The following is a 227,970-nucleotide window of genomic DNA, read 5'->3' on the forward strand; positions in this document are numbered from 1 at the left end:
CAGCGGCTGGAGCCCGGTCAGCTGTGGTGTTTCGACAACCGCCGCACCCTCCACGCCCGCAACGCCTTCGACCCGGCCACCGGGGCACGGCATTTCCAGGGCTGCTATGTGGATCGGGATGAGTTGCTGTCGCGGATTCTGGTGTTGCAGCGTTAGACCGCGTCGTGGCTATCGCGAGCAGGCTCGCTCCCACAGGAGCCCCTTTTCCCTGTGGGAGCGAGCTTGCTCGCGATGGGCGGCGGCACGAATAGCGCAGGCAAAAAAATCCCCGATCAAGCCGTGACATGATCGGGGCAGGAGGCGTTACTGGAGGAGCTGTCGCGCGAGGGTGACCAAACCATCGTGATTCAGCTTGAGGCCAGTGTGCCCAGTCCCGATCAGCGTCAGTTAGCCGAAAACGACACGCTCATAGCCATATAGGTCATCGCGACGATTTGCCCTTGCCGCCGCTTCGGGTGGCTACCAGAATCGAGTCACGCCCCCATCCATGAACAAGGAAAAGCGTCATGATGCACGCCGATTTGATCGACCAGGAAGACCTGCTGGGCCAGCTCAAGGCTCTCGGCCTCCAGATACCCAGCGGCTCTACCGCCGAGCAGGCCTGTGAGTGTGCGGTGCGCGGCCTGGACAAGGCTCGCGCCAATGAACTGCGCCGGATGGTCAAGGAAATGTACACCAGCAGCGCTACCATCCTGCCGGCCGTGCGCCAGGCGATCGATAAGCAGCTATTGCCGGCACTGGCGCAATACCAGCAGAACCACAGCGCCTGAAAAATCTATCGCGAGCAAGCTTTGCTCCCACAGGCCTGGACTGCCCCTAAGGGTTGGATTTGTGTCCAACTTCTTGGGGGTAGTCCAGGCCTGTGGGAGCAAAGCTTGCTCGCGACGAAAGCGCCTCGGTCTAGAGCCTCACGCTGGCAAACGTCGACTCGTTACGCGCTTGGCTCAACGCCGACAACGGACCGGACAACGGTGACAGCACCAGGGCCTGCGGCAACGGCATCATCGCCACCTGTTGCGTGGTGTTGGAACCGACGCGCTCGTCGCGCGGTGGAATGCCGAAGTATTCGCGGTAGCACTTGGAGAAGTGCGGCGTGGAGACGAAGCCGCACACCGAAGCCACTTCGATGATCGACATCGGCGTCTGCTTGAGCAGTTGCCGTGCACGGATCAGTCGCAGCTTGAGGTAATAGCGCGACGGCGAGCAGTGCAGGTATTTCTGGAACAACCGCTCGAGCTGACGCCGGGACACGGCGACGTACACCGCCAGTTCGTCCAGATCGATCGGCTCTTCGAGGTTGGCCTCCATCAGCGCAACGATCTCCTGCAACTTCGGCTGGTTGGTGCCGAGCATGTGCTTGAGCGGCACGCGCTGGTGATCCTGCTCGTTGCGGATGCGCTCGTAGACAAACATTTCCGAGATGGCCGCCGACAGCTCGCGACCGTGATCGCGACTGATCAGGTGCAGCATCATGTCCAGTGGCGCGGTGCCGCCGGAGCTGGTGAAACGGTTACGGTCGAGGGTAAACAGGCGAGTGCTCATCGACACCCGCGGGAAAGCTTCCTGCATCGCTGCCAGACATTCCCAGTGCACGCTGCAATCGAACCCATCGAGCAGACCGGCACAGGCCAGCGCCCAACTGCCGGTGCAGACCGCGCCAAGGCGACGGGACTGGCGGGCCTGGCCTTGCAGCCAGGACACGTGCTCACGGGTAACGGTGCGCTGGATGCCGATGCCGCCACAGACGATGACAGTATCCAGGGCCGGTGCCTTATGCATGGAGGCGTCCGGAGTGATCTGCAGACCGTCACTGGCCCAGACCTGCCCGCCATCCACGGTGAGGGTGGTCCAGCGATACAGCTCGCGCCCGGATAGCTGGTTGGCCATGCGCAGGGGCTCCACTGCGGACGCCAGGGAAATCAACGTGAAATTGTCCAGCAGCAGAAAGCCAATGGACTGAGGCGCACGGTTCTGGGGTTGGGCCCCGGAGTGGGTCGACGTCATCGCAGTATCTCCTCACACAAAGCGGGTGATGGCCTCAGGCGGAGGCTCTTTTTATTGGTTGTTGCCCTTGGTCCTTATGCAGGAGACGGGCTTTTCATTGATAGAGCAATTGCCGTGCCTAAACTTGGAGGCGCATTCAATAAATCCTGAAAACGACATGCCGAGCCGTCTATATAAGGCGCACATTGAGTGTGGACTATAAGGGTCATCAAGGGCGGCTGCGGCGCGGCGCGGCAGGCGGTGAGCAGTTCGGTATCACTTGTGGGAACTGGGCTGCGCCGCTTTCACCACAGTGTCACCCCAAGCGCAGAGGACGAGCGCTCATCTGCTGCACAGCGACTGATCAGATAACAGCGTCTTATCTGTTTGCGACGCGCTAAAAGGTGGCGGGTTCAGGGGGGCAATGTTCGTTTATCGAGCAGTTTCAGAGCGCCTGTGGCGAGGGGATTTATCCCCGCTGGGTCGCGAAGCGGGCCTTCAGGTACTTCTGACACACCGAGCTGTCTGTATTCAGGGCTGCTTCGCAGCCCAGCGGGGATAAATCCCCTCACCACAAGGATCGTAAAGGCTTTTATCAGCATTCCACCGCACTGACCGCCAACCCACCGCGCGACGTCTCTTTATACTTGTCGTGCATGTCGGCGCCGGTATCGCGCATGGTGCGGATCACCCGGTCCAGGGAGATGAAATGCTGGCCGTCGCCGCGCAGTGCCATCTGCGCCGCATTGATCGCTTTTACCGCGGCGATCGCGTTGCGCTCAATGCAAGGCACCTGGACCAGACCGCCCACCGGGTCGCAGGTCAGGCCAAGGTTGTGTTCCAGGCCGATTTCCGCCGCGTTGCACAGTTGCTCCGGCGTGGCACCGAGGATCTCCGCCAGGCCTGCCGCCGCCATGGCACAGGCCGAGCCCACTTCGCCCTGGCAACCGACCTCGGCACCGGAAATCGAAGCGTTCTTCTTGCACAGGATGCCCACCGCCGCCGCGCCGAGGAAATAATCCACTACGTTGGCGTCGGTAACGGCCTCGCTGAACTTCATGAAATAGTGCAGAACCGCCGGAATGATCCCCGCCGCGCCATTGGTCGGCGCGGTCACCATGCGCCCGCCGGCGGCGTTTTCTTCGTTGACCGCCAAGGCGAAGAGGTTGACCCACTCCATTGCGCTCAGGGTCGAACCGATGACATTCGGCTTGTTCAATTCCTGCAGGCTGCGGTGCAACTTGGCTGCACGCCGACGTACGTTCAGGCCGCCGGGCAGGATGCCTTCATGCTTGAGACCATGCTCGACACATTCCTGCATGGCCCGCCAGAGCTTCATCAGCCCGCTGCGGATTTCCTCTTCCGAGCGCCAGGCCTTTTCATTGGCCATCATCAGTTCGGCCACCCGCAGGTTGTGGGTGCGACACAACGTAAGCAGCTCTTCGGCGCTGGAGAAGTCGTAAGGCAACCGGGTGGTGTCCAGGTCCGCTACGCCGCTGGAGGCCTGGGCCTCATCAACGACAAAACCGCCGCCAACCGAATAATAGGTGTCGCGGAACAACTCACCGCTGGCGCCTTCGGCCACCAGCGTCATGGCATTGGGGTGGAACGGCAGGTTTTCATCGATCAGGCGCATGTCCCGTGCCCATACGAAAGGCACCGGCAAGCGACCGTCCAGTTGCAGGGTCTCGGTTTCGCGCAACAACGCGATGCGCGGCGCAATCTGCGACGGATCGATCGCATCCGGCCACTCGCCCATCAGGCCCATGATGACGGCGGTATCGCTACCGTGGCCAATACCGGTGGCCGACAACGAACCATAGAGCTGTACCTCGACCCGCCGCACGTCATTCAGCAGTGCCTTTGCCCGCAGCGCCTCGACAAACAGCGCCGCGGCGCGCATCGGGCCGACCGTGTGAGAACTGGACGGGCCAATACCAATTTTGAACAGGTCAAATACGCTGATTGCCATTGCCTAGAACCTCCAGAACGGGCATATCCGGGCGCAGGAGCGCCCGGTGACGGAGCTGCTACGCTCAACGCCGGGATGGCCGCATCATCCGGTTTTTGCCGCAGGGGTCGACGTCTGACACCGACGCAATTATGCCCACCAACGTCGCCCGTCCCATGACAGGGTTCTTCGCCGTTTTTTTGCGTGTCAGAGACCTGCCAGAGGCGGAAAAAATCTGTAAACGACGTTACCAACACTGGATGCGACCCTCCCTGTACTGGATACGACCCACCCTGTAGGCGACAGATTTGCGCTGGTACATGATCGGTTACGGCTCGTTTTCAAGGCCGCGTGTCGACAGTGGTCACGCGCCCCAACCGCAACATCACAATACAAAGCGCGATTGTCCTGCCGGACACCGCCGATAAAACACCAGGAGTCCACTCATGAAAGGTTCCAAGTCGTTGTTGTTGGCCGCCATGCTGAGTCTTCCCATGCTGGCCAACGCTGCTGAACCCGCACAGTGCAGCACTGTCAACTTCTCCGACGTCGGCTGGACCGACATCACCGTGACCACCGCCACCACCAGCGTGATTCTCGACGCTCTGGGCTACAAGACCAAGACCACCATGATCTCCGTACCAGTGACCTATAAGTCCCTGGCCGACGGCAAGAACATGGACGTGTTCCTCGGCAACTGGATGCCGACCATGGAGAACGACATCAAGGCCTACCGCGACGCCGGCACCGTGGAGACCGTGCGCACCAACCTCAAGGGCGCCAAGTACACCCTGGCCGTGCCCAAGGCCCTGTACGACAAAGGCCTGCACGACTTCGCCGACATTGCCAAGTTCAAGAAGGAACTCGACGGCAAGATCTACGGCATCGAACCGGGCAACGACGGCAACCGCCTGATCCAGAGCATGATCGACAAGAACGCCTTCGGCCTGAAGGACGCCGGCTTCAAGGTTGTCGAGTCGAGCGAAGCGGGCATGTTGTCCCAGGTCGACCGTGCCTCCAAGCGCGGCACCGACGTGGTGTTCCTCGGCTGGGCACCGCATCCGATGAACACCCGCTTCAACATTGAATACCTGACCGGCGGCGACGACTTCTTCGGTCCGGATTTTGGCGCCGCTACCGTGGCGACCAACACCCGCAAAGGTTACACCCAGGAATGCAGCAACGTTGGCCAGCTGTTGAAGAACCTCGAGTTCACGGTCGACATGGAAAGCAAACTGATGGGCAACGTCCTGGACGACAAGATGAAGCCTGAAGCCGCCGCCAAGGCGTGGCTGCAGAAAAACCCACAGGTACTCGATACCTGGCTCGCTGGCGTGACCACCATTGACGGTAAACCTGGCCTGGAAGCCGTGAAAGCCAAGCTCGCACAGTAATAGTTATGCCGGGCGGGCCTCCACCCGCCCGGGCTGTTTATCCCTTGCATGCGGACGTTCACTACCATGCTGATTGATCATAAAATACCCTTGGGCCAGTACATTGCGGGCTTCGTCGAATGGTTGACGCAACATGGCGCCAACACCTTTGACGCAATCGCGTTATTCCTGGAAACGATGATTCACGGCGTGACATTTGCGCTGACCTGGTTCAACCCGTTTGCCTTGATTGGCCTGATTGCCCTCCTGGCGCATTTCATCCAGCGCAAATGGGGCCTCACTGTATTCGTCATAGCTTCCTTCCTGTTGATCCTCAATCTGGGTTACTGGCAGGAAACCATGGAAACCTTGGCCCAGGTGATGTTCGCGACCCTGGTCTGCGTTGTGATCGGTGTGCCGCTGGGCATTGTTGCCGCGCACAGGCCGATGTTCTACACCATGATGCGCCCGGTACTCGATCTGATGCAGACCGTACCGACCTTCGTCTACCTCATTCCTACCCTGACCCTCTTCGGTCTGGGTGTAGTCCCGGGTCTGATCTCCACCGTGGTGTTCGCGATTGCCGCGCCCATCCGCCTGACCTACCTGGGTATCTGCGACGTTCCGGAAGAACTGATGGACGCCGGCAAGGCCTTTGGCTGCTCCCGTCGCCAGCTCCTGTCGCGTATCGAACTACCCCATGCGATGCCAAGCATCGCGGCCGGCGTCACCCAGTGCATCATGCTGTCGTTGTCGATGGTGGTAATCGCTGCACTGGTAGGTGCCGACGGTCTGGGCAAACCCGTGGTCAACGCACTGAACACCGCCGATATCGCCCTGGGCTTCGAAGCCGGCCTGGCAATCGTACTGCTGGCGATCATGCTCGACCGTATCTGCAAACAACCCGACGCCAAAGCAGGGGGTGACGCATGAGCATAATCCGCTTCGACCAGGTCGATGTGATCTTCGCCAAGGATCCACGCGAAGCCCTCAAACTGCTCGACCAAGGCATGACCCGCAACGAGATCCTGAAAAAGACCGGACAAATCGTCGGCGTGGAAAAAGCCAGCCTGGACATCGAGAAAGGCGAAATCTGCGTGCTGATGGGCCTGTCCGGCTCCGGCAAATCCAGCCTGCTGCGCTGCATCAACGGCCTGAACACCGTGAGCCGTGGCAAGTTGTTCGTCGAGCATGAAGGCCGGCAGATCGACATTGCCTCCTGCAGCCCCGCCGAACTGAAGATGATGCGCACCAAGCGCATCGCCATGGTATTCCAGAAGTTCGCCCTGATGCCTTGGCTGACGGTGCGCGAGAACATCAGCTTCGGCCTGGAAATGCAGGGCCGTCCGGAAAAGGAACGGCGCAAGCTGGTGGATGAGAAACTGGAGCTGGTGGGCCTGGCCCAGTGGCGCAACAAGAAGCCCGACGAGTTGTCCGGCGGGATGCAGCAGCGGGTCGGCCTGGCCCGCGCCTTGGCGATGGACGCCGACATTCTGTTGATGGACGAACCGTTCTCGGCCCTCGACCCGCTGATCCGCCAAGGCCTGCAGGACGAACTGCTGGAGCTGCAGCGCAAGCTGAGCAAGACCATCGTGTTCGTCAGCCATGACCTCGACGAGGCCCTGAAGCTGGGCAGCCGGATCGCGATCATGAAGGACGGCCGGATCATCCAGTACAGCAAGCCGGAAGAAATCGTGCTGAACCCGGCGGACGACTATGTGCGCACCTTCGTTGCCCATACCAACCCGCTCAACGTCCTGTGCGGTCGCAGCCTGATGCGCACCCTGGACAACTGCAAGCGCATCAACGGTTCGGTATGCCTGGATCCAGGTGGCGACTCCTGGCTCGACCTGGCCGAAGGCAACACCATCAAGGGTGCACGCCAGAACGGCGCAGCACTGGACCTGCAGAATTGGGTCCAGGGGCAACCCGTCGAAGGCCTGGGCCGTCGCCCGACGCTGGTGGATTCCAACATCGGCATGCGCGACGCCTTGCAGATCCGCTACCAGACCGGCAACAAGCTGGTGCTCCACGACAATCAGAAAGTGGTCGGGATCCTCGGCGACAGCGAGCTGTACCACGCGCTGCTCGGTAAGAACCTGGGCTAAACCCCAACCCTGTGGTAGCGAGCCCTGTGGGAGCAAACTCTGTAGGAGCCGAACCCTGTGGGAGCCGAGCTTGCTCGCGATGAACGATGACGCGGTTTGCAGTTGAACCGTGTCGACTCCATCGCGAGCAAGCTCGGCTCCCACAGGGCGGGCTCCTACAGGGTTCGGCTCCCACAGGGTTTTGCATTCCTGAAAAGCAAATCTCTGGACCTTGACCTACGCCAGATTTTTTATTGATTGAACGTTCAATTAAAACAAAATAGACTGCTCATCAGCACCACCGGACAACACTCTGTCCGTCGGATGATCGAGGAGAGAGCCCCATGCCCAAGGTCGGTATGCAACCCATCCGCCGCCAGCAATTGATCGATGCCACGTTGCAGGCCGTCGATCAGGTCGGCATGGGGGATGCCAGCATTGCGCTGATTGCCCGTTTGGCCGGTGTCTCGAACGGCATCATCAGCCACTACTTCCAGGACAAGAATGGCCTGATCGCGGCCACGGCCCAGTACCTGATGACTGTCCTGAGCGAGAACATCACCGCACGCCGCCAGGCGCTTGAGGATTCAAGCCCACGGGCTCATCTGAAGGTGATCATCGAAGGCAACTTCGACGCCAGTCAGGTCAACGGCCCGGCAAGAAAAACCTGGCTGGCCTTCTGGGCCACCAGCATGCATCACCCGTCATTGCACAGGTTGCAGCGGATCAACGATCACCGTCTGTATTCCAACCTGTGTTGCCAGTTCCGCCGCGTGCTGCCTGTCGATGAGGCGCGTAGCGCGGCGCGGGGCCTGGCCGCGCTGATTGACGGCTTGTGGCTGCGCGGGGCGCTGTCGGGAGACGCGTTCGACACCGCCCAGGCACACCGGATCGCTTACGAATACATGGATTTCCAACTGGGCAAGGCAGGGGCGCCAGAGCACACAGAACCGCTCGACTCCTGAACCGCCGCCGAACCGCGTAGTCAGCTTTAGAAGACGCGCACGGGGGCAGCCAACCACTTATGCACTTGCGAGGACTTTATGGCCCGTTTCGAACTGCAAAAACTCTACATCGATGGCGCGTACAGCGATGCCAGTGGCGACGCCACTTTCGAAGCCATCAACCCTGCCAACGGTGAAGTACTTGCCCAAGTGCAGCGTGCGACGAAGGAAGACGTCGAACGCGCCGTGCTCAGCGCCGAAAAGGGCCAGAAAGTCTGGGCCGCCATGACCGCCATGCAGCGCTCGCGGATCTTGCGTCGCGCTGTGGACATCCTGCGCGAGCGCAACGATGAGTTGGCCGCTCTGGAAACCCTGGACACCGGCAAGGCCTACTCCGAAACCCGCTACGTCGACATCGTGACCGGCGCCGACGTGCTGGAATACTATGCCGGCCTGGTGCCCGCCATCGAAGGCGAGCAGATCCCGTTGCGCGATACCTCGTTCGTCTACACCCGTCGCGAGCCCCTGGGCATCGTCGCCGGGATCGGTGCGTGGAACTACCCGATCCAGATCGCGCTATGGAAGTCCGCACCGGCCCTGGCGGCCGGCAATGCGATGATCTTCAAGCCCAGCGAAGTCACCTCGCTGACGACCCTGAAGCTGGCCGAGATCTACACCGAAGCAGGCGTTCCACCTGGGGTCTTCAACGTCTTGACCGGCAGCGGCCGTGAAGTCGGCACCTGGCTGACCGAGCACCCGCGCATCGAGAAGGTCTCGTTCACCGGCGGCACCGACACCGGCAAGAAAGTCATGGCCAGCGCTTCGAGTTCCTCGCTCAAGGACGTAACCATGGAACTGGGCGGCAAGTCGCCTCTGATCATCTGCGACGACGCCGACCTGGATAGAGCCGCCGACACCGCGATGATGGCCAACTTCTACAGCTCCGGCCAGGTCTGCACCAACGGCACCCGCGTGTTCGTGCCAAGCCATCTCAAGGCTGCGTTCGAAGCCAAGATCGCCGAGCGTGTGGCGCGCATCCGCATCGGCAACCCAGAGGACGAAAACACCAACTTCGGCCCGCTGGTGAGCTTCGCCCACATGGAAAGCGTGCTGGGCTACATCGAGAAGGGCAAGGCTGAAGGCGCCCGTCTACTGTGTGGCGGCAAGCGCCTGACCGACGGCGAGTTTGCCAAGGGTGCGTTCGTCGCTCCGACCGTATTCACCGATTGCACCGACGAGATGACCATCGTGCGGGAAGAAATCTTCGGCCCGGTAATGGCGATCCTCAGCTACGAAACCGAGGAAGAAGTGATCCGCCGAGCCAACGACACCGAATTCGGCCTGGCCGCCGGCGTCGTGACCCGCGACCTCAACCGCGCCCACCGCGTGATTCATCAACTGGAAGCGGGTATCTGCTGGATCAACGCCTGGGGCGAATCCGACGCGAAGATGCCGGTCGGTGGCTACAAACAATCGGGTGTAGGCCGGGAGAACGGGATCAGCTCGCTGAATAACTTCACGCGCATCAAATCGGTACAGGTCGAGTTGGGCGATTACGCATCGGTGTTCTAAAGCCCGGCTTCTGCGGTGCCTGCGAGGCCGTCATCGCGGGCAAGCCATGCTCCCACAAGGAATCTGCTGTAACACAACTGCTGTGTCTATCAGAAACCTGTGGGATCAAAGCTTGCTCGCGATGGAGTGAAAGACACTCACCGGCCACGACCTGAACCCAATTAAAAGAGGGTACATTTCATGTCCCAAGAATTCGATTACATCATCATCGGTGCCGGCTCCGCCGGTAACACCCTGGCCACCCGCCTGACCGAAGACGAGGGCGTCACCGTCCTGCTGCTCGAAGCCGGTGGCCCGGACTATCGCCTCGACTTCCGCACGCAGATGCCCGCCGCCCTGGCGTTCCCGTTGCAAGGTCGTCGCTACAACTGGGCCTACGAAACCGATCCCGAGCCACACATGAACGGCCGGCGCATGGAGTGCGGTCGCGGCAAGGGCCTGGGCGGCTCTTCGCTGATCAACGGCATGTGCTACATCCGTGGCAACGCCCTGGACTACGACAACTGGGCAAAACTGCCCGGTCTCGAGGATTGGACGTACCTGGACTGCCTGCCCTATTTCAGGAAAGCTGAAACCAGGGACATCGGCCCGAACGACTATCACGGCGGCGACGGCCCGGTCAGTGTGACCACACCCAAGCCCGGCAACAACCCGCTGTTCCATGCCATGGTCGAGGCCGGCGTTCAGGCCGGTTACCCGCGTACGGAAGACCTCAACGGCTACCAGCAGGAAGGTTTCGGCCCTATGGACCGCACCGTCACCCCGAATGGCCGGCGCGCCAGCACCGCGCGCGGGTATCTGGACGTGGCCAAGAAGCGTTCGACCCTGACCATCGTCACCCATGCCCTGACCGACAAGATCCTGTTCGAAGGCAAGCGTGCCGTGGGCGTGCGTTATCTGGTGGGCGCCGCTGAAGAGCGCGTCGAAGCCCGGGCACGCAAGGAAGTGCTGTTGTGCTCAGGCGCCATCGCCTCGCCGCAGATCCTGCAACGCTCCGGCGTCGGCCCGGCCAAACTGCTGGAAAGCCTCGACATCCCGGTGGTGCACGACCTGCCGGGTGTCGGCGAAAACCTCCAGGACCACCTGGAGCTCTATCTGCAATACGCCTGCACCCAACCGGTCTCGTTGTACCCGTCGCTGCTCTGGTACAACCAGCCGGCCATCGGTGCCGAATGGCTGTTCAACGGTACCGGCATCGGTGCCAGCAACCAGTTCGAGGCTGGTGGTTTCATCCGCAGCCGTCCGGAATTCGAATGGCCGAACATCCAGTATCACTTCCTGCCGGTGGCGATTAACTACAACGGCAGCAACGGTGTGAAGGAGCACGGTTTCCAGGCGCACATGGGTTCCATGCGCTCGCCAAGCCGGGGCCGGATCCAGGCGAAGTCCAAGGATCCCCGCCAGCACCCGAGCATTCTGTTCAACTACATGGCCACCGAGCAGGATTGGCAGGAATTTCGCGACGGCATCCGCCTGACCCGTGAGATCATGCAACAGCCGGCGCTCGATCCGTTCCGTGGGCGAGAGATCAGCCCGGGCATTGAGGTGCAGACCGACGAACAACTGGACCAGTTCATCCGCGAACACGCCGAAACCGCCTTCCACCCGTCCTGCTCGTGCAAGATGGGTACCGACGACATGGCGGTGGTGGACGGCGAAGGCCGCGTGCATGGCATGCAAGGCCTGCGGGTGGTGGATGCCTCGATCATGCCGATCATCACCACCGGCAACCTGAACGCGCCGACGATCATGATGGCCGAGAAAATCGCCGACAGGATCCGCGGCCGCAAGCCACTGCCACGCAGCACCGCGCCGTACTATGTGGCCGGCGATGCGCCGGTCAAGGGAAAGCCGTTGCGCGAGGTGGCGCCAGCCGTGCAGTAACACCGCAGCGCGGCTATCGCGAGCAGGCTCGCTCCCACACTGGATTTCGGCGGACACAAGTTTCGTGCCCGACACAGATCCCATGTGGGAGCGAGCCTGCTCGCGATGGCGCCCGACCAGACACTGAAGCATTCCCGCTCTATCCATCCTCAAGCCTTGATCCCGCCCCGCCCCAAGCCTAATCTAGCCTCACGCAAACGTTTCACCCTCCCCCCCCCGCAGCACCGATGCACCCTACCAAGGAGGTTCCCCGATGTTCGACTTCCACCCCCAGCTCAAGCAGCGTTTTGCTGCCTTGCGCACGGGCGCTGAATTCTTTTCCCTGCGTTACGTGCGCGAATCCGGCCAACATCTGTCGGTGCGCAAGAACATCGCCGAACCGCCCAGCCTGAGCCGTGACGAAGGAGCAATGCTCACCGTGCGAGTCAACGGTGTCGAAGCCTACGCCGCCACCAACGACCTGTCCCAGGCTGGTCTGCAAGCAGCTCTCGAACACGCCGAGCAACAGGCTCGCCAGCTCAAGCCCCACGCCCTGCTCGACTTGCGCGAGCAGGCGGTTGCCTGCGACCGCGCCGATTACTTCTCGCCGCACTTCGACCAGGCATTCCCCGCCCTGAGCGATTGCTACCAATTACTCGGTGACGAATCGGCGGCGGTACCCCGGGACGAGCGCCTGGTGAACTGGCAGGTCAGCATCGGCCTGACCCAGGTCGAGCAGATCTACCTCAACAGTGCCGGTGCCGAATTACGCCAGGCCCAACGCTTCATCTACCCGTCACTGGACGTCACCGCCTTCGACGGTAATGACAGCCAGACTCGCACCCTGGGCCGCGAAAACTTTGGCCAGCAAGGTGGCTTCGATGTGATCAACCGTTGCGGCCTCATCGGGGCCGGGCCGAAAATCGCCGATCAGGCCCTGCAGTTGCTGATGGCGCCGAACACCCCGCAAGGCCCGCGAGACCTGCTGTTGATGCCCGACCAGATGATGCTGCAGATTCACGAGTCCATCGGCCACCCGTTGGAACTGGACCGTATCCTGGGGGACGAGCGCAACTACGCCGGCACCAGTTTCGTCAAGACCAGTGACTTCGGCCACTTGCAATACGGCTCCCGCCTGCTGAACGTGACGTTCGACCCGGACATCCCCGAGGAACTGGCCAGCTACAGCCATGACGACGACGGCAGCGCCGCCAGCAAACAGTTCCTCATTCGCGAAGGCTTGCTGCTGCGCCCATTGGGCGGTGCGCTGTCACAGTTTCGCGCAGGCCTGGACGGCGTCGCCAACAGCCGCGCCTGCGGCTGGAACCGGCCGCCCATCGACCGCATGGCGAACCTGAACATCGAGGCGGGCGATCAATCCCTGGAACAGTTGATACAGGGCATCGAACACGGCGTGCTGATGCGCACCAACCGCTCCTGGTCCATCGACGATGCGCGCAACAAATTCCAGTTCGGCTGCGAATGGGGCCAGTTGATCGAGAACGGCGAGCTCAAGGGCGTGGTGAAGAATCCCAACTACCGGGGCATCTCCGCGCAATTCTGGAAGAGTCTGCGAGCCGTGGGCGATGCCAGTACCTCCCAGGTGCTGGGCACGCCGAACTGCGGCAAAGGCGAACCGAACCAGGTCATCCGCGTTGGCCATGCGTCGCCAGCTTGTGTGTTCAGCAACGTAGATGTGTTTGGGGGAGACGCTTGATGAGTACCGTCAACAATCAGGCTGGGGCATTCAAGACGCTGGCCGACTGGCTACGCGCCGCGCTGCATGAGTCCGAACAATTCACCCTGGGCTACGCCGCGGAGTCCTCGGCCTTCGTGCGCTTCAACCATGGCAAGGTGCGCCAGGCCGGACAGGTGCAACAGGCCAATGTGAGTTTCAAATTGATCGACGACGGGCGCCACGCCGACCTGCAGATCACCTTGTCCGGCGAGATCGAGACAGACCTGCAGCGCTTGGGTGAAGGCCTGCAACAACTGCGCGATACCCTGCCGCTACTGCCCCGGGATCCTTATCTGCTGCTCAACCACAATCACTGGCAGAACAATAATGAGCAACACCATCCGCTGCCGGCGACCGAACAGGCCGTGGCCGAAATAGCCCGGGCTGCTGAAGGCCTGGACCTGGTGGGGATCTACGCCGCCGGCTCCATCAGCCGCGGTTTCGCCAGTTCATCGGGGGCATTTGGCTGGCATCAGGCCAACAGCTTCAACTTTGACTTCAGCCTGTTCCACGAAAACGGCCAGGCGGTGAAAGCCAGTTACGCCGGCCATGAGTGGAGCAGCGAAGGATTTGCCAAGCGCTTTGCCCAGGCCCGCGAGCAACTGGCGTTTCTCGGCCGGCCGCTGCGCACGCTCCCGCCCGGTGAGTATCGCGCCTACCTGGCACCGGCCGCGCTGGAAGAGATAATGGGCATGCTCAGTTGGGGCGGGTTCTCGGCCCGGGCAATTGCCAGCAAACAGAGCCCGTTGCAGAAGTTCTACGCCGACGAGACCACCTTCAGCTCCGTCGTAGGGCTGAGCGAGCAGGTGAGCGGCTCCTTGAGCCCGGCGTTTTCCGATGAGGGCTATCCGCGCGATGACCTGACGCTGATCGCCAAGGGCAAGGCCAACGCCCGGTTGGTCAATTCACGCAGCGCCGCCGAATACGGCCTCACCGCCAACGGTGCGAGCAGTTACGAATACCCCTCGGCGCTGGTCATGCAGGAAGGCCAGTTGGAGCAGAAAGACATTCTCGAGCGCCTCGGCACCGGCTTGTACATCAGCAACCTCTGGTACCTGAACTACTCGGACCAGCCAGCGGCACGCATGACCGGCATGACTCGCTTCGCCACGTTCTGGGTCGAGAACGGCCAGATCCAGGCACCGGTCAGCACCATGCGCTTCGACGACAGCGTCTATAGCCTGCTCGGCTCGCAACTCGAAGGCCTGACCCGGGAGCGGGAGCTTCTGCTCTCGGCCAGCACCTACAGCCAGCGGGCCACTGCCTCGATGCTGTTGCCGGGGGCGTTGGTCAAGCGGTTGACGTTGACCCTGTAAAGCATCGCGGGCAAGCCTTGCTCCCACAAGGACAATGACATCCGGTGGGAGCAAGGCTTGCCCGCGATAAAGCCACCACGAACACCCTGAGACACAGCAAGAGGCCCCATGCCCAACCGTGCACCGCTCGACGCAACCACCGCCCGCTGGCTTCCGTGGGTCGTGGCGATCGCTTTTTTCATGCAGTCCCTCGACGGGACGATCCTTAATACCGCCCTGCCTGCCATGGCCAGCGACCTGGCAGAGAACCCACTGCGCATGCAGGGCGTGATCATCGCTTACATGCTCACCGTGGCGTTGCTGATCCCGGCCTCGGGCTGGATCGCCGACCGCTTTGGCACCAAAAAAATCTTCTTCGGTGCAATCCTGTTGTTCAGCTTCGGCTCGCTGCTGTGCGCCTTGTCCAGCTCGCTGACGATGCTGGTCGGCGCGCGGGTGGTCCAGGGCCTGGGCGGCGCGCTGATGCTACCGGTAGGCAGGCTGGTGGTGCTGCGGGCCTACCCTCGCTCGGAACTGGTGCGGATCATGGGCTTCATTACCATTCCCGGCCTGCTCGGTCCTCTGATCGGTCCAACCATGGGCGGCTGGATGGTGCAGTACCTCACATGGCACTGGATCTTCATCATCAACCTGCCGGTGGGGCTGATCGGCTGCTACGCGGTATGGAAATTCATCCCCGACCTGCGCGGCAGCGAGCGCACTCGCTTCGATGGCGTGGGCTTCCTGCTGTTCGGCGCAGCAATGGTATTGATCACCATCGCCATGGAGGGCCTTGGCGAGCTGCACTTGCCGCACCTGCGGGTAATGTTGCTGCTGTTCGGCGGCATGGCCTGCCTGGCGGCTTATTGGCTAAGGGCCGGACACGTCGAGAATCCACTGTTCGCGCCGTCGCTGTTCAAGACCCGGACCTTCGCGGTGGGCATCCTTGGCAACCTGTTTGCCCGCCTGGGCAGCGGCGCCCTGCCCTTCCTGGTGCCGTTGCTGCTGCAAGTGGCCCTGGGGTATTCGCCGTCCCAGGCAGGGATGAGCATGCTCCCTCTGGCTGCGGCGGCCATGGTCGCCAAATCCGTCGCCCGGCCATTGATCGAGCGCCTGGGCTATCGCATCGTCCTGACCGGAAACACCCTGGCCCTGGGCGTGATGCTGGCGAGCGTGGGATTGGTCAGCGAACAGACCCCATACTGGCTGTTGTTGGTACAACTGGCGGTGCTGGGGGCGATCAACTCGCTGCAATTCACGGCGATGAACACGGTGACCCTGATCGACCTGGACGATGCCAGCGCCAGCAGCGGCAACAGCCTGCTGTCCGTGGTGGCGCAACTGTCCCTGAGCCTCGGCGTCGCCTGTGCCGGCGCCCTGCTCGGCGGTTTCACGGCCCAGGTGGGTAACGATGGAGTCGACACGGTGCTGGGTGCGTTCCAGCTGACATTCGTGACGGTGGGGGTCATGGCGATGCTGGCGGCGACGATTTTCTCCCAGTTGTCGAAGCAGGACGGGCGGCGGCAGAAACGTCACGATGAGCATATCGAGCATTAACCCAAGCTTGAGTGGCTTCGGTAAGCTTTTGTAGCGAGGGGATAAATCCCCTCGCCAGAGGTTAATCACCCAGCCTTCCAGGAGCCCCATGGCTCGCACAGCTCGTCCAGAACTTTCGAAGAAAGTGGCACGAGGCTGCTACACTGCGCGACATTTTGTTTTGCAGGCCTGTCCCGTGACCACCATTGCCACCGATTTCAACACTTTGCCGCTGTCCGCCGCCATGCTGGCTAACCTCGAATCCCTCGGTTATGCCCAGATGACGCCGATCCAGGCGCAAAGCTTGCCGGTGATCCTCAAGGGCCTGGACCTGATCGCCCAAGCCAAGACCGGCAGCGGCAAGACCGCGGCGTTCGGTATCGGCCTGCTGAACCCGATCAATCCGCGCTATTTCGGCTGCCAGGCGCTGGTCATGTGCCCGACCCGCGAGTTGGCCGACCAGGTCGCCAAGGAAATTCGTCGCCTGGCTCGTGCCGAGGACAATATCAAGGTCCTGACCCTGTGCGGCGGCGTATCCTTCGGCCCGCAGATCGCCTCTCTCGAGCATGGCGCCCACATCATTGTCGGCACACCGGGACGCATCCAGCAGCACCTGCGCAAAGGCTCGCTGGTACTCGATGGCCTCAACACGCTGATCCTCGACGAAGCCGACCGCATGCTCGACATGGGTTTCTACGACGCGATCGAAGACATCATCCAGCAGACCCCGGAGCGTCGCCAGACGCTGCTGTTCTCCGCCACGTACCCGGTAGGCATCAAGCAACTGTCGTCCAAGTTCATGCGTGACCCGCAACAGGTGAAGGCCGAGGCACTGCATTCCGACGCGCAGATCGAGCAGCGTTTCTACGAGATATCCCCCGAGGAGCGCATGGATGCAGTGGTCAAGGTACTGGCGCACTTCCGGCCGGCCTCTTGCGTGGCGTTCTGCTTCACCAAGCAGCAGGTCCAGGAAACTGTCGACCACCTGACGTCCAAGGGTATTTCCGCCGTCGGCCTGCATGGCGACCTGGAACAGCGCGACCGCGACCAGGTGCTGGCGATGTTCGCCAACCGCAGCACTTCGGTGCTGGTAGCCACTGATGTGGCGGCCCGCGGACTCGATATCGATGCCTTGGACATGGTGATCAACGTCGAACTGGCCCGGGACTCGGAAATCCATATCCACCGCGTCGGCCGCACTGGCCGCGCCGGGGAAACCGGTGTTGCCATCAGCCTGGTAGCGCCATCCGAAGCTCACCGGGCCCAGGCCATCGAGCAATTGCAGAAGGCCCCACTGAGCTGGGACCAATTGGACAACCTCAAGCCCCAGGGCGGCGGCCCGCTGCTGCCGGCCATGAGCACCCTGTGCATCGCCGCCGGTCGCAAGGACAAGGTTCGTCCCGGCGACATCCTCGGCGCCCTGACCGGCGACGCGGGCATCCCCGGCACCCAGGTCGGCAAGATCGCGATTTTCGATTTCCAGGCTTACGTCGCCGTGGAACGCGGAATCGCCAAACAGGCACTCAAGCGCCTGAACGAAGGCAAGATCAAGGGACGCTCGTTGCGGGTGCGAATCCTGTAACCATCCCAACCAACGAAGTTCCCCTGTGGGAGCGAGCCTGCTCGCGATTGCGGCGGGTCAGCCAACCTTTATTTGACTGACACACCGCAATCGCGAGCAGGCTCGCTCCCACAATGGGTTTTGTGGCGAGACTGAGAGGACACCGTTTTGCGCTCTACCGAAGTCGTGATCATTGGCGCTGGCGCCGCAGGGTTGATGTGCGCGTTGACCGCTGCGGGGCGCGGACGGCAGGTGATGTTGCTGGACCATGCCAACAAGGCCGGCAAGAAAATCCTCATGTCCGGCGGTGGACGCTGCAACTTCACCAATATGTACACCGAGCCGGCCAACTTCCTTTCGCAGAACCCGCACTTCTGCAAATCCGCCCTGGCCCGCTATACCCAGTGGGACTTCATCGCCCTGGTGGCCAAGCACGGCGTGCCGTATCACGAGAAGAAGCTCGGCCAGTTGTTCTGCGATAACAAGTCCAGCGACATTCTCGGCGTGCTCCTGGATGAGTGCGAACAGGTCGGGGTAAACCTGCACCTGGACACCTCGATCGAACACATCGAGAAAACCGACGGCGGCTATCTGCTGCAGACCACCCTGGGCGCCATCGCCTGCCAGTCCCTGGTGATCGCCACCGGCGGACTGTCGATCCCGACCCTGGGTGCGACCGGTTTCGGTTACCAGGTCGCCAGGCAGTTCGGCCACCAGCTTTTGCCAACCCGCGCCGGACTGGTACCGTTCACCATCACCGATCAACTCAAGGCCTTGTGTACCGAACTCTCGGGCACTTCGGTCGATTGCCTGGTGAGCTGCAACGGCCAGAGCTTTCGCGAAAATATCCTGTTCACCCACCGCGGCCTCAGCGGCCCGGCTATCCTGCAGATCTCGTCGTTCTGGGAGCCGGGGGACACGGTGCAGATCAATCTGCTACCGGACCACGACGTGCCCCAATGGCTGCAACAACAGCAGGCCGAGCGCCCCAACAGCGAGCTGAAAACCCTCCTGGGGGAGTTGTTCACCAAAAAAATGGCCACCCTGTTGGCCGACACCTGGTTCGTCTCCAAACCCATGAAGCAATACACCCACGCGGAACTGGCGGACATTGCCGAGAAGCTGGCGAGCTGGAACGTCGCCCCGGCCGGCACCGAAGGCTATCGCACCGCCGAGGTCACCCTGGGTGGCGTCGACACACGGGAAGTCTCCTCCAAGACCATGGAATCGCTGAAAAGCCCCGGGCTGTACTTCATCGGTGAAGTACTGGACGTCACCGGCCACCTGGGCGGGTTCAACTTCCAGTGGGCCTGGGCTTCGGGCTATGCCGCCGCACAATATGTCTGACACGCCACATCCCCTGTTGGAGCGAGCCTGCTCGCGATAGCGGTGGGTCAGTTGATAATGAATTGACTGACATACCGCCATCGCGAGCAGGCTCGCTCCAACAGGGGCTGAATGGTGGACTGCGGAACACTTTTTGCTGTCAGATGTGATCGCCGCCATTGCGTCGGCGTCATTACTGCCTCAATTTAGTGTCATTGCCCGTCAGGCCCTTGCATTTCATGTCATCGACCTCGTTCCGTCAGTCTCTGCGTCGCCTTTGGGCGTTGGATAAATTCAGTTATAGCGTGCGGGTGTTCATCGCCCTGACCGGCAGCATGGGGCTGTGCTGGTACCTGGACGAGATGACTCTGCTGATTCCCTTGTTCCTGGGCATTATTGCCAGCGCCCTGGCCGAGACCGATGACAACTGGCAGGGCCGTCTCAACGCGCTCGCCGTGACCCTGGTCTGCTTCACCGTCGCGGCACTGTCGGTTGAGCTGCTGTTCCCCTACCCTATCCTCTTCATCATCGCTCTGGCCCTGGCCAGTTTCGGCCTGACCATGCTCGGTGCCCTGGGTGAGCGCTATGGCGCGATTGCCTCGGCCACCTTGATCCTGTCGGTCTACACCGTAATCGGCGTGGACCAGCGCGGTGGCGCGGTCACCGATTTCTGGCACGAACCCTTGCTGCTGGTGGCCGGCGCGGCGTGGTACGGCATGCTATCGGTGCTGTGGCATGTATTGTTTTCCAACCAGCCGGTGCAACAGAGCCTGGCGCGACTGTTCCGCGAGCTGGGACATTATCTGAAACTCAAGTCGTCGCTGCTCGAACCGGTTCGCCAACTGGATATCGAAGCCCGACGTCTGGAACTGGCCCAACAAAATGGCCGCGTGGTGGCGGCCCTCAATGCGGCGAAGGAAATCATCCTGCACCGCGTCGGCAATGGCCGGCCGGGCTCGAAGGTCAGCCGTTACCTGAAGCTGTACTTCCTCGCCCAGGACATCCATGAGCGTGCCAGTTCCTCCCACTATCCCTACAACGCCCTCGCCGAGGCGTTCTTTCACAGCGACGTACTGTTCCGCTGCCAGCGCCTGCTGCGCCAGCAAGGCAAGGCCTGTCAGGCGCTGGCCGAGTCGATCCAGATGCGCCAGCCGTTCGTCTACGATGATCGCTTCGCCGAGGCCTTGAACGACCTGCATGCATCTCTCGAGCACCTGCGCATCCAGAGCAATCCGGCCTGGCGTGGCCTGTTGCGTTCGTTGCGGGCCTTGTCGGCGAACCTTGGCACGCTTGACCGCTTGCTCAGCGATGCCAGTAACCCTGACGCCCTGGCCGACGCCACTGACAGCAGCCTGCTGGATCGCTCACCGCGCAACTTCAAGGACGTCTGGCTACGTCTGCGCACGCAACTTACACCGACCTCGCTGCTGTTCCGCCATGCCCTGCGCCTGCCGCTGGCGCTGAGCGTTGGCTACGCGATGGTGCACTGGATTCACCCCTCCCAGGGTTACTGGATCGTGCTCACCACGCTGTTCGTCTGCCAGCCCAACTATGGGGCCACCCGACGCAAACTGGGTCAGCGGATCATCGGCACTGCCATTGGCCTGACGGTGGCCTGGGCGCTGTTCGACCTGTTCCCCAACCCGCTGGTGCAGTCGTGCTTCGCCATTGCCGCCGGGGTGGTGTTCTTCACCAACCGCACGACCCGCTACACCCTGGCGACAGCCGCGATCACCATCATGGTGCTGTTCTGCTTCAACCAGGTCGGCGACGGCTACGGACTGTTGCTGCCACGGCTTTTCGATACCCTGCTCGGCAGCCTGATCGCCGGCCTGGCAGTGTTCCTCTTCCTCCCGGACTGGCAAGGCCGCCGGCTGAACAAGGTCCTGGCCAATACGCTGACCTGCAACAGCATTTATCTGCGCCAGATCATGCAGCAATACGCTGCCGGCAAAAGTGATGACCTGGCCTATCGCCTGGCCCGACGCAACGCCCATAACGCCGACGCGGCGTTGTCCACGACACTGGCGAACATGCTGATGGAGCCGGGGCATTTCCGTAAGGAAGCCGACGTCGGATTTCGCTTCCTGGTGCTGTCCCATACCTTGCTCAGCTACCTGTCGGGCCTGGGGGCCCACCGGGGAACCGAGCTGCCGACGAACGTGCGCGAGCAGTTGATAGACGGTGCAGGGGCGAAGCTGGCCTCCAGCATCGACGAAATCGCCCAGGGCCTTGCAACCAAAACCTCGATCATGATCCAGAGTGATGAGGAAGAAGCCCTGGCCAACGAGCTTGAACAGATGCCTGACGAAATCGATGAGGGCCAGCGACTGGTGCAGACGCAACTGGGGTTGATCTGCCGTCAGCTTGGACCGTTGCGGACCCTGGCGGCGCATCTCATCAAGGATACGAGCGAGGCCTGAAAGCTGCGGCGGTCAATCGGGCCCCATCGCGAGCAGGCTCGCTCCCACAGGGTATGCATTCCAATGTGGGAGCGAGCCTGCTCGCGATTGGGGCCAGCATGGGCAGCGCAAAACTCGCTCACATACCGTGCATTTTCAGGATCCGTGCATAGCTCCCATCGGCCTTCATCGCCGCGATCTCCCGATCGAACCCCGCCACGATCTGCTCATGCTCCGGGTTCTTCAGGCTGACCAGGATATGCAGGCTGTTTTCGCTCAACGGCTTGGGCAAGAACTCAACGGAATTACGCACCTTGGGCGATTCGCGAGCCAGGTAATAACGAGCGACATATTCGTCTTCCAGGGTCAACTTCACGCGGTCGGCAGCGACCATGCGTACTGCCATCGCAAAGTTATGCACGGGGACTTTCTGCAGTTGCTGGTCCTCATCGAACGCCTTGGAATAGGCATAACCGCGAACCACTGCGATGGGGTAATCGTAGAGCTGTTGCAGGCTGTCGAACTGGATCGGAGCCTCCTTGCGCTTGAGGAAACGCACGCGGTTGAGCAGGTATTCGGCCGAGAACTGGCCTATATGAGTGCGTGCTTCGCTGTACCAGGCGTTGACCAGCACGTCATAACGCCCCTCGCCGATGCCCAGCATTGCCCGGGCCCAAGGCACCTGTTCGAATTCGGTGGCATAGCCGGCACGCGCCAGGGCGGTGCTGACGATATCAGTCGCCAGGCCACCATTGACCAGCGTGGAGTCGGTAAAGGGTGGCCAGCCATCCGCAACCAGGCGCAGCGTCTGCGCGCAAGCGTTGTGGCTCAGCAACAACAACCCAATCAAAACAAGAGCTCGATGCAATCGCGGCATGCCATACATCCTTGAAGGTTGCGAAGCCCATGTCCTTAGCCAAAATCCGGGGGTAAACAGTGACATCCGACCTAACATTAGCTCATTGAAATCGCTACGCAGCGCTGGGACGAAGATTACATAAAGACGACAGCTCTGCGAAACAAGAATGATGGCAATTTGGCATTTACCCCAGACTTTCGCTCACCCGAGAAAGAGACTTCTGAACACAGTGCACTTAATATCGGCATCGGGTTCTTCAGGAAATTCAGAACATGGACATCGATTGGGTCTGCAAACATCACAGTGACCTGAGCAAGGAACAGCTGTACGCCATACTCAAATTGCGCGCCGACGTATTCGTCGTCGAACAGAACTGCGCTTATCCGGACGTCGACGGGTTGGATCTGGAAGGCGATACCTTCCACCTGATGGCCTGGAGGGACAACCACCTCATCGCCTACCTGCGCCTGCTCGATCCTCATTCGCAGAACAGCGACGTGGTGATCGGCCGCGTCGTCATCGCTCCCGAGGCACGAGGTCAGGGGTTGGGTCACACCTTGATGGAGCACGGGCTCAAGCACGCCGGGAAGCAGTGGCCCGGCACGTCGATTTCACTGTCGGCGCAGGCGCATCTGCAGGGCTACTACGGGCGGTATGGGTTTGTAGTGGTGGGGGTCGAATACCTGGAAGATGGTATTCCGCACATTGGGATGCATCGGCCCTGAGGCCGTCATCGCGAGCAGGCTCGCTCCCACATTTGAAACACATCCTCCTGTGGGAGCGAGCCTGCTCGCGATGGGGCCAGTACCGCCACTATTCCTGTCAGGGGTATTCGAGCACCGCCTTGATCCGCTGCAGATTGGCCTCGATCCACTCCCGATCAATCGCTCCCCAATCGCGGATCCGATAGCACCCTGCATGGTTGCGAGCGCCCTCCTGCTGCTCGAACTCGCACACGATATCCAGGTCCGCCAGCGCGGCAACAGTGTCCTGGGCGGTGCGTCGCGGCATGCCGGTCACGTCAATGAGCGCCGGGACATTGCTGGCCACGCCGCTGTCGATCAGGTAAGCCACATACAAGCGGCGATAGAAGCTGCTCTTGGTCTTGCTGACATCCATCCGGTCATTCCTTCGGTTGTTGCAGATCGCGCCAGGTCAGGTACACCCGCAGGTCGAACTCCAGCTGGTGATAGCCCGGCAGCATGTGCTCGCAGAGTTGGTAGAACGCCTTGTTGTGGTCCGACTCCTTGAAGTGGGCCAGTTCATGCACCACGATCATATTGAGGAATTCGGGCGCTGCATCCTTGAACAGCGACGCGATGCGGATTTCCTTCTTCGCCTTGAGCTTGCCACCCTGCACCCGCGAAACGGCGGTGTGCAGACCGAGGGCGCGATGGGTCAGGTCGAGGCGGTTGTCGAACAACACCTTGTCGATGGCCGGCGCGTTACGCAGGTACTGTTGCTTGAGTTCCAGCGCATAACTGTACAGAGCCTTGTCGCTCTGGATCGGATGCCGGCCCGGATAGCGCTGGTGCAGGTAATCACCCAGTCTGTCCTGAGCGATCAGTTGCTGCACCTGGGCTTGCAGTGCGGCGGGATAGGCCTGGAGGTACTTGAGCGCAGTCATTGAACGGAAATACTGTGGGAAAGGCCGCCAGTGTAACGAACTCAGACCGTTAGCGCGCCCCAGTCAAAAGGTTTGGCGAACGCATCGGTATCGGCGGCCATCAAGGGTCGCGCCACCAGGAATCCCTGCACGTACTCACAACCATGGGCTTGCAGCCATCGATATTGCTCCAGGGTTTCCACTCCTTCGGCGATCACCCGCAGACCCAATTGCGTGCATAAATCGATCACCGATGCCGCCAAGGCAGCATCGCGCGGCGAATCCGGCAATCGGGCGATCAGGTGCCGGTCGAGCTTGAGGGTATCGAGCTCAAGGTCACGCAAATGGGTCAGCGAGCACGGCCCCGAGCCGAAGTCATCCAGCGCCACCCGCACCCCGAGGTGGCGCAGCAGCCGCAGTTGCTTCTGAGTTTCGTCGGGATTGCGCATCAACGCATCCTCGGTCACCTCGACCTCCAATTGCCGGGGCTTCAAGGCATGGCGCTCCAGGACCTGACGCAACTCGGTGACCAGGTTCGGCATGCCAAACTGAGTACTGCTCAGGCTCACCCCCAGCACCAGGTCATCGGCGAAATTTCGTTCCCATACCTTGCGCTGGGCCGCGCTGCGATGATAGATCCAACTGCCCAGCCGACTGATCAGTCGCGCTTCCTCCAACAAGGGCAGGAACAGGCCCGGCGGCACATCGCCAACGCTCGGGTGCTGCCAGCGTAGCAACGCCTCGAATCCACGAATCCGCCCATCGCGGATGTTCACCTGGGGCTGGTAGACCATATTGAAGTCACGGTTCTCGATGGCCGAGCGCACGCTTTCCTCGAGCATCAACCGTGAACGGGCTCGGCCGTTCATTTCGTGATCGTAGAAACGGTATTGCTGGCGGCCGGCGCGCTTGGCTTCATACATGGCGATGTCGGATGCGCGCAGCAACCCGTCGAGATTGGCGCCGCAGTCCGGATACGTCGCAATACCGATACTGGCCCCCAGTGCCACATCCATGCCTTCGATCTGCTGGCAGATCGCGACCCGCTCAATGAGTTTTTCCGCAATCTTGGCCGCCTGCTCCGGGAGCTCCAGGTCCAGCAGTGCCGTGAACTCATCCCCGCCCAGCCGCGCCAGGATGTCAAAGGGGCGCAAGCAAGCTTTCAACTGCTCCGAGACCCAGCGCAACACCCGATCGCCGGCATCGTGCCCCAGTGAGTCGTTGACGCGCTTGAAACCGTCGAGGTCCAGGTACAGCAGCACCCAGTTGCTTTCCAGCCGCTCGCTACGCATCAGCAGATTTTCGGCGGTCTGATAAAACCCCCTGCGATTGAGCAAACCGGTCAGCGGATCCGTAACGGCCTGGAATTCGAGTTGCTGGTGCAAGTGCCGGACTACCGACATGTCTTGGAGCGTTACCACCATTGCCTTCTGTTCCGAGGGCAGCGGTGCGCAGGACAAAGCCACCGACACCTGTTGGCCGGGCGCTGTACGCAGGACCGCATCGTGCAGGCGCCAGGTCTGGCCACGGCAATAGGCGACATGAATGTCGGAGTCGACCCACTGTGGAATGTGGGGTTTCTGCAGGTAATCCAGGAACGGTGTTCCCTGCAACTGCTCGGCCATGGCATTGAGCAGACGGCACGTGGACGGGTTGGCGAAACGGATGCAACCGGCCTCGTCCACCACGAGAATGCCCTCGGCGGCGTTATCCAGCACCGAGGCGTTGAACGCCCTGGCGGCTTCCAGGTCCTGGCTCAGGCGCTGCAAGGCCCGGCGATTGCGCTGGTGCTCCAGCAACGCCTGGACCTTGGGTTTGAGAATCTGCGGATCGAAGGGTTTGAACAGATAGTCCACCGCACCACTGGCGTAGCCCTTGATCACCGCGTCCTGGGATTGCTCATTGGCGGTCAGGAAAATGATCGGCGTAAGCCGCGTGCGCTGGCTGCCGCGCATCAGGCGTGCCACTTCGAAACCGTCCATTTCGGGCATCTGCACATCCAGCAGAACCAGGTCGATGTCATGTTCGAGCAGCAGGTTGAGGGCCTCGACACCCGAGGCTGCGGTCATGACTTGCCAATCCTGACGCTGCAACAACGCTCGCATGCTGAGCAGGTTTTCAGGGTAATCATCAACAATCAAAAGGACGGAGCTGTCTTCACCAAGCGTAGGTTGCGCGCATTCCATGCTGCTTCTCTTATCGGGGCGCCATGTCCGTTTTACATAGCAAAACAGACAAATACTGTGATCTCACTCTAGACCGTGATTCTAAAAAGCAGTAGGTGTCATCGCGCCATCATCCCGACAATGCCCGAAATAGCCGACTAACGGTCACCCATCCTGGGCACAAAAACTGCAATAGCCATAGTGACGATCACTTGACGTCAATCATTCGCCGCAAGAACGACAACAAGCTCAAACCGGTGCTATCAGGACGCCCCAACTCGCGGGCTAGAGCCTCGCGTTGTTGCGCCTAACATTTCACTGCAGGAACTGAACATGATCGACCTTAACACTTGGAACTTGAGCATCCCCGAAGGCAGCCCGGCGATGACTATCGAAACCCCTCGCCTGGCGCAAGGGTTCAAGGATCAGTACTTCAACGCCGAAACCGGCACGGTGTTTTTCTGGGCCCCGGTGACCGGCTCCAAGACCGAAAACGCGATCTACCCACGTAGCGAACTGCGGGAGACCTACAGCGACGGCACCCTGCGAAACTGGCTGTACTCGGCGGCGGACAACATCCTGCGGGCGACGTTGACGGTCAACCAGGTGCCCAGCAGCGGCAAGGTCGTGATTGGCCAGATCCACACCAAGAACAGCACCAGTCCCATGGTGAAACTGGAATACCAATACAAGGCCTACAGCGCCACCGGCAACATCGTCGCCAAGGTACGGATGCGCCCCGATGACGAAACAGGCCAGGTTATCGTCGTTGCCACCGGCGTGAGGCTAGACCGTAGTTTCTCCTACATGATCCATCTCAGCCCGAAGGGTGCCCTGGGCATCAGCGCAGCGGGTTACAACTGGAGAACGACCATCGACCCGAGCTGGAAGGACAAGCCCCTGTACTTCAAAGCGGGTGTGTATGTGCAGGACAACACCGGCTACCCCACCGAAGGCGGAAAAGTGTCGTTCAGCCTGCTTGAAATCAAACACACCACCTCTTAAGTACTGCTGCACCCTTGAAGGCATCCGCTTCGGATGCCTTTTTTTTCTATATTTGGCGCGCGGCCCGATGGCCACCACCCAATTGTTCCGATAAAAACCGGAATAGCCGACCAGCGGTCATTTATCTCGGGCACAAAAGCGACAAACGCAACTCTGACGGACTGCTGACGCCAACCCTCCGCCGTACGAACGTGCCAAATACTCGTTCGCACTCCCTTCTGGCCTCAGCAAAAGCGCGTCTTAGAGCCTCCGGCTGTGGCGTAAATCATTTCTTCTTCTCAGAAAGGATCCGAACATGGTCGATCTTGCAACCTGGAACCTGAGCATCCCTGAAGGCAGTCCGCCAAAGACCATCGAAACCCCCCGTCTGGTGGATGGGTTCCAGGACAAATATTTCAACTCCGAAGGCAGCACGGTGTATTTCTGGTCACCCGTCACCGGTACCAAGACTGAAAACGCGATCTACCCGCGCAGCGAATTGCGAGAAACCTATAAAGACGGAACCTTGCGCAACTGGGTCTATCCCGACGCCGACAATCATTTGCGGGCCACCCTGGTTGTGAATCAGGTGCCCAGCAGCGGCAAGATCGTGATTGGCCAGATCCATGCCAAGGACAGCAGCAAGCCCATGGTCAAACTGGAATACCAATACAAGGAGAACAGCGCCAATGGCAACATCGTCGCCAAGGTCCGCATGCGTCCCGATGACAGCGAAGGGAGGGTCATTACCGTCGCCACTGGGGTACAGTTGAACCGATCCTTCTCTTACCGGATCCACCTCGATCGTACCGGCGACCTGGGCATTACCGCTGCCGGTAGAAGTTGGTACACCACCGTCGGCCGAGCGTGGCGCGACAAGCCGTTGTATTTCAAGGCTGGGGTGTATGTGCAGGACAACACCGGCTACACCAGCGAAGGCGGGAAAGTGACGTTCAGCGTGCTGGATATCGATCACAACACCTGAGTCTCAGATGTAACCGACGCGCTTGGGGTGACTGAACAACGCGGGTTCGAAGGGGAGCAGCAATTTTGTGGGAGCGAGCCTGCTCGCGATAGCGGTGGGTCAGCTTGCATTGATGTTGACTAGGCTCGTCCCCACAACTGGAGAGAGACACATCCGCCGTACAGTAACCCGCAGTAAAAGCGAAACCATGGACAACCGTTACCGCGGAACGGATATACACGTAAACCGCACCCCATAAAAAAACCCGCATAGGGATGCGGGTTTTTCCTGGCGCGAGAGGCTTTAGTTGACCTTGGCGTTCAACTCACCCTTCAGATAACGCTGGAACATCGCTTCCATGGAGATCGGCTTGATCTTCGAAGCATTACCCGCCGTACCAAAAGCCTCATAACGCGCAATGCACACATCACGCATCGCAGTCACGGTCGCGCCAAAGAACTTGCGCGGATCGAACTCGCTCGGGTTGGTCGCCATCAAACGGCGCATGGCACCGGTGGACGCCAGGCGCAGGTCGGTGTCGATGTTGACCTTGCGCACGCCGTGCTTGATGCCTTCGACGATTTCCTCGACCGGCACGCCGTAGGTTTCCTTGATGTCGCCACCGTACTGGTTGATGATCGCCAGCCACTCCTGCGGCACCGAGGACGAGCCGTGCATCACCAGGTGAGTGTTGGGAATGCGCTTGTGGATTTCCTTGATGCGGTCGATCGCCAGCACGTCACCGGTGGGCGGCTTGGTGAACTTGTAGGCGCCGTGGCTGGTGCCGATGGCGATGGCCAGAGCGTCGACCTGGGTTTTCTTGACGAAGTCGGCGGCTTCTTCCGGGTCGGTCAGCATCTGGCTGTGATCCAGCACGCCTTCGGCACCGATACCGTCTTCTTCACCGGCCATGCCGGTTTCCAGCGAACCCAGGCAACCCAGCTCACCTTCCACCGACACACCGCAGGCGTGGGCCATGGCAACGGTTTGTTGGGTGACGCGTACGTTGTATTCGTAGTCGGTCGGAGTCTTGCCGTCTTCGCCCAGGGAACCGTCCATCATTACCGAGCTGAAGCCCAGTTGGATGGAGCGCTGGCAGACGTCAGGGCTGGTGCCGTGGTCCTGGTGCATGCACACCGGGATGTGCGGGAATTCTTCGATTGCCGCCAGGATCAGGTGACGCAGGAACGGCGCCCCGGCGTATTTACGGGCGCCAGCCGAAGCCTGGACGATCACCGGAGAGTCGGTCTTGTCAGCGGCTTCCATGATGGCGCGCATCTGCTCAAGGTTGTTGACGTTAAAGGCTGGAACGCCGTAGCCGAATTCGGCTGCGTGGTCCAGCATCTGACGCATGCTGATAAGTGCCATTGTGTGTCTCTCCCGGTCGAGGGTCGTTAATCGTGCCAGCCTGCCGTAGCGGCGGCGGCTATTCAAGTCATTGCGGGTAAGGGGTGAGCCTCGGCCGCGAATTCAGTGTTACTTGTAACTTCAGCGTTCACAGAACCCTGTGGGAGCGAGCCTGCTCGCGATAGCGGTAGATCAGTCGACATCTGATTGGATGATATATCGCTATCGCGAGCAGGCTCGCTCCCACATGGGTCCATAGGTTCAATTACTGGGCCTTGCAGCCCCGGCCAATCAAATCATTGGTGGCAACCCAGTACGCCAGGCCTTCGTCACCGTTGATGTGAAACGCCAGCATGTCGTCGCTGTACAGCGCGCCCGACGCGCCTGGCTCCTGCTTCAAGCGGTAAACCTGCTCGGCCCCACCGAGGCGCACATCGACGGCCTTGCGGGTGGTGTCGGTATAACGCCAGAACACCTTGGCCTCGCTGTCACAGGTCCAGGTCGTCCAACCCGCTACAGGTTCGGACGCATTCGAAAAACCCAACTGCGCGCAACCGGCCAGCGATGCCAATGCCACAACGGCGATCAAGCCTTTCATCCGTGTTCCTCGACCGGCGACGCGTGCCGCCAGCCCTGAGTTAAAGGGTCAGACCCGTCAAGGACACCCATGTTCCTTGGTCGGGGTTTGCGTTTCGTATTTGTCCAGACCGTCCGGCCCGGAGCGCTTGTTGAGCACCGGGTTGGTTTCCGCCTGCCAGTGCGCCTGATAGCAACCTGGCTCCGGATCGCTGGCGGCCGCTTCCGGCGTCGCTTGCGGGTGACTCCCGCAAGCGGCCAGGGCCGCGGTCAACAACAAAAACATCCACGTCTTGACCATAAAAACACTCCTTTGCCCGGTCAATACAGCCTCAAGCCTTGGCCCGGCTTTCCAGGACCTCTACCGCAGGCAACACCTTGCCCTCGACGAACTCAAGGAACGCGCCACCGCCGGTGGAGATGTAGGAAATCTGTTCGGCCACGCCATATTTGTCGATGGCCGCCAAGGTGTCACCGCCGCCAGCGATGGAGAACGCAGCACTGTCGGCGATGGCCTGGGCCAGGACCTTGGTGCCGTTGCCGAACTGGTCGAACTCGAACACACCGACCGGGCCGTTCCACAGGATAGTCTTGGAAGATTTCAACAGCTCGGCAAAATTGGCTGCCGTCTGCGGGCCAATGTCCAGAATCATGTCGTCGTCGGCTACGTCAGCAATGGCCTTGACGGTAGCAACAGCGCTTTCAGCGAATTCCTTGGCGACCACCACGTCCACCGGCAGCGGCACGCTGACCTTGGCGGCGATTTCGCGGGCGGTGTCCAGCAGATCCGGCTCGTACAGGGACTTGCCGACTGGATGACCGGCTGCAGCCAGGAAGGTGTTGGCAATGCCGCCGCCGACGATCAATTGGTCGCAGATCTGGCTCAGACTGTTGAGCACGTCGAGTTTTGTCGAAACCTTGGAGCCGGCAACGATGGCCGCCATCGGCTTGGCCGGTGCGCCCAGAGCCTTGCCCAGTGCATCCAGTTCAGCAGCCAGCAGCGGGCCGGCAGCGGCGACCTTGGCGAACTTCGCCACGCCGTGGGTCGAACCCTCGGCGCGGTGGGCAGTGCCGAAAGCGTCCATCACGAACACGTCGCACAAGGCTGCGTATTGCTGGGCCAGCTCATCAGCGTTCTTTTTCTCGCCCTTGTTGAAGCGCACGTTTTCGAACAGCACTACATCACCGGCCTTCACGTCGACGCCGCCCAGGTAGTCAGCCACCAGCGGCACTTCGCGACCCAGGGCGCGGCTCAGGTAGTCGGCCACGGGCTTGAGGCTGTTTTCGGCCGAGAACTCGCCTTCGGTCGGACGGCCCAGGTGGGAGCAGACCATCACCGCCGCACCTTTTTCCAGGGCCAGCTTGATGGTCGGCAGCGAGGCCAGGATACGCGCGTCGCTGGTGACGACACCGTCCTTTACAGGGACGTTGAGGTCTTCGCGGATCAGTACGCGCTTACCTTGCAGATCGAGGTCGGACATCTTCAACACGGTCATGGGTCGCAATTCCTGGGTAACTGTTTAGAGAGCAGGTTTTTTAGAAGCGGTTTGCAGGTAATGCTCGGCAACATCCAGCATTCGGTTGGCAAACCCCCATTCGTTGTCGAACCAGGCCAGGATGTTCACCAGCCTCGGGCCGGATACACGGGTCTGGCTGGCATCGACGATGGCCGAATGTGGGTCATGGTTAAAATCACAACTTGCATGAGGCAATTCGGTGTAGGCCAGCAGGCCTTTGAGCGGGCCACTGGTAGCGGCTTCGCGCAGGATCCGGTTGACCTCGGTGGCGTCGGTATCGCTCACGGTCTGCATCGTCATATCGAGGCAGGACACGTTGACCGTCGGCACTCGCACGGCTTTGGCCTGAATTCTCCCCGCAAGTTCCGGCAGCAGCCGTTCAATGCCTCGCGCCAGACCAGTGGACACCGGGATCACCGACTGGAACGCCGAGCGGGTGCGGCGCAAGTCTTCGTGATGGTAGGCGTCGATCACCGGCTGATCGTTCATCGCCGAATGGATGGTGGTGATCGACACGTATTCCAGGCCAATGGCCTGATCCAACAGGCGCAACAGCGGCACGCCGCAGTTGGTGGTGCAGGAGGCATTGGATACCAGCAGTTCGTGACCAGTCAGGCAATCCTGGTTGACGCCGTAGACGATGGTGGCGTCCACATCCGCTTCACTGGCCATCGGCTGGGAAAACAGCACCCGCGGCGCACCGGCAGCGAGGAAACGCTCACCGTCTTCACGGGTGTGGTAGGCGCCGGAGCACTCGAGCACCAGGTCGACGCCCAGGGACGCCCAATCGATGCCTTCGGGGGTGGCACTGCGCAGGACTTTCACGCAGTTGCCATTAATGTGCAGACAATCGCCCTCGACCCGTACCTCGCCGGGAAACCGGCCATGGGTGGAGTCAAAGCGCGTCAGGTATTCGATGCTGGCCATGTCGGCCAGATCATTGATTGCCACGATCTCGAAGCCGGCCTGCGCCCCTCGCTCGAACAACGCACGCAAGACGCAACGACCAATCCGGCCGTAGCCGTTGAGTGCAACTTTGTAGGGACGCGGTTGGGGCATGGGGGGTCTCTGACCTGAGTGAATCCATGAATATGGCGCTGAACATTGGATTGCCATCGCGGGCAAGCCTTGCCCCCGCAGGTTGGCATTTCCCTGTGGGAGTGCACATCCTGTGGGAGCAAGGCTTGCCCGCGATAGCGTCAGAACAGGCGATACATTCCTGGGCTTAGTCTTCCAGCAATTCCTCAGCCTGACCCAGGATGTTTTCCAGGGTGAAACCGAATTCCTCGAACAACGCCGGGGCAGGCGCCGACTCGCCGTAGGTGGTCATGCCGATCACGCGGCCTTCCAGGCCCACGTACTTGTACCAGTAATCGGCATGGGCAGCCTCGATAGCGATTCGGGCGCTGACCTGCAGTGGCAATACCGACTGCTTGTAGCCGGCGTCCTGGGCATCGAACACGCTGGTGCAAGGCATGGACACTACGCGCACGTTGCGGCCCTGCTCCGTCAGCTTGTCGTAGGCCTGGACAGCCAGGCCGACTTCGGAGCCGGTGGCGATCAGGATCAGCTCAGGCTCGCCGATGCAATCCTTGAGCACATAACCGCCACGGGCGATCTCGTCGATCTGGCCGACTTCGCGGGCCTGATGCTGCAGGTTCTGACGGGAGAAGATCAGCGCCGACGGGCCGTCGTTGCGTTCGATGGCGTACTTCCAGGCCACCGCCGACTCCACGGCGTCGCATGGGCGCCAGGTGTCCAGGTTCGGGGTGCAACGCAGGCTCGCCAGTTGCTCGATCGGCTGGTGAGTCGGGCCGTCTTCGCCCAGGCCGATGGAGTCGTGGGTGAATACGTAGAGCACGCGCTTCTTCATCAAGGCCGACATGCGCACCGCATTGCGGGCGTATTCCATGAACATCAGGAAGGTCGCGCCGTAAGGCACCAGGCCGCCGTGCAGCGCAACGCCGTTCATGATCGCGCTCATGCCGAACTCACGAACGCCGTAGTACATATAGTTGCCGCTGGCATCTTCGGCGCTGACGCCCTTGCAGCCTTTCCACAGGGTCAGGTTGGAACCTGCCAGGTCGGCCGAACCGCCCAGCAGTTCCGGCAGCAATGGACCAAAAGCGTTCAGGGTATTCTGGCTGGCCTTGCGGCTGGCGATGGTTTCGCCCTTGGCCGCGACTTCGGCGATGTAGGCCGAGGCTTTTTCAGCGAAGTCAGCTGGCAGCTCACCACTGAGGCGGCGCACCAGTTCGTTGGCCAGCGCAGGGAATTCGGCGGAGTAGGCAGCGAAACGCTGATCCCAATCGGCTTCGAGGGCACGGCCCTTTTCCTTGGCGTCCCATTCTGCGTAGATGTCCGCTGGAATTTCGAATGGACCGTGCTCCCACTTCAATGCGGCGCGGGTCAAGGCGATTTCCTCGGCACCCAGGGGGGCGCCATGGCAGTCTTCCTTGCCTTGCTTGTTCGGCGAACCGAAACCGATAGTGGTCTTGCAGCAGATCAGGGTCGGCTGGGCGCTCTTGCGAGCCGTCTCGATGGCGGTCTTGATTTCTTCCGGATCATGGCCATCAACGTTACGGATCACCAGCCAGTTGTAGGCTTCGAAACGTTTCGGCGTGTCATCGGTGAACCAGCCTTCGACTTCACCGTCGATGGAAATGCCGTTGTCGTCGTAGAAAGCGATCAGCTTGTCCAGGCCCAGGGTGCCGGCCAGGGAAGCCACTTCATGGGAAATGCCTTCCATCATGCAGCCATCACCGAGGAACACATAGGTGTGGTGATCGACAACGTTATGACCCGGACGGTTGAACTGCGCGGCGAGGACTTTTTCCGCCAGGGCGAAGCCCACGGCATTGGCCAGGCCCTGACCCAGTGGGCCGGTAGTGGTCTCAACGCCGGGGGTATAGCCGTATTCGGGGTGGCCCGGGGTGCGGCTATGCAATTGACGGAAGTTCTTCAGGTCATCGATCGACAGGTCGTAGCCGGTCAGGTGCAGCAGCGAGTAGATCAACATCGAGCCGTGGCCGTTGGACAGCACGAAGCGGTCACGGTCAGCGAACGATGGATTGCTCGGACTGTGCTTGAGGTAGTCGCGCCACAGCACCTCGGCGATATCCGCCATGCCCATCGGGGCACCTGGGTGGCCGCTGTTGGCTTTCTGCACGGCATCCATGCTGAGGGCACGAATGGCATTGGCACGCTCACGACGGCTGGGCATCGCTGATCTCCTGGGTTTGAATAACGAAACTGAAAAAAGGCGTGCATTTTCCCTCACCCACCCGCGCGGGGCAATGACAGATAGTCATCCAGAGCGGTTTTTCCGGTGGATAAATTCGCATTCGCCAGATGAAACCTTTCCGCTGATGGTTTGTAGAGTAAAGCCCGTATCAGGAAGTGCCATCTATCGAGCAATATCAAAACTTTTTGATATTGACCTTGCGATGATCCGGACCCATCACTAGACTGCCGCACTATGAACTTACGCGTGCCGTCCATTCGCCATGAAGACAGCGATGAACTGGCGGCCCTTTGCAAGGCCGGCGGCGATCCGCTGCGGCTCAATGTATTGCGTGCCCTGGCCAACGACTCGTTCGGCGTACTGGAGCTGGCGCAGATCTTCGGCATCGGCCAGTCCGGCATGAGCCATCACCTCAAGGTCCTGGCCCAGGCCGACCTGGTGGCAACCCGCCGTGAAGGCAACGCCATTTTCTATCGCCGCGCCCTGCCCCACTCCGATCTTCTGGGCGGCAAGCTGCACACGGCATTGCTGGACGAAGTGGACGAACTCGACCTACCGACGGATGTACAGGCTCGCATCGCCCAGGTGCACAGGCAACGGGCCGCCGCCAGCCAGGATTTTTTCGCACGGGTAGCGGAAAAATTCCGCGCCCAGCAGGACCTGATCGCGGGACTGCCGCAATACCGTGAGAGCGTCGTGGCGCTGCTCGACAAGCTGAGCTTCGAGCCTGCCGCCACTGCCATTGAAGTTGGCCCCGGCGACGGTGCTTTTCTGCCGGAGCTGGCGCGACGCTTCAGCCAGGTGACGGCGCTGGACAACAGCCCGGCGATGCTCGAGCTGGCGCGTCAGGTATGCGAACGCGAAAAGCTGACTCATGTCAGCCTGCAATTGGCCGATGCCTTGGAGGGTGTGAACCTGCAGGCCGATTGCGTTGTATTGAATATGGTACTGCACCATTTTGCCGCACCGGCCGATGCGCTCAGGCACATGGCCGGCCTGCTGCAACCAGGCGGTAGCCTGTTGGTGACAGAGTTATGCAGCCACAACCAGAGCTGGGCCAGGGAGGCCTGCGGCGATCTCTGGTTGGGGTTTGAACAGGATGATCTGGCCCGTTGGGCCACCGCTGCGGGCCTCGTGCCCGGGGAAAGCCTCTATGTAGGCTTACGTAATGGTTTCCAGATCCAGGTTCGCCACTTTCAGCGACCGGCTGGCGACACTCACCATCGGTAACTTGTAGGAAAACATCGAGATGAGCGAATACTCCCTTTTCACCTCCGAGTCCGTGTCTGAAGGGCATCCGGACAAAATCGCCGACCAGATTTCTGATGCGGTGCTGGACGCCATTATTGCTGAAGACAAGTACGCCCGCGTGGCGTGCGAGACTCTGGTGAAGACGGGCGTGGCGATCATCGCCGGCGAAGTCACCACCTCGGCCTGGGTCGACCTGGAACAGATCGTCCGCGACGTCATCCTGGGCATCGGCTACAACAGTTCCGACGTCGGCTTCGACGGCGCGACCTGCGGCGTGATGAACATCATCGGCAAACAATCGGTGGACATCGCCCAAGGCGTTGACCGTAGCAAGCCGGAAGACCAGGGTGCCGGCGACCAGGGCCTGATGTTCGGCTATGCCAGCAACGAAACCGACGTACTGATGCCAGCCCCGATCACCTTCTCGCACCAACTGGTGCAGCGTCAGGCCGAAGCCCGCAAATCCGGCCTGCTGCCGTGGCTGCGTCCGGACGCCAAGTCGCAGGTCACCTGCCGTTACGAAAATGGCAAGGTGGTGGGTATCGACGCCATCGTACTGTCGACCCAACACAACCCTGAAGTTTCCTACAAAGACCTGCGCGAAGGCGTGATGGAGCTGATCGTCAAGCACGTGCTGCCTGCCGAACTGCTGAACAAGGACACCCAGTTCCACATCAACCCGACCGGCAACTTCATCATCGGCGGCCCGGTAGGCGACTGCGGTCTGACCGGTCGCAAGATCATCGTCGACAGTTACGGCGGCATGGCCCGTCACGGCGGTGGCGCATTCTCCGGCAAGGATCCATCCAAGGTTGACCGCTCGGCGGCCTACGCCGGTCGCTATGTGGCCAAGAACATCGTCGCCGCCGGCCTGGCCGAGCGCTGCGAGATCCAGGTTTCCTACGCCATCGGCGTTGCCCAACCTACGTCGATCTCCCTGAACACCTTCGGTACCGGCAAGATCGGCGACGACAAAATCATCAAACTGGTCCGTGAAGTGTTCGACCTGCGGCCGTACGCCATCACCACCATGCTTGACCTGCTGCACCCGATGTACCAGGAAACAGCAGCCTACGGCCACTTCGGTCGCACGCCGCAAACCAAGACTGTCGGTAGCGACACGTTCACCACTTTCACCTGGGAAAAAACCGACCGCGCCGACGCCCTGCGCGCCGCTGCCGGCCTGTAATACCTGCTGTCATGAAAAAGCCCCTGGCGACTTGGTCGCCAGGGGCTTTTTCATGCCTGGCATCAACTGCCACACCGCGTTTCGTGGCGAGGGGATTTATCCCCCTCGCCACGAAAGTCAGCAGAACCCTCAGGAACGCCGCGCCACCAGCAGGAACGAAGCGGCGCTCGCCAGCAGTCCCGCACACATCCGATTGAACAAACGCTTGCCACGGGGCTGGGCAAACAGCTTTCGCGCATAAATACCCATGTAGCAATACAGCCCGACGGCAATGCATTCCAACGCCAGGAACAACCCGCCCAGCACGGCGAATTGCTGGGTGACGCTACCCGAACGGTCAACGAACTGTGGCAGAAACGCGGTAAACAACAGGATCGCCTTGGGATTGCCGATAGCCACCAGGAATTCCTGGCGCGCCAGTTGCCCCACGCCCTTTGACTCCATCGACGCTTCGCTACCGACCTCAGGCCGGGCCCGCCACAGCTGCACGGCGAGGTAGAACAGATAACCGGCACCCACGAGCTTGATCCCCAGGAACAGCAATTCCGAGGTATGCAGCACGGCCGTCAACCCCACCGCTGCCAAGGCAATCATGATGGCGAACGCCAGCAGCCGGCCAACACCACCACTGCAACCCCGGACAAAGCCATAACGCGAGGCGTTGCTGATGGATAACAGGTTATTCGGGCCTGGGGCCATGTTCAGGGCGAAACAGGCCGGAATGAAAACAGCGAGTGTCGTCAGGTCCATCGGGTGCACTCCTGGCAGGGCGGTTCGGGAGGTCTATTCTGCGCCGGCCAGCAATGGGTTCAAGGGACAGTTAGGCGATCAAATCACGCCCCACTGTACCGCCACAGTAGCGCCATCAGGCTCGGCAAAATCCGGTAACCATCCTGCCCTCGCCTCCTCTGTTCCAGTGACTAGCCTTCAGGCACATGAACCAGCAAGGATGCTTCGATGACGCTGCTGTTGTGTGCTCTCGTTTTTCTAATGCTCCCTACTCTCGTCATTGCCGCGCCTTGCCCCGATTGGCCCGACGAACGTGCCAGGTCGGAGGTCGCGGCTCTGCAACAGCAAATCGACGCTTGGGACGACAGCTACTACCGTCTCGGCCGCTCACTGGTCGCCGACGAGCTTTACGATCAGTCCCGCACGCAACTGGGCCAATGGCGCAATTGTTTTGATCTTGCGGCGCCGCCTGACCCGCTGCGCACAGCAAGCGGCAAAGTGCTGCATCCAGTCCCTCATACAGGCCTGGATAAGCTGAAGGATGCCGACGCGGTGCGGGCCTGGCTGCAGAATCGGGCAGACATCTGGGTCCAGCCGAAAGTCGACGGTGTGGCGGTCACCCTGATTTATCGCGCAGGTCGTCTGCATCAGGCAATCAGCCGCGGCGATGGCGTCCAAGGACACGACTGGACGGCAACGGCGCGCAAGGTCGACGCCATCCCCCAGCGCCTGCACAGGCCTTCGGACATGCTCGTTCAGGGGGAGTTGTACTGGCGACTGACTGATCACGTGCAGGCCAGGGAGGGCAGTCTTAATGCCCGGGCAACCGTGGCGGGCCTGATGGCTCGCAAGGACCTGACGACTGAACAAACCTCAAGCATCGGCCTGTTCACCTGGGACTGGCCCGAAGGCCCCGCCACCCTGTCCGAGCGCGAGACCCAATTGCATGCGCTGGGCTTCGCCGACACCCGCGGCTACAGCCACCCGGTGCAAGCAGCCGGCGACGCCGAACGCTGGCGCGACCACTGGTATCGCACACCACTGCCATTCGCCAGCGACGGCATCGTCCTGCGCCAGAGCCGCAGACCGCCTGCCAACCGCTGGCAGGCCAAGCCTCCGTTCTGGGGCGTGGCCTGGAAATACCCTTACGCCCAGTCATTGGCCGAAGTGCGCAAGGTGCATTTCAAGATCGGGCGCACCGGACGCATCACACCGTTGCTGGAACTCGAGCCCGTCATGCTCGACGACCGACAGATCCGGCGGGTCAGCGTCAGTTCCCTCAAACGCTGGGCGGACATGGACATCCGCCCCGGAGACCGGGTCGCCATCAGCCTCGCCGGGCTGACCATCCCGCGACTCGATGGCGTTGTGCTGCGCAGTGTCGAGCGGCCGGTCATCACTGCCCCCGTGGCGGCGGATTATCACCCGCTGAGTTGCTGGCAACCGACGCCCGGCTGCGAAAGCCAGTTCCTGGCGCGCCTGAGTTGGCTCAGCGGCAAGCACGGCCTCGCCCTGCCCAATGTGGGCCCCGGGACCTGGGAAAAACTCCTGGCTGCGGGCCGACTCGACGGATTGTTGGATTGGATGACCCTCGACGCCGCCGAGCTTGCTAACATGACCGGCTTCGGCGAACGCAGCAGCGCCCGCCTGCTCGTCAGTTTGCACAGCGCCCGACGACGCCCGTTCGGTCAATGGCTCAAGGCCCTCGGGCTACCGCCCGCCGGAGCGGCCAGTCTGGATGGACCGTGGCACGTGCTGGCCGAACGGACTACCGACCAATGGCAAGCCGAAGCCGGCATCGGGCCGGGACGAGCCGCGCAATTGAGCGCTTTTTTCCGTGACCCGCACGTGCTGGGGTTGAGTGAAGTATTACGCACTGCCGGGGTCGAAGGTTTCTGACATCGTCCCGCGCAATTGAACCCAAGGGGCGAACATGCGTTCCAACAGCGCATCTGGACCGACCGCTCACGAGCTTTTACGGAGTTGCCATGAATTTCCTGCCCCCCTTTGCCTTGCTGGTCTTGTGCGCCACCCTGGCCGCGCCCCTGATGGCGGACGAACAAGCCCCTGAGCTTACCGGTTGCGCAGCCAAGCGCCAGGGCATCATCAATCAGATCGAACTGGCCAAGTCCCGCGGAAATGCAGACCAGCAGGCCGGCCTGGAAAGCGCTCTGAGTGAAGTCACGACCCATTGTACCGACGCATCATTGCGCAAGGAGCGCGAAACCAAGGTGCTCGACGCCAAGCACGAAGTCAGCCGCCGCCAGGCCGAGCTGGAAAAAGCCATGAAAAAAGGCGACCCCGAGCGGATCAACAAGCGCAAGGACAAACTGGCTGCCTCCCGCAAGGAACTGCAGGAAGCGGTGGATGAGTTGGACAAATAAGCACTGAGAGATCGCAATATTCTGTAGGAGCTGCCGAAGACTGCGATCTTTCAAGAGGCGTCAATGATCCCGAAACTCCTTATGACAGGCACTGCACGCATCCTCGACCTTCTGCACCGCCGGCCCCAGGTAACTGGCGCTGTAGGGCTGGACCTTGCTGGCCGTCACCAACTCTCCAGTAGCCGCTTCAAGGTTGTGGGCCAGTTCCTGGAAGCGCGCCTGTTTCTGCCAGACTTCATCCCGCGCACTGGTATGGTCCTGCTCGCGCACTGGCGGGAAGTGTTTCCACGGTTCGCGGGACAACTGATCGAGCTGCACGGCACCCTCGGCGAAGCGCGCACCGTCGAACGGAACCCGGCCACGCAACATGCCGCCCAACTCTTCGTTGGTCTTGAGCATCTGCTTGAAAATCGCCTTGCGCTGGCCCAGCGGGGAGTTGGGATCGACACCGCCGCAGGCGGACAACATCAGGCAGGCCAGCATGGCCATGGAAAATCGTTTTACAAACATCTTGGCCTCGGGGCAGGGAACGGCGGTTAGTATCCTCGGCTCATCGGAAAAGACCAATGGCCCTATTTACAATACGGGTTATTCGAATGCCTGACAGCGCTCGAATGACCGCAAGGAAAAATTTCATGAACAGCCGCTTCAAGACCTGGCACAAAGTCCTGGCGTTGACCCTACCGCTGATCGCACTGCTGGCTGGCTGTAATCGCGGCGAAAAAGGCGAAGAGCCCCGGACTCATGCCCTCGCCACTTATGTCAGTGCCCCTTGGGAAGCGCTACCGGCGGTCTCCGATGAAGACCTGCTGGCCGGTTTCGGCTCCTGGCGCAGCGCATGCACCCGGCTCAAGGCCGATGCGACCTGGGGCCCCACCTGCGCCGCGGCAGCCAATGTGCCGCAGACCGCTCCCACTGTGCGCAATTTCCTGAAACAGAACCTGGAGGTCTACGGCCTGCGCTCGGGAGACAACAGTCCCAACGGCCTGATCACCGGGTACTACGAGCCGGTCTATCCGGGCAGCCTCACCCAGACCGCCAGCGCCAATATCCCGGTGTACGGTGTACCGGAGGACATGATCATCGTGGCGCTGGACAGCCTCTACCCCGAGCTCAAGGGCAAACGCCTGCGCGGTCGTCTCGAAGGCCGGGTGCTCAAGCCCTACGACGACGCAGCCACCATCGAATCCAACGGCGTGAAAGCGCCCGTGATCGCCTGGTTGACGGACCCGATGAACCTGCAGTTCCTGCAGATCCAGGGTTCGGGCCGTATTCGTCTCGATGACGGTCGCCAGTTGCGCATCGGTTACGCCGATCAGAACGGCCACCCCTACCGCCCCATCGGACGCTGGCTGGTCGAACAGGGTGAACTGAAGAAGGAAGACGTGACCATGGGCACCATCAGTGCCTGGGCCAAGGCCCATCCGACCCGGATACCCGAATTGCTGGGCAGCAACCCCAGCTATGTTTTTTTCAACCGTAACCCCGATAGCAACGAAGGCCCGCGAGGCTCGTTGAACGTACCGCTGACCGCCGGCTATAGCGTAGCGGTGGACCGCAAGGTCATTCCGCTGGGCAGCCTGCTGTGGCTCTCCACTACCCGCCCCGACGGCAGCGCATTGAACCGACCGGTCGCGGCCCAGGACACCGGCGGCGCCATTGCCGGTGAAGTACGGGCGGACCTGTTCTGGGGCACCGGCGAAGCCGCGGGGCAATTGGCCGGGGACATGAAGCAACAGGGGCAGATCTGGATGTTGTGGCCCAAGGGCATGGCGTTGCCGCAAGTGCCACAGGTGGCGAATGCCGTCACCGCCAATCCCTGAGAGAAGGGTTGTCTGTACCGACGCCTTCGCGAGCAGGCTCGCTCCCACAGTTGATCTTCAGTGGACAACGATCTTGTGAACACCCGAAATCAATGTGGGAGCGAGCCTGCTCGCGAAGGGGGCCTCCACGGCCCCGGGACTCAACAGCCAGGCTCAGACAGAAACACAGAAGAAACTGACGATCAGCCCCGCTCCCACGAACCACACCAGCGAACGCAGAATCGCCCAGTCCGCCAGGTAGCAAATGATGTACAGCAGGCGACTGGTGATGAACAACACCGCCAGCACATTGATAGTCACCAGTTCGGCGTTGCCGGCCAAGTGCGCAACGATCACCGCGGCAGCGAATGCCGGGGCAATTTCAAAACTGTTGAGCTGCGCGGCATACGCGCGTCGGGGAAAGCCCTCGAGCGTTTCCAGGAAGTCCCGAGGATCGTGATTGTCTCGCAGCCGGTATCTTCCACCGATCTTGGCGATGGCGATACACAGATAAGGCAGGATGATCGCGATCAAAATACACCACAGGGCAACCGTCATGATGCAGTTCCTTCTTTGAGTTTTACGGGGAAGTCGAAAATCGGGAAGTTGCTCAGAATTTAATCACCAGCATGCCAATCAGCACCAGCCCGCAGGCTAAGAGCCGCGGCCGACCGAAAGGTTCTTTCAGGTAGCGCATACCGAACAGCACCACCAGGATCACACTGATCTCCCGCAGCGCCGCCGCTTCGGCGATCGACCCCAGTTGCATGGCCCAGAGCACCAGAGCGTAACTGAACAAGACGCAGAGCCCGACCGCCAACCCGAGCCGCCACTGTTCGCGCCAGAACAGCAGGAACGCCGGTCGTTTGCTCACCACGGCCAATAGCGGGAATGGCCAGGCGCAGAACAGGGTGATCCAGACCAGGTAGTCCAGCGGATGGGACCAGCGCCGCAGGGCCTGGCCATCGATGTAGGTGTAGCAGCCAATACACAGGCCAATCAGCACCACCACCGGCAGCATCGACCAGGGCAGCCGCTCGCCGCCCCCACCCTGCCATAACAGGCACAGCATGCCGAACGGGATCAGCAAAATGCCGAGGGTCTGCTGAGTCGTCAGCACTTCGCCGGCAAAGATCAGCGTCAGGGCCAAGACCACCAGCGGCGACAAGCCGCGCATCAGCGGATAGACCAGCCCCAGGTCCCCGACCCGATACGCCTGGATCAGCAAGTAGCGATATAGCAGCTCAAAGGCCGCCGATGCCAGGATCCACGGCCAGACTTCCATCGGCGGCAGCGCCACGAAGCCCAGGGCCGACACGGCAAACAGCAGCGCGACGCTGTCCATGCACGCCACCACCAGAAGACGCTCGCCACTGAATTTGATCAACGTATTCCAGGCGGCATGCAGCAACGCAGCCACCAATACCAAAGCCGTTGCAAGCACGGCACACTCCTTATTCCCGCCCGTAGGAGCTGCCGAAGGCTGCGATCCTTTGATCTTTCGCTCAAGACTCAAGCGGCAGCGGAAAGATCGCAGCCTTCGGCAGTTCCTACCCGTCAGCCGGGTGATGAATTTTTCGCGATGCGTCAGCAGGTGTTTATACTGCAAACGACCACGCCGCACTCAGTTGCGCATAAGCCAATTCCAATAATTCTGCCGTTGTCCCTTTCAATCGAGTCAGGGCCACGGCATGCGTATGCCTGATCAGAGCGTCAAGACTACAGACAGAGACCTTGCGCATGCCACTCGCCTTGCTTGCTTTGGCCGTTGCCGCTTTCGGCATCGGCACCACCGAATTCGTCATCATGGGCCTGCTGCCCGATGTCGCCCGCGACCTGGCGGTGAGCATTCCCCAGGCCGGATTGCTGATAACCGGCTATGCCCTGGGCGTGGTGTTCGGCGCGCCGATCCTGGCGGTCGGCACCGCCAACATGCCGCGCAAGGCGACATTGCTGGGCATGACGCTGATGTTCATCCTGGGCAACATGCTCTGCGCCCTGGCACCGAACTACGCCACGCTGATGGCCGCCCGCGTCATCACCGCACTATGCCATGGCGCATTTTTCGGCATCGGTTCCGTGGTGGCAGCCGGGCTGGTAGTGCCGAACAAACGCGCCCAGGCTATTGCAATGATGTTCACCGGCCTGACCCTGGCCAACGTCCTCGGCGTCCCCCTGGGTACTGCGCTGGGTCAATACGCTGGCTGGCGTTCGACCTTCTGGGCGGTGTCGGTGATCGGCGTCATCGCCGCCATCGCCCAATGGGCGTGGCTGCCCAGGGAAATCCCCATGGAGAAGGCCAACCTGGCCAGCGAATTCAAGGTGCTGGGCAAGACCAGCGTGCTGTTGGCCCTGGGGATGAGCGTGCTGGCGTCCACCAGTCTGTTCAGCGTGTTCACGTACATCGCACCGATTCTCCAGGACATCACCGGGATCAGCCCCCACGGCATCACTCTCATGTTGCTGTTGTTCGGGGTCGGCCTGACGGCAGGCAGCTTCCTCGGCGGGCGCCTAGCGGATCGTCGCCTGTTGCCGTCACTGGTAGGCATGGCCCTGGCCGTGGTGCTGGTGCTGGCCGCGTTCAGCCAGACCAGCCGCTCAGTGATGCCGGCAGCTGTCACGTTGGTGCTGTGGGGGATCTTCGCCTTCGCCCTGTGCCCGATCCTGCAACTGCTGATCATCGATCAGGCCCATGAAGCGCCGAATCTGGGCTCGACGCTGAACCAGAGCGCCTTCAACCTGGGCAACGCGGCTGGCGCCTGGATCGGCGGGCTGGTGGTCGGCAGCGGCGTCGACCTGGCCGAGCTGCCCTGGACTGGAGCCCTGGTGAGTGGGTTGACCGTGCTGACAGCCCTGTACTTCATTCATCACCAGCGTCACCTGGGCGCTCCGGTGGGCGTGGCCGACTAGGCGTGCCACTCTCGCTGCGCACTTGCGCATGGCTGAGCAACGCAAAGATGAAGCTGCCACCGATGATGTTTCCCGCCAGGGTCGGCGCGGCGAACACCAGCCAGAAGTCTTCCCACGACAACTGCCCGGCGAATACCAGATACGACACTTCAGCGGAGCCGACGACAATGTGAGTGAAATCCCCGAGCGCCATCAGGTAGGTAATGAGGATGATGATCCACATCTTGGCGCTTTCCATGGAGGGAATCATCCAGACCATGGTGGCGATCATCCAGCCGGAAATGATGCCCTTGGCGAACATCTGGCCGGTGTCGTTCTCCATGACTTTGCGACCGATCTCGAGGAAAGCCAAGTCGGTACGCGGGTCGAAAATCGGCAGATGCAACATCACGTAGGCCACCAGCAAGGTGCCACAGAGGTTGCCCACCAGCACGATGCCCCATAGCCGCAACAGCCGACCGAAATTGCCCAGGGTGGGTTTGCTCATGATCGGCAGCACGGCAGTCAGGGTGTTTTCGGTGAACAACTGCTGACGGGCCAGGATCACCGCGAGAAATCCGGCACAGTAGCCGAAACTGCCAATAACCTTGAAGGCCTCGCCCTCAGGCAATCGGGAATTGAGCAACCCCATCGCCATCAGCGACAGCCCCATGGTCAACCCGGCCGCCAGGGCCGACCACCAGAGCGCGGCGACACTGCGTTCCAGTTCCTGATTGCCCTGGGTGCGGATGATTTCATGCAGCACCGCAGCCCGTGGCGGCTGGTTGCGGTCGACTTCGTGCTTCTCCTGGGCGGAAAGGTCAGGGGTCTTGCCGTCTTCGTGGGTGTCCATAGAGCTCCTGAACCGGTGGCGTGATGAATCTACGACACGTGGCGTTCGGAGCTGTTCAGTGCTGACTCAAGCTTGATTGGGACTTGGGATTTTCAGTGTTTGAACTACCGCTATCGCGAGCAGGCTCGCTCCCACAGGAGAATGGGGGCTTATGTGGGAGCGAGCCTGCTCGCGATGGGTACACCGCCCGTCTCACTCGCTGGCAATATCGTCCTTGAACTGATCCTTCACGTACTTGATCTCGGTCCGCCCATGGGGCGCCGGCAGACCATCCTCGCCAAGGTTGACGAAAACCATTTTCTCCACGGTCAGGATGCTCTTGCGGGTGATCTTGTTGCGCACTTCACAGGTCAGGGTAATGGAGGTGCGGCCAAATTCGGTCGCGGTAATGCCCAGTTCGATGATATCGCCCTGGCGCGAGGCGCTGACGAAGTTGATTTCCGAGATGTATTTGGTCACCACGCGCTGGTTGCCCAGCTGGACGATGGCGTAGATCGCCGCTTCTTCGTCGATCCAACGCAGCAGGCTGCCACCGAACAGCGTGCCATTGGGATTGAGGTCTTCGGGCTTGACCCATTTGCGGGTGTGGAAATTCATGATCGCTCCTGAGCGTCTGGCCAATGAATGCCTGCATCATGGCAGACCGGACAGGCAGGCTCTACGCCGCTGGTTCAATAACAGTCATCGGCAATTTTGATTTGCCGACAGAAACCCTTTTGGAAGATCCGATTAGCCCGCTATAATCGCCCTCGCTTTACCCGGTCCACGCTTTGGACCGTTCCCGCCACCTGTCCGAGGGGCGCTGCAGCAGGCAAGACCTGTCAGGCTCGGATGGGGCGTTGTTCGTTCGGGGCTCCCCGCACGAACACTAAACGCACAACGGCGCCCATTCGCATACATTACGAATGGAGGCTCTTCATGAGCGCTGTTATCACGCCTGCAGATTTTACCGATTACAAAGTCGCCGATATGTCCCTGGCCGCCTGGGGTCGTCGCGAAATCATCATCGCCGAATCCGAAATGCCGGCCCTGATGGGCCTGCGCCGCAAGTACGCTGGTGAACAACCGCTCAAGGGCGCGAAGATCCTCGGCTGCATCCACATGACCATCCAGACCGCAGTGCTGATCGAAACCCTGGTCGCCCTGGGTGCCGAAGTGCGCTGGTCGTCCTGCAACATCTTCTCGACCCAGGATCAGGCCGCTGCCGCCATTGCCGCCGCCGGTATCCCGGTGTTCGCCTGGAAGGGCGAGACCGAGCAGGAGTACGAGTGGTGCCTGGAGCAGACCATCCTCAAGGATGGCCAGCCGTGGGACACCAACATGATCCTCGACGACGGCGGCGATCTGACCGAATTGCTGCACAAGAAATACCCGGCCGTCCTGGACAAGGTCCACGGTGTGACCGAAGAAACCACCACCGGCGTGCACCGTCTGCTGGACATGCTGGCCAAGGGCGAACTGAAGATCCCGGCCATCAACGTCAACGACTCGGTGACCAAGAGCAAGAACGACAACAAGTACGGCTGCCGTCACAGCCTCAACGACGCCATCAAGCGCGGCACCGACCACCTGTTGTCGGGCAAGCAGGCGCTGGTGATCGGCTACGGTGACGTGGGCAAGGGCTCGGCCCAATCCCTGCGCCAGGAAGGCATGATCGTCAAGGTGTCCGAAGTCGACCCGATCTGCGCCATGCAAGCCTGCATGGACGGTTTCGAATTGGTTTCGCCGTTCATCGACGGGATCAACGACGGCACCGAAGCCAGCATCGACAAGGCCTTGCTGGGCAAGATCGACCTGATCGTGACCACCACCGGCAACGTCAATGTCTGCGACGCGAACATGCTCAAGGCCCTGAAGAAGCGCGCGGTGGTGTGCAACATCGGTCACTTCGACAATGAAATCGATACCGCTTTCATGCGCAAGAACTGGGCTTGGGAAGAAGTGAAGCCGCAGGTTCACAAGGTTCACCGCACCGGCACCGGCAGCTTCGACCCACAGAACGACGACTACCTGATCCTGCTGGCCGAAGGCCGCCTGGTGAACCTGGGCAACGCTACCGGTCACCCGAGCCGGATCATGGACGGTTCTTTCGCCAACCAGGTCCTGGCCCAGATCTTCCTGTTCGGCCAGAAGTACGCCGACCTGTCGCCGGCCCAGAAAGCCGAGCGCCTGACGGTGGAAGTATTGCCGAAGAAACTCGACGAAGAAGTAGCCCTGGAAATGGTCCGCGGTTTCGGCGGCGTGGTCACCAAGCTGACCAAGCAACAGGCTGACTATATCGGCGTGACCGTCGAAGGCCCGTTCAAGCCGCACGCTTACCGCTACTGATTGGCATTGCATGCCCCTGATGTGGGGCCTGTGGGAGCCGAGCTTGCTCGCGATGCAGACACCTCGTCCTGTCTGTCGGACCGAGGCGATTCTGATCGCGAGCAAGCTCAGCTCCCACACAAGCCCGCTTCCACATCGTGATGTGCAAGGCTTCCAGGCTTACGAGTTTCCAAGGATATGACCATGTCCCAAGACCGTCGCTACAGCTTCGAGTTCTTCCCGACGAAGACCGATGCTGGTCACGAAAAACTGATCGCCACTGCCCGTCAGCTGGCGAGCTACAACCCCGACTTCTTCTCCTGCACCTATGGCGCCGGCGGCTCGACCCGTGACCGCACGATGAACACCGTGCTGCAGCTGGAAAGCGAAGTCAAAATCCCGGCTGCCCCGCACCTGTCCTGCGTAGGCGACAGCAAGGACGACTTGCGCACCCTGCTGGCTCGCTACAAGGCCGCGGGCATCCAGCGTATCGTTGCCCTGCGTGGTGACCTGCCCTCGGGCATGGGCATGGCCAGTGGCGAGCTGCGCCATGCCAACGACCTGGTGAGCTTCATTCGTGAAGAAACCGGCGAGCACTTCCACATCGAAGTCGCCGCTTATCCGGAGATGCATCCCCAGGCGCGTAATTTCGAAGATGACCTGCGCAACTTCGTCAACAAGGCCAATGCTGGCGCCAACAGTGCGATCACCCAGTACTTCTTCAACGCCGACAGTTATTTCTACTTTGTCGAACGCGTGCGCAAGATGGGTGTGGACATTCCCGTCGTGCCGGGAATCATGCCGATCACCAACTACAGCAAACTGGCGCGCTTCTCCGACGCCTGCGGTGCGGAAATACCTCGCTGGATCCGCAAACAGCTGGAAGCCTACGGCGACGATACGTCCAGCATCCAACGCTTCGGCGAAGATGTAATCACACAAATGTGTGAGCGCTTGTTGCAGGGCGGCGCACCGGGGCTGCATTTCTATACCCTGAACCAGGCCGAACCCAGTCTGGCGGTATGGAATAATCTCAAGTTGCCGCGCTAGTAGCCTTTGCGGTTAATTTGAGTACTCGAATTAGCCACACTGGCCACCAGGGTTAACGTCGTGACAAGCAGGCCTTGGCGGATGCCAGGGCCTTTCACTATCCAATGATGTTCAAAGGATTGCAGTCGATGCCAAACGACCACCGGTCGACGCCCCCTCAACTCATCTATCTGGTCTACGGGGCTGAAACCTATCACCAGGAAGCTGTGTTCAGTATCGCCAGTGCCCTCGCCGGCCTGCGCGAAACCCCCGGTGAAGCGTTGGACATCCAGGTATTCACTGACAATCCCAAGCCCTATCACGGGCTGCCGGTGCGCTTGCGCCCCCTGGACAATGAGACCCGACTGGCCTGGACTGGCCCCCACGGCTATCACTTCCGCGCCAAGCATGTAGTCATGCAGAAAGTGCTCGAGGAAACCGAGCTGGCCCTGCTGATCGACACTGACACCTTCTTCCATTGCTCCCCGCTGGAGCTGTTTCGGCGCATCCAGCCCGGTACGCTGCTATGCAACGCCGTCACCCTGAGCTACGGAGACAACAAGGACGCCGAGCTTTACGTGGCCCTGGCGCAGTTCCTTCAGCAACGCCAACTGGCGGACGACAACATGTTACTGCTCAATTCAGGGGTGATCGGTCTCCATTCAAGCGACGCGGTCGTGCTGGATCGTTCGATTGCTCTGATGGATGAGCTTTTTCCCCTGGCGAAAGGGGCTTACACCCTGGAGGAGTTCTGCCTCTCGGTGGCGGCCTATGATGGAATGAAGGTACGCGAATGTCCGGATCTGATTCACCATTACTGGAGCCGCAAGCAACTGTTTCGCGCCAAGATAAAAGCCTGGCTTGATAAGCACCACGCCAATCCTGTCTGCCTGCAAGCCCTGGACGAAACCCGACAGGTTACCGTCACCCTGCCCCGCCCCCCGACATTGCAGCGGCTGGCCTATAAACTTGTCACTGTGGCGCTGCCCGGCCATAAGCGACAATTCATGCGGGAAATTCTCTACGGCTGCTACCGCCACGCCAATCAGTTCGATCAGGCTTGTGCTCCGGTCTGGTGGGAAAAGGCCCTGGAGAACGTCGAGCACCGCCTGAAAAAGCCGTTGGAAGACCACGAGCTCAAACACTGGCTCAACCATCCGCTGATTCGCCTGGTGCTGGGTCGTCGCCGCAAAGCCATCTATTCGCACCTGATGCAAAAAAAAGACAACGAGTGATCTGTGTGGGTGATTTCTGCGCTCAAACGAACCGCACAGACCACCAGGGCACGCGTTGACCTGTGAGCCAGAGCGCTCTGGCTATTTGGTCCGTACTCATCGTAACCTCAGGCTATGCCCGTCATCGCCCAATTACTGACCGCCCTTCTTTTCCTGTGCCTGAGCCTTGCCGCCCGGGCCGAAAAGTTGCGTATCGTTACCGAACCCTGGGCGCCCTACGTCTTTGAGGAGAACGGCAAGATCCTGGGGCTGGATTACGAGACCACAGCCATCGTATTCAAGCGCCTGGGCATTGATGTCGAATGGCAGCTCCTGCCATGGAAACGATGCCTGGCGATGCTGGAACAAGGTCTGGCGGATGGGGCACTGGACATTTTTCACAGCGACGAACGCGACTCCATGTTGCTCTATCCCAGCGAGCCACTGTCGGAAGTAGAATTCGTGATGTTCCATGCCAACGCCAGGCCCCATCCATTTCACACGCTCGCGGACCTGAGTGGCCTGACCGTCGGCACGTCGCCCGGTTATCTCTACAGCCAGCCATTCCGGGAGTCGACTTTGTTCAAGCGTGAAACCGCGCCCACCCACGAAGCCAACTTCGGTAAGTTGCAACTGGGCCGGATTGATCTGCTCATCACCGATCGCCGGGTGGGCCGACATCTGCTCAAGCAAATGCAACTGGGCGACCAGATCAGCGAAAATCCCACCGTCGTAAGCCGTCAAAGCCAATACCTGGCCCTGCGGCGCAAGGCCGGAATGGATTTGCTGGTGCAACGCTTCAGCGCCGAACTCAAGCGTTTCAAGCGCGAGCCGGCCTATGCCGAGCTGAATGCTCGCTATGACAGCACACCTGTCAATGAGAGGATGAAATAAACCGTTGAGCAGCATGAAAGCGGCGCAGGGCGTTTGCTCTGTTATACTCGCGCCTTCCCGCCAGGCTCACGCCCGGACACCCGGTCTTGCAAAAGGCATCCCGACATCGCTACAGCGCAGCTTCCAGCCAGCGCGAGCCTTGTCCGGAGCTGTCTTCCAGACCCGGCAGGACCGGACGGGATGACGTCTTTTTGAACGTCATTCGCGCCAGGCAAGACTATCCCATTGGGCCAGGCCCTCACTAAAAACAGGATTACTCATGTCCTTTGCTTCCCTCGGTCTCTCCGAGGCTTTAGTCGGCGCCATCGAAGCCGCCGGCTACACCGAGCCTACCCCGGTGCAACAGCGGGCCATCCCCGCCGTGTTGCAAGGTCGCGACCTGATGGTCGCCGCGCAGACAGGTACTGGTAAAACCGGCGGTTTCGCCCTCCCGATCCTGGAGCGGCTGTTCCCCAACGGTCACCCGGACAAATCCCAGCGTCACGGCCCGCGCCAACCGCGCGTACTGGTCTTGACCCCGACCCGGGAACTGGCTGCCCAGGTCCACGAGAGCTTCAAGATCTACGCCCGTGACCTGAAATTCGTCAGTGCCTGCATTTTCGGCGGCGTCGGCATGAATCCCCAGGTCCAGGCCATGGCGCGCGGCGTCGACGTGCTGGTGGCCTGCCCCGGCCGCCTGCTGGATCTGGCCGGTCAGGGCAGCGTCGATCTGTCCCACGTTGAAATCCTCGTGCTGGACGAAGCCGACCGCATGCTCGACATGGGCTTTGTCCATGACGTGAAGAAAGTCCTCGCCCGCCTGCCCGCCAAGCGTCAGAACCTGCTGTTTTCGGCAACGTTCTCCAAAGACATCACTGATCTGGCCGGCAAGCTGCTGCACAACCCGGAACGCATCGAAGTAACGCCGCCGAACACCACGGTCGAGCGTATCGAACAGCGCGTATTCCGCCTGCCAGCCAGTCATAAACGCAGCCTGCTGGCGCACCTGATCACCACCGGTGCCTGGGAACAGGTCCTGGTGTTCACCCGCACCAAGCACGGTGCCAACCGCCTGGCCGAGTATCTGGACAAGCATGGCCTGCCGGCCGTGGCGATCCACGGCAACAAGAGCCAGAACGCTCGCACTAAGGCCTTGGCCGACTTCAAGGCCGGCGAAGTACGGATCCTGGTTGCCACTGACATTGCCGCCCGCGGCCTGGACATCGACCAGTTGCCCCACGTGGTCAACTTCGAGCTGCCGAACGTCGACGAAGACTACGTGCACCGGATCGGTCGTACCGGTCGGGCCGGTCGTTCGGGCGAGGCGATCTCGCTGGTCGCTCCGGACGAAGAAAAGCTGCTCAAGAGCATCGAGCGCATGACCCGGCAGAAGATTCCCGATGGTGATCTGATGGGCTTTGATGCCAGCACCATCGAGGCCGAGAAACCTGAAGTGCGTGAACGTCCGGACGTACGCAACCCGCGCAACCCACGTGGCCCACGCGGTGACGGTCCGAATGGCGGCGGTGGCGGTCGCAAGGACAAGGGTAAGGATAAAGGCAAGGAAAAACCGGCCGGCAGCAGTCGTGGCGAACGCCCGGCGCGCGAGCAAAAGCCCCGCGAAGGCACCCCAGCCCGTGAACAACAGCGCCCAGCCCCTCGTGCCGCCGCTGATCGCGCCCCGGACGAGTTCCTGGACGACGATATCGATAACTTCGGTAACCGCGTCGACTACGTACCGCAGCAGAAACCGGCCCAGGGTCGTGGTCGCCGTCCGGGGGCTCCGGCACAGGGTGCTGGCGCAGGCGCGCCACGCAGCGGCCAATCGCAGGGGCGCCAGAACGGTCCGCGCAACAGCAACGGCTCGTCCACTGGTACCCCGCCAGCCAAGCGCAACGGCCCTCGCAACGGCGGCCCTCGTGATGGTCAGGCGCGCCGCGAAGATGCCCGCCGTCGCCCGGCCCGCGATGACCAGGCGAGCCAGGAACCTGCAGTGCAGACCCCTCGTGGCAACCAGCCGAAAATCATGCACAAGGAATCGAAACTTGATCGCTTCCCGACGCCTGAGCAACTGGACCAACTGCCAAGCCGCCCACGGGGTGAGAAACCTGCGTTGCTGACTCGCAATCGCTGAGTTATTCCAAACCCTGAAAATGCCCCTGATCTCACAACCAGGGGCATTTTTTTGAGTCGACGCAGATCCAAATGTGGGAGCGGGCTTGCTCGCGGAGACGGTGTGTCAGGCAACGTGATTGGCACAGATGCACCGCATTCGCGAGCAAGCCCGCTCCCACAACGGTCTGCGTTACCTTTCGAATTTCGTATGGCAATAAAAAACGCCCCCGATCGCAGGATCGGGGGCGTTTTTTTAGGCGCGAATATTACTTCGCTTTGACACCTTCAAAGGTTACGTACAGCTCGACCGCGTCGGACGATGGCCCCAGGTCTTTTTGTTTGCCGAAGTCGGAACGCTTGATGCTGGTGGTTCCTTCGAAACCGGCACGGTAGCCACCCCATGGATCCTTGCCTTCGCCCAGGAACGTGGCCTTGACCACAACTGGTTTGGTCACGCCCAGCAGGGTCAGGTTACCGGTAACGTCGGCGGTGTCCTTGCCATCGGCGTTCTTGCCGGTGGATTTGACGCTGGTGGAAACGAAAGTGGCCTTGGCGAACTTGCCAGCGTTCAGGAAGTCAGCGCTGGCGATGTGCTTGTCGCGCTCGGCGTTGTTGGTGAACACGCTGGAGGTGTTGACGTTGAACTCAACCTTGCTGTCTTCAGGCTTGGCGGCATCGAAGCTGAACTTGCCGTCGATGTCCTTGAAGGTACCGGTGATGTAGCTATAGCCCAGATGGCTGATCTTGAAGTCGACGAAGGCGTGCTGGCCTTCCTTGTCGACCACATAGTCGGCAGCCATGGCCTGGCCGGCCGACAACAGTGCAGAACCGATTGCCAGGGCGGCGAGCGTCTTTTTCAACATGCTTTCTATTCCTTAGGAGTCGAGGTTGAACATCAGGCTTGGCGCCCCAGCATTCGCTTGAGGGTCGCGTCACGGTCGATAAAGTGGTGTTTCAGTGCTGCCAGTGCATGAAGGCCGGAGAAAATGACCAGCGCCCATGCCAGGTACAGGTGGATCTGGCCGGCGACGTCTGCCTGGTCGGGCAGTCCGGACACCAGCGCGGGGACTTCAAACAAACCGAACACCGGAATCCCGACACCCTCTGCAGTGGAAATCAGGTAACCGGCGCCCATCAAGGCAAACAACCCGAGATACAGGGCACCATGGCCAAGCTTCGCGCCGACACGGGTCATGCGCCCATAGGTTTCCAGAGTCGGTGGCGGTGGGCTGACAAAGCGCCAGATCACCCGCAGCAGCATCACCGCCAGCAGCACCAGGCCGATGCTCTTGTGCAGGTCCGGCGCAGCTTTGCGCCAGGTGCTGTAGTAATCCAGGCCGACCATCCACAGCCCCAGCGCGAACAACCCGTACACCACCAGCGCAACGCCCCAGTGCATGACGATGCTGACCCTGCCATAGCGAGAAGAAGAGTTGCGTAGCTGCATTGCTCATATCCTGTAAAAACTGCGACCAAGACTAGCGAGTTATCTATCGATTTAAAGCGGAAATTTTTGCTTTGAAATATCGAGAAATACGATCATCAGTCTGGGTTGGGTGGGTTAAGGAAAGATTAACGCCAACACGATGCGTGTTAGCGAGGGGCACCAGCAACCATGAAGCGGCTAAACGGATCCCATCATCAGCAAGCTTACCCTCCAAAGGAGCCCTGGTGGACCGTAATTGCGCCCCAAGTATTTGCTTTGCAATATATATGTATTGCCCTTTCGGTTTTTATCCTTGATTAAATGAGCGCTCAACATTCATTTAACAAGGTGAAACACATGGCTGTTCCTTATACTCCATTTCGAGCAAGCGGCTCTCCAATATTGCCTCCCAACCAAACAATGTCAGCAGGGCAGTACCTTCAATCACCTAACGGACGATTTCGACTGGTGTTACAAGCTGATGGGAATTTGGTCATCAAGGACGGAGAGACTATCGTCTGGACCGCAAATGGCAACCAGCTTTACAGCGTAACTTTGCACCCAAAAAGAATGCGCGAGCCACTGCAGTTTGTAATCAGCAACAGTGGTTTTCTTTATGACCCAGCCAGAGGGCGCTTATGGATTGCGGAAAGTACTCATAGCAGGGACAAATCGCTTTGGTACAACTCTTGTATGGTCATGCAGGATGACGGCAATCTGGTCATCCACGACAGGCGAACGGGAAAGCTGTGTTGGGCTCGCTCTGGCTTTGTCCCGGGGCGGCTTTCCAAGCCAAGGCGAGTGAAGGTCCTGTTTGAAGATGTACCGATCCACACATGGACATTTTCATTAGGGCCGTTCTAATAGATATCCACCACCCTATATCTCCTAGTTAACTGAACACTCAGGCTTGTACGGATCCATACTGCATTTAAAAGCTAAACCAGGATCAACTTTGGGAATCATCGGAATCGTAAGAGGGTCTCTGCAGTCACCATATACACAACCAGAAAGTACGATTACTGTCATTAGCATCATTAATAATTTCATAAGCACTCCAGTCTTTTTTTGTTTTGCAGAGACTAGAGCGCAACGCTTGGCACAATCTATCGTTCCCTTCCGACACTGTTGTGGGAAGCATCTGATAAATCGCATGGGCGTGTAGGACCGGAATCGTAAAGTCAGGCGACTCCAGGGCGCGGCATCATGCAACCGGATATTCAATATCTGGATAAACGAGCAAAAAAAAGCGCGACCCTTAGGCCGCGCTTTTTTACACCTGGACGTTACTGAGCCGCGGGCTCAGTGGTTGTCGCCGGTTTGGCCGCTGGCTTCTTCGCCGGTTCAGCCTTTTTCACAGGTGCCTTGGCCGGGGCTTTTTTTGCCGCGGGTTTGGCGGCCGGCTTCTTCGGCGCGGCTTTGGTCGTGGCCTTTTTGGTCGGCTCGGCTTTTACCGGCGTCGCAGGCTTCGGCGCTTCAACCGGCGCTGGGGCCGGGGTTGGCGCTGGAGCAGGGGCCGGGGTCGACGGAGCGACCGGCTCGGGTGCCTTGGCCAGCTCTGGCTTCTTCTCGTCATCCGAACCACCGAACAGGTTGGTGAAGAAGTTGCCTTTCTTCGCCGCCACCGCACCTGCAGCCGCCGCTGTCGCGGCCGGAGCGACCTTGACCGGTTCGAACGACTTGCCCGCCGCCAGGTCCTGCACTTGGCTGGCCGCGCGCTGGCCGCTACGCAACGCGCCTTCCAGGGTGCCTGGGTACAAGGCGTCCGTGTGTTCACCGGCAAAGGCTACGCGCTGCAACGGTTTTTCCCACAGGCGCCAGTACTTGCTGATCTGGCCCGGACCAAAGGCCAGGTACGAACCGGCCGTGGATGGGTCAGTGCTGTAGCGGCGGATTTCATAACCGGTGAAGGCCCCGCGGGCTTGTGGATAAAATGCGTGCAGGCGGATCAATACCTGATCGACCATCTGCTTGTCGCCAAAAGCCTGCATCACTCGGGCATTGTCACCCGAAAGGTTGATGATCACATTGGCACCGCCCTTCATGGCCGGCTCGATCCACATCATGCCCAGGCCGGCATTGCTGAAGATTTCCCCCGACATGCGCGCCTTGCTGTCCCAGACCGGGGTCTTGAACTTGAGCATGATCTGGTCGCGCCAGCCGTAGTTGGTGCCCTTGATGGCGCCAAGGTGCTGGGCATCCAGGGCCGGGGTCAGTTGGATCTTGTTCAGGGCGCGCAGCGGTACGGCCAGTACCACGTAATCGGCTTGGTAGCCGACGCTGCCGACCTTGACGGTCACACCGTCCTTGTCCTGGGAAATGGCTGACACTGGAGAATCGGTCTTGATGGTTTTCAACTGCTTGAGGAAGGCCTGGGCCAGCACCTGGCTGCCGCCGAGCAAACGCGAAGCCCGCAGGTCGCGATCGGACACGCCGCGATTGACGCGGTTCTGCTGTGCGAAATACAGCAGCGACAGGCGCGAAGGTTCGTCGTAACGGGTACGGATCTCCTGATTCACCAGCTGCCGTGCGGTGGCCGGCAGTTGCAGGCGATCGAGCCAGGCGGACACGGTCATCTGGTCCAACGCATGCAAGGTGCTGGTGGCGGTCGGATTCAGCGGGTCTTCGATGGAACGTGCCAGCTCATCCAGGGTGGTTTCGTAGCGTTTGATGGCTTCGGCGGTGGCAGGCTGCTTCGCGGCCAGGTCAGCGGCGGTAAAATAGGTGCCGTCGATCAGATAGCTGGGGGTGCGCACGAACTCGGGGGCCGAGGTGGTACCCAGCTTGAACGTCGAGATGTATTTGTTGAGCACCGGCTGGGTCTTTTCGTTGCCGATCCACTCGCTGGTGGCCATGCCCGAACGACCGCCCACGCTGGGCTTGGCTTCAAGCAAGGTCACCGCCCAACCTTTGTTCTGCAACTCATAGGCCGCCGTGAGCCCCGCCAGGCCGCCACCGATGACGATGGCCGTCGGTTGCTTGTCCTTCGCCAGCGCCGTAACGCTGAAGAGCCCTATCACCACCAGCGCACACGCGCGCAGCCAACCAGCAGACATTCAGCGAACTCCGGAATAAAGCAGGAAAAATTTCAGGTTTCGAGCCAGCCGGCTCAGAGAACGGCGAAGAATACGTCAGCCATCAAAACGCCGCCAGCGACGTCTATCGCCTCGCTCAAAGTAGCAGGAACGACACAATGGGTTGTTCGCAGGGCCGTCATTGCATAGGCTTGCCCGATTGTTTGGCCCGCGCCCGCCGCGAGCCGCCTCGAGGAGACTGTAGATGGGCCTGAACAACCAGTGGATGCAACGCGACCTCGCAGTGCTGTGGCATCCCTGCACCCAGATGAAAGACCACGAACAACTGCCGCTGATCCCCATCAAGCGCGGTGAGGGCGTCTGGCTGGAAGATTTTGAAGGCAAGCGCTACCTCGACGCCGTCAGCTCCTGGTGGGTCAACGTATTCGGCCATGCCAACCCACGCATCAACCAGCGAATCAAGGACCAGGTCGACCAGTTGGAGCATGTGATCCTCGCCGGTTTCAGCCACCAGCCTGTGATTGAGCTGTCCGAGCGCCTGGTGAAAATGACGCCAGAAGGACTGACATGGTGCTTCTACGCCGATAACGGTTCGTCCTGCATCGAAGTGGCGATGAAGATGAGCTTTCATTACTGGGTCAATCGCGGCCGTCCCGACAAGAAGCGCTTCGTCACCCTGAGCAACAGTTATCACGGCGAAACCATCGCGGCGATGTCGGTAGGCGATGTGCCGCTGTTCACCGAGACCTACAAGGCGTTGCTGCTGGACACCCTCAAGGTGCCAAGTCCCGACTGCTACCATCGCCCTGAAGGCATGAGCTGGGAAGAGCATTCACGCACGATGTTCGCCGCCATGGAACAGACCCTCGCCGAACACCACGACACCGTGGCCGCGGTGATCGTCGAGCCGCTGATCCAGGGCGCCGGCGGCATGCGCATGTATCACCCGGTGTACCTGAAGCTGCTGCGCGAAGCCTGTGACCGCTATGGCGTGCACCTGATCCATGACGAAATCGCCGTGGGCTTCGGCCGCACGGGAACGATGTTCGCCTGCGAGCAGGCCGGTATCACGCCGGACTTCCTTTGCCTGTCCAAGGCCCTGACCGGTGGTTACCTGCCGCTGGCGGCGTGCCTGACCACCGACGACGTCTACAGCGCGTTCTACGACGATTACCCCACCCTGCGCGCCTTTCTGCATTCCCACAGCTATACCGGTAACCCGCTGGCCTGCGCGGCCGCCTTGGCGACGCTGGATATCTTCGAAGAAGACCACGTCATCGACAACAACAAGGCCCTGGCCCAGCGCATGGCGAGCGCCACCGCGCACCTGGCCGATCACCCGAACGTGGCCGAAGTGCGCCAGACGGGCATGGTGCTGGCCATCGAGATGGTCAAGGACAAGGCGAGCAAGACCGCTTACCCCTGGCAGGAGCGACGCGGCCTGAGCGTGTTCCAGCATGCCCTGGAGCGCGGTGCGTTGCTGCGGCCGCTGGGCAGTGTGGTGTATTTCCTGCCGCCGTACGTCATCACCCCGGAGCAGATCGACTTCCTGGCACAAGTGGCCAGCGAAGGCATCGACATTGCCACCCGGGATACGGTCAGCGTGGCGGTGCCGAAGGACTTCCACCCGGGTTATCGCGATCCGGGCTGAGCCTGGGCCACCGCCATCGCGGGCAAGCCTTGCTCCCACAGAGAAATGCGAAACCACTGTGGGAGCAAGGCTTGCCCGCGATGAGGCCGGGCGCTTCAACCACGATCATTTTTTTCTTGCAGAGACTCCACATGAGACTGTCCCGCTTCTTCATCGACACCCCCCTGAGCCTCGGCGCTCACGAGTTGCCCGAAGCCCAGGCCCATTACATCGGCCGTGTGCTGCGCATGGCCGAAGGGGATGCGGTGCAGGTGTTCGACGGTTCGGGCCAGGAGTTTCGCGGTAGCCTGGCCGAAGTCGGCAAGAAGCGCGTGCGGGTGCAACTGGATGAGCAATTCGCCGGGCAGCCTGAATCGCCACTGCGCATCCACCTCGGCCAGGGCTTGTCCCGGGGCGAGCGCATGGACTGGGCCATCCAGAAAGCCACCGAGCTGGGAGTCAGCGAGATCACGCCGATTTTCAGCGAACGCTGCGAAGTGCGCCTCAAGGACGAGCGCGCCGACAAACGCCTGCTGCACTGGCGCCAGGTGGCGATCAGCGCTTGTGAGCAATGCGGACGCTCGACCGTACCGGTGATCCATCCGCCGTTGCTGCTGGCCGACTGGCTGAAGCAGACCGATGCCGAGCTGAAGCTGGTGCTGCACCCGGTAGCCGAGCCACTGGTCAGTCATGCCAGACCCTCGACGCTGGCGTTCCTGATCGGCCCCGAGGGCGGTTTGTCCGATGCCGAAGTCGAACAGGCCGCCAGCGCCGGTTACCACGCCGCCCGCCTCGGTCCCCGCGTGCTGCGTACCGAGACCGCGCCGGTGGTGGCGCTGGCGGTGGCGCAGCAGCTATGGGGGGATTTCTAGACCCGTCGAAGTTTCACTTGTGGGAGCGAGCCTGCTCGCGATAGCGGTGTATCAGTCAATCACCTCCTGATTGACACGCCGCCTTCGCGAGCGGGCTCGTTCCCACAATGGTTATTGGCGTTGCCGATTATTGCACCGGATCACTCACCGGCCTGGCGATGATCGCCTTCAGCTCACTGGTCATCGGAAACTCCAGGTTCAGGCCCTTGGGTGGAATCGGTTTCTGAAACCAACGGTCATAGATGGCGTTGATCTCACCTGACTTGTACAGGTCCCCCAGGGCCGCATTGACCAACGCCAGGAATTGCGGATCGTCCTTGCGCACCATGCAACTGTAGATTTCCCGCGACTGTTCTTTGCCCACCACGACCCAGTTGTGTGGATCGCGGGCCTTGGCTCGTTCGCCATAGAGCAGCGCATCGTCCATGTAAAAAGCCGCCGCCCGGCCGGTCTCGAGCATCTGGAACGCCTCGCCATGGTCTTTCGCACTGATGATGAACATGTCGGCCTGATTGTCCTGGTTGTAGCTTTTCAGGAAACGCTCGTTGGTGGTGCCTGCGGTGGTCACCACGTTCTTGCCGCGCAGGTCGGCAAAGCTGTGGATACCGCTGTCCCTGGCCGTCAGCAGTTGACCCTTCACATAGATGAAACCATAGGAAAACGCCACCTGCTTCTGCCGCTCGGCCGTCACGCCGGTGGAGCCACATTCCAGGTCGACGGTGCCGTTCTGCACCAGCGGGATGCGGGTCTGGGAGGTCACCAGGTTGTACTTCACATCCAGTTGCGGCAATGCCAGTTGGGTCTTGATCCGCTCGACGATTTTGTTCGCCAGGTCCACTGAGTAGCCCATCGGTTTGCCGCTGTTGTCACCTATGTAGGAAAACGGCACCGAGGCGTCGCGATACCCCAGGGTGATGCCGCGGGTATTGGCGATTTTCCCCAGCGTGCCGCTCGGAGGGGCTTGTGTAGCCTGGACATGGGCGCTCAACAACAGGCTCAGGGTGCAGCCGATCAACGTGATTTTTTGCATTGTTATTCTCCGTTGCGGGTGGGTCAGGCGGCGCGGGGCGTGAGGCCCTGCAGATCAATGGACGGCGTGCGCTGGCGGATCAGTTCGCTGAGCAGGCGAGCGCTGCCGCAAGCCAGGGTGAAACCCAGTGCTCCATGGCCGAGGTTGAGCCACAGGTTGCGATAGCCGGTGGCGCCGATCAGCGGCACGCCGCTGGGCGTGGCCGGGCGCATGCCGGCCCATTCGACGGCGTGTTCATAATCCCCGGCCAAGGGAAAAGTTTCCCGGGCCTGGCGCTTGATCAAGGCCAGGCGCCGCGGATCCGGCGTCGGGTCGAAGCCGACGATATCCACCATCGCGGCCACCCGCAAATGTTCGCCGATTCGCGCATAAACGATCTTGCGGTCATAGTCGGTGATGCTCAGGTCCGGAGCCCGATGCGCTGCGCCGATAGGCACGGTCAGGCTGTAACCCTTGAGCGGATACAGCGGCATTCGCACTCCCGGTAACGCCAGGGTCGCGCTGCGGTGACCGGCGGCAATCACGAGGCTGTCCACCGGCAAGCGCTGTCCATTCAACTCGATGGCGTGCACCTGGCCATCGGCGTGGCAAATGCCGGTCACCGTCTGCCCCAACAAGAATTCACAGCGCCCCGATGCCTGCAAGCGTGCGGCCAGTTGCTGGCAGAAAGCGTGGCAATCGGCGACCTCCTCGTCCGGCGTGTAGATCCCGCCCACCAACGGCACGCCCGCCAGCGCCGGCTCCAGGCTCGCGCACTCGGCGGGCCCGAGCACCTGCTGGTGCAGGTTGTCCGCCAGTCGCCGCCGGGCATGTTGGAAATGGTTGGCATCACGAAACGTCACCAGCTTGCCGTTGCGCCGCCAGCCGAAGCCATCAAGGCGATCGTCTTCGCGCCAGCCCTGCAAGGTGGCCTGGCTCAGCAGTGCCAGGCGTAACAGGTGGGCGCCGTTGCGTCGGTTGATCGACGTCCGGCACGCCGCGATGAACGCAGCCATCCAGCGCCACTGAGCAGGATCCAGGCGGGGCCGCAACCTGAGTGGCGAATCCCCGCGCAACATCCAGCCGAGTGCCTGCCAGGGCACCCCGGCGTCCGCCAGGGGGGCCACGTAGCGATAGGACAATTGGCCACCATTGGCAAAGCTGGTCTCGCTGCCCAACGCATCCCTGGCCTCCACCAGCGTCACGTCGACGCCGTCGCGAACCAGCGCATAAGCCGTCGCCAACCCGACCACGCCACCGCCAATGATGCACGCCCTTTGCCCCATGCCCGCCTCCTAACCGTTTCCGATCAGTTGAGGTTAGGGGCAGGTGACAGGTCCGGAACAATGAATAAAGATGGAGCGCCTATAAACAAAGGTTATGGACTCGCCAATGCGCCTCCGTCACATCGAGATTTTCCAGGCCATACGCCAGGCCGGCTCCATCAGCGGCGCCGCGCAGTTGCTGCATGTCTCTCAGCCGGCGGTGACCAAGGTGCTGCAGCACGCCGAGCAACAGCTGGGATTTGCCCTGTTCCTGCGAGTGCGCGGCAAGTTGCAGGCGACCCCCGAAGCCCTGGAGCTGGAACGCGAAGTCGACAAGGTCAGCGAAAGCCTGCAAGGCGTGCGACGACTAGCCCAGAGCCTGCGCCGCGAGCCCGGTCACAACCTGCGTATCGGCGCGACCCCGGCCCTGGCCCTGTCACTGCTGCCGGCGGCCATTCACCAATGGACCCGGCGCTACCCGGACATTGTCTGTGAACTGTCCAGCGCCCACAGCCGTGAGCTGGTGCAGAACCTGTTGATGCGTGAGATCGACGTCGCCCTGACCTTGCAGCCGCCTGATCATCCGGGGCTCAAGGCCCAGACCCTGGCCAGCGGCGTGCTGGTGGCGCTGGCCCCAAAGGGGCACTGGAGCGATGCGGCGGTGGGCAAACCGATGTCGTTGCAGGAATTGGCCGGCGCGCCCCTGATCGGCCTGTCCAGCGCCGATCCGCTCTCGGCCAGGCTGGACGGCTATCTCGAAGCAGTGGCCCCTGCGCCGCGCATCAGCATCGCCGTGCAGACCTATTCGCTGGCCCGGGCCATGGTGGAGTCCGGTGCCGGCATGGCCGTGATCGACCCGTTCACGGCCCTTGGCGCCTCGAAGACCTCCACGGCGATCCGACCGTTGTCGCCACCGCTGCCCATCTCGCTTTACGCCGTGACCCGGGCCAATGAAGCGCCGGCGCACACCCTGGGCACCCTGCTGGAGATTTTCGCCAACCAGGCCCAGGGGCAACTGGACGGGCTGTTCACGGCTGGCCGCTAAAGGACATAGAACAGAATCGCCACGAAGTGCAGCAGGCTGCCGGCGATCACAAACAGATGCCAGATGCCATGGGCATGGCGCAATCGGTTATCGAGGGCGAAGAAAATGATGCCCACGGTGTACAACACCCCGCCCGAGGCCAGCCAGGCGAAACCAGTGCTGCCCAGGGTTGCCAACAGCGGCTTGACCGCCACCAGCACGATCCAGCCCATCACCGCGTAGATCACGATCGACAGAATCCGCGCTTCGGACCGCGGCTTGATTTCTTGCAGGATGCCGATCAACGCCAGCCCCCAGACGATCCCGAACAACGTCCAGCCCCAGGGCCCGCGCAGGGTTACCAGGCAGAACGGTGTGTAGCTGCCGGCGATCAGCAGGTAGATCGAAAAATGATCGACCTTCTGCATGATCGCTTTCTTGCGCCCGCGCACGCTGTGGTAGACCGTCGAGGCGCTGTACAGCACCAGCAGGGTGAACCCATAGATCGCCACGCTGACGATCTTCCATGGATCGCCGGTCAGCCCGGCAAGCACCACCAGCCATACCCCGCCGATAAACGCCGCAATCGCTCCAACCAGGTGGGTCCAGGCGTTCAGTCGCTCCCCGTGATACATCGATTCCTACCCCTCCATGATGAAACACGCGCCAAGGCTCAGGCCTGGGGCGCAAAAGTGCAATGGTTTGCTGTGAGTTGCGATCCGCTGTAAATCTCCTCGCTCCCAGGTTCATTGGGGCACAATCGCATGACACGAATAAGAGCCCGCCCCATGTTGATCGACGAAGAATTGACCCTGAAGAAACTCGAGGTGTTCCTGGCCTTCATGCGCACCGGCAACCTGGCGCGGGCGGCGGCAGAGTTGCAGACCAGCAACGTCAGCGTGCACCGGGCCATCCATTCGCTGGAGAGCGCCCTTCGCTGCCCGTTGTTCAAGCACGAAGGCCGCAATCTCACACCGCTGGAAAGCGCCTATGTGCTGGAGGAACGAGCGCAGAAACTGATCCAGGACGTGGTCGAAAGCGTACGCCTGACCCGCGAGGCCGCCGGGTTCTCCGCCGAGCGCTTCAAGCTGGGGTCGTTGTATTCGCTGACAGTCAAGACCGTGCCGCAGTTGATCATGGGCCTGAAGATCCGCCGCAGCGAACTCAACATCGACCTGATCATGGGCTCGAACATCGACCTGCTGTACAAGCTCAAGAACATGGAAGTCGATGCCATCCTGGTGTCCCTGGACGACAGCGTCAACGATCCGGACTGCGAACACATCGCTCTGTTCTCCGACGACATATTCCTCGCCACGCCGGCCGACTCACCGTTTGCCCAACGTAGCGAAGTCGACCTGGCCGAAGTCCGTGACGAGACGTTCATCACCCTGACCCAGGGCTTCGCCACGCATCAGGACGGGATTCGGGTGTTCAGACAGGCAGGCTTCGAACCGAAGGTGGCGATGCAGGTCAACGACATCTTCACCCTGTTGAGCATGGTCAGCTCCGGGGTCGGTTATGCCTTGTTGCCGGGCCGGATTGCGGCGGTGTATGAAAACCGGGTGAAGCTCATCCCATTGCAGGAGAAGTACCGCTTGCAGCAGCACATCGGCGTGGTGTTTCTCAAGGCCAAGGAGCGTGATCCGAACCTGCTGGCGTTGCTTGCCGAATGCCGGATGTATGCCAATCGCCAAGCCATCCCATGATCATCCCCACGCTCTGCGTGGGGATGCAGCCCGGGACGCTCCGCGTCCCAAAAGCGTGACGCAGAGCGTCAAAAGAGGCATTCCCACGCAGAGCGTGGGAACGATCAGAACTGCAGCCTGCAAACTAGCCCATCAGCCCGCGCATGATCAGGAACAACAACGAGGGGCCCAGCAAACAACCCAGCGCGGTATAGAACGCCGCCGTCAGGCATCCATACGGCACCAGCTTCGGATCGGTCGCCGCCAGCCCGCCGGCCACGCCGCTGGACGTGCCCATCAACCCGCCGAAGATCACCGCACTGCGTGGATTGTTGAGGCCGATCAGCGGCGCCACGAAAGGCGTTGCCACCATCACCAGGATCGCCTTGATCAAACCTGCGGCAATGGACAGCGCCATAACCTCGGAGCTGGCGCCGATAGCCGCGCCGGTGACCGGCCCGACGATATACGTGACCGCTCCGGCGCCAATGGTAGTCAGGCTCACCGCATCGGTGTATCCGAACGCCATCGCCACACCCACGCCGGCAATGAACGAGGTGCCCACACCGACAAACAACGCCACCACCCCGACAAAGCCGGCACGCTTGAGCTCCTCGACACTCACCCCAAACGCCGTGGCGACAATGGCAAAGTCCCGCAGCATGGCGCCGCCCAGCAAACCAATCCCGGAAAGCAGCGGAATGTCCACCACCCCCTTATGCCCCCCAGTCATCGCCCCGCCGATATACGACAGTATCAGCCCCAGCAGAATAGCGATGGCCGAACCGTGCAGTCGGCCCTTGGTGAATGTGTTGCTGATCCAGTACGACACCCACATGGTGATGCCGACAACCGCAAAACCACTGATCAGGCCATAGCCGGTAATCACTTTCATCATTGATTCGTACATAGTGATCACCCTACCGTCTTCACGGAAACGTTGGCTTCAGGCCCTTTGTTGCCAATGCGCACCAGCACCGGCACCAACGCAAAGGCAATCACCACCGCCAGGATCCCGGCCAGGATCGCCATCGGCCCGCCCTTGAGCGCGCCATAGACATTTTGCTGGGCTGCCATGGCAACGACGATGGGAATGTAGATCGCACTCCAGAATTCCACGCCGGCCTCGGATTTGCCCTTGAACAGACCGCGTTTGCTCAGATAGCTGCCCAGGCCGATCAACAGCAGCATCGCAATGCCGACTCCGCCGACGTTAGCCGGCACGCCGATCAGTTTGCCCAGCAGCTCACCGATGAAAATACCCGTCAGGGTACAAAAGGCCAGAAACGCCACACCGTAAATAATCATTGTTGTAGTCCTCAAAGTGCATCGTCGAAGTTGTTGTTTTTGTGCTTCGCCAGCTTGAGTCGATGGTCTAGGGTTGGCGGCGTCCCTCCTCTGCGAGCAGCGCTTGCAGGGTATCGAGCCGGGCACCGTCAAAGGCCATGACAGTGCCCTGCTCGAACACCCGGCGTGCCAGGCCGGTCAGCACCGCACCAGGTGGCAGCTCGATCTGCAAGCGCACGCCTCGCTCATAGGCACTTTGCACCGTACCGCGCCAATCGACGACGCGGCACATGTTGAAAGCCAAGTCGTCGCGCAAGGCGTCGGGCTTTGTCACAAGCCGGGCGCGGCTGCCGCTGAGATAACCCAGCGTGGGGACTTGCAGCGGCACGTCGGCAAATGCCTGGGCCAATGTTTGCGCCGGCCTCTCCAGCAACGGGCAATGGGACGGCACGCTCACCGCCAGGCGGCAGGCCTTGCCGGCGCCCTGGCTGCGTGCGTGGCTGGCAACCACCGCCATGGCCTCGTCGCTGCCGGCGATGACCACCTGGTTATCGGCATTGATATTGGCCAGGTAGACCGGCGTTGCGCCGCTGTGCACCTGGGCCAGCAAACCTTCCACGACGGCGAGGTCCAGGCCGATGATCGCGGTCATTCCATAGCCTTGCGGATAGGCCTGCTGCATCAGTTCGCCCCGCAGGCTGACCAGCCGCAACGCATCCTCGAACCCCAGCGCACCCGCCACCACCGCCGCCGGATATGCGCCGATGGACAGCCCCGCCACGTAGTCCGGCGCCGGGGCTTGCTCCAGCAAGCGGCGCGACGCCGCCACACCCGCAATCAACAGGCACAACTGCACGGCGCGGGTCGATTGCAAGGCCTCGGCGCCGTCCAGTTGCAGCACGTCTTCACCGAGCACATCGCTCGCCTCGGCCAACACATGCGGCGCCAGGCCATGGAGCATGCCCGTGCGCTGCGCACCCTGGCCGGGGAATACCAGGAGGCTGCTCATGCGACCTGCTCCAGCGACGGCTGCCAGGGATCGCTCACCAGCCGCGCCTGGAGGTCATCCTTGAGCAGGACCCGACGCGACGGGCCCGCCCACTCTCGCAAGGCAACAGCGCCGAATGGCGTCTGCAACTGCATGTCCACGACGCACACCAAGCCGTCCAGTTGCGCCAGCAAGTCCCTGGCCTGGACGCGATCCATCGGTTGCGGCGTGCGCAGGATCAGGTCAAGGTCGCTGCGCTCATGCAGTGCCTCGATGCCGCTGGCGAGTTCGAACCCGGCGCTGCCGCTGATGCCCCAGGTCCAGCCGCAGGCGTTGAGTATCGGCCGCAGGCGGGACAACACCCGCAGGGCCGGCAAGTTCCGTTGGCAGTCGATGTGGCACAGGTCTTCCGGGCGCACCCGACGCCGGATCGCTGACAGCTGCATCAACGTGGCGTAACGCTGCTCCCGAGCCCGACCACGAACACCCACCGCCACCTGTCCCGGCGCCGTCAGCGCCCGCCGCACCACCACCGGTTGCCCGAGGCCGAGGGCTTGCACAGCCCACGCCGGCGCATCCGCTGGCAACTGCTGCGGGGTCATCCCCCAGAGCAGGTCGTGCGCCAGGAAGGTGTTCACCACTGCGCGCTCAGCAACTGGCGAACTTGGCTGGAAGCGGCCCGATGGGGCGCCCCAAGGCGGCCGCTCAAATTTCGAGGCGCACCGGCCACATCGTTGATCGCTTGCTGCAGGCAATCGGTGACCCGGGCCAGATCGGTCGCCGATGGCTGCTCTATCTGCTCGACCGACAGGGTTTCCCACAACAACCCCAGACTGGCATAGCTGTCGATGTCATAGGCCATCGGCGGCACGCTGGCGGCCAGGGCTTCCAATTCTTCTACACTGCGCAGAGTCACCCGCGCTGCCGAGGCCTTGCCCATGGCGTGGACCATCACCCCAGGATCGCGCAATGCAATCAGCCGGTTGGCCTGGTAGCCGTGGGCCAGGAACGCCCCGGACATTGCCTTGCCCACCAGCAAGCCGATCACCGGATGTCCGGCCAACCGGGCACGGGCATAACTGTCCGCCGCACCGGCCAACGCCTGATGGATGCCCAGGGCCTCCTCCCGGCGACCATAGGCCTGGCTGGGTACATCGACAATGGCGATCAGCGCACGCTTGCTGGACGCCTCGCGGTCAGCCTCGATGGCGTCATCCACCGCCTTGGCCAGGCCCCAACCTTCCAGCAGACCGACCTCTCCGTTGCGCGCCCGGGGAAAACGATTATCGGGATCGGCTACCACCGCCAACAGGCGCACGGTCTGCCCGCCTAACCTGGCATCGGCCGCTTTCACCGAAGCGGGCAATCCCGGCAGCGGCTCGGTGCCACCACTCAAGGCTTCGAACCAGCGCAAGCCTCTCAATGAATACGAACTCATGGGCGTTCTCCCTGATACAACTGGCGAACCGCTGCCGGTTCGATCTGCACGTCAGTGTCCAACCGGGCCAGGCGCTGCAGGAACAACTCGGCCTGGCCGCTGCGGTGTACGGCGGGCACGCCCAGGTGCAACAACTGGCTGACCTGCTGGCGGATCTGCTGCACATCATCGGCGCAATAACGATCCACCAATCCGCTGGCGAAACGTTGCTCGCCACCGGTCAGGCTCCAGATGAACGGGCGGTCCCGGGAGTCGTACTCCTCGATTCCGGCCTCCTGTTCAATCACTTGCGGACCGTTCAATCCCAGCCGCGCCTCCTGGGTCACCAGCAAATAACTGCATAGCCCGGCGGCGATGGACATGCCGCCAAAGCAACCGACACTGCCCGCCACCACACCGACCACCGGCTGGTACTGACGCAGGTCGACAATCGCAGCATGAATCTCGGCAATAGCCGCCAACCCCAGATTGGCTTCCTGCAAACGCACACCGCCGGTTTCCAGCAGCAGTACCGCACGGGTCGCAATGCCCTTGCGGTTGTCCTCGGCGGCCAGCTCCAGGGCGCCGGCGATCTTCGCCCCACCCACTTCGCCAAGGCTACCGCCCTGGAACGCGCCTTCGATGGCGGCGATCACCACCGGCAGGCCGTCGAGGCTGCCTTTGGCAATCACTACGCCGTCGTCGCTTTGCGGTACCACGCCTTGGCGCAGCAGCCACGGCGACATGATTCGCTGGAACGGGTCGAGCAGTTCGCGAAACGTACCGTCATCGAGCAAGGCCTTCGCCCGTTGCCGGGCACCGAGTTCGACGAAGCTGTGCTTGTTGAGCAACGCTGCACTGTCAGTCATGGCCGATCTCCTCGAAACCTTGCTCCAGGCGCAGACGCACCACGCCGGGGGTGGCGCCGAAATCATGGATATCGATGGACAGCGCGGGTGGCGTCTGGCCGTCGAACATCCGGCTGAAGAGATGCTGCCAGCGTTGCTCGCTGCCATTGACCGAGGTCTGCACCTGGATAGTCAGCTTGCCTGCCAGCCCCGGCTCGATCAGCACTTCCAGGTCACCCGAGCCGACACAGCCCACCAGCGCCCGGCCCCGTGGCGGCTGCCCGGCGGGAAATTCAAAGGATAAGGTTTCCATCAGCAAACTCCCTGGATGACGCTATCACCCGACTCGATACGGTCGATGAACAGGCAGGCCGCGAGCAGGTCGGCGGCGCCGCCGGGCGAGGCGTTCAATGCAATCAGTTGTTGGTCCAGTGCGTGCAATCGGCGACGGCCGTCAAGGCTCGCACTGCCACCGGCATCCAGTACCGCCTGGGCACCGGCCTGCATGGCCCGCAAACCGGGTTCGCCGGCGCGGTACAGCACACAGGTGTCCGCCAGTTGGCTCATGATCGCCAGTAAGGCATCGAGCCGGGCGTTCTGCTCGCCATGGGCCTGGGTGCGGCTGCGCCTGAGTTGCGGCAGTGCGCGTTGCATGATCGAAGGAAAGCCAAGCTGCGCTTCTTCCCTTGCACCGCGTGCGCCGTAGCGCTGAGCCACTTGGGCGCCATGACTGAGGGGTCTTGGCGCGTAGCGATCTTCAAGCAGCGCCAGGCGTGCGGCACGCAACGTGACGGCACCGGCGGCGCTGGATTCAGGCTCCAGCGCAGCCGCCGCCACCAACAGGCCCAACGCCCAGATCGCGCCACGATGGGTATTCACACCATCGGTGGTGGCGAGCATCGCCGCTTCGCCTTCACGACCGATGCGCCCGAGGGCTTCGCGCAGCGGCAGACCCACTTCACCGAACGCCAGCGCCGCGTCAGCCATTTCCTTGAAGGCCGGCCACAAGGAAAGCGCCGAGGCGTGCATCAGTCCCAGGTGCAGATCGGTATGGGCGCCATTGCCACGGCGGTCCACCAGCGCCGGTTTGGGCGACAGGTCCGCTTCGTCGATCAGCGCGTCCACCGCCAGGTCCGCCAGCCGTTCGGCCAGGGTCAGGGTTTTCGGTTGCAGGTTGAGTGCGTGCATTACCAGCTCCTGAACTTGGCGGGTGGGTTGTAGAGGCCGCCGGACCACTCCACCAGGTCGGCCACGCTCTTGGCGGCGAGTAATTCGCGGGTGGCGTCGGTGCGGCGGATACCCAAGTCTTCGGGCAACGCGATCAGCCCTTCGCGGCGCATGCGGGCAGTGTCCTTCGGGTCGTGGCGCAGGCCGATGGCGGTGACCCCGGCAACCGCCGCGATCATCGCCTGGCGCTCTTCCAGTGAGCGGGCCTTGTACAGATAGGCGATGCCCTCTTCAGTCAACAGATGGGTAACGTCGTCGCCGTAGATCATGATCGGCGCCAGGGGCATGCCGGCTTTCTTCGCCACGTCCACCGCATCGAGGGTGTCGACGAACGTCGGTTTGCCGCCCTCCTGGAAGGTCTCGACCATCTGCACTACCAGCTTCTTGCCGCGTTCGAGCAACGGGGCCTCGCCGTCGCCGTGGCGCATGTCGAGCCAGGCCGGGGTACCGTGGCGGCGACCACGGGGATCGTGACCCATGTTCGGCGCACCACCAAAACCGGCCAGTCGGCCTCGAGTAACCGTCGAGGAATGACCGTCACCATCCACTTGCAGGGTGGCACCGATGAACAGGTCAACCGCGTACTGGCCGGCCAGTTGGCAGACCATGCGGTTAGAGCGCAGCGAGCCATCGCGGCCGGTGAAGAACACGTCCGGCCGGGCGGCGATGTAATGTTCCATGCCCAGTTCGGTACCGAAGCAATGCACGCTCTCGACCCAGCCGCTTTCAATGGCCGGGATCAGCGTCGGGTGAGGATTGAGGGTCCAGTTGCGGCAGATCTTGCCCTTCAGACCGAGAGATTCGCCGTAGGTCGGCAGGATCAGCTCAATGGCGGCGGTGTTGAAGCCGATGCCGTGGTTGAGGGACTGGACATTGTGCTTTTCATAGATCCCACGGATCGCCATCATCGCCATGAGCACATGCACAGGCTTGATGTGGCGCGGGTCGCGGGTGAATAGCGGTTCGATGTAGAACGGCTTGTCGGCCACCACCACGAAATCCACCCAGGACGCCGGGATGTCCACTCGTGGCAAGTCGCTGACGTCATCCACCAACTGGTTGACCTGGACGATGACGATGCCATCGCTGAAGGCCGCCGGCTCGATCAGCGCCGGAGTGTCTTCGGTGCTGGGACCGGTGTAGATGTTGCCGGCGCGGTCGGCCATGAAACCGGCCGAGAGCACCACGTTGGGAATCAAGTCCACCACCAGCCGGGCGTAGAGTTCGATGTAGGTGTGGATCGCGCCGATTTCCAGCAGACCGTCTTCCAGCAACTGGCTGATACGCAGGCTCTGGGTCCCGGCGAAGGAAAAATCGAGCTTGCGGGCGATGCCGCGTTCGAACAGGTCCAGGTGCTCGGAGCGGCCGACACTGGGCATGATCATGTGCAAGTCGTGCAGCTTCGAAGGATCGGCCTTGGCCAGGGAACGCGACAGGAAATCCGCCTGTTTCTGGTTGTTGCCTTCCAACACCACACGGTCGCCAGGTTCTATCAGAACCTGCAACGCCTCGACGATCCGATCGGTGGGCAATACCACACCATCGACCATGCCCTTCACCTGTTCGAGACGCCGCTGCTTTTCGCCGCGCCGCCGCGTCCAGCGCGAGTCGGGGGATATTGTTGTTGTCATGACCACTCCACGGGTTCGCTGTCGTGAGGATTACCTTAGGAGTGATGGGACGATGGCATCAATCAAGCTCGACGGTGGATCGTTACGCTTGGAGTAATGGTTGAAATGAATTTCGTGTGGGAGCGAGCCTGCTCGCGATGGCGGTGGGTCAGCCTGTATCTGTTCTGAATGGGGCGCCGCTATCGCGAGCAGGCTCGCACACAGGGTTGTGGTGGGCTCAGATTCTGCGGCTTGCGCCAGGATCAGTAGATGTCCATCAATCACCGGACCCGCTCGAGCAGTTCCACAGCACTCTCAATCAGTTGAGCGAGAAGCCCATGATCTTCATCCATGTAGCCTTCGTATTCGGCAAGATTGCGCCGTTCATGGCAAAGCGCAAATATGCGGACCTGAAGCTTGCTGGCATCTGCCGTTTGAATCAGACATTAAAAAACCAGATAACGCTTGTCCGAACGATAGCCGCTCAAGCGCAGTGCCGTAAGCGCCAGGGCATGAGCCGCGTTGTAGGCCAGGTCAAACCGGCTGGCGAATGAAAGAGACGGCGTTTGTGCGTCATTGAGGCGAGCCATTGCCGAGTGCATCAAACCTCGCATTCCTGGCGATCAGGCGGTTCGGCCTTAAGCCCGCCACTACGTAACAGATTCTCCAGGCTTTCCTGGTATCCCATCCTTGGACTCCAAAGGGTCTTCACCCAGCAAGCTGATCTTGTCCTGTTGCGCCACTCGCACCACGAAGTGGTTGCCAGCTGCAAATTTTGCGACCCAGTCCTGAGGCGCGTAGAGCGTAGGGTTGAGAGGTCGGCCCAGTTGCTCTTCCAAGGGCATGAGCCTTGGCGATGGAACCGTAGACGAATGCCCATTTTAGCTGCCCGGAAAAAGGCTCCAATGCTTGGCGAATCGGCTCGGCTATGCCGATGGTTTTGCGAACGATGCCCAGCAGTTCAGCGTAAATCGGGCAGTGTGTATTGGCCTGGTAATGGGTTTTGGTTACCTTGACGAGTCAACCTCAGAACGCCCGAATTCTGCAAGCGCTCCAGCTCGCGCATCAGACTGCCTTTGCCCACTTGAGCCCAGCGAGCAATCTCATTGGTGTAGAAACTCTGATCCGGTTTCCCGAACAACAAACCCAGGATCCGTTGCTGGGTTACCGTAAATAATGCATCGCTGAGAGAGAGATGATTCATGGAGAAACCATAAGTCCCAAAAAGGGACCGATAGGTCCCTTTTTGGGAATTATCAAGTCTTAAGACCTCCAGAGGGGCTAATGAGTCCGGCGGCGATCACCAGTTCTTCCAGGGCCAACAGATCCGGCACCTTCGCCACATGCTCGCCCACCTGCACAGCCGCCTGCTCCAGCCCGCACAACGGCACGTCGACGTAACTCAACTGGCTATCGAGCTTGTAGGAGCGCGGGATGCCCTGCACCAGCAGGGCGATGAACTTCAATTCCGCTCGACCGCCCAAGGCGTTGAGCACGGCGATACGGGCGCGTTCGCCAATCACGGTTTTCTGGTCGCAGGCGGATTCGAAGCTCAACAATGGGATCTGCCGTTCACGCCAGGTGACCCAACCCAGGAACCACGGCGGGGTGTCCATATCGAAGGTGCCGCGCTGATAGTCGATCAGCTCGGCCACGGCCACATTGGGCAACACCAGATGCCGGTCCGCCAGGGGCAACAGCAACCCGGTCAGGTAGCGGGTGCGGTGGTCATGCATGGGGTTTGCTCCAGTGGGCGATGCTCTCGAGCAACACTGACTCCTGATAGGGCTTGCCCAGGTAGTCGTTGACGCCGATGGCCATGGCCCGGTCTCGGTGTTTCTGGCCGGTGCGGGAGGTGATCATGATGATCGGCAGGTGAACCAGGCGCGGATCGTTGCGCACCTGCGTCGCGACCTCGAAGCCGTCCATGCGTGGCATTTCGATATCCAGTAGCATCAGGTCCGGGGTGTGCTCGGCCAGCACCGCCATGGCATCCACGCCGTCTTTGGCAGTCAGGACGTGCATGCCATGTCGCTCCAGCAGGCGGCTGGTGACCTTGCGGACCGTCACCGAATCGTCCACCACCAGTACCAGCAGTGGCCGCTGATGCTCGCCCTCGCCTTCGGCCAGTACCGGGCGGCGTGGGGCCTGACTGGGCATGGCGCGGATCGGTGCCAACAGATCGAGAATCAGCACCACCCGGCCATCACCAAGGATCGTCGCGCCGGAGAGGCCCTGTACCGCCGAGAATTGTGAGCCGAGGCTTTTCACCACGATCTCCCGGGTCCCGACGGTCGCATCCAGCTGTACTGCGATATGCCGTTCGTTGCAATGCATCAGCAACAGGGGCAAGGACTGGCTCTGACCCAGCAGTTTAGGGCGGGGAGCGCTTTTCAACAGCTCGCCCAGGTAGCACAGCTCATAGCGTTGCCCGGCGTAGGTATAGGTCGGTGGATCGAGCTGGTAATAAGCCTCCAACTCGGCAGGCAGCACCCGCACGATGCTTTCGATGGTGTTCAACGGAATCGCGTACAGGTCTTCGTGACATTGCACCATCAGGGCCCGGTTGACCGACACAGTAAAGGGCAGGCGGATGCGGAAGTGCACACCCTGCCCCGGCGTCGAGTCGATCACCATGCTGCCGCCCAGTTGCCGCACCTCTTCGTGGACCACGTCCATGCCGACGCCACGCCCGGAGATCTGGGTGATCTTTTCGGCGGTGGAGAATCCCGGTTGCAGGATGAATTGCAGCACGTCGCGGTCGCTGATGTCGGTGTCCGGTGCCAGCAGCCCGCGCTTGATCGCCTTGCGCCGCACCGCGTCCAGCGGCACGCCGGCGCCGTCGTCACGGATATCGAAAACGATGTCGCCGCCTTCGCGGGACAGGTCGAGGCTGATACGCCCACGGGCCGGCTTGCCTGCGGCAATGCGCACGTCGGCCGGCTCCAGGCCATGATCGACGGCGTTACGCAGCATGTGCTCCAACGGCGCGGCCATGCGCTCCAGCACATTGCGATCCATCTCGCCTTCGGCATTATCGACGACGAACTCCACATCCTTGCCCAGCTCCTGGGCCACTTGCCGGACGATGCGCTGGAGCCGCGGCACCATACGCTCGAACGGCACCATGCGCGTGCGCATCAGGCCTTCCTGGAGCCGGGTATTGATGCGTCGCTGTTGCTGCAAAAGGTTCTCGGCATCATGGTTGCTGCGATCCAGGGTTTCCTTGAGATCGAGCAAGTCCGAGGCAGACTCGAACAACGCCCGGGATAATTGTTGCAGCTGGGAATGACGGTCCATCTCCAGCGGGTCGAACTCTTCGTAGCCCAGGCGCTCGGCCTCCACTTGCTGGCGACTGAGGATCCGCCCCTGGGTCTCGGTGTCCAGGCGTCGCAACTGGTCGCGCATGCGCTCGATGGTGGTTTCCATTTCGCTCAGGGCCACATGCGCATCGTTGACCTGCTGTTCGATTCGGCCACGGAAAATCGACGTTTCCCCGGCGAGGTTTACCAGATCGTCCAGCAGTTCGGCAGACACCTTGACCATGTCCGTACCGTCGCTCGATGCACCTGGCTCGGGCTTGGCGGCCACGGGTGTCGCGACTACCGCCAGGGGCACGGCCGGGGCCACTGAGGGCTCCGGTGCCGGGGCTTCGCTGTGCTGCGGGTGGTTGACCGCCTGGATCTGCGCAATCAGCCGGTCCGCCGGCGGGCATGCCAGGCCGGCCTGCACAGCATCGAGCATGTGGGCCAGGCGGTCATGGCTGCTCTGCAGCAGGACGAACAGCGCCGGCGTCGGTTGCAGCAGGCCTGCGGACAAGCCTTCGTAGAGGTTTTCCAGTTCATGGGCCAGGTCGCCAATGGGCCCGATCTCCACCATCCGCGCACCGCCCTTGAGGGTGTGCAGGTCTCGCAGCAGGGTTTCCACCGCCTGGCGATTCGACGGTTCGGCTTGCCAGCGCAGCAAGGCCGCGCCGGAGCTGTCGAGGATGTCGAAACCTTCCTCCAGAAAGATTTCCAGCAACTCGGGATCGTGACTGGCGGTGTCGCCCGGGATCGACCCGGCGCCCTCGACGGCGTTCGGCTTGTCCTGACGGAATCGGCGGATGGCGTCAATCAGCGAAACCGGATCGCCTAACGTCTGGCCCTGTTGCAATTGTCCAAGCAGCAGGTCGAGGCGTTCGTGACTGCTGTTGAGCATCTGAGCCAGCTCATCGCTGTAGTTGTATCGACGGTCTACCAGGCCTTCGTAGAGGTTTTCCAACTCTTGGGCCAGATCGCTGATCGGCCGGATATCAGCCATCCGTGCGCCGCCCTTGAGGGTGTGCAGGTCCCGTTGCAACGAGGACAGCGACGCCCCGTTGTCCGGGTCGGCCAGCCATCGTTGCAAGGCCTGGGCCGCGTTCTCCAGGATATCCTGGGCCTCTTCGAGAAAGATCGAGGTGATGTCGTCGTCCATCGACGTGTCGGCGGGAACGTCGCGTTCGAGTTCGGCGGTTGCACGACCCAGCTCGCGGATGCTCAAGGTGCGGCTGCCATCGCTGCGGATCAGGCCCGTGGCCGACGGATCGAGTCCGGCCTCGAGCAGGGCGTGCAGGGCCTGCACCCGCTCGGGCCGTGGATGCACATGCTGACCGGCCGCCAACTCATCGAGCATGTCGATCAACGCTTCGTGGGCGCGTTGCGCCTGCTGGAAAAATTCGTCGCTGACCGTCAGGCTGCTTTCTTCAACGGCGCCATAAAGATCGAGCAAGGCTTCGCAGAGTTCGTCCACCGGCTGCAGGTCGGCCAAGTGCGCCCCTTCGCCGAGCGTCGTCAGCTCATCCAGTAACGCACTCAATTCCTGCCCCTCGCCGGGATGCTGTTGCCAGCGTTGCAGCAGGTTTTCGGCGTCCAGCAGGATGTCCATGCCCTGGGACAGGAAATCGTTGATCAGTTGCGGGTCACGCTTGTTCCGCGCGCCATTGTCCGAGGTACCGCTGACCGCCTGCAGGCGCTCGGCCAACAAGGCCTGGGCCCGCAGGATCAAGTCCGCAGCCCCGGAAATCGGCGCCAGCGGATCGCTGTGCAACTGGCGCAGGCCCAGGCGCAGCAGGCCTTCGGCTTCCAGCAGGCACTCGATTTCATCCAGGTCGAGGGGAATCAGGTGCACCCTGTATTCCCGGGCAAGCTGATCCATCGCCCCGGCCAGTTCGGCAATCGGCAGCACCCCGGCCATCGATGCGCTGCCCTTGAGGGTGTGCAGGGCACGCTGCAATTCGTCACTGGCCTGCAAGGGCAAGTGCTCGGCAGCCTGATCGAGAAAACGATTGATGCCGGCGAGATGCCCCTGGGCTTCACTATCGAAGATTTTCAACAGCAGCGGGTCGAGGGCGGCCACGTCCAGTTGGTCTTCGTCAAGCTCATCATTGCCCCTGGCAAGGCCGTGCGCGCGTGCGGCCAAACGGTCGACATCGTCACGCTGGCGCTGAAGATGGGCGGCAAAATCGGCGACCAGGGCGGGCAACAGCCGCACCGTGTCGTCCACCAGTTGCAGGACCGTAGCTCCCGGCTCGACGCTGCGCTCTAGCACCCGGTTGAGCAGGTTCTCCACCGCCCAGGCCAGTTCACTCAGCACCAGTGCCCGGACCATGCGGCCGCTGCCCTTGAGCGTATGGAAGGCCCGGCGCACTTCCCCCAGGGCGACCTGATCAGTGGGGTGAGCGGCCCAGCGCGGCAGGTATTCGTGCAGCGCCTCCAGCACCTCGCCGGTCTCCTCGAGAAAGACCTCACGCAACTCTTCGTCGACCGGATGCTCATCCGCCGGGGGCGGCAGCAGACTGCCGGGCGTGTTCCTGGCCGGCGGATTGACCGCCGAGACCGGGTTGGCCAGCATGTCGGCGAGGGATTGCACGGTCTCTGGATCATCCAGCTCTTGCAGGTCCTGCATGACCTGGGCCTCGTTGGGACTCAGCACATCATCGAGCAACGGTACCCGGGCCTCGTCCGGAAAATAGCCGAGCGCAGCCAGGCTCCCCTCGACCACCTCCAACAGCGCCTCACCAGGTGCCTCCGGATCTTCGCTCAAGCGCTCCAGATAGTACTCAAGGCCGGTGATCACGTCGGCCAGATGGTCAAGCTCTTCCCAATCCGGTCGGGCCTGGTCCGGCAGCAAGTGGTCGCGGATGAATCCGTTACAAGCCTCCACCAGACCGGCAGCGCGGCTCAGGGGGATCATCGCCAACGCTCCGCGGACCTGGGTCAGCAGGGTCGGCAGGGTTTGTAATTGCTCGCTGTTCCAGTCGGCGTCGATGTAGTCGACGATCATGTCCTTGGCCTGTTGCAGGCAGGTGTGGGCTTCCTTGATGACAATCTGGTGGATCTGGGTCAGGTCGGTGGTGGGCAGTTGACTGTCTTCACGACTTTCAGGCTCGACGGTGCCGACCATGCCGGCCAGGTTGGCCTCGACATAGAGCAAGGCACCGGCGACGTCCATGAGGGTCGCGTCATCGGGCTCACGCTGCCCCTGGGAGAGGCTCAGTACCACCGCCAATTGATCGATGATGACCTTGCGCGGCTGGCCGAAACCGAGCACCGCCAGGGTATCGGCGATCTGCCGCAGGGGCGCCAGCAAACTGTCCAGCTCCGAGGCGTGCTGGCGATCGCTGCGCACGAACAGGTCCAACCGCTCCTTGACCCGCACCAGCTCCTCGCAGAGCGCGGTGAGCACCGAGCGCATGGCATCACGGTCGGGCCCGGCCAGGCGCGCACGTTCTTCGTCGAGCATGGCGCTGTCAGGCAGCGCGTCGTCCAGTGAGTAGCGTTCTTTCATGATCTGCATTTGCCCGCTGGGATGTTCGGCCTTGGCAATATAGAACAACAAGCTCTTGAGCAGGTGTGGCGGTGCCGGTTGATTGATGCCAGGCATGCCGTGCTCCAGCAGGCGCTTGAGTTCCTTGTCGGCTTCCTTGAACAGGCTGCGCAACGCCGGGCTGTTGGCAATGCGCCCGTCACGCATGCCTTCGACCAGCGCCGAAGCCACCTGCCACAGGGCATTGAGCGGCGCCCCGGCGCAGAGCCCTTCCAGACGATGAAAGACCTTGGCCAGGTAACCAAGATGGGTAGCGTCATCCTGCTCGCGCAACAGTCCCACCAGAGCCACTTGCAAGGTCTGGCGCAACTTGCGCAAGGTGCCGGGCAGGTCCGCCGGTTCGAGCCGCTTCAGTGCCGCATCGCCGAGGGGAGCGATGTCGGGCAGCTCCGGGCTGAACAGGCTGGTCTCCGACAGCAGGCCCTCGCCCCGGGCACTGCGCAGGTCGTTGATCAGCGGCAAGACCACCAGCGGCAGGTCGCGGCGGGCACCCTGGATGCGGTCCAGGTAGATTGGCATCTGCCCCAGGGCCTGGCTCAACAGGCTGATGGCTTCTTCGCGATGAGCAATGTGGTTGTCCTGCAAGGCGCTGCACAGCTGCTCCATCTCTTCGGCCAGCAACGCCGCGCCATAGAACTCAACCATCTGCAGGCTGCCATGCACCTGGTGAATGCAGGCCAGGCATTGCTCAAGGGCGTCCACCGCCTGCGGGTCATCCACCAACCGGTTGAGGGCCAGATGGGCCTGCTTCAGCGTTTCGGCAATCTCGCCCTTGACCCATTCCAGGGCCACATAGTCGTGCCGATCACCCATAACCGCTCCAATCCGGCAAATACACGCTCCTTGTGGCGGGAGGACTCAGCTGTGGGAGCAAAGCTTGCTCGCGATAAAGGCAACTCGATCTCCGGCCTGACGCGTCGCTCTCATCGCGGGCAAGCCTTGCTCCCACATGATTCCCCTCGCCCCGTATACCGCCTCCAACAATCAAGACTTGTCCTCATCCTTAGCCGCCGGCAACGTGAACCCGGATACCGACCGACGCAGTTGGCTGGCCATTTTCGCCAGGTTGCCAATGCTCTCTGCTGTAGCGGTGGAGCCGGACGATGTCTGTGTGGTGATCTGCTGGATCACGTTCATCGTCAGGGAAATCTGCCCCGCCGAGGTGGTCTGCCGCTGCGCCGCGTTGGAAATACTCTGGATCAGCGCGGCCAGGGTCTTCGACACGCCCTCGATCTCCTCCAGGGCCACGCCGGCATCCTGGGCCAACCGAGCGCCGCGAACCACTTCGCTGGTGGTCTGCTCCATTGAGATTACCGCTTCGTTGGTGTCGGCCTGGATCGCCCGCACCAGCGTTTCGATCTGTCGGGTCGCCGCCGAAGAGCGCTCCGCCAGCCGCTGCACTTCATCGGCCACCACCGCGAACCCGCGTCCCGCATCACCGGCCATGGACGCCTGGATCGCGGCGTTGAGGGCCAATATATTGGTCTGATCGGCAATGTCGTCGATCAGGCTGACGATGTCGCCGATTTCCTGGGACGACTCGCCCAGGCGCTTGATGCGCTTGGCGGTGTCCTGGATCTGCTCCCGGATGTTGTCCATGCCATGAATGGTGTTGTGCACCACCTCGTTGCCCTTGTTGGCGATTTCCACGGAACGCTCGGCCACCGCTGACGACTCGGCGGCGTTGGCCGATACCTGATCGATGGACTGAGCCATTTCATTGATTGAAGTCGAAGCTTCGCTGATCTGCTGGGCCTGATGCTCGGAAGCCTGGGCCAGATGCATGGCGGTGGCCTGGGTTTCCTGCACCGCGGCGGCGACCTGGCCGGCGGTGAGATTGATGGTGGCGACCAGGTCGCGCAATTGATCCACCGAATAATTGATCGAATCGGCGATGGTGCCGGTGAAGTCCTCGGTGACCGAAGCGGTGACGGTCAGGTCTCCATCGGCCAGATCGGCGATTTCGTCCAGCAGGCGCATGATCGCGTTCTGGTTACGCTCGTTCTTCTCTGCGGTCTCGTACAACTGGCGGTTGGTTTCACGCACCATCACCAGGCCGATCAGGATGATCGACATCAATGCCAGCAGCCCCAGGACGTAACCACCAATGGCGTGAACGGAGCGGCCACCGGCCAGGTTCTCCAGTGCCGTGGTCAGGTGCGAGGCTTCGTCCAACAGGGTCTGTGACAGATTGAAGATGTTGCCCGCCGACTCGCGGACCTTGAACAGCTCCGGCGAGGTTTCGAGGATTTCGTCCACCGAGCCCGAGACGAACTCGAACAGTTCGCTGATTTCGCTCAGGCGTGTCCGGGCATCGCGATCCTGGACCTGGGAGATCTTCAAGGCCGGGTCGCCTTGCAACATCCCGTTGAGCACCTGGCCGAAACGTGCGGCATCGCGGCCAAAGGTATCGGCGGCCTGGCTGGCGTTTTCATCTCCCGCCAACACGGTATTCACCGCCCCCAATATACGCTCGGCCAACAAGGATTGGCGCTGGGCCATGGCCACCTGGGCGGCAGGCGCACCCCGTTGCAGCAGGATCTCGACGACTTTTTCGTATTCGACCTGCAACTGCGGCACGGTCTCGGCCAGGGTCGCCGCCACCTGATGCAGCGACAGCACGGTCTGCTCGCTGGACAGGATGGCATCAGTGTTCTTGAGCAGTCGTTCCCAGTCCAGTTGCACGGCGCGCATCTGCGGCCGCAGAGTCGAGGGCGCCGGAGGCAGGCCGGTCACTGGGTCACCTTGCTTGAGGTAACCCCAGCGCTGGGCAAAATCGTTGCGTGCATCGCTCAGCAACTTGAACGCCGCAGCCTTGCCGGCGGCGGCCTCGGTGGCATTCTTGGCAATGCGCTGGGACAGCACCCGCAACTCACCGGCATGACCGATGTACTGTTTATCGTAGGTAGACTGGGTGTTGAGGTACGCGAAATTGGCGAACAGCAGCATGATGAAAACAATCAGCGCAACGAACAGCACGATGATCTGCGAACGACTGCGCGACGCTTCCAGTGGCTTGCCTGTGTTTGCTTTGATCATCGATTTTCGCCTGTACTGCCCAATCCAACTCGCCATTGGTGACTGATCTCAGGGCGGCGCTGTGGGAGCAAGGCTTGCCCGCGATGAAAACAACACGGTTTGCTGCCGACCCAGGCGTCTGCATCGCGAGCAAGCTTTGTTCCCACAGGCTCGCTCCCACAGGAGGCTGCGCGGTGTCTGTTAAATAGCCACATCCATGAACCCCTCCGACTGCGTCAACGCAAAAGGGCTGAATACCTGCCACTGCCGCTCGCCACGAAACCGGCCCTTGACGAAGGCGGCTTCCGGATAGTCGCGGTCGCCCGCTTGCATCGGCTCCAGGTTGTCCTGGGTGAAATGCTGCAGCCCGAGGACCTCATCGACCAGCAACCCGGCGAATACCTCGCCATGATCCACCACCAGCACCCGCCGCTGCTTGCGCACCGTCGACAGTTCATGACCGAAAAAACCGCACAGGTCCATCAACGGCAACAATCGTCCGCGCAGGTTGGCCACGCCACGTACCCACGGCTTGACCCCTGGCAAATGCGTATGGCGCGGCTCGTGAAGCAGTTCGCTGACCTCTTCCATGGGCGCCACGTACCAACGCTCGCCCAAGCGAAAACCGATACCGCTCCAGGCATGACGGTGGGTCGGCTGGGACGGCAGGTCCGCCGCCAACGACCGGCAGCGTCGATCGATCTGCAGCAACAGCTCGAAAGCAGTCAGGGATGGGCTCATGGCCGCGCTTTCAACCCGCCAGTACGTTGTTCAGGGTCTTGATCAGGGTTTCTTCGTCGACCGGCTTGGTCAGGTAGTCCTTGGCGCCCTGGCGCGTGCCCCAGACTTTGTCGGTTTCCTGATCCTTGGTGGTGATGATGATCACCGGGATGTGGCCGGTTTCCGGATCCTTGGTCAACTGGCGCGTGGCCTGGAAACCGTTGAGACCGGGCATGACGATGTCCATCAGCACCGCGTCGGGTTTCTCCTGGCGGGCCAGGGCCACGCCGTCGGCGCCGTTCTCGGCCTTGAGGACCTGATGACCGTGTTTTTCCAGCATGCCGGTCAGCTTGTACATTTCAGTCGGCGAATCATCGACGATCAGAATTCGTGCCATGGTGTTCCCCATACTTGTCGACCCCCAGGCTCTGCGGCCGGATGTCATTAATGTGCCTGGTGCGGCTGGACGGCGGCAAAGCCCGGAACATGAGCTTGTATCGCGCCCAGCAGTTCTTCCTTGCTGAAAGGCTTGGTCAAAAACTGATCGGAACCGACAATGCGTCCCTTGGCCTTGTCGAACAACCCGTCCCGGGACGACAGCAGGATCACTGGCGTAGCCTTGAAGGCGCTATTGTTCTTGATCAGGGCGCAGGTCTGATAGCCATCCAGACGCGGCATCATGATGTCGACAAAGATGATGCCTGGATGATGGTCGGTAATCTTGGCCAGGGCATCGAAGCCGTCGACCGCCGTGATCACCTCGCAACCCACATTGCGCAGCAAGGTTTCGGCGGTACGGCGGATGGTCTTCGAATCATCAATGACCATGACCTTCAAGGCGCTGGGTTGCTGCGTAGGATGCTCTGCCATTGCCACTGCGAACCGGTTTTAAACGCGTAAATGCGACCGACGGCGCAAGCCCTTGATGTTCAAGGCCCGCGCGCCACATGGCAGCCTTTTTAGCACAGTCTCCAGCGCCGGGCTATCGGCCGGGCGGCACGGTGGTTTTTCCTTGACCGCGAATCCGGCGGACGCCACTCTGACGCCACTTTTTCACGCCATTTGTGCCCATCATATTCGAGGAACCAAGCCATGAGCGTACGCGTCGGCATTGTCATGGACCCTATCGCCAGCATTTCCTACAAGAAGGATAGCTCGCTGGCCATGCTGCTGGCCGCTCAAAAGCGCGGCTGGGAGTTGTTCTACATGGAACAGCGCGACCTCTACCAGTCCGAAGGACAGGCCCGGGCGCGCATGAAGCCGTTGAAAGTATTCGCCAACCCGGAAAAGTGGTTTGAACTGGGCGACGAGAACGACGCGCTACTGAGCGACCTGGACGTGATCCTGATGCGCAAGGATCCGCCCTTCGACATGGAGTTCGTGTATTCCACGTACCTGCTGGAACAAGCCGAAACCGCTGGTGTACTGGTGGTCAACAAGCCCCAGAGCCTGCGCGACTGCAACGAGAAGCTGTTCGCCACGCTGTTCCCGCAATGCACACCTCCAACCATCGTCAGCCGCCGCCCGGATGTACTGCGCGAGTTCGCCGATCATCACGGCGACGTGATCCTCAAGCCCCTGGACGGCATGGGCGGTTCTTCGATCTTCCGTCACACCGCCGGCCATCCGAACCTTTCCGTGATCCTGGAAACCCTGACCCTGCACGGCAAGCAGCAGATCATGATCCAGGGTTACCTGCCAGCCATCATCGATGGCGACAAGCGCATCCTGATGATCGACGGCGAACCGGTGGACTATTGCCTGGCGCGTATTCCGGCAGCAGGCGAAACCCGCGGCAACCTGGCCGCCGGCGGCCGTGGCGAAGCCCGTCCGCTGACCGATAAGGACCGCTGGATCGCGGCTCAGGTTGGCCCGACCCTACGGGAAAAAGGCCTGCTGTTCGTGGGCCTGGACGTGATCGGCGAGCACCTGACGGAAATCAACGTCACCAGCCCGACCTGCATCCGCGAGATCGACAATGCCTTCGGTACCGACATCGGGGGGATGCTGATGGATGCCATAGAGAAGCAGCTGCAAGCTACGAGCTTCAAGCGGAAAGTTTAATGCGTACAGCTTGTCGCCTGCCGCTTGAAGCTTGCAGCTAAAAACCAACATTGCGCTATCATGCCGGGCCCTGAAAAAAGCGATGTTGGTTTTTGCCGCCATGACATTACCGTCCGATCTGCCCCGAGAGCTCGCCCACCGTGGCGTGCGCCCGGCTGATCGCCTCGGCTTTACCCTGTTCCTGGCGGCGCTGATCCACCTGGCCCTGCTACTGGGCGTCGGGTTTGCCACGGTCGAGCCCAAGCAGATCAGCCAGACCCTGGAAATCACCCTGGCCACCTTCAAGAGCGAAACCAAGCCGAAGCAGGCGGATTTCCTCGCCCAGGAAAACCAGCAGGGTAGCGGCACCCTGGAAAAAAAGGCGGTTCCCAAGACCACCGAGATCGCGCCATTCCAGGACAATCAGGTACAGAAAGCCAGCCCTCCCCCGGCGGCCAAGCCCGAAGTGCAGGAAACGGCGCCCAAGGCGGCCGTGACCACCGTGGCACCGAAACCGAAAAAGGCGCCAGTCAAGGAGGAGGTCAAGCCAGACCCCAAACCCAAAGCCCCGGCGCCGACCTTCGACAGCTCCCAGTTGTCCAGTGACATCGCCAGCCTGGAAGCCGAACTGGCCCAGGAACAGCAGCTCTATGCCAAGCGTCCGCGTATCCACCGCCTGAGTGCCGCCTCGACCATGCGCGACAAGGGTGCCTGGTACAAGGACGAGTGGCGCAAGAAAGTCGAGCGCATCGGCAACCTCAATTACCCCGACGAAGCACGACGCAAGCAGATCTACGGCAACCTGCGGCTGATGGTCTCTATAAACCGCGACGGCTCGCTGTATGAAGTGCTGGTGCTGGAGTCCTCCGGCCAGCCGTTGCTGGACCAGGCAGCCCAACGCATCGTGCGCCTGGCGGCGCCGTTTGCGCCGTTTACCGGGGATTTGTCGGACATTGACCGGCTGGAGATCATCCGCACCTGGAAATTCTCCCGGGGTGATCGGCTTTCCAGTAACTGACCCACTGCCCAAGCCCCTTGCGGGAGCGGGTTGTGTGGGAGCAAGGCTTGCCCGCGATGAAAACTCCGCGGTCTTTTGAGGACCGCAGCGCCTGGATCGCGAGCAAGCTTTGCTCCCACAAAGCCCGCGCCCATGATTTGACCGGTGTCGCCGACCAGATCGAGGTATTTCCTGCACATCCCCAGCTTGTCAGTTCGCCCCTGCGCCGCCACACTATCGCCTATGAAAAACGTCAGCCCCACCTACCTCAAGCATCATTTCCTGATCGCCATGCCGCACATGGCCGATCCGAACTTCGCCCATACCTTGACCTACATCGTCGAGCACACGGCCAATGGTGCCATGGGGCTGGTGATCAATCGCCCGCAGGAGCTGAACCTGGCGGATATTCTCGAGCAGTTGCGCCCTGAGGTAGAGCCGCCAATCCTGTGCCAGCACGTGCCGATTTTCATCGGCGGGCCGGTGCAGACCGACCGCGGTTTCGTGCTCCATCCGTCAGGGCCGAGCTACCAGGCCACCGTGGACCTCAATGGCGTGTCGCTGTCGACTTCCCAGGACGTGTTGTTTGCCATCGCTGACGGTGTCGGTCCGGAAAAAAGCCTGATCGCCCTCGGCTACGCCGGCTGGGAAGCCGGGCAACTGGAGGCCGAACTGGCCGACAACGCCTGGCTGACCTGCCCGTTCGACGCCGACATCCTGTTCAATACCAGCAGTGAACTGCGCCTGGAAGCGGCGGCCAACCGTCTGGGGATCAACCTCAGCCTGCTCACCAGCCAGGCAGGACACGCCTGATGGCCCTGCGCCTGCTGCTGGGTTTCGATTACGGCACCAAACAGATCGGCGTCGCGGTCGGCCAGGTCGTTACCGGCCAGGCCCGCGAGCTGTGCACCCTCAAGGCGCAGAATGGCGTTCCGGACTGGAACCAGGTCGAAGCGCTGATCAAGGAATGGAAACCCGACGCTGTAGTGGTCGGCCTGCCGCTGAACATGGACGGTTCGCCCAGCGACATGTGCGTGCGCGCCGAAAAATTCGCCCGCCGGCTCCATGGGCGCTACAACCTGCCCTTCTATACCCACGACGAGCGCCTGACCACCTTCGAAGCCAAGGGCGAACGTCTGGAACGTGGCGGGCAGAAAGGCAGTTACCGCGACAACCCGGTGGACGCCATCGCCGCCGCCCTGCTACTGCAGGGCTGGCTCGATGCCAATAGCGCCCTGTTCGACACCTGATTTTGAGAGCGCCGCCAAGGCGCTTTCTTTTAGCGATAGACCGGGCCTTTCACCGCCGGCCCGGGAACCTGAGGAGCCAGCATGAGCCTGCCCAATCCTGCCGACCTGATCAGCCAGATGGCGATCCGTCTCACGGCACACCTGGAACAACGCGGCATCAGCGAACCGCGCTACATCGGCATTCGTACCGGCGGCGTCTGGGTCGCCCAGGCCTTGCTTGAGGAACTCGGCAGCCAATCGCCACTGGGCACCCTGGATGTGTCCTTCTACCGCGACGACTTCAGCCAGAACGGCCTGCACCCACAGGTACGTCCTTCGGCGCTGCCGTTCGAGATCGAGGGTCAGCACCTGGTCCTGATCGACGACGTGCTGATGAGTGGCCGGACCATCCGCGCAGCCATGAACGAATTGTTCGATTACGGCCGCCCGGCCAGTGTGACCCTGGTGTGCCTGCTGGACCTGGACGCCGCCGAGTTGCCGATCCGCCCGAACGTGGTCGGTGCGACGCTGAGCCTGGCCGCACACCAGCGGGTCAAGCTTTCCGGCCCCGCGCCGCTGCAACTCGAACTGCAAGACCTTGCCCTTTAACTGCCCTTGTAAGAGTCCATCGCGATGACGCCTCTCGAAACCAAGCGCCCGCTGCAGCTCAACGATCAGGGCCAGCTGCAGCACTTCCTGTCCCTCGACGGCCTGCGCCGCGAGCTGCTGACGGAAATCCTCGACACCGCCGACTCGTTCCTTGAAGTCGGCGCCCGGGCCGTGAAGAAAGTCCCGTTGCTGCGCGGCAAGACCGTATGCAACGTGTTCTTCGAAAACTCCACCCGTACCCGCACCACCTTCGAACTGGCGGCCCAGCGGCTGTCGGCGGACGTGATTACCCTCAACGTGTCGACATCCTCGGCGAGCAAGGGCGAAACCCTGCTCGATACACTGCGCAACCTCGAAGCCATGGCGGCAGACATGTTCGTCGTTCGCCACGGTGACTCCGGCGCCGCACACTTCATTGCCGAACACGTCTGCCCGCAGGTGGCGATCATCAACGGCGGCGATGGCCGTCATGCCCACCCGACCCAGGGCATGCTGGACATGTTGACCATCCGCCGACACAAGGGCAGTTTCGAGAACCTCTCGGTGGCCATTGTCGGCGACATCCTGCACTCGCGGGTGGCTCGTTCGAACATGCTCGCCCTCAAGACCCTCGGTTGTCCGGACATCCGCGTGATCGCGCCGAAAACCCTGCTGCCCATCGGCGTCGAGCAATACGGCGTGAAGGTCTACACCGACATGACCGAAGGCCTCAAGGATGTCGACGTGGTGATCATGCTGCGCCTGCAGCGTGAACGCATGACCGGCGGCCTGCTGCCCAGCGAAGGCGAGTTCTACCGCCTGTTCGGCCTCACTACCGCCCGCCTGGCCGGGGCCAAGCCGGATGCCATCGTCATGCACCCGGGACCGATCAACCGCGGCGTGGAGATCGAGTCGGCGGTGGCCGACGGCCCTCATTCAGTGATTCTCAACCAGGTGACCTACGGCATTGCCATCCGCATGGCCGTGCTGTCCATGGCCATGAGCGGGCAAACGGCCCAGCGCCAACTCGACCAGGAGAACGCCCAGTGAAACTCAGCATTCTCGGCGCACGCGTGATCGATCCGGCCAGCGGCCTGGATCAAGTGACTGACATCCATATCGACGCCTGCAAAATCGTCGCCCTGGGCACCGTCCCGGCCGGCTTCGTGGCGGTCGAGACCCTCGACGCTCAGGGCCTGGTGGCCGCACCCGGCCTGGTCGACCTGAACGTTGCCCTGCGCGAACCCGGCTACAGTCGTAAAGGCAGCATCGTCAGCGAAACCCGGGCGGCCGCCGCCGGTGGCGTGACCAGCCTGTGCTGCCCGCCACAGACCAAACCGGTGCTGGACACCTCGGCCGTGGCCGAACTGATCCTCGACCGCGCCCGCGAAGCCGGCAACACCAAGGTCTTTCCGATTGGGGCGTTGAGCAAAGGCCTCGACGGCGAACAACTGGCGGAGCTGATTGCGCTGCGCGATGCCGGTTGCGTGGCGTTCGGCAACGGCCTGAACAGCTTTCGCAATACCCGCACCCTATGCCGCGCTCTGGAATACGCAGCCACCTTCGGCTTGACCGTGATTTTCAACTCTCAGGATCACGACCTGGCCGAGGGTGGCCTGGCCCATGAAGGCCCGACCGCCAGCTTCCTCGGCCTGCCGGGCATACCGGAGACCGCCGAGACCGTGGCCCTGGCCCGTGATCTGTTGCTGGTGGAGCAAAGTGGCGTGCGCGCGCACTTCAGCCAGTTGACCAGCGCTCGTGGCGCGGCGCTGATCGCCCAGGCCCAGGCCCGCGGCTTGCCGGTGACCGCCGACGTAGCGCTGTACCAACTGATCCTGACCGACGAAGCGCTGATCGATTTCAACAGCGTCTATCACGTCCAACCGCCATTGCGCACACGCACCGACCGGGATGGCTTGCGCGAGGCGGTGAAGTCCGGGGTGATCTCGGCCATCTCCAGCCATCACCAACCCCATGAGCGCGATGCCAAGCTGGCACCTTTTGGCGCGACCGAACCGGGCATCAGCAGCGTCGAATTGCTGCTGCCGCTGGCAATGACCCTGGTGGAAGACGGCCTGCTCGACCTGCCGACCTTGGTGGCGCGCCTGAGCGCCGGCCCGGCCCAGGCCCTGCAACTACCGGTCGGGAAACTGGCGGTGGGTGCGGCAGCGGACCTGGTGCTGTTTGATCCCTCCGCCTCCACCGTGGCCGGGGAAGCCTGGCGTTCCAGGGGCGACAACTGTCCGTTCCTGGGCCACAGCTTGCCGGGCGTGGTGCGCTACACCCTGATGGATGGGCGGGTCACGCACCAGGCCTGATACCGCGTCGCATCTATCGCGAGCGGGCTCGCTCCCACATTGGATTTCAGGTATTCACACCATCGGTGTGCGCTGAAGATCCCTGTGGGAGCGAGCCTGCTCGCGATGGGAGCAACCCGGTTTTACTGAAAAGCCCCACGCTTCTGCGCATTGCGAATCGAAACCTGGTCGTTCAGCGTCCAGAAGTCATACAACACCCCCAGGAAGAACACCCCGCCAGTCAGCAGGTAGATGATCCCGCTGAGCCATTTGCCCTGATACATCCGGTGCACGCCGAACACCCCGAGAAACGTCAACAGGATCCATGCCACGGTGTATTCGATGGGACCTGGGGTGAAGCGCAAGTCCGCTTCGCGATCCATGACAGGAATCAGGAACAGGTCGATCAGCCAGCCAATGCCCAGCAGGCCAAAGGTGAAGAACCAGATCGTGCCGGTGACCGGCTTGCCATAGTAGAAACGATGGGCTCCGGTGAAACCGAAAATCCAGAGCAGATACCCAATGATTTTGCTGTGGGTATCGTGGGGGGCGTCCAGCTGATAGCTGTTCATGAATGGTCTCTTTTGCCTCGATAGATAAATTTGTTCGGATTTTTTGTGACTTTTGCGTGTCTGGCCGACAAGCGGTTCGCGACACCTTGAGCGCAGCAAAGCCCCGTAAACCGGGGCCTGTGTCGGACAAACGGGCCAAAGTATCGCGATTTCATGGATCGCTCGCGGGATTTCCAATCGACAAACGGCCTCGGAATCACCAAAAAAGCTGTTATAAAGTTGCGCGCTAACCTTTAAGAGCCCTGCCTAATGCGTCCATTTTTCAAGACATGGCTGACCATTTGCCTATTATTGCCACTGGCCGCCCACGCCACCAACCGTGAGCAACGTCTTCCCAACGTCAACGGCTACACCCCGAAATCCCATGTTTCTGCTCCTTCGAGCAAGAACAAGCCCAGCGTCCAGTATACGAACACGGGCAACAGCAAGCTGGTTCCGCCCATGGCGACCAAAGCGAGCAGCAACGTATTGAGCCGTGCCGTGAATGTACTCGGCACACCTTATCGTTGGGGCGGCAGCAGCCCAAGTAAAGGCTTCGATTGCAGCGGCCTGGTGAAATACGCTTTCAACGACGCTACCTTCGATCTGCCACGCACCTCGAATGCAATGGCGGCCGGTCACGGTGAGAAAGTCGAGCGCAAGGACCTCAAGCCCGGCGACCTGATCTTCTTCAAGCTCAAGAGCCGCCGCGTCAACCACGTGGCCATCTATCTGGGCAACGACCGCTTCATCCACGCACCACGTCGTGGCAAGTCGGTGACCATCGACACCCTGAACAAACCGTACTGGAACACTCACTACGTGGTTGCCAAGCGGGTGTTGCCGAAAGAGCCGGGCGGGATGCGGGTCGTCCAGCGCTGATGATCGTTCCCACGCAGAGCGTGGGAACGATCGGAAAATCCCTCAGAAATTATCCGGCGTACGCGCCCGCTCCCGCGCGTGCTCCCGGCTGATCAATCCCTTGGCCACCAGGTCCTTCAAGCACATGTCCAGCGTCTGCATCCCCAGCGAGCCGCCGGTCTGGATCGCCGAGTACATCTGCGCCACCTTGTCTTCGCGGATCAGGTTACGGATCGCCGACGTGCCCAGCATGATTTCATGAGCGGCGACCCGGCCGCCGCCGATCTTCTTGACCAGCGTCTGGGAAATCACCGCTTGCAATGATTCCGACAACATCGAGCGCACCATGGACTTTTCGTCCCCCGGAAACACGTCCACCACCCGGTCGATGGTCTTGGCCGCCGAGGTGGTGTGCAGGGTGCCGAATACCAGGTGCCCGGTTTCGGCGGCGGTCAGCGCCAGGCGGATGGTTTCCAGGTCGCGCATCTCCCCCACCAGGATCACGTCAGGGTCTTCCCGCAGGGCCGAACGCAAGGCTGTGGAAAAACCTTGGGTGTCGCGGTGCACTTCGCGCTGGTTGATCAGGCATTTGCGCGGCTCGTGGACAAACTCGATAGGGTCCTCGATGGTGAGGATGTGGTGGTGCTTATGGGTGTTGAGGTAGTCGATCATCGCCGCGAGGGTGGTGGATTTGCCTGAGCCGGTCGGCCCGGTCACCAGCACCAGCCCGCGGGGGGCCTCGGTCACTTTGCGAAAAACCTCGCCCATGCCCAGATCTTCCATGGTCAGGACTTTCGACGGGATGGTCCGGAATACCGCCCCCGCGCCGCGATTCTGATTGAACGCGTTGACCCGGAACCGTGCGACCCCGGGTACATCGAAGGAAAAATCGGTTTCCAGAAACTTTTCGTAATCTACCCGTTGCCGGTCGTTCATGATGTCGTAGATCAGTTCATGAACCTGTTTATGGTCCAGTGCCGGCAGGTTGATCCGCCGCACATCGCCATCGACCCGGATCATCGGTGGCAGCCCAGCGGACAAGTGCAGGTCCGACGCTCCCTGTTTGGCGCTGAACGCCAGCAGTTCAGTGATATCCATAGCGCTCCTCAATTCCAGTAGAATGCCGCGAACCTCAGACCGCTGGCGCTTCTTTATGTCCACGATAGCAGACAACATCGCTCAGGTTAGATCGCGCATCCGCGCTGCGGAGCAAGCCGCCCACCGCGCCGCAGACAGCGTCCAATTGCTGGCGGTGAGCAAGACCAAGCCCGCCCAGGCCCTGCGTGAAGCTTATGCCGCCGGCCTGCGGGACTTCGGTGAGAACTACCTGCAGGAAGCGCTGGGCAAGCAGATCGAACTGACCGACCTACCCTTGATCTGGCACTTCATCGGCCCCATTCAATCGAACAAGACGCGCGCTATTGCCGAACACTTCGACTGGGTGCACTCCGTGGATCGCTTGAAAATTGCCCAACGCCTGTCCGAGCAGCGTCCGGCCGGGTTGCCGCCGCTGAACATCTGCATTCAAGTCAACGTCAGCGGGGAGGCCAGCAAATCCGGTTGTACCCCGGAGGATCTGCCGGCCTTGGCCGACGCCATCAGCGCGTTGCCACACCTGACGCTGCGCGGACTGATGGCGATCCCCGAGCCGACCGAAGAGCGCGCCGCCCAGGACGCAGCTTTCGCCGCCGTCCAAGGTCTGCAAGCCAGCCTGGCCCTGCCGCTGGACACGCTATCCATGGGCATGAGCCACGATCTCGAATCCGCCATTGCCCAGGGCGCCACCTGGGTCAGGATCGGTACCGCCTTGTTTGGTGCTCGCGACTACAGCGCCAACCAACCGTAAGCCATGTCGACTCAACTCCTCAATCAAGGACCTGTCATGAGCAACACGCGTATTGCCTTTATCGGCGCCGGCAACATGGCCGCCAGCCTGATCGGCGGCCTGCGGGCCAAGGGCCTGGACGCTGCGCAGATCCGCGCCAGCGATCCGGGTATCGATACCCGTACCCGGGTGAGCAGCGAGCACGGCATCGAGACCTTTGCCGACAACGCACAGGCCATCGATGGCGCGGACGTCATCGTGCTGGCGGTCAAGCCGCAAGCGATGAAAACCGTGTGCGAAGCCCTTCGCCCAAGCCTAAAGCCCCATCAACTGGTGGTGTCGATTGCCGCCGGCATCACCTGCGCCAGCATGAACAAATGGCTCGGCGACCAGCCCATCGTGCGCTGCATGCCCAACACCCCGGCGCTGTTGCGTCAGGGCGTCAGCGGCCTGTTCGCCACCCCACAGGTCAGCGCCGAACAACGCCAGCAAGCTGAAGAGCTGCTGTCGGCCGTCGGTCTGGCGCTGTGGCTGGAGACCGAGCAGCAGCTGGACGCGGTCACTGCCGTTTCCGGTTCAGGCCCGGCGTACTTCTTCCTGCTGATCGAAGCCATGACCGCCGCCGGCGAAAAACTTGGTCTGCCCCGTGAGATTGCCGCGCAGCTGACCTTGCAGACAGCCCTCGGCGCAGCCCACATGGCGACTTCCAGCGACGTCGATGCCGCCGAACTGCGCCGGCGCGTGACCTCACCGGCCGGCACCACCGAAGCCGCCATCAAATCGTTCCAGGCCGGGGGATTCGAAGCCCTGGTGGAAAAAGCACTCGGCGCCGCCGCGCACCGCTCGGCCGAAATGGCCGAACAACTGGGCCAATAAGGAGCCATTCATGATTGGATTGAACACTGCAGCGGTCTACGTGCTGCAAACCCTTGGCAGCCTGTACCTGCTGATCGTGCTGATGCGCTTCGTGCTGCAACTGGTCCACGCCAACTTCTACAACCCGCTGTGCCAGTTCGTCGTCAAGGCCACCCAGCCGCTGCTCAAGCCCCTGCGCCGGATCATCCCGAGCCTGTTTGGCCTGGACATGTCGTCGCTGGTACTGGCGATCCTCGTGCAAATGGCGCTGATGGCCCTGACCCTGCTACTGACCTACGGCACCACCGGCAACCCGCTGCAACTGCTGATCTGGTCGATCATCGGCATCACCGCGCTGTTCCTGAAGATCTTCTTCTTCGCCTTGATCATCAGCGTGATCCTGTCCTGGGTCGCCCCGGGCAGCCACAACCCGGGCGCCGAACTGGTAAACCAGATCTGCGAACCGGCCCTGGCCCCGTTCCGTCGCATCGTACCGAACCTCGGCGGCCTGGACATCTCGCCGATCCTGGCATTCATGGTGCTCAAGCTGCTCGACATGCTGGTGATCAACAACCTCGCAGCAATGACCATGATGCCGGAGATCCTGCGCGTCCTGATCTGACTGCATCATCGTTTGTCGCGGGCAAGCCATGCTCCCACATTGGATGCATTCCCCTGTGGGAGCATGGCTTGCCCGCGATAGCCACGCTTCGGTCTGGCAGGAAACCTTCAAGCCAGACCTTTGCTTGCCGCTAACCCCAGCGGTCTTTAGACTTACGCCTCATTTCAACGAGAGCAGGGTCGATGCCAGCTGCCTTTCCCGCCGATTCCGTTGGTCTGGTGACGCCGCAAATGGCGCATTTCAGCGAGCCCCTGGCCCTGGCCTGCGGTCGTTCGTTGCCAGCCTATGACCTGATCTACGAAACTTATGGCACGCTCAACGCCACGGCGAGCAATGCCGTGCTGATCTGTCACGCCTTGTCGGGGCATCACCATGCCGCTGGCTATCACAGCGTCGACGACCGCAAGCCAGGCTGGTGGGACAGTTGTATCGGCCCCGGCAAGCCGATCGACACCAACCGGTTCTTCGTGGTCAGCCTGAACAACCTCGGCGGCTGCAACGGCTCCACCGGCCCCAGCAGCCTCAACCCGGACACCGGCAAGCCCTTCGGTGCCGATTTTCCGGTGCTGACCGTGGAAGACTGGGTCCACAGCCAGGCCCGCCTGGCCGACCGTCTCGGCATCGGCCAATGGGCGGCAGTGATCGGCGGCAGCCTGGGCGGCATGCAGGCCCTGCAATGGACCATCACCTACCCGGACCGCGTACGCCATTGCCTGGCAATCGCCTCGGCTCCCAAGCTGTCGGCACAGAACATTGCCTTCAACGAAGTGGCGCGCCAGGCGATCCTCACCGACCCGGAGTTCCACGGCGGCTCGTTCCAGGAGCACGGCGTGATTCCCAAGCGCGGATTGATGCTGGCGCGGATGGTCGGGCACATCACCTACCTGTCCGACGATTCCATGGGCGAGAAATTCGGCCGCGGCCTCAAGAGCGAAAAGCTCAACTATGACTTCCACAGCGTCGAATTCCAGGTAGAAAGCTACCTGCGCTACCAGGGTGAGGAGTTCTCCGGACGCTTCGACGCCAACACCTACCTGCTGATGACCAAGGCCCTGGACTACTTCGATCCGGCGGCGAACTTCGACGATGACCTGGCGAAAACCTTTGCCAACGCCACGGCCAAGTTCTGCGTGATGTCGTTCACCACCGACTGGCGCTTCTCCCCGGCTCGCTCACGGGAACTGGTGGACGCGCTGATGGCCGCGCGCAAGGACGTCTGTTACCTGGAGATCGACGCCCCCCAGGGCCACGACGCCTTTCTGATTCCGATCCCGCGCTACCTGCAGGCGTTCGGCAACTACATGAACCGTATTACGCTGTGAGGACGCCATGAGAGCCGATCTGGACATCATCCAGGAATGGATCCCCGCCGGCAGCCGCGTGCTGGACCTGGGTTGCGGCAACGGTGAGCTGCTGACCTGGCTGCGGGACAACAAGCAGGTCACCGGCTATGGCCTGGAAAACGACCCGGACAACATCGCCGAGTGCGTCGCCAAGGGTATCAACGTGATCGAACAGGACCTGGACAAGGGCCTGGGCAATTTCGCCAGCAACAGCTTTGATATCGTGGTCATGACCCAGGCCCTGCAAGCGGTTCACTACCCGGACAGGATCCTCGACGAAATGCTCCGGGTCGGCCGCCAGTGCATCATCACCTTCCCCAACTTCGGGCACTGGCGCTGCCGCTGGTACCTGGCGAGCAAGGGGCGCATGCCGGTCTCGGAGTTCCTGCCCTACACCTGGTACAACACGCCGAACATCCACTTCTGCACCTTCGAGGATTTCGAAGCGTTGTGCCGCGAACGCCAGGCCAAGGTCATCAATCGCCTGGCGGTGGATCAGCAGCACCGCCACGGGTGGGCCAGCAAGCTATGGCCTAATCTATTAGGTGAAATAGGCATCTATCGGGTCAGCAGCCCAGGCCTTGCCAATCATCAGGTCGCCGTGTGAACCCCGACCCTGTTCCCAGGAGCACAACATGAAACGTCTCGCGTTGTTCCTCATTACCGCTTGCCTATGCACCGGCGTCATGGCCGCCGACGCCATCAAGGCCGAGCGCAAGGAAGTGTTCGGTGACGTCACCGTGCACTACAACACCTTCAATTCCACCTTCCTGACATCGGACATCGCCAAGGCCGCCAAGCTGGTCCGCAGCAAGAACCAGGGCGTGATCAATGTGTCGGTGATCAAGGATGGCAAGCCGTTGATGGCCCAGGTCAGCGGCACGATCAAGGACCTGACCAGCAAGACGATCCCTCTGACGTTCCGCCAGATCAGCGAACAAGGCGCGATCTACTACATCGCCCAGTATCCGGTAGAACAACAGGAAACCCGCACCTTCGAGATCAAGGTGCAGACGGGCGACAAGATCAACACCCTCAACTTCAACCAGGAACTGTTCCCCGGCGAATGATGAACTTCACCCAACTCGTACTCGCCAGCCATAACGCCGGCAAACTCAAGGAACTCCAGGCCATGCTCGGCGGATCGGTGCAACTGCGCTCGATTGGGGAGTTCAGCCAGGTGGAGCCGGAAGAAACCGGCCTGTCGTTCGTTGAAAACGCCATCCTCAAAGCCCGCAACGCCGCGCGCATATCCGGCCTGCCGGCGCTGGCAGACGATTCCGGGTTGGCGGTGGATTTCCTCGGCGGCGCGCCGGGCATCTACTCGGCCCGTTACGCCGACGGCAAGGGTGACGCGGCGAACAACGCCAAGCTGCTCGACGTTCTCAAGGACGTACCTGAAGCCGAGCGCGGCGCGCAGTTCGTTTGCGTCCTGGCGTTGGTGCGACATGCCGATGATCCGCTGCCGATTCTCTGCGAAGGCCTGTGGCAGGGACGCATCCTCACCGAGGCCAGCGGCGAGCACGGCTTCGGCTACGATCCGCTGTTCTGGGTGCCGGAGCGCAACTGTTCCAGCGCCGAGCTGGGCCCGGTGGAAAAGAACCAACTGAGCCACCGCGCCCGCGCCATGGCCCTGCTGCGTCAACGCCTGGGCCTGCAATGAGTAATGATTCTCCCGCGTCGCTGATTCATGGCGGCGCACACACGCCTCGGGCGCCGCTGCCAGTGCTGCCGCCCTTGGCGTTGTACGTCCATATCCCATGGTGCGTGCGCAAATGCCCGTATTGCGATTTCAACTCCCACACCGCCAGCCCCCATCTGCCGGAAGAAGAGTACGTCGACGCCTTGCTGGCCGACCTCGACCAGGATCTGCACGGGACATATGGCCGCAAGCTGAGCTCGATCTTCTTCGGCGGCGGGACCCCCAGCCTGTTCAGCGCCCGGGCCCTGGGCCGGCTGCTCAAGGGTGTCGAGGCGCGGATCGCCTTCGCCGACGACATCGAAATCACCCTGGAGGCCAACCCCGGCACCTTCGAACAAGAGAAATTCGTGGCTTACCGAGCCTTGGGCATCAATCGCCTGTCCATCGGTATCCAGAGCTTCCAGCAGGCCAAGCTCGAAGCCCTGGGCCGGATCCATAACGGTGACGAAGCAGTACGGGCCGCCGGCATGGCGCGCCAGGCCGGGTTCGATAACTTCAACCTGGATCTGATGCATGGCCTGCCCGACCAGTCCCTCGACGATGCCTTGAGCGACCTGCGCCAGGCCATCGCTCTGAAGCCGACCCATCTCTCCTGGTATCAGCTGACGCTGGAGCCGAACACGGTGTTCTGGAACCAGCCGCCAACGCTGCCGGAAGACGATACATTGTGGGACATCCAGGAGGCCGGACAAGCGCTGCTGGCCGAGCACGGCTACGCCCAGTACGAAGTGTCGGCATACGCCCAGCCAGGTCGGGCGGCGCGGCACAATCTCAACTACTGGAGCTTCGGTGACTTCATCGGCATCGGTGCAGGCGCCCATGGCAAGCTCAGCCACCCGGACGGGCGCATCGTGCGCACCTGGAAGACTCGCCTGCCCAAGGACTACCTCAACCCGGCCAAACGCTTCCTGGCCGGCGAGAAAACCCTGGCCAACGAGGAACTTCCCTTCGAGTTCCTGATGAACGCCCTGCGCCTGACCGAGGGAGTGCAAGCGCAGCTATATCCGGAACGCACCGGACTGTCGCTGCAAAGCCTGACCGAAGGCCGGCGCGAGGCCGAACAAAGCGGGCTGTTGCAGGTCGAACCGTCACGTCTGGCGGCCACCGAACGCGGACAGCTGTTTCTCAATGACTTGCTGCAGAAATTTCTGAGCTGATCAACACAAGGAAATCGAATGGATCTGGTACTCGACCTGCTCGCCACCGTGTCCCGCTGGAGCCGCAGCAACCTGTCGGAAATCTCCCTGGCACTGGTCGGCTGCCTGCTGGTGCTGTTCGGCGCAGACATCAAGGCCTGGGTCGAACAACGCCTGGGCAGTATCGCCGGCGCGTTGCGCGTCCCGTTGATCGCCTTGCTGTGCATGATCGGCAGCGGCGCGGCGTTGATCTACGCCACGCCGTGGGTGGTGCGTGGGCTGAGCCAGTTCAATAACTACAGCCTGGCGCCGGTGCTGTTGGTGGTACTGGTGTTGATCGGGGTGGTGGCGGATCGGCGCTGATAGCCCAGATACACCTGCGGGAGCAAGGCTCTGTGGGAGCCTTGCTTCCACAAAGCTCGCTCCCACAGCTATCGCCTAGGACTGCTTCTCGAACTTCAGATCCCAAACCCCATGCCCAAGCCGTTCACCACGGCGCTCGAACTTGGTGATCGGTCGCTCGGCCGGACGGGGTACGCACTTGCCGTCTTCGGCGAGGTTGCGATAACCCGGGGCGACGTTCATCACTTCCAGCATGTATTCGGCGTAAGGTTCCCAGTCGGTGGCCATGTGCAGCACACCGCCGACCTTCAACTTGCTGCGCACCAGCTCGGCGAATGACGCCTGGACGATACGACGCTTGTGGTGACGGCTCTTGTGCCATGGGTCCGGGAAGAACAGCATCAGCCGGTCCAGACTGTTGTCGGCCACGCAACGGTTGAGTACTTCGATGGCGTCGCAATCGTAGATCCGCAGGTTGGTCAGCCCTTGGGTGAGTACACCATTGAGCAGCGCGCCGACACCGGGACGATGCACTTCCACGCCAATGAAGTCCTGCTCCGGCGCAGCGGCGGCCATTTCCAGCAGCGAGTGGCCCATGCCAAAGCCGATTTCCAGCGAGCGCGGGGCCGAGCGGCCAAACACCTGGTCGAAGTCCACCGGCGCATCGGCCAGCGGCAGGACGAACAGCGGCGCGCCCTGCTCCAGGCCGCGCTGCTGGCCTTCAGTCATACGCCCGGCGCGCATCACGAAACTCTTGATGCGGCGGTGTTGGCGCTCTTCACCTTCGTCCGGCTGGACAGGCGTGTCGTTCGATTCAGTCATCAATGGCTCTTACTTGATCAGACCATCCAGCGGCGAGGAGGCGCTGGCGTAAAGTTTCTTCGGCATGCGGCCGGCGAGGTAGGCCAGGCGCCCGGCCACAATGGCGTGCTTCATGGCTTCGGCCATCAGTACCGGCTGCTGGGCGTGGGCGATGGCAGAGTTCATCAGCACCGCTTCGCAGCCCAGCTCCATGGCAATGGTGGCGTCGGACGCGGTACCGACGCCAGCATCCACGAGCACCGGGATCCTGGCCTCTTCAAGGATGATCTGCAGGTTGTAAGGGTTGCAGATCCCCAGGCCCGTACCGATCAGGCCGGCCAACGGCATGACTGCGATGCAGCCGATTTCCGCCAGTTGCCGGGCGATGATCGGATCATCGCTGGTGTACACCATGACGTCGAAACCTTCCTTGACCAGCGTTTCGGCGGCCTTGAGGGTTTCGATGACGTTGGGGAACAGGGTCTTCTGGTCGGCCAGCACTTCCAGCTTCACCAGATTGTGGCCGTCGAGCAGTTCCCGGGCGAGGCGGCAGGTGCGCACGGCTTCGATGGCGTCGAAGCAGCCGGCGGTGTTGGGCAGGATGGTGTAGCGATCCGGCGGCAGGATATCCAGCAGGTTCGGTTCGCCCGGGTTCTGGCCGATGTTGGTCCGACGCACGGCGACGGTGACGATCTCGGCACCCGAAGCCTCGATAGCCAGGCGGGTTTCTTCCATGTCGCGGTATTTGCCGGTGCCTACCAGCAAGCGCGACTGGTAGGTACGACCGGCCAGGACGAAGGGCTTGTCGTTACGAACGATGCTCATGGGAAATCCTCTGTTGGGGTGAGGTTCTTGCAAAAATGTTGCGAAACCGCAGGTATCTAGCCGCCACCGATGGCATGTACGACTTCAACCTGATCACCCTCGTTGAGGGCGGTGTCGGCGTGCTGGCTGCGCGGGACGATATCCAGATTGAGCTCCACCGCGACACGGCGTCCAGTGAGATCCAGACGGGTCAACAGGGCCGCAACGGTCTCACCGTCGGGCAATTCAAAGGGTTCGCCGTTCAACTGAATGCGCATGCCGGATGCCGCCATCATTTTTAGGGGCTGGCATTCTAGCCCGATCAGTCTGGGGGACCCAAGCCCCTTGGTCAGCTACAAGCTTCAAGCGGCAAGTTGCAGGCGCCAGGCCGCTATCCCCAGGCAGAGCCAGCCGACCAGGAACGCCAAACCGCCGAACGGGGTGATGATGCCGAGTTTGCTGATACCGGTCAGGGTGAGCAGGTAGAGACTGCCGGAGAACAACAGGATACCGATCACGAATGAGATTCCGGCCCAGGTGACAATGCGGCCGGGGATGTGCGTGGCCAGCAGCGCAACGCCGAACAAGGCCAGGGTGTGCACCAGTTGGTAGGTGACGCCGGTGTGGAAAATCGCCAGGTAATCGGCGCTCAGGCGGTTTTTCAGGCCGTGGGCGGCAAAGGCTCCGAGCGCCACGCCGGTGAAGCCGAAAAAGGCAGCCAGCATCAGAAAGCTACGCAGCATGAGAACTCCAGTCAGACTCGGTGGACAGGGTCTGTATAATGGCCCGCTCGACGGGTTCGGCCAAGCCATCTCTATGCTGCGTACATTGTTTCGACGATTCTTCAAAGCCCTGTTCTGGTTCGCCGTCGGCAGCGTTGTTCTGGTGCTGCTGTTTCGCGTGGTGCCGCCGCCGTTCACGGCGCTGATGGTCGAGCGCAAGGTTGAATCCTGGTTCGACGGCGAACCGATCGACCTGCAGCGCACCTGGCAGCCCTGGGACCAGATATCCGACAGCCTCAAGGTCGCGGTGATTGCCGGCGAAGACCAGAAATTTCCCGAACACTGGGGCTTCGACATCGACGCGATCCAGGCTGCATTCGCCCATAACGGCCGCGGCGGTTCGATTCGTGGCGCCAGCACTCTCAGCCAGCAAGTCTCCAAGAACCTGTTCCTGTGGTCGGGCCGTAGCTGGCTGCGCAAGGGCTTCGAAGCCTGGTTCACCGCGCTGATCGAGGTGCTCTGGCCCAAACAGCGAATTCTTGAGGTGTACCTCAACAGCGTGGAGTGGGACGACGGGGTGTTCGGTGCCGAAGCCGCAGCGCGACACCATTTCCGCGTAGGCGCCGATGCCTTGTCCCGCCAGCAGGCAAGCCTGCTGGCGGCGGTACTGCCCAACCCTCGGAAATGGAGCGCCAGCCGGCCAAGTCCATATGTATTGCGCCGGGCAAGCTGGATACGCCAGCAGATGAGCCAGTTGGGAGGCGACAGTTACCTGCTGGGACTCAATGATTCGCGGCGGGCGCCCTGGGCCCAGTAGCGGCCCTGTGGGAGCGAGCCTGCTCGCGAACGCGGTGTGTCTGTCAGCAGTCATGGGGCAGGTATACCGCTATCGCGAGCAGGCTCGCTCCCACAGGGGGAATCTCCGGCAGGGGGATAATTTGGATCTGGAATGAAAACGCCCCGATCATCGCTGATCGGGGCGTTTTTTATTGCGTTGGACGGTCAAGCCGCAATCGACAGCTTGAGCTTGTTCATCGCGCTTTTCTCAAGCTGGCGAATCCGCTCCGCCGACACGTTGTACTTCTGCGCCAGGTCGTGCAGCGTGGCTTTTTCCTCTGCCAGCCAGCGCTGGTAGAGAATGTCACGACTGCGCTCGTCCAGCACTTCCAGGGCTTCGTGCAGGTTGGTGTTGGAGTTGTCGCTCCAGTCGGCATCTTCCAACTGACGCGCCGGGTCATACCGGTGGTCTTCCAGATAGTTGGCCGGCGATTGGAAGGCGCTGTCGTCGTCGGCTTCGGCGGCCGGGTCGAAGGCCATGTCCTGGCCGGTCAGGCGACTTTCCATCTCGCGGACTTCACGAGGCTCCACACCCAGGCTTTCGGCCACACGATGGACTTCTTCGTTGTTCAGCCAGGCCAGACGCTTCTTCTGGCTGCGCAGGTTGAAGAACAGCTTGCGCTGGGCCTTGGTGGTCGCGACCTTCACAATGCGCCAGTTGCGCAGGATGAACTCGTGGATTTCCGCCTTGATCCAGTGCACCGCGAACGATACCAGGCGCACACCCATTTCGGGGTTGAAGCGCTTGACCGCCTTCATCAGGCCAACGTTACCTTCCTGGATCAGGTCGGCCTGGGCCAACCCGTAGCCGGAATAGCTGCGGGCGATATGTACGACAAAACGCAGGTGGGCGAGCACCATTTGCCGAGCCGCCTCAAGATCCTGCTCATAATAGAGACTCTCGGCCAGTTCACGCTCCTGCTCGGGTGTCAGCAAGGGAATGCTGTTCACCGTGTGCACATAGGCCTCCAGGTTCGCACCCGGGACCAGAGCATACGCAGGTTGCAAAGAAGTGGTCATACGAAAAAAACCTCCGACTCACATAACTCGTGCAGTTCAGCACTGCGAAAATTGACCGGAAACCATAGGACAAGTTCCCACAAAAACTGAAAGGTCAATACGCGCAAAATGACTCTATTTTGGTGCAAGCTCACGCAAGTGGCGTGCGACCGCAATCCATGCACCGATATAACCCAACAGCACCGCGCCAAGCAAGAGCGACAGACCGTCGGCGACTGGCACTCCAGCCAGCGCGAAATCACTGCCATACAAACCGGCCAGCCCCACTACCGCATCATTCAACCAGTCCAGGCCGAACGCCAATACTCCCCAGGACAGGATTCCGGCACCGAAGCCATACAGCGCGCCCATGTAAAGGAAAGGCCTGCGCACATAACTGTCCGTGCCGCCGACGAGTTTAATCACTTCTATCTCGGTGCGGCGGTTTTCAATATGAAGACGAATGGTATTGCCTATCACCAAAAGTAATGCGGACACCAGAAGCACCGTCAGACCGAAGACAAACCGGTCGCCGAGCTTGAGGATCGCCGCAAGACGCTCGACCCAGACTAGATCAAGTTGCGCCTGTTGTACCTTCGGCAACTCGGAAAGTCTTTGTCTTAATGCTTCAAGGGTCGGCTTGTCGACTTCCTTCGGCGTCACCAGCACCACGCCCGGCAATGGATTTTCCGGCAGTTCCTTGAGCGCCTCGCCCAGGCCGGACTGTTGCTGAAATTCCTCGAGCGCCTGATCGCGGCCGATGTATTCGGCATCAGCCACGCCTGGCATGGCTTTGATCTGCTCGCGCAACGCCTGACCTTCGCCCGGCGTCGCCTCCAATTGCAGGTACAGGGAAATCTGCGCCGCGCGCTGCCAGGAGCCCCCCAGGCGCTCCACATTGTTCAGCAGTAATGACAGCCCCATCGGCAGGCTCAGGGCTACCGCCATGACCATGCAGGTGAAGAAACTGCCGATCGGCTGCTTGCCCAGGCGACGCAGGCTGTCGAGCAAGCTGGCACGGTGGCTTTCGAGCCAGGCATGCAGCAGCGTACTGAAGTCCGGGCCGTCGTCCTCGTCGCGTTTTTTCTTTTGCGGCTGCGGATCGGAGGCCTTTGGGGCCACACGCTCGGCCACTTTCGGGCTACGGGTTGCGCTCATACACCAGCCTCCCCGTCACCGATCAAACGACCGCGCTGCAAGGTGAGCATGCGGTGGCGCATGCGTGCGATCAGGGCCAGGTCGTGACTGGCGATCAGCACACTGGTACCCAAACGGTTGATATCTTCAAATACGCCCATGATTTCCGCCGCCAGACGCGGGTCGAGGTTACCGGTAGGTTCGTCCGCCAGCAGCAAGGCCGGGCGGTGAACAATGGCGCGGGCGATACCGACACGTTGTTGCTGGCCGGTGGACAGGTCGCCCGGGTAAAGATCAGTCTTGTCCGACAGGGCCACGCGTTCCAGGGCCGAATCCACCCGCTTGTTGATCTCGGCCTTGGACAGGCCAAGGATCTGCAAGGGCAACGCCACGTTGTTGAACACGGTGCGATCGAACAGCAACTGGTGATTCTGGAACACCACGCCAATCTGCCGCCGCAGGTAAGGGATCTGAGCATTGCTGATGGTGCTCAGGTCCTGTCCGGCCAGCAGCAACTTGCCGGTGGTAGGCCGCTCCATTGCCAGCAACAGGCGCAGCAATGTGCTTTTACCCGCGCCGGAATGGCCGGTGACGAACAGAAACTCACCTCGACGTACCCGAAAGCTCAGTTCATGCAGGCCGACGTGACCGTTCGGATAGCGTTTACCGACCTGTTCGAAACGAATCATGAATGCTCCCGCTCGGCAAACAGTGCCTGGACAAAGGGCTCGGCTTCAAAGGTACGCAGGTCGTCGATGCCTTCGCCCACGCCAATGTAGCGAATGGGCAGGCCGAACTGCTTGGCCAGGGCGAAGATCACTCCGCCCTTGGCGGTGCCATCGAGCTTGGTCAGGGCCAGCCCGGTCAGTTCGACGGTCTGGTTGAATTGCTTGGCCTGGTTGATGGCGTTCTGGCCAGTACCGGCATCCAGCACCAGCAGCACTTCGTGGGGCGCGTCGGCATCAAGCTTGCCGATCACCCGGCGAACCTTCTTCAATTCTTCCATCAGGTTGTCTTTGGTATGCAGGCGACCGGCTGTGTCGGCGATGAGCACGTCGATGCCACGGGCCTTGGCGGCCTGCACGGCGTCGAAGATCACCGAAGCGGAATCAGCGCCGGTGTGCTGGGCGATCACCGGGATCTTGTTGCGCTCGCCCCACACTTGCAGTTGCTCGACAGCAGCGGCGCGGAAGGTGTCGCCGGCGGCGAGCATGACCTTCTTGCCTTCGAGTTGCAGCTTCTTCGCCAGCTTGCCAATGGTAGTGGTCTTGCCGGCCCCATTGACGCCAACCACCAGGATCACGAACGGCTTGTTCTGTGAAGCGATCACCAGCGGCTGCTCCACAGGCTTGAGCAGGTTGCCCAGCTCGCTCTGCAGGGATTTGTACAATGCGTCGGCATCGGTCAGTTGCTTGCGCGCGACCTTCTGGGTCAGGCTCTGGATGATCACCGACGTCGCCTCGACGCCGACATCGGCGGTCAGCAGGCGGGTTTCGATGTCATCCAGCAATTCGTCGTCGATGACTTTCTTGCCCAGGAACAGGCTGGCCATGCCTTCGCCAATGCTGGCACTGGTCTTGGACAAGCCTTGCTTGAGGCGGGCGAAGAAACCGACCTTGCCTGGCTCAGTGGAAGGTGCGGGCGCGACGGTGACCGGCGGGGCTTCGACAAGCGGCTCCACAACGGGAGCCGTCGGGGCAGGAATCGGCGGCGTGACATGGGGAGCCTGTGCATCCTCGACCAATGCCACCGGCTCTTCCGCCACCGGCAGGGTCAGCCACGGGGTTTGCCCGACAGGTGGAGTCAACGGTTGCTCGGCCGCCGGTGCGGCAACGGGTTCGGGCTCGGCCGGTTGCAGCACCGGTTCGGCCAGCGGCAGCACGATCGGCGCAGCTTCTTCGGCCACCGCCTCGGTGGCAGGTTCTGTGGCAGGCTCGGGCAGCGGTTGCGGCTGCTCGACGACGGTTTCCTGCGGCTTCTTGCGCAGCCATCCGAACAGGCCTTTTTTCTCGCCAGCCTCAGCTGGGGTCTTCTTGTCGTCGTTGGAACCAAACATGGAGGACGGCTATCTCACGGTAGCGACGCGCCACGAGGGCGCATCGGTGATGAATATTCGATGTTGAACAGACTGCGTTTCATCCAGCTTGTTCACGCGCAACAGATTGTCGAAATGTCCCAGGGACACCTCATCGTCGATTCTTTCGAAGGACTAGCAAGGTATCGTCGGCGAAAACGCAGGGATCCACGAAAAAAACCGACGCTTCTGCGCAAAACCCGGACAACCCTGGACCGATAAAAGGCCCGATAGGCGTGGCCGCCAGTAAAACGGATCAGTATCCTAGCACCCTCTCGCCCGCCGACGCTAAGACCTAGCGGGCAGCCCAACAGGTTTAAACACGAATGAATGCTCTTGCCCGCCGCGTTGCAGGCCTGCTGTTCAGCACAGTTTGTCTGCCCCTTTCAGCCTTGGCTGCCGATCCACAACCCACCCATGAATTCACCCTCGACAACGGCCTGAAGGTCGTGGTGCGCGAAGATCATCGGGCGCCGGTGGTGGTTTCCCAGGTCTGGTACAAGGTCGGTTCCAGTTATGAAACACCGGGCCAGACCGGTTTGTCCCACGCCCTGGAACACATGATGTTCAAGGGCAGCGAAAAAGTCGGCCCCGGTGAAGCGTCGCTGATCCTGCGGGACCTGGGTGCCGAGGAAAACGCCTTCACCAGCGATGATTTCACTGCGTATTACCAGGTGTTGGCGCGGGATCGCCTGGGCGTGGCCTTCGAGCTGGAAGCCGACCGCATGGCCAGCCTGCGCCTGCCGCCTGAACAGTTCAGCCGCGAGATCGAAGTCATCAAGGAAGAGCGCCGCATGCGCACCGACGACAAGCCGATGTCCAAGGCGTTCGAGCGCTTCAAGGCCATGGCTTATCCGGCCAGCGGCTACCACACGCCGACCATCGGCTGGATGGCCGACCTGGACCGCATGACCGTCCAGGAACTGCGCCACTGGTACGAATCCTGGTACGCGCCGAACAATGCCACCCTGGTGGTGGTTGGCGACGTGACGCCGGACGAGGTCAAGGCCCTGGCCCAACGCTACTTCGGCCCGATTGCCCGGCGTAACGTGCCGACGGCGAAGATTCCCCTGGAACTGGCCGAACCCGGCGAACGCCAGATCACCTTGCATGTGCAGACCCAACTGCCCAGCCTGATGCTGGCCTTCAACGTGCCAAGCATCGCCACTGCGACAGACAAGCGCTCGGTCAACGCCCTGAGGTTGATCTCGGCCTTGCTGGATGGCGGCTACAGCGGCCGGATTCCGACCCAGCTGGAGCGTGGGGAGGAGCTGGTATCCGGCGGTTCGTCGAGCTACGACGCCTACACCCGTGGCGACACGCTGTTCACCTTGTCGGCGGCGCCCAATACCCAGAAGAAAAAAACCATCGCCCAGGCCGAAGCCGGCCTGTGGCGCTTGCTGGACCAGTTGAAAACCACCGCCCCGACCGCCGATGAACTGGAGCGCGTCCGCGCCCAGGTGATCGCCGGCCTGGTGTACGAGCGCGATTCGATCACCAGCCAGGCCACCGCCATCGGCCAGCTGGAAACCGTCGGGTTGTCCTGGAAGCTGATGGACACCGAGCTTGCCGAATTGCAAAGCGTAACCCCGCAAGACATCCAGAAGGCAGCCCAGCTGTATTTCACCCACTCGCGCCTGAGCGTTGCGCACATCCTGCCCGAGGAGAAAGCTCATGAGTGAGCGCAAATCATCACGCCTGCTGCTGATCGGCCTGGTGGTCATCGCCCTGGTCGCAGCCTTGGCCTTCTACCTGTCTCCTGCCACTGACGTCACTGCCAGCCAGGCCCTGGACAACGCCAGATCCGGCAACAAGCTGCAATCGCTGGCGGAACTTGACGGCAAGGCCCCCGGCCATCGTCAGCTCGACGTGCAATCCTGGAAAACCGCTGACGGCGCCAAGGTACTGTTCGTCGAAGCTCGCGAACTGCCGATGTTCGACCTGCGCCTGACCTTCGCCGCCGGCAGCAGCCAGGACGGCAACGCCCCCGGCCTGGCCCTGCTGACCAACGCCATGCTCAACGAAGGCGTGGCCGGCAAGGACGTCAGCGCCATCGCCGAAGGGTTCGAAAGCCTTGGCGCTGACTTCGGCAACGGTGCCTACCGGGACATGGCCGTGGCCTCCCTGCGCAGCCTCAGTGCGGTGGACAAGCGGGAGCCGGCACTGAAACTGTTCGCCGAAGTGGTCGGCAAGCCGACCTTCCCCGCTGACTCCTTCGCCCGCATCAAGAACCAGATGCTCGCCGGCTTGGAGTACCAGAAGCAGAACCCCGGCAAACTGGCGGGACTGGAACTGATGAAGCGCCTGTACGGTGACCACCCGTACGCGCACTCCAGCGACGGCACCGCACAAAGCATTCCACCGATCACCCTGGCCCAGGCCCGTGACTTTCACGCCAAGGCCTACGCTGCCGGCAACGCGGTGATTGCGTTGGTGGGAGACCTCTCCCGCGCCGAGGCCGAGGCGATCGCCAACCAGGTGTCCGCCGCGCTGCCCAAGGGGCCCGCGCTGGCAAAAACCCCATCACCAGTAGAACCGAAGGCGAGCGTCAGCCACATCGAGTTCCCGTCCAAACAGACCAACCTGATGCTCGCGCAACTGGGCATCGACCGGGATGACCCGGACTTTGCGGCCGTCTCCCTGGGCAACCAGATCCTCGGCGGCGGTGGTTTCGGCACGCGATTGATGACTGAAGTACGGGAAAAACGTGGCCTGACTTATGGAGTGTACTCTGGCTTCACGCCGATGCAGGCTCGCGGCCCGTTCATGATCAACCTGCAGACCCGAGCCGAGATGAGCGAAGGCACACTCAAGCTGGTGCAGGACGTATTCGCCGAGTACCTGAAGAACGGTCCGACCCAGAAGGAGCTCGATGACGCCAAGCGTGAGCTGGCCGGCAGTTTCCCACTGTCCACCGCGAGCAACGCCGATATTGTCGGCCAACTCGGGGCCATGGGTTTCTACGACTTGCCGCTGAGCTACCTGGAAGACTTCATGCGCCAATCACAGGCGTTGACGGTAGATCAGGTCAAGGCAGCGCTGAACAAGCACCTGAGCACCGACAAGATGGTCATCGTCACCGCCGGCCCGACCGTGCCGCAAAAGCCGTTGCCGGCCCCCACTGACAAACCTGCCGAGCAACCGCTCGGGGTCCCGGAGCACTAATGGCCCGTCCATCGAATTCCAGCAAGAAACCCGCTCACAACGGGATCAACCAATTACGCATCATCGGCGGTGAATGGCGCAGCCGGCGCCTGAGCTTCCCAGACGCTCCGGGCTTGCGACCGACACCGGACCGGGTGCGTGAAACTCTGTTCAACTGGCTCGCACCTTATGTGGCAGGCGCCCGGGTACTCGACCCGTTCGCCGGCAGTGGCGCGCTGTTTCTCGAAGCCCTGTCCCGTGGTGCTGCCATGGGCCAGGCACTGGACGCCAGCAACCTGGCGGTTTCCAGCCTGAAAGAACACCTGGGCACCCTGCGTTGCACGGTCGGCCAGGTACAGACAGCCGACGCCTTGCGCTATCTGGACAGCCAACCGGCCAGCCCTTTCGACCTGGTGTTTCTCGACCCGCCGTTCAACCAGAACCTGTTGCCGACGGTCTGCGCGCTGCTTGAGGAACGCCAGTGGCTGACCGAGGATGCCTGGGTCTACACTGAAAGCGAGACCGCTCCGTCGGTCCTCGGCCTGCCGGGCAATTGGCGCTTGCATCGCGAGCAGAAATCCGGACGGGTGTACTACGCATTGTGGCAACGTATGGCAGAAGCCGTTGGCTGACGGCTGGCCGCAGCATCGAGAACAATAATAATGGCCTCTGCACCTGAACGATTCATCCCCGCCAGAGGCCTTGGCAACCCGCACTTGCAAACCCTGTGGGGCCCGCTATGGCGCAAGACCACACACATCCCTCGCCAACGCGAGCGTTTGTGGCTGGACGACGGTGATTTCCTCGACCTAGACTGGCATGGCCCCCACAGCGCCAAGGCGCCGCTGGTGTTGGTGCTTCACGGACTGACGGGCTCCTCCAACTCGCCTTACGTGGCCGGCTTGCAACAAGCCCTTGGCCATCAGGGCTGGGCCAGTGTCGCGCTGAACTGGCGCGGCTGTTCAGGCGAACCGAACCTGCTGCCCCGCAGTTACCACTCCGGCGTCAGCGAAGACCTGGCCGCCGTCATTGCTCACCTGCGGACGCGACGGCCCCTGGCGCCGCTGTTTGCGGTGGGTTATTCGCTAGGCGGCAACGTACTGCTCAAACACCTGGGAGAAACCGGCAGCGACAGTCAACTGCTCGGCGCCGTGGCCGTTTCGGTGCCGTTTCGACTCGATCAATGCGCCGATCGCATCGGGCAAGGGTTTTCCAGGTTTTATCAGGCGCATTTCATGCGGGAGCTGGTGGCTTACGTGCGCAACAAGCAACGCCGGTTCAAGCACGATGGACGTCACGAAGGGCTTGCCACCCTGGCGGCGCTGGGTCCATTGGAAAACATGCGCACCTTCTGGGATTTCGACGGCCGCGTGACCGCCCCGCTGCACGGCTTTTCCGACGCCTCGGACTATTACCGTCGCGCCTCCAGCCGCTATTACATGAGCGAAATCAACACCCCGACCCTGGTCATCCAAGCTGCCGACGACCCTTTCGTATTCCCCCACAGCCTGCCCCAACCCGACGAGCTGTCCGCCTCCACCCAGCTGGAACTGCATGCCCAGGGTGGGCACGTGGGATTTGTCGAAGGGACCTTGCGCTCACCCGGATACTACCTGGAGCGACGTATTCCCCAGTGGCTGGCGAACCTGGGTCACGGATGAGCCACCGCCAACACACACCCCTGTGGGAGCGAGCCTGCTCGCGATAGCGGAGTGTCAGTCACTTCAATGCTGCTGACCCGCCGCTATCGCGAGCAGGCTCGCTCCCACAGGGACTAGCGCCAGCAGGAAGAAACAGGCCGACTGCAAGGCCTCGCCCCGCCTCGCTTTGCTTTTGCTTTTGCTTTTGCTTTTGCTTTTGCTTTTGATCTTCAGGCCCCGTTAACCACGCTGGCCGAACGCAGGCATTGCGTAGTGGGCAACCCGGCATGGATGCCGGGTTAGCCGCGCTGGGCCATGGATGGCCCTTCGCGGCGGGCCCACGGAGCAATGCCGGAGTGAGGGCACACCGAGCCTAGGCGAGGTGCCGAGTGGTGGGGCCAAGCCTTTTTTGCTTACTTTTTTTGGCGTTTGAAAAAAAGTAAGCCGCCGTAAGGGCGGAACCCTAAGCCGCCGTTACCGCAGCAATGGATATGTACCCGGTCAAAAACACCAGGTGAGAGTGTCAGGTCGCCATTCGCAGCTATTCACCCTTCGCCACCCCACGCCCCGAATCATTAATCCACTCACTCCACGACCCAGCATACAACCTCCCCAACGGATACCCCGCCAGGCACAAGGCAAACAGGTTATGACACGCCGTCACCCCGGAGCCGCAATAAGCCACCAGCTCAGTCGGCGAACGCCCCCCCAATTTTTCGGCGAAACGCTGCTTGAGTCGATCTGCCGAAAGAAAACACCCATCAGCGCCAAGGTTGTCGGTAAATGCCGCACATTGCGCTCCCGGGATGTGTCCGGCCACCGGATCGATCGGCTCGACTTCGCCCTTGAAGCGCGGCAACGCACGAGCATCCAGAAGCGTCATCTCCGCTTGGCCGAGGCGCTGTTGCAGCGCCTCGGCGTCGAGCAACAGGGAATCATCCGGCGAACCGCTGAACGTCCCACGGTTGCCCGTCGGCGGATCGAGACTCAAGGGCAAACCATTGGCGTGCCAGGCCTTGAGTCCGCCATCGAGCAGGTATACACCCTCGCGTTTGCCCAACCAGGCCAGCAACCACCAGGCCCGAGCCGCATAGGCACCGGGACCATCGTCGTACAGCACGATGTCGCTGTCGTTGTCGATGCCCCAGGTCCGCAAGCGCTCCATCAACGCGCCGGGCTCCGGCAGCGGATGACGCCCGGTAACCCCCTTGATCACCGGGCCACTCAGGTCGCGCTCGAGGTCCGCGAACGACGCACCGGCGATATGCCCCTCGGCGTAGCTGCGCTGGCCATAATCCGGATCTTCGAGGGCAAAACGGCAATCGAGGATCACCAGCCCGGGCTGTGCCCTCCTTTGCTCGAGGGCTTGAGGGCTGATGAGTTGCGCGATAGGCATGGCGAGCTCCTGTGACGGAATGAGTGGCCGGTATGGTTCAGTTCCGATTCCTACTGCCCTTCCTCCAGGGTCTGGGGCAGGGGGACGTAATATTCCTTGAACAGTGCATCCACCGCTTCGCGGGCCTGGTCGGTCACGAAACCGGCCTCCAGCACCAACACCTGATACACCCCGCGCTTGATGGCCTGTTCACTCAAATGATTGGAGTTTTCCCGAGTGGTGCAAAGAAACCGCACCCAAGACGTCAGGATGATCCAGGCATTAAGAGTCAGGGACTCGATCTGCACGCGATCCATCTTCAGGATGCCGGCCGCGACGAAGCCCTCATAGATGGCGGTCCCGTGGATCAGGCAGCGCTGGGAAAACCGGCGATAGCGAGCCGCAAGGTCGGGATCGCTGTCGAGCAGATGCTCCAGGTCCCGGTGAAGAAAGCGATAACTCCACATCGCCGACAGCAGCTCCTGGAGATAGAAGCGCTTGTCCTCCACCGTAGCCGCCCGGCCCTGGGGAGGCCGCAGGAAACTGTCCACCAGGTTTTCGTATTCACTGAACAGCACGGCGATGATCGCCTGCTTGTTAGGGAAGTGGTAGTAAAGGTTGCCCGGGGACATATCCATATGGGCGGCAATGTGGTTGGTGCTGACACTGCGCTCGCCCTGCTGATTGAACAGTTCGAGGCTGTTTTGCACGATGCGCTCGCTGGTTTTCATTCGCGTGACCATGGCTTGGGCTTTAATTCGACGAAAGCATTGCGGCATCTTACGACCTATCGCCCGGAGGACAAACCCAAAGCCACCCAGGATGTCATTTGACTTTATAGAGCATAAGCTCTAGAAAACACCCACACTTATAAGAACTGGTGCCTGACGATGCCTGCCGACATTGCTTATCTGCGCGATTCCCAACGGCAACTGGATGAGCTGCAGTCATTCTTCGAGACACAGCGTCAGGCCTATGCCGCTCATCCAATGCCCCCCGCCGAACAGCGTCGGCAGTGGCTCAAGTCCCTCCGAGAGGTGCTGAGCAATGAACGACAGGCTCTGATCGATGCCATCAGCGAGGATTTCAGCCACCGCAGCGCCGACGAAACGCTGTTGGCCGAGCTGATGCCGAGCCTGCACGGCATCCATTATGCCAGTCGACACCTCAAGAGCTGGATGAAACCCTCCCGGCGCAAGGTAGGCATGGCCTTCCAACCGGCATCGGCCAAGGTGATCTATCAACCTCTGGGCGTGGTCGGGATCATCGTGCCGTGGAACTACCCCTTGTTCCTGGCCATCGGGCCATTGGTCGGAGCATTGTCGGCGGGAAATCGGGTGATGCTCAAGCTCAGCGAAGCCACACCTGCCACCGGACTGTTGCTCAAGCAGTTGCTGGCGCGAGTCTTTCCCCAGGATCTGGTGTGCGTGGTGCTCGGTGAGGCAGATGTCGGCGTAGCCTTTTCCAGGCTGCCGTTCGATCACCTGTTGTTTACCGGCGCTACCAGCATCGGCAGGCACGTCATGCGTGCCGCCGCCGAGAACCTGACCCCCGTCACCCTGGAGCTGGGTGGAAAGTCGCCCGCAGTCGTGTCCACCGACGTATCTCTGAGCGATGCCGCCGAGCGCATTGCCTTCGGCAAGATGCTGAATGCCGGGCAGACCTGTGTGGCGCCAGATTACGTGTTGGTGCCGCAAAACCGCGTCGGCGAATTCGTCGATGCCTACCGTGAGGCGGTTCGCAGGCTTTATCCGACCCTGGCTGACAACCCGGACTACACTGCGATCATCAACGAACGACAACTGGCACGGCTCAACGGCTACATCAGTGACGCTACCAGCAAGGGCGCATTGCTGATCGAGTTGTTCGACCGAGGCCAGGGACGCCGCATGCCCCATAGCCTGCTACTCAACGTCAACGACGACATGACCGTCATGCAGCACGAGATCTTCGGCCCGCTGCTGCCTATCGTGCCCTACAACGACCTGGACCAGGCGTTTGCCTACATCAATCAACGGCCTCGTCCGTTGGCTCTCTACTATTTTGGCTACAACAAGGCCGAACAGAACCGCGTACTCCACGAAACCCATTCCGGCGGCGTCTGCTTGAACGACACTTTGCTGCACGTTGCCCAGGACGACTTGCCATTCGGTGGCATCGGTCCTTCGGGGATGGGGCATTACCATGGGCACGAAGGGTTCCTTACCTTCAGCAAAGCCAAGGGTGTGCTGAGCAAGCAACGCTTTAACGCCGCCAGGCTGATTTATCCGCCCTATGGCAAACCGCTCCAGAAGTTGATTCAGAAGCTGTTCGTCCGTTAACAGGTCCCGGAGCGGGTGATCACAGTAATGAACCCAAGCCTGACCGATACACCCGTGCTGTCACGGCGCGGACTACTGAAATTCAGCCTCGGCGCCAGCGTGTTCCTGAGCACCGTTGGGCTGGGGGCCAGCCTGAGCGGTTGTTCGCCAAGCCAACCGGCCAAGGGCCTTGCCGCCCTGCGGGATAGCGACCTGCCATTTTTACGCGCGCTCATTCCCGTGATGCTGGAGGGCGCCGTGGCCGCTGAACAACGCAACGCCGCTGCTGATGCCACCCTGGAAAGCCTGGATACAGCCCTGGCCCACCTTTCCCCACCCATGCTCAAGCTCACTCGCCAACTGTTCGACGTACTCACGCTGGGCATTACCCGTGGACCGCTGACCGGCGTCTGGGGCTCTTGGGAAACCGCCAGCGGCGATGAGATCCGCCAGTTTCTCGATCGCTGGGAAAACAGCTCATTGGACTTGCTGCGCCAGGGCCACAGCTCATTGCTGCAAATGGTGATGATGGCGTGGTACAGCCGGGCCGAGGCTTGGACACATTGCGGGTATCCAGGGCCGCCCACGGTTTGAATATGCAGATGAGAGTCATGTGTGCGGGCTTGCTCGCGCCCACAGGAGGTCTATTGCACATCCATAACAACAAGAGAGCCTGAACATGCCCGTACCCGACCCCTTCCGCGAGGGTCTTGCCCGCGGCTGGACCACCTACAACGGTGCTCGACTGAGCCAGGACCTGACTCTGGAAGCAGACGTGGCAATCATTGGCAGCGGCGCGGGTGGCGGTACCACTGCGGAAATCCTCAGCGCGGCCGGCTATAACGTGTTGCTGATCGAAGAAGGCCCGCTCAAGACCAGCAGCGACTTCAAGCTGCTCGAGGACCAGGCTTACACCAGCCTGTACCAGGAAGGCCTGGGGCGCATGAGCAAGGATGGCGCCATCACCATCCTCCAGGGCCGGGCCGTGGGTGGCACTACCTTGATCAACTGGACCTCGAGCTTCCGCACTCCGGATCAGACCCTGGATCACTGGGCGGCCGAGCACAACGTCAAAGGGCACAGCTCCGCCGAAATGGCGCCCTGGTTCGAACGAATGGAACAACACCTGGGCGTGGCACCATGGCTGATTCCGCCGAATGCCAACAACGATGTCATCCGCAAAGGCTGTGAACGATTGGGTTATCGCTGGCACGTCATCCCGCGCAATGTGCGCGGCTGCTGGAACCTGGGCTATTGCGGCATGGGGTGCCCGACCAACGCCAAGCAGTCGATGCTGGTCACCACCATCCCGAGCCTGCTCGACAAGGGCGGCGCATTGCTTTACCTGGCGCGGGCCGAGCGCCTGACCCTCAAAAACGATGCGGTCGTCGACCTGCAATGCCTGGCCATGGACGAGCGTTGTGTGGCGCCGACCGGGCGGCGCATCACTGTGAAGGCGCGCCATTACGTACTGGCCGGCGGCGGCATCAACAGTCCCGCCTTGTTACTGCGCTCCGATGCACCTGACCCTTACGAACGCGCGGGCAAGCGGACATTCCTGCATTTGGTGAACATGTCGGCCGGGCAGTTCGACGAGGTCATCAACCCGTTCTACGGCGCGCCCCAATCGATCTATTCGGATCACTTCCAATGGCAGGACGGCGCTACCGGCAAAATGTCCTACAAACTCGAAGTACCGCCCTTGCACCCCGCCCTCGCGGCCACGCTGCTGGGTGGTTTCGGCACACAGAACGCCGATCGCATGGCGCAACTGCCCCATACCCACGCCATGCTGGCCTTGCTGCGCGACGGCTTTCACCCGGACAGCCCCGGCGGCAGCGTCGAGTTGCGCAGCGACGGCTCTCCGGTGCTCGACTACAGTGTGTCACCCTATGCCTGGGACGGTTTGCGTCGCGCATTCCATAGCATGGCCGAGATTCAGTTCGCTGGCGGCGCCAGGGCGGTCATGCCGCTGCACAGTGACGCCCGCTACGTAAAAACCCTGGCCGAAGCCCGAAGCCTGATCGACGGGCTGGAGCTTGCCTTGTATCGCACGCGCCTGGGCAGCGCTCACGTGATGGGCGGTTGCGCGATGGGCGAAACGCCGCAAACCGCTGTCGCCGACAGCCTCGGTCGTCATCATCAACTCAGCAACCTTTCGATCCACGACGGCTCGCTGTTTCCCACCAGCATCGGTGCCAATCCGCAATTGTCGGTGTATGGGCTGACGGCCAAACTGGCGACATTCCTGGCCGAACGTCTGAGAAATCCATGAATATCCAGATCATTCGCAGCGTCTATAGTGCTTTCTTATCCCACAGCCGACTTGGCCGACCGAGAAGGCTGCGATACCATCCGACTCCCCAACGGACTCCCGCCAGGACGACGCGATGAACCGAGTGTTGTACCCAGGTACCTTCGACCCTATTACCAAGGGCCATGGCGATCTGGTCGAACGCGCCGCGCGCCTGTTCGATCATGTGATCATCGCCGTTGCCGCCAGCCCGAAGAAAAATCCGCTGTTCCCGCTGGAACAACGGGTGGAACTGGCCCGTGAAGTCACCAAGCATCTGCCCAACGTGGAAGTGGTGGGTTTCTCGACGCTGCTGGCGCACTTTGCCAAAGAACAGAACGCCAATGTGTTCCTGCGCGGCCTGCGGGCGGTTTCGGACTTCGAATACGAGTTCCAGCTGGCCAACATGAACCGCCAGTTGGCCCCGGACGTCGAAAGTCTTTTCCTGACGCCGTCGGAGCACTACTCGTTCATCTCATCGACCCTGGTGCGTGAAATTGCTGCCCTGGGCGGCGACATCACCAAGTTCGTCCACCCGGCCGTGGCCGATGCGCTGACCCTGCGCTTCAAGAAGTAGTCCCGCTGGCTGCGATTCACTTCGCGGCAGGGTGAGCGCAGTCCATCGCACCCACGTGCACTGCGCTCGCCAATGCGGCACAATTGCGCATATCCGTTTTCAGATGCCCGGGCACAACGCCCCGGCAGGAGCCTGCATGTCCCTGATCATCACCGACGACTGCATCAATTGCGACGTCTGCGAACCCGAATGCCCGAACGAGGCCATTTCACAAGGCGAAGAGATCTACGTCATCGACCCGAATCTGTGCACCCAGTGCGTCGGTCACTACGACGAGCCCCAGTGCCAGCAGGTCTGCCCGGTGGATTGCATTCCGCTGGACGAAGCACATCCGGAAACCGAAGAACAGTTGATGGCGAAATATCGCAAGATCACTGGCAAGGCTTGAGCCAGATGGTTTTGTAGCGCCTGCACCGGCCTCATCGCGAGCAGGCTCGCTCCCACAGGGGATCTGCCATGTTCATAACAGGTGTGCCTGGTCCAAATACCTTGTGGGAGCGAGCCTGCTCGCGATGAGGCCATCAGCGCCACCGCAAGACTCACTCCTGCTGTTCGAACCCTTCCCCAACACACCCCAGGCACCGCACGAAGGTGGCCTTCGCCGGGTCCACCACCAGCGCCTTCCCGGCATCACCGACTCCGCCGCCCAGCGCGGTAAAGGGCAACGACACCACGAACGCCCCCGCACCGATCACGGTGGCGGCGAGCAGCAGCGGCCGGGCGATCAACAAGTCGCCGATCATCGCGAAAGCTGGCGGATTCTGGATGGTGTAGCGCGGATCGCCACTGCCGGTATTCGCCAGGGTGGCCAGACTCATGGTCAGCAGCAGCGTTAGAACAACAGGTCGAAGCAGTCTCATGGAGGTCGATCCTTCGGCTGATCAGTATGACTACTGACTATAGACCGTAGGACGAATCAGCTTTGGCAACGCGGACACCAGACACTCGCACGCTGCCCCAGACGAACTTCCCGCAAGCCCGTGCCACAGACTTTGCACAACTCCCCGCCCCTGCCGTACACGAACAGTTCCTGCTGGAAATAGCCGGGCTGGCCGTCGCCACCAATGAAATCCCGCAACGTGGTACCGCCGCGCTCGATGGCATGGGCGAGGATGCGTTTGATCTCGATGGCCAGTTTCAGGTACCGGGCCCGGGAAATGCCTCCGGCCGCCCGACGCGGGTCGATGCCGGCGGCGAACAGCGCTTCAGTCGCATAGATATTGCCCACCCCCACGACCACCGCGTTGTCCATGATGAAAGGCTTGACTGCCATGGAGCGCCCACGTGAGAGCTGGAACAGGCGCTCACCGTCAAACAGATCGGTCAGCGGTTCCGGTCCGAGGCGAACCAGCAATTCATGGTTGAACGGGTCGAGGCTCCAGAGCATCGCGCCAAAGCGTCGCGGGTCGGTGTAGCGCAAGGCAAGGCCAGACTCCAGCTCGATGTCTACATGCTCGTGCCTGGCAGCAGGCATGCCCACCTCCACCAGCCGCAGGTTGCCGGACATGCCCAAGTGGCTGATCAAGGTGCCGACCTCGGCATTGATCAGCAAGTACTTGGCTCGTCGCTCCACCTGCACGATGCGCTGGCCCGAAAGCCGCACATCGAGGTCTTCCGGAATCGGCCAGCGCAGGCGGCGGTCGCGCACGATCACACGGCTGACCCGCTGCCCTTCAAGATGTGGCGCAATTCCGCGGCGGGTGGTTTCGACTTCCGGCAGTTCTGGCATGAGGCTCTCGAGTCAGGCGAACCGGGCACTCAACGAGTGGCAAGATCGCGGATTTCCTGTTTCTGGGTCTGGAAGTCATATTCCGACAATCCGATGTAATCGAGCACCAGGGCACCGACACAATCCCACTCGTGGTCTTCGGCCTGATTACCCAGAACCCGGTGGGACGCACAGATGTTCTCGGACATTTTCAGGATCGCCAGCAGGTTCTTCAGCGAGCTGTTGTTGCGTGAGGACTCGTCACTGAAAACCGCCAGGGCATTGTGGTGATTGGCGATGGCCTGGCTGACATGATCCGGCAGTCGCCAGGATTTTGAGGTGTAGTAACCGACGACCGCGTGGTTGGTATTGAACACGCGGTTCTCTGTGTCCACCACCCGGCATTCGGCGCTTGCGCTGGCGTACGCCTCCTCGAGCACGCCCATGTAGTTGGGAAACTGCTTGAGCATCAGCGGCACACCGCAATCGTGGAACAACCCCAGGGCATAGGCTTCGTCGCCATTCTCCAGGCCAACCCGCTTGGCCAGGGTCAGGCAGGTCATCGCCACATCCTGGGCCGTATCCCAGAAGCGATTCAAGGTGACGATGGCATCGTCGTGCAACTCACCCTTGATCGACTGCGCGTTGATCAGGTTGATGATCGAACGGCTGCCCAACAGGTTCACCGCGCGCTGGATCGAGGTGATCTTGTTGCGCAGGCCGTAATACGGCGAGTTGACGATCTTCAGCAAGGCCCCCGAAAGCCCCGGGTCCTGGGAGATCAGCTTGGCGATGGTTTCCAGGTCCGGATCGGGCATGTACTGCTCCATCTGCAGATCCACCATGATCTGCGGCTGGGGCGGCACGCTGATGCCTTGCAGGGACTGTTGGATCTGTTCGGTGGAAAGCTCGTTGGACATGGGCACACACTCTGGGACAGGCAAGGATTCTAACCCTGAAAGACGGGTCCGACACACCGCCCGGTTGGATCGACGAAACTTTCATGGAGACTCAGGCCTGAATCGGCAGCGACTCCATTGTGCTTGAGCTGTTTTTTGTGCCGACGGTCCGGTTGCCGCATATCGACCTCCAGGCCCGCCGACCACCTCAACACGGTATACTCCCGCTCTTTTTTTCGGAGCGACGTCATGTCCCTGCCCAGCCTGCGCCTCAAAGCCAACGCCGACCGTCGCCTGCGCGCCGGCCACCTGTGGGTCTACAGTAACGAAATCGACGTGGCCGCCACCCCGCTGCATGGTTTCAAGGCCGGCGACCAGGCGATCCTCGAAGCCGCCGGCGGCAAGCCGCTGGGCATTGTCGCGATGAGCCCCAACAACCTGATCTGCGCCCGCCTGCTGTCCCGTGACGCGAAGCTGCCGTTGGACAAGTCCCTGCTGGTGCATCGTCTCAACGTAGCGCTGTCGTTGCGCGAGCGGTTGTTCGACAAACCTTTCTATCGCCTGGTCTATGGCGACTCCGACCTGCTGCCGGGCCTGGTGGTCGACCGCTTCGGCGACATCCTGGTGGTACAGATCGCTTCCGCCACCATGGAAGCCCACAAGGATGACGTGATCGCTGCTCTGACCCAGGTGCTCAAGCCCAGCGGCATTCTGTTCAAGAACGACTCCGCCGCCCGCGATGCCGAAGGCCTGGAGCGCTACGTCGAAACCGTGTTCGGCCTGGTGCCGGAATGGGTTGCCCTGGAAGAGAACGGGGTAAAATTCGAAGCACCGGTCATGGAGGGCCAGAAGACCGGCTGGTTCTACGACCACCGCATGAACCGCGCACGTCTGGCCCCCTACGCCAAGGGCAAGCGCGTCCTGGACCTGTTCAGCTACATCGGTGGCTGGGGCGTGCAGGCGGCGGCATTCGGCGCCAGCGAAGTCTTCTGTGTCGACGCCTCGGGCTTCGCCCTGGACGGTGTCGAACGCAACGCAGCACTGAACGGCTTTGCCGAAAAGCTGACCTGCATCGAAGGCGACGTGTTCGAAGCCCTGAAGGAGCTCAAGGCCAGCGAAGAGCGTTTCGATGTGATCGTGGCCGACCCGCCGGCCTTCATCAAGCGCAAGAAAGACCTCAAGAATGGTGAAGGCGCCTATCGCCGTCTCAATGAACAAGCCATGCGCCTGCTCACCAAGGATGGCATCCTGGTCAGCGCTTCGTGCTCGATGCACTTGCCCGAAGACGACCTGCAGAACATCCTGTTGACCAGCGCCCGTCACCTGGACCGCAACATTCAATTGCTTGAACGCGGCGGTCAGGGCCCGGACCATCCAGTTCACCCAGCCATCCCCGAAACCCGCTACATCAAGAGCATCACCTGCCGGCTGTTGCCCAACAGCTAACGGATCGCGGTCTCAGATCCTGCGCCCAGCTCATCGGTATCCAGTCAACACCCCAATCGCAGCTTCGGCTGCGATTGTTTTTTGTGTACGAAAAGTTACCTGACATTGAAGTTAATACCACTACCTGCTTTTTTTGTAAGAACCCTCTCACATTATTACTGGAGCTTTCCTACTCAATCTCCTCTTGCCAAGCATTCATTAAAAACTATGATTGAACAGTCACTGCACAAGTGACAATCATTCAAGACACAACACTTGTTTAACGCAAAGGAGCTGCATCATGAAAGCAATCAACCTGGAAGCTGACAACATCGCAAACCTGGCGGGCCTGATTGTTCCAAAGAACCGCTAAGCCAGTAAACGCTTGAAGTAGACGATGGACTGAGGAGTGCCGGCGCCTCAGTCCCATCCAGACACTTTGCCCTAGCGGAATCCATTTGCATGCATATAAATCCGTGCCTTTTCGTTCTTGCCCGCCCGCCACACCAAATTGTATGGAACTACGAGCGACATACCCAATTCGAACTCGACCTGCACTATTCGACGCGACTGGCACAACTTATAGCCAACCCACTGCAATTCGATATTCAGAATCCTATCGATGCCAGATTCCTGGAGGCAGAAATATTCATCGAAGAATCGAAAAAGTCCATTGAGTGGAACTGGGATGAGTTATCCAGGATATTCCATATCGGTACAAAGAATATTCCTTGCGCACAGGTCCCCATGGATGTGAATGAATGGGCGACCGTGTATTTGCAACATTGCAATGAAGTACTGGCTTCGCCGGCACCTCCCGTCCGGACAGCGACATACCCCGTCGAGCGAATCGTTCTGGCTCCCTGCACGTTGATCGATATGCCCGACGTTTCAGTGTCACAGACCCTGATCGGTCGGAGCACATCCCGCTCATTCAGCGAACAAGCCATCTCGATCGAGCAGGTCGGCACGCTCCTGTACCTGACCCTTGGCTACCTGAACGAACGCCAGGGCATTCAGGAGGCCTCCTGTCCCGATGCGCTGGGCGCGAGACGCAGCAGCCCCTCGGGCGGCGGCCTGAATGCCTGCGAGGGTTATCTGTATGTACGCAACGTGACCGACCTGGCCCCCGGCATCTACGCCTATCATCCGGACGCACATGCCCTGAGCCTGATCCGGTCCCTACCCGATGACCGCCTGGGCGATCTGTTGTGCGGTCAGCACTTCATCAATCCCCTGCCGTTCGGGCTGTTCCTCACTTCACGCTTTGACAAGCTCTGGTGGAAATACCCGCACTCTCGCGCCTACCGGATGGCTTTCGTCGAAACAGGTCATGTGTCCCAGACCTTCCTGATGGTTGCTACTGCATTGGGCCTCGATACCTGGCTGACCGGAGCACTGGCCGACCGTGAGGTCGAACACCTGCTTGGCCTTGAAGGCGCGAGTGAGCAACCGTTGTTTTTTGTCGGCTGCGGTCATGGCAACGGACAGGTGCACTGCAAGGAGCTGATGGCGCTGATCGACCGACAGGAGATCGTGCCATGACCGATTCAGCCTCCAGCCGAACGCCTCATTACACATTGGGCGACTGGGATCACAAGGCCGCCGTACGCGTTGGTAAAGGCGACTATCGTCTGCCGGCAAACCTTGAACAGCAGCTCTGCAGTCGAGACTGGTTTCCATCAGCCTTTATTCCCTATGTCGAACATCCGTTGATCCACGAGGCGGGTCGCTCGATTGCCCAGCGTCTGGCGGCCAACCACCTGGTGCATTTCCTCGACTACACCACGCTGCTCGAACACCGGGTCGTCAATCGCGCCGTGGAAACCCTCGTCCATGGTGAACTGGCCTTGCCGATCCCCCAACCGATGAAAACCGCGGCGCTGCAGCTCTATACCGATGAGGGCTATCACGCACTTTTTTCCAATGACGTGGCCGAACAGGTCGCAGCCCTCTACGGTATCAGCGACCGGCCACCACCCAGGCGTATCCGGCGCCTGCTGGGCATGATCGATACCATCGCCCCTGGGGATCGCCCCCTGGCGTGGTTTCTGCTGGGCTTCGTCTCCGAGACGATCATCGCCAAGGAATTGCTGGCCATTACCCGCGACACCCTGGTGTGCACCGTAAACCGGATGCTCAGGAGCCATCTCGAGGACGAGGCACGCCACAGTCGCTACTTCAGCGAAGTGTTCCAGTACCTGTGGACCGCCCTGGATCCCATGCAACGCGATCTGGCCGCGAGCATGCTGCTGCAGATCATCGGCCTCTATTTCGAGCCTGACATACCCTGGCTGATGCGCAGCCTCGCCAGCGTCGGCTTCAACGAACGGCCTGCCCTACGGATCGTTGCCGATTTCCTGCAGCCGAACACCCATGGCCAAAGAGTGCGCTCGGGTGCGGTGTCGACGTTCGCGGCCATGCGCAAGGCAGGCTTTTTCGACAACGAACACCACCGACAGCTTTTCGCCCAGGCAGGGTTTATCGATGGATGATACCAAAGGCCTTCCAGGCCCCCGTAAACCCGCAGCCGTCGGCTTATTGCTATCGTTGACCTTGCTCGGCGTGTTCCCGATCGACGTCGTACTGCCCTCATTCCCGGCATTGTCCGAACATTTCGAGCGTTCCTCGTCCGACATAGCCCTGTCTGTCAGCCTGTTCGCAATAGGCATTGCCCTTTCGCAACTGCTGCTCGGCCCGCTTTCCGACACCATGGGGCGGAAAAACCTGCTGTTGATCGGAATCACCGTTTCAGCCGTCGGCGCCACAGGTTGCGTGCTCGCCGACGACTATGGGGTATTCCTGTTCTTCCGCATCGTCCAGGCGTTGGGATGTGGTTGCTTCGTGCTCTCCCAGGCATTGATCCAGGACCTGTTCAGCGGTCTGGAGCAGCAGCGACTGCGCATCTTCCTGGTCACCTGCGGTGGCATCTTCATCTCCGTTTCCCCCCTGGCCGGTACCGGATTGCAGCACTGGCTGGGCTGGCGCGGCAGCTTCCTGGTGTTCATCGTCCTGGCAGCCGGAGTATTCGTGAGCGCCTGGCTTTTATTAAGCCGATCCACGGCGAGCAGCCACGCCATGCGCCTGGACTTCATCGGCGCCTATCGAAAGGTATGCGGCGATTTCAGCTTCATGGCCTACTGGCTGACCTCGGCACTGGCTTTTTCCTGCCACTTTTCATTCATCGTCGTTTCACCGCTGTTGTTCATCGACCAGCTACAGCTCTCACCCGAGATTTTTTCCCTGGCACTGCTGGGCTACGGATTGGCCTACATCGGCGGCGGCGCGCTGGCGACGGTGTTGAGCAGCCGACTCGCCCCACAGACGCAGATCATCACTGGCCTGAGCCTGATCCTGCTGGCGGGCGTCGTAATGTTCGGGCTTTCCAGCCATCTCGGGTTGACGGTTGTCACCGTATTGCTGCCCATGATTGTCTGTACCGCAGGCACCACCATCGCCCGTGCGGCGGCCCATACCCGGGCCATGAATCTGTTCCCTGAGCAGGCCGGCACCTCCGCTTCGGCCGGCAGCGTGCTGATCTTCATCGTCGGCGGGTTGACCAGTGCCGCGATCAGCCTCACCCCCCTTGCCCTGCAAACCACCCTGGCGTTGTGCCTGGTGCTGCTCAGCCTCCTGGGATTGGCGCTCAACGGCCTGCTCCGGCATCGGCACCGGGAACTGTTGACCGATTGAGCGCCGCCGGTCGTCATTCCGACCGCGACATTGGCATCCGATCAGCGCTTTGCGTCATTTCATCCTGGCGCCAGCGGTGTAGAATCGCGACATTCATCGCCATTCATCCCCGGCGGGTTTATGAGCTCATGCTGAGGCGCGCAGCGATCCTGCACAGTCATCGGCCACTTCCGGACACACGACCAAACCCGGTGTCCCAGAGGTCAACAGAAGCTCACTTTCCCCTTGATACCTGACTAGTACCTGTTTTAGCCGCCCGGAGTGCTCCATGCCCGATTACCGCTCGAAAACATCCACCCACGGTCGCAACATGGCCGGCGCCCGTGCATTGTGGCGCGCCACGGGGATGAAGGATGACGACTTCAAGAAGCCGATCATTGCCATTGCCAACTCCTTCACCCAGTTCGTACCCGGCCACGTACACCTCAAGGACCTGGGCCAACTGGTTGCCCGCGAAATCGAACGCGCCGGCGGTGTGGCCAAGGAATTCAACACCATCGCCGTGGATGACGGCATCGCCATGGGCCACGACGGCATGCTTTATTCGCTGCCAAGCCGGGAGATCATCGCCGACTCCGTCGAATACATGGTCAACGCCCACTGTGCCGACGCCATCGTGTGCATTTCCAACTGCGACAAGATCACCCCCGGCATGCTCATGGCGGCCCTGCGTCTCAACATCCCGGTGATATTCGTGTCCGGCGGTCCGATGGAAGCCGGCAAGACCAAGCTCGCCAGCCACGGCCTGGACCTGGTGGATGCCATGGTCATCGCAGCCGATTCCAGCGCCTCTGACGAGAAGGTCGCCGAATATGAGCGCAGCGCTTGCCCGACCTGCGGTTCGTGCTCCGGCATGTTTACCGCCAACTCGATGAACTGCCTGACCGAAGCCCTGGGCCTTGCCCTGCCGGGCAATGGTTCGACCCTGGCCACCCACAGCGATCGCGAACAGTTGTTCCTGCAGGCCGGCCGGACCATCGTCGAACTGTGCAAGCGTTATTACGGCGAGAACGACGAGTCGGTGCTGCCGCGCAACATCGCCAATTTCAAGGCGTTCGAAAACGCCATGACCCTGGACATCGCCATGGGCGGTTCCACCAATACCATCCTGCACCTGCTGGCCGCTGCCCAGGAGGCCGAGATCGATTTCGACCTGCGCGACATCGACCGCCTGTCCCGGAACGTACCGCAACTGTGCAAGGTTGCGCCGAACATCCAGAAGTACCACATGGAAGATGTGCATCGTGCGGGCGGGATCATCAGCATCCTCGGCTCCCTGGCCCGTGGCGGGCTGTTGCACACCGAGCTGCCGACAGTGCACAGCAAGACCATGGCCGATGCCATCGCCAAGTGGGACATCACCCAGACCACCGACGAAGCCGTGCACCACTTCTTCAAGGCCGGCCCGGCGGGTATTCCTACGCAAACCGCATTCAGCCAGTCGACTCGCTGGGAAACCCTGGACGATGACCGTGAAAATGGCTGCATCCGCAGCGTCGAGCACGCCTACTCCAAGGAAGGCGGCCTGGCCGTACTGTACGGCAACATCGCCCTGGACGGCTGCGTGGTGAAAACCGCAGGCGTCGACGAGTCGATCCACGTGTTCGAAGGCAACGCCAAGATCTTCGAAAGCCAGGACAGCGCCGTGCGTGGGATCCTCGCCGACGAAGTGAAGGCCGGCGATATCGTGATCATCCGCTATGAGGGGCCGAAAGGTGGCCCAGGCATGCAGGAAATGCTCTACCCCACGTCCTACCTGAAGTCCAAGGGCCTGGGCAAAGCCTGCGCCCTGCTGACCGACGGCCGTTTCTCTGGCGGCACCTCGGGCCTGTCCATCGGCCACGCTTCGCCTGAAGCGGCCGCTGGCGGCGCCATCGGCCTGGTGCGTGACGGCGACAAAGTGCTGATCGACATTCCGAACCGCTCGATCAACCTGTTGATCAGCGACGAAGAACTGGCCGCGCGCCGCGTCGAACAGGACAAGAAAGGTTGGAAGCCGGTGGAAGTGCGTCCACGTAAAGTGACCACCGCACTCAAGGCCTATGCCCTGCTCGCCACCAGCGCCGACAAGGGCGCGGTGCGCAACAAGGCGATGCTGGACGGGCTGTAAGCCTCCAGCGCCGCAATAAAAAGCCCCGCAAGTGCGGGGCTTTTTATTGCCTGATATCCCGTGGCAAATGGTGATCAACTGTGGGAGCGAGCCTGCTCGCGATAGCGGTGGATCAGCTGCATCGATGTGCCTGACACACCGTTATCGCGAGCAGGCTCGCTCCCACAAGGGTTACTGGGCTTACTGAATGTCCTCAGGCTTCACGATCACCCAGTTCTTGTCCGCCGTAACCGGCAGCCCTTCCTTGGCCTGGGCCGCAGCGTGCTTGGCCATCATGCCGTTGATCTGGGTCATGTACTTGTCCTTGCGGTTGACCCACAGGTGGATACCGCCCTTGGCCACATCCACATCATGGAACAGCATGTAGCCGTCGCTGCTCGGCGTATCGCCACCCACCAGGACCGGTTTCTTCCACTCATCGATGTACGTCAGGATCGCCGCATGCTTGCCGGCCATCCAGGTCGCCGGGGTCCACAGGTAAGGCGTGTATTCCAGGTCCAGGTTGGCCTTCTCGTCATACTTGCCGGCGGTGATCTGCTTGCGAGCGGTGGTCAGCTCGCCGGTCTTGCGATCCTTGAGCAGCGTGGTCACGCCGATGACGTTCTGCGGCTTGAGGTTGTAGCCGTATTTCGGATCGGCGGCGACCATACGCACCAGCTCTTCCGACGCCGCGGTCATGACATAGACCTCGATGCCGTTTTCCATCAGTTTGTTGTACAGCTCGGCCTGGCCAGTGAAAACTTTCGGTGGGTTGACGTTGTAGTTGACCACCTTGTCGCCGTCGTAATACGTGGTCGGTACAGGCTTGCCGGACGCCATCAGCTCGTCGACGTAGCCCTTGAGTTCCTTGAGAGTGAAACCGGAGAACACTTGGGCTACCCATGGATAGCAGACCATGTCGTCCACTTCGCAGAGGCGGTAGTAGTAACTGAACAGGCTTTCCTTGTGATCGGCGGTGTCCTTGAACGGAATCAGCTTCAGGGAAGGATCCAGGCTTTCCCGGGTGATGAGGCCCTTGTTCTCCATGAACGGCAGCAACGACTCTTCCAGGTCATAGCGGTAACTGGTGTTGTCCATGTCGAACACCGCAAAGTTACCCTTGTTGGCGTTGGCCGCGATCATCGCATCCAGCGCCTTGGCCTGTTCCGCCGGCCAGTGCTTGAGTTCGGTGGCAAGTGCCTGGCCGGCGAGACCAAGGCTCAAGGCAACAGCGAGAAAACGAGGTACGAGCTTCATCGGCATTTCTCCCAGGTTCAAAGAACCCGACGCTAACAAATGCTTGTGACAGTCCTCGCCTGTCCACGACCGCTTGCGTCTCGATAGCGCCAGCGACGTGTCTGCAAACGCCACGTCCTTATTCCATAAGCGACATTCAACATGCTTTTCTAATATTAATTCATTAGTTTTCAGGCTATTAGGCTTCCCTGCTCGCAGTCGCAGCTTCAGGCGACTGGCAAGTCTTAACGGAGCTCTTTTTGATGAATCTGCCGCTGTTCCTCAATCTGCTGGTGTTCCTCGCCTTGCTGTTCGGCCTGGCGCAAACCCGTCACCGCAACTGGAGCCTGGCGAAGAAGGTGCTGCTGGCGCTGCTGCTCGGGGTGGGGTTCGGGATAGCCCTGCACACGGTCCATGGCGCCGGCAGCCCGGTGCTCAAAGCCTCCATCGGCTGGTTCGACCTGGTGGGCAACGGTTACGTACAGTTGCTGCAAATGATCGTGATCCCGCTGGTCTTCGCCTCGATTCTCAGCGCCGTGGCCCGGCTGCATAACGCCTCGTCCCTGGGCAAGATCAACTTCCTGACCATCGGCACCCTGCTGTTCACCACCGCCATCGCGGCCCTGATCGGTATCGGCCTGACCAACCTGTTCGGTCTCACCGCCGAAGGCCTTGTGGCTGGCACCCAGGAATTGGCACGCCTGCAAGTGATCCAGAGCGATTACGCCGGCAAGGTCGCCGACTTGAACGTCCCGCAATTGCTGCTCTCGTTCATTCCGCAATGTCGAGAAAGGTCAGAAAGTGATCAATGCCATTGACACCCTGCAAAGCTGGGTCACGCGCCTGGTGCGTCTGGTGATGAAGCTGACTCCGTATGGTGTGCTGGCGTTGATGACCAAGGTGGTGGCCGGCTCCAACCTGCAGGACATCATCAAGTTGGGCGGTTTCGTGGTGGTGTCCTACCTGGGCCTGGGCCTGATGTTCGTGGTCCATGGCCTGCTGGTGTCCGCCGCCGGGATCAACCCCCTGCGCTTCTTCTGCAAGATCTGGCCGGTGCTGACCTTTGCCTTCACCAGCCGCTCCAGCGCCGCGACCATCCCTCTGAGCATCGAAGCCCAGACCCGTCGCCTTGGCATTCCCCGAGCCATTGCCAGCTTCAGCGCGTCATTCGGTGCCACCATCGGCCAGAACGGTTGCGCCGGACTCTACCCCGCCATGCTCGCTGTGATGGTTGCGCCAACGGTGGGCATCAACCCGTTGGATCCGGTGTGGATCGCAACCCTGGTTGCCATCGTGACCTTGAGCTCGGCCGGTGTGGCCGGCGTCGGTGGTGGTGCGACGTTCGCCGCGTTGATCGTGTTGCCGGCCATGGGCTTACCGGTTTCGCTGGTGGCGTTGCTGATTTCCGTCGAGCCTCTGATCGACATGGGCCGCACAGCATTGAACGTCAGCGGCTCGATCACCGCAGGGGCGATTACCAGCCAGGTGATGCAGCAGACCGACAAGGCGCTGCTGGATGCCGATGAGCATGGGGAGTTGGTGCACGCTTGATGCTTGATTGATGCCTGATGCCTGATGCCTGTGGGAGCAAAGCTTGCTCGCGATGACGGTTATGCGGTTTGACCAATAGACCGCATCGCCTGAATCGCGGGCAAGCCTTGCTCCCACAACCAGCTCGGCACTTTGCTTGGAGCCTGAACTTTAAAGCTTCTCCCACACCTCAAAACTGTACGCCGGCTTATCCCCCTCTGCCGGGTTCGGCTGGTTCGAAACCAGTTCCCACCGGCTCGAATCAAACTCCGGAAACCACGCATCCCCTTCCGGGCTTAACGCCACACGGGTCAGGTACAGCCGATCCGCTTGCTCCAGGGCCTGGGCATACAACTGGGCACCGCCGATCAACATCAGCTCATCGACGCCTTGCGCGAGCGCCCACGCCTCGGCCCGCTCCACCGCGGACTCCAGCGAGGAGAAGACTTCCGCGCCCTCGAGCACCAGGCCCGGTTGACGACTGACCACGATGTTCAAGCGCCCCGGCAGCGGTCGGCCGAGGGAGTCCCAGGTCTTGCGGCCCATGATGATCGGCTTGCCCAGGGTGGTGGCCTTGAAATATTTGAAGTCCCCCGGCAAGTGCCAGGGCATGCTGTTGTCGATGCCGATCACACGGTTTTCACCGAGGGCTGCGATCAGGCTTAAAGGAAGAGTTTTTTTCATGGTGCCGAGGATAGCAGAGGCTCAACGTACCCTGACAGGCGCCCCAGCGGTTATCCTCAACGCTCATTTGCGACGGAAGCGCCCGTGACTGCTCCCCTGACTGAACTGCAGAACCTCTGGCTGACCGAGACGGTACGCCTGCGTGAAGAACACGCGGGCCCGCTCCAGGACCAGGAAGCCAATCGCCAGGCCCGCGCGGCGGGTGGCGATCTATCGACCCGCATTCACCATCGCGCCCGCCGGCTGGCCGAGCGTGACGGTCTCACCGAAGCCCTGCGCCACTGGCTGCAAGGGGCACGCCTGGCGCTGATCGTCCTGGCAGTCTTCGCCATCTTCAGCGGTGCCGGCCTGGGATTTGCCGCCCTCGGCGACGGTCAAACACCCGTCAACGTATTCTGGGCCCTCGGCAGCCTGTTGGGGCTGAACCTGATCCTGATCATCGGCTGGGCCTTGGGCCTGGTATTCGCTGGGGAACAAGGCGCGATACTGGGACGCCTGTGGCTGTGGCTCAGCGAAAAACTCGCCCGCGATGCCAAGGCGGCCCAGCTGGCGCCGGCCTTGCTGCTATTGCTGCAACGACACAAGCTCAATCGCTGGGCACTCGGCATGCTGGTCAACGGCGCGTGGTTACTGGCGATGCTCAGCGCGCTGGTCATCGTACTGCTATTGATGGCGACCCGACGCTATGGTTTCGTCTGGGAAACCACCATCCTCGGTGGCGAAACCTTCGTCTCCCTGACCCGCACCCTTGGCGCGTTGCCCGCGCTGTTGGGCTTCAGTGCCCCGACCGTCGAAATGATCCGCGCCAGCGGCGACGGCGCCCTGAACATCGAAAGCGCCCGGCAGGCCTGGGCCGCGTGGCTGGTGGGCGTGGTGCTGGTGTATGGCGTGCTGCCACGCCTGGGCCTGGCACTGCTGTGCCTGTGGCGTTGGCGGCGCGGCCGCGCCACCCTGGGCCTGGATTTGAATCTGCCGGGCTACGCGCAACTGCGCGAACACTTGATGCCCAGCAGTGAACGACTGGGGGTCAGCGACGCCGCGCCCGGACAACTGCATCCGATCGAGCACTCGGTCGGCACGCTGGACAGCACGGGAGCGCTGCTGGTGGCGATCGAACTGGACGAGCGACCCTGGCCGCCGAAGCTGCCGGACTCAGTGAAAAACGCCGGCATCCTCGACAGCCGCGAGTCGCGTCACAAACTCCTCGAGCAGTTGTCGCGCTTCCCTCCGGCGCGCCTGGCGATTGCCTGCGACCCACGACGGTCACCGGACCGCGGCAGTCTGGCATTGATCGCCGAACTGGCCCGCAGCGCCAGTGCTACCCGTGTATGGCTGTTGCAGGCGCCCCCCGGCGAGGCCCTGGACGCCGAGCGCCTGGGCGACTGGCACAACGCATTGCAACAATTGCAGTTGCCCTTCGCCGATTGTGCGCCTCTGAACTGGCTGGAGACCGGCCATGACTGAGCCCTTGAAACCACTGAAACTGGCCGTGGTCGGCCATACCAACGTCGGCAAGACCTCGCTGCTGCGCACCCTGACCCGGGACGTCGGCTTTGGCGAAGTATCCCATCGCCCGAGCACCACCCGGCACGTCGAAGGGGCGCGCTTGTCGGTGGATGGCGAAGCGCTGCTGGAGTTGTATGACACGCCGGGCCTGGAGGATGCCATCGCCCTGCTCGATTACCTCGAACGCCTGGAGCGCCCCGGTGAACGCCTGGACGGCCCGGCGCGCCTGGCCCGTTTTCTGAAGGGCAGCGAGGCGCGACAGCGTTTCGAGCAGGAAGCCAAAGTGTTGCGGCAACTGCTTGCCAGTGACGCCGGGCTCTACGTGATCGATGCCCGGGAGCCGGTGCTGGCGAAGTACCGTGACGAACTGGAAGTCCTCGCCAGCTGCGGAAAACCGCTGCTGCCGGTGCTGAATTTCGTCAGCAGCGCCCAGCACCGCGAACCCGATTGGCGCGAGGCCCTGGCCCGCTTGGGGTTGCACGCCCTGGTGCGCTTCGACAGCGTTGCCCCGCCCGAGGATGGCGAGCGGCGCCTGTATGAAAGCCTTGCGCTGTTGTTGGAAAATGCACGCGGCCAACTGGAACGATTGATCGCCGATCAACAGGCCCAACGCCTGGCTCGCCAGCAGAGCGCGGCACGCTTGATCGCCGAGTTGCTGATCGACTGCGCCGCCTGCCGACGCAGCGTGACCAGCGACACCGAGCAGGAGCACCAGGCCATCAGCGAGTTGCGCAAGGCGGTGCGCCAGCGGGAACAGCGCTGCGTCGAAGCCCTGCTCAAGCTCTATGCCTTTCGTCCCCAGGACGCCGCGGCCAGTGATCTACCGCTGCTCGATGGACGCTGGGGCGACGACCTGTTCAACCCTGCAACCCTCAAGCAACTGGGCGTACGGGTCGGCGGCGGAATCGCGGCCGGAGCTGCGGCCGGGGCTGGAGTGGATTTGCTGGTGGGCGGCCTGACCCTCGGTGCCGCCGCTCTGGTCGGCGCTATAGCCGGCGGCGCCCTGCAAACAGCCCGCGGCTATGGCAACCGGTTGATGGGAAAACTGAAGGGCCAGCGAGAACTGACCGTGGACGACAGCGTGCTGCGTCTGCTGGCCCTGCGCCAACGACAACTGGTGCAAGCCCTGAACCAGCGCGGCCACGCGGCGCTGGACAGCATCAGGATCGATACGCCCCAGGACAAGAGCTGGCGCGAAGGCAAACTGCCCGAAGCCTTGAACAAGGCTCGGGCGTATCCGCAGTGGTCATCGCTCAACGCCCATCCAAGGTTGAATCAGGCCGAGCGACAGGAGCAGATCGAGCAGTTGGCCGCGCAGTTATAGACGAGCCGGTCCCTGTGGCGAGGGGATTCATCCCCGCTGGGGTGCGAAGCGCCCCTGAAACCTGGCACCGCGGTGCGTCAGGTAGACCGCGTCAATCCTTTTGGGGGCGCTGCGCACCCCAGCGGGGATAAATCCCCTCGCCACAAAAAGCGGTTGTGTCAGGTAGGGATTCAGCCATCGAGCAAGATTTCGAGCGCCGCCGCAGCCTCAGCCAACTCCAACTCGCTGAACACCCGCACCCCGTGACGCTTGAGCAACGCCGCCGTCACACCCTCGCCACGGACCTTCACCCCGCCGAATGTCCCATCATAGGTCAGCAGGTTGCCGCAGGACGGACTGTTGGCCTTGAGCACAGCGACCCGGATACCGTGTTCACGCACCAGCTCCAGGGCCTGGTACGCACCCGACAGAAACTGCGCACTCACATCCTCCCCCTCGGACGTCATCACGACCGCCTGGCCATCGAGCACCTGTGCGCCCTGCCCGCCGGGGATTTCCGCTGCCGCCCGAGGCGTGGGCAAACCGCCAGCGACTTCCGGGCACAGTGGCACGACACGGCCTTCATCGACCCACCGCTGGAGTTGCTCGAACGGCCCGCTCGCACCTGCGTCGTAACGCACGCGATGTCCGAGCAGGCAACGACTGACCAGGATCTTGTCCATTCAGAACAACTCGTTGCCACGGCGTCGGAACCAGCCGGTCAAGGACAGGCGATCCCGCGTGGCTGGCAGAACTTCATGGGGGATGTTTCCCGACAGGAATACCACCAGACAGCCGCCGGTGGGCACCACGTCCTGCTCCCTGCCTTCATCCAGGTACATGCGCAACTGGCCGCCATGCTCCGGCAACCAACCGTCATTGAGGTAGAGCACTGCCGACACCATGCGCCGGTCGTCATCACGGAAGCGATCGACATGCTTGAGGTAGAACGCACCGGGGGGGTACAGAGCGAAGTGACTTTCGAAATCCTCCAGACCCAGGAATAGCCCACGATTCAACGCCTCGCGCAGGCTGTCCATCAGTCCCAGGTAACGGTCGCAGGCCTCGGCCTGGCCGGGTTCGATCCACTGGATGCGATCACCCCGTATGCCTTCGCGGATTTCTGAAAACAAGCCGCGCCCGACCGCAGCCGGAGCCAGTTCGCCTTCGGCGGCACGCTGGCGACACTCGGCCGCCAGGGCACGGGTCAGCGCATCCGGCAGGAAGATGTTCTGCTGCGACCAGCCGCGCTCGGCCAGGTCATCGACAATACGTAACAGCAACGGGTGATCAGAAGGTATTTGCATGGCGCGCATAGTATGCCTGTGCCCGCAAAACCGACAGCGCCACGCAGCGGGTTTGCAGCGCCAGGTGGCACCGCCGTACGAACTTGATACGAATTCTCGACAAGTTCCCACACCCCACGGAGAATAGTCGGCTGCTGACAGGAGTCCCTATGCGCCGTTTGCTTTTCTCACTGTTGATGTTCTGCGTTTTGCCCGCTTGGGCAGACAGCTACGACCAGTTGTACAAGGTCGCCGGCTGGCCGGAACAGCGGGCGCATTTCAACGATGCCTTGAGCGCCGCGCAGCAGCGTTACCAGAACAGCCTGCCGCCAGCGGTGTTCCAGGCCCTGGTGAGCAACAGCAATCAGCGTTTCGCCCCCCAGGCCATGGACCAGCGGGCCAAGGCGCAGATGCGCAGGAATCTTCGTGATCCGAACCCGGCCCTGACGTTCTTCCAGTCGCCGCTGGGACGCAAGGTCGTGGCCGCCGAGCTACTGGCAACCCGTCGCGACCAATTGGCAAAGAACGCCAAGGGCCTGCCCAAGATGCAGGCCAGCGATAACCGCCTGCTGATCATCGGCCACCTGGCCCAGGCCCTGCCCGCCCGCGAGGCTGGCGCCGAAGTCAGCCTGGCCATCGCTGGCGTGGCGGCCGACAGCCTCAGCTCGATGATCCCCGGCCTGCTGGGCGGTGGCCAGGCCCAGGGCATGCTGAACGGCCAGCGCCAGCGGTTGATGGATCAGATCGGCGCCGACCTGAACAACACCCTGCTGTACGTCTACCGTGACCTGACCGATACCGAGCTGGAGGAGTTTTCCACGTTTGCCGAATCGGCCGAGGGCCAAGCCTATTACCAGGCGGCCCTGGCGGCGATCCGGGCGGGGTTGGCGGTGGGGCAGAACCTCGGGCAGTAAAAACTTCAGCGCCTGAGATTCCGCCATCGCGAGCAGGCTCGCTCCCACAGGGAATCGGGTGTGTACACGGATTTTGTGACCCGCCGAGATTCATTTTGGGAGCGAGCCTGCTCGCGACAGGGCCCTGAAGTCACCGCCGGATCCGGCTCATCCGCTTGGTCAGGAACCCAAACATCTCTTGCCGCATCGCCAGCACTTCATTTGCCAGGTGATGGCGGCCCTGGGGCAGCATCAGTATCTGGGGCCGGTCGAACTTGCTGTGCAGCACTTGCAGATTATGTTTCCAATCCACGGTCATGTCCGCCTGCCCCTGCACGATCAGGGGCCGGCGCGGGCTGCTCGGGGCAGCTTCGATACGCTTGATCCACCGCCCCAATGCACCCACCCAGGCGGTAGGCAGGCGTAGCGGCTGCAGTGGGTCGGCTTGCAGGAACGGCAGGAACTGCGGGTCAGTGGAGTTTTCGCTGAAGCGCCGGGCGATGCCGGTCACGAAGGGCTTGAGCAGGTGATAACTCAGCCGTGACCAGCCCCAGGCCCGAGGGCGCACCAGGGGCGACAACAGGATGACCTGGCCCTGGGCCGGGCTGTTCGCCCCCTGATTAAGCACATGATCGACCACGATTGCGCCGCCGGTGCTTTGCCCACAGAGGTGCCACGGCTGCGGCAGCCCCAGCTTTCCGGCCTCGGCCAGCAAGCCCTGCAATGTGGCCTGGTACTCGGCGAAATCGCCGATGCTGGCGCGTTCGCCGCTGGACAGCCCATGACCTGGCAGGTCACAGGCGATCACCGCAAAATGCTGCTCCAGGCCCCATTCGACCAAGTGCCGGTAGAGTCCCATGTGATCGTAGTAACCGTGAAACACGAATAACGTTGCCACGGCTTTTTCCGGCCACCAGACCTGATCGACCAACTCATATCCATCGATCTCGAAACGTCCAAGCCCCTTGCGCAAGGTCCGCTGGGGAAAATCCAATCCATAGAATTGTTGATAGGCCTGGGCCTGCGCAGACAGCGGCTGCCACTGGTCCAACGGTTGCAGGCTGGCACGCAGATGATCGGGGTCGAAAGTGGCAGGCATCAATATTTCCAGGCAAACGCACAAGGCGCGAAAACAGACTTTGTAGACCTGCGATATTCATCTGTCGCGACAGGCATGGCAAGCTACGCGGCTTCAGAGGATGAATCCATGCGCCAGTCCCACCGCACGACCCTGCTTGCCAGTCTGCTTGCCCTTGGGTGCGCAGTCGTGCTGTGGGTCGCCTACGACTGGTTCCAGGGACGTTTCCTGCGAGCTTTCAGCCAACACACCGCGGTATTTTCCGGCGATCCCCTGCGCCTGCCGCCCGAGCTGGCCGGGCCCGGCCCGATCCGCCTGGTGCACTTCTGGGACCCGGCCTGCCCGTGCAACGTCGGCAATCAGCAACACCTGTCCGAACTGGTCGATAAATACGCACCACAAGGTGTCGAGTTCTATGCGATACAGAAAAGCGGCACTCAAGGCCAGCTACCGACCACGCTGAGCAGCCTCAAGCCGCTTGCAGCATTGCCCGGTTCGGAGCAGATTCCCGCCAGCCCGGCCGTGGCGATATGGAGTCGCACCGGCGAACTGGCCTACTTCGGTCCCTACAGCGAAGGCTTGACCTGCAATTCGAGCAACAGCTTCATCGAGCCGATTCTCGAGGCCTTGAACGTCGGCCGCGCCGTCAATGCAACCCACACACTGGCGGTGGGCTGTTATTGTCAGTGGGGCAAGGACGCATCATCCGAATAAGAGAGCACCATGAAACGCAGCCTCATTGCATTCCTGTCATTGGTCGTCACCGCCATCATCGTCACCGGTGGCTACCTCTACAGCAAGCAGCCCACCCGCCAAGGCACGGTGCAGTTGCAGGGGCTGCAGGGCTCGGTGACCGTGCGCTACGACGAGCGCGGCGTGCCCCATATCCGCGCCGAGAACGAAACCGACCTGTACCGCGCGCTCGGTTATGTCCAAGCCCAGGACCGGTTGTTCCAGATGGAGATCATGCGCCGCCTCGCACGTGGCGAACTCGCCGAGGTACTGGGGCCGAAACTGCTCGACACCGATAAACTGATGCGCAGCCTGCGAATCCGCGAGCGCGCCGCCCGCTACGTGGCGGAACAGGATCCACTATCCCCGTCCTGGATCGCGATGCAGGCTTATCTCGATGGCATCAACCGCTACCAGGGCAGCCACGTCCGTCCGATAGAATTCGATGTGCTGGGCATCCCCAAGCGCCCATTCACCGCAGAAGACACGGTGAGCATCACCGGTTACATGGCCTACAGCTTCGCCGCCGCCTTTCGCACCGAACCACTGCTGACCTACGTACGCGATCAGCTAGGCACTGACTACCTGAGTATCTTCGACCTCGACTGGCAGCCCAAGGGTGCGCTGGGGGAACACCGCAGAACCGCCCTGCCCCTGGCCGACGTCGACTGGAAAGGCCTCGATGCCCTGGCCCGCTTGAGTGATAAGGCCCTGGCCGGAAGCGGCCTGCCACAGTTCGAGGGCAGCAACGCCTGGGCCGTTGCCGGAAGCCACACCCGCAGCGGCAAACCTTTGTTGGCGGGAGACCCGCACATACGCTTTTCCGCCCCCTCGGTGTGGTACGAGGCGCATCTCTCGGCGCCGGGATTCGAACTCTATGGGCACTATCAGGCATTGATGCCGTTTGCGACGCTGGGCATGAACAAGGATTTCGGCTGGAGTATCACCATGTTCCAGAACGACGACCTGGACCTGATTGCCGAGAAGGTCAACCCGAACAACCCCGAACAAGTCTGGTATCGCGACAAGTGGGTCGACATGACCCACAGCGAACAGCAGATCGCGGTAAAAGGCCAGGCACCCGTGACGCTGGTGCTGCGCCAGTCGCCCCACGGCCCGATCGTCAACGATGTGCTCGGCGCCAATGCCGGCCATACACCGATTGCCATGTGGTGGGGTTTCCTGGAAAGCCGCAACCCGATCCTCGAGGCGTTCTACCAGCTCAACCGTGCCGACACACTGGCCAAGGCGCGCGGAGCGTCAGCCAAGATCCATGCACCGGGGCTGAATGTCGTCTGGGCCAATGCCAAGGGGGATATCGGTTGGTGGGCCGCCGCCCAACTGCCCAAGCGACCGGCCGGTGTGAAACCCGGTTTCCTGCTCGACGGCAGCAGCCCTGAGGCGGAGAAGGAAGGTTTCTACCCCTTCAGCAATAACCCCCAGGAGGAGAACCCTGCCCGCGGCTATATCGTATCGGCGAATTTCCAGCCGGTTTCATCCAGCGGTATCGAGATTCCGGGCTACTACAACCTCCCCGACCGTGGGCAGCAACTCAATCTCCAGCTCAGCGACAAACAGGCAAAGTGGGACATCGAAAGCACTCGCAAGCTGCAACTGGGCACCACCACCGCCTATGGCCCGCGCTTGCTGGCGCCTTTGCTGCCAGTGTTGAGAGAAGTGGTCAGCGACCCGCAGGAACGCAAGTGGGTGGAACAACTCGCACAATGGCAGGGCGATTATCCCCTGGATTCCGTCAGCGCCACGCTGTTCAACCAGTTCCTGTTCAACCTCGCGGATGCCGCCCTGCACGATGAACTGGGAGACGGCTTCTTCGACACCGCGCTGTCGACCCGGGTGATCGATGCCGCACTGCCGCGCCTGGCCGCCTCGGTGGATTCGCCCTGGTGGGACAATCGCACGACCCTGAGCAAGGAAACCCGTAGCGACATCGTCAAAACAGCCTGGAGCAAAAGCCTGGCGCACCTGAAGGCCACCTTCGGTGACGATGCCACGCAATGGCAATGGGGCAATGCCCATACCCTCACACACGGGCACCCATTGGGCATGCAAAAACCGTTGGACCGGATTTTCAATGTCGGCCCGTTCGCCGCACCCGGTACCCATGAAGTGCCCAACAATCTTTCCGCCAGGATCGGCCCGGCTCCCTGGCCGGTTACCTACGGCCCGTCCACCCGGCGCATCATCGATTTCGCCGACCCGACCCACAGCGTCACCATCAATCCGGTCGGCCAGAGCGGTGTGCCGTTCGACAAGTATTACGCCGATCAGGCCGAGGCCTACATCGAGGGCTTGTACCACCAGGCGCACTTGGCCGAGGAGGAAGTGACCGCCAACACCCATGACACCCTGAAACTGTTGCCAGCCAGGACCGCGCCCTGAGTCGGACGGCACTCATTTTTTCCGTCACCGACAGGCTTGATCATCATTGTTGGTCAAGACTACAGGGGGTTTTCCCCGTCCCTCACAATGGAGTCATAGCGATGTTCAATAACTGGTCCGAACTGCTGCCCACCATCAAGAGTGCCTTTGGTGCCCTTGGCAAGAGCAACCCGAAGATGGTCAAGGCCTATATGGCCCTGGATGAAGCCGCTGCCGAGAACAACGTGCTCGATGCCAAGACCCGGGAGCTGATTTCCATCGCCGTGGCAATCACGACCCGCTGTGATGGTTGCATCGGCGTACACACCGATGCGGCCATCAAGGCCGGCGCCACCCGCGAAGAAATCGCCGCGACCCTAGCCACTGCGGTGTCATTGAACGCCGGCGCAGCTTACATCTACTCGCTGCGAGCGCTGGAGGCCCATGACACGCTGAAGAAATGAGGGATGGCGTGGCATGTTCATCGACTGGCGCACCGCTATCGTCGGATCGCCGCCCGGAGCAGGCTCGCTCCCATATTTGTTCCGTGGTGAGTCACGGATGTGCGAACAACTATGTGGGAGCGGGCTTGCTCGCGAAGACGGCCTCACAGTCAACCTCTGTGCCCACTGATTCATAGCTTTCGCGAGCAAGCCCGCTCCCACAGTGAATTTGTGGCAGGCCAACGAGCTGTGAGCGACAGAAAACCCTGTGGCGAGAGAGCTTGCTCTCTCGCCACACTGTCACCTTCAGACCTATGCAGCCGCCGCCCGGCGGACTTCCGGCTGCTTCCACGAATCGGCGGCGCTTTCTTCGATGGCTTGCTGGATCGCCCGCTTGCGATTCTCTTCGGCGCGGCGGCTGAAATACCAGACCAGAAAGGTGACCACCGAAACCGCCAGCAGGATCAGGCTGGCCACGGCGTTGATCTCCGGCTTCACGCCCAGTCGCACCGCCGAGAACACTTCCATCGGCAAGGTCGTCGAACCCGGGCCCGACACGAAGCTCGCCAGTACCAGGTCATCCAGGGATAGCGCGAACGACATCATGCCCCCCGCCGCCAGCGACGGCGCAATCATCGGGATAGTGATCAGGATAAACACCTTCCACGGGCGCGCACCGAGGTCCATGGCCGCCTCTTCGATGGACAGGTCCAGCTCACGCAAGCGTGAGGAGACCACCACCGCCACATAGGCTGCGCAGAACGTAGTATGGGCAATCCAGATCGTGACGATGCCACGCTCCTGGGGCCAGCCGATCATCTGCGCCATGGCCACGAACAGCAGCAACAGCGACAGGCCGGTGATCACTTCCGGCATCACCAGCGGCGCGGTGACCAGGCCGCCAAACAGCGTACGTCCCTTGAAGCGGGTGATACGGGTCAGCACGAAGGCCGCCAGTGTACCCAGGGCCACCGCAGCGATTGCCGTATAGCAGGCGATTTCCAGCGAACGCAGCACCGAGCCCATCAACTGGGTGTTATCCAGCAGGCCGACGTACCACTTGATCGACCAGCCGCCCCACACCGTCACCAGCCTCGAGGCGTTGAACGAATAGATCACCAGGATCAGCATCGGCGCATAGATGAACAGCAATCCCAGCACCAGCATCAGGCTTGAAAAACTGAAGCGCTTCATTCCTTGCCCTCCATTTCCTTGGCCTGACTGCGGTTGAACAGGATGATCGGCACAATCAGGATTGCCAGCATCACCACCGCCAGGGCGGACGCCACCGGCCAGTCACGGTTATTGAAGAATTCCTGCCACAGCACTTTACCGATCATCAGGGTTTCCGGGCCGCCCAGCAGTTCCGGGATCACGAACTCGCCCACCACTGGAATGAACACCAGCATGCACCCGGCGATGATGCCGTTCTTGGACAGCGGCACGGTGATTTTCCAGAAGCTGTTGAAGGTACTCGAACCCAGGTCGGAAGCGGCCTCCAGCAGGCTGGGGTCATGTTTGACCAGGTTGGCGTACAACGGCAGGATCATGAACGGCAGATAGGAATAAACCACGCCGATGTAGACCGCCAGGTTGGTGTTGAGTATCTGCAGCGGTTCGTTGATCCAGCCCATGCTCATCAGGAAGCCATTGAGCAGACCGTTGTTGCTGAGAATGCCCATCCACGCGTAGACGCGAATCAGGATCGCGGTCCAGGTCGGCATCATGATCAGCAGTACCAACACCGTCTGCTTATCTTTGCGGGCATTGGCGATGGCATAGGCCATCGGATAACCGATCAGCAGGCACAGCGCGGTGCTGATCAGGGCCATCTTCAACGAGCCCAGGTAAGCGGCGATATACAGCTCGTCCTCGCTGAGCAGCACGTAGTTGGCGAAGTTGAGCAGCAGTTGAAGCTTCTGGTCGACGTAGCTGTAGATCTCGGTGTACGGCGGAATCGCCACGTCGGCTTCAGCGAAGCTGATCTTCAGGACAATGAAGAACGGCAGCATGAAGAACAGGAACAGCCAGAGGAAGGGCACCCCGATGACCAGTTGACGGCCACCGGGCGTTATTCGATCAAGTCGGCGTTTGAATTTGCGCATGTTCATGAGCGAAGCACCACGCCGCTGTCGTCTTCCCACCAGACAAACACCTGATCGCCCCATGTCGGCCGCTGGCCACGGCGCTCGGCGTTGGCGACGAAGGACTGCACCAGCTTGCCGCTCGGCAGCTCGACGTAAAACACCGAGTGCCCGCCCAGGTAGGCGATGTCATGGACCTTGCCGCTGGACCAGTTGTGCTCGCAGGTCGGCTGCTCGACGGTCACCAGCAGTTTTTCCGGGCGAATGGCGTAGGTCACCGACTTGTCCTGCACCGAGGTGCTGATGCCGTGACCCACGTAGATGTTGCGGTCCAGGTCCTTGCAGGTCAGCACCGCGTGGCCTTCAGCGTCGTCTACGACCTCAGTCTCGAAGATGTTGACGTTGCCGATGAACTCGCAGACCAGGCGGCTGGTCGGGGTTTCGTAGATATCGATCGGGCTGCCGATCTGGGCGATCCAGCCCAGATGCATGATCGCGATACGCTCGGCCATGGTCATGGCCTCTTCCTGATCGTGGGTCACCATGACGCACGTCACGCCGACACGCTCGATGATCTCGACCAGCTCAAGCTGCATTTGCGAGCGCAGCTTCTTGTCCAAAGCCCCCATCGGCTCGTCGAGCAGCAACAGCTTCGGACGCTTGGCCAGGGAGCGGGCCAGGGCCACGCGTTGACGCTGGCCGCCGGAGAGCTGGTGCGGCTTGCGCTTGGCGTACTGGCTCATCTGCACCAGCTTGAGCATATCGGCCACGCGGGCATCGATGTCGGCCTTGGGGATCTTGTCCTGTTGCAGGCCGAAGGCGATGTTCTGCGCCACGGTCATGTGCGGGAACAAGGCGTAGGACTGGAACATCATGTTGATCGGCCGCTCATAGGGCGGCATATCGGTGATGTCCTCACCGTCGAGAAAAATACGCCCCTCCGTGGGCCGCTCGAAGCCGGCAAGCATGCGCAGCAAGGTGGATTTGCCCGAACCCGAACCGCCGAGCAAGGCGAAGATTTCGCCTTTCTTGATTTCCAGGGACACATCGTCCACGGCAATCGTCTCGTCGAACTTCTTCGTGACCCGGTCGATTTTGACCAGCACCTGCTTGGGTGTCTGGTCGCCCTCGAGGGCTTTCTTATAGGCGCCGGAGGCAACAGCCATTTACGAAACTCCCACAGAATTTACAGTTCGCCCCGTACGGGCGAACCTTGGTTAGAGCGGTTATTTACCCGACTTGATCCTGGTCCAGCTGCGAGTCATCAGTCGTTGGATCTTGGGCGGCAACTCGGAGTTGACGTAGAGCTTGTCGACAACTGCTTGCGATGGGTAAACCGCTTCGTCGGTACGGACTTTCTGATCCATCAGTTCGCCAGCCTTGGGGTTCGGGTTGGCATAACCGACGGTGTCACTGACCTGGGCGATAACCTCAGGCTTGAGCAGATAGTTGATGAATGCATGGGCTTGCTTGACGTTGGCGGCGTCGCGCGGGATCGCCAGCATGTCGAACCAGAGGTTGCCACCTTCCTTGGGGATCACGTAGGCGATGTCGATACCTTTGTCGGCTTCGCTGGCACGCTCCCGGGCCTGGAAGATGTCGCCGGAGAAACCGGCAGCCACGCAGATCTCGCCATTGGCAAGGTCGGAGATGTACTTGGAGGAGTTGAAGTAAGTCACATAAGGCCGGATCTTGAGGAGCTGGGCCTCAGCCTTCTTGTAGTCCTCGGGGTTTACGCTGTTGGGGTTCAACCCCAGGTAATTGAGCATCGCCGGGATCATCTCGTCACCCGAATCGAGGAACGAGACGCCGCAGCTGGAGAGTTTCTTGATGTTCTCCGGCTCGAACAGCATGGCCCACGAGTCGATCTTGTCGACACCCAGGACCGCCTTGACCTTCTCGACGTTGTAGCCGATACCGTTGGTACCCCACAGGTATGGCACGGCGTATTGGTTGCCCGGGTCGTTACGCTCCAGGCGCTTGAGCAGCACGGGGTCGAGATTGGCATAGTTGGGTAACTGTGCCTTGTCGAGCTTCTGGAAGGCCCCGGCCTTGATCTGCTTGCCGAGGAAGTGGTTGGACGGCACGACCACGTCGTAACCGGTATGACCGGCCAGCAACTTGCCTTCCAGGGTTTCATTGGAATCGAACACGTCGTAGACCGGCTTGATCCCGGTGGCTTTCTCGAAATCCGCCAGGGTGGTCTCGCCGATATAGTCCGACCAGTTATAAATATGCACGGTGGAAGCCGCCTGGACGCCGACTGCGAGCGTCAGGCCTGCACCGACCAGCAAGGCGTTGCGTAACAAAGAAAAGACTGGCACGTGGAGGTCCTCTTAAATAGTCGGGCCCAAGTTGCCCCCGTTGCCTGGCCGCGCTGGGCCCTGCAACAAAACCGGCGCGCAACTTACCCTCGATAAACCGATCCAGCAAAACTTTTAGTTATTTAATTGCTCCTGTTGCCGCCGCCGTGATGACCGCGACAACAGGAAGATGCCTCAGGCCGGTTTATCTACCGGATTTGATCTTGGTCCAGCTGCGGGTCAGAAGCCGCTGGGTGGCCGGCGGCAAGTCGCTGATTGCGTAGAGCTTGGCTTTTACTTCGTCCGACGGATAGATGTTCGGGTCACCGGAGATTTCCTTGTCCACCAACGCCGTGGCAGCCTTGTTGCCGTTCGGGAAGCGCACGTTGTCAGTGATCTCGGCCATGATTTCCGGCTTCATCAGGAAGTTCATGTACTTGTAGGCAGCCTCGACGTTCTCGGCATCCTTTGGAATAGCGACCATGTCGTAGAACGAGCCGGCGCCTTCTTTTGGAATGGCATAGGCCACCTTGACCTTGCCGCCCGCTTCGGCCGCACGGGACTTGGACTGCTCGATATCACCCGAGTAACCCACGGCCACGCAGATGTTGCCGTTGGCCAGATCAGAGATGTACTTGGACGAATGGAAGTAGCTGATCGAAGGACGGATCTTGAGGAACAGGGCCTCTGCGTCAGCCAGTTGTTTCTTGTCCTGGCTGTCGGTCGGGTAACCCAGGTAATGCAATGCCACCGGGATCATTTCGGTCGGCGAATCGAGGAAGCTCACACCGCAGCCCTTGAGCTTGGCAATGTTTTCCGGCTTGAGCAGGGTGTCCCACGAGTCGATCTTGTCGACGCCCAGAGCGGCCTTGACCTTCTCGGGGTTATAGCCGATGCCGATGGTGCCCCACATATAAGGGAAGGCGTGCTGGTTGCCCTTGTCGCTGGCATCGCCCACGGCCTTGAGCAGGTCGGTGTCGAGGTTCTTCCAGTTCGGCAACTTGGACTTGTCCAGTGGCTGGTAGACGCCGGCCTTGATCTGCTTGGCCAGGAAGTTGTTCGACGGGACCACGATGTCATAACCCGACTTGCCGGCCAGCAATTTGGCCTCCAGGGTTTCGTTGCTGTCGAACACGTCGTAGACCACCTTGATCCCCGACTCTTTCTCGAACTTGGCAACCGTGTCCGGTGCGATGTAGTCGGACCAGTTATAGACATGCAGCACTTTATCGTCCGCCTGAACGGCACTCGCCATCACGCCCATCAGGGACATGGCGAGGAGGGTCTTGCCAGCTATCTTCATACCTATTGCCTTCATGGATGATGCTCCAGTTATTCTTTTTAGCCACAGTTCAGCAGCCGGCTCGCGGGCAACCTGAACAACGGTAGTCTGGCAAGTTACAGGGCAGGCTTTCAACACAAGCCCGACCTTTTGTTCAGACTGTGCGAGGCCCTTGGAAGCGCCTCGCACAGAGCCTAGCACTTAGCCTTGCAACGCACTGAGGGTCAGGTCCAGGCACTGCCGTGCCTTGGTCACCAGCTCATCCACCTCGGCCTTGCTGATCACCAGCGGCGGCGCAATGATCATGGTGTCGCCCACGGCACGCATGATCAGCCCGTTATCGAAGCAGAACTGCCGGCAGATCATGCCCACGCCCTTGCCTTCGTAGCGCTGGCGCGTGGCCTTGTCCCGGACCAGTTCGATCGCCCCCAGCAGACCGACACCGCGCACTTCACCCACCAGCGGGTGGTCGTTCAGTTCCCTCAGGCGTTTCTGCAAATAGGGTGCCGTTTCGCTGTGGACCCGCTCGATAATCTTTTCTTCACGCAGGATGCGGATGTTTTCCAGCGCCACCGCAGCGGCCACCGGGTGACCGGAATAGGTGAAACCATGGTTGAAGTCGCCGCCTTCATTGAGCACCTCGACCACATCATCACGCACTATCAGGCCGCCCATGGGGATGTAGCCGGAGGTCAGGCCCTTGGCGATGGTCATCATGTGTGGCTTCAAACCGTAAAAATCGCTACCGAACCACTCACCGGTACGACCGAAACCGCAGATCACTTCGTCAGCCACGAACAGAATGTCGTACTTGGCGAGAATCTCCTTCATGCGTGGCCAGTAGCTGTCCGGCGGGACGATCACGCCGCCTGCGCCCTGGATCGGCTCGGCGATGAAGGCCCCGACGTTGTCAACGCCGATCTCCAGGATCTTCTCTTCCAATTGATTGGCCGCCCACAGCCCGAACTCCTCGGGGCTCATGTTGCCGCCTTCGCCGTACCAGTAAGGCTGGGCGATGTGGACGATGCCCGGAATCGGCAGGTCGCCCTGCTCATGCATATAAGTCATCCCGCCCAGGCTCGCGCCGGCCACGGTGGAACCGTGATAACCGTTCTTGCGGCTGATGATGACTTTCTTGTTCGGCTGCCCCTTGATCGCCCAGTAGTGGCGGACCATGCGCAGCATGGTGTCGTTGCCTTCTGAGCCGGAACCGGTGAAGAACACATGGTTCATGCCTTCAGGGGCAATATCGGCAATGGCTTTGGACAATTCCAGCGCCGGCGGGTGGGCGGTCTGGAAGAACAGGTTGTAGTACGGTAACTCGCGCATCTGCCGGCTGGCGGCATCGGCCAATTCATCGCGCCCATAGCCGACGGCCACGCACCAGAGGCCGGCCATGCCATCGAGAATCTTGTTACCTTCACTGTCCCAGAGATAGACACCCTTGGCGCGAGTGATGATGCGCGGGCCTTTCTCTTTGAGCTGCTTGAAATCGCTGAACGGGGCCAGGTGATGATCGCTGCTCAGGGCCTGCCACTCACGGGTTTGCGGGTTGTTGCGGGTCATGCGAATTCTCCTTTATATCGGTGGGGGCGAGGCTGCCGAAGGCAACCCCACCCGGCGCCTCAGACGGCAAAGAGCAGGAATTCCCGCTCCCACGAACTGATGACGCGCTTGAAGTTTTCATGCTCGGCCCGCTTGACTGCGACATAGCCTGTGATGAATTTCTTGCCCAGGTATTTCTCGATGGTGCTGCTGTTTTCCATTCGCTCCAGGGCGTCTTCGATGGTCAACGGGAGGCGCAGGTTGCGACGCTCGTAACCGCGGCCCACCACAGGTGCGCTCGGGTTGATGCCTTCGACCATGCCGATGAATCCGCACAACAGGCTGGCGGCGATCGCCAGGTACGGGTTGGCGTCGGCACCCGGCAGGCGGTTTTCCACCCGACGGTTCTGCGGTCCGGCATCCGGCACCCGCAGACCCACGGTACGGTTCTCTTCACCCCACTCCACGTTCACCGGCGCTGACGTATCCGGCAGGAAGCGGCGGAACGAGTTGACGTTAGGGGCGAACAGCGGCAGCAGCTCGGGAATGAATTTCTGCAGGCCACCGATGTGGTGCAGGAACAGCTCGCTCATGGTCCCGTCTTCATTGGAGAAGACGTTCTTGCCGGTCTCCTTGTCGATGATGCTCTGGTGCAGGTGCATCGCACTGCCCGGCTCGCCGGTCATGGGCTTGGCCATGAAGGTAGCGGCTACGTTGTGCTTGAGCGCCGCCTCGCGCATGGTGCGCTTGAACACCAGGATCTGATCGGCCAGGGACAGGGCATCGCCGTGACGGAAATTGATTTCCATCTGCGCCGTACCGTCCTCGTGAATCAGGGTATCGAGGTCCAGCTCCTGCAATTCGCACCAGTCGTAGACGTCTTCGAACAGCGGGTCGAATTCGTTGGCCGCCTCAATGGAGAAAGATTGGCGTCCGGTTTCCGGGCGACCGGAACGGCCTACCGGCGGTTGCAGCGGGAAGTCCGGGTCGTCGCTACGCTTGGTCAGGTAGAACTCCATTTCCGGCGCCACGATCGGCTGCCAGCCCTTATCGGCATAGAGTTTGAGCACCTTCTTGAGCACGTTGCGCGGCGACAGCTCGATGGGGTTGCCCTGTTTGTCGTAGGAATCGTGGATCACCTGAGCGGTGGGCTCGATGGCCCAGGGCACGAGGAACACTGCGTTTTCGTCCGGGCGGCACATCATGTCGATGTCGGCAGGGTCGAGCAGTTCGTAATAGATGTCGTCTTCGACATAGTCGCCCGTAACGGTCTGGAGCAGGACGCTCTCGGGCAGGCGCATGCCTTTTTCGGCAATGAACTTGTTGGTCGGTGAGATCTTGCCCCGGGTGATACCGGTCAGATCGCCAATCATGCATTCGACTTCTGTGATCTTATGGTTTTTCAACCAATCGGTGAGCTGGTCGAGGTTGTTACTCATAAATGCCTCTAGGCGTGAGTTTCCTGACTGCGTTCAGTAGCCAGGCGTTGTTTGACGCATCGGCGTCGCATTGTGTTGCCCTTGCCCGACAATCAGCCGGAAAGGTTCTAAAGTTGAAGGAGAGCCGCTAAAGAGAAATTCGTCCAGAGCGTCCAGAATATTGGACGATGATGACGACTGATACGCCGGGAGCGACATCAGCATGGGCAAGCGCTTGGCGGCCGTCGTCGTGGCCGGGGAGCAGATGCCATCACTGATGCGATGAGCATTGCGACGAGCGTGCCAACCGATCTGCTGGAACAGTTGGTGAGGCCGTTGGTACGGCAGGCGAGACATGAAGCACCCCGGTATTATTGCTGTTATGGGTTTGAATCGAGCTTAGCCTTGTTCATTTTTTTACACAACACCCCCGTAAAAAATACAACACGGCCCGCTCAAGCTTGCGGGCGCCAAGTCCCTCAAAGGAAAAAAACGCCCCAAACTGCCTCAAAAAAGCCTCGCAAGTGCTTTTTTAGGGCAAAAAAGGCCCTGCTTGACTTCGGCATGCCGTTCGGGTTGACTGGCTTTCGAAGAGATCAATGATTGATATTTTTAACAACAAAGGTGTTGCATCATGTCGGTACCCCCGCGTGCCGTTCAGCTTAACGAAGCGAACGCGTTCCTTAAGGAACATCCTGAGGTTCTGTACGTTGACCTTCTGATTGCGGATATGAATGGTGTGGTGCGCGGCAAGCGCATCGAACGCACCAGCCTCCACAAGGTTTACGAGAAAGGCATCAACCTGCCGGCCTCCCTGTTTGCCCTGGATATCAATGGCTCGACGGTGGAAAGCACCGGCCTGGGCCTGGACATCGGCGATGCCGATCGGATCTGCTATCCAATCCCGGGCACCCTTTCCAACGAACCCTGGCAGAAGCGCCCTACCGCGCAACTGCTGATGACCATGCACGAACTGGAAGGAGAGCCGTTCTTCGCTGACCCTCGCGAAGTCCTGCGCCAGGTCGTGACCAAGTTCGACGAGCTGGGCCTGACCATCTGCGCGGCATTCGAGCTGGAGTTCTACCTGATCGACCAGGAGAACGTGAATGGACGTCCACAACCGCCCCGTTCACCTATCTCCGGTAAACGCCCGCACTCGACCCAGGTCTACCTGATCGACGACCTGGACGAATACGTCGACTGCCTCCAGGACATCCTGGAAGGTGCCAAGGAGCAGGGCATTCCCGCCGACGCCATTGTCAAGGAAAGTGCCCCGGCGCAGTTCGAGGTGAACCTGCACCATGTGGCCGACCCGATCAAGGCTTGCGACTACGCGGTATTGCTCAAGCGCCTGATCAAGAACATCGCCTACGACCATGAAATGGACACCACCTTCATGGCCAAGCCGTATCCGGGCCAGGCAGGCAACGGTCTGCACGTTCACATTTCGATTCTGGACAAGGATGGCAAGAATATCTTTGCCAGCGAGGATCCCGAGCAGAACGCCGCGCTGCGTCACGCGATCGGCGGTGTGCTCGAGACCCTGCCCGCGCAGATGGCGTTCCTCTGCCCGAACGTGAACTCCTACCGTCGTTTCGGCGCGCAGTTCTATGTGCCGAACTCGCCGACCTGGGGCCTGGACAACCGCACCGTGGCCCTGCGCGTGCCCACCGGCTCCGCCGACGCCGTACGCCTGGAACACCGCGTGGCGGGTGCCGATGCCAACCCATATCTGCTGATGGCCGCCGTGCTGGCGGGCGTGCATCATGGCTTGGTCAACAAGATCGAGCCGGGCGCACCGGTGGAAGGCAACAGCTACGAGCAGAACGAGCAAAGCCTGCCGAACAACCTGCGCGATGCCCTGCGCGAGCTGGACGACAGCGAAGTCATGGCCAAGTACATCGATCCGAAGTACATCGATATCTTCGTGGCCTGCAAGGAAAGCGAGCTGGAAGAGTTCGAGCACTCCATCTCCGACCTTGAGTACAACTGGTACCTGCATACCGTTTAAGCGGTTGCAGTAATGAGAAACGCCGCCGCCCTCAGGGCCGCGGCGTTTTTTATGGCCATTGTGGCGAGGGGATTTATCCCCGCTGGGCTGCGCAGCGGCCCCAGAAAAGAAGGGCCGCTTCGCGCCCCAGCGGGGATAAATCCCCTCGCCACAAAAGCGTATGGATCATCGGCCTGCTCTGCGTACAATGCGCGCAGCCCTGCAGGAGAGCCCCATGACACGCACCGCCACCCCTCGCAAACCTCGCGCACGCAGCCAGGCCCGGATCGACTCGATCCTCGATGCCGCCCGCACGCTGCTGGCGGCGGAAGGCGTGGCCAGCCTGTCGATCTACAGCGTGGCCGAGCGCGCCGACATCCCGCCCTCCTCCGTGTATCACTTTTTCGCCAGCGTTCCAGCCCTGCTCGAAGCGCTCACTGCTGACGTCCACGCCGCCTTCCGCGCCTGCCTCCAGGCACCGATCGATCACGACGCGCTGCACCATTGGCACGATCTGTCGCGGTTGGTGGAACAGCGCATGCTGACGATCTACGATCAGGACGCCGCCGCCCGCCAGTTGATCCTGGCCCAGCATGGGCTGACCGAAGTCACCCAGGCCGACCGCCAGCACGACCTCGAACTCAGTGATCTGATGCACAAAGTCTTCTCCCGGCATTTCGAACTGCCGACACTGCCCAATGACGTCGACGTCTTCGCCCTCGCCATGGAGCTGGGCGACCGGGTCTACGCCCGCTCGGTGCAACAACACGGCCAGATCACCCCGCGCATGGCCGAAGAAGGCATGCGAGTGTTCGATGCGTACCTGGGGTTGTACCTGCCGCCGTACCTGCCCAAGCGCGAAGTGGTCTGATCTCAGACTTTCATACGCATGGCGCCCATTGCGCCTAGAGCGAGATCCAGCTCGGCGCCATTCAGGTGGCAACCGTAATGGGCGCCAAGCTCATCTTCCCACCCGATCACTTCGTCCAGGACATTGGCTGCCTGCTCGGGCGTCAGGCGAAGTGCTTACAGTGGCTGAGCAGGTTTTCGCGGGTGATGGCTCGTCCACTCCGACCGACCGCCATCGAAAGATAGGGCGGCGAAGAACCATCGAGTCCTGGCACCACGTCGTACATCGGCGCCAACCGCCATCGCCCTTCGAGCCAAAGGATTGCATGGTTTTTCGGATGATCGTCGTCATTGCCAACCAACGCGTTAAAACACATGCGCTTGAATAGCTCACGCAAGTCGTCATCCGGAACGCCCCGTCGCTTCATTTCATTCGAAATACCCGACAGGGCTCAGATCCGTTCGATGAAGGTCCCGCAAAACGCGCTCCCCCAACTATCAGGCATTGCATCGTTGATGAAACCCGGTACGCCACGGTTAGCGGTGATGCCAACAAAGGGTTGGACACGAAGTGGATAACGGATCGGGTCAGGTACCCAGACATGGCCGGCGACATAATCGGGGTCGTAAATAAACTCCCCTTGACCATTGTCGATGCTCAACCGGCCCAGTGTATGAACCTCTCCAGTTTCGGGATCTTCCACATAGATGTAAGCCCTGGACATCAAAAGTCCCCCTTGCCACCGGCCAGCCGCACGCGGGCTTTGTGTGGTGCTTGAACGGACGCAAGGGATGAGGCTTCGATTTGCTGGCGGCTCTGAAACACTTCCTGGGTCAACCCCAATTGCCACAGAACCAGCATGAATGATCGCAATTCCACGGACGGGTCACCGGCCTCAATCTTGCGTACCGTCCTTTCCGAAACGGCCAATGACGCGGCGAGATCTTTTTGTCGCTGTCGGTTTTGCAGGCGCCTGCTTTTTACCAATACTCCAATGGCGTGGAGGCTGTCGGCACAGTCAATAGGGAAAAACTCATTCATAAACGGCGCTCAGAGGCTGCTAAGGCATGCTAAAGCGAACTATAGCACCGCTTAAATGCAATAGACGTTAAAGAAGCTCAGGGATTAACATCCTTATAAGTCTCTTTACCCAATATAAAGTGCATTTAAATACCTTTTATAATCATTCCTACGCTCTGCCTGGGAACGGAGCCAGAGACGCTCCGAGCCCCAAAGACTCGAACACAGAGTGTCCGTAGGGGCACTCCCAAACCAGAGCGTGGGAGCGAGCCCCAAAAGGCCAACGCCGTTCGGGGCATCGGGTGATGCACCGCTCACAATTTGGCGATAGACACCTCAGTGGATTTGACGAAGGCGATCACTTCGCTGCCGATCGCCAGTTCCAGCTCTTTGACCGAACGGGTGGTGATGACCGAGGTGACGATGCCGGAGGCGGTCTGGACGTCGATTTCCGAGAGTACGTCGCCTTCGACGATTTCCTTGATGATGCCTTTGAACTGGTTACGCACGTTGATGGCTTTGATGGTCATGGTGTCGATTCCTATCTGGGTGGTGTTATTGCGCCCAACGCAGTTGCGTGGGCAAGGGTGAAACGGGTTCGGGTTCCGGCGGTTGGCCGGGCAGGGACAGCACGCGGTTGAGGACTTCGGTCTCCAGGGTCGCCAGGCGATGGGAGCCGCGAACCCGCGGGCGTGGCAGGTCGATGGGCAAGTCGAGACCGATCCGGCCGTCTTCGATCAGGATCACCCGGTCGGCGATTGCCACCGCTTCGCTGACGTCGTGGGTCACCAGCAGCACGGTCGGCCAGACCGACGGCGTCCAGCGCCTGTAACGCCTGGACTCGCCAGTTGCCTTTGAGCCCCAGGCCGACGTTGTCGATGACCTTTTTCCAAGGCAACAGGCGCGCTTCCTGGAACATCAAGCGGGTGTCCTGTTGCGCAGCGCTCAACGGCGCCGAGCCTGCCAGCAGTTGACCATCCGAGGGCTGATCTAGACCGGCCAACAAACGCAACAAGGTGCTTTTACCGCAGCCGCTGCGACCGACCACTGCCACGAATTGTCCGGCCGGAATGTGCAGGTCGATGTCCCGCAGCACTTGGCGCGAGCCGAAGGTTCTCTGCAGTTTGCGCACCGCCAGCGGAATGCCTCGCAACAGGCGCGGGAGTTGTTGGGCGGTCATGGGGCATTCCCCTTGTTCACCTGATACGCCGGATGCCAGCGTAGCCAGACTCGCTCAAGCCCGCGGGCCGCAAGGTCGGCCAGCTTGCCGAGTACGGCGTACAACAGAATCGCCACACCACCACGTCAGTCTGCAGGAACTCCCGGGCGTTCATCGCCAGGTAGCCGATGCCGGAGCTGGCGGAGATGGTTTCCGCAACGATGAGCGTCAACCACATGAAACCCAACGCAGACCGTACCCCCACCAGGATCGAAGGCAACGCGCCGGGCAGGATCACCTGGCGAAACAGACTGAAGCCGGACAGACCGTAGCTGCGGGACATTTCCACAAGCGCCGGATCGACATTGCGGATGCCGTGGTAGGTGTTGAGGTAGATCGGAAACAGCGTGCCAAGCGCCACCAGGAAAATCTTCGCCGACTCATCGATGCCGAACCACAAGATCACCAACGGAATCAACGCCAGGTGCGGCACGTTTCGCACCATCTGCACCGAACTGTCCAGCAAGCGCTCACCCCATTTCGACAGACCGGTGATAAAGCCCAGCACCAGCCCGATACTCCCGCCGAGCAGGAAACCAACCGTCGCCCGCCAACCGCTGATCGCCAGGTGGGTCCAGATCTCCCCGCTGCGCACCAGATTGACCCCGGCCTCGATCACGGCCACCGGAGCAGGCAGGATTCGCGTGGACAACCATCCCGCCGATACCGACAGTTGCCACACGGCCAGCAACAGCAGCGGCAGTGCCCAGGGTGTCAGGTTGTGGATAAGTTTCTTCATGGCCGCCTCAGCTCTGGGATGCGGCTTTGGGGAGGATGTCATAGGCGACCATTTCCCCGAACGGGCTCACATAGCCCTGGCTTTTCGGCTGCTCCGGGCGCTCCACGTCCAGGTGTGGAAACAACAGCTCCGCCACGCGATACGACTCTTCGAGGTGTGGATAACCGGAGAAAATAAAGGTGTCGATCCCTAGTTCAGCGTATTCCTTGACCCGCGCCGCCACCGTCGGGCCATCGCCCACCAGCGCTGTACCGGCACCGCCACGCACCAGCCCGACGCCGGCCCAGAGGTTGGGGCTGACTTCCAGCTTGTCACGCCGCCCCCCATGCAGCGCGGCCATGCGTTGCTGGCCCACCGAGTCGAAGCGCGCCAGGGAAGCCTGAGCGCGGGCGATGGTGTCGTCGTCCAGATGGGAGATCAACCGATTGGCGGCCTGCCAAGCTCGCTGGATGGGTCAAACCATAGCAGGGGCCTTTATATATCCATAAATCATATTTATTCATTTATTTATTCAATATAGAAATATGCAGGCATTTCTTTTTCAAAGCATAAAAAAGGCCGTCGAAACGGCAAAAACCCTTGGTGCATGGAGAACCTGTGGGAGCGAGCCTGCTCGCGATAGCGGCGTGTCAGTCAGCATGAATATGGCTGATCTATGGCTATCGCGAGCAGGCTCGCTCCCACAAAGGTTTTGCGTCAGCGATTAGGCTGCGGAGTAAGGCGCAAGTACGGCTTCACCGCACGATATCCTTTGGGGAAACGCTGTTTGAGTTCTTCTTCATCCTTGAGCGACGGCACGATCACTACCTCATCACCGTCCTGCCAGTTGGCCGGCGTGGCAACCTTATAGTTGTCGGTCAACTGCAAGGAATCGATCACCCGCAGGATTTCATTGAAGTTGCGCCCGGTGCTGGCCGGATAGGTAATGGTCAGGCGAATCTTCTTGTTCGGGTCGATCACGAACAGTGAACGCACGGTCAAGGTATCGCTGGCATTGGGGTGGATCAGGTCGTACAGGTCCGACACCTTGCGATCGGCGTCAGCCAGGATCGGGAAGTTGACGACGGTATTCTGGGTTTCGTTGATGTCGTCGATCCATTTGTGGTGCGAGTCCACCGGGTCGACCGAGAGAGCAATGGCCTTGACGCCGCGCTTGGCGAATTCATCCTTGAGCTTGGCGGTGAGGCCCAGCTCGGTGGTGCAGACCGGCGTAAAGTCCGCCGGGTGAGAAAACAGCACACCCCAGCTGTTGCCGAGCCACTCGTGGAAGCGGATTTTGCCGGCGCTGGATTCCTGTTCGAAGTCGGGGGCGATGTCGCCCAGTCTGAGGCTCATGGTACGGCTCCTGGATGAGATCTTGTGGAGCCTGACTGTGCCTCGGTTGTGGCGGTTTTAAAAAGAATGAATATCGATCTCTCTAGATTTTTTGTGAATATAAAAAACTGTTCACTGGCCCAGACGTACCTATGAGTCCAACATCTTCGACGAGGTTTCGAGAAGGCCTCGAGTTGCTGTAAAGAGGAGAAACTTCGAGAAAGGCTTCAGGGGTGGGCCTGACCCGAAAACGCAAAAGCCCCGCCCGGCGTGTGCCGGGCGGGGCTTTTTTATAGCTCTACGTCTTACATGAAGTTGTAAGTGTAGTTGAAGATCAGACGGGTCTGGTCCTGGCTGTCGCCAGCACCGCTGCTGCGGTAGGTACCCTGACGCAGGGTAGTGCCGAAGCCTTTCAAAGCGCCTTGCTGGATGACGTAATCCACACGCATGTCGCGTTCCCACTCGGAGTAATCGCTTCCGCCAGCAGTGGCGGATTTGACATCGTCACCACGCAGGTAGGAAACCGAGGCTTTCAGGCCTGGAACGCCCAAGGAAGCGAAGTCGTAGGAGTATTGACCGAAGCTGGTATTTTCACCGGCACGGACAAACCCGTTGATCATGCTGTCGGTGAACAGGTAGAAGCTCGCGCCACCCGCACCTTCGGGACGACCGTCGCCGTTAACCACGTTGCCCTGGTTCAGGTAGACGAAGCCACCGTCATCACCGACTTGCTGGTGACCCAACAGGAAGGCGCTGCCACCCAGTGTGTAGGTGAACATGGCGCTCCAGGTCTTGTTATCGACCTCGCCCGAGTGCTTGGCATAGCCACCGTTGTTGTTGAACTGATAACCGGCATCGCCATTACGGCCATCCGAGCTGCTGTCGAAGTAGCGCAGGTCGGTCTTGAACGATTGGCCTTCGCTGATCGGGAAAACGTGCACCGCACCCAGGAAGTGCTGCTTGTAGTAATCCTGCAGGTTGGCGTAGTAGTACTGCAGGGTCAGGTCTTTGGTGACCTTCCAGTCAGCACCGGCAAAGCGGAACTGGTTACTGTCCTCGGTACCACCGGCCACTGCCAGGCCAGTGCTGTTGCTCGATGCACGGCCAGTGGCGTGCTCCAGCTGACCGGCATTGAAGGTCACATTGTCGATTTCCTTGGAGGTGATGGTGCCACCTTCAAAGGTCTGCGGCAGCAGACGGGAATCGTTGGCGACCAGGATCGGCAGGTTCGGTGCCAGTGCACCACCTACGTGAGCCTCGGTCTTGGAGAACAGCGCCTTGACGTTGCCCGACAAACGGCTCCAGTCATGTACTGCCGCACCATCGGTATCGCTTGGCATAAAGGAGCCGGCGTTACGGCCCCTTCCACCATCGAGACGAATACCCACCAGCGCCTGAGCATCGATACCGAAACCCACTACACCTTGCGTGAAACCAGACTTGTAGTCGAACTTGAGGCCGGTGCCCGTTTCGCGCAGGTCTTCTTTGCCTGTTTCATGGTTATCGTTATTGAAGTACAGCGTACGAGAACTGACGGACGCCTTGCTGTCTTCGATAAAACCGGCGGCGCCTGCCTGCTGCGCCAGAACCCCAACGGCCACAGCCAGGGCCAAGGTGGACTTGTTCATGCTTCGCTCCTCTCGTTTTCTAATTCTTGTGTTTCTTTGGTTCTGGATCGAACGTCCGGAATCCGCGGATGCGCGATTAGCGCCAGACCGTGACCGACAAGTCAATCGTAACCATTTATGACTACGACCAAGGTCTAACCCCACGACACCGGGCGGGAGAATAATGGATTATTCATAAGTCCAAAAAGAATTGTTTCATAAGTTTTCAGTCGATTTGGACATATAGGTGCCAGCAATGCTTCTTCACCGCAGACCTGGCATATCGGCCAGCCTTGCGGATTACTGAATGGCTATTTTTTGTGCAGTTTTCAGGACAAAGAACGTAAATGTCGAGGCTCGCCATGCAAGCCTCGATGGCTCTGTCTCAGTGCGTCCGGAGCAGCATAGACCACAATCGTGAAGGTTTTGAGACAGACACTTCATTGTCTGAAATCAAAAAGAGTGCAACCTGTCGCACATAGCGGGGTTCACAGAGGGTTACCGGATCTACAGGGCTTTCTCGAAGATCTTCGAATTGCGTTGATAGTTGTACAGCGAAGCCCGAGCCGCCGGCAGACGTTCAACGCTGCTCGGTTCGAAGCCCCGTTCGCGGAACCAGTGGGCGGTACGGGTGGTGAGGACGAACAGGGTCTTGAGTCCCTTGGCGCGGGCACGGGCCTCGATCCGCTCCAGCAACTCGTCGCCCCGTCCACCGTGGCGGTACTCAGGATTCACCGCCAGGCAGGCCAGCTCCCCGGCGTCCGAATCGGCGATCTGGTAGAGCGCCGCACAAGCGATGATCATGCCCTCGCGCTCGACCACGCTGAACTGTTCGATTTCCCGCTCCAGCACTTCGCGGGAGCGACGCACCAGGATGCCCTGCTCCTCCAGTGGGCTGATCAGGTCCAGCAAGCCACCGACGTCTTCGATGGCCGCTTCGCGCACCACCTCGAATTGCTCTTGAGCGACCAACGTACCGCTGCCATCGCGAGTGAACAGCTCGGCCAGCAGCGCACCGTCTTCGACGTAGCTGACAATGTGGCTGCGAGCGACGCCACCACGGCAGGCCTGGGCTGCAGCATCCAACAGTTCGGCCTGATAGTCGCTGCCCAGGCGTTGCATATGGGACGGGACCTGCTGTGGGCGCAACTCGCGCACCAGACGCCCGTCCTCGCCGATCAAACCCTGCTCGGCACCGAACAGCAACAGCTTGTCGGCCGCCAGGTCAATGGCGGCCCGGGTTGCGACATCTTCACAGGCGAGGTTGAAGATTTCTCCGGTAGGCGAATAGCCCAACGGCGACAGGAGGACAATGGAGCGCTCATCCAGCAGGCGATTGATACCCTTGCGGTCGACCCGGCGCACTTCGCCGGTATGGTGATAGTCCACGCCTTCCAGCACGCCGATGGGCCTTGCGGTGACCAGGTTGCCGCTGGCGACCCGCAACCGCGAGCCCTGCATCGGCGAAGAAGCCATGTCCATCGACAGGCGGGCCTCGATTGCAATGCGCAACTGGCCAACCGCATCGATCACGCATTCCAGGGTCGCGGCATCGGTGATGCGCATGCCGTGGTGATAGTGCGGGGTCAGTCCCCGCGCGGCGAGGCGGGTTTCGATCTGAGGACGCGAACCATGGACCAGCACCAGCCGCACACCGAGACTGTGCAGCAGCACCAGGTCATGGACGATGTTGCCGAAATTGGGGTGTTCTACTCCGTCGCCGGGCAGCATGACGATGAAGGTGCAGTCGCGGTGGGCATTGATATAGGGCGAAGCGTGACGAAGCCAATTGACGTATTCGGGCATGAACCTGGACCTGTAATAAATAACAGCCGAAAAAAGACGAAACGGACGCACAGCAGGCTGATGGTTATCGTCGGAACAGGCTTGGCGACACGCGCGCTCTCCTTATGAATACGGGTCTGGATATAGGCAATCTAGTAGCCGGCGGCCGGTGTCAGGCAATAGTGTTCGATCAACTGCCGTAACAATTGCACAGTAGGTTGCAGTCGTGACATTTCAAGGTGCTCGCCCGGCTGGTGGGCACAGGCGATATCGCCAGGGCCCAGCACCAGGGTTTCGCAACCAAGGCGCTGAAGATAAGGCGCTTCGGTGCCGAACGCCACTGCTTCGGCACGATGGCCGGTGAGTCGCTCGGCCACGCGAACCAGTTCGGCGTCCTCGGACTGCTCGAACGGCGGCACTTCGGGAAACAGCGGGGCATAGTCGATCTTGACCTTGTGCCGCTCGGCGATGGGATCGAGCTTCTGCAAAATGGCCGCACGCAATACTTGCGGATCCATGCCCGGCAAGGGACGCAAGTCGAATTCCATCGAGCATTGGCCGCAGATCCGGTTGGGGTTGTCGCCGCCATGGATACAACCGAAGTTCAGGGTCGGTTGCGGCACCGTGAATTGCGGGTTACGGAATTCACGCTGCCATTGCAGGCGCAGGCCGCGCAGCTCGCCCATGGCGTCGTGCATGGCTTCAAGCGCGCTATGCCCCAGGCTCGGATCGGAGGAATGACCGCTGCGCCCGAGAATGTCGATGCGCTCCATCATCACGCCTTTGTGCAGGCGAATCGGCCGCAGGCCGGTCGGCTCACCGATGACGGCGGCGCGTCCCAGAGGACGTCCGGCATCGGCCAAGGCGCGGGCGCCGGCCATGGAGCTTTCTTCATCGCAGGTGGCGAGGATCAGCAACGGTTGCTTGAACGGCTGATCCAGCAGTGGCTTGAGCGCTTCGATGGCCAGGGCGAAGAAGCCTTTCATGTCGCAACTGCCCAGCCCGACCCAGCGCCCATCGACTTCGGTGAGCTTCAGCGGGTCGGTCTGCCACAGTGCACCGTCGAACGGCACCGTATCGCTATGCCCGGCCAGCACCAGGCCACCGGGGCCGCTGCCGAAACTTGCCAGCAGATTGAATTTGCCGGGACTGACCTGCTGGATATCACAGGAAAACCCGAGGTCGCCGAGCCAGCCCGCCAGCAGTTCGATCACGGCGCTGTTGGACTGGTCCAGCCCAGGCTGCGTGCAACTGACCGAAGGCGCGGCGATCAGGGCAGCGAACTGATCTTTCATGGACGGCAAAGGCATCGCTGGCTCCGGACTCACAAGTTGACACCCATCATAGAACCATCCGGTGCTGGTGTCCTGCATCACAAATACTGTTCTTTTTTGACGGTGTCTGTTGCCGTGATGCTGCGTTGCCGCTCCTCGCCATAGCGGGCTATAACTCGTCGCGGCGCGTAGGACGGAGGACTCCTGTACACTGCACGGCCTTGGCAGCCACACCTTCCCCCGGCTGCGCACCCGATCCCTGGATTTTCCGGCCATGCAGAAAGAAACCGAAATCAAACTCCGCGTCAGCCGCGAGACCCTGGCAGCCTTGCGCGAGCATCCGCTGCTGAAAAAACGCAACAAAGGCGGCTGGGAACGCCGTGAGCTGATGAACCAGTATTTCGACACGCCGGAGCGTGACCTGGCTCGGGCCAAGGTCGCCCTGCGCCTGCGCCGCGACGGTGAAGAGGTGATTCAGACGCTCAAGACCCGTGGCCAGAGCATCGCCGGCCTGTCCGAGCGCAACGAATACGACTGGCACCTGCCCAAAGCCAAGCTCGACCTGAAGAAACTCGATGGCGAATGCTGGCCCGAGGCCTTGGCCGAACTGGACAAGAAAACCCTCAAGGCCATCTTCACCACCGATTTCGTCCGCGAGCGCGCCGAAATCGCCTGGGGTCGCGGCAAAAGCAAAGTGGTCATCGAAGCCGCGCTGGACCTGGGCCATGTCGTGGTCGGCAAGCAGAAGGAAGAAATCTGCGAGCTGGAGCTGGAACTGCGCGAAGGCGAGCCCGCCGCGCTGCTGGAGCTGGCCGCCGAACTGGCCGCGACCCTGCCCTTGATGCCCTGCGACATCAGCAAGGCCGAACGTGGCTACCGCCTGTACGATGCAAACAGCTACGCCCTGAGCCTGCCCGCCCCGCAATTGACCGCCGAGATGCCGCTGGACGACGCCTTCGCCGCGCTGAACTGGCATTTGCTGGGCAGCAGCCAGCGCCTGGCCGAGCAGTACCGCTTCAATGGCCACTGGCGCCTGCTGTTGGATTGGGTAGAGAACCTCGCCGAACTGCGAGCCTTGCTCAGCAGCCTTGGCCAGGCCGCACCGCGTCAATCGACCCACGACTTGCGCGTCGCCCTGGACGCCCTGCTGGAAGACTGGCGTCCACTGGTCCAGGCCGGCCTGGACGACGAAGACGTGCGCAAGGCGGCACCGGAGCAGTTCCTTGAGGAGCTGCAGGACCCGCGTTGGGGCCTGTTCTCCCTGAACGCTTCGCGCTGGCTGCTGGCCCGCGGCTGGACGACCGAGCGCAATACCCGTGGCAATCGCCAGGGCGCGGCGCAACTCAATAGCTGGCTGCCTCGACTGCTGGGCGAGGAAGCCTCGTCCCTGCAGTTGCAACGCTACCAGCAGCAACCTGAAGACCTGGCCGAACAACTGCCTCGCATCGAGCGCATCCAGGTCTGGCTGCACCATGCCCGTGCGGTGCTGGAGATACCGGAGATGGACCGCCTCTACGGCGAGCTGAACAAACTGGCGCAACTGGCCAACGAGCCCATTACCGACGAAGCCCTGGATGCACGCAAGCATCAGGCGATTGCGGTTTATCAGAATCGGGCCTGGAAGATGTTGTTGCGTCTGTAATACCGCCATCGCGAGCAGGCTCGCTCCCACATTGGATCTTCAGCGGACACAATTGATGTGTACGAACATGGCATCAATGTGGGAGCGAGCCTGCTCGCGATGGGGCCGGAGCAGACACAGCAGACGTCAGCGCATCACCGGTAAACTCGTCGTGGACTTGATCTCCGATAGCGCCACGATCGAGTTCACTTCCTGTATCCCCGGCACCAGCGACAGCTTCTCGAAAAAGAATCGCTCATACGCCTCGATGTCCGCCGTGACGATGCGTAGCAGGAAATCCACCGACCCCATCAGCACATAACACTCCAGGACTTCGGGAAAGCCGCGAATCGCCTCGGTGAATTCGGTGAAGTTCGAACGCCCGTGGGCGTTGAGTTTGATTTCGGCGAAGATCTGCGTGTTGAGTCCGATTTTCTTGCGGTCGAGCAACGTTACCTGACCGCGAATGATCCCCTCCTCCTTCATTCGCTGGATCCGTCGCCAACACGGCGACTGGGACAGGCCTACCTGTTCGGCGATCTGCGCGCTGGACAGCGACGCATCCTCTTGCAGCAACGCCAGTATCCTGCGGTCGTAACCATCCAGCTCGCTATGCATAAATAAACTCTTCAAGAACAAAATAAAGAATCATACGATTCAACATGATGGCTAATTTGTGCATTTTAGATAAGAAATTCCCCTTCGCGCATGTAAACATTCCTCTCCACTCAAGGAGATCGTCCATGCCCTCGTTCGAAACCGTCGCCCCGCGCGCCGATGTCTGGCATACCGCCAACGCCCATTGTCGCGTGAAGTACCGGTTGCTGGCCGAAGCCGAAGCCGATTTGCTGTGCCGGGCCCTGAATCTGTTCGCCCTGCAGGGCTTGATGCCAGAGCAGGTCCACGTCGAACGCCAGGATGAACTGCTGACGATGGAGATCCTCATCGAAGGGCTGAGCTGGCACCGTGCCCAGGTGCTTGCGGAAAAATTGCGCAACCTGATCAGCGTGTGCTCGGTGGATCTGCAAAGCGCCGATACCGCCTGGGCTGCGCCGGTCCAGGCGACGGCTTGAGGGGTATCAGGCAAGAATTCGAAACGCATTGGTCGGGTAGTGGCCCAACGGTTCACCGGGTCGGGACTATTCTTTTGCAGACCGACTCAGGACGCGCAAGCGTCTGTATCGCGGCTTTGCTGCAATTGTTCAATAGGAACCCACATGTCCACCAAACACGCCACTCAGGACCGCTGGCTGGACCTCAATGATCTGCTGCGCCAACTGGTCACCCAAGGCTTCATCAGCCAGGATTCGGCCGAAACCGCGCTCAACGCCCGGCGACGCCACAACACCAGCAGCCAGTTGCACCCGCTGGAGTTCATCGCCAACCAACATCTGGACGACCTCAGCCGCCCCGGCAAGCGCCTGGACCTGGAGAGCCTGACCCTGTGGTTGTCCCAGCAGGCCGGCCAACCGTACATGCGCATCGACCCGCTGAAGATCAATGTCGCGGCCGTTACGCCACTGATGTCCTACGCCTTTGCCCAGCGCCACAAGATCCTGGCGGTGGCAGTCGATCGCGATACCGTCACTGTCGCCAGCGCCCAACCGTACGTCAGCAGTTGGGAATCGGACCTGACCCATGTGCTCAAGCTGCCGATCAAACGAGTGGTCGCCAACCCCGTGGACATCCAGCGCCTGAGCGTGGAGTTCTATCGCCTCGCCAAATCTGTCAGTGGCGCCACCACGACCGAGCAGCAACCGAGCAACCTCAGCAACTTCGAACAATTGCTCAACCTGGGCGCCAGCGACCAGGAGCCGGACGCCAACGACGCGCATATCGTCAATATCGTCGATTGGCTGTTCCAGTACGCCTTCCAGCAGCGCGCCAGTGATATCCACATCGAGCCACGTCGCGAGCAGGGCACGGTGCGGTTTCGCATCGACGGGGTGCTGCACACCGTCTACCAGTTCCCGCCCCAGGTGACGATGGCGATCATAAGTCGCCTGAAGAACCTTGGACGGATGAACGTCGCGGAGAAGCGCAAACCCCAGGATGGCCGGGTCAAGACCAAGACCCCTGACGGAAACGAGGTGGAGTTGCGCCTGTCGACATTGCCTACGGCGTTCGGCGAAAAAATGGTCATGCGGATCTTCGACCCCGAAGTCCTGCTCAAGGATTTCGACCAGCTCGGATTCTCCGCCGACGACCTGCGCCGCTGGCAGGACATGACGCGCCAGCCCAACGGCATCATTCTGGTGACCGGCCCCACCGGTTCCGGCAAGACCACCACCCTCTACACCACCCTCAAGAAGCTGGCGACGCCGGAAGTGAACCTTTGCACCATCGAGGACCCGATCGAGATGGTCGAGTCGTCCTTCAACCAGATGCAGGTGCAGCACAACATAGACCTGAGTTTCGCCGCAGGGGTGCGCGCGCTCATGCGGCAGGACCCGGACATCATCATGATCGGCGAAATACGTGACCTGGAAACCGCCGAGATGGCGATCCAGGCGGCACTCACCGGGCACCTCGTGCTCTCGACGCTGCATACCAACGATGCACCGAGCGCCATCAGTCGCCTGCTTGAGCTCGGCGTGCCCCACTATCTGATCAAGGCCACGGTCCTCGGAATCATGGCTCAGCGCCTGGTGCGCACACTGTGTCCTCATTGCAAGGCGCCCCTGGCCCTGGACGAGGAAGACTGGCAAACCCTGACCCGGCCCTGGCAAGCCCCCTTGCCGAGCAATGCCCAACAAGCCGTCGGTTGCCTGGAATGCCGTGATACCGGTTATCGCGGCCGCGCCGGGGTGTACGAAATACTTCAACTGAGTGACAGCATCAAGGGACTGATCCATGCCGATACAGACCTGCTGGCAGTACGCCGCCAGGCATTCAAGGAAGGCATGCGCAGCTTGCGGCTGTCCGGTGCTCAGAAAATCGCCGCAGGGCTGACCACTGTCGAGGAGGTGCTGCGGGTAACGCCGCAAAGCGAGCACAAATGAACCCGGTATCGCTTGACCGATAAGTCACGGAACTGAATCCAGACGCAGGTAATCCAAAGTCATAGTTAACCCAGTGGAGTCACCATCATGCGTCTCAAACTTGCTGTCGCTACCCTAGCCTTGCTGTCTCTTCCTGTTGGCTCGGCAATGGCCGACACGTTTTGGCGTAACGTCATCTCGTCCGGTGCAACCACCGGTTCCACCTACCTGACTTTCAAGGATCACAAACTGATCGTCGCCGCCCAGGACGACGCCGGTAGCTTCGTCGCCAGTGACGGCAACATCCGCGGCCCTTATCTGGAAGCGGCAATGCAGAAGGTCCGTGCCGATAACCCAGGCCTGCAGGCCACCGACATGGAACTGGCCAACGCGATCCTGGCGAAAAACGCCGTCGCCCAGGACTGATCCGGCCCCATGAAAAATGCCGCTCGATCGAGCGGCATTTTTTTGCCTTGCAAGTCATCTCTTGTGGGAGCGAGCCTGCTCGCGATAGCGGTAGGTCAGCAATATTCATGCTGACTGACACACCGCCATCGCGAGCAGGCTCGCTCCCACATTAGCGGTTCATCATTCGCCGATGGCGGCCTTGTAGCCAGCCGCATCAAGCAGCTTGCCGAGATCAGCTGCGGCATTGGAAGGCTTGAGCTTGAAGATCCAGGCGTTATACGGCTCGGAGTTCAACAGTTCCGGCGAACCAGCCAGCTCTTCGTTGACAGCGATCACTTCACCGCCGACCGGGGCATAGATGTCCGAAGCGGCCTTGACCGACTCCACCACGCCCGCTGTCTCAGAGGCGTCAAAAACCTTGCCTAGATCCGGCAGCTCGACGAATACCACATCACCCAGCGCTTCCTGGGCATGGTCGGAAATGCCCACGGTAACGGTACCGTCAGCCTCCAGGCGCGCCCACTCATGGCTTTCAGCAAAACGCAGTTCGGCAGGGATATCACTCATATTCTGTGTCCTCAAGAGAAAGTGTCAGCGGCCAGCGGCCCGCCGTGAAAGGTTAAATCAGGGTTTTGCCATGGCGGACGAAGGTCGGTTTGACCACCCGTACCGGGTACCACTTACCACGAATTTCTACCTCGGCACGGTCGGCGGTAGCCATCGGAACACGTGCCAGGGCGATCGACTTGCTAAGCGTAGGAGAAAAACTGCCACTGGTGATCTCACCTTCGCCCGCATCAGCAATGCGAACCACCTGATGGGCGCGCAAGACGCCGCGCTCTTCCAGCACGAGACCAACCAGTTTGTGCTGCACGCCCCCCGCCAACTCGGCTTCCAGCGCACTGCGCCCGATGAACTGCCGGCTCGCCGGCTCCCAGGCAATGCTCCAGGCCATGTTCGAGGCCAAGGGCGAAATGTCTTGGTGGATATCCTGGCCGTAGAGGTTCATGCCGGCCTCCAGGCGCAAGGTATCCCGAGCTCCGAGGCCAATGGGCGAAATGCCCGCCCCCACCAGATCGTTGAAAAAACTCGGCGCTTCGTGAGCGGGCAGGACAATCTCCAGACCATCTTCACCGGTGTAGCCCGTGCGTGCGATGAACCAGTCACCGTCGGCGCGCCCCTCGAAGGGCTTGAGTTGCTGGATCAATTGACCGCGCGATTGCGAGACCAGCTCGGCAATCCTGTGCCGGGCCTGTGGCCCCTGGATGGCCAGCATCGCCAGCTCGGAACGTTCGCGCAGTTGCACGTCGTATTCCCCGAGCTGCACCTGCATCCAGGCCAGGTCCTGATCCCGGGTCGAGGCGTTGAAGACCAGCCGGTAACCATCGTCTACGCGGTAGACGATCATGTCGTCGACGATGCCACCCTGCTCGTTGAGCATGGCACTGTAGAGGGCACTTCCCGTGTCCTGCAAGCGATCGACGTCGTTGGCGAGCAAGCGCTGCAGCCAGGCCTTCGCCTGGGTACCGGCGACGTCGATTACCGTCATGTGGGATACATCGAATACACCGCAATCGCGACGCACCTGGTGGTGCTCCTCGACTTGCGAGCCGTAATGCAGAGGCATATCCCAACCGCCAAAATCGACCATCTTCGCGCCGAGGGCGAGATGAAGGTCATACAGAGGCGTACGCTGTCCCATGGGTTTCTCCTTCCGGGCTTGGCGAAGATGCGGACTGTCCGACAGACGGAGCGCACCGAATGCGGCGCATTGTAGCCGCATGATCCGCTGTCCTGTATCACCAATACTGTTCTTTTTTGACGGTGCCCATTGCCGTCATGCTGCGTTGCCGCTCCTCGCCTGACGACAATAACCACTCGTCAAAAAAGGAACGTATTGGCGAAACAGCACACTCGGACTGACACCTGGGGACTCGTTTTATCAGCTCCGATGAGCCGAACGTCGTATCAATCCGATGACCGGCAACAGTCCCACCAATACCAGGGTCAGCGCCGGCAGCGCGGCCCGGGCCCACTCCCCTTCGCTGGTCATTTCGAAGATCCGCACTGCCAAGGTGTCCCAACCGAACGGGCGCATGAGCAGGGTCGCGGGCATTTCCTTGAGCACATCCACGAACACCAGCAACGCCGCACTCAGTGTGCCGGGCAGCAATAGCGGCAGATACACTTTGAAAAACAGTTGTGGCCCACTGACACCGAGACTGCGTGCAGCTTCAGGCAACGATGGGCGGATCCGTCCAAGACTGCTTTCCAGGGGCCCGTATGCCACGGCCAGGAAACGCACCAGATAGGTCAACAGCAGGGCCGACAGGCTGCCCAGCAGCAGGGGCTTACCCGCGCCGCCGAGCATGCTCGACAACGGGATAACCAGCTCACGGTCCAGATAGCTGAAAGCAAGCATGATCGACACCGCCAGCACCGACCCAGGCAAGGCATACCCCAGGTTCGCCAGCCCCACGCCGCCACGAATGGCACGGGTCGGGGCCAGGCGCCGGGCGAAAGCCAACAGCAAGGCCACGCAAACGGTGATCAGTGCCGCCAGGCCACCCAGGTAAAGGGTGTGGACAATCAACCCGGCATAGCGCTCATCCAGATCGAAACGGCCGCGCTGCCAGAACCACACCACCAGTTGCAGAACCGGGATGACGAATGCGCAGATGAATACCAGCAGGCACCAACCAGTGGCCGCTGCGGCCTTGAGACCACACAAGGCATACAAAGCCCTGGCCCTGGGCCGTTCGTTACTGGCCCGCAGGGCACCCCGGGCCCGGCGTTCGCCAAAGAGCACCAGCATCACTGCCAGCAACAACAGGCTGGCCAGTTGGGCAGCACTGGAGAGGCTGAAGAAGCCGTACCAGGTCTTGTAGATGGCCGTGGTGAAGGTGTCGAAGTTGAACACCGACACCGCCCCGAAATCCGCGAGGGTTTCCATCAATGCCAGCGCCACGCCCGCCCCGATGGCCGGCCGGGCCATCGGTAATGCCACGCGCCAGAACGCCTGCCACGGCGACTGCCCGAGCACCCGGGCAGCTTCCATCAACCCCTTGCCCTGGGCCAGGAACGCACTGCGCGCCAGCAGGTACACGTAAGGGTAAAAAACCAGGACCAGCACCAGGATCACCCCGCCGGTAGAGCGGACCCGGGGCATGCGCAGGCCGCTGCCGAACCAGTCACGCAACAAGGTTTGCACCGGGCCGGCAAAGTCCAGCAGGCCCACGAAGACAAACGCCAGCACGTAGGCCGGAATCGCGAACGGCAGCATCAATGCCCAGTCGAGCCAACGCCGGCCCGGAAACTCACAAAGACTGGTGAGCCAGGCAAGACTGACGCCCAGCACCGTCACCCCTGAACCCACGCCGACAACCAGCGTCAGGGTATTGCCCAACAGACGCGGCATCTGGGTGTCCCACAAATGGGACCATATCTGCGAGTCGATGCTTTGCCAGGACAGCAGCAGCACACTCAAGGGCAACAGGACCAGCGCGGCGATGGCGAAGACCAGGGGGTACCAGCGGCGTTGGACGGGGTGGGTCAAGGAAGGCGCTCGTTCAAATGATGCGTGGGCAGGCTCACAGAAAACCCGTGGCGAGGGGATTTACCCCCGCTCGATGGAAGCCATGGTATGTCAGGTGGACTGAGTTGTTTTCCACGGGCTTGCTTCGCAAGCCAGCGGGGATGCATCCCCTCGCCACAGGGGACCTCGCCCCGTATGTCAGTTCCAGCCCGCCCGATCCATCATGCGAATGGCTTCGGCCTGGCGCTTGCCTGCCACCTCCACCGGCAGCGTATCGGCTTTGAACTTGCCCCAGGCTGCGACTTCCTTGGACGGCTCCACTTGCGGATTGGCTGGAAATTCCTGGTTGACGTCGGCAAAGATACTTTGAGCTTCTGGCGTGGTCATCCATTCCACCAGTTTCTTTGCCGCCTCCGGGTGCGGTGCGTGCCGGGTCAGGCCGATGCCCGACAAGTTGATGTGCACACCCCGGTCTGCCTGGTTCGGCCAGAACAGCTTCACTTTCAGGTCCGGCTTCTGCTGGTGCAGACGACCGTAATAATAGGTGTTGACGATGCCGACGTCGCACTGCCCGGCGTTGATCGCCTCGAGCAATGCGGTGTCGTCGGAAAACACGTCGGTGGACAGGTTCCTGACCCAGCCCTTGAGAATCTGCTCGGCTTTTTCCGCACCGTGGGTTTCGATCAGGGTGGCGGTGAGGGACTGGTTGTAGACCTTCTTGGAAGTGCGCAGGCACAGGCGACCTTCCCATTGATTGTCCGCCAGTGCTTCGTAGGTGCTCAGCTCGTCGGGTTTTACCCGGTCAGTGGAGTAGGCAATGGTCCGTGCCCGCAGGCTCAAGCCGGTCCAGGCATGGGAGGACGCACGGTACTGAGACGGGATGTTGGCGTCGATTACCGGGGATGTGAACGGCTGGAGAATGCCCATCTGCTCGGCCTGCCAGAGGTTGCCGGCGTCGACGGTGAGCAGCAGGTCGGCGGTGGCATTTTCACCTTCGGCCTTGATGCGCTGCATCAACGGCGCTTCCTTGTCGGTGATGAACTTCACCGATACACCGGTCTTTCTGGTGTAGACATCGAAGACCGGCTTGATCAGCTCATCGATGCGCGAGGAGTAGACCACGACCTCATCGGCGGCCTGCACGGCAGTGGAGCCGATGAGGGTCAGGGCGAGGGCGGACAGCAGGCGCTTGGATACCAACATGGAAGCGGTCTCTCGGTGGGTGAGCGAGCGCAAATGATAAAGACTCACATTTGGCAGCTCAATCAAACAGTGGGTGGAGACATTTCCAAATGTTGCCGTACTGGTAGGCTAGCCGTGCAACCGTCATCGCGGGCAAGCCTTGCTCCCACAAGGACAGCTCACTTTCACAGATCCAGACCAACCTGCTCTGTGGGAGCAAGGTTTGCCCGCGATAGGGCCATCTGCCCCACCATAACGCTCAGGCTTTGGCCAGATCCGGCAGATCCCCGATCAACCCCAGCGCTTCGCGCACGAACAACGCCTTGGCCTCGGGCAGGCGGTCCACCAGCTTCAACCCGGTATTGCGCAACCAGCGTACCGGCAATGGATCAGCCTGGAACAGCCGCTCAAAACCTTCCATCGCCGCCATCAGCGCCAGGTTATGGGGCATGCGCCGGCGCTCGTAGCGGCTCAACACCTTGATATCCGCCAGTCGCTCGCCCCGTCCGGCTGCCTGCAGCAGCACCTCGGCCAGCACCGCAGCGTCGAGGAAGCCCAGGTTCACGCCCTGCCCGGCCAGCGGGTGGATGGTGTGGGCCGCATCGCCGATCAAGGCCAGGCCTTCGGCCACATAGCGCTTGGCGTGACGCTGGCGCAGCGGTACGCACAGGCGCGGGTCGGCGCTGACTACCTGACCGAGCCGGCCTTCGAAGGCTCGTTCCAGCTCGGTACAGAAACCGGCGTCATCCAGTGCCATCAAGCGCTGCGCCTCGCCAGGGGTCGTGGACCAGACAATCGAACACCAGTCGTGCCGGCCGTCGCGTTCCAGGGGCAGGAAAGCCAGAGGACCGTTGTCGGTGAAGCGCTGCCAAGCTGTCATTCTATGGGACTGGGCGCTGCGCACGCTGGTGACAATGGCATGGTGCAGGTAATCCCATTCGCGAGTGGCAACTCCCGTCAGGCGGCGTACGGCGGAGTTCGCGCCATCGGCGGCGATGACCAGCGGCGCCCGCAGGATGCGACCATCGGCCAGGGTCAGCAGCCAGTCATCGCCGGAGCGGCGCATCTGCTCGAGTCGCGCGTTGGCGAGCAGGCCCAGGTCGCAATCATGCAACCGGTCCAGCAGTGCGTCCTGCACCACCCGGTTTTCGACAATATGCCCCAGGGTGTCGGCATGCAGGCTTTCAGCGGAAAAATGAATCTGCCCGGTGCCACTGCCATCCCAGACGTGCATGTCGGTATAGGGACTGGCGCGGCGGGCGGCGATCCCGTCCCAAACGCCAAGGCGCTCGAGGATCCGCTGGCTGGCCGTCGACAGGGCACTGACCCGAGGCTCGAATGCCGCCTGGGGATCGAAGGGTTTGACGCTCATCGGGCTGCCGTCGAGCAACAGCACCTGCAAGCCGCTACCTTGCAACGCCAGCGCCAGGGCACTTCCGACCATACCGGCGCCGACAATCAGCAGATCTGCACGCAATACCATGCTTCAAGCCTGTTTTGCGGGCGACATGAGCCGCCCATGAAAAGAATGTTCAACCCCACGCCTACACATCGGGTCGGGTCCCAAGGCCCATGGCCTGGCGGGCGAACCAACGCTTGGCGGGGGGCAACGCGTCGAGACCGAGCAGACCGAGGTTACGGGCCACCGACACCAGCGGCAGGCGACTGCTGAACAGTCGCGTGACCTGGTCGGAGAAACCCACCGTCAAGGCCTGGTCCATCCGCTGGCGCTCGCGATAAGCCTGCAGCACGGTAAAATCCCCCGGTTCACTTGCGCTGTCCAGCAATGCATCGGCCAGCGCCCGGGCATCGCGCAGCGACAGGTTGAAGCCCTGCCCGGCAATCGGATGCAGACTGTGGGCGGCGTTGCCCAGGATTGCCAGATGCGGGCGCACCTGCTCCTCGGCCTCCACCAGTGCCAACGGGTACAGATGTCGTACGCCCACCTGTTTCAATGCACCCAGGCGATAGCCGAACACACTCTGCAATTCGCTGAGGAAGCTACGCTCGTCAAGGTCCGCCAGCCGCTGCGCATCCATGCCCTGACGGGTCCAGACCAGAGCACAGCGGTTTTCCGGCAGCGGCAGCAAGGCCATCGGGCCGTCATCAGTGAAGCGCTCGAAGGCCATGCCGTTGTGGGCTTCGCTGGGGGTGATGTTGGCGATCAACGCGCTCTGGTCGTACGGGCGATTGCGCACACCGACACCCAATTGCTCCCGAAGGCCGGAACGACCGCCGTCGGCCAGCACCGCAAGGTCGCATTCCAGGAGTGTTTCGTCATCCAGGGTCAGGCGATAACCGTCAACCAGCGGCTCCATCCGAGTGACTTGCGCCGGGCAACGCCAACTGACCACGTCCTTGTCCAGGCCCTGCCACAGGCACTGGCCAAGCCAGGCGTTTTCCACCACGTAGCCCAAGGCCGGGACACCTTCCTCGCTGGCCGACAGCCGAGCCGTGGAAAACCGTCCGCGATCAGACACATGGATCTGTTTGATGGGCTCGGCACGCTGGGAAATATCCTGCCAGAGCCCCAGGCGCTGATAGATCTGCCGGGAGCCGAAGGACAACGCAGAGGAGCGGGCATCGTAGCTCGGTTGCCAGGCATGGCCGGGGGCAAAGGGCTCGATCAGGACGATCTTCCAACCCCGGGCCTTGGCACCCGCTTGCAGGGCCAGGGCCAGGCTTGCACCGACCAGGCCACCGCCGATGATCGCCAGATTGACCCGACTCATGCCACTTGTTCCCGTGCGGCGGCCATCAGGGCCTCGATTTCGGCAACGGTCTTGGGTACACCTCGGGACAGGATCTCACATCCGCTTTTGGTCACTACCACGTCATCCTCTATGCGCACGCCAATGCCGCGCCATTTTTTCGCTACATTGCGGTTGTTCGGCGCAATGTAGATGCCAGGTTCCACGGTCAGTGTCATGCCGACTTCCAATACTCGCCATTCACCGCCGACCCGGTATTCGCCCACATCATGCACATCCATGCCCAGCCAGTGGCCGGCACGGTGCATGTAGAACGCCCGGTAGGCTTCGCTGGCGATCAACTCGTTCACCTCGCCCTCAAGCAGCCCAAGGCGCACCAGGCCCCCGGTAATGACCCGGACCGTCGCCTCATGGGCCTGGTTCCAGTGCTTGTCCGGCGCAATCTCGGCAAACGCCGCTTCCTGGGCCTCCAGTACCAACTCGTAGATTGCCTTCTGTTCGGGGGAAAACCTGCCGTTGACCGGCCAGGTGCGGGTGATATCACTGGCGTAGCAGTCGATTTCACAACCGGCGTCGATCAGCACCAGGTCGCCATCCTTGAGCAGCGCGTCGTTCTGCTGGTAATGCAGGATGCAGCTATTGCGGCCGGACGCGACAATCGAGCCATAGGCCGGCATTTTCGCCCCACCCTTGCGGAATTCGTAATCCAGTTCGGCTTCCAGGCTGTATTCGTAGAGCCCAGGACGCGCCGCCTGCATCGCCCGGATATGCGCCTGGGCAGAGATCCGCGCCGCTTCACGCATGACCTTCACTTCCGCTGCCGATTTATACAGGCGCATGTCGTGCAGCAAGTGATCCAGGGCAACGAATTCGTTCGGCGGCTGGGCACCGAGGTTGGCCTTGGAGCGAATCACGTTGATCCACTCCATCAGGTGCCGGTCGAATTCCGGATTGCTGCCCATGGCCGAATACACCCGGTCGCGGCCTTCAATCAGGCCCGGCAGGATGTCGTCGATATCGGTGATGGGGAATGCGTCGTCGGCACCATAATCGCGGATCGCGCCTTCCTGACCGGCGCGCAGGCCGTCCCACAACTCGCGCTCGGCGTTGCGCTCGCGGCAGAACAGGATGTATTCGCCATGGGCCCGGCCGGGCATCAGCACGATCACCGCCTGCGGCTCGGGAAAGCCGCTGAGGTACTGAAAGTCGCTGTCCTGGCGGTAGACATGCTCGACGTCGCGGTTGCGGATCGCAACGGCGGCGGCGGGCAGGATTGCGATGCTGTTGGGCTCCATCTGCGCCATCAGGGCCTTGCGGCGACGGCTGTATTCCGATTTCGGGATATGAATCATGGGCAGACGGTGTTCCCTTTCAAGCAATCAGTGCAAGGACGGTCTGGCCGCTGGCTCGGCGGTTTTCTTCGTCTCGGTGAACAGCAGCAGCGGCGCGACCCGCAGGTATTCCATCACTTCCATGTAGTCGCTTTCGCCGTCATCGGACTCTTCCAGGGCATCCTGGACCTGCGAGATCGCGGCCAGATCCTGCAATACCTCGTTGGCCTCGGCGCTCAGCGCATAGGCGCGGCGGGTCAGCCCAAAGCCGGCGAGGAAGCCCTGGCACCACTGGCCCAAGGCAGCGGCGCGCTCGGCCAGTGGCGCGTCGTCGGTGGGCAGCAGCAGGACGACGGTCATGTCGTCGCTGGTCAGCTCGCCCTTGACCATTTCCTGCAGGCCGATGAGGGCATTGCGGACGTTGTCCGCCGGCTCGCCTTCGAGCAGCTCGGCAGCATCGGCCAGCCAGCCTTCGGCGTCGAAACCGGCACCCGCGCAACTGCGGCCGAGCAACAGGCCATGCAATTCGGCAGGCGATACGGGGTGGCCGCTGGTGCTCAGCAGGGTGGCGAAAGCTTGATACGGGGAATTCTGAATGGGCATGGGCAGCTAGGCGCCAGACGGCGCTATGTCTAGAATGGAGGCCTTGTATCCTACATCGACAGACTCGCCAAGACTATCAGAGGCTGTGCGACACACCTCCCCCATCAGACACAATCTTCAGTGGACACAATGGAAGACACCGACCTGCAAGCGCTGATGGCCAGACTCGAATTGCTAATTGACCGGGTCGAGCAACTAAAAAGCCAGAACGGACTCTTACTAGCTCAGGAAAAAACCTGGCGCGAGGAACGCGCTCACCTCATTGAAAAAAACGAAATCGCCCGGCGTAAGGTCGAATCGATGATTTCGCGCCTCAAGGCCCTGGAGCAAGACTCATGAGTTCAAGCAATAGCGTTACCGTGCAGATCCTCGACAAAGAATATTCGATCATCTGCCCCCAGGAAGAGCGCAGCAACCTGGTGAGCGCCGCCCGTTACCTGGACGGCAAGATGCGCGAGATCCGCAGCAGCGGCAAAGTCATCGGCGCCGACCGCATCGCCGTAATGGCTGCCTTGAACATCACCCATGACCTGCTGCATCGCCAGGATACGCCGGATGTGCAGGTCAGCGGATCGACCCGTGAACAGGTGCGCGACCTGCTGGAACGGGTGGATCTGGTGTTGGCCACCGATCCGGACGTCAGCAAGGGCTGATTCGCGGAGCTGCCTGGGGTATACTTGCGTCACTCCCTGGGGTGCTTGCCAGCTGGTGATGTCCCTGAGCCGATACGCACAACCACGGGGGTTGCACGTTGGGGCCGGTGTGCATGTCCGCTTGACGGAAAGCCTTAACGCCTCCTGCAACTTCCACCTTGAACTCTCGGGTTCAAGGGCTAAGCCGGCAGCGGTTCATCCGGGGAGCCTGATTTTCCAGACAATGCCAGTCTCCAGGACTGGCATTGTCGTGTCTGGCACAGGCATTTCTGACTGGATCGTTTGCGGTTACGCTGTGTCATCCCAGCCAGACTCGAAGCATCGACCATGTCCGAACCCGCGTTGCTGCCCCGCCCCCAACTTCGGCGCCTGCTGCGCCAGGCCCGTCGCGCCCTGACGCCCGCCCAACAACGACAAGCCGCTCAAGGGCTCTACCGGCAACTGGCCCAGCATCCAATGTTCCGCCGCGCGAGACACATCGCGCTGTACCTGCCCAACGATGGCGAGATCGACCCTCGATTGCTGCTGCGCGCAGCCCAGCGCCGGGGCAAGGCCACTTACCTGCCGGTGCTCAGCCCGTGGCCACGGACCAAGATGGTTTTCCAACGCATCCGCCCTGGGGAACAACTGCACCCCAATCGCTTTCGGATTCTCGAACCACGGATCGATGTCGCCCGGCAACGCAAGGTCTGGACATTGGACCTGGTGTTGCTGCCACTGGTGGGGTTCGACGATGTGGGCGGCCGCCTCGGCATGGGAGGCGGGTTCTATGACCGCAGCCTGGCGTATCTGGCGCGACGCAAACTATGGCGCAAGCCAACGTTGCTGGGGCTGGCCCATGAATGCCAGAAAGTCGAAAGACTGGCGCAGGCGAGCTGGGACGTACCGCTGCAAGGAACGGTCAGTGACAGGCATTGGTATATCGCAGAGTAGGCGCCGCGAAAATCGGCGGCGCCCGGAAGACGGTTTCAGCGTTTAAGCGATGGCGCGGGTTGGGTGACATCCATCGGCGCCTCGGTCTTGCTGGCCCACAGGCTCTGGGCGTACCCCGTGGTTACAACACCCAGTCCGAACAGAATGACCAGAATCCACAACAAATCCGGTTTGCGTTTCATCGATTGCCCCCCTCAAGGCATATCACACACGATGACAGCAGCGGTTTTCTTATTGGCCGTGCAGCAGCGTCAAGCTTGGAAGGCCGGCATTTTGCGACAACCTTGACCGTCACGCAAACGCTGGCGTCAACCGACTGTCGGTTTGTCATAAAATCGCTGAACTATTTTTAGCACATCGCCCAGGAGTAACAGTCATGGCCTATTGGCTGATGAAATCCGAGCCCGACGAATTGTCCATCCAAGGCCTGGAAAAGCTCGGTCAGGCCCGCTGGGACGGGGTCCGTAACTACCAGGCGCGCAATTTCCTGCGGGCCATGGCGCAAGGTGACAGTTTCTTTTTCTATCACTCGAGCTGTCCGGAACCAGGGATTGCCGGGATCGGGAAAATTGTCAGGACGGCCTACCCGGACCCCACGGCGCTGGAGTCCGACAGCCACTACTTCGACCCGAAGGCCAGTCCGGATAAAAACCCCTGGACCGCGATCGACGTCGCCCATGTCGAAACCTTCTCCCGCGTGCTGAAACTCGACTATCTCAAACAGCAAACCACCCTGGCCGAAATGCCGCTGGTGCAGAAGGGCTCGCGCCTGTCGGTGATGCCGGTGACTGCGGAGCAGTGGGCAGCGGTGATGGCGCTGAAACCCTAGCGCTATCGCCCCCCCTCGGTCCGCCATCGCGAGCTGGCTCCACGCCGGATCTCCATTCAATAAGATCCCCTGTGCGAGCCTGCTCGCGATGAGGCCCGCCCAAACAGCACAAGACTTACTGGATGATCAGGTTGTTGAACAACAGATCATCCACCATCGGCTTGCCGGTTTCGTCGTTCATCACCTGCTGGGTCTGCTTCAACGCTTCCTGGCGCAACTTTTCCTTGGCCTCAAGGTTGTTCATGGTTTCGGTGGTCTGCTGGGCGAACAGCGCAACCAACTGATTGCGAATCAGCGGTTCGTTGGCCTTCACTGCAGCTGCAGCGGCATCGCCGGTCACGCGCAAGGCCACGTCGGCTTTGTAGACCCTGAGTTTCGCCGAGCCATCCAGACCGTAGTTGCCCACGAAGGGCGGGCTCAGGGTGATATAGCTGACCTTCGGGGCCTCACCTTCTTTTGCTTCCTTGGCTTCTTCGGCCATCACTGCCGCAGGCAGCAGCAGGGCCAACATCAATACGATCCACGCTTTCACATTCGACTCCTCATCCGGTTTTGCGGCCCAGCATACCGACCCGCCGTTCAAGCACAAGCTTATGGCCGGCTATCAGGGCGGGGCATGCTCGTTGACCCGTTGACTCTCACACCTACACTTATCGGCCATCACTCCCAAAGGAATAGCCCTGATGAAAGCCGTGCTGTGCAAAGAATTCGGCCCCGCCGAGTCGCTGGTGCTGGAAGACGTCGCCAGCCCCGTTGCGAAGAAGAACGAAGTGCTGCTGGACGTATACGCCGCGGGGGTGAATTTCCCCGACACGCTGATCATCGAGGGCAAATATCAATTCAAACCGCCCTTCCCGTTTTCTCCCGGCGGTGAAGCGGCGGGAGTCGTCAGGGAAGTGGGTGAGAGGGTCAGCCACCTCAAGGTCGGTGACCGGGTGATGGCGCTGACCGGCTGGGGCAGCTTTGCCGAACAGGTCGCGGTGCCAGGCTACAACGTACTGCCGATCCCAGCGTCCATGGACTTCAACACCGCCGCGGCCTTCAGCATGACCTACGGCACCTCGATGCATGCCCTCAAGCAGCGGGCCAACCTGCAACCAGGCGAGACCCTGCTGGTGCTCGGCGCCTCAGGCGGCGTAGGCCTGGCGGCGGTGGAGATAGGCAAAGCCATGGGCGCACGGGTGATCGCCGCCGCCAGCAGCGCGCAAAAGCTTGCTGTGGCCAAGGCAGCCGGCGCCGATGAACTGATCAACTACAGCGAAACCAGCCTGAAAGACGAGATCAAACGCCTCACCGACGGCCAGGGCGCGGATGTCATCTACGATCCGGTGGGCGGCGATCTCTTCGACCAGGCCATCCGCTCCATCGCCTGGAATGGCCGGCTGCTGGTGGTCGGCTTCGCCAGCGGGCGCATTCCCGAGCTGCCGGTGAACCTGGCCCTGCTCAAAGGCGCTGCTGTGGTGGGCGTGTTCTGGGGCTCCTTTGCCCAGCGCCAACCCCAGGACAACGCCGCCAACTTCCAGCAACTGTTCGGCTGGTTTGCCGAAGGCAGGCTCAAGCCGCTGGTCTCGCAGCTGTATCCACTGGACAACGCCGCCCAGGCCATCAACGACCTCGCCCAGCGCAAGGCGGTTGGAAAGGTGGTTGTGCAGGTGCGTTGACTGCATTGATGCGGCCCCGACGCCCATGGCGTCGAGGCCGCGACTCCATAGTATCGAAGCGCTTGCAGCGCCAAGACCCACGACGTCGCCCGCTTATGCCTCGGCGACGCGTTCGTTTATGAACATCTCTCCGGCAACATTTCCCCTGTGCAGCGCAAAACAAGCGATGCTATTTTCGGTAACGAAACTGTAACATTCGCATTCGCAGCCATAACAAGAAACCGGAGTCCTTGAATGTTTGCTTTCTTTCGTCCTGCCGCACACCAGGCACCCCTGCCTGAAGAAAAAATAGACAGCACCTACCGACGCCTTCGTTGGCAGATTTTCGCCGGGATCTTCATTGGGTATGCGGGTTACTACCTGCTACGCAAGAACTTCACCCTGGCATTCCCGGACCTGATTGCCCAAGGCTATACAAAAGGCCAGCTCGGCGTGGCGGTGTCGGCAATTGCGATCGCCTACGGTCTTTCCAAATTTCTGATGGGCATCGTGTCCGACCGCTCCAACCCCCGCTACTTCCTGCCCTTTGGCCTGGTGATGTCCGCCGCGGTGATGTTCGTTTTCGGTTTCGCACCGTGGGCGACGTCCAGCGTGGCCATAATGTTCATCCTGTTGTTTATCAACGGTTGGGCACAAGGCATGGGGTGGCCGCCGAGCGGGCGGACCATGGTGCACTGGTGGTCGCAGAAAGAACGCGGCGGAGTGGTTTCGGTATGGAACACTGCGCATAACGTCGGCGGTGGCCTGATCGGTCCGCTGGCGATCCTCGGCATGGGGTGGTTCAACGACTGGCACAGCAAGTTCTATGTACCGGCTGCCGTGGCCTTGCTGGTGGCTGCATTTGCTTTCATTGTCATGCGCGATACCCCGCAATCAACGGGATTGCCGCCCATCGAGAAGTACAAGGACGATTATCCGGAAGGCTACGATGCCAGTCACGAGAACGAATTCAGCGCCAAGGAAATCTTCGTCAAATACGTGCTGCGCAATAAAATGCTCTGGTTAATCGCACTGGCCAACGTCTTCGTCTATTTGCTGCGCTACGGAATCCTGGACTGGGCGCCGACCTACCTCAAGGAGGTCAAGCACTTCGACTTCGACAAGACGTCCTGGGCTTACTTCCTTTACGAATGGGCAGGGATTCCCGGTACGCTGCTGTGCGGCTGGATGTCAGACAAGATCTTCCGTGGCAACCGTGGCCTGACGGGCATGGTGTTCATGGCGCTGGTAACGGTAGCGACCCTGGTGTATTGGCTGAATCCACCGGGCAACCCAATGGTCGACATGATCTCGCTGTTCGCGATCGGCTTCCTGATCTATGGCCCGGTAATGCTGGTGGGCCTGCAGGCACTGGAGCTCGTGCCCAAGAAAGCGGCCGGTACCGCTGCCGGTTTTACCGGTCTTTTCGGTTATCTGGGTGGTTCAGTCGCAGCCAGCGCCTTGATGGGTTACACGGTGGACTACTTCGGCTGGAACGGCGGCTTTATCCTGCTGATCGCCGCATGCCTGCTGGCCATGGCTTTCCTCGCCCCGACCCTGGGGCACAAGCAAGTCAGCAGTCAGAGCCGCGAAGCGGTGGCCTGATCGAGGGCTGAACTGCAACGCTTGAGCCGCGCCTCCAGATTCCGATCCGGGATGGCGTGGCTACGCAGGGCGTGTATGGTCTGCTCGACATAATCGCGAGTGGTGCCGAAACGCCCGCAGGCACTTTCAAACACCTGGCTCAGAACATGGTCCGGCAGATTGCCGGCATAGCTGGGCAGGTGACGCTCCAGCACAAAGCCCAAGGCTTGCACGCGGTTGCCATTCTCAAGGCGGCAACTGAGCCAGTGCGGGCGATAGGACGGAACGGGCATTTCCCGCTGCCACAAGGCGAACAACGAGTCCTCGAGATTCTCCTCCGGCAATCGGTAGGCGAAACCGCTGCATGACCCACCGCGGTCCAGTCCGAACACCAGCCCCGGCAATTCCGGCGTACCGCGATGCTCGTGGGACCACAGGTACAAGCCGCGATGATAGCCATGGACCCGCCCCCGCATCCGTTCCACTGCCGTGCACTCCGGCCGCCAGATCAACGAGCCGTAGGCGAACAGCCAGACCGGACCGCCCTGGTGAAGGCTCATGGTCGATTGCATCGAGGCGAGCAATTGCTCTCGGGTCAATTGCGCGCCCAGGTCGAGTCGTGGCGGATACAGGGCGCAGCTAATGGCGGTTTCGATAGCGGTCATGGCCGGTAGCGGAAGGCTCCTCGCGAGGATCGGAAAATGGATAGGCACGCGTCATGGGACTGACGCTTGTCAGAACCCAGGCAAGTTGGATGCCACTGACACCTATGGCACTGGAAAACACCTGTGGCGAGGGGATTTATCCCCGTTGGGCTGCGTAGCAGCCCTAAAACCTGAGCGCTCGGTGGGTCAGATAAATTGATGGGGCTGCTACGCAGCCCAGCGGGGATAAATCCCCTCGCCACAAAAAAAACGCCATCCAGAATCGTTCAAGATCAAGGCTCAGGCACGAGGTGCGTAGGCAAACACGTCGGCGCGCATCTGGTGGGCGTCCATCCCGGCTTCCACCAGCGCGTCGAGGGTGGCATAGATCATGGCCGGTGAGCCGCTGGCGTAGACGTGCACACCCGACAGGTCGCTGATGTCCTCGCATACCGCTTCGTGGAGCATGCCACAGCGCCCTTCCCAACCACACAGGTCGCTGACGACCTTGTGCAGGAACAGATTCGGCAGTTTTTTCCACTCTTCCCAATGCTCGATTTCATAGAAATCGTCCGGTCGCCGCACGCCCCAATAGAGATGTACCGGATGCTTGAAGCCTGCTGCCCGGCAGTGCTCGATCAGGCTGTGCATCTGCGCCATGCCGGTGCCGGCGGCGATCAACACCAAGGGGCCATCGGGCAATTCGGACAAGTGAGTATCGCCGAAAGGCATTTCGACATGAACGTTGGGGTTGCGTTGCAGTTGCTCCAGCAGCGCCTTCGCACTGTTTTCGCGCACCAATACATGCAATTGCAGATCGCGCCCCGAATGCGGCGCCGAAGCCAGGGAGAAAGCCGACTTATCGCCATTCTCCCGCTCGACCATCAGATACTGCCCCGCGTGATAACGCGGCGGCTTGCCCGCCGGCGCACGCAGACTGACCCGCCAGACATCCCCACCCACATCGGCGCACCCGGTGACCTGGCACGCCAGGCGACGCACCGGCAACTCGCCCGGCGCCAGCACCCCATCCCACAACACCACACAGTCCTCCAGGGGCTCTGCGATGCAGGTGAAGATCTCTCCGTGATCACGCACCTCACCTGCCTGCTCCACGCGGCCTTCCACCAGCAACGCCCCACAGACATGGCAGTTGCCGTTGCGGCAGCTTTGCGGGCATTCATAGCCCAGGCGCCGCGCACCATCGAGAATTCGCTCGGCGGGCTGTATCTCCAGCACCGCGCCGGACGGCTGCAAGGTCACACGCATCAATCTATTCCTAACTGATTCCAAATGGCATCGATCCGTTGGGTAACGGCTTCATCCTTGACGATAACCCGGCCCCACTCACGGGTGGTTTCACCGGGCCATTTATGCGTGGCATCGAGTCCCATCTTCGACCCCAGGCCGGAGACCGGCGAAGCGAAGTCGAGGTAGTCGATCGGCGTGTTCTCAATCATCACCGTGTCGCGCTTGGGATCCATGCGCGTGGTGATGGCCCAGATCACGTCGTTCCAGTCCCGTGCATTGATATCGTCGTCAGTGACGATAACGAACTTGGTGTACATGAACTGTCGCAGAAACGACCAGACCCCCAGCATCACCCGCTTGGCATGCCCTGGATACGACTTCTTCATGGTCACCACGGCCATACGGTAGGAACAACCCTCCGGTGGCAGATAGAAATCAGTGATTTCCGGAAACTGCTTCTGCAGGATAGGCACGAAGACTTCGTTCAGCGCCACACCGAGAATGGCCGGCTCATCGGGCGGACGGCCAGTGTAGGTGCTGTGGTAGATCGGTTTGATCCGATGGGTGATGCGCTCGACGGTGAACACCGGGAAACTGTCGACTTCGTTGTAGTAGCCGGTGTGATCGCCGTACGGACCTTCATCGGCCATTTCGCCGGGATGGATCACGCCTTCGAGGATGATCTCGGCGGTGGCCGGAACCTGCAGGTCGTTGCCGCGGCATTTCACCAACTCGGTACGGTTGCCACGCAGCAGGCCGGCGAACGCGTATTCAGAGAGGCTGTCCGGCACTGGCGTAACGGCGCCGAGAATGGTTGCCGGGTCCGCGCCCAGGGCCACGGAAACAGGGAAAGGCTGGCCGGGATGCTTTTCGCACCACTCGCGATAGTCCAGCGCACCGCCACGGTGGCTCAGCCAGCGCATGATGACCTTGTTGCGGCCAATCACCTGCTGGCGATAGATACCGAGGTTCTGGCGGTCTTTGTTCGGGCCTTTGGTGACGGTCAGCCCCCAAGTGATCAACGGCCCCACATCGCCCGGCCAGCAGGTCTGCACCGGCAGCATCGCCAGGTCTACATCCTCACCCTCGATCACCACTTCCTGGCAGACCGCGTCCTTGACGACCTTCGGTGCCATGGAAATGATCTTGCGGAAAATCGGCAGCTTGGACCAGGCGTCCTTCAGGCCCTTGGGCGGCTCGGGCTCCTTGAGAAACGCCAGCAGCTTGCCGATCTCGCGCAGCTCGCTGACAGCCTCGGCGCCCATGCCCAGGGCAACGCGCTCCGGCGTGCCGAACAGGTTGCCCAATACCGGTATGTCGTAGCCTGTTGGGTTCTCGAACAATAACGCCGGACCTTTGGCACGCAGGGTGCGGTCGCAGACCTCGGTCATTTCCAGCACAGGAGACACCGGTACCTGGATGCGCTTGAGTTCGCCGCGCTGCTCCAGACCGCTGATAAAGTCGCGTAAATCGCGATACTGCATGCAAAAGCCTCATGGTGACCGTGGCGTTCGGGGGCCCGAGTTTAACGCCGACCGTTCGAAATAGTGAAATGTACAGATAGCAAAAAGCCGGGTTTCCCCGGCTTTGCTGGACCCATCGATTTACTTGCGCTTCATCGACAGGAAGAACTCATCGTTGGTCTTGGTCGTCTTCAATTTATCGACCAGGAACTCGATGGCAGCCACTTCATCCATCGGATGCAGCAGCTTGCGCAGGATCCACATGCGCTGCAACTCGTCATCGGCCGTCAGCAGCTCTTCACGACGAGTGCCCGAACGGTTGATGTTGATGGCCGGGAACACGCGTTTCTCGGCGATGCGACGGTCCAGGGGCAGCTCCATGTTGCCGGTGCCCTTGAATTCCTCGTAGATCACTTCGTCCATCTTCGAACCGGTTTCAACCAGTGCGGTGGCGATGATGGTCAGCGAGCCGCCTTCTTCGATGTTGCGCGCGGCACCGAAGAAACGCTTCGGCTTCTCCAGGGCGTGGGCATCGACACCACCGGTCAGCACCTTGCCGGAGCTCGGGATCACGGTGTTGTAGGCACGGGCCAGGCGGGTAATGGAGTCCAGCAGGATGACTACGTCCTTCTTGTGCTCGACCAGACGCTTGGCCTTTTCGATCACCATTTCGGCAACCTGCACGTGACGGGTCGGCGGCTCGTCGAACGTCGAGGCGACCACTTCGCCGCGTACGGTACGTTGCATCTCCGTCACTTCTTCCGGACGCTCGTCGATCAGCAGCACGATCAGATGAACTTCAGGATTGTTGCGGGCGATGTTGGCCGCGATGTTCTGCAGCATGATCGTCTTGCCCGCTTTCGGCGGCGCCACGATCAGGCCACGCTGGCCTTTGCCGATAGGTGCGCACAGGTCGATGACACGACCGGTGAGGTCTTCAGTGGAGCCGTTGCCGGCTTCCATCTTCATGCGCACAGTCGGGAACAGCGGGGTCAGGTTTTCGAAAAGAATCTTGTTCTTCGCGTTTTCCGGACGATCGAAGTTGATCGTGTCGACCTTGAGCAGCGCGAAGTAACGCTCGCCTTCCTTCGGAGGGCGGATCTTGCCAACGATGGTGTCACCGGTGCGCAAGTTGAAGCGACGGATCTGGCTCGGCGAGACGTAGATATCGTCCGGGCCGGCGAGGTAGGAAGCGTCCGCGGAACGGAGGAAGCCGAAGCCGTCCTGGAGAATCTCCAGCACGCCATCACCGGAGATTTCCTCGCCGCTCTTCGCGTGCTTCTTGAGCAGGGAGAAAATCACGTCCTGCTTGCGCGAACGGGCCATATTTTCTATGCCCATCTGTTCGGCCAATTCGAGCAGTTCGGTAATCGGCTTTTGCTTGAGTTCAGTCAGATTCATATAGGAATGACGTAATCATTTATGGAGGGGAAATTAAGCTTTTGGCTTAATGAGGCCGCGCCGCAGAGAAGGCGACAGGATCGCGTACTTATTCGAAAGGAGTGCGTCGGCGACGGCTTGCAGGGGGCAATGGAGAAACCAGTGCGGGGCCGAATGTAACACCTGGATTTGCGAGCGTCTAGCCCCGAATAACGAAAAAGCCCCGCGATTGGCGGGGCTTTTTCAATGGCATTCGGCGCTTAGATGTTGGCGTCGAGGAATGCAGCCAGCTGCGACTTCGACAGCGCACCGACCTTGGTGGCCTCGACGTTGCCGTTCTTGAACAGCATCAGCGTCGGGATACCACGCACGCCGTGCTTGGCCGGGGTTTCCTGATTTTCGTCGATGTTCAGCTTGGCGACGGTCAGCTTGCCCTTGTAGGTCTCGGCAATTTCGTCCAGGACAGGAGCGATCATCTTGCAGGGACCGCACCACTCAGCCCAATAGTCGACCAGTACCGCGCCTTCGGACTTGAGTACTTCGTCGTCGAAGCTAGCGTCGGTAACGTGTTTGATCAGATCGCTGCTCATGGAAATCTCCGGGGTTGTCAGCAAAAAAACGTGGCCCATCATAGCTGCCCTTCCCGGGTTCAGGAAGCCACTGTTGATTGAGTCTCGCTATGGCGCCGGACGCATTTGGACATGACTCAGGTCATGAAGCACTCGGGGCGACGAAGCCGATTCCGGTGCGCAGCGCGGCGTTACGGACATGTTCCTGCATGGCTTTCTGGGCGGAGCCAGAGGCTCGCCGAGACAGCGCCCGGAGGATTTTTCGATGTTCCTGCCAGGTTTCCATGGCCCGCTCCGCCCTGATGAACGGTAGTTTCTGGCTCTCCAGGAAGATCTCTGCGCTGGCGGTGAGGATGTTCAGCATCGCCTGGTTGCCGCTGGCCTGCAGGATCCGCCGGTGAAACTCGAAATCCAGCCGCGCCGCGGCGTCGAAATCCCCTGATTTCAGTTCCCGGCGCATAGCCTCAACGTTGTCGCCCAGCACATCCAGTTCATCGGGGCTCAGCGTCACCGCCGCCATTCCGGCCGCGAAGCCTTCCAGGGCATAGCGCAACTGGAAGATATCCAGTGGCGAGACCTGGGCCGCGAACGGCCAGCCCGGTGTCGACTCATTGTGCGAAACCTCCACTGACGATTGTACGAAGACCCCTTTGCCTGGCTGCACGCTGATCATTCCCAACGCGCTCAACGACGACAGTGCCTCGCGCAATGACGCCCGGCTCACACCCAGTTGCAGCGCCAGGTCCCGTTGCGACGGCAACGCATCCCCCGGCCCGAAGCCTTCATCGGCGATCAGTTTGCGGATGCCTTGCAAGGCCACTTCGGGAACGGCACGGGAGATGGAATTCATGTTTTTTCGGGTATATCAGGCCAGTGAGCGACTAGTTGTAAAGCTATTCGCGGCGCCCGGCAAGTCGTGCCCCAGCAGGGTTCGGCGGCCAATACCGACGCTCGATAACGGTGCGAAACACGACCCAACTGTTCAGACCAGTCAGACCGAGCCCCGCCAGCAAATCCGCGGCCTTGGCGGGTTTGAAATCGCGTTGGCATGGCCTGTGCTCTGTCCGAACGCAGAAATCACATCACCGACCGCGGAGATTCGCCATGATCCAGCGTTGCAGCGCCCTGCTCACCGTCCTGTTTGCCAGCCTGATGCTCTGCCAGTTACCCGCCCACGCCGACGGGCTGGAAGACGTGGTCAAGCGCGGCACACTCAAAGTCGCGGTGCCCCAGGATTTCCCGCCGTTCGGCTCGGTAGGCCCGGACATGAAACCCCGCGGCCTGGACATTGATACTGCCAAGCTGCTGGCCGACCAGCTCAAGGTCAAACTTGAACTGACCCCGGTCAACAGTACCAATCGCATTCCGTTCCTGACCACCGGCAAGGTCGACCTGGTGATCTCAAGCCTGGGCAAGAACCCGGAACGCGAGAAGGTCATCGATTTTTCCAGCGCCTACGCGCCGTTCTACCTCGCGGTATTCGGCCCACCCGAGGCCGCCATCAATGGCCTGGACGACCTCAAGGGCAAGACCATCAGCGTCACCCGGGGCGCCATCGAAGACATCGAACTGACCAAGGTCGCCCCGGAAGGCACCACCATCAAGCGCTTCGAAGACAATAATTCGACCATCGCGGCCTACCTCGCCGGCCAGGTGGATCTGATCGCCAGCGGCAACGTGGTGATGGTCGCCATCAGCGAGCGCAACCCCAAGCGTGTCCCGGCGCTGAAAGTGAAACTCAAGGACTCGCCGGTGTATGTCGGCGTGAACAAGAACGAGCCCGCGCTGCTGGAAAAGGTCAATCAGATCATCGCCACGGCCAAGACCGATGGCAGCCTGGAGAAAAACGCCCAGACCTGGCTCAAGCAGCCGCTTCCGGCCGATCTCTGACCGTCATTTGAGAGGCTGAGCATGGCTTATCAGTTCGATTTTCTGCCGGTGATGCAAAACACCGAGCTGCTGTTGCGCGGTGCGCTGTTCACCCTGGAACTGACAGCCATCGGCGCGCTGCTCGGGGTTGGCCTGGGTATCGTCGGCGCCGTGGTGCGAGCCTGGAAGATTCGCCCGTTCGCGGCGATATTCGGGGTGTATGTGGAGCTGATCCGCAATACGCCGTTCCTGGTGCAGCTGTTTTTCATCTTCTTCGGCCTGCCGTCCCTGGGCGTGCAGATTTCCGAATGGCAGGCGGCGGTCCTGGCCATGGTGATCAACCTCGGCGCCTACTCCACCGAAATCATTCGCGCCGGCATCCAGGCTGTCCCCCACGGGCAACTGGAAGCCGCCGCGGCCTTGGCGATGAGTCGCTTCGAGGCCTTTCGCCACGTGGTGTTGTTGCCGGCGCTGGGCAAGGTCTGGCCGGCCCTGAGCAGTCAGATCATCATCGTGATGCTGGGCTCGGCGGTCTGTTCGCAGATTGCCACCGAAGAATTGAGCTTTGCCGCCAACTTCATTCAGTCGCGCAATTTCCGCGCCTTTGAAACCTATGCACTGACCACGTTGATCTATTTGTGCATGGCGCTGTTGATCCGTCAGTTACTGAACTGGGTGGGCCGTCGCTGCCTGTACAAGAGCAGCGCCAGGAGCGACCAATGAGCGACTTCACTTTCTGGGACGTGGTGCGCAACCTGCTCACGGGCCTGCAATGGACCCTGGCGCTGTCGCTGGTGGCGTTTATCGGTGGCGGCGTGATCGGTTTGCTGGTCATGGTGATGCGCATCGCCAGAGGTCCCCTGCCCCGCCATGTTGCCCGTACCTACATTGAGCTGTTCCAGGGCACGCCGCTGTTGATGCAGTTGTTCCTGGTATTTTTTGGCGTGGCCCTGGCCGGGGTGGAGATATCACCGTGGACGGCGGCGGCCATTGCCCTGACCCTGTTTACCAGCGCCTATCTGGCGGAGATCTGGCGCGGCTGTGTCGAAGCGATCTCCAATGGCCAATGGGAGGCGTCCTCGAGCCTGGCGCTGAACCGGCTGGAGCAGTTGCGCTACGTGATCCTGCCCCAGGCCCTGCGCATCGCCGTGGCACCGACCGTGGGCTTCTCGGTACAAGTGGTCAAGGGTACGGCAGTCACCTCGATCATCGGCTTTACCGAACTCACCAAGACCGGCGGCATGCTCGCCAATGCCACGTTCGAACCCTTCATGGTCTATGGCCTGGTTGCCCTCGGCTATTTCCTCCTCTGCTACCCCCTGTCCCTCAGCGCGCGCTACCTGGAAAGGAGACTGCATGCCTCTGCTTAGAATTTCCGCCCTGCATAAATACTATGGCGATCATCATGTGCTCAAAGGCATCGACCTGACCGTCGAAGAAGGCCAGGTGGTCGCGATCATCGGCCGCAGCGGCTCGGGCAAATCCACCTTGCTGCGCACGCTCAATGGCCTGGAGTCGATCAACGACGGCGTGATCGAGGTGGACGGCGAGTACCTCGATGCCGCTCGTGCCGATCTGCGCAGCCTGCGGCAGAAAGTCGGGATGGTGTTCCAGCAGTTCAACCTCTTCCCGCACCTGACCGTTGGCGAAAACGTGATGCTCGCGCCTCAGGTTGTACAAAAAGTATCCAAGACCAAGGCGACTGAACTGGCGCGGCAGATGCTGGAGCGGGTCGGGCTCGGTGAAAAATTCGACGCTTTCCCGGACCGTCTGTCCGGCGGTCAGCAGCAACGTGTGGCGATTGCCCGAGCCCTGGCGATGTCACCCAAGGTACTGCTCTGCGACGAGATCACCTCGGCTCTGGACCCGGAGCTGGTCAATGAAGTGCTCGGCGTGGTGCGGCAACTTGCCAAGGAAGGGATGACGCTGATCATGGTCACCCACGAGATGCGCTTTGCCCGGGAGGTGGGGGACAAACTGGTGTTCATGCACCAGGGCAAGGTGCATGAGGTGGGAGAGCCCAAGGTGTTGTTCGCCGCTCCGAAGACGGCCGAACTGGCGAATTTCATCGGAATGGTCGAGCCTGCCTGATCCACACTGCCAAGGGCGCTTCCTCGCCACGAGGACCCGCGCTGGCTCAAGGGTTTGGTTCAGGCGCGTTGGCGTAAGCGGTTGATCGTGGCAGGATGGCAGGGTTATCGACCGAGACCTTCAGACATGCCGCCATCCCAAGCCAAGAATCTGTCCCTGATCGCCGCCATAGACCTGGGCTCCAACAGTTTTCACATGGTTGTCGCCAAGGCCCAGAACGGGGAAATCCGTATTCTTGAGCGGCTCGGTGAAAAGGTGCAGTTGGCGGCCGGCATCGATGAAGAACGCAAACTGAGCGAAGAATCCATCCAGCGCGGGCTCGACTGCCTCAAGCGCTTCGCTCAACTGATCAACGGCATGCCACTGGGCGCCGTGCGGATCGTTGGCACCAACGCCCTGCGCGAGGCGCGCAACCGCGGCGAGTTCATCCGCCGCGCTGAAGAGATCCTCGGCCATCCGGTGGAAGTCATCTCCGGCCGGGAAGAGGCCCGCCTGATCTATCTCGGCGTCTCCCACACCCTGGCCGATACACCCGGCAAGCGGCTGGTGGCGGACATCGGCGGCGGTAGTACCGAGTTCATCATCGGCCAGCGCTTCGAGCCGCTGTTGCGCGAAAGCCTGCAGATGGGCTGCGTCAGCTATACCCAGCGCTATTTCCGCGACGGCAAGATCACGCCGGCCCGCTACGCCCAGGCCTACACTGCGGCGCGCCTGGAAATCATGAGCATCGAGCATGCCCTGCACCGCCTGACCTGGGATGAAGCTATCGGCTCCTCAGGCACCATTCGCGCCATCGGCCTGGCCCTCAAGGCCGGCGGCTATGGCAGTGGCGAGGTCAACGCCGAGGGCCTGGCCTGGCTCAAGCGCAAGGTGTTCAAACTCGGCGAATCGGACAAGATCGACTTCGAAGGTATCAAACCCGACCGTCGGGCGATTTTCCCCGCAGGCCTGGCGATTCTCGAGGCCATTTTCGACGCCCTCGAGCTGCAGCGCATGGATCATTGCGAAGGCGCCCTGCGTGAAGGCGTGTTGTATGACCTGCTGGGGCGCCATCACCACGAAGACGTCCGCGAACGCACCCTGGGATCGCTCATGGAGCGCTATCACGTCGATCAGGAACAAGCCGTGCGGGTCGAGCGCAAGGCGTTGCATGCCTTCGACCAGGTGGCCGACGACTGGGACCTCAACGACGGGGTCTGGCGCGAATTGCTCGGCTGGGCCGCCAAGGTCCATGAAGTCGGCCTGGACATTGCCCACTATCACTACCACAAGCACGGCGCCTACCTGATCGAGCACTCGGACCTGGCGGGTTTCTCCCGGGAAGACCAGCAGATGCTTGCCCTTCTGGTACGCGGACACCGACGCAACATTCCCAAGGATAAGTTTGCCGAGTTCGGCGCTGAAGGCACCAAGCTGATTCGCCTGTGCGTGCTGCTACGGTTCGCGATCCTGTTCCACCACATCCGCGGCACCCAGGAAATGCCCCAGGTGGCATTGCACGCCGACGGTGACCAACTGGATGTGATGTTCCCCGAAGGCTGGCTGGAAGAAAACCAACTGACCCAGGCCGACTTCGCCCAGGAGGCGGAATGGCTGACCCGGGTCGGGATTGTGCTGAATATCCACTGATCGGACAGCAACAGAGATCTTTTGTGGTGAGGGGATTTATCCCCTCGCCACAAAAAGCTGAGCTCGCCGTTCCTTAATTGACCGCCAACACCGGGCTGCTCAGGCGATCCAGCAGCGTCGCCTGGGCGCTGCGCGGGTTCTGGTTGCCGGTCGGCGTGTTGCGGATGTAGCGACCATCCGACTGCAGGCTCCAGCTGTGAGTGTTGTCGGTCAAGTAGCTTTCCAGCTCCTTCTTCACCCGCAGGATCAGCTTCTTGCCCTCCACCGGGAAGCAGGTCTCGACGCGTTTGTCGAGATTGCGCTCCATCCAGTCGGCGCTGGAAAGGAACATCTGTTCCTCGCCACCGTTGAGGAAGTAGAACACCCGCGTGTGCTCCAGGAAGCGCCCAATGATCGAACGTACGTGGATGTTATGGGAAACCCCCGGAATACCTGGCCGCAGGCAGCACATGCCGCGCACCACCAGGTCGATTCGCACGCCCGACTGGCTGGCCTTGTACAGCGCGCGGATGATCTTCGGGTCGGTCAGCGAGTTGAACTTGGCGATGATGTGCGCCGGCTTGCCGTCCAGGGCGAATTGCGTCTCCCGGGCGATCATGTCGAGCATGCCCTTTTTCAGGGTGAATGGTGCATGCAGCAATTTCTTCATGCGCAAAGTCTTGCCCATGCCGATCAACTGGCTGAACAGCTTGCCGACGTCTTCGCATAAGGCATCGTCTGAAGTCAGCAGACTGTAGTCGGTGTACAGGCGAGCGTTGGCAGCGTGGTAGTTGCCCGTGCCCAAGTGAGCGTAACGCACGATCTCGCCGGCCTCGCGCCGCAGGATAAGCATCATCTTGGCGTGGGTCTTGAAACCGACCACACCATAGATCACCACCGCACCGGCTGCTTGCAGACGGCTTGCCAGTTGCAGGTTGGATTCCTCGTCGAAACGCGCGCGCAACTCGATCACCGCCGTGACTTCCTTGCCGTTTCGCGCCGCATCCACCAGGGCGTCGACGATTTCCGAATTGGCGCCGCTGCGGTACAGGGTCTGGCGCACTGCCAGGACATGAGGGTCCTTGGCGGCCTGGCGCAGCAGGTCGACCACCGGCGTGAACGACTCGAACGGGTGCAGCAACAGGATGTCCTGCTTGCTGATCACGTTAAAAATGTTCTCGCTGTTCTGGAGCAGCTTCGGGATCTGCGGCGTGAACGGCGAATACTGAAGCTCCGGATGACTGTCCAGGCCGGTGATGCTGAAGAGCCGGGTCAGGTTGACCGGACCATTGACCTGATACAGCTCGGTTTCATGCAGGTTGAACTGCTTGAGCAGGTAATCGGACAGGTGTTTCGGGCAAGTGTCGGCTACCTCCAGGCGCACCGCGTCGCCGTAGCGACGGGAGAACAGCTCGCCGCGAAGGGCGCGGGCCAGGTCTTCGACGTCCTCGGTGTCCACCGACAGGTCGGCGTTACGCGTCAGGCGGAACTGGTAGCACCCCTTTACCTTCATGCCCTGGAACAGGTCATCGGCGTGGGCGTGGATCATCGACGACAGGAACACATAGTTGTCGCCAGGACCGCCGACGTCTTCCGGTACGCGGATGATGCGCGGCAGCAAGCGTGGCGCGGGGATGATCGCCAGGCCGGAATCGCGGCCGAAGGCGTCGATGCCCTCCAGCTCGACGATGAAGTTCAGGCTTTTGTTGACCAGCAGCGGGAACGGGTGCGTCGGGTCGAGGCCGATCGGCGTGATGATCGGAGCGATCTCGTCGCGGAAATAGCGGCGCACCCAAGTCTTGAGCTTGGTGGTCCAGTAGCGGCGACGGATGAAGCGGACCTGGTGCTTTTCCAGCTCCGGCAACAGGATGTCGTTGAGGATCGCGTACTGGCGGTCGACGTGACCGTGGACCAGTTCGCTGATACGTGCCAGGGCCTGATGGGGTTGCAGACCATCGGCACCGGCCTGTTCACGGGCGAAGGTGATCTGCTTCTTCAGGCCGGCGACGCGGATTTCGAAGAACTCATCCAGGTTGCTGGAGAAGATCAGCAGGAACTTCAACCGCTCCAACAAGGGATAGGACTCGTCCAGCGCCTGCTCCAGCACGCGGATGTTGAACTGCAGTTGCGACAGCTCGCGATGGATGTACAGACTGCTGTCATCCAGGTTGGGGATCGCAATCGCCGGGGCCGGGGCGGGTTCGGCGACAACCACCGGTGGAGCGGGCTCCAGCTCCGGTGGTGTTTCGGCGATTTGCTCGACGACGGGTTGAGCGTCTTTTACGGCGACTTCAGAGAGTCCTTCGGTATTCATCGCAAGTTCCTGGGAGGCTATTTCTGCTCTCGTAACAATTGGGCGGCGCGTACGGCAAAGTAAGTCAGGATCCCATCAGCACCAGCGCGCTTGAAAGCGGTGAGGGATTCAAGGATGACGCCTTCGCTCAACCAGCCGTTCTGGATCGCCGCCATGTGCATGGCGTATTCGCCGCTGACCTGATAAACAAAGGTCGGCACTTTGAATTCGTCTTTGACCCGGCAAAGGATGTCGAGGTAAGGCATGCCTGGCTTGACCATGACCATATCTGCCCCTTCTGACAAGTCGGCCGCCACTTCGTGCAAGGCTTCCTGACTGTTGGCCGGGTCCATCTGATAAGAGGCCTTGTTGGCCTTGCCCAGGTTCAGGGCCGAGCCGACCGCATCGCGGAACGGGCCGTAATAGGCACTGGCGTACTTGGCCGAATAGGCCATGATGCGCACGTTGACGTGCCCGGCCACCTCGAGGGCTTCGCGGATCGCCTGGATGCGGCCATCCATCATGTCCGACGGCGCCACCACCTGGGCACCGGCCTCGGCATGGGACAGAGCTTGTTTGACCAAGGCGTCGACAGTGATGTCATTCTGTACATAGCCTTCTTCGTCGAGAATGCCATCCTGTCCGTGGGTGGTGAACGGATCCAGCGCCACATCGGTGATCACCCCCAACTCAGGGAAGCGTGCCCGCAGGGCGCGGGTCGCACGCTGGGCAATGCCGTCCGGGTTCCAGGCTTCAGCGGCATCCAGGGACTTGAGGCCCGGCGGCGTCACCGGGAACAGCGCCAGCGCCGGAATGCCCAGCTCCACCCATCGGGCAGCTTCTTCGAGCAGCAGGTCGATGGTCAGGCGCTCCACCCCGGGCATCGATGCCACCGCTTCGCGCCGATTCTCACCGTCCAGCACGAAGACCGGCAGGATCAGGTCATCGGTGGTCAGCACGTTCTCACGCACCAGCCGACGAGAGAACTCATCACGGCGATTGCGACGCAGACGGGTGGCAGGGAACAGACGATTGGCGGGGGTAAAGCTCACGGCAGACTCCTGAGCCCACTGACGGGCGAGCGTGACAGTTATAAGCGGCCATTATGACTAACGTATGACAGTTATGTGCACCTGTGACCTGTCGTCGCAGTTATTGTGGTTGTAGGAAATGTTCACGTCGAGACACATTTCGACACTTTCCTGAATGTGCCCGAAGGGTTAGGCTGCGCGTTCATTTCGCCAGCACCCAGACAATGCTCCAGCAATTTCTACATGACTTCGGCTATCTTGCCCTTTTCATCGGCACGTTCTTCGAAGGCGAAACCATCCTCGTGCTCGCAGGTTTCCTGGCGTTCCGTGGCTACATGGACATCAATTTCGTGGTGGTCGTGGCGTTTTGCGGTAGCTACGCGGGTGATCAGCTGTGGTATTTCCTGGGACGCAAGCATGGGCGCAAGCTGCTGGCCCGCAAGCCTCGCTGGCAACTGATGGGTGATCGTGCGCTGGAGCACATCCGCAGGCACCCGGACATCTGGGTCCTGAGCTTTCGCTTCGTCTATGGCCTGCGTACGGTGATGCCGGTGGCCATCGGCCTGTCAGGCTACCCACCGGGGCGTTACCTGCTGCTCAACGGCATTGGCGCAGCGATCTGGGCGACCGCACTGGCCGCCGCCGCCTATCACTTTGGCGCTGTGCTCGAAGGCATGCTGGGCAGTATCAAGAAGTATGAATTGTGGGTACTCGGCGCGTTGCTGGTGCTGGGCTTGTGCCTGTGGTTGCGTCGACGGATCAAGAATGCGCGATTGGCGAAGAAGGTCCTCGAAGCCGAGCGGCTTGAACGCACAAGCTCTGGTGAACCTACGACGCCAACCGAGCAAACCGGTTGCGACAGTAATAGAGTCCCATGACGCTGAACAGGCTGTAGCTGAGCAAGCCGACCCAGGCCAAGGGGCCTACCGGCCACAACCCGGCCAGCGGCGCCAGCCACACCAGGGGCAGATTCGAAGCCAGCCGCAGCAGCTCCAGCCTCAGCGCCCACGGGCGATTCTCCAGGGCCACACCCAATACGAACAGACCGAACGCCACCGCCCCCCAACCCAGTACAAGGGCTGCGACGGGCAGGCTGCTCTCCAGATTCATCAGATAACTGCCCAGCGCGATGTACAGGCAGAACTGCAGCGCCACGTATCCCTGTTGTCGCCCGTCCAGCGGCACTTCGAATTTGCGGAAACGGCTCAGGTCCGGTTTGTCCAGCGGGTATCTCACCGCCACATCCGCCGGTCGCCAGCCCGTGGGCATGAACCAGATTCGCAGCTTGTCCCACCACCGTCCGGCCCGTCGGGCATCCGTCCATAACTGCACATAGAACTGCAGATTCGCCCACAACGGGTTCCAGCTCGCCAACGGCGTGGTGACGCCGAAAATCACCGGTTCGCAGTCCTCTTCCTCTTGGAAGGTGCCGAACAGACGGTCCCAAATAATGAACACCCCGCCGTAGTTGCGATCCATGTAAAGAGGGTTCTGCGCATGGTGGGCACGATGATTGGACGGCGTGACGAAGCACCATTCCAGCCAGCCAAGCTTGGGAATGTGCTGGGTGTGAACCCAGAACTGGTACAGCAGGTTCAGCGCCGCGACGCTGACGAACACCGTCAGCGGCACGCCCAGCACGGCCAGCGGCAGGTAGAACACCCAGCTCAACAGAAACCCGGTGCTGGTCTGGCGCAGCGCCGTGGAGAGGTTGTAGTCCTCGCTCTGGTGATGCACCGAATGGGCGGCCCAGAGGATATTGCGCTCATGGCCCATGCGATGCAGCCAGTAATAGCAAAAGTCATAGAACACGAAGGCAAATATCCAGACCCAAGCCTGGTCGACAGGCATCCGGACAAGAGCAAGATGTTTCAGGGCAAAGGCGTAGGTCACCAGCCCCACGCCCTTGGTCAGCAGACCGGTAGTGGTGGACAGCACGCCGGTGCTCAGGCTGTTGATCGCATCGGCCATGCGGTAATGACTCACGCCACGCCAGCGGTCAGCCAGCAGCTCGACGGCAATCAGCACGAAGAAGAACGGCACGGCATACAGAATGAAATTCATGATGCGACCCGGACAAAAGATAGTCGGCAGATTAGGTTTAGCCGCCGGATAACCCTATGGCAACGAGTGACAAATTAGTGGACATTTAACGCCATGAATCTGGAGAAAAACCCATGAGCAAAAAAGTTGCAGTGATCCTTTCCGGCTGTGGCGTGTACGACGGCGCCGAGATCCACGAAAGCGTGATCACCCTGCTGCGCCTGGACCAACGCGGTGCGCAGGTCCAGTGCTTCGCCCCCAACATTGCCCAATTGCATGTGATCAATCACCTGACCGGTGAAGAAATGCCCGAAAGCCGCAACGTGCTGGTGGAGTCGGCGCGGATCGCCCGCGGTAACGTGAAGGACCTGCGCGAGGCCAGGGCCGAGGACTTCGACGCCCTGATCGTACCCGGCGGCTTCGGTTCGGCGAAGAACCTCTCCAACTTTGCCGTCGAAGGCGCTGATTGCACCGTCCAGCCGGAGTTCCTGGCGCTGACCGAGGCCTTCGCCGAGGCCGGCAAGCCGGTGGGGCTGATCTGCATTTCCCCGGCCCTGGCGGCGAAAATCTACGGCCCTGGCGTGACCTGCACCATCGGTACGGATGTCGACACCGCCGCTGCCGTGACAAAAATGGGTGGCACACATGAAGACTGCGCCGTCACCGACATTGTCGAAGACCGCGCCCGCAGGTTGGTCAGCACCCCGGCCTACATGCTCGCGCAAAACATCAGCGAAGCGGCATCCGGGATCAACAAACTGGTGGATCGGATACTCGAGCTGACCCACGAGAACGATGCCTGAGCAACACCCAGCCAATGTGGGAGCGAGCCTGCTCGCGATAGCGTCGGTTCAGTTGATACTTTGGTTAGCTGACACACCGTCATCGCGAGCAGGCTCGCTCCCACAGGGGAACTGTCAGGCTCAGGACATCCGGCTCAAGCGCGTGAGGATCCGATCCAGCGCATTGGCGAACCCTTGCTTGTCCCGCTCGCTGTAGGCCGCAGGACCGCCGCCCATCTGGCCCTGATCACGCAAATCGGTGAACAGGTTGCGCACCGCGAGACGATCGCCCATGTTCTGTGCGTTGAACTCCTTGCCTCGCGGGTCCAGGGCCGCCACGCCCTTCTTCACCAAACGGTCGGCCAGGGGTACGTCGCTGCAGATCACCAGCTCACCCGGCCCAGCGTGTTCCACCAGATAGTCGTCCGCCGCATCAGGGCCGCTGGGTACCACGATCAACTTGACGCAGGCCAGGCCGGGCTTGATCTGCGGTTGCCCAGCCACCAGCACCACCTCGAACCGGCGCTTCAAGGCGAACTTGACCACCAGTTCTTTCGCCGCCTTGGGGCAGGCGTCAGCGTCGATCCAGACACGCATCAGGACACCTGCACCCTGCGCTTCTCCGTCACCCAGCTACGGCCGTACAACACGACAATCGCCAGGATTGCGATCACTTGAGCAGCCAGCGAATAGGCATCGGCGTGAATACCCAGCCAATCGAAGTCGAAGAACGCCACCGGACGGGTGCCGAAGATCCCGGCTTCCTGCAGCGCTTTCACGCCGTGTCCGGCGAAGACCACCGACAACGCGCACAGCAACGCGGCGTTGATACTGAAGAACAGCGCCAATGGCAGTCGCGCCGACCCACGCAGGATTACCCAGGCCAGTCCTACCAGCAGCACCAGCGCCGTCGTGCCACCGGCCAGTACGGCGTTATGCCCGGCTGGGCCTGCTTGCAGCCACAGGGTTTCGTAGAACAGGATCACTTCGAACAGTTCGCGATAGACCGAGAAGAACGCCAGGACGGCGAAACCGAAACGGCCACCACCGCCGACCAGGCTGCTCTTGATGTAATCCTGCCAGGCCGCCGCGTGACGGCGGTCGTGCATCCACACACCCAACCACAGCACCATCACACTGGCGAACAACGCCGTTGCACCTTCAAGCAACTCACGCTGGGAACCGCTGACGTCGATCACATAGGCAGCCAGGGCCCAGGTTGCCAGACCGGCCAGCAGCGCCAGCCCCCAACCCGCGTTGACGCTACGAACCGCCGACTCCTGGCCGGTGTTGCGCAGGAACGCCAGGATCGCCGCCAAAACCAGGATCGCTTCCAGTCCTTCGCGCAATAGAATCAGCAAACCCGAGATGTAACTCAGCGACCAGCTCAGACCATCTCCGCCCAACAGTCCCGCCGACGCTTTCAGCTTGGCCTTGGCCGCATCCAGGCGCTGTTCGGCCTGCTCCACCGGCAAACCGTCCTGCAGAGACTGACGATAAGCCATCAGGGCCTTTTCAGTGTCCTTGCGCACAGTGGCATCGACGTTATCCAACGAGCTTTCCACCAGCTCGAAGCCCTCCAGGTAAGCCGCTACCGACAAGTCATAGGCCTGGTCGTGATCACCGGCACGATAGGCCGCGATACTTTTATCAAGGGTGGCAGCGGTGTAGTCGAGCAACTGCGCCGGGCCACGCTGCACCTGCGGTGGCTGGGCACGCTGGGCGCGGAAGGTTGTCGCCGCAGCGGGGCCCTGGGCCGCCAGCACTTCAGCCGGGGTCTGGCGGGCCAGATCGGCAAGGTTGAAGGTCTGTTCGCTCTTGGTCGCCGCCGGATCGGCACTGAAACCGGCGATGTAGGCTGCCAGGTCCCAGCGCTGCCGCTCATCGAGCTGATCGGCGAAAGCCGGCATGTCGGTCCCTTCGATGCCCATGCCGAGGGTGTTGTAAATCGCGTAGAGACTCAAGTGATCGAGACGCCGACCGTCGCGCAGGTTGGAGGGCGCAGGCTCCAGACCGACACCGGCAGGGCCGTCGCCGGCGCCACTGTCACCGTGACACACCGAGCAGTTCTGGGCATACAGCGGCGCGCCACGGGCCGGGTCCGGGGTAATGACCGGCGCCTGGCTGACTTCATAGGCCACTGCCAGCTTCGCCCCCAGTTGACGTGCCAGGCGGGCGACATCGCCGCCATCCTGATGCAGGGTAATCGCCTGGCGCAAGGCACCGATACCCTGTGTGAGCTCAGCCTTTTGCGGCTTGGTCGGCAGCGCAACGACCAACCCTTCCAGGACGTGGGTGAATTCCAGCTGCTCGCGATACTCGGACTCGTCGATAACCTTGCCCGCTTCGACGGTTTCCGGGTAGTCGGCGCCAATGTAATCCAGCAAGTGCAACGCCTGGGAAGCGCCTTCGACAGTATTGGCCAGCAATTGATTGCTGCACAGGGCGAGCAACGGCAGTGCAAGCCAGGCCAGAAAACGAAGCGGGGCAATCATGAATGACTCTCAATTGGAAATAAGAAGTAACACATTGTTCACTTACACGGACTTTGGCTCAAGAGCGAATGTGTTTCGGCGGCACATTTTCATCGGATTTTCATGCTTTGGAAGTGATGTCACAAAAACGTCGTTTCGAGATTGAAAAGCCATTACATAGCCAACGGCCATGTCTATAATCGCGCCGCCTTATTATAAGAACTTGGCATAAAAGCTCCTCTGCTTATGAGGAACCGATAGCGTCCCGACGCCGTCCGTGGATCGACCCAGCCCGACCCGCCCACCTGGCTGCTACTCAGGGAAGAAATGTTCATGGCCTCCCGTGCCGTTTTTTCGGTCGCCCTCGGTGCGATCACCTTGCTGTCCGGCTGCTCGGTTTTTCGCAACTACGACAGTGAACTGACCCAGACCAATCAAGAGCTGGCGTCTGGCAATGTCGATGCCGCGTTGACCCTGCTGGAAAAGAACAACACCGGTCAAGACCGGGATCTGTTGTATTACTTTGAAAAAGGTGAGCTGCTGCGTGCCAAAGGCGATCTGTCTGGCAGCCAGACAGCCTGGACCAGCGCCGATCAGCAGGTCGGCCAGTGGGAAGATGCGGTCAAGCTCGACACCGCCAAGTACGTGGCGCAGTTCGGCAGCTTCCTGGTCAACGATAAAGTCCGGCGCTATGAGGGCTACGACTACGAAAAGGTCATGCTGACCACACAGATGGCCCTGAATCTGCTGGCCGTGAACGATTTCGACGGCGCCCGGACCCAGATCAAGAAAACCCATGAACGCGAAGCGGTGATTGCCGATCTGCGGGACAAGGAATACCTCAAGCGCGAAGAAGAGGCCGAGCAGCAAGGGGTCAAGACCGAGTACAAGGACCTTCAGGGTTATCCGGTCGCCAGCCTCGACGCGCCCGAAGTGGTGGGTCTGAAAAACAGCTACCAGAGCGCGTTCAGCCATTACCTGGCCGGTTTCGTCTACGAGGCCCTGGGGGAGAAAGGCCTGGCCGCACCGGGTTATCGCAAGGCAGCAGAGCTGCGCCCCAACACACCCTTGCTGGAACAGGCATTGCTCAACCTGGACAAGCCTGCAGCCAAGAATGATGACAGCGACATCCTGATCGTGGTGCAAAGCGGCCTGGCACCGTCCCGCGACTCGATCCGCATCCCCCTGCCGTTGCCTATCAGTGGCCACATCGTCATCACGCCACTGTCGTTCCCGGTGATCAAGCCTGACACTTCCACCGTGACCTTCGCCCAGATCGATGTCGATGGCCGCCAGATGGATCTGACCCCGCTCAACAGCGTCACCGCCATGTCCCGCCGCGCCCTTCGCGACGACATGCCCGGCATCATCCTGCGCACCACCGTGCGAGCCGTCACCCGTGGCGTGGCGCAAAAGCAGATCAACGACACCAACCCGTTGGCCGGCCTGGCCGTGGGCCTCACGTCGGCCGTGCTCGAAGGCGCCGATACCCGGACCTGGCGCACCCTGCCGGATTACACCCAAGTGGTGCGCCTGCGCCTGAAGAAGGGCGAGCACCAGGTCATCCTGCCCAACGCGGTAGGTGGTTCGGTGGTCAAGGTGGTGGTCGACCAGCGCTACCAGGTTGTCACTCTGCGGGCCGTGGGCAATCAGGTCTTTGCCGGGGGCCTGGCCGCCCAGGTGATGCCGAGTGGCAACCCGACCGCCGTCGCCAGCCTCAAACAACCTTAAGAACGGAGTCTTGTTCACATGCGTTCAAAACTGATCGTCGTCTGCGCCCTGGCCTTGCTGGCCGGTTGCGCCACCCCGCCACCCCCTGAGCCGGGCAGTGCCGCCAGCAAGGTCGTAGCGATGGGCAAGACAAAGAACATCGTGGTCGGCGCCATGCGCGTGGCCCGGGAAAACGGCTACATGACCGTCAATGTGCAGCTGAGCAACACCAGTTACAACAACAAGACGATGTACTACCGCTTTGCCTGGCTGGGGCCTGAAGGCTTTCCGATTGCCGAAGAGGAAACCTGGAAAAGCCTGACACTTTACGGCGAACAAACCAGCTTCCTGCCAGCCATCGCGCCGACCCCCAAGGCCGTGGACTTCCGGTTGGAAATCAATACGCCGTAGGAGCCGCCGAAGGCAGCTCCTACGGCGCATTCCAACCTAAATAATTCTGCTGCCAAGAATCCTTTACGCAGTTACTCGAGAGCGCTTCCATGTTCACACGCGTTGCATTCATCACCCTCGCCGCCCTGCTGGTCAGCGGCTGTGCCAACAACTCCCCGGTACTGGGCAACAAGAATATTACCTATGGTGACACCAAGGCCGTGGAAACCGTGACCAACGAGTTCGGCTCCACCGACCTGCAGATGATTGCCGAGTCCATGACCCGCTCACTGGCCCAGTCCGGTGTCCTGCACGGTCGTCCGGTGGTTCAGGTCTATGACGTGAAGAACAAGACCAGCGAGTACATCGATACCCGTGAAATCACCACCAGCATCAAGACCCAGCTGATGAAGACCGGCGCGGCGCGCTTTGCCAGCGACAACAACGCCATGGACAGCCAGGTCGACCAGCTCAAGCTGCAGAACCAGAGCGGACTGTACAAGAAGAGCACCGTGGCCAAGACCGGCAACATGATCGCCGCCAAATACCGCCTCGAAGGCTCTATCAGCTCGATCGTCAAGCGCAGCAGCGACTACAAGGACGTCTTCTACAAATTCAGCCTGCAATTGATCGACGTCGAAAGCGGTCTGGCCGAGTGGATGGACGAAAAAGAAATCCGCAAGACCACGGAGCGCTAAGCCATGCGCACATGGATAGGCATCATGGCCCTGGCCTGCGCGTTCGGCGCGCAGGCGGCCCCGAAAGTCGCCGTTACCGACCTGGCCTACCAGCAACGGGTGGAGGAATACATCCACACCGTTTCGGCCCAGAGCAACTTCCAGGCGAATACCTACAGTGCCAGCGCGTCGTCGAGCTACGACGAGATGGAAGCCACCAGCAGCTATATCGAGCAAGGCGAACTGCGCAAGTTCACCGGTGACATCAAGGGTGAAATCCTGCGCAGCGGCATGTTCCAGCTAGTACAGGGCACGCCTCACACCGAGTCCTCCACCGGCGACGTCTACGATGTAATCAAGCGCATCAGAGCCGGACGCTTCAAGGGCGCCGACTACGTGCTATTCGGCACGGTATCGGACATCGATTTCACCCGAGACATCAATGAACTGGCCAACACCGACAGCTACTCGGCGGTGCTAGGACTGACCCTGGTGGCCGACTTCAGCCTGATCAACACCCGGACCTTCGAAATCACCTCGGCGTTCACCGCCATGGGTGAAGGCCAGGACACCAAATTGCTGAACCACCGGGACGCACGCATCAGCCTCAACCGCCCTCGCGTGGTACGCGACGTGTCCAAGTCCTTGGGCGAGGACGTGGCGCGACAACTGAGCGAGCAGCTCGGCGGTCCAAGCCATGAGCCGCCCGGCGAGCCGGTACCACGCAACAACCTGCCACGGGACACCGCACCGGTAATCCTGCGCTAAGCACCGGAGCCCCTGCTCCCCAACCCTGGGACAGAGGCTCCTGCGGCGCCATCAAGCGTCTGCCTGAGCCGTCCCAAGCAGTCGCTCTCCGGCTTTCTCACAGATTGAATCGCGTCCAGCAACGGTTGCCACCTGTGACTATCCGCCGTCTGTTCATTCAGCGGTGTTGGGGACGGCAAGGCTTGGGCCAGCTTCAGGACATTTCCGACTTGCCGCGTGTAAGCACGAACCTCATCGAGCCCCTCGTCTAATGGCAGTGCGATACCGGTGGCGCTATCAAAGGCCTCGATCGTCGGAACGATGCCAAGCTTGCCACGGAGCACCGGGATGCCGAGCCCCGGCATCAACAGGCCCACCAACAGGCGTGGATCTCGACGGCTGACACTCAAGCCAACACTGGCGAGCACCACGGCCACGCCGATGACCTGCCCGGCCGTCGCCAACAGCGACAAGCGCTTATTGGACTCCTCATCGAAAAAAATCGCTCGATATCGGAAGTAGTCACTGAATACTTCCCGCTCGTTCAGCGCCGCGTTCATGAACCAGGCGCGAGAATCGTGGACATGTTCATCGAACAACCGCACCAGATCCCAGGCTTCATCATCGCGAGGCGCCAGGTCCTCACCGAACCAGCGCACCACTTCCCGATTGCCGGCCCGGCGCAGGTCACGGTATTCCTCCGCTTCATCCTGCTCGTTGAGCAGGTAGACCAGGCCGCCAACCGACGCATTGATGAGGCGACCTTGACTCAGGCCGGGGTCGAGGGGACTCAGGTTCCACTCAGGAATGTAGTCGCGGCGAAAATCCAGCATGGCGCCGTGCAACTGACGTTGATCCAGGCTCGGCTCAAACGTTTTTGCTGTATTGAGAGCAATCTCACCCACACCGGTCCGTTGTTCATAAGTGCGCTTCAGGGCCGAATGTCTTTCATGATCAGCGGAAGCGGCGGGAGGCTCCTTGCCGGCACGCAGGGCGGTATTTTTCTCCTGTTGTCGCCGGTGCAGCGTGGAGAAGGCCGAACGTTCCTCGTCGCTCATGTCCTTGCCCTGCACGTGGGCCCAGGCCGAGGTGGTGCGAAAGAGAAAATTGGCGTAGCGGTTGATGCGCCAACCGGTAATCAGCCCGGCTTCTCGGGCCATAACCTCTTCGAGGGGCCCATTGTCCTGGGCATCGAGCCAGATATTGAAGCGACGGATCAGCGTTGGGGAGACATCGAAAGCGTCGTAGGTCCCGCCATCCATGACCAACCACGGCCAGCGCTCTTTCTGCTCATCGCTGAGGGCACTGGCAGGTGCCTGCAAGGGAGCGCCGACCTGATAGGCCTCATGAAACATGTGCTGCAAGGGCAATTGGGACAGCAGCTCATGACTGCCTCCCAACGCCTTGCCCTGCTCTCCCGGCGGATAACCTCCGCCAACATCCGAATGCACCCCCGGATAGAGGTATTCAAATGTGCCCGTGCGATAAGTGGATGGACAATCGGGGTCGTCGGGATCGGCTTTTCGACGAATCGAATCCAGGGGGAAACTGCCCCGCTGCTCATGGGCTGCCACCAGGTGTACACAACGCTCCAGGAGTATCTGCGAATCGGGCAGCCGCAACGCTCCCTCCGCCCAGCCCATGTGTCCGCTGACAAAGGGCGCCAGATCCGCCATGCCCACCGACGCCACCGTGTCAAACAGACCGAGGAAACCGATGCTGATGGGCACACCGGCGAACAGGTGGCAGGTTTCGCCGTTCGCCCCGACTTCGGTCAGTTGACGTAACCACTGTGTAAACGTCCGGGCCTGGGCGGCGCCACGGGAGAAGCCATAGACATACAGGCGCAGGAACTTGATCCGTGGGATCGAGTGACTGGCGTGCAGACGCTCAACCGTCTCACGCAAGCCTATCAATGGCTCTTCCAGCACAGCACGCCTGCGCGCTTGTGCGGTATTGAGTGCATCCCCCACGCAACTGCTCATCTGCCGGACCCAGGCAAGGGCTTGCGCCGGTTCCAGGTGCGACTCCCCACAGTGTCGACGCAAAGCATCGATCAGCCGCGTCAGGCCCCAGTTGATGCGATTTTCGCCACCACGAGCCGCCACCAGCCCCATGGCGTCAGGTTCAAACTCACCGACTTCCGGAAACTCGGTGCCGACACCCTGCATGTAATAGGCATAGAAACCTGCCTCATTGGCCCGGCTTTGCCCCGGACCGGTGCCGCCACCCAGGCTGGCGTGATACAGGCGCGCGACGTTGCTGGTGGTCGGCGGGTGGTTCCGCTTGTCTGTGGGTTCGTGGTTATTGGTGCCGTCAAAACACAACGTGACATGCAACACGTCCATGCAGGGTGGGCCGGAATAGGGAATGTCTGCCGCCCTGCAAGCCGCTCTGTAAATGTTCGCGGCCTCGGTCAAGGTTTTCTGCTGTTCGACATGGTTGTGCGCGACGTCTTTAGGCGTTCGCGGCAACATTCCCTCTTTGGCAAAAAACGGCGTCACGGCCAGGGGCTGCGGCCTGCTTCTCAATGTACCGGGCATGGCGACAGCGCCTCCATCCTGCGGGGAAAACCAAAGGGATAACCGGGCATGCCCGGCAACGTCACCACCGCGGACACGGCGACTTGATCACAAGGCAGGAAATGCACGTCAACCACACCGAGCCGCTCGTAGGGCGCCACCTCAACCCAGACGCTGTGCCGGCTGTAGCCGGCCCGATGGGCTTTCATCCGCGTCCGCCATTCATCCGTGTGCCGTCGCTCCGGCCAACTGCCATAAGCGTGGGGCGCCGGATCCTTTTCCCACTCCACCAACACCTTCAGTCCCGGACTCCATTGGGCAGGCATCCCGACACAACAGTTCTGCTTGCCGCCACCGCCATAAGGACCGATGCCCGGCCCACCGTTGCGGTTGACGCTGAAGTGATGGATGGCCGCCGACGTATGGTTATAGCCTTCGATGGGCGTGCCGATCAGGCTGGTCTGCGCAGGCATGCAACCGCAAAGAGCACTGAAGACCGACAACCCCCATGTCCCTGGACGCGTCATTGGCCGATACCTCGTTTGCCCTTAGCTTGGGCGGCACACTCCACGAGCCATTCCTCGAGGAACTGCTCCCGCGCCGCTCCCATCAGCCGCTGACGGTCCGCATCGACATGAACGCGAAAAGCCTGGTGGATGAACGTCTCGAACGAATCGAAACCGTAAGGGCCCGGTAGGATTTCCTGCCGGGCACACCACTGTTGCGCATCGCTGAGGACGCCCACTTCGGCGATTTGCTCATCGCTCAACCGCAACACCGGTGCGCCCTGCCCCACATCCCTCTGCCGGACATCGAATCCCGCCATCTGGCAGGCCTTGCCATCGCGGTCGATCCACTGCCAATTGATGACGCCCTCATGGAGCATCCTGAGCTGGTCGGGATCGAGCAGTTCGCACAAGAGTCTGAACAAGCGGGTGTCGTAGTAGCGCAGCACACCGCTTTTGTGGCCCTGATCCCATTCAGCCTGGGTGCACCGTCCCAGGCGTTCGCCAAGGGCATCGAACGACCAGCGGCTGAACAGCGCCAGCACTCGCGAATGGCGGTAGCACATCTGGATGAAGTCCTTCAGCCAGAGCTGCTGCACGGCATCGAAGAGCAGAACCCGCACCAGCACCGGTCCCTGGTCAGCGAAAGCCCGTTCGGGAGAATCCCGGAGCAGAAGCCGATAGCGCGGCGACGGCGCGAGCTCGTCCAAGCGTTGCAACAGCGGATAGTCAAACAGCGCGCAGTTGATCAGCAGATCCACATGAGTGAGGCCGCAGGCCTTGGCCTGAGCGTATAGATGTTGCAGCCATTGCAGGGCAGTTGGAGACATGATCATCCTTGAAAGTTGACCCGCTCAGAGACGGGCGGCCAAGCCTCTGACCTGGGCTTGGGCCTGTTGAAAGCAACGTTTGCACAGCACGCCGATCGACAGGGGCGCTCTACCCGCCGGCGGCCCGGTCGCGTCTTCACTTATCGCAACGACGCCGGTCGAAGTGGCTGCGCGTCCGGCCACTGGGTCATCGGTTTCCCCCGGCCGGCGGGCAGACTTGTTCTGCAAAGTCGCTCCAGGACCCGGACCGCCTCCCGGTTCGATGGGAGTGCTGCTGAAAATGCCGTCGGCACCAATACGCAGAAAATGGCCACCGCCTTCCAGGGTCAGCTGCGATCCGGACTTGACTGTCAGCGCACCCGCGCATTCGATCTGCAGGACCTGCCCGGCGCGAATCACCAGGGTCTCACCGGCCTGTGCATGGAGGCTGCCGTTGATGTTGAGAAAATCGTCGGCATTCAGTTGCGTTACGCGATGCCCTCCAACGGTGTGGTGCTCCTCGCCCCGTATTTCGCTGTAGTGCTGACCGGCCAGGGTAATGCGCTGGTCGCGGCCGATCTCCAGCGTGTGGTCATTGCGCACGTTGGCGAACAGGTCGCGTTCGGCCCGCAGATAGATCCGTTCGGCCCCCTTTCTGTCTTCGATGTGCAACTCGTTGCTGCCATCCCCTCCCGGTGAACTCCGGCTCTTGAAGACACTGCGGGTGTCGTTGAGGGGTAAGCCATGGGGAACCGGATTGGCCTTGTTTGGCACGCAACCGGTGATCAGCGGTTGATCGGGATCGCCCGCAAGAAAAGTGATCACGACTTCCATGCCGACCCGGGGGATCAACTGGGTACCAAACCCATCCCCCGCCCATCCGGTGGCGACTCGCACCCAGCAACTGCTCCGCTCCGGGTTGCCTTCGGCACGGTCCCAATGGAAACGGACCTTGACCCGGCCATACTCGTCGCAATGAATCTCGCTGCCTTGCGGTCCGCTGACCGTGGCCGTTTCACTGACCAGCACCGGTCGACGATGCCTCACGGACGGGCGATAGAACACGTCCCACGGAACCGCCTTGAACCGGTTGCCATAGCCCTGCTCCGGTATCCCCTCCTCCACATTGCCAATGGCCTCTTCAAGGACCTGGGGCTGCGAGCCTTCATGCCTGAGCCAGGTGAGCAACCAGCGCTGGTTCCAGCAAGCCCGGCCATGGTTCTTCAGGCTCATGAAATGCCCGCTCAGCAGGGCCGGTTGATTGCTGCCGCCTTCGGCAACGCAGGTATCTCTTTGTCGACGTTGCAGGGCTCGCAGGGCCGTCTGTCGGCCCTGAGCCAGCGTCAGGAAACGCCCTGGCGCGTAGGCATAATCCTCTCGATCCGGCTGCGCCCCCTGTGCACCATGCGGGTGATGTCCAGAGGCACCTTCCAGGGTCAGGCGAGGCTTTTCGAAATCATGGTCACGTCGGGTTACCCGACTGGTGGCACCTCGTACCCGAACGGAGAAGGTCCTGATGGTGGGTTCGTCGGCGACCATCGCACCGTCAGGGACGAACGGTGTAGGTGGCAGACTCCTGAACCGGGACTGGTCATCACCAAATACCAGGACATGCTGCTGCGGCCCATGTTCGAAGTGGTAATGCCAACCCTCCTCTTCGCACAGGCGCTGGATAAAGGCCAGATCGCTTTCTTCGCACTGGGTGCAATAGTCCCGGGGTGGATATTCCGTGGGGCCCAGTTGAAAGCGGAAGGCATCCCCCAGCAGACCATGCAGTTTGAGCACCTCTGTGATGATCTGGCGAACAGTCTGTCGCTGAAAGATTCGCCGATTGAAGGCCAGCTCGAGACTGCTCAGGCGCGGCACCAGCGTCGCGTGATAATGGGTCAGCCGCTGCCCGGACTCGCCCACGGCGAAATCCGCAATTTGCCCGTGGATGCCATTGCCCAGCGTATTGAAAGCCAGAAAGGCGGGACGATGCAGAAACCGTTCAAGCGCCAGGCCGGCATGCTCACTGACAAGCCTGATTCTGAATTCAAAAGGCCGGCTGATTGCCTCCGTGCCCTCGAAGGCGAGAACACCGAGTTCATCGGGCAGGCTGTCGATCGTCAACCTGAACTGGGCTGTGGAGAGCGCGGGCATTTACGGTCACCGGATGAACGAGAGAGCTCCATGATCGAAAAATCGACGCAGGTCGTATGCAGCCCCAATCCGAACACCGCATAGGCAAATTCCCCGCTTACCCCCAGTTAGGTCTGTCAGAAAAGGCGGATTTGTAGGCTGATACCTACCCGCAAGACACAAAAAAGTGGGAGCGGGCTTGCTCGCGAATGCGGTTCGTCAGTCAAAAACACGCCAACTGATCAACCGCATTCGCGGGCAAGCCCGCTCCCACACTGATTTCCTTATGCAGTACCTTTACATAGCGGCTTTGCGAATCGTCGCCAGTAGACCCGCTGCGCCAATGAACAATCCGGCGAAGGTCCGATTCATCCGCCGTTGCTGCTTCGGAGTACGCAACAGGCGCAGGACTTTGGCAGCCAGCCCGGTGTAGCCAGCCATGACGATGAGGTCGACGCAAATCATGGTCACGCCCAGGATCAGGTACTGTTTGAGCAGAGGGGCATGGGGATCGATGAACTGCGGCAGTACCGCCAGCATGAACACCAATGCCTTGGGGTTGCTGATGTTCACCAGAAAGCCACGGAACATCAGCGCCAAGGGCTTGCCGATGGGCCGTGGAGTGGCTTCATCGCTGATCTCGCCGGGGATGGCTCGCCACTGCTTGATGCCCAGGAACACCAGGTAGGCAACCCCGAACCATTTGATTGCATAGAACGCCGTGGCTGAGGTGGAGAGGATCGCGCCGACGCCCGCAGCGACAATCACGATCTGCAACGCCAGGCCCAATTGCAGGCCCAGGGCATTCCAGTAGCCACGCCAGAAACCGTACTGCAGACCGCTGGACATCGATGCGATGGCACCCGCGCCCGGCGAAAGACTGATCACCCAACAAGCGGCGAAAAACGCCAGCCATGTTTCCAGCACCATTGCACACCTCGGCCAAGATTTCGTCTAGACGACTAAGCTAATGCGCCGCCGCGCGGCTGACCATCGTTATTTCAGAAACCTTGGAGCAGCAGGGACTGGCTACTCGACCAACCCACCCACCGGAAAAGCCTCGCTACCGCGCCAACGCCGGACCGAACGCTGGAAGAACAGGCTGTTGGGCACTTGCACCATGGAACTGCCAGTGCCGAGTTCCTCGGGCTCGATCAAAGTGGTGTAAAGCAGGTTGATCGCTACCACCCGCCCTTTGATGCCAGGCTTGTCGGTCGCTTCCACCAGCTCGACCACATCGCCCAGGCGAAATGGCCCGACGGTGTAGATCAGGACCGCGCACAGCAGATTCGACAACACGCTCCAGATGGCGAAAAACGCCACGGCCGCCACCGCGACGAAGCCGGAAATCGCGGTCCACAATACCGTGGCCGACACCCCCAGGCGCTCAAGCACCACCAGCACCGCGCTGCCCATGATCAGCCAGCGCAGCACGCCCCGCAGAACGATCAATAGGTGAGGTGGAAACGGGTAGCGCTCGCCGAGTCCCGTAAGCGCACGCGCCACGACACGCTGCATCACGTAACCGACCAGCAGGATCAGCAGGACTTGCACGCCGAGCCAGAGCGGCTCGATCCACATGACCGGGATGGGCAAGGTCAACGCTTCCATCAGGACAGCGCCTCCAGCTCCGTTTGCAGGGTTTCCAGCAATTCCAGGGCTTGCATCCACGCCTCCTCAAGCTCCGCCTCCCGAACCTTCAACCGGGCCTGTTCGGCCAGCAGATCGCGCAATTCATCCCTGCGCGCTGCTTCGTAGAGACCACTGTCCCCGAGACTGGTTTCGATTCCATGCAGTTTTTCATGCAGCTTGCCCAGCTCGGATTCGAGCTTGTCGGCCTCGCGCTTGTGCGGCGCAAGCTGCTGACGCAGGGCGGCGGCGGCCTGGCGCTGGGCTTTCTTGTCGGTCTTGTCCGGGTTCACTGGCGTCGTACTGACCGGCGCATTGCGCTGGCGGTAGTCCACCAACCAGCGTGCGTAGTCTTCGAGGTCGCCGTCGAACTCTTCGACTTTGCCGTCGGCCACCAAGAAGAAATTATCCGTGGTGCTCTTGAGCAGGTGCCGATCGTGAGACACCACCAGCACCGCCCCACTGAACTCCTGCAAGGCCATGGTGAGGGCCAGGCGCATTTCCAGGTCCAGGTGGTTGGTCGGTTCGTCGAGCAAGAGCAGATTCGGCCTCTCCCATGCGATCAACGCCAACGCCAGGCGTGCCTTCTCGCCACCGGAGAAATTCAGCACCGGCTCGTCGATGCGCGCGCCCCGGAAGTCAAAGCCGCCGAGGAAATCACGCAAGGTCTGCTCGCGCTCGGTCGGCGCCAGGCGCTGCAAGTGCAACAAAGGGCTGGCCTTGGCATCAAGGGAATCCAGCTGGTGCTGGGCAAAGTAGCCGACCACGGTATTCTCGCCACGGGTCAGGCGCCCGGCCAGGGGCTGGAGTTCACCGGAGAGGTTCTTGATCAGGGTCGATTTACCGGCACCGTTGGGGCCCAGCAGACCAATGCGCGCGCCGGGCGTCAGTTGCAGCTTGACCTTCTCCAGCACAGTCTTGTCGCCGTAGCCCAGTCGCGCGTCGGACAGGTCGATCAACGGGCTGGAGATCTTGGTCGACTCGCGGAAGACGAAATCGAACGGCGAATCGACGTGGGCCGCGGACAGCTCCTCCATCCGTTCCAGCGCCTTGATCCGACTCTGGGCCTGACGGGCCTTGGTGGCCTGGGCCTTGAAGCGGGCGATGTAGCTTTCCATGTGCGCGCGCTGCGCCTGCTGCTTCTCGTAGGCTTGCTGTTGCTGGGCCAGGCGCTCGGCACGGGCCCGTTCGAAAGCCGTATAGCCACCGCGATACAGGACGAGCTTGCGCTGATCGACATGGGCCACGTGGTCCACCACCGCGTCGAGGAAATCACGGTCGTGGGAAATCAGCAGCAGCGTGCCCGGGTAACTCTTGAGCCAGTCCTCGAGCCAGATGATGGCGTCAAGATCCAAGTGGTTGGTCGGCTCGTCGAGCAGCAGCAGATCCGAGGGGCACATCAAGGCTTGCGCCAGGTTCAGGCGCATCCGCCAACCGCCGGAGAAGTCCCCGACCTGGCGGTCCATCTGTTCGTTGGTAAAACCCAGGCCGGCGAGCAACTTGCGGGCACGGGCATCGGCGGTGTAGCCGTCGGCGCTGTCGAGCTCCGAATGCAACCGGGCCAGGGCTGCGCCGTCGTGAGCCGCTTCGGCGACAGCCAGGTCGCGTTGAACCTGACGCAGGCGTATATCGCCGTCGAGCACGTAGTCCACCGCCAGGCGTTCGAGGGTATCGACCTCCTGGCGCATGTGGGCAATACGCCAGTCAGCGGGCAGCGAGCAATCACCGGAGTCCGGGTGAAGCTCGCCCCGCAACAAGGCGAACAGGCTCGATTTGCCGGCGCCATTGGCACCGATGAGGCCAGCTTTGTGGCCGGCGTGCAGGGTCAGCTCGGCGTCTTCTAGCAGACGTTGCGGGCCACGCTGTAAAGTCAGGTTCTGAAGTCGGATCATAATGGCGGCGGAGTCTACCAGCTTCGCTCGCAACTGGCGCGAGTAGCACGATGTCCTCTGACCTGTGGAAATTCTCCCTCGACCTCTATGCGCGGCCCGGCGTGGAGCCGATCTGTCTGGCATTGCAGGAGGCCGGCGCAAGCGTCTGCCTGCTGCTTTGCGGCCTGTGGCTGGAGCAGCGCGGCGTGGCCTGCGATGAACAAAGACTGCAACAGCTTCGGCAGCTGGCACAGTCTTGGGAAAAAGAGGTGGTGCAGCCACTACGGACGCTTCGCACCCAATGGAAAGCTGGCGCCCTGCAAGACACGGATCTCACTCATCTGCGCGAGCAGGTCAAGAAGCTGGAGCTGGAAGCCGAACGGTGTCTGCTGGAGCGATTGGAAGCAGTGGCTGCACGCTGGCCTGAGGGGCGTCAGAACGACTCGGCGCGATGGCTGCAAGGGCTGGCGGCGAGTGCCGGACCAGCGAACCACGACGCGCTGCATCAGTTGCGCGTCGTGGTCTCCAGTACTTAGGAAGCGCTGGTTGGGGTGCCGGTGCTCGGCGCAACGGAAGCCGACGGGCTGACCGTCGAAGCCGGGGTGCTGGCAGTTGGAACGGGGGTCGCTGTCGGGGCCGGCGATGCAGGCTTGGCAGCTGGCGCAGTCGCAGTTTTTGCCGCGGCTGGCTTTTTCACAGCGGGTTTTGCTGCTGGCTTGGCAGCGGCAGGTTTTGCTGCCGGTTTTGCAGCAGCAGGTTTTGCTGTAACAGGCTTGGCAGCGGATTTGGTCGCAGCTGGTTTGGCAGCAGCTGGTTTAGTCGCAGCCTTGGCAGGCGCTTTGGCAGCGGCCGGTTTGGCAGCTGCAACAGGTTTGGCGGCAGCGGTTTTCGTCGCGGCAGGTTTGGCAGCAGCCGTTTTTGTCGTCGCTGGTTTGGCAACTGGCTTCGCCGCGACTGCTTTTGCAGGGGCTTTGGCGGCTGGCTTGGCCGCTGCGGTTTTCGTCGCGGCGGGTTTGGCGGCGACTGCTTTTTTAGCGGCCGGTTTCACAGCAGCTTTCGCAGCAGGCTTGGCGGCAGCTGTTTTTGCAACAGGCTTGGCGGCAGCTTTGACAGCCGGTTTTTTCGCCGCTGGTTTGGCTGCGCTGGCAGCGACCGATTTAGCAGCAGGCTTGGCTGGTGCTTTTGCCGGTGCTTTTGCCACGACGGGTTTAGCTACCGGTTTCTTGGCCGATACAGCGGCAGGCTTGGCAGCACGAAGCGTCAGCGCCTTGCCGGCAGCCTCTTGCACGCGACCAACGCCCTGAGCCAGCTTCAGGCTTTCCTGGGCATCACGCTTGAGCTGCAGAATGTAGGCGCGGGTTTCGGACTGACGATCCTTCAAGGCATCGAGCAGGTCTTCGAGTTCTTTGACGACATCCTTGGCCTTGGCTTGTGCCTTGGCCTTGCCGGCGTTAGCTGCGTCTTGCAGTTTGGTGCGCGACTTGTGCAGTTTTTCCTGCGCCTTGCCGCGTTGTTTTTCCAGTTTGGCGAGCAGTTTTTCAGCATCAGCCAGGGCTTGGGAGCATGCGTTTTCCAAATGCTCGAGCAAGGCGCCCGAAAGTTGTTGGAGCAAGTGCAACGGAGTATTTACAGGCTTCTTGGTGGCCGACATGGTTTACCTCCTGACTGACGTGAGTGCGGCTCATACTAGACCTCTGCTGCAACCGCCGCTAGGGCATGTTGACAGTACACAGGGCGTTGCGTTGCAAGAGACAAAAAAACTTCTGCGCCATTGCCGGAGCAATCCCACTTCGCAGCAATCGGCGCTGGCATAATTCCTCCATTCGAGCCCGGAGAGCACACATGACGCGTCACCTGTTTTTCCTCCTGTGCATGGTTTGCTCCATGGTCCAGGCCGTCGAAAGAACCAGCGCAAACGATGCCCATGACCTGGCCTACAGCCTGGGCGCGAGCCTGGGTGAGCGCCTGCGCCAGGACGTGCCTGACCTGCAGATCCAGGCATTGGTGGAAGGTCTGCAACAGGCCTACCAGGGCAAGCCGCTGGCACTCAAGGATGAGCGCATCGAACAGATCCTGGCCAATCATCAGGCACAGCTGACAGCGCAATCGACGACACCACGGATTGAAGTGGCGCTGAAAACGGAGCAGAAATTTCTCAACGAGGAAAGAAACCGGCCAGGTGTAAAGCAGTTGGAAGACGGCATCCTGTTGACTGAACTCAAGCCCGGCAACGGGGTGAAAGCCGGTCCCCACGGCAAGGTGCAGGTGCTGTACACCGGTCGCTTGCCCGACGGTACCGTATTCGACTCCAACCACCAGGCGCAGTGGTTCAGTCTCGACAGTGTGATTGATGGCTGGCGCGTTGCGTTGCCGCAAATGCCCGTAGGCGCGAAATGGCGACTGGTAATTCCGTCGACCCAGGCCTATGGCGCGGAAGGGGCCGGGGATGTGATTCCACCGTTCACGCCACTGGTGTTCGAGATCGAATTGCTGGGTGCGACGAGCTGACATTGCCCATACGAAAAACGGTGCGCAATGCGCACCGTTTTTTTTGCCGCCAAGCGATCAAGCCTGAACTGCCGCCTCTTCCTTATGGGCGTTGTGCAGCACTTCAATCAGGCAGTCCTCCAGCTCGAACCGCTCGTGCAGAAGGCCACCGAGCTCCTTGAATTTTTCCGCTACGCATTTGCCTTCATCGCACAGGTCATTGAATGCCAGCAGCTTCTCGGTGATGACGTCGATGCGCGGGTAGATCTGCTCGGCGAGCTCCAGGCCACGCTTGTCGTTGAAGGCCTTGGCCTCGCCGGTGAGTTGCTCGTAGATCTCGAAATGCCCGGCAGAGACATAGTCCACCAGCACGCCGCAGAATTCCTGCAACGGCTTACGGCTTTCACCCAACACTTCAGGTTTGTCACCGAGAGCATCATAGGCTCGAACCAGTTCATGACGCTCCTGCAACCAGCGGTCGATCAGCAGATGCACCCCACCCCATCGTTCCTGAGCATTCTGACAACTTTCGAGCATGGCGATTTCTTCCCTTGTGAGTCATGCCCCTCGCAGCCTGCATACACCTTGATGATTCATGGCAAGCCGGACACAACATGATCGAGCGGCATAATTCCAATGATACGTGCGGGCCAGATTATGCCCGCACGACAGCCGCTTCAAGGTACGCAGACGACAAAGTTCATACAAGTGTTTAATCCGCGACCCGGACCAATTGCGACATCTTGTCGCCCAGCGGTCGGATCAGAGCGTTCCAGACCAGGCGAAGCAGCAGGTAGGTCATTGCAATGGAGACGGCGAGGAAAAACAGCAGGCTCCATTCGGGGATGCTCAAGTCGAACAATGTCCAGGTGACACCCGCACAATCGACCGCACCGTCCAGGGCTCGCTGCATGGCGCTCCACCATGAGCTGGCGCCCGTCATTTGGGCCGGGCAATCGGACATTGGCTCGAGCGAATGACTTTGCAACAGAACCTGACGCCATGCCAGGGCCATTCCTCCCGACACGAACACCAGGCCCGTCACCCCGTAAAGGATGCTGCCCTTTCGACCCGGGCCATGCATGCAGGCCGCGAAACCGTTCACCATGAACAGCACCAGGCACAAACGCTGCAAGACACACAGGCTGCAAGGCGTCAGACCGACTGCGTACTCCAGATAGCTGGCGATGCCCAAAGCCAGGGCTGCGGCCGCGGAAGCCATGAAAAACAAGAAGCGAGAGCAAGCCAAAGACATGGCGGTTCCGTAACAGAAGAGACAAGCAGTTACGGTAGAGGAAAGCCCTCGGGCCTTTCAAGGCGGGTCCGCGCAGACACTTCACCAAGGGTGTAGGGAATTCCCGACAGGAACGAGGGGATTCAGCGCAATCCCCTGTAGGACTTTCCCGAATACATCATTTGAGCCTTGAGCCAGGCAACGAAGGTCGACCGTCCGCCTGACAAAACCATCTCAAGCCGCCCGATACCCTGAGTTTTCTTAACTGGGCAGCGCCTGGGCCGGAACCGGTAATGGCGCAGCAAGCAAGCGCTCATCCAGCAACCCTAGGCCCTCCTGGAACAGCTGATTGCTGCGCTCGGCATCTCCCAGTTGCGCCAGTAGTCTTGCCAGTTCAGCACAGGCTTCCGGATTGCGCTGGATTCGCAGGCTGCCCTCCAGATAATCCCGCGCCTTGCCCCACAAGCTGTTCTGCAGACACAGGCGGCCCAACGTCAACAGCAGGCTGGAGTCGGCCGGATGATCCTTGAGCCAGCCTTCGGCTGCTTGCAGCTGTCGAGCTGGATCATTGCCACGGACCAACCCGTATAGACGCGCCAGGTGGCTGTCATAATGACGCTTGAGCGCGGTGCGCAATACTTCCTCGGCCTCGCCCTGCGCGCCCAGCTGTCGCAGTTGCTCGGCATAGGCCAACACCAGCGCCGGCTCCTGGCGCTGCGCAGAGGTCAGCTGTTGCCAGGCGCGGTTCAGCGATTGCAAGCCGACGCTGCCGTCTTCTTCACGATGGGCCGCCAGGGAGAGATTTTCACCCCAGGCCCGGCGTTCCAGTTCAGCCAGCTCCGCCGTCGGCAGGACCTTGTCCTTGCGCAGTTCCGGCAAGAGGCGAATCACCGCCGACCAATCACCGCGCTGCTGATGCAGCCGCTGCAGCTGGCGCAGGACCTGGACGTTATGGGGATGACGATCATGCATGGCTTGCAGAGTGACCAAGGCACCGTCGGTGTCGCCTCGATCCACCTGCAACTGCGCGTGGCTCAGCGCAATGGCCAGCTCCGCCTGAGGCTGGCGCTCCAAGGCGCGCTCCAGCAGATTGTCGCTTTGTTCATAAAGACCTTGTTCGTTGGCCGCACGGGCCGCGCCGAGGTAATACAGCAACGGCTGGCGCTCAGCTTCCGCGGCACGATGCAAATGCCTCTGGGCACTGGCCCAGCGACCTTCGGCAAGGTCCAGTTGACCGTGTTCGATCGCCACTTGTACGCGCCGGCTGCGATTGCGCCGCGACCACGGATTGACCACGCCGCCGGACGTGGTCACCAGGCCGATCAAGGCGCGCACGCCCCGCCACAACAGCCAGAGTACCGCCACCAACGCCAGGGTGACCCACAGGCCGGCTTCGTAGCGGAAGTTCTTGTACGCCACCAGCACGTAACCCGAATGCTCGGAAATCGCCACGCCCAACAGGGCGGCGGCAGCGATGACCACGAACAGAATCACGTAGAGACGCTTCATGGCGTGGCCCCCTGCTCAGCAGGCTTGGCCAGTGGCTTGACCGACTCCTCGGCATTCAGGTTGCGGCGTTCCAGGTAGGCCTGGACGCTGCTCAGGGTCGCGGTCAGGTCCGGTGTGACCACTGTCACCGGTTGTTTGGCCAGTTCAGCCACTCGCTCGAGCATGACTTTGCTCTGCGGGTTGTCCTGATTGAAGTTGTTCTTGAGTACATCGCGGGCCTCGACCAACGCCTGGGTATACACCGGCGTCTGCCCGTTCAGGGCCGCCCATTGCGCCTGCTCCAGCGCCAGACTCAACGCCAGGCGCACCTGCATCAGGCTCTGCCCGGCGAGCAGCGGACGGACGTTCTCGTCGGCATTGAAGTCGATGCGGATATAGCGCGATATCCGATCCCACCACTGCGCCCAGCGGCTGGCACCATCGCCATCGGCCGTCAGGCCCAGCAGGGACTCGCCACGATCCTTGTACTCCGGCGCCAGCTCCGTGAGTTGCAGCACTTGCTCACGCAAGGCTCCCAACTGGAGGAACAGCCCGGTGCGATCCGGCTGCTCGGTGCTGCGCAGCGCCGCAAGCGTCTTGGCCAATTGCTCGCGGGCAGCGAACGAGCCCGGATCGTTCTGTTCCCGCAGGATTTCGTCGGCGCCCTGGACCAGGGCCTGGGCACTGCTGATGTCCTGCAAGGCGGAAAGGCGCAGGCTGGCAAGGCGCAACAGATGCTCGGCCTCGGCCAACCGCCAGTCCTTGCGACTGGCGCCAAGAACGGTCTCCAGACGCTGGCTCAGGTGTTGCTGGTCGCCTTGCAGTTGGGCGACCTGACGCCGTCGCTCCTCCAGCTCTTCGGCCGCCGGCATCTGTGCGAGGCGCTCGCTGAGGCGTTGCTCACTGAGTTTGAGGTTCTGGGCCTGATCATTCAGTGCCTGGACCTGGGCGGACTGTTGCTGGTTGTTGGCCTGCAGGTGACGCACCTGCCAGACACCCCAGCCGCCAACGGCCACGCCAGCGGCCCCCAGCAGCAACGCGACAATGGCCAACCCGTTACCGCGACGCGGCGCTACCGGTGTCGGCGTTTCCACCGGTGAATCGATCACGGGTCGGTCTTGATCTTTTGGCAAGGCTGTTTCGCTCACGTGTCCATCCTTTGCATTAGAAAACGGCACGGATTGCTCCCGTAACGCCGCCAGCAAAGCCGCGGCACTGGCGCCACGACAATCAACAACTGATCGGGCCCCGGCGGCCCGCGCCATCTCGGCAACCCTTGGGCTTGGTACAAACAACGGCAACCGCGCCAGATCTGGCCACGCGGCACCCGCCAGGCGATGCAGATGCTCGAAGCTCTGCCCACTGCTGACCATGAGGGCGTTCAAGCGTTCCGCTTCGACCTTCGCCGGCAATTCACCGTCGCGATACGCTGGCAGGCTGCGCCGGTACAATTCCAGATACTCGACACTAGCACCTTGCTCGCGCAAGCGCTCTGCCAGCAAACCCCGGCCACCCTCACCACGCACGATCAAAACCTGGGGACGAGTCCGGGAGAGAGCCTGACGCAACGCCGGGAGTTTAAGCAAGGCTTCGCTGTCGTCGCCATCGTCTGGATAAAACACCGTGAGGCCCGCATCGGCCAGGATCTGCCCGGTGGCCGCCCCCACGCTGAACCAGGGTTGCTTCGGCGGCTCGGGCCAATGTTCGCGCAGTTGCTCCAGGCACAACCGGGCGGCCGGCTTACTGACGACGATCACGGCGCAGTACTGGTCGAGCCGCTGAAGCATCGCCCGGCCGGCATCGGACAAGGGAATCGGTTCAATATCCAGCAACGGCAAGCTACTGCTGAATATGCCGGCCTCGGCCAGGGCAGCCGCCAGGGCCGACGACTCGTCCTCCGGTCGGGTCAGCAGCAACCGCCAGCCCATCACGCGTGGCCAGCCTCGCCGTAGACTTTCTTGAGGATGTCGCCAGCGCCCTGCTTCAGCAAGTCTTCGGCGACCCGCACCCCCAGCGCTTCAGCATCGCCACGGGGCGCCCGGGCCTCGGAGCTGAGCAGCGTGCCGCCATCCGGATCGCCCACCAGGCCACGTAACCAGACTTGTTCGCCTTCAAGTACGGCATAGCAGGCAATCGGCACCTGGCAGCCACCGTTGAGGTGTTTGTTGAGGGCGCGCTCGGCAAAGACCCGCGTCGCGGTGTCTTCATGATGCAGGGGGGCCAGGAGTGCATGGACCTCGCTGTCAGCGCTGCGGCATTCGATGCCTACCGCTCCTTGCCCACCGGCCGGCAGGCTGTCGTCGACGCTGATGGCCGAGGTGATGCGGTCCTCGAAGCCCAGGCGGATCAGGCCGGCGGAGGCGAGGATAATGGCGTCGTACTCGCCAGCGTCGAGCTTGGCCAGACGAGTGTTGACGTTGCCTCGCAGAAAGCGGATTTGCAGGTCAGGACGGCGGGTCAGCAACTGCGCCTGGCGACGCAGGCTGGACGTGCCGACCACGCTTGCGGCAGGCAGCGCTTCCAGGCTGGCAAAGGTATTGGAGACGAACGCATCGCGCGGGTCTTCCCGCTCGCAGATGCAAAACAGGCCCAGGCCTTCGGGGAAGTCCATGGGCACATCTTTCATCGAATGCACGGCGATGTCGGCTTCGTTGTTCAGCAGTGCGGTTTCCAGCTCCTTGACGAACAGACCCTTGCCGCCGATTTTCGACAGCGGCGAGTCCAACAGCTTGTCACCGCGACTGACCATGGGCACCAGCGTCACGATCAGGCCGGGATGGGCGGCTTCCAGACGGGCTTTGACGTATTCGGCCTGCCAGAGGGCCAGGGCGCTTTTACGGGTGGCGATGCGGATCTCGCGAGGGGACATGGATCAATCCGTACTTAAAAGATACGGCGGATAATAACAGCTCAGCCAAATCCGCTTTGACTTGAATCACGACCCCAAGGCCTCCCTGGCCGTCAATATCCTGGAAACTCGAAGGTGCAACGCCGTTGGGGCATTACGCTAGAGCTGCTGCATCATCTTGCGCACGCCGGCCACATGTCGCCGGCTGACAATCAGCGCGTCGCCATTGAGGCCTTTGAGAAACAGCTGGAAATGCCCGAGGGGCGTACGTTGCAGACGCTCGATGCGTTCGCGGGCCACCAGGGCATTGCGGTGGATGCGCACGAACCGCTCGCCGAACTCGTCCTCGAGGGCCTTTAGAGGCTCGTCCAGCAGCACCTCGCCACTCTCATGACGCAAGGTCACGTACTTGTGGTCGGCAATGAAGTAGACCACCTGGTTCAATGGGATCAGTTCTATGCCCTTGCGGGTTCGCGCACTGATGTGGCTGCGTGGGCCGCTGCCACTTTCCGCTGCCGGACGGGTCAGCGCCGCCAGTTGCACGCGGTTGGGCCGTTCGGCCTTGCGCAAGGCGTCGAGCAACGCCTCGGAAGTCACCGGCTTGACCAGGTAGCCCACGGCACCGGCCTGCAACACCTCGGGTGGAAAATCGTCCCGAGCGGTGCAAAACACCACGGCGGGAGGCGACTCTCGTTCGCACAGCTTCGCCGCCACCTGCAGACCGTCCAGGCCAGGCATGCGGATGTCGAGCAGCACGATATCCGGCTTGTGGCTGTCGATAAGGGCCAACGCCTCTTCGCCATTGGTGGCGCTCGGCTCCAGGACACTGTAACCCTCGAGTTCGCCAACCATTCGGCTCAGGCGCTCGCGGGTCAGTGGTTCGTCATCAACGATCAGGACATTCATATTGCGCTGGATTCCTGCGTGAGTCTCGCACAAGGATAGCGTAGACAGGGGAAGTGACATCCGTCACCGCGATCCACGCTAAGACTCGCTCGAGGGCCAAAAAGTGCCGCGAGGCGGTTGCCTATCTTTACCAGCGCTTGCCGACCGATGCTCGAGGCCCGTTGTCGCACGGCGTCGCCGTAGGGATTGTTCATTTTCAATCTGATCAATATTGAGCCCCCCTGGTAGATTCGACCCATGCGCCATGATGGAAAAAGCAAAACTCCTATCGTCCACTGTAGACGGTTGCCAAGACGATATTGCTCAATCGGAAAATATCGTTGTGCAGAAACCGGCCTGAACGCCCGGCTCGTGCGCAAAAAACCTGCCGACCAGTGCCAGCGCCGGCCCCGGCAACCCTGCTATCATCCGCCGCAGCCTTTAACCGCTATTTTTTCCACAGCCGATCACGAGCGAATTCATGAGCACTGACAAGACCAATCAGTCCTGGGGCGGCCGCTTCAGTGAACCCGTCGACGCCTTCGTCGCCCGCTTCACCGCCTCCGTCAACTTTGACCAGCGCCTGTATCGACACGACATCATGGGTTCGATCGCCCACGCCACCATGCTGGCCAAGGTAGGCGTGCTGACCGATGCCGAGCGCGACAGCATCATTGATGGCCTGAAGACCATCCAGGGCGAAATCGACGCGGGTCAATTCGACTGGCGTGTCGATCTTGAAGACGTGCACATGAACATCGAAGCGCGCCTGACCGATCGCATCGGCGTGACCGGCAAGAAACTGCACACCGGCCGCAGCCGCAACGACCAGGTCGCCACCGATATCCGCTTGTGGCTGCGTGATGAAATCGACCTGATCCTGGCGGAGATCACCCGCCTGCAGAAAGGCCTGCTGGAACAGGCCGAACGTGAGGCCGAGAGCATCATGCCCGGCTTCACCCATCTGCAGACCGCTCAACCCGTGACTTTCGGGCATCACATGCTGGCCTGGTTCGAAATGCTCAGTCGCGACTACGAGCGCCTGGTCGACTGCCGCAAGCGCACCAACCGCATGCCCCTGGGCAGCGCCGCGCTGGCCGGCACCACCTACCCGATCGATCGCGAATACACCGCCCAACTGCTTGGCTTCGACGCCGTGGGCGGCAACTCGCTGGATAATGTCTCAGACCGCGACTTCGCCATCGAATTCTGCGCTGCCGCGAGCATCGCGATGATGCACCTGTCGCGCTTCTCCGAAGAGTTGGTGCTGTGGACCAGCGCGCAATTCCAGTTCATTGACCTGCCGGATCGCTTCTGCACCGGCAGCTCGATCATGCCGCAAAAGAAAAACCCCGACGTACCAGAACTGGTACGGGGCAAGAGCGGCCGGGTCTTCGGCGCGCTGATGGGCCTGCTGACCTTGATGAAAGGCCAACCGCTGGCCTACAACAAGGACAACCAGGAAGACAAGGAGCCGCTGTTCGACGCCGCCGACACCCTGCGTGACTCGCTGCGCGCCTTTGCCGACATGATCCCGGCCATCAAGCCCAAACATGCGGTAATGCGCGAAGCGGCCCTGCGTGGTTTCTCCACGGCGACAGACCTGGCCGATTACCTGGTGCGCCGTGGCCTGCCATTCCGCGATTGCCACGAAATTGTCGGTCATGCCGTGAAATACGGGGTCGACAACGGCAAGGATCTGGCCGAGATGAGCCTGGACGAACTGCGCCAGTTCAGCGACCAGATTGAGCAGGACGTGTTTGCGGTCCTGACCCTGGAGGGCTCGGTCAACGCCCGCGACCATATCGGCGGCACGGCACCGGCGCAGGTCAAGGCTGCCGTGGTGCGCGGCCAGGCGCTGCTTGCAAGCCGCTAAAAGCTAAAAAGCTTCGCGAGCAAGCCCGCTCCCACATGGGATCTCCAATGAACACAAACTTGTGGACATATAAAGATCCAATGAGGGAGCGGGCTTGCTCGCGAATGCGACCTCAAGAACGCCAAAGACCCTACTTCTTGGCAGCGATCATCGCCAAAAACGCCGGCATTCCCTCCTCCCTGTCAGCCGCAATCCGCTGCACGTTCGGATTCTCTCCCAACCGCTCCATCAGTGCCTTGGCTGCCGGCACGTCCGCGAACAGGTCGATATCGAACAGCTTTTTGCCCACCTGTAAGGCTGGCGAAACACCATAGAGAAAGTACAAGTCGGCAATGCTCAAGCTGTCGCCCGCGACATAGGGTGAGAACTTGCCGTGCCTGCCCAGCGAGGCGAACCCCAGCAGCAGTTCAGCCTTGCTCTTTTCCTTGATGGCATCGGGTACTGTCATGCCGAAGAATGCCTCGGCGTAGCAGGCTCGCCCGGGCAGCTCGATGTACAACTCGATCTCCCGGCACAGGGCCAGGACCCGGGCACGTTCAAACGGATCGGCGGGCAGCAGGGCTTTGCCCGGTTGGGTTTGCTCGATGTACTCGAGGATCACGCTGGTTTCATTGATGAAGCCGTGGTCGGTTTTCAGCACCGGCACTTTGCCCCGCGGGCTGATGGCGAGTACGTCCGGAGTCTGGCTGCCATAGAACGGCACTTCTTCGAAGGGCACCCCCTTCTCCAGCAACGCCAGCTTGACCATGTTGTAATAGTTACTGGCGCAGAAACCATAAAGCTTGAGCATTGCAAATACCTCCAGTCCGTGTGGGGTGGGCAGCCTTGCGTTATAGACTGTCGGGGCATTTCGCGCCAGGCGCATCACGCCGCTGAATGCAGGTAAACTGGCGCCTTTCCCATAGGAGCCAGCCATGAGCGAGCCAACCGACATCGACAACGATGAAGAAGAATTCGTCGAGTCGACCCTGATCGAAGCCATTGAAAACCAGATCGAAAGCGGAAACCCGCCAGCAGCCAAGGCCACCTTCAATAAACTGACCCTGGTCAATTACGAGCGCGAAGAGATCCTCAACCTCATGGCCCATGTATTGGCCTTCGAGATCGACGCCATGCTCGATGAAGACCGCCCGTTCGACACCCAATGGTATGAAGAGGCGTTGCGCAAGCTGCCTGAGTTGCCACCGGAAAAGAACTGAAGCCGCTGCGGCGGGAGGGACGGCCTCAAACACTGTGGGAGCAAGGCTTGCCCGCGATGAAACCGATGCGATCGCTCATGAATCGAGGCGCCTGCATCGCGAGCAAGCTTTGCGCCCACACACGCTCCATCGCCCAAAACAAAAAAAGCCTGCCTCTGACACTGGACAGCTCGACCGAGTACGCTCACCTTAGTGACGCTATCGTCCATATTCCTAGAAAGTCTGGAGTCCTTATGTCGCTTACCCCTGAGCTGGTTGCCGAACTGGAAATCCTTGCACTCTTCAACCTGGACAGTTCCCAGGAAGGCCTGAAAATCCATCAGACCGCTGCCCCTAAAGCCATTGCCGCTGCCCAACGCCTGTACGACAAGGAACTGATCACCCAACCCGACGGTGGTTATCTGACCAGCCTGGGTCGTGACGCCGCGCAAAATGTACAAACCGTCCTGACGATACTCAGCGTTCAAGAAGCCGCCTGACTCCTCCTATCGCCCACGGAAATCCGCTTCGCCGGATTTCCGCAGGCGCGGGCGCCTTGCGTGAAAAATCTGACGTCCAGGCCCTACTTTCAGTTTAAGAATTCCCCAACCCGGACGCTAAACTTCCATCACCTCTGATTTCCCACGTTCGACGCCGCGAGCCGGTTTGAGCCGACATGACCCGCAATCACGAAATACGCCCCGATCTGGACGAGGGAATCGACCGTAAGGTCCTCGGCCAACTGCGCGCACGTTTTCTCAAGCTCAACACCGTCCGGATGGATCGCGCCATGGAGGGCTTGTCGCCTCGCCAGCAAGGCGTGTTGACGCTGCTCCCGCTGTTTTTCCACGTCAACCATCCGCTGCTGCCAGGCTACGTATCCGGCAGTACACCGGCCGGGCTGTCGAACTACGAACCCGACGCCAACGTCCTCGCCGACGCCCAGCGACTGACCCGCTCGTTCTCCTACAAGCCACGCCATGGCAGCAACCCGCCGCGCCCCATCCTGGGCTTGTACCTGATGGGCAGCCTGGGCACGCTCGCCCAGGCTGATCAGAGCGACATGGATGTCTGGGTCTGCCATGGGCCGAACCTGAGCGACGACGAACTGGCCGAGTTGCGCAAGAAGTGCCAGTTGCTCGAAGCCTGGGCGGCGACCCAGGGCGCCGAAGCCCATTTTTTTCTGATCGATCCGGCCCGGTTCGTGCGGGGTGAGCGGGACAATCAACTCAGTTCCGACGATTGCGGTACGACCCAGCATTACCTGTTGCTGGACGAGTTCTACCGCACGGCGATCTGGCTGGCCGGGCGTACACCGATCTGGTGGCTGGTGCCGGTGTACGAGGAAGACAACTATGAGGAATACACCCATACGTTGCTTTCCAAGCGCTTCATCCGCGCCGATGAGACCCTGGACCTCGGGCACTTGGCCTACATTCCACCGGGCGAGTTCATCGGCGCCGGGCTCTGGCAATTGTTCAAGGGCATCGAGTCGCCCTACAAATCCGTGCTCAAACTGCTGCTGACCGAGGTCTACGCCAGCGAACACCCCAATGTCCGCTGCCTGAGCCTGCGCTTCAAACAGGCCGTGTTCGCCAATCGCCTGGATCTGGAGGAACTGGACCCCTATATGC

The 227,970-nt window shown here is 61.2% G+C and carries 212 protein-coding genes, 1 other RNA gene, 8 pseudogenes and 1 riboswitch (2 of these 222 only partly in view); of the genes and pseudogenes, 102 read left to right on the forward strand and 119 right to left on the reverse strand.

What is annotated here, in order from left to right:
- On the forward strand, positions 1-156 hold the final stretch of the coding sequence (locus tag QZH45_RS27995; protein ID WP_024776556.1) for a gamma-butyrobetaine dioxygenase. The gene continues 1,008 nt to the left of window position 1, outside the view; the window shows 156 of its 1,164 coding nt (coding positions 1,009-1,164); its start codon lies beyond the left edge, outside the window; the stop codon is at positions 154-156.
- Positions 157-506: 350 nt separating this feature from the next.
- Positions 507-770, forward strand: coding sequence for a hypothetical protein (locus QZH45_RS28000; RefSeq protein ID WP_024776555.1), 264 nt, complete (start codon positions 507-509; stop codon positions 768-770).
- Between the two features lie 130 nt (positions 771-900).
- Here the strand turns inward: QZH45_RS28000 and QZH45_RS28005 are convergent, their stop codons facing one another.
- Both QZH45_RS28005 and QZH45_RS28010 read right to left on the reverse strand, forming a co-directional pair.
- Positions 901-2,004: a GlxA family transcriptional regulator gene (locus QZH45_RS28005; RefSeq protein ID WP_024776554.1), complete on the reverse strand. Its 1,104-nt coding sequence runs from the start codon at positions 2,002-2,004 to the stop codon at positions 901-903.
- Between the two features lie 574 nt (positions 2,005-2,578).
- Complete coding sequence (locus tag QZH45_RS28010; protein WP_024776553.1) at positions 2,579-3,955, reverse strand: L-serine ammonia-lyase; 1,377 nt, start codon at positions 3,953-3,955, stop codon at positions 2,579-2,581.
- A 425-nt stretch (positions 3,956-4,380) separates the two neighbouring features.
- Here QZH45_RS28010 and QZH45_RS28015 point away from each other — a divergent pair, with 425 nt between their 5' ends.
- The 12 genes from QZH45_RS28015 (at position 4,381) to yccS (ending at position 21,652) form a co-directional block, all read left to right on the forward strand.
- Positions 4,381-5,328 (forward strand): choline ABC transporter substrate-binding protein, encoded by a 948-nt coding sequence (locus QZH45_RS28015; RefSeq protein WP_024776552.1) that lies wholly within the window; start codon positions 4,381-4,383, stop codon positions 5,326-5,328.
- A 66-nt stretch (positions 5,329-5,394) separates the two neighbouring features.
- Positions 5,395-6,240 carry a choline ABC transporter permease subunit gene (gene choW / locus QZH45_RS28020; protein ID WP_024776551.1) on the forward strand — a complete coding sequence of 282 codons (846 nt, stop codon included), beginning with the start codon at positions 5,395-5,397 and terminating at the stop codon, positions 6,238-6,240.
- The gene (gene choV / locus QZH45_RS28025; protein ID WP_041021077.1) at positions 6,237-7,415 is read left to right on the forward strand and encodes a choline ABC transporter ATP-binding protein; all 1,179 of its coding nucleotides are present in this window, start codon (positions 6,237-6,239) and stop codon (positions 7,413-7,415) included. The genes choW and choV overlap by 4 nt, the downstream gene beginning before the upstream one ends.
- Positions 7,416-7,738: 323 nt before the next feature.
- Entirely contained in the window at positions 7,739-8,359 is a 621-nt protein-coding gene (gene betI, locus QZH45_RS28030; RefSeq protein ID WP_024778819.1) for a transcriptional regulator BetI, read from the forward strand.
- A 78-nt stretch (positions 8,360-8,437) separates the two neighbouring features.
- Positions 8,438-9,910, forward strand: coding sequence for a betaine-aldehyde dehydrogenase (gene betB / locus QZH45_RS28035; protein ID WP_024778820.1), 1,473 nt, complete (start codon positions 8,438-8,440; stop codon positions 9,908-9,910).
- A gap of 180 nt (positions 9,911-10,090) precedes the next feature.
- Positions 10,091-11,794, forward strand: coding sequence for a choline dehydrogenase (gene betA, locus QZH45_RS28040; protein ID WP_024778821.1), 1,704 nt, complete (start codon positions 10,091-10,093; stop codon positions 11,792-11,794).
- A gap of 253 nt (positions 11,795-12,047) precedes the next feature.
- Complete coding sequence (locus QZH45_RS28045; RefSeq protein WP_053190533.1) at positions 12,048-13,490, forward strand: TldD/PmbA family protein; 1,443 nt, start codon at positions 12,048-12,050, stop codon at positions 13,488-13,490.
- On the forward strand, positions 13,490-14,827 hold the full coding sequence (locus QZH45_RS28050) for a TldD/PmbA family protein (protein WP_024778823.1): 1,338 nt from the start codon (positions 13,490-13,492) through the stop codon (positions 14,825-14,827). Before QZH45_RS28045 ends, QZH45_RS28050 begins: the two co-directional genes overlap by 1 nt.
- A gap of 108 nt (positions 14,828-14,935) precedes the next feature.
- Complete coding sequence (mdtD, locus tag QZH45_RS28055) at positions 14,936-16,363, forward strand: multidrug transporter subunit MdtD (RefSeq protein WP_024778824.1); 1,428 nt, start codon at positions 14,936-14,938, stop codon at positions 16,361-16,363.
- A 223-nt stretch (positions 16,364-16,586) separates the two neighbouring features.
- Positions 16,587-17,924 (forward strand): ATP-dependent RNA helicase DbpA, encoded by a 1,338-nt coding sequence (dbpA, locus tag QZH45_RS28060; RefSeq protein WP_231995077.1) that lies wholly within the window; start codon positions 16,587-16,589, stop codon positions 17,922-17,924.
- Positions 17,925-18,071: 147 nt separating this feature from the next.
- Complete coding sequence (locus tag QZH45_RS28065) at positions 18,072-19,250, forward strand: NAD(P)/FAD-dependent oxidoreductase (protein ID WP_053190535.1); 1,179 nt, start codon at positions 18,072-18,074, stop codon at positions 19,248-19,250.
- A 218-nt stretch (positions 19,251-19,468) separates the two neighbouring features.
- The gene (gene yccS / locus QZH45_RS28070) at positions 19,469-21,652 is read left to right on the forward strand and encodes a YccS family putative transporter (RefSeq protein ID WP_024778827.1); all 2,184 of its coding nucleotides are present in this window, start codon (positions 19,469-19,471) and stop codon (positions 21,650-21,652) included.
- Between the two features lie 118 nt (positions 21,653-21,770).
- Here the strand turns inward: yccS and QZH45_RS28075 are convergent, their stop codons facing one another.
- Entirely contained in the window at positions 21,771-22,508 is a 738-nt protein-coding gene (locus QZH45_RS28075; RefSeq protein WP_053190537.1) for a substrate-binding periplasmic protein, read from the reverse strand.
- 254 nt (positions 22,509-22,762) lie between these two features.
- Here QZH45_RS28075 and QZH45_RS28080 point away from each other — a divergent pair, with 254 nt between their 5' ends.
- Complete coding sequence (locus QZH45_RS28080) at positions 22,763-23,215, forward strand: GNAT family N-acetyltransferase (protein WP_024778829.1); 453 nt, start codon at positions 22,763-22,765, stop codon at positions 23,213-23,215.
- Between the two features lie 97 nt (positions 23,216-23,312).
- Here the strand turns inward: QZH45_RS28080 and QZH45_RS28085 are convergent, their stop codons facing one another.
- Genes QZH45_RS28085 through QZH45_RS28095 form a run of 3 tightly spaced genes read right to left on the reverse strand, consistent with a single transcriptional unit; the run spans position 23,313 to position 26,282 of the window.
- Complete coding sequence (locus tag QZH45_RS28085; protein WP_024778830.1) at positions 23,313-23,609, reverse strand: winged helix-turn-helix domain-containing protein; 297 nt, start codon at positions 23,607-23,609, stop codon at positions 23,313-23,315.
- A gap of 4 nt (positions 23,610-23,613) precedes the next feature.
- The gene (locus QZH45_RS28090; RefSeq protein ID WP_024778831.1) at positions 23,614-24,117 is read right to left on the reverse strand and encodes a YgjP-like metallopeptidase domain-containing protein; all 504 of its coding nucleotides are present in this window, start codon (positions 24,115-24,117) and stop codon (positions 23,614-23,616) included.
- Between the two features lie 41 nt (positions 24,118-24,158).
- Positions 24,159-26,282 (reverse strand): putative bifunctional diguanylate cyclase/phosphodiesterase, encoded by a 2,124-nt coding sequence (locus QZH45_RS28095; RefSeq protein ID WP_024778832.1) that lies wholly within the window; start codon positions 26,280-26,282, stop codon positions 24,159-24,161.
- Positions 26,283-26,594: 312 nt separating this feature from the next.
- Here QZH45_RS28095 and QZH45_RS28100 point away from each other — a divergent pair, with 312 nt between their 5' ends.
- The gene (locus QZH45_RS28100; protein ID WP_024778833.1) at positions 26,595-27,266 is read left to right on the forward strand and encodes a polysaccharide lyase family 7 protein; all 672 of its coding nucleotides are present in this window, start codon (positions 26,595-26,597) and stop codon (positions 27,264-27,266) included.
- Between the two features lie 295 nt (positions 27,267-27,561).
- Entirely contained in the window at positions 27,562-28,230 is a 669-nt protein-coding gene (locus QZH45_RS28105) for a polysaccharide lyase family 7 protein (protein WP_024778834.1), read from the forward strand.
- A 282-nt stretch (positions 28,231-28,512) separates the two neighbouring features.
- On the opposite strand, the gene fba is transcribed toward QZH45_RS28105, so the two are convergent.
- The 6 genes from fba to tkt all read right to left on the reverse strand — a co-directional run bounded on the left by fba (position 28,513) and on the right by tkt (position 34,872).
- Positions 28,513-29,577 (reverse strand): class II fructose-bisphosphate aldolase, encoded by a 1,065-nt coding sequence (fba, locus tag QZH45_RS28110; RefSeq protein ID WP_024778835.1) that lies wholly within the window; start codon positions 29,575-29,577, stop codon positions 28,513-28,515.
- Positions 29,578-29,821: 244 nt separating this feature from the next.
- Positions 29,822-30,154 (reverse strand): MliC family protein, encoded by a 333-nt coding sequence (locus tag QZH45_RS28115; RefSeq protein ID WP_053190539.1) that lies wholly within the window; start codon positions 30,152-30,154, stop codon positions 29,822-29,824.
- A 57-nt stretch (positions 30,155-30,211) separates the two neighbouring features.
- Positions 30,212-30,433: a hypothetical protein gene (locus QZH45_RS28120; protein WP_024778837.1), complete on the reverse strand. Its 222-nt coding sequence runs from the start codon at positions 30,431-30,433 to the stop codon at positions 30,212-30,214.
- Positions 30,434-30,464: 31 nt separating this feature from the next.
- On the reverse strand, positions 30,465-31,628 hold the full coding sequence (locus tag QZH45_RS28125) for a phosphoglycerate kinase (protein WP_024778838.1): 1,164 nt from the start codon (positions 31,626-31,628) through the stop codon (positions 30,465-30,467).
- Positions 31,629-31,652: 24 nt separating this feature from the next.
- On the reverse strand, positions 31,653-32,708 hold the full coding sequence (epd, locus tag QZH45_RS28130; protein WP_024778839.1) for an erythrose-4-phosphate dehydrogenase: 1,056 nt from the start codon (positions 32,706-32,708) through the stop codon (positions 31,653-31,655).
- A 166-nt stretch (positions 32,709-32,874) separates the two neighbouring features.
- Positions 32,875-34,872: a transketolase gene (tkt, locus tag QZH45_RS28135; protein ID WP_024778840.1), complete on the reverse strand. Its 1,998-nt coding sequence runs from the start codon at positions 34,870-34,872 to the stop codon at positions 32,875-32,877.
- A 255-nt stretch (positions 34,873-35,127) separates the two neighbouring features.
- On the opposite strand from tkt, the gene QZH45_RS28140 reads away from it, so the two are divergent.
- Together QZH45_RS28140 and metK are read left to right on the forward strand one after the other, a co-directional pair.
- A complete protein-coding gene (locus QZH45_RS28140; protein WP_024778841.1) occupies positions 35,128-36,123 on the forward strand; it encodes an ArsR/SmtB family transcription factor in 996 nt (331 codons plus the stop codon).
- Between the two features lie 19 nt (positions 36,124-36,142).
- Positions 36,143-37,333: a methionine adenosyltransferase gene (metK, locus tag QZH45_RS28145; RefSeq protein ID WP_024778842.1), complete on the forward strand. Its 1,191-nt coding sequence runs from the start codon at positions 36,143-36,145 to the stop codon at positions 37,331-37,333.
- Positions 37,334-37,462: 129 nt separating this feature from the next.
- Here the strand turns inward: metK and QZH45_RS28150 are convergent, their stop codons facing one another.
- Positions 37,463-38,083 (reverse strand): LysE family translocator, encoded by a 621-nt coding sequence (locus tag QZH45_RS28150; protein WP_024778843.1) that lies wholly within the window; start codon positions 38,081-38,083, stop codon positions 37,463-37,465.
- A gap of 207 nt (positions 38,084-38,290) precedes the next feature.
- Between QZH45_RS28150 and ligB the strand changes: the two genes are divergently transcribed.
- Both ligB and QZH45_RS28160 read left to right on the forward strand, forming a co-directional pair.
- A complete protein-coding gene (gene ligB / locus QZH45_RS28155) occupies positions 38,291-39,961 on the forward strand; it encodes an NAD-dependent DNA ligase LigB (protein ID WP_024778844.1) in 1,671 nt (556 codons plus the stop codon).
- Positions 39,962-40,050: 89 nt separating this feature from the next.
- On the forward strand, positions 40,051-40,446 hold the full coding sequence (locus tag QZH45_RS28160; RefSeq protein WP_053190541.1) for a DUF1090 domain-containing protein: 396 nt from the start codon (positions 40,051-40,053) through the stop codon (positions 40,444-40,446).
- A gap of 60 nt (positions 40,447-40,506) precedes the next feature.
- Here the strand turns inward: QZH45_RS28160 and QZH45_RS28165 are convergent, their stop codons facing one another.
- Positions 40,507-40,956, reverse strand: a complete 450-nt coding sequence (locus QZH45_RS28165; protein ID WP_024778846.1) for a c-type cytochrome — start codon at positions 40,954-40,956, stop codon at positions 40,507-40,509.
- A gap of 125 nt (positions 40,957-41,081) precedes the next feature.
- Here QZH45_RS28165 and mltA point away from each other — a divergent pair, with 125 nt between their 5' ends.
- On the forward strand, positions 41,082-42,269 hold the full coding sequence (mltA, locus tag QZH45_RS28170) for a murein transglycosylase A (protein WP_053190543.1): 1,188 nt from the start codon (positions 41,082-41,084) through the stop codon (positions 42,267-42,269).
- A 153-nt stretch (positions 42,270-42,422) separates the two neighbouring features.
- Here the strand turns inward: mltA and QZH45_RS28175 are convergent, their stop codons facing one another.
- Together QZH45_RS28175 and QZH45_RS28180 are read right to left on the reverse strand one after the other, a co-directional pair.
- Positions 42,423-42,806, reverse strand: a complete 384-nt coding sequence (locus QZH45_RS28175; RefSeq protein ID WP_024778848.1) for an MAPEG family protein — start codon at positions 42,804-42,806, stop codon at positions 42,423-42,425.
- Positions 42,807-42,858: 52 nt separating this feature from the next.
- Positions 42,859-43,692, reverse strand: coding sequence for an EamA family transporter (locus tag QZH45_RS28180; protein ID WP_053190545.1), 834 nt, complete (start codon positions 43,690-43,692; stop codon positions 42,859-42,861).
- A gap of 296 nt (positions 43,693-43,988) precedes the next feature.
- Here QZH45_RS28180 and QZH45_RS28185 point away from each other — a divergent pair, with 296 nt between their 5' ends.
- Positions 43,989-45,158, forward strand: coding sequence for an MFS transporter (locus QZH45_RS28185; protein ID WP_024778850.1), 1,170 nt, complete (start codon positions 43,989-43,991; stop codon positions 45,156-45,158).
- Here QZH45_RS28185 and QZH45_RS28190 read toward each other — a convergent pair.
- Together QZH45_RS28190 and QZH45_RS28195 are read right to left on the reverse strand one after the other, a co-directional pair.
- Entirely contained in the window at positions 45,109-45,990 is an 882-nt protein-coding gene (locus QZH45_RS28190; RefSeq protein WP_024778851.1) for a formate/nitrite transporter family protein, read from the reverse strand. The genes QZH45_RS28185 and QZH45_RS28190 overlap by 50 nt on opposite strands.
- A 192-nt stretch (positions 45,991-46,182) precedes the next feature.
- Positions 46,183-46,587: an acyl-CoA thioesterase gene (locus QZH45_RS28195; RefSeq protein ID WP_024778852.1), complete on the reverse strand. Its 405-nt coding sequence runs from the start codon at positions 46,585-46,587 to the stop codon at positions 46,183-46,185.
- A gap of 191 nt (positions 46,588-46,778) precedes the next feature.
- A riboswitch (S-adenosyl-L-homocysteine riboswitch) is annotated at positions 46,779-46,885 on the forward strand.
- Positions 46,886-46,908: 23 nt separating this feature from the next.
- Between QZH45_RS28195 and ahcY the strand changes: the two genes are divergently transcribed.
- The 5 genes from ahcY (at position 46,909) to QZH45_RS28220 (ending at position 53,547) form a co-directional block, all read left to right on the forward strand.
- Positions 46,909-48,318, forward strand: a complete 1,410-nt coding sequence (ahcY, locus tag QZH45_RS28200) for an adenosylhomocysteinase (protein ID WP_024778853.1) — start codon at positions 46,909-46,911, stop codon at positions 48,316-48,318.
- A 183-nt stretch (positions 48,319-48,501) separates the two neighbouring features.
- The gene (gene metF / locus QZH45_RS28205) at positions 48,502-49,347 is read left to right on the forward strand and encodes a methylenetetrahydrofolate reductase [NAD(P)H] (protein WP_024778854.1); all 846 of its coding nucleotides are present in this window, start codon (positions 48,502-48,504) and stop codon (positions 49,345-49,347) included.
- A 128-nt stretch (positions 49,348-49,475) separates the two neighbouring features.
- Positions 49,476-50,561 (forward strand): hypothetical protein, encoded by a 1,086-nt coding sequence (locus tag QZH45_RS28210; protein WP_024778855.1) that lies wholly within the window; start codon positions 49,476-49,478, stop codon positions 50,559-50,561.
- Between the two features lie 114 nt (positions 50,562-50,675).
- Positions 50,676-51,434, forward strand: a complete 759-nt coding sequence (locus QZH45_RS28215; protein ID WP_033034521.1) for a substrate-binding periplasmic protein — start codon at positions 50,676-50,678, stop codon at positions 51,432-51,434.
- 259 nt (positions 51,435-51,693) lie between these two features.
- Positions 51,694-53,547, forward strand: coding sequence for a DEAD/DEAH box helicase (locus QZH45_RS28220; protein ID WP_024778856.1), 1,854 nt, complete (start codon positions 51,694-51,696; stop codon positions 53,545-53,547).
- A 247-nt stretch (positions 53,548-53,794) separates the two neighbouring features.
- Here the strand turns inward: QZH45_RS28220 and QZH45_RS28225 are convergent, their stop codons facing one another.
- Both QZH45_RS28225 and QZH45_RS28230 read right to left on the reverse strand, forming a co-directional pair.
- Positions 53,795-54,391: a YceI family protein gene (locus tag QZH45_RS28225; protein WP_024778857.1), complete on the reverse strand. Its 597-nt coding sequence runs from the start codon at positions 54,389-54,391 to the stop codon at positions 53,795-53,797.
- 32 nt (positions 54,392-54,423) lie between these two features.
- Positions 54,424-54,975, reverse strand: a complete 552-nt coding sequence (locus tag QZH45_RS28230) for a cytochrome b (RefSeq protein WP_024778858.1) — start codon at positions 54,973-54,975, stop codon at positions 54,424-54,426.
- A 336-nt stretch (positions 54,976-55,311) separates the two neighbouring features.
- Here QZH45_RS28230 and QZH45_RS28235 point away from each other — a divergent pair, with 336 nt between their 5' ends.
- Positions 55,312-55,818 carry a hypothetical protein gene (locus QZH45_RS28235; RefSeq protein WP_080686236.1) on the forward strand — a complete coding sequence of 169 codons (507 nt, stop codon included), beginning with the start codon at positions 55,312-55,314 and terminating at the stop codon, positions 55,816-55,818.
- A 422-nt stretch (positions 55,819-56,240) separates the two neighbouring features.
- On the opposite strand, the gene QZH45_RS28240 is transcribed toward QZH45_RS28235, so the two are convergent.
- Positions 56,241-58,010: a flavin monoamine oxidase family protein gene (locus QZH45_RS28240; RefSeq protein WP_055135801.1), complete on the reverse strand. Its 1,770-nt coding sequence runs from the start codon at positions 58,008-58,010 to the stop codon at positions 56,241-56,243.
- Between the two features lie 223 nt (positions 58,011-58,233).
- Between QZH45_RS28240 and QZH45_RS28245 the strand changes: the two genes are divergently transcribed.
- Entirely contained in the window at positions 58,234-59,640 is a 1,407-nt protein-coding gene (locus QZH45_RS28245; RefSeq protein WP_055135802.1) for an adenosylmethionine--8-amino-7-oxononanoate transaminase, read from the forward strand.
- Positions 59,641-59,771: 131 nt separating this feature from the next.
- Complete coding sequence (locus tag QZH45_RS28250) at positions 59,772-60,491, forward strand: 16S rRNA (uracil(1498)-N(3))-methyltransferase (RefSeq protein WP_024778861.1); 720 nt, start codon at positions 59,772-59,774, stop codon at positions 60,489-60,491.
- Positions 60,492-60,618: 127 nt separating this feature from the next.
- On the opposite strand, the gene QZH45_RS28255 is transcribed toward QZH45_RS28250, so the two are convergent.
- Both QZH45_RS28255 and QZH45_RS28260 read right to left on the reverse strand, forming a co-directional pair.
- Positions 60,619-61,521 carry a transporter substrate-binding domain-containing protein gene (locus QZH45_RS28255; protein WP_055135803.1) on the reverse strand — a complete coding sequence of 301 codons (903 nt, stop codon included), beginning with the start codon at positions 61,519-61,521 and terminating at the stop codon, positions 60,619-60,621.
- A gap of 23 nt (positions 61,522-61,544) precedes the next feature.
- Positions 61,545-62,786: a D-amino acid dehydrogenase gene (locus QZH45_RS28260; RefSeq protein WP_024778863.1), complete on the reverse strand. Its 1,242-nt coding sequence runs from the start codon at positions 62,784-62,786 to the stop codon at positions 61,545-61,547.
- Positions 62,787-62,892: 106 nt separating this feature from the next.
- Here QZH45_RS28260 and QZH45_RS28265 point away from each other — a divergent pair, with 106 nt between their 5' ends.
- Positions 62,893-63,810 (forward strand): LysR family transcriptional regulator, encoded by a 918-nt coding sequence (locus QZH45_RS28265; protein ID WP_024778864.1) that lies wholly within the window; start codon positions 62,893-62,895, stop codon positions 63,808-63,810.
- On the opposite strand, the gene trhA is transcribed toward QZH45_RS28265, so the two are convergent.
- Positions 63,807-64,424, reverse strand: coding sequence for a PAQR family membrane homeostasis protein TrhA (gene trhA, locus QZH45_RS28270; RefSeq protein ID WP_024778865.1), 618 nt, complete (start codon positions 64,422-64,424; stop codon positions 63,807-63,809). The genes QZH45_RS28265 and trhA overlap by 4 nt on opposite strands.
- A gap of 153 nt (positions 64,425-64,577) precedes the next feature.
- On the opposite strand from trhA, the gene QZH45_RS28275 reads away from it, so the two are divergent.
- Positions 64,578-65,498, forward strand: coding sequence for a LysR family transcriptional regulator (locus QZH45_RS28275; RefSeq protein WP_024778866.1), 921 nt, complete (start codon positions 64,578-64,580; stop codon positions 65,496-65,498).
- Positions 65,499-65,622: 124 nt separating this feature from the next.
- Here QZH45_RS28275 and madM read toward each other — a convergent pair whose 3' ends face one another.
- From madM to QZH45_RS28360, 17 genes and pseudogenes are all read right to left on the reverse strand, one after another.
- Positions 65,623-66,387, reverse strand: a complete 765-nt coding sequence (madM, locus tag QZH45_RS28280) for a malonate transporter subunit MadM (RefSeq protein WP_024778867.1) — start codon at positions 66,385-66,387, stop codon at positions 65,623-65,625.
- 5 nt (positions 66,388-66,392) lie between these two features.
- Positions 66,393-66,785, reverse strand: a complete 393-nt coding sequence (gene madL / locus QZH45_RS28285; RefSeq protein ID WP_055135891.1) for a malonate transporter subunit MadL — start codon at positions 66,783-66,785, stop codon at positions 66,393-66,395.
- Positions 66,786-66,852: 67 nt separating this feature from the next.
- A complete protein-coding gene (mdcH, locus tag QZH45_RS28290) occupies positions 66,853-67,773 on the reverse strand; it encodes a malonate decarboxylase subunit epsilon (protein WP_024778869.1) in 921 nt (306 codons plus the stop codon).
- Positions 67,770-68,393, reverse strand: a complete 624-nt coding sequence (locus QZH45_RS28295; RefSeq protein WP_024778870.1) for a malonate decarboxylase holo-ACP synthase — start codon at positions 68,391-68,393, stop codon at positions 67,770-67,772. The genes mdcH and QZH45_RS28295 overlap by 4 nt, the downstream gene beginning before the upstream one ends.
- The gene (gene mdcE, locus QZH45_RS28300; protein ID WP_024778871.1) at positions 68,387-69,190 is read right to left on the reverse strand and encodes a biotin-independent malonate decarboxylase subunit gamma; all 804 of its coding nucleotides are present in this window, start codon (positions 69,188-69,190) and stop codon (positions 68,387-68,389) included. Before mdcE ends, QZH45_RS28295 begins: the two co-directional genes overlap by 7 nt.
- Positions 69,187-70,038, reverse strand: a complete 852-nt coding sequence (locus tag QZH45_RS28305; RefSeq protein WP_024778872.1) for a biotin-independent malonate decarboxylase subunit beta — start codon at positions 70,036-70,038, stop codon at positions 69,187-69,189. Before QZH45_RS28305 ends, mdcE begins: the two co-directional genes overlap by 4 nt.
- Positions 70,031-70,330, reverse strand: a complete 300-nt coding sequence (locus tag QZH45_RS28310; protein WP_024778873.1) for a malonate decarboxylase subunit delta — start codon at positions 70,328-70,330, stop codon at positions 70,031-70,033. Before QZH45_RS28310 ends, QZH45_RS28305 begins: the two co-directional genes overlap by 8 nt.
- Complete coding sequence (locus QZH45_RS28315) at positions 70,330-71,205, reverse strand: triphosphoribosyl-dephospho-CoA synthase (protein WP_024778874.1); 876 nt, start codon at positions 71,203-71,205, stop codon at positions 70,330-70,332. The genes QZH45_RS28310 and QZH45_RS28315 overlap by 1 nt, the downstream gene beginning before the upstream one ends.
- Positions 71,205-72,875 carry a malonate decarboxylase subunit alpha gene (gene mdcA / locus QZH45_RS28320; protein WP_024778875.1) on the reverse strand — a complete coding sequence of 557 codons (1,671 nt, stop codon included), beginning with the start codon at positions 72,873-72,875 and terminating at the stop codon, positions 71,205-71,207. The genes QZH45_RS28315 and mdcA overlap by 1 nt, the downstream gene beginning before the upstream one ends.
- Before the next feature lie 260 nt (positions 72,876-73,135).
- A pseudogene (locus tag QZH45_RS28325) lies at positions 73,136-73,542 on the reverse strand (hypothetical protein).
- Positions 73,505-74,058 (reverse strand): annotated as a pseudogene (locus QZH45_RS28330) (transcriptional regulator). The pseudogenes QZH45_RS28325 and QZH45_RS28330 overlap by 38 nt, the downstream one beginning before the upstream one ends.
- Positions 74,059-74,110: 52 nt before the next feature.
- Positions 74,111-74,590 carry a chemotaxis protein CheW gene (locus QZH45_RS28335; protein WP_024778876.1) on the reverse strand — a complete coding sequence of 160 codons (480 nt, stop codon included), beginning with the start codon at positions 74,588-74,590 and terminating at the stop codon, positions 74,111-74,113.
- Positions 74,583-80,516, reverse strand: coding sequence for an Hpt domain-containing protein (locus QZH45_RS28340; protein WP_024778877.1), 5,934 nt, complete (start codon positions 80,514-80,516; stop codon positions 74,583-74,585). The genes QZH45_RS28335 and QZH45_RS28340 overlap by 8 nt, the downstream gene beginning before the upstream one ends.
- Before the next feature lie 171 nt (positions 80,517-80,687).
- On the reverse strand, positions 80,688-82,742 hold the full coding sequence (locus tag QZH45_RS28345; RefSeq protein ID WP_024778878.1) for a methyl-accepting chemotaxis protein: 2,055 nt from the start codon (positions 82,740-82,742) through the stop codon (positions 80,688-80,690).
- Positions 82,743-82,922: 180 nt separating this feature from the next.
- Complete coding sequence (locus QZH45_RS28350) at positions 82,923-83,462, reverse strand: chemotaxis protein CheW (RefSeq protein WP_024778879.1); 540 nt, start codon at positions 83,460-83,462, stop codon at positions 82,923-82,925.
- 10 nt (positions 83,463-83,472) lie between these two features.
- Entirely contained in the window at positions 83,473-83,838 is a 366-nt protein-coding gene (gene pilH / locus QZH45_RS28355) for a twitching motility response regulator PilH (protein WP_024778880.1), read from the reverse strand.
- Between the two features lie 47 nt (positions 83,839-83,885).
- Positions 83,886-84,311, reverse strand: a complete 426-nt coding sequence (locus tag QZH45_RS28360; RefSeq protein WP_024778881.1) for a response regulator — start codon at positions 84,309-84,311, stop codon at positions 83,886-83,888.
- Between the two features lie 222 nt (positions 84,312-84,533).
- Between QZH45_RS28360 and gshB the strand changes: the two genes are divergently transcribed.
- The 7 genes from gshB to QZH45_RS28395 all read left to right on the forward strand — a co-directional run bounded on the left by gshB (position 84,534) and on the right by QZH45_RS28395 (position 90,616).
- Positions 84,534-85,505 (forward strand): glutathione synthase, encoded by a 972-nt coding sequence (gene gshB / locus QZH45_RS28365; protein ID WP_024778882.1) that lies wholly within the window; start codon positions 84,534-84,536, stop codon positions 85,503-85,505.
- Positions 85,506-85,605: 100 nt separating this feature from the next.
- Positions 85,606-86,502 carry an energy transducer TonB gene (locus QZH45_RS28370; protein ID WP_024778883.1) on the forward strand — a complete coding sequence of 299 codons (897 nt, stop codon included), beginning with the start codon at positions 85,606-85,608 and terminating at the stop codon, positions 86,500-86,502.
- Between the two features lie 222 nt (positions 86,503-86,724).
- Complete coding sequence (locus QZH45_RS28375; RefSeq protein ID WP_024778884.1) at positions 86,725-87,294, forward strand: YqgE/AlgH family protein; 570 nt, start codon at positions 86,725-86,727, stop codon at positions 87,292-87,294.
- A complete protein-coding gene (gene ruvX, locus QZH45_RS28380; RefSeq protein WP_024778885.1) occupies positions 87,294-87,731 on the forward strand; it encodes a Holliday junction resolvase RuvX in 438 nt (145 codons plus the stop codon). The genes QZH45_RS28375 and ruvX overlap by 1 nt, the downstream gene beginning before the upstream one ends.
- An 81-nt stretch (positions 87,732-87,812) precedes the next feature.
- Positions 87,813-88,319: a bifunctional pyr operon transcriptional regulator/uracil phosphoribosyltransferase PyrR gene (gene pyrR, locus QZH45_RS28385; protein WP_024778886.1), complete on the forward strand. Its 507-nt coding sequence runs from the start codon at positions 87,813-87,815 to the stop codon at positions 88,317-88,319.
- Between the two features lie 24 nt (positions 88,320-88,343).
- Entirely contained in the window at positions 88,344-89,348 is a 1,005-nt protein-coding gene (locus QZH45_RS28390) for an aspartate carbamoyltransferase catalytic subunit (RefSeq protein ID WP_024778887.1), read from the forward strand.
- Positions 89,345-90,616, forward strand: a complete 1,272-nt coding sequence (locus QZH45_RS28395) for a dihydroorotase (RefSeq protein WP_024778888.1) — start codon at positions 89,345-89,347, stop codon at positions 90,614-90,616. The genes QZH45_RS28390 and QZH45_RS28395 overlap by 4 nt, the downstream gene beginning before the upstream one ends.
- Positions 90,617-90,738: 122 nt before the next feature.
- Here QZH45_RS28395 and QZH45_RS28400 read toward each other — a convergent pair whose 3' ends face one another.
- Entirely contained in the window at positions 90,739-91,167 is a 429-nt protein-coding gene (locus QZH45_RS28400; protein WP_024778889.1) for an NINE protein, read from the reverse strand.
- A 249-nt stretch (positions 91,168-91,416) separates the two neighbouring features.
- Here QZH45_RS28400 and QZH45_RS28405 point away from each other — a divergent pair, with 249 nt between their 5' ends.
- Positions 91,417-92,028, forward strand: a complete 612-nt coding sequence (locus tag QZH45_RS28405) for a C40 family peptidase (protein ID WP_024778890.1) — start codon at positions 91,417-91,419, stop codon at positions 92,026-92,028.
- Positions 92,029-92,070: 42 nt separating this feature from the next.
- Here the strand turns inward: QZH45_RS28405 and QZH45_RS28410 are convergent, their stop codons facing one another.
- Positions 92,071-93,105 carry a type IV pilus twitching motility protein PilT gene (locus tag QZH45_RS28410; protein ID WP_024778891.1) on the reverse strand — a complete coding sequence of 345 codons (1,035 nt, stop codon included), beginning with the start codon at positions 93,103-93,105 and terminating at the stop codon, positions 92,071-92,073.
- A gap of 55 nt (positions 93,106-93,160) precedes the next feature.
- Here QZH45_RS28410 and QZH45_RS28415 point away from each other — a divergent pair, with 55 nt between their 5' ends.
- From QZH45_RS28415 to QZH45_RS28455, 9 genes are all read left to right on the forward strand, one after another.
- Positions 93,161-93,853 carry a YggS family pyridoxal phosphate-dependent enzyme gene (locus tag QZH45_RS28415; RefSeq protein WP_024778892.1) on the forward strand — a complete coding sequence of 231 codons (693 nt, stop codon included), beginning with the start codon at positions 93,161-93,163 and terminating at the stop codon, positions 93,851-93,853.
- 36 nt (positions 93,854-93,889) lie between these two features.
- Positions 93,890-94,708, forward strand: coding sequence for a pyrroline-5-carboxylate reductase (proC, locus tag QZH45_RS28420; RefSeq protein ID WP_024778893.1), 819 nt, complete (start codon positions 93,890-93,892; stop codon positions 94,706-94,708).
- A gap of 10 nt (positions 94,709-94,718) precedes the next feature.
- Positions 94,719-95,309 (forward strand): YggT family protein, encoded by a 591-nt coding sequence (locus QZH45_RS28425; protein ID WP_024778894.1) that lies wholly within the window; start codon positions 94,719-94,721, stop codon positions 95,307-95,309.
- Between the two features lie 182 nt (positions 95,310-95,491).
- Entirely contained in the window at positions 95,492-96,631 is a 1,140-nt protein-coding gene (gene metX, locus QZH45_RS28430; protein WP_024778895.1) for a homoserine O-succinyltransferase MetX, read from the forward strand.
- A gap of 7 nt (positions 96,632-96,638) precedes the next feature.
- The gene (gene metW / locus QZH45_RS28435; protein WP_053190564.1) at positions 96,639-97,259 is read left to right on the forward strand and encodes a methionine biosynthesis protein MetW; all 621 of its coding nucleotides are present in this window, start codon (positions 96,639-96,641) and stop codon (positions 97,257-97,259) included.
- Positions 97,260-97,287: 28 nt separating this feature from the next.
- Positions 97,288-97,722: a DUF4426 domain-containing protein gene (locus QZH45_RS28440; RefSeq protein ID WP_024778897.1), complete on the forward strand. Its 435-nt coding sequence runs from the start codon at positions 97,288-97,290 to the stop codon at positions 97,720-97,722.
- On the forward strand, positions 97,719-98,315 hold the full coding sequence (gene rdgB / locus QZH45_RS28445) for an RdgB/HAM1 family non-canonical purine NTP pyrophosphatase (protein WP_024778898.1): 597 nt from the start codon (positions 97,719-97,721) through the stop codon (positions 98,313-98,315). Before QZH45_RS28440 ends, rdgB begins: the two co-directional genes overlap by 4 nt.
- A complete protein-coding gene (gene hemW, locus QZH45_RS28450) occupies positions 98,312-99,511 on the forward strand; it encodes a radical SAM family heme chaperone HemW (RefSeq protein WP_024778899.1) in 1,200 nt (399 codons plus the stop codon). The genes rdgB and hemW overlap by 4 nt, the downstream gene beginning before the upstream one ends.
- Before the next feature lie 18 nt (positions 99,512-99,529).
- Positions 99,530-99,853, forward strand: coding sequence for a DUF3392 domain-containing protein (locus tag QZH45_RS28455; protein ID WP_024778900.1), 324 nt, complete (start codon positions 99,530-99,532; stop codon positions 99,851-99,853).
- A 75-nt stretch (positions 99,854-99,928) separates the two neighbouring features.
- On the opposite strand, the gene trmB is transcribed toward QZH45_RS28455, so the two are convergent.
- The 4 genes from trmB to QZH45_RS28475 form a co-directional block, all read right to left on the reverse strand.
- Entirely contained in the window at positions 99,929-100,654 is a 726-nt protein-coding gene (trmB, locus tag QZH45_RS28460) for a tRNA (guanosine(46)-N7)-methyltransferase TrmB (protein ID WP_055135218.1), read from the reverse strand.
- Between the two features lie 9 nt (positions 100,655-100,663).
- The gene (locus QZH45_RS28465; protein ID WP_024778902.1) at positions 100,664-101,458 is read right to left on the reverse strand and encodes a thiazole synthase; all 795 of its coding nucleotides are present in this window, start codon (positions 101,456-101,458) and stop codon (positions 100,664-100,666) included.
- A 56-nt stretch (positions 101,459-101,514) separates the two neighbouring features.
- Positions 101,515-101,715 (reverse strand): sulfur carrier protein ThiS, encoded by a 201-nt coding sequence (thiS, locus tag QZH45_RS28470; RefSeq protein WP_024778903.1) that lies wholly within the window; start codon positions 101,713-101,715, stop codon positions 101,515-101,517.
- An 84-nt stretch (positions 101,716-101,799) separates the two neighbouring features.
- A complete protein-coding gene (locus tag QZH45_RS28475; RefSeq protein ID WP_055135219.1) occupies positions 101,800-102,180 on the reverse strand; it encodes a DUF423 domain-containing protein in 381 nt (126 codons plus the stop codon).
- Positions 102,181-102,253: 73 nt separating this feature from the next.
- Between QZH45_RS28475 and mtgA the strand changes: the two genes are divergently transcribed.
- On the forward strand, positions 102,254-102,976 hold the full coding sequence (gene mtgA, locus QZH45_RS28480; RefSeq protein ID WP_055135220.1) for a monofunctional biosynthetic peptidoglycan transglycosylase: 723 nt from the start codon (positions 102,254-102,256) through the stop codon (positions 102,974-102,976).
- A 185-nt stretch (positions 102,977-103,161) separates the two neighbouring features.
- Here mtgA and rpoH read toward each other — a convergent pair whose 3' ends face one another.
- The 4 genes from rpoH to ftsY all read right to left on the reverse strand — a co-directional run bounded on the left by rpoH (position 103,162) and on the right by ftsY (position 107,188).
- On the reverse strand, positions 103,162-104,016 hold the full coding sequence (gene rpoH, locus QZH45_RS28485; protein WP_024778906.1) for an RNA polymerase sigma factor RpoH: 855 nt from the start codon (positions 104,014-104,016) through the stop codon (positions 103,162-103,164).
- Between the two features lie 114 nt (positions 104,017-104,130).
- A complete protein-coding gene (ftsX, locus tag QZH45_RS28490; RefSeq protein WP_024778907.1) occupies positions 104,131-105,153 on the reverse strand; it encodes a permease-like cell division protein FtsX in 1,023 nt (340 codons plus the stop codon).
- Entirely contained in the window at positions 105,150-105,821 is a 672-nt protein-coding gene (gene ftsE / locus QZH45_RS28495) for a cell division ATP-binding protein FtsE (RefSeq protein ID WP_024778908.1), read from the reverse strand. The genes ftsX and ftsE overlap by 4 nt, the downstream gene beginning before the upstream one ends.
- On the reverse strand, positions 105,818-107,188 hold the full coding sequence (ftsY, locus tag QZH45_RS28500; RefSeq protein WP_024778909.1) for a signal recognition particle-docking protein FtsY: 1,371 nt from the start codon (positions 107,186-107,188) through the stop codon (positions 105,818-105,820). The genes ftsE and ftsY overlap by 4 nt, the downstream gene beginning before the upstream one ends.
- A gap of 344 nt (positions 107,189-107,532) precedes the next feature.
- Here ftsY and QZH45_RS28505 point away from each other — a divergent pair, with 344 nt between their 5' ends.
- The 4 genes from QZH45_RS28505 to QZH45_RS28520 are packed head-to-tail and all read left to right on the forward strand — an operon-like array spanning position 107,533 to position 112,011.
- On the forward strand, positions 107,533-108,888 hold the full coding sequence (locus QZH45_RS28505) for a M16 family metallopeptidase (RefSeq protein ID WP_024778910.1): 1,356 nt from the start codon (positions 107,533-107,535) through the stop codon (positions 108,886-108,888).
- Positions 108,881-110,371, forward strand: a complete 1,491-nt coding sequence (locus tag QZH45_RS28510) for a M16 family metallopeptidase (protein WP_053190570.1) — start codon at positions 108,881-108,883, stop codon at positions 110,369-110,371. Before QZH45_RS28505 ends, QZH45_RS28510 begins: the two co-directional genes overlap by 8 nt.
- A complete protein-coding gene (gene rsmD, locus QZH45_RS28515; protein WP_024778912.1) occupies positions 110,371-110,982 on the forward strand; it encodes a 16S rRNA (guanine(966)-N(2))-methyltransferase RsmD in 612 nt (203 codons plus the stop codon). Before QZH45_RS28510 ends, rsmD begins: the two co-directional genes overlap by 1 nt.
- Before the next feature lie 30 nt (positions 110,983-111,012).
- Positions 111,013-112,011 carry a hydrolase gene (locus QZH45_RS28520; protein WP_053190572.1) on the forward strand — a complete coding sequence of 333 codons (999 nt, stop codon included), beginning with the start codon at positions 111,013-111,015 and terminating at the stop codon, positions 112,009-112,011.
- Positions 112,012-112,531: 520 nt separating this feature from the next.
- On the opposite strand, the gene QZH45_RS28525 is transcribed toward QZH45_RS28520, so the two are convergent.
- Entirely contained in the window at positions 112,532-113,386 is an 855-nt protein-coding gene (locus QZH45_RS28525; protein ID WP_024780446.1) for a sulfurtransferase, read from the reverse strand.
- A 50-nt stretch (positions 113,387-113,436) separates the two neighbouring features.
- Positions 113,437-114,108, reverse strand: coding sequence for a TetR/AcrR family transcriptional regulator (locus QZH45_RS28530; RefSeq protein WP_024780447.1), 672 nt, complete (start codon positions 114,106-114,108; stop codon positions 113,437-113,439).
- Positions 114,109-114,255: 147 nt separating this feature from the next.
- On the opposite strand from QZH45_RS28530, the gene QZH45_RS28535 reads away from it, so the two are divergent.
- From QZH45_RS28535 to QZH45_RS28555, 5 genes are all read left to right on the forward strand, one after another.
- Positions 114,256-115,686, forward strand: a complete 1,431-nt coding sequence (locus QZH45_RS28535; protein WP_053190573.1) for a coniferyl aldehyde dehydrogenase — start codon at positions 114,256-114,258, stop codon at positions 115,684-115,686.
- Between the two features lie 27 nt (positions 115,687-115,713).
- Entirely contained in the window at positions 115,714-116,259 is a 546-nt protein-coding gene (locus QZH45_RS28540; protein ID WP_024780449.1) for a hypothetical protein, read from the forward strand.
- An 85-nt stretch (positions 116,260-116,344) separates the two neighbouring features.
- Entirely contained in the window at positions 116,345-117,940 is a 1,596-nt protein-coding gene (locus QZH45_RS28545; protein WP_055135870.1) for a GMC family oxidoreductase, read from the forward strand.
- Positions 117,941-118,055: 115 nt separating this feature from the next.
- Positions 118,056-118,535 (forward strand): pantetheine-phosphate adenylyltransferase, encoded by a 480-nt coding sequence (gene coaD, locus QZH45_RS28550; protein ID WP_024780451.1) that lies wholly within the window; start codon positions 118,056-118,058, stop codon positions 118,533-118,535.
- A 136-nt stretch (positions 118,536-118,671) separates the two neighbouring features.
- The gene (locus tag QZH45_RS28555; protein WP_003206534.1) at positions 118,672-118,923 is read left to right on the forward strand and encodes a YfhL family 4Fe-4S dicluster ferredoxin; all 252 of its coding nucleotides are present in this window, start codon (positions 118,672-118,674) and stop codon (positions 118,921-118,923) included.
- A 151-nt stretch (positions 118,924-119,074) separates the two neighbouring features.
- On the opposite strand, the gene QZH45_RS28560 is transcribed toward QZH45_RS28555, so the two are convergent.
- Genes QZH45_RS28560 through QZH45_RS28570 form a run of 3 tightly spaced genes read right to left on the reverse strand, consistent with a single transcriptional unit; the run spans position 119,075 to position 121,109 of the window.
- On the reverse strand, positions 119,075-119,395 hold the full coding sequence (locus QZH45_RS28560; protein WP_024780453.1) for a hypothetical protein: 321 nt from the start codon (positions 119,393-119,395) through the stop codon (positions 119,075-119,077).
- A gap of 56 nt (positions 119,396-119,451) precedes the next feature.
- Positions 119,452-120,264, reverse strand: coding sequence for a bifunctional DNA-formamidopyrimidine glycosylase/DNA-(apurinic or apyrimidinic site) lyase (gene mutM, locus QZH45_RS28565; RefSeq protein ID WP_024780454.1), 813 nt, complete (start codon positions 120,262-120,264; stop codon positions 119,452-119,454).
- Positions 120,265-120,293: 29 nt separating this feature from the next.
- Complete coding sequence (locus QZH45_RS28570) at positions 120,294-121,109, reverse strand: HDOD domain-containing protein (RefSeq protein WP_162164418.1); 816 nt, start codon at positions 121,107-121,109, stop codon at positions 120,294-120,296.
- Positions 121,110-121,391: 282 nt separating this feature from the next.
- Here QZH45_RS28570 and QZH45_RS28575 point away from each other — a divergent pair, with 282 nt between their 5' ends.
- The 5 genes from QZH45_RS28575 to ilvD all read left to right on the forward strand — a co-directional run bounded on the left by QZH45_RS28575 (position 121,392) and on the right by ilvD (position 128,370).
- Positions 121,392-122,588: a class I SAM-dependent rRNA methyltransferase gene (locus QZH45_RS28575; protein WP_024780456.1), complete on the forward strand. Its 1,197-nt coding sequence runs from the start codon at positions 121,392-121,394 to the stop codon at positions 122,586-122,588.
- A 441-nt stretch (positions 122,589-123,029) separates the two neighbouring features.
- The gene (locus tag QZH45_RS28580) at positions 123,030-124,112 is read left to right on the forward strand and encodes a SagB family peptide dehydrogenase (RefSeq protein ID WP_024780457.1); all 1,083 of its coding nucleotides are present in this window, start codon (positions 123,030-123,032) and stop codon (positions 124,110-124,112) included.
- Positions 124,109-125,062, forward strand: a complete 954-nt coding sequence (locus tag QZH45_RS28585) for a diiron oxygenase (protein WP_053190575.1) — start codon at positions 124,109-124,111, stop codon at positions 125,060-125,062. Before QZH45_RS28580 ends, QZH45_RS28585 begins: the two co-directional genes overlap by 4 nt.
- Positions 125,055-126,260, forward strand: a complete 1,206-nt coding sequence (locus QZH45_RS28590; RefSeq protein WP_024780459.1) for an MFS transporter — start codon at positions 125,055-125,057, stop codon at positions 126,258-126,260. Before QZH45_RS28585 ends, QZH45_RS28590 begins: the two co-directional genes overlap by 8 nt.
- A 268-nt stretch (positions 126,261-126,528) precedes the next feature.
- The gene (ilvD, locus tag QZH45_RS28595; RefSeq protein ID WP_024780460.1) at positions 126,529-128,370 is read left to right on the forward strand and encodes a dihydroxy-acid dehydratase; all 1,842 of its coding nucleotides are present in this window, start codon (positions 126,529-126,531) and stop codon (positions 128,368-128,370) included.
- A gap of 180 nt (positions 128,371-128,550) precedes the next feature.
- On the opposite strand, the gene QZH45_RS28600 is transcribed toward ilvD, so the two are convergent.
- Positions 128,551-129,606 carry a phosphorylcholine phosphatase gene (locus tag QZH45_RS28600; RefSeq protein WP_024780461.1) on the reverse strand — a complete coding sequence of 352 codons (1,056 nt, stop codon included), beginning with the start codon at positions 129,604-129,606 and terminating at the stop codon, positions 128,551-128,553.
- A gap of 242 nt (positions 129,607-129,848) precedes the next feature.
- Between QZH45_RS28600 and QZH45_RS28605 the strand changes: the two are divergent.
- Positions 129,849-131,136 (forward strand): annotated as a pseudogene (locus tag QZH45_RS28605) (L-cystine transporter).
- A 150-nt stretch (positions 131,137-131,286) separates the two neighbouring features.
- Here QZH45_RS28605 and QZH45_RS28610 read toward each other — a convergent pair.
- A complete protein-coding gene (locus tag QZH45_RS28610) occupies positions 131,287-131,799 on the reverse strand; it encodes a dihydrofolate reductase (RefSeq protein ID WP_024780462.1) in 513 nt (170 codons plus the stop codon).
- A gap of 96 nt (positions 131,800-131,895) precedes the next feature.
- On the opposite strand from QZH45_RS28610, the gene QZH45_RS28615 reads away from it, so the two are divergent.
- Complete coding sequence (locus tag QZH45_RS28615) at positions 131,896-133,263, forward strand: DUF2868 domain-containing protein (RefSeq protein ID WP_392396996.1); 1,368 nt, start codon at positions 131,896-131,898, stop codon at positions 133,261-133,263.
- Positions 133,256-134,629, forward strand: a complete 1,374-nt coding sequence (locus tag QZH45_RS28620; RefSeq protein WP_024780464.1) for a GTPase/DUF3482 domain-containing protein — start codon at positions 133,256-133,258, stop codon at positions 134,627-134,629. The genes QZH45_RS28615 and QZH45_RS28620 overlap by 8 nt, the downstream gene beginning before the upstream one ends.
- Positions 134,630-134,799: 170 nt before the next feature.
- Here QZH45_RS28620 and QZH45_RS28625 read toward each other — a convergent pair whose 3' ends face one another.
- Complete coding sequence (locus QZH45_RS28625) at positions 134,800-135,291, reverse strand: DUF523 domain-containing protein (protein ID WP_024780465.1); 492 nt, start codon at positions 135,289-135,291, stop codon at positions 134,800-134,802.
- Positions 135,292-135,924 carry a 2OG-Fe(II) oxygenase gene (locus QZH45_RS28630; RefSeq protein WP_024780466.1) on the reverse strand — a complete coding sequence of 211 codons (633 nt, stop codon included), beginning with the start codon at positions 135,922-135,924 and terminating at the stop codon, positions 135,292-135,294.
- A gap of 140 nt (positions 135,925-136,064) precedes the next feature.
- Here QZH45_RS28630 and QZH45_RS28635 point away from each other — a divergent pair, with 140 nt between their 5' ends.
- Positions 136,065-136,808, forward strand: coding sequence for a DUF2059 domain-containing protein (locus QZH45_RS28635; protein WP_053190577.1), 744 nt, complete (start codon positions 136,065-136,067; stop codon positions 136,806-136,808).
- A 130-nt stretch (positions 136,809-136,938) separates the two neighbouring features.
- Here QZH45_RS28635 and QZH45_RS28640 read toward each other — a convergent pair whose 3' ends face one another.
- Complete coding sequence (locus QZH45_RS28640) at positions 136,939-137,886, reverse strand: alpha/beta hydrolase (RefSeq protein ID WP_053190578.1); 948 nt, start codon at positions 137,884-137,886, stop codon at positions 136,939-136,941.
- 108 nt (positions 137,887-137,994) lie between these two features.
- Between QZH45_RS28640 and QZH45_RS28645 the strand changes: the two genes are divergently transcribed.
- From QZH45_RS28645 to QZH45_RS28655, 3 genes are all read left to right on the forward strand, one after another.
- Positions 137,995-138,579: a DUF6436 domain-containing protein gene (locus tag QZH45_RS28645; RefSeq protein WP_024780469.1), complete on the forward strand. Its 585-nt coding sequence runs from the start codon at positions 137,995-137,997 to the stop codon at positions 138,577-138,579.
- Between the two features lie 9 nt (positions 138,580-138,588).
- Positions 138,589-140,997: a penicillin acylase family protein gene (locus tag QZH45_RS28650; RefSeq protein ID WP_053190580.1), complete on the forward strand. Its 2,409-nt coding sequence runs from the start codon at positions 138,589-138,591 to the stop codon at positions 140,995-140,997.
- A 101-nt stretch (positions 140,998-141,098) separates the two neighbouring features.
- Positions 141,099-141,440 (forward strand): carboxymuconolactone decarboxylase family protein, encoded by a 342-nt coding sequence (locus tag QZH45_RS28655; RefSeq protein WP_024780471.1) that lies wholly within the window; start codon positions 141,099-141,101, stop codon positions 141,438-141,440.
- 291 nt (positions 141,441-141,731) lie between these two features.
- Here the strand turns inward: QZH45_RS28655 and QZH45_RS28660 are convergent, their stop codons facing one another.
- The 8 genes from QZH45_RS28660 to QZH45_RS28695 all read right to left on the reverse strand — a co-directional run bounded on the left by QZH45_RS28660 (position 141,732) and on the right by QZH45_RS28695 (position 150,408).
- Positions 141,732-142,613 carry an ABC transporter permease subunit gene (locus QZH45_RS28660; protein ID WP_024780472.1) on the reverse strand — a complete coding sequence of 294 codons (882 nt, stop codon included), beginning with the start codon at positions 142,611-142,613 and terminating at the stop codon, positions 141,732-141,734.
- Positions 142,610-143,530: an ABC transporter permease subunit gene (locus tag QZH45_RS28665; RefSeq protein WP_053190582.1), complete on the reverse strand. Its 921-nt coding sequence runs from the start codon at positions 143,528-143,530 to the stop codon at positions 142,610-142,612. The genes QZH45_RS28660 and QZH45_RS28665 overlap by 4 nt, the downstream gene beginning before the upstream one ends.
- On the reverse strand, positions 143,527-144,669 hold the full coding sequence (locus QZH45_RS28670; protein ID WP_024780474.1) for an ABC transporter ATP-binding protein: 1,143 nt from the start codon (positions 144,667-144,669) through the stop codon (positions 143,527-143,529). Before QZH45_RS28670 ends, QZH45_RS28665 begins: the two co-directional genes overlap by 4 nt.
- 60 nt (positions 144,670-144,729) lie before the next feature.
- Entirely contained in the window at positions 144,730-145,827 is a 1,098-nt protein-coding gene (locus QZH45_RS28675) for a polyamine ABC transporter substrate-binding protein (protein ID WP_024780475.1), read from the reverse strand.
- Between the two features lie 184 nt (positions 145,828-146,011).
- Complete coding sequence (locus tag QZH45_RS28680; protein ID WP_024780476.1) at positions 146,012-147,109, reverse strand: polyamine ABC transporter substrate-binding protein; 1,098 nt, start codon at positions 147,107-147,109, stop codon at positions 146,012-146,014.
- A gap of 180 nt (positions 147,110-147,289) precedes the next feature.
- The gene (locus QZH45_RS28685) at positions 147,290-148,654 is read right to left on the reverse strand and encodes an aspartate aminotransferase family protein (protein WP_024780477.1); all 1,365 of its coding nucleotides are present in this window, start codon (positions 148,652-148,654) and stop codon (positions 147,290-147,292) included.
- A 59-nt stretch (positions 148,655-148,713) separates the two neighbouring features.
- Positions 148,714-150,072, reverse strand: coding sequence for a glutamine synthetase family protein (locus tag QZH45_RS28690; RefSeq protein ID WP_024780478.1), 1,359 nt, complete (start codon positions 150,070-150,072; stop codon positions 148,714-148,716).
- Positions 150,073-150,105: 33 nt separating this feature from the next.
- The gene (locus QZH45_RS28695; protein ID WP_147460400.1) at positions 150,106-150,408 is read right to left on the reverse strand and encodes a hypothetical protein; all 303 of its coding nucleotides are present in this window, start codon (positions 150,406-150,408) and stop codon (positions 150,106-150,108) included.
- A gap of 277 nt (positions 150,409-150,685) precedes the next feature.
- Between QZH45_RS28695 and QZH45_RS28700 the strand changes: the two genes are divergently transcribed.
- On the forward strand, positions 150,686-152,062 hold the full coding sequence (locus QZH45_RS28700) for a glutamine synthetase family protein (RefSeq protein WP_024780479.1): 1,377 nt from the start codon (positions 150,686-150,688) through the stop codon (positions 152,060-152,062).
- A gap of 214 nt (positions 152,063-152,276) precedes the next feature.
- Entirely contained in the window at positions 152,277-152,912 is a 636-nt protein-coding gene (locus tag QZH45_RS28705; RefSeq protein ID WP_024780480.1) for a TetR/AcrR family transcriptional regulator, read from the forward strand.
- A gap of 142 nt (positions 152,913-153,054) precedes the next feature.
- Here the strand turns inward: QZH45_RS28705 and QZH45_RS28710 are convergent, their stop codons facing one another.
- From QZH45_RS28710 to argE, 11 genes and pseudogenes are all read right to left on the reverse strand, one after another.
- On the reverse strand, positions 153,055-153,288 hold the full coding sequence (locus tag QZH45_RS28710; protein WP_231995011.1) for a HipA domain-containing protein: 234 nt from the start codon (positions 153,286-153,288) through the stop codon (positions 153,055-153,057).
- A gap of 54 nt (positions 153,289-153,342) precedes the next feature.
- Positions 153,343-153,615 carry a HipA N-terminal domain-containing protein gene (locus QZH45_RS28715; protein ID WP_024780482.1) on the reverse strand — a complete coding sequence of 91 codons (273 nt, stop codon included), beginning with the start codon at positions 153,613-153,615 and terminating at the stop codon, positions 153,343-153,345.
- Entirely contained in the window at positions 153,615-153,932 is a 318-nt protein-coding gene (locus QZH45_RS28720) for a hypothetical protein (protein ID WP_053190584.1), read from the reverse strand. Before QZH45_RS28720 ends, QZH45_RS28715 begins: the two co-directional genes overlap by 1 nt.
- A gap of 293 nt (positions 153,933-154,225) precedes the next feature.
- Positions 154,226-154,441: a TOBE domain-containing protein gene (locus tag QZH45_RS28725; RefSeq protein ID WP_024780485.1), complete on the reverse strand. Its 216-nt coding sequence runs from the start codon at positions 154,439-154,441 to the stop codon at positions 154,226-154,228.
- Positions 154,442-154,466: 25 nt separating this feature from the next.
- Positions 154,467-155,091 (reverse strand): annotated as a pseudogene (locus tag QZH45_RS28730) (ATP-binding cassette domain-containing protein).
- Positions 155,088-155,869 (reverse strand): annotated as a pseudogene (ssuC, locus tag QZH45_RS28735) (aliphatic sulfonate ABC transporter permease SsuC). Before ssuC ends, QZH45_RS28730 begins: the two co-directional pseudogenes overlap by 4 nt.
- 7 nt (positions 155,870-155,876) lie before the next feature.
- Positions 155,877-156,317, reverse strand: a pseudogene (locus QZH45_RS28740) (alkanesulfonate monooxygenase); the annotation flags it as partial.
- A gap of 248 nt (positions 156,318-156,565) precedes the next feature.
- Entirely contained in the window at positions 156,566-157,204 is a 639-nt protein-coding gene (locus QZH45_RS28745; protein WP_024780487.1) for a peroxiredoxin, read from the reverse strand.
- Between the two features lie 284 nt (positions 157,205-157,488).
- The gene (locus QZH45_RS28750; RefSeq protein ID WP_024780488.1) at positions 157,489-158,811 is read right to left on the reverse strand and encodes an OprD family porin; all 1,323 of its coding nucleotides are present in this window, start codon (positions 158,809-158,811) and stop codon (positions 157,489-157,491) included.
- Positions 158,812-159,297: 486 nt separating this feature from the next.
- Complete coding sequence (gene argA, locus QZH45_RS28755; RefSeq protein ID WP_024780489.1) at positions 159,298-160,596, reverse strand: amino-acid N-acetyltransferase; 1,299 nt, start codon at positions 160,594-160,596, stop codon at positions 159,298-159,300.
- A 131-nt stretch (positions 160,597-160,727) separates the two neighbouring features.
- Positions 160,728-161,885, reverse strand: a complete 1,158-nt coding sequence (gene argE, locus QZH45_RS28760; protein WP_024780490.1) for an acetylornithine deacetylase — start codon at positions 161,883-161,885, stop codon at positions 160,728-160,730.
- A 238-nt stretch (positions 161,886-162,123) separates the two neighbouring features.
- Here argE and QZH45_RS28765 point away from each other — a divergent pair, with 238 nt between their 5' ends.
- Positions 162,124-163,491, forward strand: a complete 1,368-nt coding sequence (locus tag QZH45_RS28765) for an inorganic triphosphatase (protein ID WP_069018354.1) — start codon at positions 162,124-162,126, stop codon at positions 163,489-163,491.
- Positions 163,492-163,617: 126 nt separating this feature from the next.
- Here QZH45_RS28765 and QZH45_RS28770 read toward each other — a convergent pair whose 3' ends face one another.
- Entirely contained in the window at positions 163,618-164,088 is a 471-nt protein-coding gene (locus tag QZH45_RS28770; protein ID WP_024780492.1) for an Lrp/AsnC family transcriptional regulator, read from the reverse strand.
- A 125-nt stretch (positions 164,089-164,213) separates the two neighbouring features.
- Here QZH45_RS28770 and QZH45_RS28775 point away from each other — a divergent pair, with 125 nt between their 5' ends.
- The 3 genes from QZH45_RS28775 to QZH45_RS28785 all read left to right on the forward strand — a co-directional run bounded on the left by QZH45_RS28775 (position 164,214) and on the right by QZH45_RS28785 (position 166,877).
- Positions 164,214-164,543 (forward strand): hypothetical protein, encoded by a 330-nt coding sequence (locus QZH45_RS28775; protein WP_024780493.1) that lies wholly within the window; start codon positions 164,214-164,216, stop codon positions 164,541-164,543.
- Positions 164,544-164,687: 144 nt separating this feature from the next.
- Positions 164,688-166,472, forward strand: a complete 1,785-nt coding sequence (locus QZH45_RS28780; protein WP_024780494.1) for a GspE/PulE family protein — start codon at positions 164,688-164,690, stop codon at positions 166,470-166,472.
- 84 nt (positions 166,473-166,556) lie between these two features.
- Entirely contained in the window at positions 166,557-166,877 is a 321-nt protein-coding gene (locus QZH45_RS28785; protein WP_173668678.1) for a DUF2388 domain-containing protein, read from the forward strand.
- Between the two features lie 162 nt (positions 166,878-167,039).
- On the opposite strand, the gene gcvH is transcribed toward QZH45_RS28785, so the two are convergent.
- From gcvH to QZH45_RS28825, 8 genes are all read right to left on the reverse strand, one after another.
- A complete protein-coding gene (gcvH, locus tag QZH45_RS28790) occupies positions 167,040-167,426 on the reverse strand; it encodes a glycine cleavage system protein GcvH (protein ID WP_024780496.1) in 387 nt (128 codons plus the stop codon).
- 52 nt (positions 167,427-167,478) lie between these two features.
- Complete coding sequence (gcvT, locus tag QZH45_RS28795) at positions 167,479-168,561, reverse strand: glycine cleavage system aminomethyltransferase GcvT (protein ID WP_024780497.1); 1,083 nt, start codon at positions 168,559-168,561, stop codon at positions 167,479-167,481.
- Positions 168,562-168,801: 240 nt separating this feature from the next.
- Complete coding sequence (locus QZH45_RS28800; RefSeq protein WP_069018355.1) at positions 168,802-170,415, reverse strand: ABC transporter permease; 1,614 nt, start codon at positions 170,413-170,415, stop codon at positions 168,802-168,804.
- Positions 170,416-170,592: 177 nt separating this feature from the next.
- Complete coding sequence (locus QZH45_RS28805; RefSeq protein ID WP_024780499.1) at positions 170,593-171,597, reverse strand: extracellular solute-binding protein; 1,005 nt, start codon at positions 171,595-171,597, stop codon at positions 170,593-170,595.
- Between the two features lie 238 nt (positions 171,598-171,835).
- Positions 171,836-173,053, reverse strand: a complete 1,218-nt coding sequence (locus QZH45_RS28810; protein WP_174549826.1) for a 2-octaprenyl-3-methyl-6-methoxy-1,4-benzoquinol hydroxylase — start codon at positions 173,051-173,053, stop codon at positions 171,836-171,838.
- Positions 173,054-173,120: 67 nt separating this feature from the next.
- Positions 173,121-174,308 (reverse strand): 2-octaprenyl-6-methoxyphenyl hydroxylase, encoded by a 1,188-nt coding sequence (ubiH, locus tag QZH45_RS28815; protein WP_053190592.1) that lies wholly within the window; start codon positions 174,306-174,308, stop codon positions 173,121-173,123.
- Positions 174,305-175,639 carry a Xaa-Pro aminopeptidase gene (gene pepP, locus QZH45_RS28820; protein ID WP_024780502.1) on the reverse strand — a complete coding sequence of 445 codons (1,335 nt, stop codon included), beginning with the start codon at positions 175,637-175,639 and terminating at the stop codon, positions 174,305-174,307. The genes ubiH and pepP overlap by 4 nt, the downstream gene beginning before the upstream one ends.
- A gap of 27 nt (positions 175,640-175,666) precedes the next feature.
- Positions 175,667-176,221 carry a YecA family protein gene (locus QZH45_RS28825; protein WP_024780503.1) on the reverse strand — a complete coding sequence of 185 codons (555 nt, stop codon included), beginning with the start codon at positions 176,219-176,221 and terminating at the stop codon, positions 175,667-175,669.
- A 129-nt stretch (positions 176,222-176,350) separates the two neighbouring features.
- Between QZH45_RS28825 and QZH45_RS28830 the strand changes: the two genes are divergently transcribed.
- From QZH45_RS28830 to QZH45_RS28845, 4 genes are all read left to right on the forward strand, one after another.
- Entirely contained in the window at positions 176,351-176,560 is a 210-nt protein-coding gene (locus QZH45_RS28830; protein WP_003177365.1) for a TIGR02449 family protein, read from the forward strand.
- Positions 176,557-176,874 carry a cell division protein ZapA gene (locus QZH45_RS28835; protein WP_024780504.1) on the forward strand — a complete coding sequence of 106 codons (318 nt, stop codon included), beginning with the start codon at positions 176,557-176,559 and terminating at the stop codon, positions 176,872-176,874. The genes QZH45_RS28830 and QZH45_RS28835 overlap by 4 nt, the downstream gene beginning before the upstream one ends.
- Positions 176,875-176,904: 30 nt before the next feature.
- A non-coding RNA gene (ssrS, locus tag QZH45_RS28840) (6S RNA) lies at positions 176,905-177,084 on the forward strand.
- Positions 177,085-177,201: 117 nt separating this feature from the next.
- Positions 177,202-177,807: a 5-formyltetrahydrofolate cyclo-ligase gene (locus QZH45_RS28845; protein ID WP_053190595.1), complete on the forward strand. Its 606-nt coding sequence runs from the start codon at positions 177,202-177,204 to the stop codon at positions 177,805-177,807.
- Positions 177,808-177,842: 35 nt separating this feature from the next.
- On the opposite strand, the gene QZH45_RS28850 is transcribed toward QZH45_RS28845, so the two are convergent.
- On the reverse strand, positions 177,843-177,989 hold the full coding sequence (locus QZH45_RS28850) for a hypothetical protein (protein ID WP_167355720.1): 147 nt from the start codon (positions 177,987-177,989) through the stop codon (positions 177,843-177,845).
- A gap of 194 nt (positions 177,990-178,183) precedes the next feature.
- On the opposite strand from QZH45_RS28850, the gene QZH45_RS28855 reads away from it, so the two are divergent.
- Entirely contained in the window at positions 178,184-178,636 is a 453-nt protein-coding gene (locus tag QZH45_RS28855; RefSeq protein WP_024780506.1) for an EVE domain-containing protein, read from the forward strand.
- Positions 178,637-178,751: 115 nt separating this feature from the next.
- Here the strand turns inward: QZH45_RS28855 and QZH45_RS28860 are convergent, their stop codons facing one another.
- Complete coding sequence (locus QZH45_RS28860; protein WP_024780507.1) at positions 178,752-179,168, reverse strand: flagellar basal body-associated protein FliL; 417 nt, start codon at positions 179,166-179,168, stop codon at positions 178,752-178,754.
- 151 nt (positions 179,169-179,319) lie between these two features.
- Here QZH45_RS28860 and QZH45_RS28865 point away from each other — a divergent pair, with 151 nt between their 5' ends.
- Together QZH45_RS28865 and glpT are read left to right on the forward strand one after the other, a co-directional pair.
- Positions 179,320-180,297 carry an NADPH:quinone oxidoreductase family protein gene (locus QZH45_RS28865; RefSeq protein ID WP_024780508.1) on the forward strand — a complete coding sequence of 326 codons (978 nt, stop codon included), beginning with the start codon at positions 179,320-179,322 and terminating at the stop codon, positions 180,295-180,297.
- Between the two features lie 234 nt (positions 180,298-180,531).
- Positions 180,532-181,881 carry a glycerol-3-phosphate transporter gene (gene glpT / locus QZH45_RS28870; RefSeq protein ID WP_024780509.1) on the forward strand — a complete coding sequence of 450 codons (1,350 nt, stop codon included), beginning with the start codon at positions 180,532-180,534 and terminating at the stop codon, positions 181,879-181,881.
- On the opposite strand, the gene QZH45_RS28875 is transcribed toward glpT, so the two are convergent.
- The 6 genes from QZH45_RS28875 to QZH45_RS28900 all read right to left on the reverse strand — a co-directional run bounded on the left by QZH45_RS28875 (position 181,857) and on the right by QZH45_RS28900 (position 188,017).
- Entirely contained in the window at positions 181,857-182,525 is a 669-nt protein-coding gene (locus QZH45_RS28875; RefSeq protein WP_024780510.1) for a gamma-glutamylcyclotransferase, read from the reverse strand. The two genes, glpT and QZH45_RS28875, sit on opposite strands and share 25 nt — an antisense overlap.
- 279 nt (positions 182,526-182,804) lie before the next feature.
- Entirely contained in the window at positions 182,805-183,773 is a 969-nt protein-coding gene (locus tag QZH45_RS28880) for a CDP-6-deoxy-delta-3,4-glucoseen reductase (RefSeq protein ID WP_024780511.1), read from the reverse strand.
- Complete coding sequence (gene ubiD / locus QZH45_RS28885) at positions 183,773-185,239, reverse strand: 4-hydroxy-3-polyprenylbenzoate decarboxylase (RefSeq protein WP_024780512.1); 1,467 nt, start codon at positions 185,237-185,239, stop codon at positions 183,773-183,775. Before ubiD ends, QZH45_RS28880 begins: the two co-directional genes overlap by 1 nt.
- 120 nt (positions 185,240-185,359) lie before the next feature.
- Positions 185,360-186,619, reverse strand: a complete 1,260-nt coding sequence (gene rho / locus QZH45_RS28890) for a transcription termination factor Rho (protein WP_003206716.1) — start codon at positions 186,617-186,619, stop codon at positions 185,360-185,362.
- A 239-nt stretch (positions 186,620-186,858) separates the two neighbouring features.
- Complete coding sequence (trxA, locus tag QZH45_RS28895; RefSeq protein WP_024780513.1) at positions 186,859-187,188, reverse strand: thioredoxin TrxA; 330 nt, start codon at positions 187,186-187,188, stop codon at positions 186,859-186,861.
- 121 nt (positions 187,189-187,309) lie between these two features.
- Positions 187,310-188,017 (reverse strand): FadR/GntR family transcriptional regulator, encoded by a 708-nt coding sequence (locus QZH45_RS28900; RefSeq protein ID WP_024780514.1) that lies wholly within the window; start codon positions 188,015-188,017, stop codon positions 187,310-187,312.
- 254 nt (positions 188,018-188,271) lie between these two features.
- Between QZH45_RS28900 and QZH45_RS28905 the strand changes: the two genes are divergently transcribed.
- The 5 genes from QZH45_RS28905 (at position 188,272) to ppx (ending at position 192,756) form a co-directional block, all read left to right on the forward strand.
- Positions 188,272-189,057 carry a transporter substrate-binding domain-containing protein gene (locus QZH45_RS28905; protein ID WP_024780515.1) on the forward strand — a complete coding sequence of 262 codons (786 nt, stop codon included), beginning with the start codon at positions 188,272-188,274 and terminating at the stop codon, positions 189,055-189,057.
- A gap of 21 nt (positions 189,058-189,078) precedes the next feature.
- On the forward strand, positions 189,079-189,759 hold the full coding sequence (locus QZH45_RS28910) for an amino acid ABC transporter permease (RefSeq protein WP_024780516.1): 681 nt from the start codon (positions 189,079-189,081) through the stop codon (positions 189,757-189,759).
- On the forward strand, positions 189,756-190,406 hold the full coding sequence (locus QZH45_RS28915; RefSeq protein ID WP_024780517.1) for an amino acid ABC transporter permease: 651 nt from the start codon (positions 189,756-189,758) through the stop codon (positions 190,404-190,406). Before QZH45_RS28910 ends, QZH45_RS28915 begins: the two co-directional genes overlap by 4 nt.
- Positions 190,393-191,127: an amino acid ABC transporter ATP-binding protein gene (locus QZH45_RS28920; RefSeq protein WP_024780518.1), complete on the forward strand. Its 735-nt coding sequence runs from the start codon at positions 190,393-190,395 to the stop codon at positions 191,125-191,127. Before QZH45_RS28915 ends, QZH45_RS28920 begins: the two co-directional genes overlap by 14 nt.
- 126 nt (positions 191,128-191,253) lie before the next feature.
- The gene (gene ppx, locus QZH45_RS28925; protein WP_024780519.1) at positions 191,254-192,756 is read left to right on the forward strand and encodes an exopolyphosphatase; all 1,503 of its coding nucleotides are present in this window, start codon (positions 191,254-191,256) and stop codon (positions 192,754-192,756) included.
- A gap of 73 nt (positions 192,757-192,829) precedes the next feature.
- Here ppx and ppk1 read toward each other — a convergent pair whose 3' ends face one another.
- Complete coding sequence (gene ppk1 / locus QZH45_RS28930; RefSeq protein WP_024780520.1) at positions 192,830-195,049, reverse strand: polyphosphate kinase 1; 2,220 nt, start codon at positions 195,047-195,049, stop codon at positions 192,830-192,832.
- Positions 195,050-195,066: 17 nt separating this feature from the next.
- Positions 195,067-196,080 carry a porphobilinogen synthase gene (gene hemB / locus QZH45_RS28935; RefSeq protein ID WP_024780521.1) on the reverse strand — a complete coding sequence of 338 codons (1,014 nt, stop codon included), beginning with the start codon at positions 196,078-196,080 and terminating at the stop codon, positions 195,067-195,069.
- Between the two features lie 203 nt (positions 196,081-196,283).
- Between hemB and QZH45_RS28940 the strand changes: the two genes are divergently transcribed.
- Complete coding sequence (locus QZH45_RS28940) at positions 196,284-196,937, forward strand: DedA family protein (protein WP_024780522.1); 654 nt, start codon at positions 196,284-196,286, stop codon at positions 196,935-196,937.
- On the opposite strand, the gene QZH45_RS28945 is transcribed toward QZH45_RS28940, so the two are convergent.
- On the reverse strand, positions 196,888-198,123 hold the full coding sequence (locus tag QZH45_RS28945; RefSeq protein WP_024780523.1) for a sterol desaturase family protein: 1,236 nt from the start codon (positions 198,121-198,123) through the stop codon (positions 196,888-196,890). The genes QZH45_RS28940 and QZH45_RS28945 overlap by 50 nt on opposite strands.
- 113 nt (positions 198,124-198,236) lie before the next feature.
- On the opposite strand from QZH45_RS28945, the gene elbB reads away from it, so the two are divergent.
- Positions 198,237-198,905, forward strand: coding sequence for an isoprenoid biosynthesis glyoxalase ElbB (gene elbB / locus QZH45_RS28950; protein ID WP_024780524.1), 669 nt, complete (start codon positions 198,237-198,239; stop codon positions 198,903-198,905).
- A 120-nt stretch (positions 198,906-199,025) separates the two neighbouring features.
- Here the strand turns inward: elbB and QZH45_RS28955 are convergent, their stop codons facing one another.
- The gene (locus QZH45_RS28955) at positions 199,026-199,481 is read right to left on the reverse strand and encodes a YaiI/YqxD family protein (protein WP_024780525.1); all 456 of its coding nucleotides are present in this window, start codon (positions 199,479-199,481) and stop codon (positions 199,026-199,028) included.
- A complete protein-coding gene (locus QZH45_RS28960) occupies positions 199,481-201,379 on the reverse strand; it encodes an FTR1 family protein (protein WP_024780526.1) in 1,899 nt (632 codons plus the stop codon). Before QZH45_RS28960 ends, QZH45_RS28955 begins: the two co-directional genes overlap by 1 nt.
- Before the next feature lie 312 nt (positions 201,380-201,691).
- Between QZH45_RS28960 and QZH45_RS28965 the strand changes: the two genes are divergently transcribed.
- The 4 genes from QZH45_RS28965 to QZH45_RS28980 all read left to right on the forward strand — a co-directional run bounded on the left by QZH45_RS28965 (position 201,692) and on the right by QZH45_RS28980 (position 204,903).
- Positions 201,692-203,089 carry a COG3014 family protein gene (locus QZH45_RS28965; protein WP_024780527.1) on the forward strand — a complete coding sequence of 466 codons (1,398 nt, stop codon included), beginning with the start codon at positions 201,692-201,694 and terminating at the stop codon, positions 203,087-203,089.
- A gap of 18 nt (positions 203,090-203,107) precedes the next feature.
- On the forward strand, positions 203,108-203,479 hold the full coding sequence (locus QZH45_RS28970; protein WP_024780528.1) for a YcfL family protein: 372 nt from the start codon (positions 203,108-203,110) through the stop codon (positions 203,477-203,479).
- An 89-nt stretch (positions 203,480-203,568) separates the two neighbouring features.
- Positions 203,569-204,156, forward strand: a complete 588-nt coding sequence (lpoB, locus tag QZH45_RS28975; RefSeq protein ID WP_024780529.1) for a penicillin-binding protein activator LpoB — start codon at positions 203,569-203,571, stop codon at positions 204,154-204,156.
- A gap of 3 nt (positions 204,157-204,159) precedes the next feature.
- Positions 204,160-204,903, forward strand: a complete 744-nt coding sequence (locus QZH45_RS28980) for a hypothetical protein (protein WP_053190609.1) — start codon at positions 204,160-204,162, stop codon at positions 204,901-204,903.
- Here QZH45_RS28980 and QZH45_RS28985 read toward each other — a convergent pair.
- From QZH45_RS28985 to QZH45_RS29015, 7 genes are all read right to left on the reverse strand, one after another.
- Positions 204,900-207,230, reverse strand: coding sequence for a T6SS phospholipase effector Tle1-like catalytic domain-containing protein (locus tag QZH45_RS28985; RefSeq protein ID WP_081036513.1), 2,331 nt, complete (start codon positions 207,228-207,230; stop codon positions 204,900-204,902). The two genes, QZH45_RS28980 and QZH45_RS28985, sit on opposite strands and share 4 nt — an antisense overlap.
- Positions 207,231-207,409: 179 nt before the next feature.
- Positions 207,410-207,931, reverse strand: a complete 522-nt coding sequence (locus QZH45_RS28990) for a DUF3304 domain-containing protein (RefSeq protein WP_024780532.1) — start codon at positions 207,929-207,931, stop codon at positions 207,410-207,412.
- Positions 207,928-208,740 carry a DUF4123 domain-containing protein gene (locus tag QZH45_RS28995; RefSeq protein WP_024780533.1) on the reverse strand — a complete coding sequence of 271 codons (813 nt, stop codon included), beginning with the start codon at positions 208,738-208,740 and terminating at the stop codon, positions 207,928-207,930. Before QZH45_RS28995 ends, QZH45_RS28990 begins: the two co-directional genes overlap by 4 nt.
- Before the next feature lie 24 nt (positions 208,741-208,764).
- Positions 208,765-210,861, reverse strand: coding sequence for a type VI secretion system tip protein TssI/VgrG (tssI, locus tag QZH45_RS29000; RefSeq protein WP_055135282.1), 2,097 nt, complete (start codon positions 210,859-210,861; stop codon positions 208,765-208,767).
- Positions 210,862-211,137: 276 nt separating this feature from the next.
- Positions 211,138-211,770 (reverse strand): homoserine/homoserine lactone efflux protein, encoded by a 633-nt coding sequence (gene rhtB, locus QZH45_RS29005; protein ID WP_024780535.1) that lies wholly within the window; start codon positions 211,768-211,770, stop codon positions 211,138-211,140.
- Between the two features lie 99 nt (positions 211,771-211,869).
- A complete protein-coding gene (locus tag QZH45_RS29010) occupies positions 211,870-212,451 on the reverse strand; it encodes a mechanosensitive ion channel family protein (RefSeq protein WP_024780536.1) in 582 nt (193 codons plus the stop codon).
- Entirely contained in the window at positions 212,451-214,361 is a 1,911-nt protein-coding gene (locus tag QZH45_RS29015) for an ATP-binding cassette domain-containing protein (protein ID WP_055135283.1), read from the reverse strand. Before QZH45_RS29015 ends, QZH45_RS29010 begins: the two co-directional genes overlap by 1 nt.
- A 50-nt stretch (positions 214,362-214,411) precedes the next feature.
- On the opposite strand from QZH45_RS29015, the gene QZH45_RS29020 reads away from it, so the two are divergent.
- Complete coding sequence (locus QZH45_RS29020; protein ID WP_024780538.1) at positions 214,412-214,876, forward strand: TIGR02444 family protein; 465 nt, start codon at positions 214,412-214,414, stop codon at positions 214,874-214,876.
- Here the strand turns inward: QZH45_RS29020 and QZH45_RS29025 are convergent.
- Positions 214,873-215,991, reverse strand: coding sequence for an AlgP family protein (locus QZH45_RS29025; RefSeq protein WP_055135284.1), 1,119 nt, complete (start codon positions 215,989-215,991; stop codon positions 214,873-214,875). The two genes, QZH45_RS29020 and QZH45_RS29025, sit on opposite strands and share 4 nt — an antisense overlap.
- Positions 215,992-216,182: 191 nt before the next feature.
- On the opposite strand from QZH45_RS29025, the gene QZH45_RS29030 reads away from it, so the two are divergent.
- Positions 216,183-216,848 (forward strand): FKBP-type peptidyl-prolyl cis-trans isomerase, encoded by a 666-nt coding sequence (locus tag QZH45_RS29030; protein WP_024780540.1) that lies wholly within the window; start codon positions 216,183-216,185, stop codon positions 216,846-216,848.
- 57 nt (positions 216,849-216,905) lie between these two features.
- On the opposite strand, the gene QZH45_RS29035 is transcribed toward QZH45_RS29030, so the two are convergent.
- The 8 genes and pseudogenes from QZH45_RS29035 to QZH45_RS29070 all read right to left on the reverse strand — a co-directional run.
- The gene (locus QZH45_RS29035) at positions 216,906-217,364 is read right to left on the reverse strand and encodes an Rsd/AlgQ family anti-sigma factor (protein ID WP_024780541.1); all 459 of its coding nucleotides are present in this window, start codon (positions 217,362-217,364) and stop codon (positions 216,906-216,908) included.
- A gap of 175 nt (positions 217,365-217,539) precedes the next feature.
- Positions 217,540-218,082 (reverse strand): disulfide bond formation protein B, encoded by a 543-nt coding sequence (locus tag QZH45_RS29040; RefSeq protein WP_024780542.1) that lies wholly within the window; start codon positions 218,080-218,082, stop codon positions 217,540-217,542.
- A 240-nt stretch (positions 218,083-218,322) separates the two neighbouring features.
- A complete protein-coding gene (locus tag QZH45_RS29045; protein ID WP_024780543.1) occupies positions 218,323-219,570 on the reverse strand; it encodes a heme biosynthesis protein HemY in 1,248 nt (415 codons plus the stop codon).
- Positions 219,567-220,697 carry a uroporphyrinogen-III C-methyltransferase gene (locus QZH45_RS29050; protein ID WP_053191288.1) on the reverse strand — a complete coding sequence of 377 codons (1,131 nt, stop codon included), beginning with the start codon at positions 220,695-220,697 and terminating at the stop codon, positions 219,567-219,569. The genes QZH45_RS29045 and QZH45_RS29050 overlap by 4 nt, the downstream gene beginning before the upstream one ends.
- A gap of 36 nt (positions 220,698-220,733) precedes the next feature.
- A pseudogene (locus QZH45_RS29055) lies at positions 220,734-221,477 on the reverse strand (uroporphyrinogen-III synthase); the annotation flags it as partial.
- Positions 221,477-222,418 carry a hydroxymethylbilane synthase gene (gene hemC / locus QZH45_RS29060; protein WP_024780545.1) on the reverse strand — a complete coding sequence of 314 codons (942 nt, stop codon included), beginning with the start codon at positions 222,416-222,418 and terminating at the stop codon, positions 221,477-221,479. The gene hemC and the pseudogene QZH45_RS29055, both read right to left, overlap by 1 nt.
- A 138-nt stretch (positions 222,419-222,556) precedes the next feature.
- Positions 222,557-223,303 carry a LytR/AlgR family response regulator transcription factor gene (locus QZH45_RS29065; RefSeq protein WP_024780546.1) on the reverse strand — a complete coding sequence of 249 codons (747 nt, stop codon included), beginning with the start codon at positions 223,301-223,303 and terminating at the stop codon, positions 222,557-222,559.
- Positions 223,300-223,449 (reverse strand): annotated as a pseudogene (locus QZH45_RS29070) (sensor histidine kinase); the annotation flags it as partial. The gene QZH45_RS29065 and the pseudogene QZH45_RS29070, both read right to left, overlap by 4 nt.
- A 314-nt stretch (positions 223,450-223,763) precedes the next feature.
- On the opposite strand from QZH45_RS29070, the gene argH reads away from it, so the two are divergent.
- Positions 223,764-225,158: an argininosuccinate lyase gene (argH, locus tag QZH45_RS29075; protein ID WP_024780547.1), complete on the forward strand. Its 1,395-nt coding sequence runs from the start codon at positions 223,764-223,766 to the stop codon at positions 225,156-225,158.
- Positions 225,159-225,288: 130 nt separating this feature from the next.
- On the opposite strand, the gene QZH45_RS29080 is transcribed toward argH, so the two are convergent.
- Complete coding sequence (locus QZH45_RS29080; protein ID WP_024780548.1) at positions 225,289-225,948, reverse strand: glutathione S-transferase family protein; 660 nt, start codon at positions 225,946-225,948, stop codon at positions 225,289-225,291.
- Between the two features lie 124 nt (positions 225,949-226,072).
- Between QZH45_RS29080 and QZH45_RS29085 the strand changes: the two genes are divergently transcribed.
- The 3 genes from QZH45_RS29085 to QZH45_RS29095 all read left to right on the forward strand — a co-directional run.
- Complete coding sequence (locus QZH45_RS29085) at positions 226,073-226,357, forward strand: hypothetical protein (RefSeq protein WP_024780549.1); 285 nt, start codon at positions 226,073-226,075, stop codon at positions 226,355-226,357.
- Positions 226,358-226,590: 233 nt separating this feature from the next.
- Entirely contained in the window at positions 226,591-226,836 is a 246-nt protein-coding gene (locus tag QZH45_RS29090; RefSeq protein ID WP_024780550.1) for a TIGR02647 family protein, read from the forward strand.
- A 176-nt stretch (positions 226,837-227,012) separates the two neighbouring features.
- Positions 227,013-227,970, forward strand: partial view of a class I adenylate cyclase gene (locus QZH45_RS29095; RefSeq protein ID WP_053190615.1) — the start only. 1,886 nt of this gene lie beyond the right edge of the window; 958 of the gene's 2,844 nt are visible here — the first part of the coding sequence; it begins with the start codon at positions 227,013-227,015; its stop codon lies off the right edge, out of view.

Source organism: Pseudomonas corrugata (assembly GCF_050920615.1).
Lineage (GTDB): Bacteria > Pseudomonadota > Gammaproteobacteria > Pseudomonadales > Pseudomonadaceae > Aquipseudomonas > Aquipseudomonas corrugata.

Coding starts and splice junctions, on each gene's coding strand:
- QZH45_RS28505 (WP_024778910.1), top strand. CDS start 107,533: ATGAATGCTCTTGCCCGCCGCGTTGCAGGCCTGCTGTTCAGCACAGTT.
- QZH45_RS28920 (WP_024780518.1), top strand. CDS start 190,393: ATGCCTCTGCTTAGAATTTCCGCCCTGCATAAATACTATGGCGATCAT.
- QZH45_RS28140 (WP_024778841.1), top strand. CDS start 35,128: ATGAACTTACGCGTGCCGTCCATTCGCCATGAAGACAGCGATGAACTG.
- QZH45_RS28835 (WP_024780504.1), top strand. CDS start 176,557: ATGAGTTCAAGCAATAGCGTTACCGTGCAGATCCTCGACAAAGAATAT.
- QZH45_RS28905 (WP_024780515.1), top strand. CDS start 188,272: ATGATCCAGCGTTGCAGCGCCCTGCTCACCGTCCTGTTTGCCAGCCTG.
- QZH45_RS28525 (WP_024780446.1), bottom strand. CDS start 113,386: ATGCCTATCGCGCAACTCATCAGCCCTCAAGCCCTCGAGCAAAGGAGG.
- QZH45_RS28090 (WP_024778831.1), bottom strand. CDS start 24,117: ATGACTGCGCTCAAGTACCTCCAGGCCTATCCCGCCGCACTGCAAGCC.
- QZH45_RS28865 (WP_024780508.1), top strand. CDS start 179,320: ATGAAAGCCGTGCTGTGCAAAGAATTCGGCCCCGCCGAGTCGCTGGTG.
- QZH45_RS28105 (WP_024778834.1), top strand. CDS start 27,562: ATGGTCGATCTTGCAACCTGGAACCTGAGCATCCCTGAAGGCAGTCCG.
- QZH45_RS28965 (WP_024780527.1), top strand. CDS start 201,692: ATGGCCTCCCGTGCCGTTTTTTCGGTCGCCCTCGGTGCGATCACCTTG.
- QZH45_RS28535 (WP_053190573.1), top strand. CDS start 114,256: ATGCCTGCCGACATTGCTTATCTGCGCGATTCCCAACGGCAACTGGAT.
- QZH45_RS28425 (WP_024778894.1), top strand. CDS start 94,719: ATGATTGGATTGAACACTGCAGCGGTCTACGTGCTGCAAACCCTTGGC.
- QZH45_RS28190 (WP_024778851.1), bottom strand. CDS start 45,990: ATGGACACCCACGAAGACGGCAAGACCCCTGACCTTTCCGCCCAGGAG.
- QZH45_RS28720 (WP_053190584.1), bottom strand. CDS start 153,932: ATGAATGAGTTTTTCCCTATTGACTGTGCCGACAGCCTCCACGCCATT.
- mtgA (WP_055135220.1), top strand. CDS start 102,254: ATGCTGCGTACATTGTTTCGACGATTCTTCAAAGCCCTGTTCTGGTTC.
- QZH45_RS29035 (WP_024780541.1), bottom strand. CDS start 217,364: ATGCTCGAAAGTTGTCAGAATGCTCAGGAACGATGGGGTGGGGTGCAT.
- QZH45_RS28880 (WP_024780511.1), bottom strand. CDS start 183,773: ATGCGTGTGACCTTGCAGCCGTCCGGCGCGGTGCTGGAGATACAGCCC.
- metW (WP_053190564.1), top strand. CDS start 96,639: ATGAGAGCCGATCTGGACATCATCCAGGAATGGATCCCCGCCGGCAGC.
- QZH45_RS28160 (WP_053190541.1), top strand. CDS start 40,051: ATGAATTTCCTGCCCCCCTTTGCCTTGCTGGTCTTGTGCGCCACCCTG.
- pepP (WP_024780502.1), bottom strand. CDS start 175,639: ATGATTCATATCCCGAAATCGGAATACAGCCGTCGCCGCAAGGCCCTG.
- QZH45_RS28660 (WP_024780472.1), bottom strand. CDS start 142,613: ATGAAGCGCTTCAGTTTTTCAAGCCTGATGCTGGTGCTGGGATTGCTG.
- QZH45_RS29025 (WP_055135284.1), bottom strand. CDS start 215,991: ATGTCGGCCACCAAGAAGCCTGTAAATACTCCGTTGCACTTGCTCCAA.
- metF (WP_024778854.1), top strand. CDS start 48,502: ATGTCCCAAGACCGTCGCTACAGCTTCGAGTTCTTCCCGACGAAGACC.
- betA (WP_024778821.1), top strand. CDS start 10,091: ATGTCCCAAGAATTCGATTACATCATCATCGGTGCCGGCTCCGCCGGT.
- QZH45_RS28375 (WP_024778884.1), top strand. CDS start 86,725: ATGAAAAACGTCAGCCCCACCTACCTCAAGCATCATTTCCTGATCGCC.
- QZH45_RS28650 (WP_053190580.1), top strand. CDS start 138,589: ATGAAACGCAGCCTCATTGCATTCCTGTCATTGGTCGTCACCGCCATC.
- QZH45_RS28665 (WP_053190582.1), bottom strand. CDS start 143,530: ATGAACATGCGCAAATTCAAACGCCGACTTGATCGAATAACGCCCGGT.
- QZH45_RS28625 (WP_024780465.1), bottom strand. CDS start 135,291: ATGGACAAGATCCTGGTCAGTCGTTGCCTGCTCGGACATCGCGTGCGT.
- QZH45_RS28590 (WP_024780459.1), top strand. CDS start 125,055: ATGGATGATACCAAAGGCCTTCCAGGCCCCCGTAAACCCGCAGCCGTC.
- QZH45_RS28770 (WP_024780492.1), bottom strand. CDS start 164,088: ATGCATAGCGAGCTGGATGGTTACGACCGCAGGATACTGGCGTTGCTG.
- ftsX (WP_024778907.1), bottom strand. CDS start 105,153: ATGAGCGCAACCCGTAGCCCGAAAGTGGCCGAGCGTGTGGCCCCAAAG.
- QZH45_RS28580 (WP_024780457.1), top strand. CDS start 123,030: ATGCATATAAATCCGTGCCTTTTCGTTCTTGCCCGCCCGCCACACCAA.
- QZH45_RS28680 (WP_024780476.1), bottom strand. CDS start 147,109: ATGAAGATAGCTGGCAAGACCCTCCTCGCCATGTCCCTGATGGGCGTG.
- QZH45_RS28745 (WP_024780487.1), bottom strand. CDS start 157,204: ATGAGCCTCAGACTGGGCGACATCGCCCCCGACTTCGAACAGGAATCC.
- QZH45_RS28275 (WP_024778866.1), top strand. CDS start 64,578: ATGTTGATCGACGAAGAATTGACCCTGAAGAAACTCGAGGTGTTCCTG.
- QZH45_RS28585 (WP_053190575.1), top strand. CDS start 124,109: ATGACCGATTCAGCCTCCAGCCGAACGCCTCATTACACATTGGGCGAC.
- QZH45_RS28545 (WP_055135870.1), top strand. CDS start 116,345: ATGCCCGTACCCGACCCCTTCCGCGAGGGTCTTGCCCGCGGCTGGACC.
- madL (WP_055135891.1), bottom strand. CDS start 66,785: ATGATTATTTACGGTGTGGCGTTTCTGGCCTTTTGTACCCTGACGGGT.
- lpoB (WP_024780529.1), top strand. CDS start 203,569: ATGTTCACACGCGTTGCATTCATCACCCTCGCCGCCCTGCTGGTCAGC.
- thiS (WP_024778903.1), bottom strand. CDS start 101,715: ATGCGCATTCAGTTGAACGGCGAACCCTTTGAATTGCCCGACGGTGAG.
- pyrR (WP_024778886.1), top strand. CDS start 87,813: ATGAGCCTGCCCAATCCTGCCGACCTGATCAGCCAGATGGCGATCCGT.
- QZH45_RS28990 (WP_024780532.1), bottom strand. CDS start 207,931: ATGACGCGTCCAGGGACATGGGGGTTGTCGGTCTTCAGTGCTCTTTGC.
- proC (WP_024778893.1), top strand. CDS start 93,890: ATGAGCAACACGCGTATTGCCTTTATCGGCGCCGGCAACATGGCCGCC.
- ppk1 (WP_024780520.1), bottom strand. CDS start 195,049: ATGAATACCGAAGGACTCTCTGAAGTCGCCGTAAAAGACGCTCAACCC.
- QZH45_RS28310 (WP_024778873.1), bottom strand. CDS start 70,330: ATGGAAACCTTATCCTTTGAATTTCCCGCCGGGCAGCCGCCACGGGGC.
- QZH45_RS28765 (WP_069018354.1), top strand. CDS start 162,124: ATGCAGAAAGAAACCGAAATCAAACTCCGCGTCAGCCGCGAGACCCTG.
- QZH45_RS28370 (WP_024778883.1), top strand. CDS start 85,606: ATGACATTACCGTCCGATCTGCCCCGAGAGCTCGCCCACCGTGGCGTG.
- QZH45_RS28830 (WP_003177365.1), top strand. CDS start 176,351: ATGGAAGACACCGACCTGCAAGCGCTGATGGCCAGACTCGAATTGCTA.
- QZH45_RS28390 (WP_024778887.1), top strand. CDS start 88,344: ATGACGCCTCTCGAAACCAAGCGCCCGCTGCAGCTCAACGATCAGGGC.
- QZH45_RS29090 (WP_024780550.1), top strand. CDS start 226,591: ATGTCGCTTACCCCTGAGCTGGTTGCCGAACTGGAAATCCTTGCACTC.
- QZH45_RS28700 (WP_024780479.1), top strand. CDS start 150,686: ATGTCGGTACCCCCGCGTGCCGTTCAGCTTAACGAAGCGAACGCGTTC.
- epd (WP_024778839.1), bottom strand. CDS start 32,708: ATGCCCCAACCGCGTCCCTACAAAGTTGCACTCAACGGCTACGGCCGG.
- QZH45_RS28345 (WP_024778878.1), bottom strand. CDS start 82,742: ATGATCAAAGCAAACACAGGCAAGCCACTGGAAGCGTCGCGCAGTCGT.
- QZH45_RS28455 (WP_024778900.1), top strand. CDS start 99,530: ATGGATCTGGTACTCGACCTGCTCGCCACCGTGTCCCGCTGGAGCCGC.
- QZH45_RS28095 (WP_024778832.1), bottom strand. CDS start 26,282: ATGGAATGCGCGCAACCTACGCTTGGTGAAGACAGCTCCGTCCTTTTG.
- QZH45_RS28995 (WP_024780533.1), bottom strand. CDS start 208,740: ATGTCTCCAACTGCCCTGCAATGGCTGCAACATCTATACGCTCAGGCC.
- QZH45_RS28980 (WP_053190609.1), top strand. CDS start 204,160: ATGCGCACATGGATAGGCATCATGGCCCTGGCCTGCGCGTTCGGCGCG.
- QZH45_RS28715 (WP_024780482.1), bottom strand. CDS start 153,615: ATGTCCAGGGCTTACATCTATGTGGAAGATCCCGAAACTGGAGAGGTT.
- QZH45_RS28305 (WP_024778872.1), bottom strand. CDS start 70,038: ATGACTGACAGTGCAGCGTTGCTCAACAAGCACAGCTTCGTCGAACTC.
- QZH45_RS28220 (WP_024778856.1), top strand. CDS start 51,694: ATGTCCTTTGCTTCCCTCGGTCTCTCCGAGGCTTTAGTCGGCGCCATC.
- QZH45_RS28805 (WP_024780499.1), bottom strand. CDS start 171,597: ATGTTGGTATCCAAGCGCCTGCTGTCCGCCCTCGCCCTGACCCTCATC.
- QZH45_RS28240 (WP_055135801.1), bottom strand. CDS start 58,010: ATGTCTGCTGGTTGGCTGCGCGCGTGTGCGCTGGTGGTGATAGGGCTC.
- betI (WP_024778819.1), top strand. CDS start 7,739: ATGCCCAAGGTCGGTATGCAACCCATCCGCCGCCAGCAATTGATCGAT.
- QZH45_RS28750 (WP_024780488.1), bottom strand. CDS start 158,811: ATGAACAAGTCCACCTTGGCCCTGGCTGTGGCCGTTGGGGTTCTGGCG.
- QZH45_RS28780 (WP_024780494.1), top strand. CDS start 164,688: ATGTCCACCAAACACGCCACTCAGGACCGCTGGCTGGACCTCAATGAT.
- QZH45_RS28210 (WP_024778855.1), top strand. CDS start 49,476: ATGCCAAACGACCACCGGTCGACGCCCCCTCAACTCATCTATCTGGTC.
- choW (WP_024776551.1), top strand. CDS start 5,395: ATGCTGATTGATCATAAAATACCCTTGGGCCAGTACATTGCGGGCTTC.
- ftsE (WP_024778908.1), bottom strand. CDS start 105,821: ATGATTCGTTTCGAACAGGTCGGTAAACGCTATCCGAACGGTCACGTC.
- yccS (WP_024778827.1), top strand. CDS start 19,469: ATGTCATCGACCTCGTTCCGTCAGTCTCTGCGTCGCCTTTGGGCGTTG.
- QZH45_RS28350 (WP_024778879.1), bottom strand. CDS start 83,462: ATGAGCCCATCCCTGACTGCTTTCGAGCTGTTGCTGCAGATCGATCGA.
- QZH45_RS28440 (WP_024778897.1), top strand. CDS start 97,288: ATGAAACGTCTCGCGTTGTTCCTCATTACCGCTTGCCTATGCACCGGC.
- QZH45_RS28230 (WP_024778858.1), bottom strand. CDS start 54,975: ATGCAGCTACGCAACTCTTCTTCTCGCTATGGCAGGGTCAGCATCGTC.
- QZH45_RS28600 (WP_024780461.1), bottom strand. CDS start 129,606: ATGAAGCTCGTACCTCGTTTTCTCGCTGTTGCCTTGAGCCTTGGTCTC.
- QZH45_RS28775 (WP_024780493.1), top strand. CDS start 164,214: ATGCCCTCGTTCGAAACCGTCGCCCCGCGCGCCGATGTCTGGCATACC.
- QZH45_RS28855 (WP_024780506.1), top strand. CDS start 178,184: ATGGCCTATTGGCTGATGAAATCCGAGCCCGACGAATTGTCCATCCAA.
- QZH45_RS28690 (WP_024780478.1), bottom strand. CDS start 150,072: ATGAGTAACAACCTCGACCAGCTCACCGATTGGTTGAAAAACCATAAG.
- QZH45_RS28645 (WP_024780469.1), top strand. CDS start 137,995: ATGCGCCAGTCCCACCGCACGACCCTGCTTGCCAGTCTGCTTGCCCTT.
- QZH45_RS28520 (WP_053190572.1), top strand. CDS start 111,013: ATGGCCTCTGCACCTGAACGATTCATCCCCGCCAGAGGCCTTGGCAAC.
- mltA (WP_053190543.1), top strand. CDS start 41,082: ATGAACAGCCGCTTCAAGACCTGGCACAAAGTCCTGGCGTTGACCCTA.
- gcvH (WP_024780496.1), bottom strand. CDS start 167,426: ATGAGTGATATCCCTGCCGAACTGCGTTTTGCTGAAAGCCATGAGTGG.
- QZH45_RS28945 (WP_024780523.1), bottom strand. CDS start 198,123: ATGAATTTCATTCTGTATGCCGTGCCGTTCTTCTTCGTGCTGATTGCC.
- QZH45_RS29085 (WP_024780549.1), top strand. CDS start 226,073: ATGAGCGAGCCAACCGACATCGACAACGATGAAGAAGAATTCGTCGAG.
- QZH45_RS28640 (WP_053190578.1), bottom strand. CDS start 137,886: ATGCCTGCCACTTTCGACCCCGATCATCTGCGTGCCAGCCTGCAACCG.
- choV (WP_041021077.1), top strand. CDS start 6,237: ATGAGCATAATCCGCTTCGACCAGGTCGATGTGATCTTCGCCAAGGAT.
- QZH45_RS28825 (WP_024780503.1), bottom strand. CDS start 176,221: ATGCCCATTCAGAATTCCCCGTATCAAGCTTTCGCCACCCTGCTGAGC.
- rsmD (WP_024778912.1), top strand. CDS start 110,371: ATGGCCCGTCCATCGAATTCCAGCAAGAAACCCGCTCACAACGGGATC.
- QZH45_RS28910 (WP_024780516.1), top strand. CDS start 189,079: ATGGCTTATCAGTTCGATTTTCTGCCGGTGATGCAAAACACCGAGCTG.
- QZH45_RS28940 (WP_024780522.1), top strand. CDS start 196,284: ATGCTCCAGCAATTTCTACATGACTTCGGCTATCTTGCCCTTTTCATC.
- QZH45_RS28620 (WP_024780464.1), top strand. CDS start 133,256: ATGACTGAGCCCTTGAAACCACTGAAACTGGCCGTGGTCGGCCATACC.
- glpT (WP_024780509.1), top strand. CDS start 180,532: ATGTTTGCTTTCTTTCGTCCTGCCGCACACCAGGCACCCCTGCCTGAA.
- trhA (WP_024778865.1), bottom strand. CDS start 64,424: ATGTATCACGGGGAGCGACTGAACGCCTGGACCCACCTGGTTGGAGCG.
- QZH45_RS28670 (WP_024780474.1), bottom strand. CDS start 144,669: ATGGCTGTTGCCTCCGGCGCCTATAAGAAAGCCCTCGAGGGCGACCAG.
- QZH45_RS28340 (WP_024778877.1), bottom strand. CDS start 80,516: ATGGGTGATCGGCACGACTATGTGGCCCTGGAATGGGTCAAGGGCGAG.
- QZH45_RS29045 (WP_024780543.1), bottom strand. CDS start 219,570: ATGAAGCGTCTCTACGTGATTCTGTTCGTGGTCATCGCTGCCGCCGCC.
- QZH45_RS28000 (WP_024776555.1), top strand. CDS start 507: ATGATGCACGCCGATTTGATCGACCAGGAAGACCTGCTGGGCCAGCTC.
- gshB (WP_024778882.1), top strand. CDS start 84,534: ATGAGCGTACGCGTCGGCATTGTCATGGACCCTATCGCCAGCATTTCC.
- QZH45_RS28955 (WP_024780525.1), bottom strand. CDS start 199,481: ATGCGTGTCTGGATCGACGCTGACGCCTGCCCCAAGGCGGCGAAAGAA.
- QZH45_RS28150 (WP_024778843.1), bottom strand. CDS start 38,083: ATGGACCTGACGACACTCGCTGTTTTCATTCCGGCCTGTTTCGCCCTG.
- QZH45_RS28010 (WP_024776553.1), bottom strand. CDS start 3,955: ATGGCAATCAGCGTATTTGACCTGTTCAAAATTGGTATTGGCCCGTCC.
- QZH45_RS28475 (WP_055135219.1), bottom strand. CDS start 102,180: ATGCTGCGTAGCTTTCTGATGCTGGCTGCCTTTTTCGGCTTCACCGGC.
- QZH45_RS28050 (WP_024778823.1), top strand. CDS start 13,490: ATGAGTACCGTCAACAATCAGGCTGGGGCATTCAAGACGCTGGCCGAC.
- metX (WP_024778895.1), top strand. CDS start 95,492: ATGCCAGCTGCCTTTCCCGCCGATTCCGTTGGTCTGGTGACGCCGCAA.
- QZH45_RS29020 (WP_024780538.1), top strand. CDS start 214,412: ATGTCCTCTGACCTGTGGAAATTCTCCCTCGACCTCTATGCGCGGCCC.
- QZH45_RS28120 (WP_024778837.1), bottom strand. CDS start 30,433: ATGGTCAAGACGTGGATGTTTTTGTTGTTGACCGCGGCCCTGGCCGCT.
- QZH45_RS28560 (WP_024780453.1), bottom strand. CDS start 119,395: ATGAGACTGCTTCGACCTGTTGTTCTAACGCTGCTGCTGACCATGAGT.
- hemW (WP_024778899.1), top strand. CDS start 98,312: ATGAGTAATGATTCTCCCGCGTCGCTGATTCATGGCGGCGCACACACG.
- QZH45_RS29030 (WP_024780540.1), top strand. CDS start 216,183: ATGACGCGTCACCTGTTTTTCCTCCTGTGCATGGTTTGCTCCATGGTC.
- argA (WP_024780489.1), bottom strand. CDS start 160,596: ATGCCCGAATACGTCAATTGGCTTCGTCACGCTTCGCCCTATATCAAT.
- QZH45_RS28465 (WP_024778902.1), bottom strand. CDS start 101,458: ATGAGCATCGTTCGTAACGACAAGCCCTTCGTCCTGGCCGGTCGTACC.
- mutM (WP_024780454.1), bottom strand. CDS start 120,264: ATGCCAGAACTGCCGGAAGTCGAAACCACCCGCCGCGGAATTGCGCCA.
- QZH45_RS28215 (WP_033034521.1), top strand. CDS start 50,676: ATGCCCGTCATCGCCCAATTACTGACCGCCCTTCTTTTCCTGTGCCTG.
- QZH45_RS29080 (WP_024780548.1), bottom strand. CDS start 225,948: ATGCTCAAGCTTTATGGTTTCTGCGCCAGTAACTATTACAACATGGTC.
- QZH45_RS28250 (WP_024778861.1), top strand. CDS start 59,772: ATGAGACTGTCCCGCTTCTTCATCGACACCCCCCTGAGCCTCGGCGCT.
- QZH45_RS28115 (WP_053190539.1), bottom strand. CDS start 30,154: ATGAAAGGCTTGATCGCCGTTGTGGCATTGGCATCGCTGGCCGGTTGC.
- pilH (WP_024778880.1), bottom strand. CDS start 83,838: ATGGCACGAATTCTGATCGTCGATGATTCGCCGACTGAAATGTACAAG.
- gcvT (WP_024780497.1), bottom strand. CDS start 168,561: ATGGGACAGCGTACGCCTCTGTATGACCTTCATCTCGCCCTCGGCGCG.
- ahcY (WP_024778853.1), top strand. CDS start 46,909: ATGAGCGCTGTTATCACGCCTGCAGATTTTACCGATTACAAAGTCGCC.
- ligB (WP_024778844.1), top strand. CDS start 38,291: ATGACGCTGCTGTTGTGTGCTCTCGTTTTTCTAATGCTCCCTACTCTC.
- QZH45_RS28530 (WP_024780447.1), bottom strand. CDS start 114,108: ATGGTCACGCGAATGAAAACCAGCGAGCGCATCGTGCAAAACAGCCTC.
- QZH45_RS28165 (WP_024778846.1), bottom strand. CDS start 40,956: ATGTTTGTAAAACGATTTTCCATGGCCATGCTGGCCTGCCTGATGTTG.
- QZH45_RS28085 (WP_024778830.1), bottom strand. CDS start 23,609: ATGGATGTCAGCAAGACCAAGAGCAGCTTCTATCGCCGCTTGTATGTG.
- rpoH (WP_024778906.1), bottom strand. CDS start 104,016: ATGACCACTTCTTTGCAACCTGCGTATGCTCTGGTCCCGGGTGCGAAC.
- ilvD (WP_024780460.1), top strand. CDS start 126,529: ATGCCCGATTACCGCTCGAAAACATCCACCCACGGTCGCAACATGGCC.
- QZH45_RS28410 (WP_024778891.1), bottom strand. CDS start 93,105: ATGGATATCACTGAACTGCTGGCGTTCAGCGCCAAACAGGGAGCGTCG.
- QZH45_RS28705 (WP_024780480.1), top strand. CDS start 152,277: ATGACACGCACCGCCACCCCTCGCAAACCTCGCGCACGCAGCCAGGCC.
- QZH45_RS29040 (WP_024780542.1), bottom strand. CDS start 218,082: ATGTCTTTGGCTTGCTCTCGCTTCTTGTTTTTCATGGCTTCCGCGGCC.
- elbB (WP_024780524.1), top strand. CDS start 198,237: ATGAGCAAAAAAGTTGCAGTGATCCTTTCCGGCTGTGGCGTGTACGAC.
- QZH45_RS28260 (WP_024778863.1), bottom strand. CDS start 62,786: ATGGGGCAAAGGGCGTGCATCATTGGCGGTGGCGTGGTCGGGTTGGCG.
- QZH45_RS29010 (WP_024780536.1), bottom strand. CDS start 212,451: ATGGAAGCGTTGACCTTGCCCATCCCGGTCATGTGGATCGAGCCGCTC.
- QZH45_RS28630 (WP_024780466.1), bottom strand. CDS start 135,924: ATGCGCGCCATGCAAATACCTTCTGATCACCCGTTGCTGTTACGTATT.
- tssI (WP_055135282.1), bottom strand. CDS start 210,861: ATGCCCGCGCTCTCCACAGCCCAGTTCAGGTTGACGATCGACAGCCTG.
- QZH45_RS28045 (WP_053190533.1), top strand. CDS start 12,048: ATGTTCGACTTCCACCCCCAGCTCAAGCAGCGTTTTGCTGCCTTGCGC.
- QZH45_RS28510 (WP_053190570.1), top strand. CDS start 108,881: ATGAGTGAGCGCAAATCATCACGCCTGCTGCTGATCGGCCTGGTGGTC.
- QZH45_RS28015 (WP_024776552.1), top strand. CDS start 4,381: ATGAAAGGTTCCAAGTCGTTGTTGTTGGCCGCCATGCTGAGTCTTCCC.
- QZH45_RS28175 (WP_024778848.1), bottom strand. CDS start 42,806: ATGACGGTTGCCCTGTGGTGTATTTTGATCGCGATCATCCTGCCTTAT.
- QZH45_RS28080 (WP_024778829.1), top strand. CDS start 22,763: ATGGACATCGATTGGGTCTGCAAACATCACAGTGACCTGAGCAAGGAA.
- ppx (WP_024780519.1), top strand. CDS start 191,254: ATGCCGCCATCCCAAGCCAAGAATCTGTCCCTGATCGCCGCCATAGAC.
- dbpA (WP_231995077.1), top strand. CDS start 16,587: ATGCTGGCTAACCTCGAATCCCTCGGTTATGCCCAGATGACGCCGATC.
- QZH45_RS28335 (WP_024778876.1), bottom strand. CDS start 74,590: ATGCATGACCACCGCACCCGCTACCTGACCGGGTTGCTGTTGCCCCTG.
- QZH45_RS28185 (WP_024778850.1), top strand. CDS start 43,989: ATGCCACTCGCCTTGCTTGCTTTGGCCGTTGCCGCTTTCGGCATCGGC.
- QZH45_RS28125 (WP_024778838.1), bottom strand. CDS start 31,628: ATGACCGTGTTGAAGATGTCCGACCTCGATCTGCAAGGTAAGCGCGTA.
- QZH45_RS29015 (WP_055135283.1), bottom strand. CDS start 214,361: ATGATCCGACTTCAGAACCTGACTTTACAGCGTGGCCCGCAACGTCTG.
- trmB (WP_055135218.1), bottom strand. CDS start 100,654: ATGACTGAATCGAACGACACGCCTGTCCAGCCGGACGAAGGTGAAGAG.
- QZH45_RS28635 (WP_053190577.1), top strand. CDS start 136,065: ATGCGCCGTTTGCTTTTCTCACTGTTGATGTTCTGCGTTTTGCCCGCT.
- QZH45_RS28235 (WP_080686236.1), top strand. CDS start 55,312: ATGGCTGTTCCTTATACTCCATTTCGAGCAAGCGGCTCTCCAATATTG.
- mdcE (WP_024778871.1), bottom strand. CDS start 69,190: ATGAGTTCGTATTCATTGAGAGGCTTGCGCTGGTTCGAAGCCTTGAGT.
- QZH45_RS28850 (WP_167355720.1), bottom strand. CDS start 177,989: ATGAAACGCAAACCGGATTTGTTGTGGATTCTGGTCATTCTGTTCGGA.
- argE (WP_024780490.1), bottom strand. CDS start 161,885: ATGCCTTTGCCGTCCATGAAAGATCAGTTCGCTGCCCTGATCGCCGCG.
- argH (WP_024780547.1), top strand. CDS start 223,764: ATGAGCACTGACAAGACCAATCAGTCCTGGGGCGGCCGCTTCAGTGAA.
- QZH45_RS28725 (WP_024780485.1), bottom strand. CDS start 154,441: ATGACCATCAAAGCCATCAACGTGCGTAACCAGTTCAAAGGCATCATC.
- hemC (WP_024780545.1), bottom strand. CDS start 222,418: ATGTCCCCTCGCGAGATCCGCATCGCCACCCGTAAAAGCGCCCTGGCC.
- QZH45_RS28555 (WP_003206534.1), top strand. CDS start 118,672: ATGTCCCTGATCATCACCGACGACTGCATCAATTGCGACGTCTGCGAA.
- ftsY (WP_024778909.1), bottom strand. CDS start 107,188: ATGTTTGGTTCCAACGACGACAAGAAGACCCCAGCTGAGGCTGGCGAG.
- QZH45_RS28575 (WP_024780456.1), top strand. CDS start 121,392: ATGTCCCTGCCCAGCCTGCGCCTCAAAGCCAACGCCGACCGTCGCCTG.
- mdcH (WP_024778869.1), bottom strand. CDS start 67,773: ATGAGCAGCCTCCTGGTATTCCCCGGCCAGGGTGCGCAGCGCACGGGC.
- coaD (WP_024780451.1), top strand. CDS start 118,056: ATGAACCGAGTGTTGTACCCAGGTACCTTCGACCCTATTACCAAGGGC.
- QZH45_RS28225 (WP_024778857.1), bottom strand. CDS start 54,391: ATGTTGAAAAAGACGCTCGCCGCCCTGGCAATCGGTTCTGCACTGTTG.
- fba (WP_024778835.1), bottom strand. CDS start 29,577: ATGGCACTTATCAGCATGCGTCAGATGCTGGACCACGCAGCCGAATTC.
- QZH45_RS28075 (WP_053190537.1), bottom strand. CDS start 22,508: ATGCCGCGATTGCATCGAGCTCTTGTTTTGATTGGGTTGTTGTTGCTG.
- QZH45_RS28405 (WP_024778890.1), top strand. CDS start 91,417: ATGCGTCCATTTTTCAAGACATGGCTGACCATTTGCCTATTATTGCCA.
- QZH45_RS28415 (WP_024778892.1), top strand. CDS start 93,161: ATGTCCACGATAGCAGACAACATCGCTCAGGTTAGATCGCGCATCCGC.
- QZH45_RS28100 (WP_024778833.1), top strand. CDS start 26,595: ATGATCGACCTTAACACTTGGAACTTGAGCATCCCCGAAGGCAGCCCG.
- QZH45_RS28610 (WP_024780462.1), bottom strand. CDS start 131,799: ATGAAAAAAACTCTTCCTTTAAGCCTGATCGCAGCCCTCGGTGAAAAC.
- QZH45_RS28315 (WP_024778874.1), bottom strand. CDS start 71,205: ATGCACGCACTCAACCTGCAACCGAAAACCCTGACCCTGGCCGAACGG.
- mdcA (WP_024778875.1), bottom strand. CDS start 72,875: ATGACAACAACAATATCCCCCGACTCGCGCTGGACGCGGCGGCGCGGC.
- mdtD (WP_024778824.1), top strand. CDS start 14,936: ATGCCCAACCGTGCACCGCTCGACGCAACCACCGCCCGCTGGCTTCCG.
- QZH45_RS28685 (WP_024780477.1), bottom strand. CDS start 148,654: ATGACCCGCAACAACCCGCAAACCCGTGAGTGGCAGGCCCTGAGCAGC.
- rhtB (WP_024780535.1), bottom strand. CDS start 211,770: ATGGTGCTGGAAACATGGCTGGCGTTTTTCGCCGCTTGTTGGGTGATC.
- QZH45_RS28245 (WP_055135802.1), top strand. CDS start 58,234: ATGGGCCTGAACAACCAGTGGATGCAACGCGACCTCGCAGTGCTGTGG.
- trxA (WP_024780513.1), bottom strand. CDS start 187,188: ATGAGCAGCGATCTGATCAAACACGTTACCGACGCTAGCTTCGACGAC.
- QZH45_RS29065 (WP_024780546.1), bottom strand. CDS start 223,303: ATGAATGTCCTGATCGTTGATGACGAACCACTGACCCGCGAGCGCCTG.
- QZH45_RS28360 (WP_024778881.1), bottom strand. CDS start 84,311: ATGGCAGAGCATCCTACGCAGCAACCCAGCGCCTTGAAGGTCATGGTC.
- ruvX (WP_024778885.1), top strand. CDS start 87,294: ATGGCCCTGCGCCTGCTGCTGGGTTTCGATTACGGCACCAAACAGATC.
- QZH45_RS28540 (WP_024780449.1), top strand. CDS start 115,714: ATGAACCCAAGCCTGACCGATACACCCGTGCTGTCACGGCGCGGACTA.
- metK (WP_024778842.1), top strand. CDS start 36,143: ATGAGCGAATACTCCCTTTTCACCTCCGAGTCCGTGTCTGAAGGGCAT.
- madM (WP_024778867.1), bottom strand. CDS start 66,387: ATGTACGAATCAATGATGAAAGTGATTACCGGCTATGGCCTGATCAGT.
- QZH45_RS28005 (WP_024776554.1), bottom strand. CDS start 2,004: ATGACGTCGACCCACTCCGGGGCCCAACCCCAGAACCGTGCGCCTCAG.
- QZH45_RS28195 (WP_024778852.1), bottom strand. CDS start 46,587: ATGAATTTCCACACCCGCAAATGGGTCAAGCCCGAAGACCTCAATCCC.
- QZH45_RS28695 (WP_147460400.1), bottom strand. CDS start 150,408: ATGTCTCGCCTGCCGTACCAACGGCCTCACCAACTGTTCCAGCAGATC.
- rdgB (WP_024778898.1), top strand. CDS start 97,719: ATGATGAACTTCACCCAACTCGTACTCGCCAGCCATAACGCCGGCAAA.
- QZH45_RS28400 (WP_024778889.1), bottom strand. CDS start 91,167: ATGAACAGCTATCAGCTGGACGCCCCCCACGATACCCACAGCAAAATC.
- QZH45_RS28915 (WP_024780517.1), top strand. CDS start 189,756: ATGAGCGACTTCACTTTCTGGGACGTGGTGCGCAACCTGCTCACGGGC.
- QZH45_RS28900 (WP_024780514.1), bottom strand. CDS start 188,017: ATGAATTCCATCTCCCGTGCCGTTCCCGAAGTGGCCTTGCAAGGCATC.
- QZH45_RS28960 (WP_024780526.1), bottom strand. CDS start 201,379: ATGATTGCCCCGCTTCGTTTTCTGGCCTGGCTTGCACTGCCGTTGCTC.
- QZH45_RS28845 (WP_053190595.1), top strand. CDS start 177,202: ATGTCCGAACCCGCGTTGCTGCCCCGCCCCCAACTTCGGCGCCTGCTG.
- rho (WP_003206716.1), bottom strand. CDS start 186,619: ATGAATCTGACTGAACTCAAGCAAAAGCCGATTACCGAACTGCTCGAA.
- betB (WP_024778820.1), top strand. CDS start 8,438: ATGGCCCGTTTCGAACTGCAAAAACTCTACATCGATGGCGCGTACAGC.
- QZH45_RS28985 (WP_081036513.1), bottom strand. CDS start 207,230: ATGGACGTGTTGCATGTCACGTTGTGTTTTGACGGCACCAATAACCAC.
- QZH45_RS28255 (WP_055135803.1), bottom strand. CDS start 61,521: ATGCAAAAAATCACGTTGATCGGCTGCACCCTGAGCCTGTTGTTGAGC.
- QZH45_RS28655 (WP_024780471.1), top strand. CDS start 141,099: ATGTTCAATAACTGGTCCGAACTGCTGCCCACCATCAAGAGTGCCTTT.
- tkt (WP_024778840.1), bottom strand. CDS start 34,872: ATGCCCAGCCGTCGTGAGCGTGCCAATGCCATTCGTGCCCTCAGCATG.
- QZH45_RS28265 (WP_024778864.1), top strand. CDS start 62,893: ATGCGCCTCCGTCACATCGAGATTTTCCAGGCCATACGCCAGGCCGGC.
- QZH45_RS28970 (WP_024780528.1), top strand. CDS start 203,108: ATGCGTTCAAAACTGATCGTCGTCTGCGCCCTGGCCTTGCTGGCCGGT.
- ubiH (WP_053190592.1), bottom strand. CDS start 174,308: ATGAGTCGGGTCAATCTGGCGATCATCGGCGGTGGCCTGGTCGGTGCA.
- ubiD (WP_024780512.1), bottom strand. CDS start 185,239: ATGCAGTATCGCGATTTACGCGACTTTATCAGCGGTCTGGAGCAGCGC.
- QZH45_RS28875 (WP_024780510.1), bottom strand. CDS start 182,525: ATGACCGCTATCGAAACCGCCATTAGCTGCGCCCTGTATCCGCCACGA.